The organism is Streptomyces sp. NPDC015139 (assembly GCF_043079785.1).
In the GTDB taxonomy this organism is placed as follows: Bacteria; Actinomycetota; Actinomycetes; order Streptomycetales; family Streptomycetaceae; genus Streptomyces; species Streptomyces albidocamelliae.
The window spans coordinates 154,671-368,607 of sequence record NZ_JBIBUW010000009.1 but is presented as its reverse complement, the minus strand read 5'-3'; the positions used below and the strand labels follow the sequence as shown (position 1 = coordinate 368,607).

The 213,937-nt window shown below is 73.1% G+C and carries 151 protein-coding genes and 1 riboswitch; of the genes, 93 read left to right on the top strand and 58 right to left on the bottom strand.

Annotation, left to right across the window (positions count from 1 at the left end):
- The first annotated feature begins 335 nt into the window (after positions 1–335).
- Positions 336–1,709: a S41 family peptidase gene (locus ACF08B_RS25410; protein ID WP_392319540.1), complete on the top strand. Its 1,374-nt coding sequence runs from the start codon at positions 336–338 to the stop codon at positions 1,707–1,709.
- A 6-nt stretch (positions 1,710–1,715) separates the two neighbouring features.
- Here ACF08B_RS25410 and ACF08B_RS25405 read toward each other — a convergent pair whose 3' ends face one another.
- The 5 genes from ACF08B_RS25405 to ACF08B_RS25385 form a co-directional block, all read right to left on the bottom strand.
- Entirely contained in the window at positions 1,716–3,194 is a 1,479-nt protein-coding gene (locus tag ACF08B_RS25405) for a glutamate--cysteine ligase (RefSeq protein ID WP_392163901.1), read from the bottom strand.
- A gap of 241 nt (positions 3,195–3,435) precedes the next feature.
- Positions 3,436–4,344 (bottom strand): hypothetical protein, encoded by a 909-nt coding sequence (locus ACF08B_RS25400; protein WP_392319539.1) that lies wholly within the window; start codon positions 4,342–4,344, stop codon positions 3,436–3,438.
- 1 nt (position 4,345) lies between these two features.
- Positions 4,346–6,004: a hypothetical protein gene (locus tag ACF08B_RS25395; RefSeq protein ID WP_392319538.1), complete on the bottom strand. Its 1,659-nt coding sequence runs from the start codon at positions 6,002–6,004 to the stop codon at positions 4,346–4,348.
- A 306-nt stretch (positions 6,005–6,310) separates the two neighbouring features.
- Positions 6,311–7,930, bottom strand: a complete 1,620-nt coding sequence (locus tag ACF08B_RS25390) for a hypothetical protein (protein ID WP_392319537.1) — start codon at positions 7,928–7,930, stop codon at positions 6,311–6,313.
- Positions 7,931–8,469: 539 nt separating this feature from the next.
- On the bottom strand, positions 8,470–9,681 hold the full coding sequence (locus ACF08B_RS25385) for a hypothetical protein (RefSeq protein ID WP_392319536.1): 1,212 nt from the start codon (positions 9,679–9,681) through the stop codon (positions 8,470–8,472).
- A gap of 233 nt (positions 9,682–9,914) precedes the next feature.
- Between ACF08B_RS25385 and ACF08B_RS25380 the strand changes: the two genes are divergently transcribed.
- A complete protein-coding gene (locus tag ACF08B_RS25380) occupies positions 9,915–10,100 on the top strand; it encodes a hypothetical protein (RefSeq protein WP_392319535.1) in 186 nt (61 codons plus the stop codon).
- Between the two features lie 247 nt (positions 10,101–10,347).
- Positions 10,348–11,469, top strand: coding sequence for a LacI family DNA-binding transcriptional regulator (locus ACF08B_RS25375; protein WP_392319534.1), 1,122 nt, complete (start codon positions 10,348–10,350; stop codon positions 11,467–11,469).
- Positions 11,470–11,484: 15 nt separating this feature from the next.
- On the opposite strand, the gene ACF08B_RS25370 is transcribed toward ACF08B_RS25375, so the two are convergent.
- The 3 genes from ACF08B_RS25370 to ACF08B_RS25360 all read right to left on the bottom strand — a co-directional run bounded on the left by ACF08B_RS25370 (position 11,485) and on the right by ACF08B_RS25360 (position 15,164).
- Positions 11,485–12,195, bottom strand: coding sequence for a sulfite exporter TauE/SafE family protein (locus ACF08B_RS25370; protein WP_392319547.1), 711 nt, complete (start codon positions 12,193–12,195; stop codon positions 11,485–11,487).
- A complete protein-coding gene (locus ACF08B_RS25365) occupies positions 12,192–13,697 on the bottom strand; it encodes an amidohydrolase family protein (RefSeq protein ID WP_392319533.1) in 1,506 nt (501 codons plus the stop codon). Before ACF08B_RS25365 ends, ACF08B_RS25370 begins: the two co-directional genes overlap by 4 nt.
- A 66-nt stretch (positions 13,698–13,763) precedes the next feature.
- A complete protein-coding gene (locus tag ACF08B_RS25360) occupies positions 13,764–15,164 on the bottom strand; it encodes a uracil-xanthine permease family protein (RefSeq protein ID WP_392319532.1) in 1,401 nt (466 codons plus the stop codon).
- Between the two features lie 347 nt (positions 15,165–15,511).
- On the opposite strand from ACF08B_RS25360, the gene ACF08B_RS25355 reads away from it, so the two are divergent.
- From ACF08B_RS25355 to ACF08B_RS25330, 6 genes are all read left to right on the top strand, one after another.
- The gene (locus ACF08B_RS25355; protein ID WP_392319531.1) at positions 15,512–16,216 is read left to right on the top strand and encodes an SDR family oxidoreductase; all 705 of its coding nucleotides are present in this window, start codon (positions 15,512–15,514) and stop codon (positions 16,214–16,216) included.
- A gap of 136 nt (positions 16,217–16,352) precedes the next feature.
- Positions 16,353–17,012, top strand: coding sequence for a transcriptional regulator (locus tag ACF08B_RS25350; RefSeq protein WP_392319546.1), 660 nt, complete (start codon positions 16,353–16,355; stop codon positions 17,010–17,012).
- Positions 17,013–17,044: 32 nt separating this feature from the next.
- Positions 17,045–18,010 (top strand): threo-3-hydroxy-L-aspartate ammonia-lyase, encoded by a 966-nt coding sequence (locus ACF08B_RS25345; RefSeq protein ID WP_392319545.1) that lies wholly within the window; start codon positions 17,045–17,047, stop codon positions 18,008–18,010.
- A 108-nt stretch (positions 18,011–18,118) separates the two neighbouring features.
- Positions 18,119–18,313, top strand: a complete 195-nt coding sequence (locus ACF08B_RS25340; RefSeq protein ID WP_392319530.1) for a hypothetical protein — start codon at positions 18,119–18,121, stop codon at positions 18,311–18,313.
- A 173-nt stretch (positions 18,314–18,486) separates the two neighbouring features.
- A complete protein-coding gene (locus ACF08B_RS25335) occupies positions 18,487–20,091 on the top strand; it encodes an ABC-F family ATP-binding cassette domain-containing protein (RefSeq protein ID WP_392319529.1) in 1,605 nt (534 codons plus the stop codon).
- Positions 20,092–20,256: 165 nt separating this feature from the next.
- Entirely contained in the window at positions 20,257–21,708 is a 1,452-nt protein-coding gene (locus ACF08B_RS25330) for a WGR domain-containing protein (RefSeq protein WP_392319528.1), read from the top strand.
- 18 nt (positions 21,709–21,726) lie between these two features.
- Here the strand turns inward: ACF08B_RS25330 and ACF08B_RS25325 are convergent, their stop codons facing one another.
- Together ACF08B_RS25325 and ACF08B_RS25320 are read right to left on the bottom strand one after the other, a co-directional pair.
- A complete protein-coding gene (locus ACF08B_RS25325; protein ID WP_392319527.1) occupies positions 21,727–23,310 on the bottom strand; it encodes a glycerol-3-phosphate dehydrogenase/oxidase in 1,584 nt (527 codons plus the stop codon).
- Complete coding sequence (locus tag ACF08B_RS25320) at positions 23,307–23,906, bottom strand: TetR/AcrR family transcriptional regulator (protein ID WP_073890666.1); 600 nt, start codon at positions 23,904–23,906, stop codon at positions 23,307–23,309. The genes ACF08B_RS25325 and ACF08B_RS25320 overlap by 4 nt, the downstream gene beginning before the upstream one ends.
- Positions 23,907–24,013: 107 nt before the next feature.
- Here ACF08B_RS25320 and ACF08B_RS25315 point away from each other — a divergent pair, with 107 nt between their 5' ends.
- From ACF08B_RS25315 to ACF08B_RS25305, 3 genes are all read left to right on the top strand, one after another.
- A complete protein-coding gene (locus ACF08B_RS25315) occupies positions 24,014–25,606 on the top strand; it encodes an FAD-binding oxidoreductase (protein ID WP_392319526.1) in 1,593 nt (530 codons plus the stop codon).
- 34 nt (positions 25,607–25,640) lie between these two features.
- A complete protein-coding gene (locus ACF08B_RS25310; protein WP_392319525.1) occupies positions 25,641–26,522 on the top strand; it encodes a YegS/Rv2252/BmrU family lipid kinase in 882 nt (293 codons plus the stop codon).
- A gap of 108 nt (positions 26,523–26,630) precedes the next feature.
- A complete protein-coding gene (locus ACF08B_RS25305) occupies positions 26,631–27,008 on the top strand; it encodes an NUDIX hydrolase (protein ID WP_392319524.1) in 378 nt (125 codons plus the stop codon).
- A 22-nt stretch (positions 27,009–27,030) separates the two neighbouring features.
- Here the strand turns inward: ACF08B_RS25305 and ACF08B_RS25300 are convergent, their stop codons facing one another.
- The gene (locus ACF08B_RS25300; protein ID WP_392319523.1) at positions 27,031–27,402 is read right to left on the bottom strand and encodes a thioesterase family protein; all 372 of its coding nucleotides are present in this window, start codon (positions 27,400–27,402) and stop codon (positions 27,031–27,033) included.
- A gap of 159 nt (positions 27,403–27,561) precedes the next feature.
- Between ACF08B_RS25300 and ACF08B_RS25295 the strand changes: the two genes are divergently transcribed.
- The 3 genes from ACF08B_RS25295 to ACF08B_RS25285 all read left to right on the top strand — a co-directional run bounded on the left by ACF08B_RS25295 (position 27,562) and on the right by ACF08B_RS25285 (position 31,756).
- Positions 27,562–28,023, top strand: a complete 462-nt coding sequence (locus ACF08B_RS25295; RefSeq protein WP_392319522.1) for a nuclear transport factor 2 family protein — start codon at positions 27,562–27,564, stop codon at positions 28,021–28,023.
- 156 nt (positions 28,024–28,179) lie between these two features.
- The gene (locus ACF08B_RS25290; protein ID WP_392319521.1) at positions 28,180–29,115 is read left to right on the top strand and encodes a Dyp-type peroxidase; all 936 of its coding nucleotides are present in this window, start codon (positions 28,180–28,182) and stop codon (positions 29,113–29,115) included.
- A gap of 136 nt (positions 29,116–29,251) precedes the next feature.
- Positions 29,252–31,756, top strand: a complete 2,505-nt coding sequence (locus tag ACF08B_RS25285) for an ATP-dependent Clp protease ATP-binding subunit (protein ID WP_392319520.1) — start codon at positions 29,252–29,254, stop codon at positions 31,754–31,756.
- Between the two features lie 86 nt (positions 31,757–31,842).
- On the opposite strand, the gene ACF08B_RS25280 is transcribed toward ACF08B_RS25285, so the two are convergent.
- The gene (locus tag ACF08B_RS25280; protein WP_392319519.1) at positions 31,843–32,319 is read right to left on the bottom strand and encodes a GreA/GreB family elongation factor; all 477 of its coding nucleotides are present in this window, start codon (positions 32,317–32,319) and stop codon (positions 31,843–31,845) included.
- Positions 32,320–32,784: 465 nt separating this feature from the next.
- Between ACF08B_RS25280 and ACF08B_RS25275 the strand changes: the two genes are divergently transcribed.
- Positions 32,785–34,209, top strand: coding sequence for a phytoene desaturase family protein (locus ACF08B_RS25275; RefSeq protein WP_392319518.1), 1,425 nt, complete (start codon positions 32,785–32,787; stop codon positions 34,207–34,209).
- A 73-nt stretch (positions 34,210–34,282) separates the two neighbouring features.
- Here ACF08B_RS25275 and ACF08B_RS25270 read toward each other — a convergent pair whose 3' ends face one another.
- Positions 34,283–35,287 (bottom strand): cation diffusion facilitator family transporter, encoded by a 1,005-nt coding sequence (locus ACF08B_RS25270; protein WP_392319517.1) that lies wholly within the window; start codon positions 35,285–35,287, stop codon positions 34,283–34,285.
- Between the two features lie 378 nt (positions 35,288–35,665).
- Between ACF08B_RS25270 and ACF08B_RS25265 the strand changes: the two genes are divergently transcribed.
- Positions 35,666–36,370, top strand: coding sequence for a DUF5707 domain-containing protein (locus ACF08B_RS25265; protein ID WP_392319516.1), 705 nt, complete (start codon positions 35,666–35,668; stop codon positions 36,368–36,370).
- 88 nt (positions 36,371–36,458) lie between these two features.
- Positions 36,459–37,019, top strand: a complete 561-nt coding sequence (locus ACF08B_RS25260) for a GNAT family N-acetyltransferase (protein WP_392319515.1) — start codon at positions 36,459–36,461, stop codon at positions 37,017–37,019.
- Positions 37,020–37,088: 69 nt separating this feature from the next.
- On the opposite strand, the gene ACF08B_RS25255 is transcribed toward ACF08B_RS25260, so the two are convergent.
- Positions 37,089–38,597: an FAD-binding oxidoreductase gene (locus ACF08B_RS25255; RefSeq protein ID WP_392319514.1), complete on the bottom strand. Its 1,509-nt coding sequence runs from the start codon at positions 38,595–38,597 to the stop codon at positions 37,089–37,091.
- Positions 38,598–38,936: 339 nt separating this feature from the next.
- On the opposite strand from ACF08B_RS25255, the gene ACF08B_RS25250 reads away from it, so the two are divergent.
- Positions 38,937–39,458 carry a hypothetical protein gene (locus ACF08B_RS25250; RefSeq protein WP_392319513.1) on the top strand — a complete coding sequence of 174 codons (522 nt, stop codon included), beginning with the start codon at positions 38,937–38,939 and terminating at the stop codon, positions 39,456–39,458.
- Positions 39,459–39,748: 290 nt separating this feature from the next.
- Positions 39,749–41,224 (top strand): vanadium-dependent haloperoxidase, encoded by a 1,476-nt coding sequence (locus ACF08B_RS25245; protein WP_392319512.1) that lies wholly within the window; start codon positions 39,749–39,751, stop codon positions 41,222–41,224.
- A 377-nt stretch (positions 41,225–41,601) separates the two neighbouring features.
- Here the strand turns inward: ACF08B_RS25245 and ACF08B_RS25240 are convergent, their stop codons facing one another.
- On the bottom strand, positions 41,602–42,249 hold the full coding sequence (locus tag ACF08B_RS25240; protein ID WP_392319511.1) for a TetR/AcrR family transcriptional regulator: 648 nt from the start codon (positions 42,247–42,249) through the stop codon (positions 41,602–41,604).
- A gap of 438 nt (positions 42,250–42,687) precedes the next feature.
- On the opposite strand from ACF08B_RS25240, the gene ACF08B_RS25235 reads away from it, so the two are divergent.
- Entirely contained in the window at positions 42,688–44,163 is a 1,476-nt protein-coding gene (locus tag ACF08B_RS25235; RefSeq protein ID WP_392319510.1) for an aldehyde dehydrogenase family protein, read from the top strand.
- Positions 44,164–44,185: 22 nt separating this feature from the next.
- Here ACF08B_RS25235 and ACF08B_RS25230 read toward each other — a convergent pair whose 3' ends face one another.
- From ACF08B_RS25230 to ACF08B_RS25220, 3 genes are all read right to left on the bottom strand, one after another.
- A complete protein-coding gene (locus ACF08B_RS25230) occupies positions 44,186–45,382 on the bottom strand; it encodes a helix-turn-helix domain-containing protein (protein WP_392319509.1) in 1,197 nt (398 codons plus the stop codon).
- Between the two features lie 120 nt (positions 45,383–45,502).
- Entirely contained in the window at positions 45,503–46,027 is a 525-nt protein-coding gene (locus ACF08B_RS25225) for an NAD(P)H-dependent oxidoreductase (protein WP_392319508.1), read from the bottom strand.
- Positions 46,028–46,063: 36 nt separating this feature from the next.
- On the bottom strand, positions 46,064–46,846 hold the full coding sequence (locus tag ACF08B_RS25220) for a thioesterase II family protein (RefSeq protein WP_392319507.1): 783 nt from the start codon (positions 46,844–46,846) through the stop codon (positions 46,064–46,066).
- 1,309 nt (positions 46,847–48,155) lie between these two features.
- On the opposite strand from ACF08B_RS25220, the gene ACF08B_RS25215 reads away from it, so the two are divergent.
- The 8 genes from ACF08B_RS25215 to ACF08B_RS25180 are packed head-to-tail and all read left to right on the top strand — an operon-like array spanning position 48,156 to position 60,032.
- Positions 48,156–51,257, top strand: a complete 3,102-nt coding sequence (locus tag ACF08B_RS25215) for an amino acid adenylation domain-containing protein (protein ID WP_392319506.1) — start codon at positions 48,156–48,158, stop codon at positions 51,255–51,257.
- Positions 51,250–54,027 carry a beta-ketoacyl synthase N-terminal-like domain-containing protein gene (locus ACF08B_RS25210; protein ID WP_392319505.1) on the top strand — a complete coding sequence of 926 codons (2,778 nt, stop codon included), beginning with the start codon at positions 51,250–51,252 and terminating at the stop codon, positions 54,025–54,027. The genes ACF08B_RS25215 and ACF08B_RS25210 overlap by 8 nt, the downstream gene beginning before the upstream one ends.
- Complete coding sequence (locus tag ACF08B_RS25205) at positions 54,021–55,625, top strand: aldehyde dehydrogenase family protein (RefSeq protein ID WP_392319504.1); 1,605 nt, start codon at positions 54,021–54,023, stop codon at positions 55,623–55,625. The genes ACF08B_RS25210 and ACF08B_RS25205 overlap by 7 nt, the downstream gene beginning before the upstream one ends.
- 8 nt (positions 55,626–55,633) lie before the next feature.
- Positions 55,634–56,761 (top strand): acyl-CoA dehydrogenase family protein, encoded by a 1,128-nt coding sequence (locus tag ACF08B_RS25200; RefSeq protein ID WP_392319503.1) that lies wholly within the window; start codon positions 55,634–55,636, stop codon positions 56,759–56,761.
- A 17-nt stretch (positions 56,762–56,778) separates the two neighbouring features.
- Entirely contained in the window at positions 56,779–58,074 is a 1,296-nt protein-coding gene (locus tag ACF08B_RS25195; RefSeq protein ID WP_392319502.1) for an aspartate aminotransferase family protein, read from the top strand.
- A 1-nt stretch (position 58,075) separates the two neighbouring features.
- The gene (locus ACF08B_RS25190) at positions 58,076–58,519 is read left to right on the top strand and encodes a type II toxin-antitoxin system RatA family toxin (RefSeq protein ID WP_392319501.1); all 444 of its coding nucleotides are present in this window, start codon (positions 58,076–58,078) and stop codon (positions 58,517–58,519) included.
- Positions 58,519–59,040 (top strand): hypothetical protein, encoded by a 522-nt coding sequence (locus ACF08B_RS25185; protein WP_392319500.1) that lies wholly within the window; start codon positions 58,519–58,521, stop codon positions 59,038–59,040. The genes ACF08B_RS25190 and ACF08B_RS25185 overlap by 1 nt, the downstream gene beginning before the upstream one ends.
- Positions 59,037–60,032 (top strand): phosphatidylglycerol lysyltransferase domain-containing protein, encoded by a 996-nt coding sequence (locus tag ACF08B_RS25180; protein WP_392319499.1) that lies wholly within the window; start codon positions 59,037–59,039, stop codon positions 60,030–60,032. The genes ACF08B_RS25185 and ACF08B_RS25180 overlap by 4 nt, the downstream gene beginning before the upstream one ends.
- A gap of 118 nt (positions 60,033–60,150) precedes the next feature.
- Here the strand turns inward: ACF08B_RS25180 and ACF08B_RS25175 are convergent, their stop codons facing one another.
- Together ACF08B_RS25175 and ACF08B_RS25170 are read right to left on the bottom strand one after the other, a co-directional pair.
- Positions 60,151–61,035 carry an alpha/beta fold hydrolase gene (locus tag ACF08B_RS25175; protein ID WP_392319498.1) on the bottom strand — a complete coding sequence of 295 codons (885 nt, stop codon included), beginning with the start codon at positions 61,033–61,035 and terminating at the stop codon, positions 60,151–60,153.
- Positions 61,032–61,985, bottom strand: coding sequence for a VlmB-like protein (locus ACF08B_RS25170; protein ID WP_392319497.1), 954 nt, complete (start codon positions 61,983–61,985; stop codon positions 61,032–61,034). Before ACF08B_RS25170 ends, ACF08B_RS25175 begins: the two co-directional genes overlap by 4 nt.
- Before the next feature lie 386 nt (positions 61,986–62,371).
- On the opposite strand from ACF08B_RS25170, the gene ACF08B_RS25165 reads away from it, so the two are divergent.
- Entirely contained in the window at positions 62,372–62,851 is a 480-nt protein-coding gene (locus ACF08B_RS25165) for an SRPBCC family protein (protein WP_392319496.1), read from the top strand.
- Positions 62,852–62,885: 34 nt separating this feature from the next.
- On the opposite strand, the gene ACF08B_RS25160 is transcribed toward ACF08B_RS25165, so the two are convergent.
- A complete protein-coding gene (locus ACF08B_RS25160) occupies positions 62,886–63,479 on the bottom strand; it encodes a TetR/AcrR family transcriptional regulator (protein ID WP_392319495.1) in 594 nt (197 codons plus the stop codon).
- A gap of 180 nt (positions 63,480–63,659) precedes the next feature.
- On the opposite strand from ACF08B_RS25160, the gene ACF08B_RS25155 reads away from it, so the two are divergent.
- Together ACF08B_RS25155 and ACF08B_RS25150 are read left to right on the top strand one after the other, a co-directional pair.
- Complete coding sequence (locus ACF08B_RS25155) at positions 63,660–64,415, top strand: thioesterase II family protein (RefSeq protein ID WP_392319494.1); 756 nt, start codon at positions 63,660–63,662, stop codon at positions 64,413–64,415.
- A gap of 23 nt (positions 64,416–64,438) precedes the next feature.
- Positions 64,439–65,911 carry a DUF3533 domain-containing protein gene (locus ACF08B_RS25150; RefSeq protein WP_392319493.1) on the top strand — a complete coding sequence of 491 codons (1,473 nt, stop codon included), beginning with the start codon at positions 64,439–64,441 and terminating at the stop codon, positions 65,909–65,911.
- A 127-nt stretch (positions 65,912–66,038) separates the two neighbouring features.
- Here the strand turns inward: ACF08B_RS25150 and ACF08B_RS25145 are convergent, their stop codons facing one another.
- Positions 66,039–66,848 carry an alpha/beta fold hydrolase gene (locus ACF08B_RS25145; RefSeq protein ID WP_392319492.1) on the bottom strand — a complete coding sequence of 270 codons (810 nt, stop codon included), beginning with the start codon at positions 66,846–66,848 and terminating at the stop codon, positions 66,039–66,041.
- Positions 66,849–67,055: 207 nt separating this feature from the next.
- Between ACF08B_RS25145 and ACF08B_RS25140 the strand changes: the two genes are divergently transcribed.
- The gene (locus ACF08B_RS25140) at positions 67,056–67,817 is read left to right on the top strand and encodes an SDR family NAD(P)-dependent oxidoreductase (RefSeq protein ID WP_392319491.1); all 762 of its coding nucleotides are present in this window, start codon (positions 67,056–67,058) and stop codon (positions 67,815–67,817) included.
- 44 nt (positions 67,818–67,861) lie between these two features.
- Here ACF08B_RS25140 and ACF08B_RS25135 read toward each other — a convergent pair whose 3' ends face one another.
- From ACF08B_RS25135 to ACF08B_RS25125, 3 genes are all read right to left on the bottom strand, one after another.
- The gene (locus tag ACF08B_RS25135; RefSeq protein WP_392319490.1) at positions 67,862–68,836 is read right to left on the bottom strand and encodes a zinc-binding dehydrogenase; all 975 of its coding nucleotides are present in this window, start codon (positions 68,834–68,836) and stop codon (positions 67,862–67,864) included.
- A gap of 2 nt (positions 68,837–68,838) precedes the next feature.
- Positions 68,839–69,885: a 3-oxoacyl-ACP synthase III family protein gene (locus tag ACF08B_RS25130; RefSeq protein ID WP_392319489.1), complete on the bottom strand. Its 1,047-nt coding sequence runs from the start codon at positions 69,883–69,885 to the stop codon at positions 68,839–68,841.
- Positions 69,886–70,008: 123 nt separating this feature from the next.
- Positions 70,009–71,145, bottom strand: coding sequence for a ParB N-terminal domain-containing protein (locus ACF08B_RS25125; protein ID WP_392319488.1), 1,137 nt, complete (start codon positions 71,143–71,145; stop codon positions 70,009–70,011).
- 525 nt (positions 71,146–71,670) lie between these two features.
- On the opposite strand from ACF08B_RS25125, the gene ACF08B_RS25120 reads away from it, so the two are divergent.
- Both ACF08B_RS25120 and ACF08B_RS25115 read left to right on the top strand, forming a co-directional pair.
- Positions 71,671–74,796, top strand: a complete 3,126-nt coding sequence (locus ACF08B_RS25120) for an amino acid adenylation domain-containing protein (RefSeq protein ID WP_392319487.1) — start codon at positions 71,671–71,673, stop codon at positions 74,794–74,796.
- Entirely contained in the window at positions 74,793–77,612 is a 2,820-nt protein-coding gene (locus tag ACF08B_RS25115) for a beta-ketoacyl synthase N-terminal-like domain-containing protein (protein ID WP_392319486.1), read from the top strand. The genes ACF08B_RS25120 and ACF08B_RS25115 overlap by 4 nt, the downstream gene beginning before the upstream one ends.
- A 181-nt stretch (positions 77,613–77,793) precedes the next feature.
- Here ACF08B_RS25115 and ACF08B_RS25110 read toward each other — a convergent pair whose 3' ends face one another.
- Together ACF08B_RS25110 and ACF08B_RS25105 are read right to left on the bottom strand one after the other, a co-directional pair.
- Positions 77,794–78,348 (bottom strand): hypothetical protein, encoded by a 555-nt coding sequence (locus ACF08B_RS25110; protein ID WP_392319485.1) that lies wholly within the window; start codon positions 78,346–78,348, stop codon positions 77,794–77,796.
- Positions 78,349–78,842: 494 nt separating this feature from the next.
- Positions 78,843–79,778, bottom strand: coding sequence for a LysR family transcriptional regulator (locus ACF08B_RS25105; protein ID WP_392319484.1), 936 nt, complete (start codon positions 79,776–79,778; stop codon positions 78,843–78,845).
- A gap of 136 nt (positions 79,779–79,914) precedes the next feature.
- Here ACF08B_RS25105 and ACF08B_RS25100 point away from each other — a divergent pair, with 136 nt between their 5' ends.
- The 4 genes from ACF08B_RS25100 (at position 79,915) to ACF08B_RS25085 (ending at position 83,026) form a co-directional block, all read left to right on the top strand.
- The gene (locus ACF08B_RS25100; RefSeq protein ID WP_392319483.1) at positions 79,915–80,742 is read left to right on the top strand and encodes a 3'(2'),5'-bisphosphate nucleotidase CysQ; all 828 of its coding nucleotides are present in this window, start codon (positions 79,915–79,917) and stop codon (positions 80,740–80,742) included.
- A 34-nt stretch (positions 80,743–80,776) separates the two neighbouring features.
- The gene (locus ACF08B_RS25095; protein ID WP_392319482.1) at positions 80,777–81,373 is read left to right on the top strand and encodes an NADPH-dependent F420 reductase; all 597 of its coding nucleotides are present in this window, start codon (positions 80,777–80,779) and stop codon (positions 81,371–81,373) included.
- Between the two features lie 309 nt (positions 81,374–81,682).
- Positions 81,683–82,402, top strand: a complete 720-nt coding sequence (locus tag ACF08B_RS25090) for a DinB family protein (RefSeq protein ID WP_392319481.1) — start codon at positions 81,683–81,685, stop codon at positions 82,400–82,402.
- A 174-nt stretch (positions 82,403–82,576) separates the two neighbouring features.
- Entirely contained in the window at positions 82,577–83,026 is a 450-nt protein-coding gene (locus ACF08B_RS25085) for a peptidoglycan-binding protein (RefSeq protein ID WP_392319480.1), read from the top strand.
- 103 nt (positions 83,027–83,129) lie between these two features.
- Here the strand turns inward: ACF08B_RS25085 and ACF08B_RS25080 are convergent, their stop codons facing one another.
- Positions 83,130–83,720, bottom strand: coding sequence for a YdeI family protein (locus ACF08B_RS25080; protein WP_392319479.1), 591 nt, complete (start codon positions 83,718–83,720; stop codon positions 83,130–83,132).
- A gap of 334 nt (positions 83,721–84,054) precedes the next feature.
- On the opposite strand from ACF08B_RS25080, the gene ACF08B_RS25075 reads away from it, so the two are divergent.
- A complete protein-coding gene (locus ACF08B_RS25075) occupies positions 84,055–85,119 on the top strand; it encodes a YihY/virulence factor BrkB family protein (RefSeq protein ID WP_392319478.1) in 1,065 nt (354 codons plus the stop codon).
- A gap of 56 nt (positions 85,120–85,175) precedes the next feature.
- Here ACF08B_RS25075 and ACF08B_RS25070 read toward each other — a convergent pair whose 3' ends face one another.
- The 3 genes from ACF08B_RS25070 to ACF08B_RS25060 form a co-directional block, all read right to left on the bottom strand.
- Positions 85,176–85,925, bottom strand: a complete 750-nt coding sequence (locus ACF08B_RS25070) for an SDR family oxidoreductase (protein WP_392319477.1) — start codon at positions 85,923–85,925, stop codon at positions 85,176–85,178.
- Between the two features lie 130 nt (positions 85,926–86,055).
- Positions 86,056–86,775, bottom strand: coding sequence for an alpha/beta fold hydrolase (locus ACF08B_RS25065; protein WP_392319476.1), 720 nt, complete (start codon positions 86,773–86,775; stop codon positions 86,056–86,058).
- 20 nt (positions 86,776–86,795) lie between these two features.
- Positions 86,796–87,767: an alpha/beta hydrolase gene (locus tag ACF08B_RS25060; RefSeq protein ID WP_392319475.1), complete on the bottom strand. Its 972-nt coding sequence runs from the start codon at positions 87,765–87,767 to the stop codon at positions 86,796–86,798.
- Between the two features lie 285 nt (positions 87,768–88,052).
- Here ACF08B_RS25060 and ACF08B_RS25055 point away from each other — a divergent pair, with 285 nt between their 5' ends.
- On the top strand, positions 88,053–88,784 hold the full coding sequence (locus ACF08B_RS25055; RefSeq protein WP_392319474.1) for an FAD binding domain-containing protein: 732 nt from the start codon (positions 88,053–88,055) through the stop codon (positions 88,782–88,784).
- A gap of 21 nt (positions 88,785–88,805) precedes the next feature.
- On the opposite strand, the gene ACF08B_RS25050 is transcribed toward ACF08B_RS25055, so the two are convergent.
- Together ACF08B_RS25050 and ACF08B_RS25045 are read right to left on the bottom strand one after the other, a co-directional pair.
- Positions 88,806–89,372 (bottom strand): PaaI family thioesterase, encoded by a 567-nt coding sequence (locus ACF08B_RS25050; protein WP_392319473.1) that lies wholly within the window; start codon positions 89,370–89,372, stop codon positions 88,806–88,808.
- A gap of 121 nt (positions 89,373–89,493) precedes the next feature.
- Positions 89,494–89,793 (bottom strand): putative quinol monooxygenase, encoded by a 300-nt coding sequence (locus tag ACF08B_RS25045; RefSeq protein WP_392319472.1) that lies wholly within the window; start codon positions 89,791–89,793, stop codon positions 89,494–89,496.
- Positions 89,794–89,937: 144 nt separating this feature from the next.
- Here ACF08B_RS25045 and ACF08B_RS25040 point away from each other — a divergent pair, with 144 nt between their 5' ends.
- The 5 genes from ACF08B_RS25040 (at position 89,938) to ACF08B_RS25020 (ending at position 95,374) form a co-directional block, all read left to right on the top strand.
- On the top strand, positions 89,938–90,897 hold the full coding sequence (locus ACF08B_RS25040) for a GlxA family transcriptional regulator (protein ID WP_392319471.1): 960 nt from the start codon (positions 89,938–89,940) through the stop codon (positions 90,895–90,897).
- Between the two features lie 59 nt (positions 90,898–90,956).
- On the top strand, positions 90,957–91,811 hold the full coding sequence (locus tag ACF08B_RS25035) for a LytR/AlgR family response regulator transcription factor (RefSeq protein WP_392319470.1): 855 nt from the start codon (positions 90,957–90,959) through the stop codon (positions 91,809–91,811).
- A 132-nt stretch (positions 91,812–91,943) separates the two neighbouring features.
- Positions 91,944–92,330 carry a hypothetical protein gene (locus ACF08B_RS25030; RefSeq protein ID WP_392319469.1) on the top strand — a complete coding sequence of 129 codons (387 nt, stop codon included), beginning with the start codon at positions 91,944–91,946 and terminating at the stop codon, positions 92,328–92,330.
- Positions 92,331–92,379: 49 nt separating this feature from the next.
- Positions 92,380–94,131 carry a cation acetate symporter gene (locus ACF08B_RS25025; protein WP_392319468.1) on the top strand — a complete coding sequence of 584 codons (1,752 nt, stop codon included), beginning with the start codon at positions 92,380–92,382 and terminating at the stop codon, positions 94,129–94,131.
- A gap of 34 nt (positions 94,132–94,165) precedes the next feature.
- Positions 94,166–95,374: a sensor histidine kinase gene (locus tag ACF08B_RS25020; RefSeq protein WP_392319467.1), complete on the top strand. Its 1,209-nt coding sequence runs from the start codon at positions 94,166–94,168 to the stop codon at positions 95,372–95,374.
- On the opposite strand, the gene ACF08B_RS25015 is transcribed toward ACF08B_RS25020, so the two are convergent.
- Together ACF08B_RS25015 and ACF08B_RS25010 are read right to left on the bottom strand one after the other, a co-directional pair.
- Positions 95,371–96,354: a trypsin-like serine peptidase gene (locus tag ACF08B_RS25015; RefSeq protein ID WP_392319466.1), complete on the bottom strand. Its 984-nt coding sequence runs from the start codon at positions 96,352–96,354 to the stop codon at positions 95,371–95,373. The two genes, ACF08B_RS25020 and ACF08B_RS25015, sit on opposite strands and share 4 nt — an antisense overlap.
- Before the next feature lie 201 nt (positions 96,355–96,555).
- On the bottom strand, positions 96,556–97,401 hold the full coding sequence (locus ACF08B_RS25010; RefSeq protein WP_392319465.1) for a tetratricopeptide repeat protein: 846 nt from the start codon (positions 97,399–97,401) through the stop codon (positions 96,556–96,558).
- Positions 97,402–97,537: 136 nt separating this feature from the next.
- Here ACF08B_RS25010 and ACF08B_RS25005 point away from each other — a divergent pair, with 136 nt between their 5' ends.
- From ACF08B_RS25005 to ACF08B_RS24990, 4 genes are all read left to right on the top strand, one after another.
- Positions 97,538–98,863: a lanthionine synthetase LanC family protein gene (locus ACF08B_RS25005; RefSeq protein WP_392319464.1), complete on the top strand. Its 1,326-nt coding sequence runs from the start codon at positions 97,538–97,540 to the stop codon at positions 98,861–98,863.
- Between the two features lie 146 nt (positions 98,864–99,009).
- Positions 99,010–99,447: a group II truncated hemoglobin gene (locus ACF08B_RS25000; protein WP_392319463.1), complete on the top strand. Its 438-nt coding sequence runs from the start codon at positions 99,010–99,012 to the stop codon at positions 99,445–99,447.
- An 81-nt stretch (positions 99,448–99,528) separates the two neighbouring features.
- Entirely contained in the window at positions 99,529–106,557 is a 7,029-nt protein-coding gene (locus ACF08B_RS24995; protein ID WP_392319462.1) for an amino acid adenylation domain-containing protein, read from the top strand.
- A 97-nt stretch (positions 106,558–106,654) separates the two neighbouring features.
- The gene (locus tag ACF08B_RS24990) at positions 106,655–107,413 is read left to right on the top strand and encodes a thioesterase II family protein (RefSeq protein ID WP_392319461.1); all 759 of its coding nucleotides are present in this window, start codon (positions 106,655–106,657) and stop codon (positions 107,411–107,413) included.
- Positions 107,414–107,435: 22 nt separating this feature from the next.
- Here ACF08B_RS24990 and ACF08B_RS24985 read toward each other — a convergent pair whose 3' ends face one another.
- Positions 107,436–108,116 carry a 4'-phosphopantetheinyl transferase family protein gene (locus ACF08B_RS24985; protein WP_392319460.1) on the bottom strand — a complete coding sequence of 227 codons (681 nt, stop codon included), beginning with the start codon at positions 108,114–108,116 and terminating at the stop codon, positions 107,436–107,438.
- Between the two features lie 263 nt (positions 108,117–108,379).
- Between ACF08B_RS24985 and ACF08B_RS24980 the strand changes: the two genes are divergently transcribed.
- The 8 genes from ACF08B_RS24980 (at position 108,380) to ACF08B_RS24945 (ending at position 125,543) form a co-directional block, all read left to right on the top strand.
- Complete coding sequence (locus ACF08B_RS24980; protein ID WP_392319459.1) at positions 108,380–109,612, top strand: hydroxymethylglutaryl-CoA synthase family protein; 1,233 nt, start codon at positions 108,380–108,382, stop codon at positions 109,610–109,612.
- 7 nt (positions 109,613–109,619) lie between these two features.
- Complete coding sequence (locus ACF08B_RS24975) at positions 109,620–110,453, top strand: enoyl-CoA hydratase-related protein (protein ID WP_392319458.1); 834 nt, start codon at positions 109,620–109,622, stop codon at positions 110,451–110,453.
- Between the two features lie 46 nt (positions 110,454–110,499).
- Positions 110,500–112,908, top strand: a complete 2,409-nt coding sequence (gene fabD / locus ACF08B_RS24970) for an ACP S-malonyltransferase (RefSeq protein ID WP_392319457.1) — start codon at positions 110,500–110,502, stop codon at positions 112,906–112,908.
- 137 nt (positions 112,909–113,045) lie between these two features.
- Positions 113,046–119,510 carry a beta-ketoacyl synthase N-terminal-like domain-containing protein gene (locus tag ACF08B_RS24965; RefSeq protein ID WP_392319456.1) on the top strand — a complete coding sequence of 2,155 codons (6,465 nt, stop codon included), beginning with the start codon at positions 113,046–113,048 and terminating at the stop codon, positions 119,508–119,510.
- A gap of 46 nt (positions 119,511–119,556) precedes the next feature.
- Complete coding sequence (locus tag ACF08B_RS24960) at positions 119,557–121,116, top strand: MDR family MFS transporter (RefSeq protein WP_392319455.1); 1,560 nt, start codon at positions 119,557–119,559, stop codon at positions 121,114–121,116.
- Positions 121,117–121,257: 141 nt separating this feature from the next.
- Positions 121,258–122,157, top strand: coding sequence for a DUF6039 family protein (locus tag ACF08B_RS24955; RefSeq protein ID WP_143050264.1), 900 nt, complete (start codon positions 121,258–121,260; stop codon positions 122,155–122,157).
- The gene (gene fabD, locus ACF08B_RS24950; RefSeq protein ID WP_392319454.1) at positions 122,154–124,568 is read left to right on the top strand and encodes an ACP S-malonyltransferase; all 2,415 of its coding nucleotides are present in this window, start codon (positions 122,154–122,156) and stop codon (positions 124,566–124,568) included. Before ACF08B_RS24955 ends, fabD (ACF08B_RS24950) begins: the two co-directional genes overlap by 4 nt.
- Before the next feature lie 42 nt (positions 124,569–124,610).
- Positions 124,611–125,543, top strand: a complete 933-nt coding sequence (locus tag ACF08B_RS24945) for a DUF6039 family protein (protein WP_392319453.1) — start codon at positions 124,611–124,613, stop codon at positions 125,541–125,543.
- 126 nt (positions 125,544–125,669) lie between these two features.
- On the opposite strand, the gene ACF08B_RS24940 is transcribed toward ACF08B_RS24945, so the two are convergent.
- Both ACF08B_RS24940 and ACF08B_RS24935 read right to left on the bottom strand, forming a co-directional pair.
- The gene (locus ACF08B_RS24940) at positions 125,670–126,035 is read right to left on the bottom strand and encodes a VOC family protein (protein ID WP_073890565.1); all 366 of its coding nucleotides are present in this window, start codon (positions 126,033–126,035) and stop codon (positions 125,670–125,672) included.
- A gap of 114 nt (positions 126,036–126,149) precedes the next feature.
- Positions 126,150–126,557, bottom strand: a complete 408-nt coding sequence (locus tag ACF08B_RS24935) for a DUF3224 domain-containing protein (protein ID WP_392319452.1) — start codon at positions 126,555–126,557, stop codon at positions 126,150–126,152.
- 221 nt (positions 126,558–126,778) lie between these two features.
- Here ACF08B_RS24935 and ACF08B_RS24930 point away from each other — a divergent pair, with 221 nt between their 5' ends.
- Entirely contained in the window at positions 126,779–127,495 is a 717-nt protein-coding gene (locus ACF08B_RS24930; protein ID WP_392319451.1) for a PIG-L deacetylase family protein, read from the top strand.
- A 59-nt stretch (positions 127,496–127,554) separates the two neighbouring features.
- On the opposite strand, the gene ACF08B_RS24925 is transcribed toward ACF08B_RS24930, so the two are convergent.
- Positions 127,555–128,301, bottom strand: a complete 747-nt coding sequence (locus ACF08B_RS24925; protein ID WP_392319450.1) for a class I SAM-dependent methyltransferase — start codon at positions 128,299–128,301, stop codon at positions 127,555–127,557.
- On the bottom strand, positions 128,298–130,439 hold the full coding sequence (locus ACF08B_RS24920; RefSeq protein ID WP_392319449.1) for an alpha/beta fold hydrolase: 2,142 nt from the start codon (positions 130,437–130,439) through the stop codon (positions 128,298–128,300). The genes ACF08B_RS24925 and ACF08B_RS24920 overlap by 4 nt, the downstream gene beginning before the upstream one ends.
- A gap of 342 nt (positions 130,440–130,781) precedes the next feature.
- On the opposite strand from ACF08B_RS24920, the gene ACF08B_RS24915 reads away from it, so the two are divergent.
- The 8 genes from ACF08B_RS24915 to ACF08B_RS24880 all read left to right on the top strand — a co-directional run bounded on the left by ACF08B_RS24915 (position 130,782) and on the right by ACF08B_RS24880 (position 160,221).
- Positions 130,782–131,036 carry an acyl carrier protein gene (locus ACF08B_RS24915; protein WP_392319448.1) on the top strand — a complete coding sequence of 85 codons (255 nt, stop codon included), beginning with the start codon at positions 130,782–130,784 and terminating at the stop codon, positions 131,034–131,036.
- Positions 131,033–132,661, top strand: coding sequence for an AMP-binding protein (locus tag ACF08B_RS24910; protein WP_392319447.1), 1,629 nt, complete (start codon positions 131,033–131,035; stop codon positions 132,659–132,661). Before ACF08B_RS24915 ends, ACF08B_RS24910 begins: the two co-directional genes overlap by 4 nt.
- Positions 132,658–154,659 carry an SDR family NAD(P)-dependent oxidoreductase gene (locus ACF08B_RS24905; RefSeq protein WP_392319446.1) on the top strand — a complete coding sequence of 7,334 codons (22,002 nt, stop codon included), beginning with the start codon at positions 132,658–132,660 and terminating at the stop codon, positions 154,657–154,659. Before ACF08B_RS24910 ends, ACF08B_RS24905 begins: the two co-directional genes overlap by 4 nt.
- Positions 154,656–155,903 (top strand): hydroxymethylglutaryl-CoA synthase family protein, encoded by a 1,248-nt coding sequence (locus tag ACF08B_RS24900; protein ID WP_392319445.1) that lies wholly within the window; start codon positions 154,656–154,658, stop codon positions 155,901–155,903. The genes ACF08B_RS24905 and ACF08B_RS24900 overlap by 4 nt, the downstream gene beginning before the upstream one ends.
- 19 nt (positions 155,904–155,922) lie before the next feature.
- Positions 155,923–156,198 carry a phosphopantetheine-binding protein gene (locus ACF08B_RS24895; RefSeq protein WP_392319444.1) on the top strand — a complete coding sequence of 92 codons (276 nt, stop codon included), beginning with the start codon at positions 155,923–155,925 and terminating at the stop codon, positions 156,196–156,198.
- Complete coding sequence (locus tag ACF08B_RS24890) at positions 156,195–157,493, top strand: beta-ketoacyl synthase N-terminal-like domain-containing protein (RefSeq protein WP_392319443.1); 1,299 nt, start codon at positions 156,195–156,197, stop codon at positions 157,491–157,493. Before ACF08B_RS24895 ends, ACF08B_RS24890 begins: the two co-directional genes overlap by 4 nt.
- 116 nt (positions 157,494–157,609) lie before the next feature.
- Positions 157,610–158,863, top strand: a complete 1,254-nt coding sequence (locus ACF08B_RS24885) for a cytochrome P450 (protein WP_392319442.1) — start codon at positions 157,610–157,612, stop codon at positions 158,861–158,863.
- A 56-nt stretch (positions 158,864–158,919) separates the two neighbouring features.
- Positions 158,920–160,221, top strand: coding sequence for a MalY/PatB family protein (locus ACF08B_RS24880; RefSeq protein WP_392319441.1), 1,302 nt, complete (start codon positions 158,920–158,922; stop codon positions 160,219–160,221).
- Here ACF08B_RS24880 and ACF08B_RS24875 read toward each other — a convergent pair.
- Positions 160,185–160,874 carry a Crp/Fnr family transcriptional regulator gene (locus tag ACF08B_RS24875; protein WP_392319440.1) on the bottom strand — a complete coding sequence of 230 codons (690 nt, stop codon included), beginning with the start codon at positions 160,872–160,874 and terminating at the stop codon, positions 160,185–160,187. The genes ACF08B_RS24880 and ACF08B_RS24875 overlap by 37 nt on opposite strands.
- A 573-nt stretch (positions 160,875–161,447) precedes the next feature.
- Between ACF08B_RS24875 and ACF08B_RS24870 the strand changes: the two genes are divergently transcribed.
- Together ACF08B_RS24870 and ACF08B_RS24865 are read left to right on the top strand one after the other, a co-directional pair.
- On the top strand, positions 161,448–163,730 hold the full coding sequence (locus ACF08B_RS24870) for an ATP-binding protein (RefSeq protein WP_392319439.1): 2,283 nt from the start codon (positions 161,448–161,450) through the stop codon (positions 163,728–163,730).
- A 191-nt stretch (positions 163,731–163,921) separates the two neighbouring features.
- Positions 163,922–164,956, top strand: coding sequence for a helix-turn-helix domain-containing protein (locus ACF08B_RS24865; protein WP_392319438.1), 1,035 nt, complete (start codon positions 163,922–163,924; stop codon positions 164,954–164,956).
- A gap of 33 nt (positions 164,957–164,989) precedes the next feature.
- Here ACF08B_RS24865 and ACF08B_RS24860 read toward each other — a convergent pair whose 3' ends face one another.
- Both ACF08B_RS24860 and ACF08B_RS24855 read right to left on the bottom strand, forming a co-directional pair.
- A complete protein-coding gene (locus ACF08B_RS24860) occupies positions 164,990–165,664 on the bottom strand; it encodes a hypothetical protein (RefSeq protein WP_392319437.1) in 675 nt (224 codons plus the stop codon).
- Between the two features lie 189 nt (positions 165,665–165,853).
- Positions 165,854–166,480, bottom strand: coding sequence for a hypothetical protein (locus ACF08B_RS24855; protein WP_392319436.1), 627 nt, complete (start codon positions 166,478–166,480; stop codon positions 165,854–165,856).
- A gap of 363 nt (positions 166,481–166,843) precedes the next feature.
- On the opposite strand from ACF08B_RS24855, the gene ACF08B_RS24850 reads away from it, so the two are divergent.
- Together ACF08B_RS24850 and ACF08B_RS24845 are read left to right on the top strand one after the other, a co-directional pair.
- The gene (locus ACF08B_RS24850; RefSeq protein ID WP_392319435.1) at positions 166,844–167,446 is read left to right on the top strand and encodes a hypothetical protein; all 603 of its coding nucleotides are present in this window, start codon (positions 166,844–166,846) and stop codon (positions 167,444–167,446) included.
- 101 nt (positions 167,447–167,547) lie between these two features.
- Complete coding sequence (locus ACF08B_RS24845; RefSeq protein WP_392319434.1) at positions 167,548–168,309, top strand: hypothetical protein; 762 nt, start codon at positions 167,548–167,550, stop codon at positions 168,307–168,309.
- A 21-nt stretch (positions 168,310–168,330) separates the two neighbouring features.
- Here the strand turns inward: ACF08B_RS24845 and ACF08B_RS24840 are convergent, their stop codons facing one another.
- Positions 168,331–169,305 carry an amidohydrolase family protein gene (locus tag ACF08B_RS24840; RefSeq protein ID WP_392319433.1) on the bottom strand — a complete coding sequence of 325 codons (975 nt, stop codon included), beginning with the start codon at positions 169,303–169,305 and terminating at the stop codon, positions 168,331–168,333.
- Between the two features lie 145 nt (positions 169,306–169,450).
- Entirely contained in the window at positions 169,451–171,199 is a 1,749-nt protein-coding gene (locus tag ACF08B_RS24835; RefSeq protein WP_392319432.1) for an MOSC domain-containing protein, read from the bottom strand.
- Positions 171,200–171,383: 184 nt separating this feature from the next.
- Here ACF08B_RS24835 and ACF08B_RS24830 point away from each other — a divergent pair, with 184 nt between their 5' ends.
- Together ACF08B_RS24830 and ACF08B_RS24825 are read left to right on the top strand one after the other, a co-directional pair.
- Entirely contained in the window at positions 171,384–171,845 is a 462-nt protein-coding gene (locus tag ACF08B_RS24830) for a GNAT family N-acetyltransferase (RefSeq protein ID WP_392319431.1), read from the top strand.
- A gap of 109 nt (positions 171,846–171,954) precedes the next feature.
- The gene (locus ACF08B_RS24825) at positions 171,955–172,584 is read left to right on the top strand and encodes a histidine phosphatase family protein (RefSeq protein WP_392319430.1); all 630 of its coding nucleotides are present in this window, start codon (positions 171,955–171,957) and stop codon (positions 172,582–172,584) included.
- 75 nt (positions 172,585–172,659) lie between these two features.
- Here the strand turns inward: ACF08B_RS24825 and ACF08B_RS24820 are convergent, their stop codons facing one another.
- Entirely contained in the window at positions 172,660–173,613 is a 954-nt protein-coding gene (locus ACF08B_RS24820) for a MerR family transcriptional regulator (protein WP_392319429.1), read from the bottom strand.
- Between the two features lie 132 nt (positions 173,614–173,745).
- Between ACF08B_RS24820 and ACF08B_RS24815 the strand changes: the two genes are divergently transcribed.
- Together ACF08B_RS24815 and ACF08B_RS24810 are read left to right on the top strand one after the other, a co-directional pair.
- On the top strand, positions 173,746–174,159 hold the full coding sequence (locus ACF08B_RS24815; RefSeq protein ID WP_392319428.1) for a 5-carboxymethyl-2-hydroxymuconate Delta-isomerase: 414 nt from the start codon (positions 173,746–173,748) through the stop codon (positions 174,157–174,159).
- 244 nt (positions 174,160–174,403) lie between these two features.
- On the top strand, positions 174,404–176,590 hold the full coding sequence (locus tag ACF08B_RS24810; protein WP_392319427.1) for an MMPL family transporter: 2,187 nt from the start codon (positions 174,404–174,406) through the stop codon (positions 176,588–176,590).
- 120 nt (positions 176,591–176,710) lie between these two features.
- On the opposite strand, the gene ACF08B_RS24805 is transcribed toward ACF08B_RS24810, so the two are convergent.
- On the bottom strand, positions 176,711–176,869 hold the full coding sequence (locus ACF08B_RS24805) for a helix-turn-helix domain-containing protein (RefSeq protein ID WP_392319544.1): 159 nt from the start codon (positions 176,867–176,869) through the stop codon (positions 176,711–176,713).
- A complete protein-coding gene (locus ACF08B_RS24800) occupies positions 176,866–178,032 on the bottom strand; it encodes a PucR family transcriptional regulator (protein WP_392319426.1) in 1,167 nt (388 codons plus the stop codon). The genes ACF08B_RS24805 and ACF08B_RS24800 overlap by 4 nt, the downstream gene beginning before the upstream one ends.
- Positions 178,033–178,190: 158 nt before the next feature.
- On the opposite strand from ACF08B_RS24800, the gene ACF08B_RS24795 reads away from it, so the two are divergent.
- The 5 genes from ACF08B_RS24795 to ACF08B_RS24775 all read left to right on the top strand — a co-directional run bounded on the left by ACF08B_RS24795 (position 178,191) and on the right by ACF08B_RS24775 (position 183,922).
- A complete protein-coding gene (locus tag ACF08B_RS24795) occupies positions 178,191–179,684 on the top strand; it encodes a long-chain fatty acid--CoA ligase (RefSeq protein WP_392319425.1) in 1,494 nt (497 codons plus the stop codon).
- A 134-nt stretch (positions 179,685–179,818) separates the two neighbouring features.
- On the top strand, positions 179,819–181,249 hold the full coding sequence (locus ACF08B_RS24790) for an MFS transporter (RefSeq protein WP_392319424.1): 1,431 nt from the start codon (positions 179,819–179,821) through the stop codon (positions 181,247–181,249).
- A gap of 204 nt (positions 181,250–181,453) precedes the next feature.
- Complete coding sequence (locus tag ACF08B_RS24785; protein ID WP_093472119.1) at positions 181,454–181,609, top strand: DUF6131 family protein; 156 nt, start codon at positions 181,454–181,456, stop codon at positions 181,607–181,609.
- A 209-nt stretch (positions 181,610–181,818) separates the two neighbouring features.
- Positions 181,819–182,772: a restriction endonuclease gene (locus tag ACF08B_RS24780; RefSeq protein ID WP_392319423.1), complete on the top strand. Its 954-nt coding sequence runs from the start codon at positions 181,819–181,821 to the stop codon at positions 182,770–182,772.
- A gap of 220 nt (positions 182,773–182,992) precedes the next feature.
- Entirely contained in the window at positions 182,993–183,922 is a 930-nt protein-coding gene (locus tag ACF08B_RS24775; RefSeq protein WP_392319422.1) for an urea transporter, read from the top strand.
- Here the strand turns inward: ACF08B_RS24775 and ACF08B_RS24770 are convergent.
- Positions 183,919–184,521: a hypothetical protein gene (locus ACF08B_RS24770; RefSeq protein WP_392319421.1), complete on the bottom strand. Its 603-nt coding sequence runs from the start codon at positions 184,519–184,521 to the stop codon at positions 183,919–183,921. The two genes, ACF08B_RS24775 and ACF08B_RS24770, sit on opposite strands and share 4 nt — an antisense overlap.
- A gap of 158 nt (positions 184,522–184,679) precedes the next feature.
- Between ACF08B_RS24770 and ACF08B_RS24765 the strand changes: the two genes are divergently transcribed.
- A complete protein-coding gene (locus ACF08B_RS24765; RefSeq protein ID WP_392319420.1) occupies positions 184,680–185,885 on the top strand; it encodes an alpha/beta hydrolase family protein in 1,206 nt (401 codons plus the stop codon).
- A gap of 29 nt (positions 185,886–185,914) precedes the next feature.
- Here ACF08B_RS24765 and ACF08B_RS24760 read toward each other — a convergent pair whose 3' ends face one another.
- Positions 185,915–186,568: a maleylpyruvate isomerase N-terminal domain-containing protein gene (locus tag ACF08B_RS24760; RefSeq protein WP_392319419.1), complete on the bottom strand. Its 654-nt coding sequence runs from the start codon at positions 186,566–186,568 to the stop codon at positions 185,915–185,917.
- 162 nt (positions 186,569–186,730) lie between these two features.
- On the opposite strand from ACF08B_RS24760, the gene ACF08B_RS24755 reads away from it, so the two are divergent.
- Positions 186,731–188,182 carry a purine-cytosine permease family protein gene (locus ACF08B_RS24755; RefSeq protein WP_392319418.1) on the top strand — a complete coding sequence of 484 codons (1,452 nt, stop codon included), beginning with the start codon at positions 186,731–186,733 and terminating at the stop codon, positions 188,180–188,182.
- 104 nt (positions 188,183–188,286) lie between these two features.
- The gene (locus ACF08B_RS24750) at positions 188,287–190,488 is read left to right on the top strand and encodes an FUSC family protein (RefSeq protein WP_392319417.1); all 2,202 of its coding nucleotides are present in this window, start codon (positions 188,287–188,289) and stop codon (positions 190,486–190,488) included.
- Positions 190,489–190,505: 17 nt separating this feature from the next.
- On the opposite strand, the gene ACF08B_RS24745 is transcribed toward ACF08B_RS24750, so the two are convergent.
- Complete coding sequence (locus tag ACF08B_RS24745) at positions 190,506–190,907, bottom strand: hypothetical protein (protein ID WP_392319416.1); 402 nt, start codon at positions 190,905–190,907, stop codon at positions 190,506–190,508.
- Between the two features lie 165 nt (positions 190,908–191,072).
- Between ACF08B_RS24745 and ACF08B_RS24740 the strand changes: the two genes are divergently transcribed.
- On the top strand, positions 191,073–193,850 hold the full coding sequence (locus ACF08B_RS24740) for a SpoIIE family protein phosphatase (RefSeq protein WP_392319415.1): 2,778 nt from the start codon (positions 191,073–191,075) through the stop codon (positions 193,848–193,850).
- Positions 193,851–193,896: 46 nt separating this feature from the next.
- On the opposite strand, the gene ACF08B_RS24735 is transcribed toward ACF08B_RS24740, so the two are convergent.
- Together ACF08B_RS24735 and ACF08B_RS24730 are read right to left on the bottom strand one after the other, a co-directional pair.
- Positions 193,897–195,309 carry an FAD-binding oxidoreductase gene (locus ACF08B_RS24735; RefSeq protein WP_392319414.1) on the bottom strand — a complete coding sequence of 471 codons (1,413 nt, stop codon included), beginning with the start codon at positions 195,307–195,309 and terminating at the stop codon, positions 193,897–193,899.
- Positions 195,310–195,373: 64 nt separating this feature from the next.
- Positions 195,374–198,598 carry a tetratricopeptide repeat protein gene (locus tag ACF08B_RS24730; protein ID WP_392319413.1) on the bottom strand — a complete coding sequence of 1,075 codons (3,225 nt, stop codon included), beginning with the start codon at positions 198,596–198,598 and terminating at the stop codon, positions 195,374–195,376.
- Between the two features lie 123 nt (positions 198,599–198,721).
- Here ACF08B_RS24730 and ACF08B_RS24725 point away from each other — a divergent pair, with 123 nt between their 5' ends.
- Complete coding sequence (locus tag ACF08B_RS24725) at positions 198,722–199,273, top strand: DoxX family protein (RefSeq protein WP_392319412.1); 552 nt, start codon at positions 198,722–198,724, stop codon at positions 199,271–199,273.
- 693 nt (positions 199,274–199,966) lie between these two features.
- Here the strand turns inward: ACF08B_RS24725 and ACF08B_RS24720 are convergent.
- Entirely contained in the window at positions 199,967–200,545 is a 579-nt protein-coding gene (locus ACF08B_RS24720) for a TetR/AcrR family transcriptional regulator (RefSeq protein ID WP_392319411.1), read from the bottom strand.
- Positions 200,546–200,850: 305 nt separating this feature from the next.
- Here ACF08B_RS24720 and ACF08B_RS24715 point away from each other — a divergent pair, with 305 nt between their 5' ends.
- The 4 genes from ACF08B_RS24715 to ACF08B_RS24700 are packed head-to-tail and all read left to right on the top strand — an operon-like array spanning position 200,851 to position 205,784.
- Complete coding sequence (locus tag ACF08B_RS24715) at positions 200,851–201,447, top strand: 2Fe-2S iron-sulfur cluster-binding protein (RefSeq protein ID WP_392319410.1); 597 nt, start codon at positions 200,851–200,853, stop codon at positions 201,445–201,447.
- Positions 201,444–202,436: an FAD binding domain-containing protein gene (locus ACF08B_RS24710; protein ID WP_392319409.1), complete on the top strand. Its 993-nt coding sequence runs from the start codon at positions 201,444–201,446 to the stop codon at positions 202,434–202,436. Before ACF08B_RS24715 ends, ACF08B_RS24710 begins: the two co-directional genes overlap by 4 nt.
- A complete protein-coding gene (locus ACF08B_RS24705; protein ID WP_392319408.1) occupies positions 202,433–204,649 on the top strand; it encodes a xanthine dehydrogenase family protein molybdopterin-binding subunit in 2,217 nt (738 codons plus the stop codon). The genes ACF08B_RS24710 and ACF08B_RS24705 overlap by 4 nt, the downstream gene beginning before the upstream one ends.
- Positions 204,642–205,784: an XdhC family protein gene (locus ACF08B_RS24700; protein WP_392319407.1), complete on the top strand. Its 1,143-nt coding sequence runs from the start codon at positions 204,642–204,644 to the stop codon at positions 205,782–205,784. The genes ACF08B_RS24705 and ACF08B_RS24700 overlap by 8 nt, the downstream gene beginning before the upstream one ends.
- Before the next feature lie 34 nt (positions 205,785–205,818).
- Here the strand turns inward: ACF08B_RS24700 and ACF08B_RS24695 are convergent, their stop codons facing one another.
- From ACF08B_RS24695 to ACF08B_RS24685, 3 genes are all read right to left on the bottom strand, one after another.
- Complete coding sequence (locus ACF08B_RS24695; RefSeq protein WP_392319406.1) at positions 205,819–206,697, bottom strand: MBL fold metallo-hydrolase; 879 nt, start codon at positions 206,695–206,697, stop codon at positions 205,819–205,821.
- A gap of 12 nt (positions 206,698–206,709) precedes the next feature.
- A riboswitch (guanidine-III (ykkC-III) riboswitch) is annotated at positions 206,710–206,777 on the bottom strand.
- Positions 206,778–206,819: 42 nt separating this feature from the next.
- Positions 206,820–208,022: a PP2C family protein-serine/threonine phosphatase gene (locus tag ACF08B_RS24690; RefSeq protein ID WP_392319405.1), complete on the bottom strand. Its 1,203-nt coding sequence runs from the start codon at positions 208,020–208,022 to the stop codon at positions 206,820–206,822.
- Positions 208,023–208,356: 334 nt separating this feature from the next.
- Positions 208,357–208,617, bottom strand: coding sequence for a hypothetical protein (locus ACF08B_RS24685; protein WP_392319404.1), 261 nt, complete (start codon positions 208,615–208,617; stop codon positions 208,357–208,359).
- A 322-nt stretch (positions 208,618–208,939) separates the two neighbouring features.
- Here ACF08B_RS24685 and ACF08B_RS24680 point away from each other — a divergent pair, with 322 nt between their 5' ends.
- From ACF08B_RS24680 to ACF08B_RS24670, 3 genes are all read left to right on the top strand, one after another.
- Entirely contained in the window at positions 208,940–209,896 is a 957-nt protein-coding gene (locus ACF08B_RS24680; protein ID WP_392319403.1) for a GlxA family transcriptional regulator, read from the top strand.
- Between the two features lie 130 nt (positions 209,897–210,026).
- On the top strand, positions 210,027–211,025 hold the full coding sequence (gene gap, locus ACF08B_RS24675; RefSeq protein ID WP_392319402.1) for a type I glyceraldehyde-3-phosphate dehydrogenase: 999 nt from the start codon (positions 210,027–210,029) through the stop codon (positions 211,023–211,025).
- 182 nt (positions 211,026–211,207) lie between these two features.
- Positions 211,208–211,801 (top strand): DUF4232 domain-containing protein, encoded by a 594-nt coding sequence (locus ACF08B_RS24670; RefSeq protein WP_392319401.1) that lies wholly within the window; start codon positions 211,208–211,210, stop codon positions 211,799–211,801.
- A gap of 35 nt (positions 211,802–211,836) precedes the next feature.
- Here the strand turns inward: ACF08B_RS24670 and ACF08B_RS24665 are convergent, their stop codons facing one another.
- A complete protein-coding gene (locus ACF08B_RS24665; RefSeq protein WP_392319400.1) occupies positions 211,837–212,577 on the bottom strand; it encodes a DUF3566 domain-containing protein in 741 nt (246 codons plus the stop codon).
- 416 nt (positions 212,578–212,993) lie between these two features.
- Between ACF08B_RS24665 and ACF08B_RS24660 the strand changes: the two genes are divergently transcribed.
- Positions 212,994–213,788, top strand: a complete 795-nt coding sequence (locus ACF08B_RS24660) for an SDR family NAD(P)-dependent oxidoreductase (RefSeq protein ID WP_392319399.1) — start codon at positions 212,994–212,996, stop codon at positions 213,786–213,788.
- Positions 213,789–213,937 lie beyond the last annotated feature (149 nt).

The window sequence follows — 213,937 nt, the reverse complement described above, 5'->3', positions numbered from 1 at the left end:
TCGTCGGTTGTCGACGCTCCGCGTCGCCGCCCTCCTCCGCCTTGCGGCTGCACGCACCACGCCCCGCTCGGGCCGGCCGACAAGGCACCGTGAGCTAGGCCGGCCTGATCCAAACGACAGGCCCTGGCCCGGCCCACCAGGGATCACAGGGTGCCGCCGAGCCGCGTGACGTCGAACCGGGCCTGGTGGGGACCGCCTCTTTCCGTCCAACTCGTCGGCGGTGCCGCTCCGTCGGCGGGCGGTTGGCCGGTGACCCGAGGATGCGGACCGGTGGCCGGGGGGTGCGGGCGTCGGTCACCCTGGTGGCCCGTGATCCCGTACCGGAAGGACAGACCGTGCGCATCGTCATGGCCGTCGCCGCCGCCCTGACCCTCGCCGCCGGAGCCGTACCGGCCAAGGCCGCCGAGCGACCCGGACCGCCCGGCACCGACGGGGTGTGGCGCACGGACGGATACGGCACCGTCCTCGTCCTCGGCGGGGGAGCGCTGCGCGAGTACCAGACGACGTCCCTGACCTGTGTCAGGGGCGACACCGCGCGGCGCACCGGGCCCGGTACCTACACGACGGCGGCCGGCACCGTCCTGACCGTACGGACCACGCACGACCCGGACCGAGCCCGGCTCACCGCCGACACCTCGACGGGCCACCGGGGGCTGCGCCGGATGCCGGCCCTTCCCGCCGCCTGCGCGCGGCCGGCGGCCACCGACCCGCGCACGTCCTTCGACATCCTCTGGCAGACCTTCGAGGAGAACTACCCGTTCTTCGCGCGAAAGGGCGTCGACTGGCACGCCGTACGGGACCGCTACCGGCCGCGGGTCCACCGGGACACCACCGGTGACCAGCTGTTCGAGATCTTCAGCCGGATGCTCCGTCCCCTGTACGACGCCCATGTCGCGCTGCGGTACGGTGACCGCGTCCTCAGCGAGATACGCCCCGGCACCGCGCGGCCCACCCCGGAACTGGACGCCAGGACCAAGGAGTTCGTCGTCGCCCGGGACCTCCGGCCGGTCTCCGGCCGCCAGGACTTCGGCGCGGGCCGGATCACCTACGCCGACCTGCGGGGCGATCTCGGCTACCTGCGGATCTCCGGCTTCGGTGGCTACACCGGCGCGGACGCGCCACATTCCGCCGAACGGGCCGTACTCGACCGGGCGTTGGACACCGTCCTCACCCGCGACCGCACCCGGCGCCTGCGCGGCCTGATCATCGACCTGCGCGTCAACGACGGCGGTTCCGACACGCTCGGCATCCGCATCGCCGAGCGGCTGACCGACACGCCCTACACCGCCTACGCGAAACGCGCCCGCAACCACCCCGCCGACCCCGCCCGGCACACCCGGCCCGAACCCGTACGGGTCCGCCCGGCCCGCGCACCCCGCTACGGCGGCCCCATCGCCGTACTCACCGGCGGATCGACGGTCAGCGCGGGCGAGACCTTCACCCAGGCGCTGATGGACCGGCCCGGCCGTACCGTGCGCATCGGACAGTCCACCCAGGGCGTCTTCTCGGACGTGCTGGTCCGCCACCTCCCCGACGGCATGCTCTTCGCGCTGCCGAACGAGGAGTACCTGACCCGCACGGGCCGCACCTTCGACGGCGCCGGCATCCCGCCGCAACTGGCCGAACCGGTCTTCACCGAGGAGGAGTTCGCGCAGAACCGGGACTCGGCGTTCGACCGGGCGGTGCGCCTCCTGGCGAGGCACCGCTGACCGGGGTCAGTCCACCGGCCAGGTGTGTGCCGGGGCGTTGAGGTGCATGTAGTCCATGTACAGCTGTGCCATCCGCCGCAGTGCCTCATGACGGCCGGTACGCCCGGTCGTCTCGAAACGGTGGAACATCTCCTTCTGCCACACGGCTCCGTTGCGCGCCGTCACACAGCGCTGCTCGATGATCCCGAGCAGCGGCTCCCGCCACGCCGCGTCCATGCCCGAGTGTTCCAGGCCGCGGTGCGCGAGCGGCAGCAGCCTGCGCAGCACCAGCTCCGGTACCGGCACCTCGCCCATCCCGGGCCAGTACAGGAGGGCGTCGATGCCGTTCCGGGCGGCATTGTGCAGGTTGTCCTCGGCGGCCGCGAAGGACATCCGCGACCACACCGGCCGGTCCTCCTCCACCAGGGCCCGGGTGAGCCCGTAGTAGAAGGCGCCGTTGGCGAGGGTGTCGGCGACGGTCGGCCCGGCCGGCAGCACCCGGTTCTCCACGCGGATGTGCGGCACGTCGTGGGCGACGGCGTAGACGGGCCGGTTCCAGCGGTAGATGGTGCCGTTGTGCAGGGTGAGCTCGCCCAGCTCGGGGATGTCACCGCGGTCCAGGGTCTCCGCCGGGTCCTGTTCGTCGCACAGCGGCAGGAGTGCCGGGAAGTAGCGCAGGTTCTCCTCGAACAGGTCGAAGACGCTGTTGATCCAGCGCTCGCCGAACCACACCCGGGGCCGCACCCCCTGGACCTTGATCTCCTCCGGGCGGGTGTCCGTGGCCTGCTCGAACAGCGGGATACGGGTCTCGTGCCACAGTTCCTTGCCGAACAGGAACGGCGCGTTCGCGGCCAGCGCCACCTGGACGCCGGAGATGGCCTGCGCCGCGTTCCAGTACGGGGCGAACTCCTCCGGTGACACCTGGAGATGGAACTGCGTGCTCGTGCAGGCGGCCTCCGGGGTGATGGTGTCCGCGTAGGTCCGCAGCCGGTCGACGCCGTCGACCTCGATGCGCAGATCCTCGCCCCGGGCCGCGAACACCTGGTCGTTGAGCAGCCGGTAGCGGGGGTTCTCCGACAGCGAGTCCTCCCCGATGTCCTGCTGCCGCAGGGTGGGGAGGATGCCGACCATGATCAGCCGGGTGCCGACCGACCGGGCGCGCTCGTCGGCGTGGTTGAGCGCGGCGCGGATCTCCGACTCCCAGGCGTCCGGGCCGCCCGCCGTGAGGCGCCGCGGCGGGACGTTGATCTCCAGGTTGAACCGGCCCAGCTCGGTGGACCAGGCGGGATCGGAGATGGCCTCCAGCACGTCGCTGTTGCGCATGGCCGGCTCTGCGTCGTCGTCCACCAGGTTCAGCTCGATCTCCAGGCCGACCTGGGGCCGCTCGGACTCGAACCGTTCGTCGCGCAGCATCTGGGCCAGTGCGTCCAGGCACTCCTGCATCTTGATCCGGTACCGGCGGCGGTCCTCGCGGGTGAAGACGAGCGCCGGGACGTCCCGTCCCATCGGCCCTCCAGGAATCCCCTCGTCGGGCACCTCTCCCCCCAAGCGTCGCACCATCGCGCGAACCGCACCAAGCGGATGCCGACCGGACCCGGGTGATCAAGGGGCACGCAGGCGGACCGGCCGGGAGCCCGGATTCCTGATTCGTGCCTGCTCATACGGCATCTCCGCCTTCCGTCACAAGATCACTTATGAGTAGCGTGGCGGTGGTGGCGGAAAATGGCTGCGGAAGTCGAGGGCGCGGTCACCCCATGCATGCCTGGCGCTCCTGGGGCACGGACAGGCAGTGGACATCCTCACCCGCCGACGGCTCCTCGCTCACCAGACGGAAGACGTCCTTCGGGACGGTGAAGAGGGCGACCCGGGAAGCCGGCATGACGACGTGGCCGACCTTCCGTTCCAGCACCGCTTCCTGCCCTTGCTCGCCCACTCGATAGAGACCGATGGGCACCGTCGCGCCGACCGGGTAGCCGAACACCGCGATCTTTCTGGTGCGCTCCCACTTCTCCAGGGCTGCCGCACCCGGTTCCCAGCTCAGCGGTACCTCATAGCTGGTCTCGACCGTGCCGGCCTTCGCTGTCAGAGGCAGTCGGCCGGCGAGGGCGACGGACTTGCGAGCCGGGTCGGCGGGCAGAAACCGCCAGAATGCGCTCTCCTGAAGATCGTCACCGGCGTCCTCGACGTCGATGGTGCGCCCGTCGAACAGGGCGTTATCGTCGGGAGACGCGGCGTGATCCTTCGCCACATGTCGCACCGGCACGGTGTATTGACGTCCTCCCGCCCGCACCGTGATCGTGACCGGCTTGTCCTTCGGGAAACCGGACAGGCAGAGCAGGGTCTCTCTGCCCAGGCGGACCGTGACCTTGTCGGCCATTGCGACATAGGACGACACCCAGGCCAGCGGGTGGCCGGCCGAAGGCCGGTGCTTGATCAGGGCCAGGTCGTCGACACAGCCGTGCGGACCGGCGCCGCTCATCCCCATGTCGAACTGCTGGGCAAGCAGCAGTTCCAGGGCTGACGCCGTCGGACTGGCGGTGGTCGTGGAGAGCGCGGCTGCCTTTGTGGTGGGCGGCGCCGGGGAATGGCGTTGTGCCTGGCAGCCCAGAAGGAGAACGCACGCCCCGGCGAGCCACCCAGCCAGTTGCCTGTTCATGTCACCTCGTTTCTCGTCCGACCGCGCCGCAGCGTCTTTCGGCGCCGGACAGCTGGGTCGTGAAAGCCTGTTCGAGCTGGTGGTGGAGCTGAGGGCTCGTCCTGCCCGCGCGTTCGGCCGCGGCCAACTGGGCCAGGGCGTCCTGCGTGGCGGTGCGGCCGGTTCGAAGGTCGCAGCGGGCCAGGCTCCAGGTCGCCAGCAGGCCGTGCCAGACAGCTCGCTGCTGCAGATCCTGCCCGTTCGCGATGGCCAAGCGGATGTATCGGATCGCTGATGTCACGTCGCCCCGGTCGTTCGCGTTGACGGCGGCGATGGCCGCCGCCAGCGCCCGGATGTCGGTGGAGCCGGTGATGTCCGGCGCCTTCAACGCTGTTGCCACGGCCCGTCGCACCGCACCGTTGTCCTTGGCCAGATGGGCGGTGATACGGCACTGTTCGACCTGCGCAAGGTTCACCGTGGCCCTGAGCCGTCCCAGTTCGCCCAACCGGCGGTCCTGGCTCAGGGCGCGCAGGGCTCGGGAGACGTCGGCGAGATCTCTGCCGTTGACGGTCCCCGGCTCGCAGCCCTGTGCGCCGTTCCGGGCCCGCAGATAGGCGTTGTACTGCAGGCTGAGCGCGGCACGCCGGCCGGCCGCGGAGCCGGCGTCGATGGTGAGGTAGTCGGTGCGCGCCTGCCGCAGCAGCTTCTGCCGACCGTCTGCCGGCTCGCCCACGGCCTGCGCTTCGGCGGCATGGCCATGGAACAGCCGCAGCAGGTCGAGGGGTACCAAGGAGTCGGTGTCGCTCCGCCGCGTCGGGTCGAGCAGACCGTTCAGAATGTGGACAGCCCGGGCGGGGCGGCCGTTGCGCCACGTGTCCAGTGCGTCCATGAACTGCGCCAGGGCTCCGATCTGCCGCGTCAGCTCCGTGCGAAGTTGAGCCCGTCCTTGCGCCGACTCCCAGCCGCGTGCCATGAGGATCGGTGCGCCCAGGAACCAGCTCGCGAGTTCGGGTGCGTCGGGGACCTGGTCGGCCCTGACGTAGACGGCCGGCCGCAGTGTGGTCTGGCCGGCCGGGTCCGTGGCCACCAGACCGCTCACCACGATCTCGGCGTCGCTCTCGTCCGCGAACCTGGAGGTCTCGTGCTCCAGTGTGTCGCGGTGTGCTTCCTCCAGTTGAGTGAGCGGCAGCGAAACCTCGCCGGTGTAGTCGCGTACGGCGCCGGCGGTGGGGATCCGTCCCGCCATGGCATGGGTGAAGTCTGCCGCGACATCGGTCAGTACTCGTCTGTCCGGCCGTCCGTCGTGGCCGGCGAAACCGACTACGGCCACGTCACGCGCCCCGCTCATCCGGGTGAGAGGGGGCGGCGGGGGACGGAACGCGAAGAGCACCGCCACGCTGCCGAGGAAAAGACCAGCGGCTACGGCCCACACCAGCAGTCGGGCCCGCCGCGGACTCGGCCCGAATCTGTCCCTGATGACGGCACGCACGGCCACCAGGTAGCCGGCCAGAGCTGCGAGAACGACCAGTACGAGCGGTACGGGGGACAGCGCGGAGCCCGACTTCTCCACCACGAGGAGTGCCCCGGGCACACAGGCCGCGAACAGCCCGAGCAAGGACCAGACCCACAGGGACAGACCGCTCTCACCGGCTGCGGGTTCTTCCCGCGGCTGATCCGGCAACACCCCTCCTCACCTGTGCGAGTGCGTACAAGCCAGCACGGTAGAGGTGCCGACGGACGCCGATGGTGAGCGGCGCGCCTGCCCTTCACCTTCGCCGCAGGTCTTCGCCGGTTCGCAGGACGGCGCCCCTGCCCCGCCACGAGGCGCCCTGACGGGCGGTGCGGGATCGAGTCCTCCTTCCCCTTCCGGCAATGGGGTTCAGCGAGAGTGGGCCACGTCCCGGCCGGACCGACCGAGGCGAGGCCGTGAACGGGTGGGGCCGACAGCAGCGGCACACGGCTCGTATCGTCCCGCAAGCCGGCACGATCATGGGCGGGACGGCCGGGCTCCGGCCTTCGAGCGGAAGCGCTCCTCGATCTCGGTGAACTCCGTCTCGTAGTCGTAGCCGCCTTCCGGCAGCGCCTCGCGCAGAGGGCCGAGGTCGGCGGGACGCAGGAGACGGAAGGCATTGTCGGGCAGGAGGACGAGAAGCTCCGCCGTGTGAGCGGCCAGCCAGTCCGTGCGGCCCAGTTCCAGGGCCAGGCGGAGGAGGCCTATGACAGCGGAGGGGCGGCGGGCGGCGGTGGCGGGAAGCCCGACGTCCAGGAGGTACTGGTGGAGAGAACCCAGGGGGTCGGCCTCGTCGAGCGACCGGAGCCACCCCCAGGTGTGCGCGGAGCGGCCCACCTCGGCCAGACCCACGATGACGGCGCGGTCGTCCGCCCCTTCGTCTTCGTCGACCTGGTCGGTACCCACTCGCAGAGCGTCGAGCGCGGCGCCCAGCTCACTGCCACCTCTTCCCAGGATCTGCTGCGCACAGTCCGCGAGCGCCCGCCTCAGCGGGGCACTGCCGGCGATGTGGGGCAGCTTCGCCAGCCGAGACACGATCGAATGGAGATCCGTGTCCGACAACACAGGTGCGTCATGGGTCAGTTGACGGATCAGAGACTCGGTGAAGAGCATTCCCTCGCGCGGCGAGAGTACGGCCGAGGCGTTCAGACAACTCTGGTACAACTCGGGCAGTGCCTCGGAGGAGTCCTGGTCGCGGGTGAGCAGGGCGACCAGCATCCGGGCCGCCGAGCCGACACCCCGCTTCTCGTCGACGACGTAGGCGCGTAGCGAGCCCGGCAAACTCCGCAACACGGGGTGGACGGCGTTCAACAGGAGTTCCGCGTCACGGTCGCCGACGAATGTCACCCGCCGTATCACATCCGACACCTCGTCACCGGCCCCCTCCACGTGCAACACCCCTTCCTGCCTCCCGAGAATCCAGCTGAGCTCGTGCGAGGCGGCGGGCACAGCCCGCGTACCGACGAGCAGATCCGGCTGATGGTTCGATCGCCGGATCCGCTCCAGGCGGAGCATGGACGTGTACAGGTTCCAGGACTCGGTGGACATGTGGGACTGCCACGCCATCGCGTGCCTGCGCCATCGGTCGGCCGGGTCGGCCGTGCCGAGGTAGTCCGACGCACGCACCTCACCCGCTACCAGCGTGCCGATCAGCAGCAGGTTCGCGCTGTAGACGGCGTCGCGGTACGCCCTGGTCTGGCGTGTCGGTGCATGCGGGTGGTCGGTGCGGTGGGTGGCCTCCCACGGCACTTCCCGGAACAACTGGACGAGCAGACCCGACAGCCCCGCCCGCTCCTCGTCCGGCCAGGTGTCAAGCATGTCGGCGAGATTCTGCACGACCTGCGCCCGGTCGGTCAGCGGAGTGAAGGACAGCAGTGCGTACAACTCGGCGTCATCCGGCAGTCGTTCTCCTTCCCGGAACCGCGTCGGCAGAAGGAGCAGCGCGTGGTCGAGCAGCCGAGCGGTCAAATACTCACCGAAGGTGGCGTGCACGAACTCGTAACTGCGCAACCGCTGGTCGGCGATGACGGCCTGGGCCTCATGAACGAAGAAGAACCGTCCGAACAGGAGGTCGTCGTCCGTTGCCTTGCCCGCCAAGCCCGCAGATCGCTCTCCGCCTGCGCGCCGGTGACGGCCTGGGTACCCCGTTGGAACATCCCGAGAGCGATCACCGACAGCCAGTGCAGTTCTCGCACGATCTCGGCGTGCACCGGATGGGGGCCGTCCTTGACCAACTGCCGGCGGACGAATGCCGTAAGCAACCGGTCGTACAGTTCGGTGCGGCTGATGTTCTCTTCGCGCAACCGGTGCAGGGCGTTGTCGTCCGCGTCGTACAGGGCGAGCATCAGCAGCAGCAGTGGCTGCGCCGCCAGATGCCGGTGGGGGAGGAGAACATCCTGGGAGAGGGGGCTCAGGCCGCGTCGTTTCAGGTACACCCGGTTCGTCGTGTTCCAGGCCGTGAGCCACTGCTCGATGCGCGTGGAGCTGCGCCACATGCCCGCGGACAGCGACCTGCAGTCTCGGGCTCGGCGAACGGCTCCAGACGCAGCACCGGGCAGCCCCTGGGGATCTCCGCCCGGTGAGCCACCACCGTACGGCTCGTCACCACCACGACCAGCGGTCGGCCCTGCTCGGCCTCACGGCGCATGAAACTGCTCGACATCCAGCAGATAGCCCGACTGCCGCGCGGAGTCCATCCGCTGGGCGCCCGCCTGCAGCAGCTCGTCGCCCGCCCCGGGCTGGCCGAGCACCAGGAGGGGGCTCAGCAGAGCGGGAAGACCGAGTAAGTGAGAGGCGAAAAAGCTCTCGATGTCCTCGTATAGCGGTTGGTCCTCCCACCACTTGTCGGAGGCAACGCCCTGCTGGACACCCTCCGCACCCGGTTCTGCCAGCCGGAAGCGGGGGTGTACATAGCCGTCAGCCAGCCTCGGCGCTTCCGGTCCACGACCGTCGAGCGAGGCGATCGACTCGTCAAGAAGGGCGCGCGCCGATGGCGGCAGCGCATCCTGGCCCGCGAACTCGGCGAGCAGCGATCCCAGGCCGGCCAGCCCCCTGCGGGGGACGGCTGTCTGGACAGGACGGCGAGTGGGCAACCCGGCCGACAACCCGAACTCGGGGCACATCTCGGCGAGTGGCCGGGCGCGAGCCACGTAGTCGGCGAGCAGGTCCCGCATCTCCAGGTCGTCCAGTCCCGCGCGTTCCATCGCTTCCCGCAGCACCGGGTCATCAGGCAGCTCGGCGCTGCCCTCGGTCCGCCCGTACGCCCGCGGCGCACCGTTGACCAGCAACCCCATGTCGTCCCACCTGCGCTGACGTGCGAGGGCCACCGCGACCAGGATGACCCGGGCAGCATGGACCAGCATGGCCCGCCGCACACCGTGCGCTGCCCGAACCCGCTCCGGATAGCCCTTCAACAGGGCGCCCAGCACACGGTCCTGGTCCTCCCTCTTGTACAGCAGCTCGTACATGGACTGCGGGCCGTCCTCGATCCTGCCCCTCAGGACGCGCACCGCTTCGGGCACCTCCATGGCGGAGGCCTCGAAGACATCGACCACCGCCGTGTCGGGCACGTGCGGTGTGGGCGCCCGGCGTTCTCGCTGCGGAGAAGCATCGAAGGCCCGCTCCAGCTCGGCGTGGCGTCCTTTCCACCAGTCCTCGTCCAGCCGCATACCCGGAGGCGGCGGTGGCGGACCCGCCCCCGCACAGTCCTTCTCGCGCTGTTCCCTGCACAGTTCAAGGATCACGCGCACGACCCCGAACTCCGGAGGACTCCGCCGCGCCCCTCCGAGCAACCCCGAGACCGTGTTCTTCTCCAGGTTGAGCGACTTCGCGATCCGCGTCTGCGGCACCTTGCACGCCTGGACAAGCCGTCGAAGCTCCGCGCAGAAGTCCGCGACGGGTCCCGTGACTGACGCAGCCAACTCCCCACCCCTATGCGCGGTTCGGTGAACTTCTCCGAAGAGTACGACCTGACCTGCGGCTTCCGCCGCGAGTTCGCCGGGATTCGGGGCCGACCCAGTACGCGGCCGGGCCGGGTCAAAGTCGTGGGCACTCAACCGACCACCGCACCCGGAGAGACACCATGACGTTCCTGACCCCCCAGCTGACCGCCGCGCCCGTCCTCCTTCCCCTCCTCGTCTTCCTGTCCTTCTACGTCGGGGTGGTCCTCCCCGCCGTGTGGTCCCGCAAGCCCGTCCGCCGGCAGGCGGCGCTCAGGGTACTCACCCAGCTGCTCGGCGCCCTGCGTCTCAGGCGCCGAGGACGCTGACGCGGACGGGCAGCACCGGTACGGCATGGAGGTCGCACGCGGCCCGCACGAACGGCGAGTACCGGTGCCTGCGGCAGAGCAAGAAGAGTGGAGCTGAGATCGGCGTCGCGTCATCGGCCGGGACTCTCCGTGACCGGGGCACGCTCATGGGCGCCCTTTACCAGTGGGGGCGCGCCCTCGACCGAGTGCGGTGGGGCGGCCCGAGGGCGCAGGTTCCGGCGACCGGCGGGTGAGGCAAGATGGGCGCATGACCATGCCCCGAGGCGACCGCCGGCCCACGATCGCCGACGTCGCCGAGGCGGCGTCGGTGTCGCGCACCACGGTGTCCCACGCTCTCAACGGCATCGGCAAGGTCGACCCCCGCACCCGCGAGCGGATCAAGCGGGTCGCGGCGGAGCTGGGATACCGCCCCAACCTGCGCGCCCAGCGGCTGCGCCGGGGCCAGGCCAGGGCCATCGCGCTCGCCTCCTCCATGCCCTTCGCGGTGGCCGGCGGCCCCTCGCGCCTCGGGTTCTACATGGAGGTGGCCGCGGCGGCCGCCGAGCGGGCCCTCGTCCACGAGTACGCCCTCGTGCTGATCCCGCCCGTGCGGTCCGCGTCCGCCCTGTACTCGGTGGACATCGACGGCGCGATCGTGGTCGAACCCGAGGCGGACGACCCGGCCGTGGCCCAACTGCGCGAGCGCGGCCTGCCGTACGTCGCCCTGGGCCGGCCCACCGGCCCCGACGACGACGCACCCTACGTGGACCTGCACGGCGGCAAGGTCGTCGACCTGCTGCTGGAGCACCTGCGCGCGCAGGGCGCCCGGCACCCCGCGCTCGTCGTCGGCGCGGGCACCCGCCACTCCTCGGTCGACGCCCGCGCGGCCTACGAACGGGCGGCGGCCGCACACGGCTGGCCGCCGGTCGTCGCCTGCGCGCCGGAGGACGGCGGCGAACAGGCCGGATACGAGCGCTGTGCCGCGCTGCTCGCCGAACACCCGGACGTCGACGCGCTGTGCGTCCTCGTCGACGCCTTCGCCGTCGGTGCCGTACGGGCGCTGCGCGAGGCGGGACGCCGCGTACCCGACGACGTCATGGTCGTCACCCGGTACGACGGACTGCGGGCCCGGACCTGCGAGCCGCCGCTCACCGCGGTCGACCTGCGCCTGGACCGGGCCGCCGGGGATGCGGTGGAGCTGCTGCTCGCCCGGCTGGGCGGCGGACGGCCCCTCGGCGAGGGGGAGTCGCCGGCCGCCGGGCGCGTGACGCCCGCGCCCGAGCCCCGGCTCATCCCGCGTGCCTCGTCGCTGCGCCGGCCGCACCCGGCCGGCCCCGACGACCGGGCGGTGCCGGGCCCGGCCGGGGGACCGGAACGGACCGCCGACTGAGGCGGACCCGCCCCGTCAGGTGCCCGCCATCAGCACCACCCCCGACACCAGCGCGAAGACGAGGACGAAGGCGCGCATCCTCCGCGTGTCCACGCGCTGGTGCACCAGCCGGCTCAGCCAGGCCCCCGCCGCGAGCGCGGGCAGCAGCAGCAGCGCCCAGCCCATGTCCGCCGCGCGGCCCCGCCCGGTGACGAACAGCAGGCAGAGGGAGGCGACTTCGCCGACCAGGAAGCAGACGGCGACCGTGGCCCGCAGCTCCCCGGGCGGCCGGTGCTGGTAGACGAGGGCGAGGGGCGGCCCGCCCACCCCGGTCGCCGTCTCCGTCAGGCCGGTGACGAGCCCGGCGCCCATGTAGGCGCCGGGCCCCGGCGCGAAGGCGGGCACGACCAGGCTGACCACGGCCGCCAGTACGGTGGCCGCCCCGACCACGGCCCCGAGGTCGCCCTCCGGGATCACCCACAGCAGCGCCAGTCCCGCCGGCGTCGCCGCCAGCCGGGCCGCCGTGATCCACCGGGCGCCGCGCAGGTCGAGGCTGCGCCGTTCGCGCCAGGCGACGTACAGGTTGAGCGGGATCATCGCCGTCAGCACGAACACCGGCAGCAGACCCGGGTCGAGCAGTCCCGCGACCGGGGCCACGATCAGCGCGAACCCCAGGCCGCTGGCGCCCTGCACGAACGCGGCCGCCGCGACGGTCAGCGCCAGTACCGCGAGCATGCCGCCGCTCATCGCGGACAGCCCTCGGGACACGCGGGATCCGTGACGGGGGCGGCGGCTGTCGCTACGGCGACCCCTGCCGCGTCGGGGGAGGAGCCGGGGCACGGGGAGGGCGCCGTCGCTCCGCGGTTCCTCGCGGCCACCGAGGTCGGGTGGGCCCGGACCACCTGGGCCCGCCTTACCACCCGCCGGCCCAGCTCGGCGGCCCGGCGCACCAGGGCCGGGCCGTCCCAGTCCGGCGGCCAGCCCCGCCACAGCCGCAGCCGGCCGGCGACGAACACCGCGGTGAGCTGGTCCCGGTTGCCCCGCCGGACCAGCTCCCAGGGAAGGTCCCAGGACGGCTGCATCTCCGGCCCGCCGACGTCCACGAGCAGGAAGTCCGCGGCGGCGCCCGGGGCGACGCGCCCGGTGAGCCCACCGAGTCCGGCCGCGTCGGCACCGCCCGCGGTGGCCCGTTCCAGCCAGGTCCAGCCGGCACCGCAGGACGAGTCGCCGCTGGCCAGGCCGTAGGTGAGCCGCTGTGCGAACTCGGCCGCGTCCGCGAGCCGGAAACCGTCCCCGCGCGTGCCGTCCGTGCCCAGCCCGAACCGGACACCACGCTCGGCGAACGCGGTCGCCGGGGCGACCGCGTTGCCCTTCCAGGCGCTTGCCACCGGGTTGTAGCTCACCGCGGCGCCGCTGTCGGCGAGCAGCGTCACCTCCGACGGCGTGAGCAGCGTGGCGTGCGCGGCCAGCAACTGCGGCCCGAGCGCGCCGACTCGGTGCAGGTGCTCCAGCGGCCGCAGCCCGTGCCGGACCAGGGACCGCTCGACGGCGACGAGGTGTTCGTTCACGTGGATCTGCACCACCGATCCCGCCTCGGCGGCGAGCCGTGCCGTGGCCGCCAGGGTGGACGCGGTGGCCGCCTCCGGCACCGACACGGCGAGCGACGGGTGGACGAGGTCGCCGCCGCCGTAGCGCGCCAGATGCCTCTCGGCGGCGGCGAGCACGGCCCGCGGGTCGGCGTCCTCGCCGGTGCCGTCCGAGGCGTCGTTGCAGACGAATCCGAGCACGCAGCGGATGCCCGCGTCCCGCGTGGCCGAGGCCACCACGTCGACGTCCACGGCGGCTCGGGTTCCGGACTCGGCGACGGTCGTGAAGCCGCCCCTCAGCGACTCCAGTGCGGCCAACTTGGCGGCGACATAGGCCGATTCCTCGTCCAGGGCGCGTTCCAGGGGTACCCACACCCGCCGGAAGATCTCCGAGGGCTCCCCGAAGGCGAGGGCGCCGCCGAAGCTCTGGGTCAGATGGTGGTGCGTGTCGACGAAGCCGGGCATCAGCACGTGCTCCGGCAGCCGCACGGGTGTCAGCGACGGGTGGGTACGCAGGAGCCGTTCGACGGGGCCGACGTCATCGAAGACACCGTCCCGCACCAGGACGGCGTGCCGGTCCAGCGGGCCGTCGGGGGTCAGCGTCACGCCGGGGACCAGCAGCAGCGTGTCGTGGCGGAGCAGGTCGTGGGTCGGGTCGGTCATGGGTCTCCGTAGGCTGCGGGCAGAGCTGTGGACGGCTGGTCGTGAGGGGGGTGCGGCAGGCGGCGCTCATACGCGGGCGGCCGGGCCCGGCGCCTCGGCCGGCCGGGCGGTGACGGCCTCGCCACGACGCCCCAGATGGTGGAAGACGACGTTGAGGACGGCCGCGACGAACGCGCCCACGGCGACCCCGCTCTCCAGCAGGATTCGTACACCGGACGGGAATTGGGCGTACACCCCGGGGACGAGGATCGGCAGCAGCCCCAGGGCGAGGGCGACGGCGCAGGTCACCAGGGACGTGTGGTCCTCCAGCCGGGCCCGTTGCAGCATCTGCACACCCAGCACGGTGATCACCGCGAAGACGACCATGGCGGCGCCTCCCACCACCGCGGAGGGCATCACACTGATCGCCCGCGCGACCGGGGTGAGGAAGCCGAGGACGACGAGGACCATGCCCGCGGCGGCCGTCACGTACCGGCTGCGCACGCCGGTGACCCGCACGATCCCGATGTTCTCCCCGCTGGTCACCATCAGCGGCAGCCCGAAGCAGCCGCCGAGCAGAGAGGTCAGCGCGTCCCCGCGTACGGTGCGCGGCACGTCCGAGCGGACGTCGATGTCCTTGCCGACCGCTTCCGCGTTGATGACGGTCTGCCCGGTCGCCTCCGCCATGGACACGAGGCTGTACAGCATGAGCGGCAGCGCCGCCAGCAGGTCGAAGACCGGCGCCCCGAACGGCAACGGCCGCGGTACGCCGATCAGCCCGCCCGAGAGCGCCGCGTCCAGGTGGACCTGACCGAGGGCGAAGGCGAGGCCCGTGCCCCCGGCCAGGCCCAGCAGCACGGCGAGTTGCCGCAGTACGCCGCGCAGCAGCCGGGTGAACAGGACGATCAGACCGATGGTGGCGAACGCCAGCCCCAGTCGCGCGGGATCGCCGAAGCCGGGCGCACCTGGTTGGCCGGTGACCAGCAGCGCGCCGACCTTCACGAGGTTGATCCCGACGATGACGATCATCGTGCCGATGACCAGCGGCGGGAAGAACTTCAGCAGCCGTGCGAACAGCGGCAGCACCAGGAAGGTGAAGGCCGCCGTGAGGATCACCGCCCCGGTGGCCGTACGCAGTCCGTGCTGCTGCGCGATCGCCATGAACAGGATCAGGGGCGCACCGCCCGGCAGCATCACGAACGGCAGTCGTGGCCCGAACTTCCAGGGGCCGAGGGACTGCACGAGCGATCCGATCCCGGACAGCAGCAGGGCCGCCGAGAGCAGATCGACGGTGATCCCGGGGCTGAGCCGCAGGGTGGCGCTCATCAGGAAGATCGCGGAGATGGGGGTCGCCGCCATGACGAGGACGTGCTGGACGCCGAAGACCAAGATCCGGCCGAGGGGCCGGGACTCGTCCACGGGACGGACCACACCGGAGGTGCCGGTGGGCGGGGGAGTGGGCTCGAGGGGATGTGCGGGACTGGACACGCGCGGGCTCCGTTCGGCTCGCTCGGCTCAGGCCTCGACGATCCGGCCGTGGACGGCGGCCAAATCGATTTGGCCACATCGATTTGGCCGCCAGTATGGAGGTGCGTACGGGGGATCGGTCAAGGGGCTGGGGGAGTTCCGCCGACGCGGGAAGGGAGGGAAACGATCACTCGGTGTGCCCGGCCGGCAGCTGGGCGGCCGGGACGCGGCCGGCCGGCCCCGCCGCTCGGAGGCGCCGCCGTGTGCTCGCGTCCGGTCCGCCTCGTGGGCCGTTCCGCTTGCCGTGGGAAACCGATCGGTTTACCGTGGTGGAAACCGATCGGTTTCCTCTCTTCGGAGATATCACCATGACTGCGATCAAGGACTCCGTCGCGCTGGTCACCGGCGGCAGCCGCGGACTGGGCAAGGCGCTGGTCGAGGAGCTGTACGCGCGCGGCGCCGCCAAGGTGTACGCCACCTCCCGCGATCCCCGCGGTGTCTCGCATCCCGACGCCGTACCCCTCGCCCTGGAGGTCACCGACCCGGCGTCCGTCCGGGCCGCGGTGGCCCAGGCCCCGGACGTCACCCTGCTCGTCAACAACGCCGGCGTCTCCCTCGGCGCGACCTCCTTCCTCGACTCGGCGGTCGACGACATCCGTGCGGAGTTCGAGACGAACTTCTTCGGACCGCTGCTGGTTACCCGCGCCTTCGCGCCGGTCATCGAGGGCAACGGGGGCGGGCACCTGCTGAACGTCCACTCCGTGCTCTCCTGGATCGGCCTCGCCGGCTCCTACAGCGCCACCAAGGCGGCCCTGTGGTCGCAGACCAACACCCTGCGCCTGGAACTGCGTCCGCGCGGTATCGAGGTCACCGGACTGCATGTCGGCTACATCGACACGGACATGGCCGCGCACGTCGACGCCCCGAAGTCCTCGCCCGGTGACGTCGCCGCTCTGGCGCTCGACGGCGTCGAGTCCGGCGCGTTCGAGGTCCTGGCGGACGACGTGTCCCGACAGGTGAAGGCGGGGCTCTCGGGAGACCTGGCCGCGATGTACCCGCAACTGGCCGCCTGACGAGCGGCTCCCGCCCCGGCGGGGACTGGACAGCGCCCGGCACGCTCCTTAGTCTTTCCATCCAGAGTTGGACAGGAATTCCAAGGAGGGCCGGGTGCGCGAGTCTTCGGTCGAGGCGTCGCGGGACGGCCTCGGCGTGGCACCCCCGGCACGGCCGGACCTCGCGGAGCCGGACGAGCACCTGATCCGGGAGGCCGAGAAGATCACCGTGGCGCTCGGCCGGATGTTCCCGGGACTGTGCGAGGTCGTGCTGCACGACCTGCGGGACCCGGACCACGCGGTCCGGGCGATCGAGAACAACCTGTCGGGACGTCAGGTCGGCGACTCCGCAACCGAGTTGGGTCTGGCCCGGATCGCCGACCCCGCATACCCCGACGTGGTCCAGAACTACCCCAACCGGTTCCCCGACGGCCGCCCGGCGAAGAGCACGTCCATCGGCATCCGGAACGCCGACGGGGAGTACGTCGCCGCGCTCTGCCTGAATCTCGACGTCTCCGTGCTGTCACCCCTGACGCTCACCCTGGCCAACCTCGTGGCCACCGACACCGCGCACCGGGACCAGCCGCCGGAGACGCTGCGGGACCGCAACGCGCGAGAGCTGCGCCGAACGGTGGAGGAGCTGTGCGCCCGGCGTGCCGCCACCCCCCGGTCGCTGAGCCGCGAGGACAAGAGAGCCCTCGTACGGCAGCTCCACCGGGACGGCCACTTCGACTCGCGGGACGCGGCGCAGACCATCGCCGATCTGCTCGGCGTCTCCCGCGCGACGGTCTACAACTACGCGAAGACGACGCCGTGACCAGCGGCACCACGTGGAAAGAGGACACCGCCATGGCCGCCGCCCTGCCCGTGACGTTCGACGACATCCGGGAAGCCGCCGTACGACTCGAAGGCGTCGCCCACCGCACCCCCGTCCTCACCTCCCGCACCCTCGACGCCCGTGTCGGCGCGGAGGTGTTCATCAAGTGCGAGAACTTCCAGCGCGTCGGAGCCTTCAAGATCCGCGGGGCCTACAACGCCGCCGCCCAGCTCTCCCCGGAACAGCTCGCGAAGGGCATCGCCGCCTACTCCTCCGGCAACCACGCCCAGGCCACCGCCCTGGCGGCCCGCGAGTTGGGCACCAGCGCCGTCATCCTGATGCCCGAGGACGCCCCCCGCTCCAAGCGGGAGGCCACCGCCGGGTACGGAGCCGAGATCGTCACCTACGACCGCTACACCGAGGACCGCACCGCCCTCGGCGAGGCGCTCGCCGAGGACCGTGGTCTCGCCCTGATCCCGCCCTACGACCATCCGCATGTCATCGCGGGCCAGGGCACCGCCGCCCTCGAACTCCTCGATGAGACAGGCCCCTTGGACGCCCTCCTGGTACCCGTGGGAGGCGGTGGTCTCATCGCCGGCAGCGCCATCGCCGCGAAGGCCCTGCATCCCGGGGTCCGGGTGGTCGGCGTGGAGCCCGAAGCGGGCGACGACACCAAACGCTCCCTGGAGAGCGGCGCGCGCGTCACCGTGCCCGTGCCCCGCACCATCGCCGACGGACAGGCCCTGCCCACTCCCGGCGAGATCACGTTCACCATCAACCAGCGCCTGGTGGACGCCGTCACGCTCGTCACCGACGAGGAGATCATCGGCGCCATGCGCTTCGCCTTCGAGCGCCTGAAGATCGTCCTGGAGCCCAGCGGCGCCACCGCTCTCGCCGCGCTCCTGGCGGGCCACCTCGACCTGCCGCCCCGCATCGGCGTCATCGCCTCCGGCGGCAACATCGACACCGAGAGGTTCAGCCGACTCATGAGCGCCTGACGGGGCGCTCCCCGACTCCTCCGGCGCCGGCCGCTCAACCAGGTCCGCCAGGAACCGTGCAACGACCGCGAGCACCGAGGTAGCGACCGTGACCTCTAGGGTCGGGGCATGATCAGTGAATTCAGCGACGCGTTCCTCCTGGAGGCCGAACGGCACGCCGCCTGGGGTGCGGCCCAGCTCGAGGTGCTGACCGGCTTCCTGCCCGATGGTCCGTGGGGCGCCGACCTGCCCGGCGGCAGCGCGGCCGAGGGCCACGACGCGATCGGACGCCTCGCGAAGGTCGAGGTCACGGCACTGCCCTGACGGGATGATCCTCCGTCCCGCGAGACGTGCGCCCGACCGGCGGGAGTGAAAACGAGTACCGCGCTCCGAGCCCCTGCGTTAGCGTGAAGGCATGTCCACGCCCCGAATCTCCTAGCTGAGGACCCGCTTCCACGCCAGAAGTGTGTCCTTTCGCTTATTCGGAGCGTTCCTTCATGATCACCGTTCGTGGTGTCGAGCTGCGCGCCGGCGCGCGCCTGCTGCTCTCCGACATCTCCCTCACCGTCTCCCCCGGGGACCGGATCGGTCTCGTCGGCCGCAACGGCGCCGGCAAGTCCACGCTGCTGACCGCGCTCGCCGGCCGGTCGGCGCCCGCCGCGGGCACGGTCGCCCGCACCGGGCGCGTCGGCTTCCTCGCCCAGGACTCCCGCGCCGCCGACCCCGCCATGACCGTCACCGACCGGCTGCTGTCCGCCCGCGGACTGCACACCGCGCTGCACGCACTGCGCAGGGCCGAGGCCGCCCTGGCCGCGGCCGACCGGCCGGCCGCGCTGGAAGGGGCGATGACCGCCTACGCCCGCGCCGAAGCGGCCTTCCAGGCGGGCGGCGGATACGCGGCCGAGGCGGACGCGGCCCGTGTGGCGGCCGGACTCGGCCTGCCCGAACGTGTGCTGGCGGAACCGGTCGGCGCCCTGTCCGGCGGCCAGCGACGCCGCGTGGAACTCGCCCGGATCCTGTTCGGGGGGACCGACGGCACCCTGCTGCTGGACGAGCCGACCAACCACCTCGACGCCGACTCCCTGACCTGGCTGCGCACCTTCCTCCAGGGCCACCGGGGCGGCCTGGTGGTGATCAGCCACGACACGGACCTGCTCGCCGACGTCGTCAACCGCGTCTTCCACCTGGACGCCACGCGCGCGACGATCGACATCCACAACACCGGCTGGCACACCTACCTGACCCGCCGGGAGGCGGACGCACGGCGTCACACCCGGGAACGGGCGAACGCCGAACGCAAGGCCGCCGCGCTGCGCACACAGGCGGAACGGATGAAGGCCCGTTCCGCCACCGCCACCATGGCCCGGAGCATGACCCGCCGCGCCGACCGCATGCTGGGCGAGCTGGAGCCGGCCCGGCGCGCCGAGAAGACCGCGCGGATCCGGCTGCCGGAGCCGGCCCCGTGCGGGCGCATGCCGCTCGGCGCGATCGGCCTGTCCAAGTCCTACGGCGGCCACCGCGTGCTGGACGGAGTGGACCTGGCGGTGGACCGGGGGAGCCGTCTGGTCGTGCTCGGCCTGAACGGCGCCGGCAAGACCACCCTGCTGCGGGTGCTCGCCGGGGCCGAACGACCGGACGCCGGGCGGGTGGTGCACGGTCACGGGCTGCGCCTCGGCTACTTCGCGCAGGAGCACGACACCCTCGACACCGGCCGTACCGTGCTGGAGAACCTGACCCTGGCCGCACCGCGGCTGGACGCCGGCGAGGCACGGCGCGTCCTGGGCGCGTTCCTGTTCACCGGGGACGACGCGGACAAGTCCGCGGCCGTGCTGTCGGGCGGGGAGAAGACGCGTCTGGCACTCGCCGGACTCGTCCACTCCGGGGCGAACGTGCTGCTGCTGGACGAGCCGACGAACAATCTCGACCCGGCCTCCCGGGACGAGGTCCTGACCGCCGTCGGCTCGTATCCGGGCGCGATCGTCATGGTGACCCACGACGAAGGCGCGCTCGACGCCCTGCGCCCGGACCGCGTCCTGCTCCTGCCGGACGCGGACGAAGACCTGTGGACCGAGGACTACCGCGATCTGGTCACCCTCGGCTGACCCGCGCCCCACGCCCGGCCCGGCGGCCGCCCCACCGCCGGTGCGGGCCCGCCGGCGCCCCACGGACGGGCCGTCGGCGGGGCGTTGTCAGTGGCTCCCCTTACGGTTCTCGGCAGTGGGGACCTGCCGGAACGGCCGCGGGTCCGTCCTGGGGAGGGGTCTGCCATGTCCGCGGCGTCCGTGGTGTCGACGACGTATCTGGAGCTGTCACAGGAGGGCGACGGCGCCCACAAGTTCTACGAAGTGACCGTCGACGGCCAGACGGTGACGGTGCGGTACGGACGGATAGGCGCGGCCGGGCAGACGCAGACGACGACGTTCCCGACCGTCGACAGGGCGCGGGCCGCCGCCGCGAAGAAGGTGGGGGAGAAGGTCCGCAAGGGGTACGCCCCCGCCGTCCAGGGGCAGCGCGCCCCGCGTTCGGTGACCCGCCGTCAGGTCAGCTCCGCTCCGTCCACCGCCCGTGCCGTGGCACCGGTCCTATGGCGGTTCCGCACGGGCTCCGCGGCCTTCGGCATCCACGTCGACGACCAGCACTGCTGGGTGGGCAACCAGGCCGGCGACGTCTACACCCTGGACCACGAGGGCTCGGTGCGCGCCCGGTTCACCCTGCCGGACGGCGTGAAGTGCCTCGTCGCGGACGACTTCTGGATCTACGCGGGCTGCGACGACGGCAAGGTCTACGACCTCTCCTCGAAGCTCCCGTTCGCCGCGTACGACATCGCCGCCGACGTCGACATCTTCTGGCTGGACATCCACGAGGGCATCCTGAACGTCTCGGACCGTGAGGGCCGGCTCACGGTGATCGACCACGAGGACGAACACCAGTGGGCCCGCCGCAGCCGGGGTGAGCACGCCTGGATGGTCCGTGCCGACGACCGGGCCGTCTACCACGGCCACCAGTCGGGCGTCACGGCCTACGCCCCGGACGGCGGCGGCGAGTTGTGGCACAGCGCCACCCGGGGCGGTGTGCTCTTCGGCTGGCAGGAGGACGACGCGGTGTACGCGGGCACCGCCCACCGCGTGGTCCAGCGGCTGTCCAAGACGAACGGCGCCATCGAGGCGACGTACGCCTGCGACAGCGCGGTGTACTCCTGTGCCACCTCGCCCGGTGGACGTTTCGTCTTCGCCGGTGACGCGGCCTCGTCCGTCTACTGCTTCGACCGCGACGGCACGCGGCTGTGGAAGCTCGGCACGGGCGGCGGTTCGGCGCTGTCGATGCAGTACCGCGACGAGCGGCTCTACCTGGTGACCACGGACGGCTCGCTGGTGTGCGTGGACGCGAGCGAGGCGGCCGTCACCGCGGCCCAGCAGGGCACCGTGCCGGTCGTCCGGGACGTCAAGCTCGCCGCCGCGCTGCCGACCTACGCGCCCGCGACCGCCGTGGCGGCGGTGGCCACCGTGGCCCAGGCACCCGCCGGGGCGGTCGTGGTCGAGTGCGTCCAGGAGTTCGGCCGACTCCGCGTCCACGTGCTGTCCGACGGCTACGACACCTCGTGGAACGTCCAGTTCCCCCGCGCGATACGCGAGCCCGGCGCGCGCTACGTCGTCGACGCCCTGCACCCCGCGGCAGGCGGCTTCTACCGCGTCCGAGGCGACATCCGCCGCCTGCTGTGACGAGCCGTCCCCGGTGGCTCAGGACCGCGCGGTCGTCGCCCGGTCCAGGGTCTCGCGGGCCGTGGTGAGCACCTCGGCGCGGTCCGCCGGGACCAGGCCGATGCGGGTGCGGCGGTCCAGGAGGTCGGACTCGTCGAGTGCGCCCTCGTGCAGGACCGCCCAGAGGAGTTCCGCCCGGGTGACGGGGTGGCCGGGCAGCACCGGCTCGGCGAGGGACGGATCCCCGGCCGCGAGTTCCTGGACGGCGGCGGCCTCGGTGCCGTAGCGGCGGACCAGACGGTGCGGCACGGGCAGGGCCCGCAGCCGCTCGGGCGCGGCGGCGCCGACCAGCGGCAGCCCGGCCGTGGGGGAGGGAGCGGCGCTCAGCCCCCGGGCGGCGGTGGCGGCGTCCACGGCGTCCTGGGCCATCCGCCGGTAGGTGGTGAGCTTGCCGCCGACCACCGTGGTGACGCCGTCGGGTGAGGTGAGCACCGCGTGCCGGCGGGAGATGTCGGAGGTCCGGGCGGGTGCTCCCGCGGACCCGTCGTGCCCGGAGGTGTCCAGCAGGGGGCGCAGACCGGCGAAGGCGCCCACGACGTCCTCCCGGGAGACGGGTGTGTCCAGGGCCGAACCGAGCACGTCCAGCAGGAAGCCGATGTCGGTCTCGGGGACCTCCGGCACGTCGGGTATCCCGCCCTCGACCGGCTCGTCGGTGAGTCCGACGTACACCCGGCCGTCGCCCTGGGGCAGGACCAGCACGAAGCGGTTGGTCTCGCCGGGGATGGGGATGTGCAGGCCGGCGGGCAGGTCGCCGAGCCGCTCGGAGCGCAGGACCAGATGGGTGCCGCGGGAGGGGCGGATGCGGATGCCGTCGACGAGGCCGTCCGCCCACACACCGGCGGCGTTGATCACGGCACGGGCCCTGATCTCGCCCTCCTCGCCGGTCAGTTCGTCGCGGACGCGGGCGCCCGTACCGGTCAGCTCCAGCACCCTGACCCGGGTGAGCACCCGGGCGCCGTGCGCGGCGGCCGTCCGGGCCAGGGCGGTCACCAGCCGGGCGTCGTCCGTCACCTTGCCGTCCCAGGACAGCAGACCGCCCCGCAGGCCCGCCGCACGCACCGACGGCGCCAGGTGCCGTGCCTCCGTCGCCGACAGGCGGCGCGGCGCGGGCAGCACCTGCCGCGGAGTCCGGGCCGCCAGCCGCAGCATGTCCCCGGCCCGGAACCCGGCCCAGGCGAGCGAGGCCTGGGCCCTGGAGACCAGCGGTGTCAGCGGCAGCACGAACGGCTGCGCGGCCACCAGATGCGGAGCCGTACGGGTCATCAGCACCCCGCGTTCGACGGCGCTCTCGTGCGCCACGTCGAGCTGCGCGGAAGCCAGGTAGCGCAGCCCGCCGTGGATGAGCTTGGAGCTCCATCGGGACGTGCCGAAGGCCAGGTCGTGCGCGTCCACCGCGACGACGTCCAGTCCGCGGGCGGCCGCGTCCAGGGCGGCGCCGGCTCCGGTGGCGCCGAGGCCGACGACCAGGACGTCGGCCACCCGGCCGTCCGCGGCCTCGGCCAGTTCCCGGATCCGGCGGGGTGCGCTGAGGGACGAGCCGGGTGCGGCCTCGGTGTGGCTCATGGCGTGAGGGTCCTCTCCAGGAGGGTGCGCAGTTCACCGAGGAAGGCGGCGGAGTCCAGCTCCGGATCGTCCTCGTCGGTCATCGTGCGCAGGGACAGGGTGAAGGACTGCACGGTCAACAGCAGGGCGCGGGCCTGCCGTTCGGTGTGGCCGGGGCGCACGGAGCCGTCCGCGTGCCCCTCGCGCAGCGCGTCGGCCAGCAGCGCCAGCAGCGCTTCCTGGCTCGCTCCGCGACGGTCGAGGACGTAGGGGAGCAGCAGTTCCGGATCGACGTCCACGATCTTGCGGAAGAGGGGGTGCGCCCGGAACGCCTCGATCCCGGCCACCAGCCCGTCCACGATCCGGCCGCGCGTGCCGGTGCCCGGTGTCGCCGGGGGGATCGCGCGGGAGGCCACGTCGATCCACTCGCGGGTCATCAGGTCGCCCACCAGGGTGCGCAGGTCCGGCCAGCGCCGGTACAGCGTCATCCGGGAGACGCCGGCGCGGCGGGCCACGTCGGCGAGCGTGGTGCGGCGCACGCCGACGGCCAGTACGCAGTCGCGCACCGCGTCGAGCACATGATCGCTGTCCGAACCGTTGTGACGAATAGGCGTCATGTGTCACAGTGTAACGCCCTGGGGGTCGGACGGAAGCGGCCGAGGTCCCGGGACGGCAGCCGAGCCGCGCGAAACCGAGCACACCGACCTGTGAGGACGACCGTTCAATGGACATGCTGTGGAACGGCTGGGGCGACCCGGCGAAGGCGGCACCGCTGCCCGACTCGGTGACGGGACTGCTGCGCGACATGCTCGGCGTCAAGCCGCGCACCACCCCCTCGCTCACCCTGGAGGACATCGGCCTGCCCGCCGACACGGCCGATCCCGCCGCCCTGAAGGCCCTTGCCGAAGCCGTGGGCGGCGAGGCGTACGTCCGCACGGACGGGGAGAGCCGCATCCGGCACACCCGCGGCAAGTCCACGCCCGACCTGCTGCGCATCCGCGCCGGCGACTTCTCTGACCTCCCGCGCGCCGTGGTCCTGCCCGGCTCCCACGACGAGGTCCTCGCCGTACTGCGCGCCTGCTCCGCCCACGCACTGGCCGTGGTGCCCTTCGGCGGCGGCACGTCCGTGGTCGGCGGCCTCGCCCCCGAGCGCAGCGCCTTCGTCGCCCTCGACCTGCGCCGTATGAGCGGCCTGCTGGAGCTGGACCCGGTCTCGCGGACCGCCGTCCTCCAGCCCGGCCTGCGCGCCCCCGAGGCCGAGGCGCTGCTCGCCGAGCACGGGTTCACCCTCGGACACTTCCCGCAGTCCTTCGAGTGGGCCACCATCGGCGGCTTCGCCGCGGCACGCTCCAGCGGGCAGGCCTCCGCCGGATACGGCCGTTTCGACGAGATGGTGCTCGGTCTGACACTCGCCACCCCCGAGGGCACCATCGAGACCGGCCGCGCCCCGCGCTCCGCCGCCGGACCCGACCTGCGCCAGCTGATCCTCGGCTCGGAGGGCGCGTTCGGCGTCATCACCTCCGTCACCGTGCGGATCCGCCCGGTGCCCGAGGTGCGCGTCTACGAGGGCTGGCGGTTCGCGTCGTTCGAGGAGGGAGCCGCGGCACTGCGCCGGCTCGCCCAGGACGGACCCCGCCCGACCGTGCTGCGCCTGTCCGACGAGGTCGAGACGCTCATCGGCCTGGCACAGCCCGACGCCATCGGGGCCGGACTGACCCAGGGCGACGCCGGCTGCATGGCGATCACCGGTTACGAGGGCACCGCCGAGGACACCGCCCTGCGCCGCGAGCAGGCGGCCGCCGTCCTGACCGCGTGCGGTGGCACCCTCGTCGGCACCGAGCCCGGCGAGCGCTGGGCCCACGGCCGCTACTCCGCGCCGTACCTGCGCGACTCCCTGCTCGAGGTCGGCGCCTTCGCCGAGACCCTGGAGACCGCGGCCTTCTGGTCCCGCATCCCCGAGCTGTACGCGGCCGTCCGCACCGCGCTCACGGACACCCTCACCCAGGCCGGCACCCCGCCCCTGGTGATGTGCCACATTTCCCACGTGTACGAGAACGGCGCCTCGCTGTACTTCACGGTCGTCAGCGCCCAGGGCGAGGACCCGGTGGCCCACTGGGAACCGGCCAAGCACGCGGCCAACGAAGCCCTGCTCGCCGCCGGCGGCACCATCTCCCACCACCACGGGGTCGGCACCGACCACCGGGACTGGTACGTCCGCGAGGCCGGCCCGCTCGGCATCTCGGCCCTGCGCGCCGTGAAACGACGACTCGACCCCGAGGGACTGCTCAACCCCGGCGTCCTGCTGCCCACCGACTGATCCCACCGACCCGCCCGCCCCGAAAGGCACACCGATGCGACAGTTCACCGCCGTCGTCAACCCCACAGCGGGCGGCTCCACCGGGGCGGCCACCCTGCTCCAGCTCGCCCGGCTGCTCCGCGAGGCAGGGGCCGAGCTGGACACGGAGTACAGCCACAGCCTCGCCCACGCCCAGGACATCGCCGTCCGGGCGGGGGAACGCGGCCGGATCGTCCTCGCCGTCGGCGGCGACGGGATCGCCGGCGGCATCGGCGGTGCGCTGAGCGGCACCGGCACGGTCCTGGGCCTCGTACCGGCCGGACGCGGCAACGACTTCGCCCGGGCACTGGACCTGCCGGCCGACCCCGCCGCACTCGCCCGCATCCTGCTGCACGCGGAACCCCGGGCGGTCGACACCATCGAGGTGGAGTCGGCCGTCCACCCGCGCACCGTCGTCCTCGGCAGCGTGTACGCCGGGGTCGACGCGGTGGCCAACCGGCACGCCAACGACGCCCGTCTGCTGCGTGGCTCCGCCTCGTACTACGCGGGCGGCCTGCGTGCGGTCACCACCTGGCGGGCGGCCGACTACCGCGTCACCGTCGACGGCGAGGAGCACACCCACCGCGGCTACACCGTCGTCGCGGCCAACTCCCCCTACTACGGCTCCGGCCGGCTCATCGCCCCCGACGCGAAGGTCGACGACGGGCTGCTCGACATCGTGATGATCCGGGAGGCGCCACGCCGGCTCTTCTTCACCCTCATGAACGAGCTCAGGACGGGCGAACACGTCCGCCGCCCCGAGGTGCGCGTCCTGCGCGGCAAGGAGATCCGCGTCGAGGCGTCCCGGCCCGTCCCGTACGGCGCCGACGGCGAGGTGGAGGCCACCCTGCCGGTCACCCTGCGGGTGCGCCCCGCCGATCTGCCGGTGCTGTACTGACGGCACGCCCGAAGCGCGGTGCGACGGACCCCGGTACAGGTGCGTCGCGGCGCGCCCCTGGGTAGGGGGAGAGCACCTGGCAGGTGGCCGGGGGAGGGAAGGCCGGTCATGACGCGGGAACACGGAGAGGGCGCGGTGCAGGCACTCGTCCTGTACGACGGACGAGTGCTGCTGGTACGCCCGGGCGACGGGTGGGAACTGCCGTCCGGCACCCCGCAACCGGCCGAGTCGGCGCAGGCCACCGCCGCGCGCGTCGTCTACGAGCTCACCGGCTACCTCGTCGACGGCACGGAGACGCTGGGACCGCACGACAGCGCACGGGCGGACGAGGCGCCGGCCGTGGTGTGCCAACTGCTGAGCGAGGCACCGTCGGACGGCGCACGCCTCGCCCCGGAGCGGCTGCGCTGGGCCGCCATCGCGGACACCGCCGGCACCCCTCTGCCGAGGGCCGTACGCACCTATCTCCAGGGGCACACACCGGTGTGACGGCACCGGTTCGCGGGCCGGATCACCGGTCGGCCGCCGGATGGGGCAGGCTCGCGAGGAACCGCTGGCGGCCGACGATCTCCCGGTCGATCTCGCCCGTGGCGACCAGCCGGCCGGAGTCGTCGACGGCCCGCACCGAGAAGGTGAGCCGCCGCCCCGCCACGGAGGACGGGGGCTCGGCGAACACCTCCACCCGGCCGCCCACGGGCGTGGCGCGTAGATGCTCGATACGGATCGCCGTACCGACGGTGGTCCGGCCCGGTTCGGTGAAGGGCGCGGCGGCCTCCACGGTCGCCGCCTCCAGCCATGCGATCAGCTTCGGGGTGGCGAGGACGGGTACGTCGCCGCTGCCGGCGGCCACGGCGGTGTCGGCGTCGGTCACTTGACGGAACATCCGATCACACTAGCGACAGGACATCCTCCGGCGGTGTCGGCGCTCCGGTCCGCACGAATACCCGGCGAATACGTACGGAACGAGCGCGGGCGTCGGCGCGCGGCAACCCCGGAAGCACCGCCTTGACCTCAAGCGGACTTGAGGTAGGACGCTCTCGGCATGACCACGCAGACGGACCACACGGAGATCAGCATGCTCGTCGACCGGCTCTTCCGGTTGCTCGACGACCGGGAGCTCGCACCGGAGCGGGCCCGCGACTTCTTCACCGACGACGCGCTCATGGAGACCCCCGTGGGAGTGTCCCGGGGAGCCGAGTCCCTCCCTGCCGCCGAGGAGGCGCTCGCACGCTTCGACCGCACTCAGCACATGGCCTCCGGGATCGTCACCGACGCGGACGCCACGGCGGAACGGGCCACCGCCTCCTGGAACGCCCTGATGACCCACGTCCACCACGAGGAGACGCTCCGCCGGCGTGGCAGCGGCGCCGACCCCCTGTTCACGGTGGGCGGCCGGTTCGAGGCCGAACTCCGCCGCACCCCCGACGGCTGGCGCTTCAGCCGCCTCGTGGTCCGGCCGATCTGGACGCAGGGGCAGCCGCCCCCGGGCGTCGCCCCCCGGTGACCCGGTGACCCGGAGCCCGGCCGGGCCGCCCGACCTGCTGAGTCGGCCCCGCCGGGCCATGCTGGTGCGGTAGGGGCGAACCGGGGCGGCATGCGTCCGGGAGGCCCCGACACCGACAGCCCGGTGCCGGAGAGCCCGATGAGGAGGCACACGCCCGTGCTCGAGCCGCAGCCCGTCGTCGTCCCGCCCGCCCGGGCCGCCGTGTTCCTCGTCGCCACGATCGCACCGGACGGTGAGGACACCGTCCGGGACCTGCTGGAGGACGTCTCGGGCCTGCGCCGCTCCGTGGCCTTCCGCGCCCCCGACATGGAACTGAGCTGTGTCGTCGGCATCGGATCGGCGGCCTGGGACCGGCTCTTCAGCGGCCCACGCCCGCGGGAGCTACACCCCTTCACCGACCTGCTGGGACCGCGCCACCAGGCCCGGGGTACCCCCGCCGACCTTCTCTTCCACGTCCGCGCCCAGCGCATGGACCTCTGCTTCGAACTCGCGCGGCTGCTGGGGGAGCGGCTCGGCGGGGCGGCCACCGTCGTCGACGAGGTGCACGGCTTCAAGTTCTTCGACGAGCGCGATCTGCTCGGATTCGTGGACGGCAGCGAGAACCCCGAGGGCGGTCTCGCCGACGACGCGGTGTTCATCGGCGACGAGGACGCGGACTTCCGCGGGGGCAGCTATGTGATCGTCCAGAAGTACCTGCACGACATGGCCGCCTGGAACGCCCTGACCGCCGACGAGCAGGAGAAGGTCATCGGGCGCACGAAGCAGGCCAACGTCGAACTCCCCGACGAGGTGAAGCCCGACGACTCCCACGTCGCGCTCAACACCATCACCGACGAGGACGGGAACGAACGCAAGATCGTCCGGGAGAACATGCCGTTCGGGAACATCGCACAGGGCGAGTTCGGCACCTACTTCATCGGGTACGCCCGCACTCCGGACGTCACCGAGGAAATGCTGCGGAACATGTTCCTCGGCAGGCGGCCGGGCCGGCACGACCGGATCCTCGACTTCTCCGTCCCGGTCACCGGCGGTCTCTTCCACGTACCGACCCTCACCTTCCTCGACGACCTGCCCGCACCCCCGCGGTCCTGAGCCCCGCGGAAGGCCCGACCGGGGCGGCTGCCCTCCGCTTGCGAGGCACTCTGCGCGGGGGTTCAGTGAGGTACGGACCCCCTCGCGAACCCCCGTCGCGGACCCCTTCGCGCCCCCTCGCGCATCTGGAGCTGTCATGTCGATGTCGTTCGGCGCACCGTTCGGTTCCTCGGATCCGTTCAGTGAGATGTTCAACCGCTTCTTCGGCATGTCGCCCGCGTCCTCGCCGCCGGCGGTGCAGCGTGTGCCCATCGGACGACTGCTGACCGAGTCGTCGCAGGAACTGCTCGGCCTCGCCGCCCAGCGGGCCGTGGAGGACGGCACGACCGATCTCGACACCGAGCACCTGCTCTGGGCGGCCACACAGGTCGACCCGTCGCGCAGGCTCCTCATCCAGGTCGGCGTGGACCCCGACTCGCTGGCCTCCGAGATCGCGAAGATCCTGCCGCGCGAGTCCGGCGAGCCCTCCGCGCAGCCCGGCCTCACCCCGGCGGCCAAGCGCACCCTGAGCGCCGCCTTCGCCCACAGCCAGGCGTCCGGCGTGTCCTACATCGGCCCCGAGCACATCCTGGGCGCCCTGCTCGGCGACAGGGACACCGGCGCGTCCCGGCTGCTGCAGGCCGAGGGCGTGGACACCAAGCGCGTCGCGGGCCTGGCCGAGCAGACGGCACGCGGCGACGCACCGGCCGCGGAGCGCAAGCAGCCGGCCACGACCCTGGACGAGTACGGCCGCGACCTGACCGACGAGGCGAAGGCGGGCAGGCTCGACCCCGTCGTGGGCCGCTCCGACGAGATCGAGCAGACCGTCGAGATCCTCTCCCGCCGCTCCAAGAACAACCCCGTGCTGATCGGTGAACCCGGAGTCGGGAAGACCGCCATCGTCGAGGGCCTGGCACAGCGCATCGTGGCGGGAGAGGTCCCCGAGAGCCTGAAGAACAAGCGGGTGGTCGCCCTGGACCTGTCGGGCATGGTGGCCGGCGCGCAGTACCGCGGGCAGTTCGAGGAACGTCTGAAGAAGGTCATCGAGGACGTCCAGGCGGCCAGCGGCGAGATCATCCTGTTCATCGACGAACTGCACACCGTCGTCGGGGCCGGAGCCACCGGCGAGGGCGCCATGGACGCGGGCAACATGCTCAAGCCGGCGCTCGCGCGCGGTGAACTCCATGTCGTCGGTGCCACGACCATCGACGAGTACCGCCGGTACATCGAGAAGGACGCCGCCCTGGAGCGCCGGTTCCAGCCCGTGATGGTCCCCGAGCCGACCGTCGAGGAGACGGTGCAGATCCTCGAAGGCCTGCGCGACTCCTACGAGGCGCACCACCAGGTCCGCTTCGACGACGGGGCGTTGGCGGCCGCGGCCGAACTGTCCGACCGCTACGTCACCGACCGGTTCCTGCCCGACAAGGCGATCGACGTGATGGACCAGGCCGGCGCCCGGGTGCGGCTGCGCAGCGCGGGCCGCTCCACGGAGATCGTCAGCCGCGAGGACCGCATCGCCAAACTCCGCCGGGAACTCGAACAGGCCGTGACCGCCGAGGACTTCGAGAAGGCGTCGGAGCTGAAGCGGGAGATCGCCGAGGTGGAGGGCGAACTGGCCGGCATCGAGGAGCGCCGGGAGGGTGTCGTCTCGGTCACGGCCGCCGACATCGCGGACGTCGTCTCCCGCCGCACGGGCATCCCCGTCTCCCAGCTCACCGCCAGTGAGAAGGAGAAGCTCCTCAAGCTCGAGGACGAGATGCACGACCGGATCGTCGGCCAGGACGAGGCGGTCACCGCCGTCTCGCAGGCCGTACGACGCAACCGCGCCGGCATGGGCGACCCGAACCGCCCCGTGGGATCGTTCCTGTTCCTCGGCCCGACCGGGGTCGGCAAGACCGAACTCGCCAAGACCCTCGCCTCCCTGCTGTTCGGCGACGAGGACCGCATGATCCGCTTCGACATGAGCGAGTTCCAGGAGAAGCACACCGTGGCCCGGCTCGTCGGCGCCCCTCCCGGATACGTCGGCTACGAGGAGGCGGGCCAGCTCACCGAGAAGGTGCGCCGCCAGCCCTACAGCGTGGTGCTGTTCGACGAGGTGGAGAAGGCCCACCCCGACATCTTCAACACGCTGCTGCAGATCCTCGACGACGGCCGCCTGACCGACGCCCAGGGCCGTACCGTCGACTTCCGGCACTGCGTCATCATCATGACGTCGAACATCGGCGCGCACCGCATCCTCGACCACAAGGGTGACGTGTCCGAACTCAAGGACGCGCTGATGGAGGACCTGCGGGGCCGGTTCCTGCCGGAATTCCTCAACCGCATCGACGACATCATCATCTTCCACAGCCTGACCGAGGACGACCTGGGCGAGATCGTCGACCACCTGCTGGACATGAGCAAGCGCAAGGTGCGCGCCCAGGGCCTGCACCTGGAGGTCACGGAGGCCGCCAAGAAGCTCCTCATCGCGCACGGCCATCAGCCCGAGTTCGGTGCCCGCCCGCTGCGCCGTACCATCCAGGCGGAACTCGACAACCGCATCGCCACCCTGCTCCTCGGCGGCGAGGCGGACCCGGGGGACACGATCGTCGCCGATGTGCGGGACGACTCGCTGCACTGCATCGTCCGGAAGCCCGAGGCCGGCGACCGCGAAGAGGGCTGAGGCGGACGGCGCGCCGGTTCACTCCCGGGTGGTCCCTGCCCGGGGTGTCGGTCCCCGCCGGGGGCGCCGAGGTGTCGGTTGAGGTGTCAGTCCCCGCCGGGGGTGTCCCCGATCGACACGACGACCACACCGGTGTGGCCGTCCGGGGTGTCGTACTGCACGCTGTCGCCCGGGCGGCAGCCGAGGAGCGCACGGCCGAGCGGGCTGTCCGCGGTGACCAGTGTCTGGTCCAGAGCCTCGGCGACCTCGCCGACCTGGAGCGTCTCCTGCGAGCCGTCCGCGAAGCGGACGGTGACCGTGCTGCCCACCCCGACCACGTCGGTGGGGGCGGGGCCGGCCTGCGACGACTCGCGCAGTCGTTCCTCGATGTCGTCGATACGGCGGTCCAGGCGGTCCAACTGGTCCGCGCGCTGCAACTCGTCGGCCTGGTCGGCCTGATCACCCACCTCGGTGTCGCTCTTGAGGGTTCCGGCGACCAGCCGGCGCTCGTCGCGCAGGTCGGCCAGCTCCTGCTCCAGGGCGCGCCGGGCCTCGGCGCTGATCGGCTCGGGACCACCGGTCATGTCTGCTCCTCCGACGGAGACGGAACAGCCGGACGAAGATCGACAAGTCCGACATTCCGCATCATATCAATCGGGTGCCGAGGTGTGAGCCCGTGCCCTCCCCTCGCCGCGGCCACCCCCGCCACCGCCTCGCGGGTCTCCGGTAGAGGTGTGAAACATCCGGAGATACGGTGTTTGTCGGTACGTACTCGCCTGTACGTTCTCCGGAGCCGCACGGTCTCCGTCCGTCCCCGTCAGGAGAGGTCCATGTCCTCGAAGCGACGCCGCAAGAAGAAGTCCCGCCGCAAGCACTCCGCGAACCACGGCCGCCGTCCCCAGTGCTGAGGCGCCGTAGAGAGACGGCCGCGGTACCGGGCGCCCGTCCCTGACGGCCCCGTCCCCGGTCCGGCCGGTTTGTGGGGCGGGCGGCTCCACCGGCAGACTCCTCCCCGTGAGATCCATGACTCCGCGCGGCCGGGCCGCCTCATGACGTCCGCCGTCGTGGTCGGCGGCGGGCCCAACGGACTCGCCGCCGCCGCCCTCCTCGCCAAGGCCGGGCTGGCCGTCACCCTGTTGGAGGCGGCGGACGAGGTCGGCGGCGGCACCCGCAGCTACGAGGCACTGCTGCCGGGACTGCTGCACGACCACTGCTCGGCCATCCACCCCATGGCCGTCACCTCGCCCGCCCTGCGCGCACTCGATCTCGAACGGCACGGGCTGCGCTGGCTGTTGGCCGACCTCGACTGCGCCCACCCGCTCGACGACGGGAGCGCCGGGGTCCTCGCGAAGTCCGTCGAGGACACCGTCCGGCTGCTCGGTGCCGACGGCGACCGCTACCGCGCACTCGTCGAGCCCTCCGTACGCCGCTGGGACGCCCTGGCCCAGGACGTGATGGGCCCCCTCCTGCGGATCCCCTCGCACCCCCTGCTCCTCGCGCGCTTCGGTCTGCCGACCGCCCTGCCGGCCACCGCCCTCGCCCGCCTCTTCACCACAGCGCAGGCCAAGGCCCTGTGGGGCGGCGTCGCCGCGCACGCGTTCCGCCCCCTGCACCGGCCGCTCACCTCGGCGATCGGACTGGGCATCCTCACCGCCGGACACGCCGCCGGATGGGCCGTGGCCGAAGGCGGCTCCCAGGCCATAGCGCGCGCCATGGAGAGTGTGCTGCGCGAGCACGGCGGCACGGTCCACACCGGCGTCCGCATCACCGACCACCGGCAGATCCCGCCGGCCGACGTCACCCTCCTCGATCTCGACCCCGGCCAGATCGCGGCGATCTACGGCGACCGGCTGCCGCGCCGGGTGCGCGCCGCCCACCGGCGCTTCCGCCGGGGCCCGGCCGCCTTCAAGGTCGATCTGGCCGTCGAGGGCGGCATTCCCTGGCGGAACGCGCACGCGCGCCGCGCCGGCACCGTCCATCTGGGCGGCACCCTCGCCGAGGTCGCGCGGGCGGAACGGGAGGTCGCGGCCGGCCGTATGCCCGAGCGTCCGTTCGTCCTGGTCGGCCAGCAGTATCTGGCGGATCCCTCCCGTTCGGTCGGCGACGTGCACCCGGTCTGGGCGTACGCCCATGTCCCGTACGGCTACGACCGGGACGCGACGCAGGCCGTCCTCGGCCAGATCGAACGCTTCGCCCCCGGTGCCCGCGAACGCGTCCTGGGCGTCCAGGTCACCAGCCCCGGTGACTTCGCCGAGTTCAACCCCAACTTCGCGGGCGGGGACATCATGACCGGCGCCGAAACCGTCTCCCAACTGGTCCTGGGGACAAGGCCCACCCTGGATCCCTACTCCACCGGGCTGCCCGGGGTCTTCCAGTGCTCGGCGGCCACCCCGCCCGGCCCCGGGGCACACGGCATGTGCGGCGCCAAGGCGGCGGCAGCGGCCCTGCGCCACGTGGGATTCGGCGGCATCTGAAGGGCTTTCACGCGAGCCGAGGTGTGTCGTCCGACGGGTGGTGGCGCACCCGAGCCGAGGTGTGCCTGCCGCCTCAGCCGCCGCGGCGCCTCGGCGTCGGGTCCAGATAGACGCGCCGGATCGCCGGAAGCAGCGCACGCAGACGCGCCTCGGCGTCCTCGCAGGCCCACTCGATCTGGTCCGACGTGGAGATGTTCCGGAAGTCGACCTTCGCGGCGATGAGGATCTCCTCCGGGCCCTGCACGAGAGTGATCAACTCCCAGACCTCGTCGATGTGCTGAACAGCCATCAGCTCACCGCGCACCGCGTCCCGCATCGGCCGGGGCAGCGCGCGGCCGATGAGCAGTTCGGCGTTGGAGCGGCCCAGGACCCAGGCGACGACGAGCAGCACCCCGATGAGGATGGACGCCGCGCCGTCCCACGTACCGGACCCGGTGAGCTGGCTGCCGAGCAGCCCCAGCCCCGCCAGCACCAGCCCGACGAGGGCCGCCGAGTCTTCGAGGACGACCGCCTTCACCGCCGTGTCCGGGGTGCGCCGGAGGTAGTGCAGGACGGGCATGCGGAAGCGCCTCGCCCTCCCGGTGGCCTGCTTGAGTCCCGTGCGCAGGGAGAGTCCCTCCAGCACGAACGCGATCGCCAGCACGATGTACGAGTACAGAGGGTCGCCGGGGCTGCGCTCGTGGGTCAGCGCGTGGACGCCGTCGTACAGGGCGAACACCCCGCCACCGACGAAGGTGGCGACGGAGGCGAGCAGCGCCCAGATGTAGCGCGCGGGGCCGTACCCGAGGGGATGGTCCTCGTCGGCGGGCTTCGCGCCGCGCTTCAGGGCGGTCAGCAGCATCAGCTCGGTCACCGTGTCGGCCGCCGAGTGCACCGCCTCCGCGAGCATGGCACTGGACCCGCCGATGACGCCGACGACGGCCTTGGCGAGGGCGACTCCCAGGTTGGCCGCGGCCGCCACCACGACGGTCGGCACCGACCCGCCGGCCGCGGAGCCGGGCCCCGCCTCGACCACCGATCCGAATCCCGTACCGGTACCACGCCTCGGCTCCGGCCCGGGCCCACCGCGTCCACCCATGCCGCGAAACTATCCTCTTCCGCCCGCTCACTCCCGCTACGGCCGCCGATCGACCCCAGGAACCGCGCGGTCGGACCCCCCTCAGCCGGACGCGGGCTCAGGCGCACGTCGGCCCGCTGCCCGAGAACGGGGGAGGGGAACGCGGGCACGAGGCTCGAGGGAGGGATTGAGGGTTCCTCACCTCTCGTCGTGGCTCGAAAGAATCTGTACGATGCGTGCGCCCGTGGGCTCTTGTCGGGGGGACGCCCAGCCGGGGCCCTTCTTCTCACCGTGGGGATGCATATGCGCACACGCGCTTCGGTCGCCGCTCTGTCCGGTGCCCTGGTTCTCGCTTCGGCTCTGGTGTTTCCCGCTGCCGCGCAGGCGCACGCGGGGCCCATGACCGATGACGACACGACGATCACGAAGGTCGTCGTCAACGGAGGCAAGGACATCGTCCTCGGCACCTCCGCCAAGAAGTCGTTCACCGCCACGGTGACGGCGTCCGACCCGGACGGCGTCACCGGCGGCTGGGTAGCCCTGTGGCACGGCACCTCCTTCGACGACCAGGGCAGGGACGGCGTTCTGGTGCCCGCCGAGGAGGGGTCGGGCGCCTGCGTGGCGGCCGGTGCCCAGACGTCGACGTGCACGGTCCACTTCACCGTGGCGCCCAAGGTGGACATGACCAAGAACTCCTATGCGGGCACCTGGCACGCGTACGCCATCGCGTACGGCCGCCCGAGCGGTTCCGTCAGCGACGGATACGCCGGCTCCGTGCACATCAAGCGCAACACCACGCTGACCGCGAACGCCTCGCCCGAACCCGTGGCCCATGGCCGGACCATCACGGTCAAGGGCACGCTCACCCGCGCCAATTGGGAGACCCATGCGTACGCGGGTCTGAGCAACGTGTCGGTGAAGCTCCAGTACCGCAAGTCGGGCACCAGCACGTACACGACCCTCAAAACCGTCACCAGCGGCTCCGGCGGAGCGGTGAAGGCCACCACGACAGCGAAGGGCGACGGGTACTACCGCTTCTTCTACGCGGGTACCACGTCCACCGACGCCGCGACGTCCGCCAGCGACTTCGTCGACGTCCAGTAGCAACCCGGCGCCGGCATCGCGAGGTCGGCCGACAGTACCCGAACAAAGCTGTTGAACTGCCAGGCCCGCCCTAGGCATGATCAACACTGTGGACACGTACTTGGAGACCGAGCGCCTGACCCTGCGCCGTTTCACTACCGACGACGCGGACCTGCTGATCGAGTTGGACAGCGACGCCGCGGTGATGCGCTTCCTGACCGGGGGGATGCCGACCGCCCCTGAGGTTGTCCGTGAGCAGCACCTGCCCAACATCATCGCCGGCTACGAGAGGTGGCGCGGCGATCTTGGGCTGTTCGCCGCGCACGAGAAGAGCGGCGGCGCGTTCATCGGCTGGTTCTGCCTGCGTCCCGAGCCCCAAGGCCCGCTGGACGAGGTCGAACTGGGCTACCGGCTACGGCAGGCGGCTTGGGGCAAGGGTTATGCCACCGAGGGCTCGCGGGCTTTGCTGGGCAAGGCGTTCACCGGGCTTGGTGTGCGCATGGTCTGGGCCGAGACGATGACCGTGAACCACAGTTCGCGCAACATCATGGAGAAGCTCGAGATGACGCTCGCGGCCACCATCCCCACTCCCGCGGACATGGAGATGATCGAGGGCTCTGAGCACGGCGGCGTACGGTACGAGATCACCAAGGAACAGTGGGAGCAGTAGGACGACTTCAGCGGCGACTGCATGGCTGAGCCCCCTCACCGGTCGGGAGGGGGCTCGAGCCGGGCTCAGTCAGCAGACCGCGGGCGGGACGCTCTGCTCGTACTGGAAGACGTTCTCGGGGTCGTACTTCGCCTTGATCCTGCGGAGCCGGTCGAAGTTGTTCCTCCAGTAGGCGGTTGGCCAGTCCTGCTGCGCGATGTTCGGCACGTTGACGTAGGCGCCGTCCACGTAGGTCCGCAGGGCCTGGCTGAACTCGGCGATCCAGGCCTGGCACCGCGGGGTGAGCGGGTCGCAGACACCCGGCTGGTCACTGCGCTTCCCCCAGCCGACACCGGGTTCGGCGTAGAAGAGCGCGTCGCGGTGTGGGAAGGCGGTGCCGCCGCGGGGGCTCTTCCTGACGTTCCCGCCGAAAGCCTGGACGAAGAAGTTGCTGTCATCCGTCGGGGCGCTCCTGATGAACGAGTCGACGATGTCGATCGCGTCGCCCGGGAACGGCTTCCTGCTGAACTGCGAATGGAACTTCCAGTTCGCCGGTTCCTGCTCGATCGGGATCTGGAATCCCGCGTACACGTCGCCCCAGTTGCCGACCTGCGTCGTGATGTCCGGGCTGTCGATCGACAGGATCGGGGCCAGCAGCCTCTTCGTCTCGTCCGGCGTTCCTTCGGGGAGAACCCCGAACAGGAAGATCTGGTTCCTGTGGATCTCGAGCTGGGTTCCGAGGCGGGCGTCGGTGGTCGGTGCCGTCCGCTGGTATGCCTCGAAGATGGCTCGGAGGTTGTCGATGCCCTGCCACGTCGCCTGGAGATAGGTGACGCTCCTCAGCGGAGCCACTCTGTAGGTCAGTGACGTGACGATGCCGTAGTTGCCGTTCCCCGCGCCGCGCAGAGCCCAGAGCAGGTCCGAGTGGTGGTCCAGGTCCACCTTGATGGCCTTGGCGCACTTCTCGCCCGACGGGACGACGATCTCGGCCCCCACCAGGCTGTCGCAGGCCATGCCGAGCCAGCGGGTGAGGAAGCCGAATCCGCCGCCGAGCGTCGCGCCGGACAGGCCCACGCTGCCTTCGGTGCCCGTCGTCACCGCGAAGTTCTGCTTCGCGAGCGTGGTGACCGCTTCCTCCTGGTTGAGGCCGGCGCCGACCGTCGCGATACGCGACCTGGCGTCGATGTGGACCGACTTCAGCTCGCTGATGTCGATCACGAGGCCGTTGTCCACGTTCGACCAGCCCTCGAGGTTGTGGCGGCCGCTCCGGATCCGCAGCGCGACGTCGTGCTGCCGCGCCCACGTCAGGGCGTTGACCACGTCCTGGGTGTTCTGGGCGAAGACGATGACCAGCGGATAGTGGGAGAAGAGCTGGTCCCAGCCGAGGCGCGCGTCCGTGTATCCCGAGTCCTCGGGGCGGACGATCCGGCCGGTCAGCTTCGCCGGCCCGCACTCCCCTCCGTACGCATCGCCCCCGGATACCCCGGTCACGGCGTCCGCAGCGGGGGCTGCGGCGGCCGGGGTGCCCGACACGACGACTGCACCGGCACCGGCGACCGCAGTCGCCTTGAGCAGTCCGCGACGGGAAAAGTCGTTCATGGTCCGTGTCCTCTCGACCACCAGAACGCGTGAATCGGTTCTTTATGGATGATTTCGGCGAGGTGGACCGTAGCAATGGCGACCAAGATGGACCGGTTCGACACGCTCGTCACCACGGTCAAGGATCCGAACGTCCTAGCTCCCCCGTCTCGCGCGTCGGCCTCGCGGCGAGACCCTGTGCCGGTCGGGGCGGTCGTGCGGCTGCGCGGGTGACCGCTTATTTCATCGTGTTTCCGCGATGTCCCATCTCGGGAATCGGTGCATTCGTACAGCCCTCATTCCCCACTTTCGACGCCTTGAAAGACAAACACAATTATCGCGCCGCAAGGAGGAGGTAATATGCTGGTGAACAATTCAACCCCGGTGAAGGGTGTCCGTCTCACTGCGCCCTGTGGTGCGTGGACCCGTTCGAGGGTTCTCGCTGCCGTCACCGCCGTCGGCGTCCTCGCCGGCCCGCTATTCACGCAGTCATCGGCGTACGCCGCCGAGAGGTCCGACCGTTCCACACGCGTCACGTCCAAGCGTGCCCACTCCGCGGACGAGTGCGCGGACTCCTCGGGGTTCGCGCTGGTGGTCGATCTCTATCTCAGGGACGCCGCGGCGGCGCGTGCGTACGACAAGCTCGTGGCGCGGACGGTCCCCAAAATTCACGCCAACGAACCCAACACGTTGGTATACACGGAGAATCAGCCCGTCGGCGGCGGAATCAATCGAGTCCAGTACGAACTCTACCGCGACAAGGCGGCGTTCACCTTCCACAGCAACGCGTCCTACGTGCGGAAATACGTCGCGGAGCGGGAGAAGTACATTGTCGGATACAAGGTGACAAAATACTGCCTGGTCGGCGGATTCATCAGGTGATGCAGCGATATCCGTCCCGACCGGTATTCCAGCTGTAGATCGTTGGGGATCGGCCTTCACCGCGAGCCTGGGTGGTTGCTCGCGGTGGACCGAGTGCCTCGCTCACACGAGTGAGAACTCCACTTCTGGGCGATCGCAACCAGGTTGGCTGTCAATCATGACTGGATGAGCATTTCCGCATGAATCCCGAGGTCATACAAGACGCATGACGTATCGGCGTGGTTGATCTTCATTTCGGCATATCCGACCTTACGCTGCCGCTGTCGATCAGCGACGTCGAAAGGAATGCCGTGCCCCTCGATCCCCGTCATGGCCGTCGGTCGGCCGCGAAGTCCGTGCTCCCACGCTCGAAGTCCCGTGCCGGCAGAAGCCCGGGACGGCTACGAACCGCCGCCGTCGCCGGTGCCCTGCTCGCCGGTCTGAGTCCCGTGGCGGCCGGTGCGCCACAGGCCGCCGCCGCGGCAGGTCACAAGGACGATCCGACGCAGTACTGGAACAACGTCCTGGCCCAGACGTTCCGCAATGCGAGGGGCTGGGACGCCTCGCCCGGCAAACTCTCCAGATCCGGGGCCATGGTCTTCGCGGCGATCTACAACGCCGAGAGCGCCTATCAGTACACGTACAAAACCCTGAAGTACGAGCCGTACCTCGACAAGCCGCTGAAGTACGCCGACAAACACTCGCGGCCGAGTCCGGACGAGGAGGAGCGGCTGATCGACCGCACGGCGTACCGGATCATCTCGCAGCTGTACCCGAGCGATCAGGCGTACATCGACGCCCGGTACAGGGCCCGGACCGGCCGTTCCCCCCACTCCTACGACCCCCTCGACCGCCTGGTGGTCGACCCCGTGGTGAGGCAGATCAACAAAGCCAGGGCGGGCGACGGTTCGAACAACCCCGCTGTCTACAGCGGCGACACCACCACACCCGGAGCCTGGCGGCCGACGGGTGAACAGGACTGCAAGAAGCCGAGCGACGCGGTGACCCCGAACTGGGGCAAGGTGAGGCCGTTCGTGCTCCGCTCCGGCTCGCAGTTCCGGCCCCCCACCCTGCGCGGCTTCACTTCCTATGCCGATCTGGTGGCCAGCCCGCAGTACGCGGCCCAGCGCGACGAGGTACGACGGGTCGGTGCCGTCGACTCCACCGAGCGCACCTACGACCAGACCGTCATCGGCTGGTTCTGGGACCACGACCTGGACGACACGTACCACCCCCCGGGCCAACTGCTCGAGCTGACCGGGATCGTCGCCAAGAAGTTCAAACTCGACACGTACGAGACCACCCACCTGTACGCCCTGTCGGCGCTGGCGTTGGCTGACGCCGGGATCGCGGCCTGGGACTCCAAGTTCGACTCGCCGATCGACCTGTGGCGGCCGGTGTCCGCGATCCAGGCGACGGGCGGCGCGAACGCGACCTGGGAGCCCCTCAGCGCGGACCGCTCAGGAGCACCGTTCACCCCGTGCTTCCCCGCCTGGACCTCCGGGCACGCCAACTTCACGGCCGCGTGGGCGAGCGCGATGAAGCACTTCTTCGGCCGCGACAAGGCCTCGTTCATCGCACACTCCGAGGACCCGCACACCATCGAGGCGTACCGCCGGATGGACAGCTTCAGCCAGGTCGCCGAGGAGGGCGAGTTCAGCCGCCTCTGGCTGGGCATGCACTTCCGCTGGGACGCCGAGGACGGAAGGGCGATCGGTACCAACGTCGGCGACTATGTGTTCGGCCATGCGCTACGGCCGACGCGAAAGAACGGTCCGCAGCACTGATGAAGTAACTGCGTCGGTGGTGCGGAGAGGGTGCCCACGGCGGGTGGAGACAGCTGCCGCTGACGGGACCCCGCGCCGAACTGCGGGCCCATCGCGACTGCATCGCTTTGGGCCCGTCGGTGCGTTCGGCGACAGGGCGGCTCGGCCGGAGGCATGGTGACGTCCGGGCCCTTTCGGATCTCCCTGGATGTCGTCGAACACCTCGGTCCGCGTCACCAGTTGGGGCTGCCTTGCGGACCGCCCGGCGCCGGCACGGCCCGCTCCTACCGGGCACCGGTGCGCCCTGGGGAATCCACGGGATCGGCCGGGCGCATCCCTGGGAATCCACAGTGGTGACGGGGGAGACGTCCTGTCAGGATGAGAACAGCCCCGGAGGGTCAGGCGTCATCGGCGAGGCCTGTGTCATCCTCCGCATCGAAACGCGGCGGGGAGGCGAGCGTCGCGTCCACCATGCGGGCGAGCGTGGCGTCGTCGTACCCGTCGCCGTAAAAGACGCTGCGGAACATCATCGCGCCGGCCCACATCTCCAGAGCCAGTGAGACGTCGGTGTCCTCCGGCAGGTCACCCCGATCCATGGCACGCTGCAGGACGGTGCGGGACCGGGCCCGGCGCGGCTCGATCACCTCCTCGCGCAACTGCTCGCGCAGGTCGGGATTCTGGGACATGTCCGCCACCAGCGCGGGCAGGATGGCCTGCACCTGCACGGACCCGAAGAAGCTGGCGAGGGCCTGCTTCGCCACGCTCAGCAGCTCGTCGCGCGTATCGCCGGTCTCCGCGGTGGGGACCTCCTTGAGTCGGCTGCGGACCGCGTCCAGGACCAGAGCCGCCTTGTTGGGCCAGGAGCGGTAGAGCGTAGCCTTCCCGACCTTGGCGCTGACGGCGACCTGCTCGATGGTCATACGCGAGTATCCGCGCTCTTCGAGTTGTTCGAGCGTGGCCGCGAGGATGCGTTTTCTCGCCTCGAGGTCCCGGCGATGTGGACCACTCGCATCCACGACGTTCTGCAAGGTTCGCTTCGTCCCCATTCGCCTCTCCTGCGCTGCCTGTTCCGGGTGACCGGACGTCCGACGGACTCGTGTCAGAACGATTCGGTTCGTATTCATTATGGGTTGCGGCAGCCCGCCCCGTGCCGTGGGGCGACCGGCCGGCGAGGGGAGATGGCGGTCGCCTTCGTCATTGCGCGGGCCGGCTACGCGTGGGGGCGTCGGCATGAGCAGGGCGGAGGGTTGGGGCCCGAGGGGTGCTGCTTCCCTGCCGTGTGTCTCGAGCGAGGGATTCTCGGCTCGCGGGTGAACTCGGCGGGGAGGATGGGCCCTTGTGGGGTTCCCGTGCGCGATGCTTTACTCTGTCAGAACGAATCGTTTCGTTTCAGACTAGGAACTTGGCACGCTGCTGTCAAGACTCTCCGGGCCCGCCGCGATGCCGCGGCGGCCCGTCCGGCCGCCACGAAAGGGCACGCAGGCATGGTCTCCACCGCAGATTCCCGGACGGCGGACCCGGACTCGCTCGGACCGGCGGCCCCCCGGCCGACGGCCGGCTTCCCCGTGGACGACGAGGAGACCGTCCGGGGCAAGGTCGCCCGGGCCAGGAAGGCCACCTCGTGGTGGCGGGAGATCGGTCACGAGGGACGGCGCTCCCGTCTGCTGGAGTGGCGGCGGCTGATGGCCCGCCGACTGCCCGAGATCCTCGACCTGCTCGAACGGGAGAACGGCAAGGTGCGGGCCGACGCGGTCATCGAGATGACGGCGGCCCTCGCGCACGTGGACTGGGCCGCGCGCAACGCGCGCAGGGTCCTCGCACGGCGCCGTGTCCCTTCGGGACTGCTCATGGTCAACCAACTCGCCACCGTGGAGTACCGGCCCTACGGGGTGATCGGTGTGATCGGCCCGTGGAACTACCCCGTGCACACCCCACTCGGCTCGATCGCCTACGCCCTGGCGGCCGGGAACACGGTGGTGTTCAAGCCCAGCGAGTACACCCCGGCCATCGGGCGATGGCTCGTGGACACGTTCGCGGAGGCGGTGCCGGGACGGTCCGTGCTGCAGCTGACCACCGGGGACGGCGGCACCGGTGCGGCGTTGTGCACGTCCGGCGTGGACAAGGTCGCGTTCACCGGCTCCCCGGGCACCGGCGCTCGGGTCCTCGCGGCCTGCGCGCCCACGCTCACCCCGGTCCTGCTGGAACTCGGCGGCAAGGACGCCCTCGTGGTGGCCGAGGACGCCCATGTTCCGGCCGCTGTGGAGGCCGCGCTGTGGGGCGGGTGCAGCAATGCCGGCCAGTCCTGCGCGGGTATCGAGCGGGTCTACGTGGCCGACCCCGTGTACGACGAATTCCTCACCCTGCTGGCCCGCCGGGCCCGGGAGGTGCGGGCCCGCACGGACTTCGGGCCCATCACCATGCCGGGGCAGCTCGAGGTGATCCGCCGGCACATCGAGGACGCCCTGTCCCGGGGCGGTCGTGCGGTCGTGGGAGGCCCGGAGTCGGTGGCGCCGCCCTACGTGACCGGCCCCGTGATTCTCGCCGACGTCCCCGAGGACTCGGCGGCGGTGCGGGAGGAGACCTTCGGGCCGGTACTGGTGGTCAACCGGGTCATGGACGCGGCCGAGGGCGTCGAGCGGGCCAACGATTCCGCCTACGGGCTCGGCGCGGCGGTGTTCGCGCGCCGCCGGGCCGGCGAGCTCGCCGACCGGCTGAACGCGGGCATGGTCAGCGTGAACGACGTCCTCACCTTCCCGGCCGTACCGGCCCTGCCGTTCGGCGGTCGCGGAAAGTCCGGCTACGGACGTGTGCACGGAGCCGACGGGCTGCGGGAGTTCGCGATGCCCACCGCCCGCACCCGCAAGCTGTTCGACGTGCCGCTGGCCGTGACCACCTACGCGCGTGGCGCACGGGACATGGCCCGGCTCGAGGGGCTGATCACCTGGCTGTACTCCCGGTGAGGTCCCGGCACACGGACGCGGCTCAGGCGAGCTCGACGGCCGTACGGGAGGTGACCAGCCCCATGTAGTCGCGGCAGTCGAGGCCGGTCAGTTCACGCCAGCGGTCCAGTCGGTAGGTGAGCGTGTTGGCGTGCAGGTGCAGGGCGCGGGCCGCGGCGGCGATCGAGAAGCCGTGGTCGGCGAAGGTACGCACCGCGTCGGCCAGATGAGGCTGCGCACGCGCCGTGGCGCGAGCGGCCTCGAACAGGGGCTCGGCACCGGCCGCCGGGTCCTGCGCCAGCGCGAACAGCCACACGTCGGCGTACCGGTGGACGCCCTGACGGTGTCGTGCGGCGCGCAGGGCACCGCGGGCGTCGGCGAGGCTGCGCCGGGCTCCCGCCGCCCCCTGCCTGGACAGACCCACGCCGATGGTCGTCGCGCCGGCCTCCGACAGGGCGTTCTCGACCGCGACCGCCTCCGTGTCCTGACTGAGCAGGACCAGGTGGCCGTCGGTGTGGACGACGGCGCAGCGGCCGGGCTGCTGTCGCAGGCGGGTGTGCAGGAGCCGGCCGGTCGTGCCGTCGTCGGGCAGCGGCGCGACCCAGGCCTGGAAGCGTCCCGCGGTGTCCATGTCCAGACGGTCCAGTACGGTCCGCACGTCGGCATCGGGTGCCGATCCGTCCTCCAGGAAGTTCAGCAGCTGCTGTCCCAGCACGCTGACGTCGAGCCAGGTTCCGACGAGTGCCTGCTGATGGCCCGCGCCCACGGCGGCCACGACATTCTGCAGCCACAGCATGGAACGCTCCATCGCGCCCACCAAAGTGGTGAGGAAGTCGCCGCGGGCAGAGCTCCAGGGGAACCCGATCCACACCGCGCGCAGGGCGACGTAGAAGCTGAGGGTCAGCTCCTCGGACGGGATGCCCTGCACGGCCCGGCGGGCGCCGTAGATCCGGGCGAACTCCGTCTCCGCCGGGGTGGTGGCCGTACGGGACTCCGCCACCGCGTCGATCCCCGCGCGCAGGAACTGCCGTACGGTGGCGGTGAGCTCGGCGCGGTCCTGGCCGCAGTCGCTGAAGCTGGGCAGCTGCTCCAGGACCGCGGCCGTGGCGCCGTCGGCCAGCCGGTCGAGGCGTTCTCGGAGGACCTCGGCAAGCTCCGCCGTCGAGGTCTCCTGCCGACTCGGTTCCCCCTGCGAGGGTTCCCTTTCCCGGGAGGGCCCCTCGTCCGTGCCTATGTGCATACCCGTCCCATTGATGGAGCGTCACCAGTGCTTTTCCAGGGACGACCATAGCCGCGGGATCGCGACGGGCGGACAGACAGGTGCCGTGCGGAGGTTCGGGCGGCCGCGCCGGCCGCCGAATCAGACGCCGACCTGCGCGGCGCGGACCGCCGCGTGCAGACGGTCCGCCGCACGCTCCAGGGTGCTCGGCGCGGCGGCGTCGGCTCTCAGCTCCCGGGTGGTGAGGAAGCATCCGGGGACGACGTGACGGCCCCCCATGCTGTTCAGGACCGGCAGCAGCGCGAAGTCCAGCGCCAGCCCGTGCAGGGGGGAGTCGCCGGTCGCCAGCGGCAGGACCGCCTTCCCGCCCAGCGCGTCCCGGGGCAGGACGTCCAGGAAGACCTTCAGCAGGCCGGAGAAGGACGCTTTGTAGACCGGAGTGCCAAGGACGACCCCGTCGGCGGCGGCGAGCGCGGCTGCCGCCCGCTGGAGCGCCGGCGCGGTGGGGTCGGTCGCCATCAGGGGTGCCGCGGGCAGGTCCCGCACGGACAGCCAAGCCGTGTCGTGTCCCAGGTGTGCCAGCCGGGGCACGACGGCCCGCCGCAGTGCCGCCCGGGTGGTGGAGCGGGCGGACGGGCTCGCGCAGACAACGAGGATGGTTCCCATCCGGGCGTCCCTTCTCATTCTGGTAGTGGCTTGTGCTCAGTTGGCGACGAGGGCGCCGTCCCATTCGGTGTCGGTGCTGCTCCCCGACGCGAGCAGTGTCATGTCGGCCAGGAGCCGGGGTACCTCGTCGCTCTGCCAGGGGAAGAAGTGGTCGCCGTGCAGGATGCGCAGCCCCAGCCAGCGCCGGGTGAGGTGCTGCCACGGGACCATCAGCGGCGGTGGGTAGAGGGGGTCGTGGCGTCCCGCGAGCGCGATCAGTGGTACGTCGAGCGGAGCTCCCGGGGCCGGTGCGCCGGCCAGGATTCGCAGTCCCGCCCTGGCGGCTCCCAGTTCCGCCGTGCGCAGGCCGGGTGAGGCCGCGACGCCCGGCGGGGCCTGGCCGAGTCGGCCGAGGTGTGCCCGGAGCCGGTCCGGTCGCTCCGCGAGCACGCCGTTGGCCTTGCGGTCCAGTCGGTCGGCGGGACACAGGGCGGCCGGTACCAGGAGGGAGGGGGGTGCCCCCTGGGCGCACAGGCGGCGGGCCGTCTCGTAGGCCAGGAGCGCGCCGGTGCTGTGCCCGAACAGCACGAGAGGCGACGCGAGGGCCAGCGGGGCCAGCTCGCGGCTGACGTGGTGGACGATCCGCTCCACGCGCTCCTCGGGCTCCGTCCCGACCCGCGTCCCGTGGCCGGGCAGTTCGACGGCGGTGAGTTCCACCCCCCGGGGCAGCATCGGCGCCCAGGAGCGGTAGACGGAGGCTGAACCCGCGGTGCAGGGAAGACACACGATCCGGGCGCGGACGCGGGCGACGGGCTTCACGGTGCGGAGCCAGGAGTTCACAGGTCCTCCACGGGCCGGGGCGGGAACGCGAGGTGTGGTGCGGACGGGCGGGTGCCGTGCCGAAGCGGCAGCGGAGCACGGACGGCGTGGCGGGAGGTCCCGCGGCTCGCGCAGCCCCGGGCCGGGTCAGGGGCCGAGGCGGTCGTCCTCCGCCCGGCGTGCCGGGCGGAGGAAGGGGAAGTGATGCGGATCGAGCCGGCCGGGTGCACGGCGGTCGCGAACCGCCGTCCGCCGTAGGTGAGATGGCGGATGCCGGGCCGCTCACGGAGGCGCCAGCAGGGGCGGGCGTTCCCGCCGGAACGACCGGCATCCGGCCGGGTCGCCGATGCCGTGGCGTGGGTGTGGAACGGAGATGTGGCGCGGGGCGGGTCCGGCATGTGAGGCCCGGCGGGGCCGGCCGGGCTCCTGCGGACGGTCATATCGGATCACGGCCGGAGCAGCGCATGGTTTTCCCCCTGAGTGTGGTGCGGCGCAACCCGCCGCACGGAATTCCCGGCATGTCTGCGCGGGGCGGAATCAGGTCGCCCGCCGTACTGCGGCAGGCGTACCGACGGAATCAGCGGACGAGATCGGGTGATTGCGCCGACGAAGTTCGTCCACTGGCGTTGGAAGTGGTCGTCCTAGCGGCGGTGAATGGCCGTTCGACGACTTACGGGGCGGCACAGTACTTGCCGGTAACCGGAAAAGCAACCGGCTTGCCAGGTGGCTGACGCAGGGACTCCGGATGCGTGCGGCGTGCATGATCAACGCTTGACGGGAGCGAGGGTGATGCCTAGATTGGAACGAGTCGGATCGTTCTCAGTTGCGGGGGGACAGCCGCCGAGGCGCACCCCCGAAGCACGCGGAACAATCGCGACCGACTGCGAAAAACCCCACCCTGGCCAGGCACTTGACCATGTCGCCGGTGGGTAGGGCGGTGTCCGGGCGAGCCCGCTGCCGCTCATCATGCTCAATGAACGGGGGAGTTCATGAAGTTGGCATCACTCGCGCCACCCACTCACGCCCTGGCCGCGCTCGCCGGGATCGGCGCCTCGCAGGCCCACCGGGCCCTCTGATCCACTTCCAGGCCGTCACGCCGACCGGCGTGGCGAAGATTTCGCCTGCGTGAATTCGGCGCACCCGCACCGAGGAATCCAACCCTCGTCGGGCCCGTGCATCACTCACGGGTGCCTTCCGCCGAATTCCCTCGTCACCCGACGTCGACGTGTGCTTTCCGCGTCGAATTCATACGACTCACGAGAAGTCCGGCTCATGCGGCTCGACTCCTGCCGCCACCGGGCCCCTGATGACGTGAAGTGGGAATCCATCCATGGAAACACGGTCTTCTGCCGCGCAAGCCACACCCGCGGAACTCAAGCTGTACACACACGCCCAGATACATCCCGAGGACCCCGCCTACAACCTCGCGGTGGCGTTCCGGATCACCGGCGACCTGGACCTGCCGCGCCTGCGACGAGTCCTCGGCCGGCTCGGCGCCGGCATCCGCGCCCTCAACACCTCGTTCGAACGCCACGAGGGACAGGTCCGGGCCGTCCACCACCCCTGGCGGCGCAGCCCCGAGGACCTCGTACCCGTCACACGACTCGACGGCGACGGCCGCCGCACGGTCACCGACCTGCTCGCCCGGCAGGCCGACACACCTCTCGCGCCGGACGCCCCACGCCAGTTTGCCTTCCACCTATACCGCGACGACGAAGCGGTCTACCTGACGATGTTCTTCTCCCACCTCGTCGCCGACGGCTACAGCCACTTCAACCTCGTACGCGAGATTGCCCGGCTCTACGACGATCCCGACGCCGAGCTCCCCGACTCCGTGCTGGACGCGCCGTCCACGCTGGTCCGGCCGAGCCCACCGACCGAGCAGGCACTCGCCTTCTTCCGCGAGCAGCTGGCCGGCATGACCGCCCTGGGCGACGACCGCCTCCAAGGCCGCCGCGGTCCCGACGGCATCCTCCACGGCGAGGAACGTCACCTGCTGCTCGGCACCGAGACCAGCGCGCTGGTCCGGCAGCGGGCCGCGGAACTCGGCTGCACGCCGTTCACCTTCTTCCTCGCCGCGTACCTCGTCACCTACGCCCGGTGCACCGGCGGCCGGACCCCCGTGGTCGGTGTCCCCCTCTCCAACCGCCGCGGCCCCCGCCAGCGCGCCGCCTTCGGCTACTTCGTCAACACGCTGCCTCTCGTGACCGACCTGACGGAGTACGACACCTTCGCCGACCTGTGCGTGTCGCTGGAGGAGAAGAAGACCGAGATGCTGCGGTACCAGGACTTCGACCTGGCGGCCGCCGCCCGCGACGTCTGTCCCGGCGCCCTGGACGGCCCGTTGAGCGCCGACCAGGCCTTCACGTACTACAAGCAGCCGCTGAAGGTCCGACTGGGCGACTGCACGGTGCAGCAGCTGCCGCTGCACCGCACGGCCGTCAAGTACCCGATGTCCATGAACGTCGAGGACCACGACTCGGACTTCGAGATCCATGCCGAGTGCTCCCACCGGCAGTGGGACGGCGACCCCCTGGCGGTGATGCACCACGTCGTGCGTCTGGTGGCCGAAGCCCCCGAACGCCGCATCACCGAGCTGCCCGCCCTGGACGGTCCCGCCCGGCAGCGGCTGGAGGCGCTGGTCAACGCGCACCACGCCGAGGACCGGGACCCGGCCCTTCCGGCGTCCCTGGCGGACTGGTTCGAGTCCGTCGCCCTCGCCCACCCCGATCGCACCGCCGTGGTCCACGACGGCGCCACCCTCACCTACCGCGAACTGAACGACCGTGCCGACCGCGTCGCCAGGCAGGTGGAGGCACACGCCCCGGGCGAGTACGTCGGCATCGCGATGCGCCGGAGCCCGCAACTCATCGCCGCCGTCCTCGGGGTGCTCAAGGCCGGCCGGGCCTACGTGCCGCTGGACCCCAACTCGCCCGCCTCACGCATCCACCAGATTCTCGCCAGCTTCCCCGGCGGACTGCCGGTGATCGAGGACGAGAGCCGCTGGCCCGACGCGGAAGGACTGTCCGCCCTCCCCGCCGGTGACCCGGCCGGCTCCGTACAGCCCGGCCCCGCCACGAGGCACCCCGACGACTGCGCCTACGTCATCTTCACCTCCGGATCGACCGGCCGCCCCAAGGGGGTGCGCGTCACCCACCGGAACGTGATGCGCCTGCTGGACGCCGCGCAGTGCGACTTCCGATTCGGCGCCGAGGACACCTGGAGCCTGTTCCACTCCTACGCCTTCGACTTCTCCGTATGGGAGATCTTCGGCGCCCTCCTCCACGGCGGCCGCCTGGTCGTCGTCCCGGAAGACACCGCCAGGTCCCCCGAGGACTTCCGGCGCCTGCTCGTCCGGGAGCGGGTCACCGTGCTCAACCAGACCCCGTCCGCCTTCAACCAGCTGCTGAAGGTGCTGCGCCCCACGGACGCCGACGACCTGGCGGTCCGGCACGTCGTCTTCGGCGGCGAAGCCCTGCGCTACGCCGCGCTCCGCCCCTGGTTCGACCTGATGGGCGAACGCGCACAGCTCGTCAACATGTACGGCATCACCGAGACCACGGTGCACGTCACCCGCCACGAGGTGACGCCCGACCAGGCCGAGACGGAGACCGCCTCGGTGATCGGCCGCCCGCTGCCCCACCTCACCGTCCGCGTGGTGGACCAGGACGGCCACGCCTGCCCGCCGGGGGTCCCCGGCGAGATCCTGGTCGGCGGGGCCGGAGTCACCCTCGGCTACCTGGGACGACCCGAGCTGAACGACGAGCGGTTCCCGGTGGTCGACGGCCACCGCGTCTACCGCAGCGGAGACCTCGGCCTCATCCGGCCCGACGGCACGCTGGTCCACCTCGGACGGATGGACACACAGGTACAGCTGCGTGGCTTCCGTATCGAGCTGGGCGAGGTCGAGTCCGCCTACCTCGCCGTCACCGGCGTCGTGGAGTGCACCGTCCGACTGGACGAGCGCGAACCCGAACACCCGTCCCTCGTGGCCTTCGTGGCCGGCCCGGACCTGCCGCCCGACGCCAAGATCCGCCAGGAGGTGCGCGACCGGCTGCCCGCCTACATGGTGCCCGCCCGCGTCGTGCGGGCACCCGCCCTGCCCCTGACCGTCAACGGCAAGGTCGACGACGCGGCCCTGCCCTGGCCCCTCCTCACCGACCAGCCCACGAGCCCGGCCCCGGCAGCCGCGGACACCACGGCCGCCACGGTGCACCAGGTGTGGAGCCGGGTGCTGCACACCACCGCCTTCGGTCCCGACGACAACTTCTTCGACGTCGGCGGCACCTCCCTGCACATCGTCGAGGTCCACCGCCTGCTCCAGGAGGAACTCGACGTTCCCGGGCTGGAGATGCTCCAGCTCTTCACCCACACCACCGTGCGCCGGCTCGCGGCGCACATCGAATCGACACGGGGGACAGCACATGCCTGACAGCCGGACGAGTGGCGGCGCCATAGCGATCGTGGGCATGGCCGGTCGCTTCCCCGGCGCCCGGGACACCACGGAGCTCTGGGAAGGCCTGATGGCGGGAAAGGAGTCGGTCCGGCGGTTCGAGGACGACGAACTGGCCGCCGCGGGCGTGCCCGCCGAACAGGCCGACGCCGACGGATACGTACGCCGTGGCGCCGACATCGCGGACGCCGACCTGTTCGACGCCCGCTTCTTCGACGTCACCCAGCGGGACGCCAAGCTCATGGACCCGCAGCACCGGATCTTCCTGACCTGCGCCTGGCGGGCGATGGAGGACGCCGGCACCGCGCCGGGCCCCGACTACGGCCCCGTGGGTGTCTTCGCCGGCACCAGCCTCAGCACCTACCTGCTCTCCAACGTACTGGCGTCGAAGGAGTTCGCCGGCACGGCCCTCAGCTACCCGGTGCTGCTCGGCAACGACAAGGACTTCCTGGCGACCCGCGTGTCGTACAAGCTCAACCTGAACGGCCCCGGCCTGAGCGTCCAGACCGCCTGCTCCAGTTCCCTCACCGCGGTGCACCTGGCCTGCGCCGCCCTCGAGCGCGGCGAGATCAAGGCAGCTCTGGCGGGAGGCGTCAGCATCACCGTGCCGCAGACCGGCGGCTACCGCTACCAGCAGGGCGGCATCCTGTCCCCGGACGGCCACTGCCGCCCGTTCGACGCCGACGCGGCCGGCACGGTCAAGGGCAACGGCTGCGGAGTCGTCGTCCTCAAACGGCTGGCCGACGCCCTCGCCGAGGGAGACCGCGTCTACGCCGTGATCCGTGGCACCGCCGTCAACAACGACGGCTCCGACAAGGTCGGCTTCACGGCCCCCGGCCCGAACGGCCAGCAGTCGGTCATCCGTGCCGCCCTGGAGGCCTCCGCCCTCGACGCGGCGGACATCGGCTACGTCGAGGCGCACGGCACCGGCACAGCCGTCGGCGACCCCCTGGAGCTGATGTCGCTCGCCGCCGCCTACCGCGCGGCCGGCGGACCCGCCCCCGACTGCCGCATCGGCAGTGTGAAGGCCAGCGTCGGCCACCTCGACGCGGCGGCCGGGATCACCGGTCTCATCAAGACGGCCCTCGCACTGCACCGCCAGGCCGTGCCGGCGCAGATCAACTTCGACCGGCCGAGCCCGCACACCGACCGCACGCTGCCGTTCACGGTGCCGACCGAACCCGTCCACTACGCGGACACACCGCTCGCCGCGGCCGCGGTCAGCTCCTTCGGCCTCGGCGGCACGAACGTGCACTGCGTCCTCGAGGCCGCTCCCGCACCCACCGTGCCCGCCGACGAGGAGGCCGGGGTCCACCCGCTCGTCCTCAGCGCCCGCGACGAAAAGGCGCTGCGCACCGCAGCGACCGAGCTCCTGCACCACCTCGCCGACGACGCCACCGCCCCCACGGTCCGGGACCTGGCCTACACCCTGTTCACCGGCCGTGCCCGGATGGCCGCCACGCGCGTCCTCGATGTCACCACCCTCCAGGAGGTGCGGGCCGGACTGCACGCGATCGCCGCGGGGGCGGCCGCCGGCGAGGAACAGCCGCCCGCACGCTGGCCGGGAGCCCCGGGACGCAAGGTCTCCCTCCCCGGCCACCCGCTGCACGAGGAAAGCCATTGGATCCGGCCCGACCTCGAGCCGGCCGGCACCGCCAAGGACTCCGCGCCGCCGATACCGGCCGGCAGCCCCCGCACTCCCGCGTCCGGCCGGGGCGCCACGGGCCGCACCCTGTCACGGGTCCTGTCCGTCCTGGAACAGCACCTGGCCATGGCGGACATCGCCCCCGACGACGACTTCCACGACCTCGGAGGGGACTCGATGCTCGCGGTCGAGGTCACCACCTGCCTGTGCGAGGAGTTCGGCGTCGATCTCGGCCACGACGAGTTCACCGAACTGCGCACGGCGGAGCGGATCGCGGAACGGCTGGACGCCCTCGTCACCGGCACGGGCACCCCGTCCGACGGTCTCGTCAGCCTGCGGGAGGGCACCGGCCGGCCGCTGTACCTGATACACCCCGCAGGCGGAACCAACTTCGTCTACACCGGACTGGTCGCCCACTCCCGGTCGGCCGTGCCCCTGACCGCCCTGTCCTTCCCCGCCGACGTGAGCACCGCACCCACCTCCCTGCGCGGGCTGGCCGCGCTGTACCTGGAGCGCATCCGCGCCCGGCAGCCCCACGGCCCCTACCGGCTCGGCGGCTACTCCTTCGGCGGCAACGTGGCCTACGAGATGGCGCTTCAGCTCCAGGCCGCCGGCGAGGAGGTCGAGGCACTGGTGATGCTGGACAGCTACCCGCCCGAGACCTACGTCGGCCGGCACCTGAGCGACGAGGAGTTCTCCGACGCCTTCCTGCTGCTCCTGGACGCCGTCGCGGAGGACGGGCCGGACGCCCAGGAGCTGCGCGCGAAGGGCTTCTACCAGATCTGGAAGCACAACTACGACCTGCTCAAGGCGCACTACCCCGACCAGCGGTTCCGCGGGGACGCGGTCCTCCTGCGCGCGGAGGAGGCCGGCAACACCCTCCGCCTGGACACCGCGCTGCGCATGAACCTCGTCGACAAGACGCTGTGGCAGGCGCACCTGTCGGGACACCTGACCGAGCGCAAGGTGCTCGGCGACCACTTCTCCATGTTCGCCGAAGGGGAGCCCGTGCGGGCCCTGGCCGCGGCCTTCGACGAGACCCTCTCCGCATTCGACCGTGCCGACGCCGGCGGCGCCGGCCAGGAGGTGAACCGACCGTGCTGACCTACGGCTCCTACATCGGCGGCAACCAGACCTACACCGGCGAGTGGACCCACACCGTACGGGCGTCCGCCATGCTCGACGACGTCATCGGCTCCATCCGCACCAAGCGCGACCTCGACCGGGGCCGGCTGCCCGCGGACCGGGCCCCCGAGTCGGTGATCGGCCGCTGCGCGGTGGGCGGCCACCACGACGTCGAAGCCGCGCTGGCCGCCGCCTCCGCCGCGGTCCGCACCTGGGCCGCCACACCCCTTCGGGACCGCCTGCGGTTCGTGGCCGAACTGCACCGGCTCACCCGGGAGAAGCACGACGACATCGTCGAGATGCTGGTGGCCGAGGGCCATCCGCGGGCCCTCGCCCGCTGGGAGGTGTCCGGCATCCTCGTCAACACCCGTGAGGACACCCGGGAGTTCCTGGCCACGCAGCTGGAGCAGCACATCGACGCGGGCGAGCGGCGGTTCACCCTGCGCCGGGTGGCCGACGGCGTCGTCTGCCTCAACCCCCCGCAGAACGCCACCCTGGCCAACGCGATGCTCGGAGCGTGGGCACTGGCCGCGGGCAACGCCCTGGTCGTCCGCGCGCCCCGGAGCGCCCCGCTGGGCGTCCTGCACGCCATGCACGAACTGGTGGTCCCCGCCCTGGAGCACGCCGGAGCCCCACCCGAAGTACTGTCCGTCGTCTGCTCCGACGCCCCGCAGACGCTTCAGCAGTGGCTGACCAGCCCGCTGGTCGACGACATCATGTACTTCGGCGGCAGCGAACAGGGCGTGGCGTTCGGCGCCGAGTGCGTCCGGCACGGCAAGAAGCCCGTACTGGAACTGGCCGGCAACGACACCTGCGTGGTCTGGCACGACGCCGACCTCGACCTGGCCGCCGCCGCCCTCGCCGAGGCGTTCTACGGCTCCGGACAGATCTGCATGGTGCCGAACTGCGCGGTGGTCCACCCGGATGTCGCCGACGAACTGCTGCACAAGCTGGGCGAACTGGCCCGCCGTATCAGGCCGGGAATGCCCGAGGAGCCCGACGTCCTGCTGTCCCCGGTCCGGCGCACCGACGCCTTCCAGGAGGTGCTGGGCGAGGCCCTCGACCGCGGGGCCCGGCTGGTGTGCGGCGGCCGGCGGCTCGACGTGGACGGCACGCCGAACGAGGTCAGCGGCCTGTTCCTGGAGCCCACGGTGATCCGCGTGGACGGGCTCAAGTCGGCGCGCGACCTGCGCGCCGTACGTGAGGAGACGTTCTTCCCGCTGCTTCCGGTGGTGGTGCCCGACGCGTCGGACGCGGACCTGCTCGAACAGGTCGTGGAGTTCACCGACGCCAACCAGTACGGACTGCGCAACTCGCTGTGGGCGCGGGACCCCGAGGTGGTGCGGGCGTTCGTGGCCGGCGTGCGCAGCGGCGGACTGCTCAAGGTCAACGACTCCCACATCGGATTCCTGCCCGTGCTGCCCACCCACGGCGGCACCGGCCTCACCGGCGGTCCCGGCGGCGAGGCGAACTACCCGGCGCTGCGTACCAGCCACCTCCAGGGCGTGAGCGTGGCCGCCGGGATCGATCCGGCCGACGCCGTGTTCGCCGGCACCGACGAACGGGGGACCCTGTGATCCGCGCGATGGACCTCGCACGGCAGACGTGCGACAAGACACTGCCCGGCCTGGCCGAGCGCCTTCAGCACCGGACGCTCACCGAGCTGGAGTCCCCGGGCAACGACGGCCTGGAGGCGTTCCGGGCCGCGGGCGGCCCCGGCCTGCTGGTTCCCGGCACCTACGGCGGCCGGGGCGCGACGGCACTGGAAGCGGTCCGAGTGACCCGGGCGCTGGGCGCGCTGTCGCCCTCGCTGGCCGTCGCCACCGCCATGCACAACTTCTCGGTGGCCTCCCTGGTGGCCCTGGTCGCCTCGGCCGACGCAGGCGGCCTCGAGTGGCTGCTGATCGAGGGCATCGCCAGGGACGGACTGCTGGTGGCGTCCGGCTTCGCCGAGGGCCGGGCAGGCGCAGGAATCCTGGACGCGGCGGTCACCGCGACTCCGGTGGAGGGCGGCTTCCTGGTCAATGGCTCCAAGAAGCCGTGCAGTCTGTCCCGTTCGATGCACCTGCTCACCGCGGGCGTGGCCCTGCCGGGCGCAGACGGCACGAGCGAGCTGGGCGTGGCGCTGGTCCCGGCCGACTCCGCCGGGATCACCCGCCGGCCGTTCTGGGGGGCGCCGTTCCTCGCCGGCGCCGAGAGCGACGAGATCGTACTGGAGAACGTGCACGTGCCGCCCGAGCTGATGCTCCGCCCCCAGGTGGAGCTCGGCACGGGGATGGACACGCTCCAGACCGTGGGTTTCGTGTGGTTCGAGCTGCTCGTGACGTCCGCGTACACGGGCGCGGTGGGCCGGCTGGCCGAGGCTGCGCTCAGGTCGGGCCGGGGCAGCACGACGGACCGGGCCTCCCTGGTCACCGGCCTGGAGGCGGCGGCGGGCCTCGCGGAGAACGTCGCCCACACCGTGGACGCCGAGGTCGTCGGCAACCCTGAGCTCGGAGCGGCGCTCACCGCCCGCTACGCCGTCCAGGAGCTGCTGGTCGACACGGCCGATCTGGCCGCCGAGCTGCTGGGCGGGCTGGCCTTCGCCACATCGCCCGACACCGGCCATCTCCTGGCCGTCAGCAGGGCGCTGGCCTTCCACCCGCCGTCCCGCACCGCCACCGCCCAGGCGCTGCTCGACCACCACGCCGGCGACCCGCTGAGGGTGCTGTGAACACGACAGGAGGAACAGTGCGACAGCCGGCGCCGACGAGCAGGGGCAACACGACGGCCGACCTGTACAAGGCACACCTGAGCAGCGGCCGCGGACGGCTCGGGGAGATGTTCGGCGGGCACGTCGAGTCGTCGTCGTACGGCTCCCGGGTGCGCACCGAGGACGGCCGGTCCTTCCTCAACTGCGGTGGCTACGGCGTGTTTCTCGCCGGTGCCTGCCACCCCAGGGTGGTGGCCGCCGTCGAGCGGCAGATCCGCACGCATCCGCTGTCCACCCGGCTGCTGCTGGACCCCAGCGCGGGGCGGGCCGCCGCCGCGCTGGCGCGGGTGGCGCCCGAGGGACTGAACCGCGTGCACTTCTGCGGGTCGGGCGCCGAGGCCGTGGAGGCCGCGCTGAAGTTGGCACGCTGCCACGGGCACCGCAGGATCGTCGCCACCGAGGGCGGCTTCCACGGCAAGACCTTCGGCGCCCTGTCCGCCACCGGCAAGGACCTGTACCGTGCGCCGTTCGTGCCGCTGCTGCCGGACACCGCCCACGTCCCGTTCGGTGATGCCGAGGCACTCGCCCGTGAGCTCGGCCCCGACGGTTCGGACGCCGTGGTGATCGTCGAACCCGTCCAGGGGGAGGAGGGCGTGGTGATACCGCCACCCGGCTATCTCCGGGCCGTGGCGGCCCTGTGCGCCGAGAGGGGTGCCTTCTTCGTCCTGGACGAGGTGATGACCGGACTGGGCCGGCTCGGCCACTGGTGGGGCGCCGACCGGGAGGGCGTGGTGCCCGACGTGCTGCTCGTCGGCAAGGCCCTCAGCGGCGGTGTGATCCCCGTGGCCGCGGCCGTGGCCACGGAACGCGCCTTCGCACCCTTCGACCGGGACCCGTTCATCCATACCTCCACCTTCGCCGCAGCCCCCGTGGCGATGGCCGCCGCGGCGAGCGCGGTCGAAGTCATCGAGGACGAGCAACTGGTGCAGCGTGCCCGCACTCTGGGGACGGCGCTCCTGTCGCAGATCGCCCACGCGGTCGCCGAGCACTGCCCCCACCTGGTCCGGGAGGTCCGCGGGGAGGGGCTGCTCATCGGCGTCGAGTTCCACGACGCGGGCCTGGCGGGCGAGTTCCTGCTGGAACTCCTGCTCCGCGACGTGATCGTCAACCATTCCCTCAACGCCCACGCCGTGGTCCGGCTGACCCCGCCCGCCGTCCTCACGGACACGGAGGCACAGGAACTGAACGAAGCCGTAGAGCAGTCGGCCCGAACCCTCGGTGAACGCTTCCCCCACCGCCCCGACACCACCAACCCGCCGACAGGAGGGCGCTGAGATGCGCTCGGTACGACTCGACTACCAGGCGCACGGCGTCGCCGCCGCCGACGCCTACGCCCGGATCCGGGACTTCGCCCGCTACCCGGACCTCGTGGACACCGTTCGGAAGGTGACGGTCCACCCGACACTCGACGACGGATCCCTGCACAGCGACTGGGAGGTCGACTTCCGCAACGGCGTGCTCGCCTGGTCCGAGGAGGACGTCTTCGACGACGGTGCGCTGAGCATCTCCTTCCGTCAACTGCACGGCGACTTCGAGACGTTCGACGGCGCGTGGAGCGTCGAGGGCAGTGGCGACGGCGCCCGCGTGGCCTTCACCGCCGGTTTCGACTTCGGTCTGCCCACCTTGGCCAACATCGTGGACCCGGTGGCGGAGCGCGTCCTGCGAGAGACCATCGAGCACATACTCCGTGCGCTGCTCGGAGCGGGGGAGGTGCTCTGATGGACCCGCTGAACCGCTTCGAGACGCCGGTGACCTTCCGCCTGCTGCGGGCCGAGTACGCGGCCGGACTGCTCCTCAGCGCGGGCCTGATGGTGGCCCACTGGGACGCGATCAACTGGCCGGTCGCCGTCGGCCTGTTCGCGTACATCGACATCTTCGGCTACCTGCCCGGCGCGTGGGCCCACCATCGGGCCAAGGGCAGGCCGATCCACCGCGGTTACTACGTGCTGTACAACACGATGCACAGCTGGCTGACCGCCGGCGCGGTCGTGGCGCTGTGGGGCTGGCTGGTGCACTGGGAGTGGGCCCTGCTGGCCGTGCCGGTCCACCTCTGCGGCGACAGGGGGCTGCTGGGCAACTTCCTCAAGCCGTTCGGCGTGGCCTTCGAACCCAAGGCGCATCCGGCGTTCACCACCTTCGAACGGGCTCTGGCCGCCGCCCCCGAGGGACCGGGGGCGGCACGGCCCGCCGAGGTGCCGGCCACCGTCGGTCGCGCGGCGGCCGCCGGAGACACCCGATGACGCGGCAGGGCGCCGGGGAGATCACTCTCCTCGGCGCCCACGCCGACCATCCCAGTGGTGCACTCGCCCTCAACGAGGCCACCGCACGATGGTCCGGCAGCCGGGTCCCCGGGATCGTCGCCTACCGGCGATCGGGACGCCATGTCGTCCAGTTCGGCGGGCCTTTCGCCGCCACGGCCGACAGAGCAGCGCTGCTCGACGAGTTCCTCGACCGGGTGGTGGCGGGCGGCGCACGCCCCGCCCGGCTGACGGCCGCTCAGCTCCGCTCCTGCGATGTGGGGCTGTACGAGGCCCGCGGATCTACGGTCAACCAGATCGGCACCTCCTACAGCATCGCCCTGTCCGCGTTCACCCTGCGTGGCCGGCGACTGGCGAAGGTCCGGCAGAACGTCGCCCGCGCCCGCCGGGAGGGCGTCACGGTCCACGAGGTCGACTCCCGGTCGCCCGAGCAGTCGGAACTGGATGCGGTGGACGCCGTATGGCTGAAGGCCAAGGGGCGCCATGTGAAGGAGCTGTCCTTCCTGATCGGTGAGCGGGGCGGCCCCGGCGCCGCGCTGCGCCGCACCTTCGTCGCCCGGCAGGAGGGCAGGGTCGTCGGCTACGTCACCTACTCCCCGGCCTGGGGTGCCCGGCCGGGATGGCTCTACGACCTGACGAGGCGCACTCCGCAGGCCCCGGTGGGCACGATCGAGCTCGTCAACCTGACGGCGCTGGAGATGTTCCGTGCGGAGGGGACGGCCTGGCTGCACCTCGGTCTGACACCGTTCGCCGGCCTGAGCGACCGGCACGAGCCGGCGTCGGCCTCCCGGCGGCTGAACCGCGCGCTGCGCCTGGTCGCCGAGCACGGCAGGGCGGTCTACCCGGCCAGGACGCAGGAGGCGTTCAAGCTCAAGTGGGACCCGCAGGTCCTGGAGCCGGAGTACGCCGCCTTCCAGGGCGGCGTCCGCCCCGGCGCGGTGTGGAATCTGCTGAGACTGACCAACTCTGTGTGAGTCCGGTCGCCGTCTGAGCCCGGTCGCCGCCGGCCGTCCGGCAAGCACACGAAGGGCGTTCCTCCCCCCGCGGATCCGGGGGGAGGAACGCCCTTCGTGCGCGTATGTGCGGGCCCTGTCAGTGCGCGTGGCGCCGGCCGAGCCATTCGGAGATCCGCTCCGCGATGCCCTCGCCGTCGCGTGCCCACCGGACGTGGTCGAGGCGGGCTCCGTCCTCGGGGGAGAAGTGCCAGCGGTCGATCGTCGCCGAAGGCAGTTTGGCGCACAGGCGGTCCACCGCGCGGCGCGGCGCCAGCCGGTCGCCCTCGACGGACACGGCCAGCACGGGGAGCGTGGCCCCGGGCATGGCCGCCTCGTAGTCGAAGTCCGCCCCGGCGGGGGCGAAACGGCCCGTGCGGCAGATCCTGGCCCAGTCCCGCATGAGCCGCGCGGACTGGCGGCCGCCGAAGCCGAGGCGGTGACCCGGCCAGTAGCCCCAGAGCGAGGCGACCGCGGCGATGAAATGGGTGGCGGCCAGTACCCGCAGCCGGGCCGACCCGGAGAAACCGCGGTGGTCCACCGAGCCGGCCGCGACGAGGATGACGCCGTCCGTGCTCTTCGGGTCGTGCGCCGCGTGCAGTACGCTGACCTGCCCGCCGATGCTGTGCCCGAGCAGGAACAGCGGGACGTCGGGGTGGAAGCGGTCGCGTGTGGCGCGGATGACGGCCGGCCAGTCGCGGGTGGCCAGTTCGTGGTAGCCGTGCCGGGTGTGCCGCCCGGCACGAGGCCGGCTGTCGCCCTGGCCCCGCAGGTCGACGGCGACGGTGGCGATGCTCCTGCGCGCGAGGTGGTCGCGGAACGGCCCGTAGTAGGACGCGTTCACACCGAGCGCCGGACAGATCACGACCACGGCCCGCGGTGCGGACCGGGCGTCCACGACGCTCGCGCCGAGGTGCTGGACGCCGTCCCGCGCGTCGGGTACCGCGATCCGCCAGGTGCTGCCTTGCGCGGATCCGGTCGTCATGACGCCTCGTCCAGGAGCATGTACTTCAGCCGGGCGTCCTGGGTCTCGCGCGACCAGCGCTCCGCGGCCGCCATGCGTTCCTCGATGCCGGTGTCCACCAGGCGCCGACCCGGCCAGATCTCGTGGTCACCCAGCAGGTGTCCGTGCTCGGCGAGCCCTTCCTGGAAGAGGGACTCCCGCCGGTACAGGACGTCCTGCATGGGCAGTTCGTCCCACAGCCGACGGCCCTCTCGGACCAGGTCGAGCAGCCCCGACCGGGCTTCCGGGCGGTCCATCAGGTACTGGCGGACGATCGCGCTGCCCACGGCCAGATGACGGATCTCGTCCATGTTCGCTCCCCGCTCCACCAGGGCGGCGGAGGGGTCGAGCACCTTCCACTTGCGCTCGCTGAGCTCGGCCGCGGGCGCGAGGATCCCCTCGACCAGAACGGTGAGGACGAGGACACCGCCGTAGAAGTCCTGCCGGTCGCGCAGGACCGCCAGGCCGAACTCCTCCAGGGGGTCGAGGACGGCGGCCCCGGAGGTCGCGGCGGTCCGGGCGACGGCCGCGTCGACTTCCTGGGCGGACATGCCCGCGACCAGCAGGTGGTCACGGAACGCACGCGCATGCCGTGCCTCGTCGACGAGCTGCGTCGTGTAGAACTCCAGACACTCCCGGTCCGGGGCGTGGAAGACGAGGAAGGACAGGGCACGGGTCGCCTTGTCCTCGGCCAGCGTACGGAAGGCGAACTCGTCGACGAGCGCTTCCCGCAGGGGGCCCGGGCGCAGAACGGCCGACGTCGGGGGCGCGGCCGTCACGGTGCCGTCCGACAGCCGGCGCAGCATGGAGCCGGCCACGTGCTCCAGCCAGTACGGCAGGTCGCACTGGCCCGGGGTCAGTTCGAGCTCGCGGGCGCCTTCGAGTACGCCCGGGGCGCTGTCCCAGTCGGCTTCCACGGGAATTCGGGTCACAATTCGGTCCCTCTGGTCGTGAGGCAACGCGGCACAGTGGAATGTCGCTTTCCGGTGGCCGGATGAACGAGACGTCGGTGGATCGTCCGCGCGAAAGCCGTGCGCGGCACGCGGGCGGAATGCGGAATGCCGAGGTGCGAGGAGCCGGCCGGAGGCGGCTGATGTGCTTCCTCGTCCGTCATTCCTGCTTGTCAGGGCGTGACCTGCCGAAGCTCGCGCGAGGGCGCGCGTTGAGAACGATGCGTCTCGTTCCACCGTAGATCGGTGCACGGCGACCGTCAAGGCCCTTTGCCCGCACGCCTGTTGCTGGTTGCCGTCGGCGTCCGCGGCTGGTTAAAGTCCCGCGGATCCGGTCTCGTCGCATTCCTTTATTCGGCTCGGGAGCAATGATGAATCGTCTGTGGAAAGTCGAGGAAAGCGTCCTCGTCGACGCGCCTGTGGCGGAGGTGTACTCCGCGGTGGCCGACGTGCGGAACCTGGGGAAGTGGAGCCCGGAGTGCTTTGCCGTGTGGTCCCGGGGCCGGCGCGGCGGGGCGGGTTCCGCGTTCGTCGGCTTCAACCGCAAGGGGCTTTTTGTCTGGTTCACCACCTGCCGGGTGACCCGGGCCGAGCGGCCGGACGAGTTCGCCTTCCGCGTCACGGCGTTCGGGCTCCCGGTGGCCCTGTGGGGGTACCGCTTCCGGCCGGAAGGGGATGCCACCAGGGTCACCGAGTACTGGGAGGACCTGCGCACCGGCCCCGGCGCCCGGGCGGCGGAGTTCCTCGGGCGGGTGTTCACCGGCACGCGTCCCGTCGACCGGGCGGAGGTCAACCGATCCGGCATGCGCACCACGCTCGGCCGGATCAGGGCGGCTCTGGAGGGCTGAGCGCGCGCGGGCCGGCCGGACGGAGGACCGGCCCTCAGATGCCGTTGAGCAGGATCGAGATCAGCTTCTCGGCGAACCCCGGCTCGGCCGGCCGGCGGCGCACCAGCAGACGGATCCACAGCGCGCCCGCCATGGCGTCCACCAGGAGGGCCGGATCGAAGTCGGCGGGCAGCTCTCCTCGTTCCACGGCCCGGATGAAGACCGGCTGGTGGCGCCCGAGCCGGTCCTCCAGGAAGTGCGTGACGAGTTCGCGCATCGCCTGATGACGGACCGCTCCCACGAGGGCCGCCTCCACCACGGCACCCGTGCGCGGATCGTCCAGGAGTTCCTGGACCTGCGAGGCCAGGTCGGTCAGGTCGCCCGCCAGACTCCCGGAGTCCGGGAGCTCCAGGGCCATCGAGCCCGAGTGCAGCAGGGCGTCGCGCAGCAGCTCCGACTTCGACGGCCACCAGCGGTAGATGGTCGTCTTGTTGACACCTGAACGCTGGGCGACGCCCTCGATGGTCAGTTCGTCGTAGCCCTGGTCGGCGAGCAGTTCGAGGCAGGCGCCAAAGATGTCGTCCCTGCGCCGGGGGCCGCGTGACCCTCCGTCCGCCTGCCCGCCGGAGACGGTTCCACCTGCTGCCATGACGACCTCCGACCGGCCCGACAAGCCGAACGCAACGTTGTGTTGCGTCAAGTCTAGTCGCGCCCATAGACTCAAAGTGCAACGCACCGTTGCGTTGCGTTCTGGGGTGTCCGAGGCATTCCACGCCCCCCCACGGCGGAACACCTCGGGTCGGGGGCCGAGCCCGCTCGAAGGGGAAACATGAACGTCCGTGTCGTCTGCCTGCCCTACGCGGGCGGCTCCGCCCACGCCTACCGGCCCTGGTCCGCGCACATGCCTCGGGCCTGCGAGCTGATCGCACCGGAACTCCCCGGCCACGGCCGCAGAATCGCCGAGGCGCCCCACGCCGGCGTGGCACGCGTCGTCGAGGACGTCCTGCCGCGTCTCGGTGACCCCACCGCCCCGATGATCCTCTTCGGGCACAGCATGGGCGGACTCCTCGCCCACGAGGTGTGCCACAGACTCTGCGAGCTCGGCACACCTCCCAAGGCGCTGGTGATCTCCGCGATGGGGCTCGGCGAGCTGCTCGACGCACCCGCCAACTACGCACTCGCCGACGACCCCGACGCACTCCTCGACCATGTGGCCCGGCTGGGCGCGACACCCGACGAAGTGCTGGCCCACCCGCAGATGCGCGCCCTCGTCCTGCGCCCGCTCCGGGCCGACATGCGGCTGCTGGCCGAGGCCGGCACCGCACCGACCAGGCCGGTGACGGTCCCGCTGTACGCCCTGGCCGGCGAACAGGACGTCGTCCATCCGCCGAGCCACGTGGCCGCATGGCAGCACCACGCCCGCCACTGGAAGGGGCTGCGCCTGTTCACCGGCGGCCACTTCTTCCCCTGGCAGGACGACGCCGTGCCGCGGTTCCTCGCGGGCCTCGCGCGAACAGCGCTCGCCGAGCACGCCGCCGCGGGGGAGCAGGCCCAAGGCCTCTCGCCCCAGCCCCGCCCCTCCTGAACGACTCGACGAAGGTGATTTCCTTGCGTGCCAAGACACTGTGGCAACAGCCCAGGACATGGATCGTGGTGCTGATCGGATCCCTGCTCGCGGCCCTCTGCACCGTCAGCTACCTGGGGCCGGCCTCCGATCCCGAGACCCGACTGCACAACCTGCCCCTGGTCCTGGTCAGCGGGGACCGCGGCGCCCCCGGACCCCACGGCACCGTGAACATGGGCGCCGACCTCTCCGACGCCGTCACCCGCGCCGCCCGCAAGGACGGACGTGTGCACTGGACCGTGGTCCGCACGCGCGCGGACGCCGGGCGCATGCTCGACTCCCAGGAGGCCTACGGTGCCCTGGTGGTGCCCTCGGACTTCACCCGCCGAACGCTGGCCCTGCTCGGCACCGGCCCGAGCACCCGGCGCCCGGTGCTCGAACTCGTCGAGCCCCGCGGAGTCAGCGGTGTGGCGGCCTCGACGACGGACAGGCTGATGCGCCTCACCGTGGCGCGGGCCTCCCACCGTCTCGGCGCGCAACTCGAGAAGCAGGCGGCGGCCGACGCCCGGCGCGGTCACACCACCACACCGGCGACGGACGCTCCCGGCGCGGCGGCCGGCACATCTTCCCCGCCCACCGGGACCACCGACACCGCGCCTCCCACCGGAGCCACGGGCACGCCCGGCCCCGGAGCCGGGCACGCCGGCGCCTCCGGGACCGCTCCGGTCACCCGGGCCGAGCCGGTGCCGGCAGGGCTGCTGGCCCTGCTCGACGATCCCGTCGGCGTCCGCACCGCCGTACGCCAGCCGCCCTCCGGACCCGTCGGCTCGGCCGCCGGATCCCTCCCGCTGTACATCGCCATCGCGCTGCTCATCTCGGGCCTGGTCCCGGCCACACTGCTCACCATGTTCGTCGACGCCGGGCTCGGATACGTGCCGTTGGAGATCGGCCCCCGTCGCATCGTCCAGCCCCTGATCCGGATCACCCGCTCGTCCACTTTCCTGGCCAAGGCGGTCCTGGGGATCGCGGTGGGAGGTGTGGCGGGCGCCGTAGTCGCCGGTGTGGCGCTGCGGATGACAGACCTTCAGCCCGGTGACACCGGTGCGTTCGTGCTGTTCTGCAGCGCCGCGTGCGCTGCCGTCGCCCTGCTCACCCTGGCCCTCTTCGCCGTGTTCGGGGCACCCGGCCAGATCCTCGCCCTGTTCACGGTGACCATGGTCGGCGTACCGCTGTCCGCGGGGGCCATCCCCGAGGAGGAGCTCTCCGGCGCCCACGACACCCTCGGCAAGGCCCTGCCCGCACGCCACGTCGTCGAAGGGGTGCGCTCGCTCCTCTTCTTCGGCGGCCACGGCGACCGGGTCCGGCTGGCCTGGCTGGTGCTGGGCGCCTACGCGGCCGGAGCCGTGCTCATCGGCTGGGCCGTCTGCCGCTGGTACGACCGCCGCGGCTACCACCGGGCCCAGGAGCACGAGTTCGCGCCCCGTCCGGCGGCCGAGCCCGCCGTGGCGGTGCCGTAGCGGGTCGTACCGGCCGCTGCGCGAACGGCCCTGCGGGCCCGTCCCTCACCTCCGGAGGGGCCCGCAGGGCCGTTGCCGTTGCCGTGCGCGGTCCGGTCCCCGGCCGTGCGTCCGGACCCGCCGCCTCTCAGCCGGCCGCTTCCGGCTGCTCGCCCGCCATCGCCGACAGGACCTCGCCGCCGCGGCGGACCACCGCGGCGAAGACGTCCGGGTCGGTGAGTGACAGCAGGTGCGGGCCGGGGACATGGACAAGCCGGACGGGCGTGCCGGCGTCCCGCACCCGGCGCAGGAACCGGCGCTCCTGGACGCGGAACAGCGGGTCGGCGAGCCCGTTGGCCAGGACCACCGGTGTCGTGACCCGCGAGGCGAGAGCGAGGGAGTCCCACCGGGAGAGCTCCGCGAGGACCTCGCCGAAGGCGTGCCGGGAGATCCCGCCCGCCATGATCCCGGCGAAGCTCTCCCGCGGCAGCGCCGCCCGCAGCGCCCTCTCGTTCAGCCGGTACGACCGCTCCTCGCCCAGCAGGCGCTGGAGTAGGGCTGCGGCCCGGTGCGGCAGGAGCAGCGGTCCGTTCGTCCTGAGGGTGCACGCGTGGCACAGCAGTCCCGCGGCCCCGCCCGGACCCAGTGCGCCGTAGGCCAGAGCGGTGATGCCGCCGAGCGACGTCCCGGCGACGACCGGCCTGCGCCCGGTCGCGGCGGTGGCCTCGGCGACGGCCGCGCCGATCGCCTCGACCGCCGCCTCGAGCGTGAACCGCTCCTGTCGCAGGGAGCCGTGACCCGGCAGGTCGCAGGCCGTGATCCGGAACTCCGGGGTCAGCCGGGCCACGACGGGAGTCCACATGTGGGCGGACAGGCGGATCCCGTGGACGAGTACGAGGGGGCGGCCGTCGTCGGGGCCGGAGGTCCACAGACCCGGTCGGTGATGCTGCCTCAGCACGAGGGAACACTCCACTTCTTGTCGGGCTCCCCCCGGGCGGGGGAGTTCGGGGGAATCGGATCCGCGGCGGGTGCCGCGCGCGCCTCGCGCCGCCCCACCGGTGCTGTGTGCAGGCCGGTGTGCAAACTCCGCACAGAGCCGGCCCGGCATACCATCGGCCGCCTCCGGCGGCGGAATGCGGCCGCCGGAAACCACGGGAGGAGCAGCATGGAGATCGCAGGAAGCGTCGCCCTGGTGACCGGAGGCACCTCCGGGCTCGGTCTCGCCACGGCCCGGCGCCTGGTGAAGAGCGGGGCGCGTGTCGTCCTCCTCGGCCGATCCGCCGCGCGCGGGGCCGAGGCCGTCCAGGAGTTGGGCGGTGGCGCCGTCTTCGTGGCCGGCGACGTGACGAGCGAGGCGGACGTCGCCGCTGCCCTCGACACCGCCGCCGAGTGGGGCACGCTGCGGGTGGCGGTGAGCTGCGCCGGCACCGACAGCGCCGCCAGGACCCTCGGCCGGCGGGGCGTGATGCCGCTCGCCGACTTCGAGCGCGTCGTCGCCGCCAACCTGACCGGCACCTTCAACGTCGTCCGGCTCGCCGCCGAACGCATCGGCGAGGCCGAGGAGATCGACGGCGAGCGGGGGGTGATCATTAACACGGCCTCCATCGCCGCGTACGACGGACAAGTGGGGCAGGCCGCCTACAGCGCCTCCAAGAGCGGCATCGTGGGCCTCACCCTGCCCGTCGCCAGGGACCTGGCGCCGTGGCGCATCCGCGTGGTCACCCTCGCGCCCGGCCTCTTCAGCACGCCCATGCTGGACGGCCTGCCCGAGCGGGCCCGGGCCTCGCTCGGCGACCAGGTGCCGCACCCGGCCCGGTTCGGCGACCCGGACGAGTTCGCCGCCCTGGCCGTGCACGTGGTGGAGAACCCCATGATCAACGGTGAGACCATCCGCATCGACGGCGCCCTGCGGCTCGGTTCGCGCTGACACGGCCGACGGGGGCGGCCACGTGCCGCCCCCGACCGCCGCCGTCACGCGGGAGGGGTGAAGACGATCTTCCCGAACGCCTTGCCGTCCAGGAGATCCTGAAAGCCCTCGCGGGCCCGTTCCAGCGGCAGCACCCGGTCGACGAGCGGGACGATCCGTGTCTCGGTGCACAGGCGGGACAGCCCGAGCAACTGGTCGCGGGTCCCGAGCGTGGTGCCCACGATGGTCAGCTGCCGGAAGAAGACGTGGTTCAGCTCTGCCGGCGGCATCGTCCCCGTCGTCGCGCCGCTGACGACGATCCGCCCGCCGGAGCGGGTGCTGCGCAACGAATGCGCCCACGTCGCCTCTCCGACGGTCTCCAGCACCGCATCGACCCGCTCCGGCAGCCGTGCCCCCACGGGGAAGGCAGCGTCGGCACCGAGCAGCTCCGCGAGCCGGCGTCGCTCCGGCGACCTGCTGGTGACCCACACACGGCAGCCGGCCGCCGCGCCGAGCGCGATGAGCGCCGTGGCGACACCACCGCCCGCGCCCTGCACCAGCACGGTGTCGCCCGGCCGCAGCGCGGCGGAGACGAACAGCATCCGGTAGGCGGTGAGCCAGGCACCGGGCAGGCAGGCCGCCTCCTCGAAGGACAGCCCTGGCGGTTTGGGCACCAGGTTCCGTCGCGGGACGGCGACCCGCTGGGCGAAAGTGCCGTCGAAGTCCTCGCCGATCAGGGCCCGTTCGGGGTCCAGCGTCTCGTCTCCGCGCCCCGCCGCGGGATCGCCGACGACGGAGTGGACGAGGACCTCGTTGCCGTCCTCGTCGAGGCCGGCCGCGTCGGAGCCGAGGACCACGGGCGTGTGCCCCCGGGGGCCACCGACACCGCACAGCGTCCAGAGGTCGTGCCGGTTCAGCGCGGCGGCCCGGACCGTCACGGTCGTCCAGCCGTCGGCGGGTTCCGGCTCGGGCCAGTGCCCGGCGTACAGACAGCCGAGCGGATCCGCGGGGTCCGCTCCCTTGGCGGCGATCGCGAACACCGTCACACCTCGCCGCGGGGATCGAAGTGACGGAAGCAGGCGGACCCCCACAGGAACCCGGCGCCGATGGCCGCCAGGACGAGGAGGTCACCGTGCCGGGCGCGGTGGCGCAAGGTCTCGTGGAGCACCGTGAACACACTGGCCGCCGCCGTGTTCCCGAAGCGCTGCACGGTGGTCGGGACCCGCTCGGCGGGCACCCCCAGGGTCTTGGCGGCCTCGTTGATGATGTTGAGGTTGGCCTGGTGGAGGAGGATGTGCTGGACGTCCGCCACGTCGACCCCGGCCCGCTGAACGGTCTTCAGCACGGACTTCGGCAGCTTGTCGGTGGCCATGTTCCACACGGCCTTGCCGTTCATCTGCAGGTACTGCTGGCGTGCCGCGACAGTCTCCTCGGTGGTCGGCATCCGCGATCCGCCGGCGGTGATCTGCACCTCGTACGACAGTTCGTCGCCGGTGTCCCAGGACAGCAGCCCGTAGCCGGACGGCGTCCTGCCGAGCAGCGCGGCACCGGCCGCGTCGCCGAGGAAGACCCGTGTGGTGCGCTCCTGGGGATCGGTACCCCGTGAGCCCGCGTCCGCACCGATGACCAGGACGTGCTCGAAGGAGGGGTTCTGCAGCAGGTGCGCCCCGGTCAGCAGGGCGTACACACCGCCGGCGCAGGCCGCCTGGGTCAGGTCCAGCGGCATGGCCCGGTGGGCGCCGAGCTGCTCCTTGACGATCATGGCGGTGGAGGGCAGCGGCTGGTCGGGCGTGAACGTCGTGATGATGATCGCGTCCAGGTTCTCCGGAGCGACACCGCCGTCCGCCAGGGCCTGCCGGGCGGCCTCCACGGCCATGTCCGAGGTGACGCGGCCCTCTTCGAGGAAGCGGCGTTCGCGTATGCCCGTGCGGGAGGTGATCCACTCGTCGGAGGTGTCCAGCGTCCGGGTGAGGTCCTCGTTGGTCACCACCCGGTCGGGGACGTAGAGGCCGGTACCCAGGACGCCGACGGGGTGGCGCAGACCGGTGCCGATCTCGGTGTGGCTCGGCGCGTCGATGATTTCTGTCATGGCTGTGTCCCTTGTCTGTCGCATGGGGTTTCTCGAGGGATCCGTGCGGATCGGCCGGGCGGTGTCCCGAGCGGACGGCCGGGGGAGAGGCGGCCCCTTGCGGGGCGGCTCGTGAAGCGTGCCTCAGGCGGCGAAGGTGGTGTGCAACCGGCGCTCGTCGTCAGTTGCACACCCGGCGCTCTCCAGCCGCTCGGCGAACTGCCGCCAGGCGTCGGCGCAGGCGCGCGCGGCCTCGGCGGTCAGGACGATCCGGTGTCCGGGGACGGCGTCGTACAGGGCGTCCCAGCGCTGCGCGGGGATCAGGCTACTGCTGAGCAGACGCAGCAACAGGCGTCCGTTCTCGGTGTACTTGAGCGAGGGATCCGCCAGCAGACCGGGTGGCGCCGCCGCGACGACGGCATCGGTGCGGTGGGTGGCGGGCTGTGCGTGCCGGGCGGTGAACCGCGGCGGAGCGGGACCGCCCGCCGGTTCCGACGCCGCCCCGGACCGCAGGCAATCCGGCACCTCCGCGGGTGATCTGCCCGCCGTACCGGGCTCGGGCCCCTCGCCTGCCGTGCGCCGGCGCCGCCGCACGGCAGGGGGCAGGGGGTCGTCCCCACGGGCGATACGGGCGCGTACGTCGCGGACCGTGCCGGGGGAGACGCCCGCCAGCCGCGCGATCTGGCGCAGCGAAGCGCTCGGCATCTCGGTGATGAGCCGACCGGCGAGCAGGCGGCCCTGTGCGCTGTTGAGCGGCCGGTGCCTGCCGTCACGTCCTACGCGTCCGGCGTGCTGCGGCGCCGCCGCCTGCGCGGACCGGCGGATGTCGCCCACGGTCCTGGGGGACAGCCCGGCCGCCTCGCCGATCGCCCGGTCCGAGAGGTGCCCGTGCGAGCCGATCAGCCTGACGGCCGCCGCGGCCCGGTCGTGCAGGGGCAGCGGCAGTCCGTGCCGGGTGTTCTCCCGCACCGCGATGAGGAAGGCGTCCTGTTCCGAGCCGTCGAAGAAGCGGACGCGGATCCATTCCTCGCCGCGTTCCGTCAGCGCGCGCAGTCGGTGCGTGCCGTCCATGACCCGCATCGAGGGTCTGTGCACGATGATCGGCGGCAGGACGGCCCCGGACTGCGCGAGGGTGCGGGCGTGGTGCACGTCCTCCACGGTGGAGCGTGGGGAGTCGGCCGGCCGGAGCCGGCGCACGGGCACGAGCTCGACCGCGGACAGGAGGGCCCGAAGGTCCTCTCGCGATTCCGGTACAGCGGGTCTTTTTTGATCGCTCACCATTCCCCCTGAATTGCGGAGCGGGACGACTGTAGCCGTTGAACGCTCCCGCACAAGTGCCTTTCCGGCGCGGGGTGCCCGGCACCGATGGGCCCTTGACGATGTTGCGGTCCGATCCTACTCTAGAACGAGACGCATCGTTCTACAGTTGCCGAGTGGATGTACCAACTGCCCCTTGAGCTGGGGCTATCGTGGTCGCCTCGCAACAGCGACCGTAACCGATCCAGAGCGGCCGAAGGGCTCGCCGGGTCGGCGGACGCGACGCTTCAGCGCCAAGAAACGCGTTCAGCAGGGGAAAGTCAGAACCGGGGGAAAGCATGTCGGGCGTTGCCGAGTGTCATTTCGTGGACCCTTTTTCACGGCTCGTCCCCGGGCATTCCTGAAAGCGCCGAGGACGGTTCACGAGCCGCGTCACGCCGCGGTGACGCGTGCGTGCCGCCCATGCTCACCATCCCGCGAACCCGACTGACGGACGGGTTCGCGCACTTGACCAGACCTGATGAGACGTCACCTACAGGGGGTTCGGAAATGCCGCTCAGGGTCGCCCAGCTGACGGCCGCTCAACGCAGGCTCTACTTGCACCAGAAGGTCTTCCAGAACGACATCTCGCACAACCTGGCCTACGTCTTCCGCATCACCGGCGGCATCGACAGCGGCCGCCTGCGCGACGCCGTCGAACGCTTCGTACGCTCGAACGTGGCCCTCAACACCGTCTTCGTCGACCGGGACGGCGACGTGCGGGCCGTCCACGACCCCGGGCTGCGCTACGAAGTGCCCCTGGTCACGCACCGGGGCGACGTGTCCGAGCTGCTGAGGGACCGCCTCGGACGCCGGCTGCGCCAGGAGATCCCCGCCGACCGGTGGCCGCTGTACGAGTACACGGTCGAGACCGACGACCACGCCACCTATCTCACCCTGTTCATGTCGCACCTCGTCTGCGACGTCTTCTCCTTCTACAACATCGGGCGGGAGATCGACCGCCTCTACCGAGACCCCGACGCCACGGTGGAAGGAGCCGCCTACAGCCCGGCCGACTTCCCCGACGACGTCTCCGACACCGACCGGGCCGTGGAGTTCTTCCGGCAGATGCTCGGCGGTCTGCCCTCCCTGGCCCTCGAACAGCTGGAGGCGGGGCGCACCCCGGAAGGCACCTTCGAAGGGCGCCACGTGTGGGTGCCGTTCGAGACCGGCCTCACCCGTGCCGTCGACGCCACCATCACCGCCCTCGGTGTGCGCAAGTTCAGCTTCTTCCTGGGCGTGCACATGCTGCTGCTGGGCACGCTCACCGGCAGCCGCACCGTCACGGTGGGGGTCCCCCTCGGCAACCGCCGCCAGGACCCGCTGCGACCGCTGGCCTTCGGCTACTTCGTCAACACCCTGCCGCTCGCCGTGGACCTCGACGCCCACCCGACCTTCGGGGACCTGTGCCGGGCGATCGAGACCCGCATGGCCTCCCTCATCCGGTACGAGGACTTCGACCTGGCCGCCCACGCCGAAGCGATCTTCCCCGGGGGCACGGTCAGCCGCATCCTGCCCAGCAGCTCCTGCACCTACTACCGGGAGCAGCTCGCCTTCCACATCGGGGGTCACCAGGCCGAAAGCCTGCACGTCCCGCGCTCGGACCTGGTCCACCCGCTGGTCACCCGGATCGAGGACTTCGGCGACACCTACGGCTGCCACCTGGCCTACACCCACGCCCTGGAGCCGAGCGACCCGCGCGACACCCTCCTGACGATCCTGCGCTCCGTCGCCCGGGGCCACGACGTTCCGCTCACCGAGGTGACACGGGTCTCCGCCGGGCACGTCGACCACATCGACCGGATGCTCAACGAACACGCCGACCTCCCCACCGAGGCGTCCCTCCACGCCCTCTTCGAGCGACGGGCCGCCGAGCACCCCGCACGCATCGCCGTGGAGTACGAAGGCGACCGTCGTACCTACCGCGAGCTGGACGAACACGCCAACCGCATCGCCCGCCGGCTGCGTGCCGTCGTCCCCTCGGATCACGTCGCCGTCGCCATGGACCGCGGCTGCGACCTGATCGCGGTCCTGCTCGGCGTCCTCAAGGCCGGCAAGACCTATGTGCCCCTCGACCCGGCGGCCCCCGAGGCCCGCGTACGGCACATCATCGACCAGTTCGACGCTCTTCCCCTGATCACCGGCCCCGCTGTCTTCCCCGACCTCGCCCACGAGGACCGCATCGCCCTCGACACGCTCCTGGCCGACTGCGCCGACGAGCCCAGCACCCCCGTGCCCGCCGGTGACCTGCGTGATCGCACCGCCTACGTCATCTTCACCTCGGGATCAACCGGCAAACCCAAGGGCGTCCAGGTCACCCACGCCAACGTCCTGCGCCTCTTCCTCGCCGCCGACCGGCACTTCACCTTCACGGCCGACGACACCTGGTGCCTGTTCCACTCCTACGCCTTCGACTTCGCGGTGTGGGAGATGTACGGCGCCCTGCTGTACGGGGGCCGCCTCGTGATCCCCGGCGAGGCCGTACGCAAGTCGCCCCGGCAGTTCGCCGACTTCCTCGCCGAGACCGGCGTCACGGTGCTCAACCAGACGCCCTCCGCGTTCCACCGGCTCAGCCAGAGCCTGGAGGAGCGCCACGCCGACTCCGTCCGGGTGCGCTGCGTGGTGTTCGGGGGAGAGGCGCTGCGCTTCGAGATCCTGAGCCGCTGGTTCGAACTGTTCGGCGCCCAGGCCGAGATCGTCAACATGTACGGCATCACCGAGACCACCGTCCACGTGACCCACTACCGGGTGACCCCCAAGGACCTCGCGGAAGCCGGCCCGAGCGTCATCGGCAAGCCCCTGGCCGACCTGGAGATCCGCATCGTCGACCGCGACCTCCGACCGGTGCCGGTCGGCGTCCCCGGAGAGATGCTCATCGCCGGCGGTGGGGTGTCCCAGGGCTATCTCGGACAACCCGACCTCACCGCACAGCGCTTCGTCCGCCTGCCCGGCGCGGAGGGCACCTTCTACCGATCCGGTGACCTCGCACGGCTCCTGCCCGACGGCAACCTCGTCTACCTGGGCCGCATGGACCAGCAGGTCCAACTGCGCGGGTACCGCATCGAACTCGGGGAAGTGGAGACCGCCGTGCGCGCGGTGCCCGCGGTCACGGACTGCGCGGTGCTCCTCGACGAACAGGCCGACGAACCCCGGCTGGTCGCCTTCGTGGTGCGCAACGACAGCCCCGGCAGCCACGACCGGGCGGACGATCGTACGATCCGCGCCCTCGTGAAGGACAGGTTGCCCCACTACATGCTGCCGTCCCTCTATGTCACCGTGGACGCCCTGCCCCTGACGATCAACGGCAAGATCGACACGGCGGCACTGCCGTGGCCGCAGGAGGAAGGCGGTAAGGGCCTGTCCCTGGCCGAGGGCGGCGACGACACGTCACCGGCCGTCGCCACCGTCGCCCGCATCTGGCGGGAGGTCCTCGGCCATTCCGAATTCGGCGCCGACGACCGCTTCTTCGACATCGGCGGGACCTCCGTCCACGTCCTCCAGGTCCATGAACGACTGTGCACCGAGTTCGACGCACCGGACTTCGACGTCATCGACCTCTTCGAACACACCACCGTGCGCGAACTCGCCACACACCTGGACAAGCCCAACGGAGCCGTCGCCGGGAGCACGGCATGACCGAGGAGTCTGTGAACACCATGAACGAACCCGTGGCCATCGTCGGCATGGCCGTACGGCTGCCGCAGGCCCGCACCCTGGACGCCTTCTGGCACGCTCTGCTCGCCGGCGCCGAGGCGGTGCGCGAGTTCACCCCGGCGGACCTCGACGAGGCCGGCGTCCCGGAGCGGATACGCGACCACCCGAACCACGTCCCGAGGGGGGTGGTCCTGGAGGACGTCGACCACTTCGACGCGTCCTTCTTCGGCCTCACCCCGCAAGAGGCCCGCGTGACCGACCCGCAGCACCGCGTCTTCCTCGAAACCGCATGGCACGCGCTGGAGGACGCCGGCGTAGCCCCGCACCAAGCCCCGGGTACCGTCGGGGTGTTCGCCTCCTGCAGCCTGAGCACCTACCTGCTCAACAACATCCTCAAGAGCGAACACGCCGGAGACGGACCAGAACTGAGCTACCCCGTCCTCATCGGCAACGACAAGGACTTCCTCGCCACCCGGATCTCCTACCGCCTCGGCCTGACCGGCCCCAGCCAGACCGTCCAGTCCGCCTGCTCAAGCTCACTGGTGGCCCTGCACCAGGCCCTCGCCGCGCTGCGCGACGGCGACTGCGACATGGCCCTGGCGGGAGGCGTCAGCATCACCGTCCCGCAGACCGGCGGACACCTCCACAAGACCGGCGGCATCGCGTCCGCCGACGGCCACTGCCGCCCCTTCGATGAGGCCGCGGGCGGCACCCTGCGCGGCAACGGCGCCGGGGTCGTCGTACTGAAGCGACTGAGCGACGCCCTCGCCGACCGCGACCACGTCTACGCGGTCGTCCGCGGCAGCGCCGTCAACAACGACGGCCCCGACAAGATCGGCTTCACCGCGCCCAGCGTCCGCGGCCAGTCCCGGGCCATCTCCGCGGCCCTCGCCTCCTCCGGCGTCGATCCCGAGACGATCGGCTACGTCGAAGCCCACGGCACCGGGACCGCGCTCGGCGACCCCATCGAGGTCAAGGCGCTGTCCCAGGCGCACAACGCCCGCTCGGCATGCGCGCTCGGCAGCGTGAAGGCCAACCTCGGACATCTCGACGCCGCCGCGGGCGTCGTCGGCGTCATCAAGACCGCGCTGATCCTGCACCACCAGGTGATCCCCCCGCAGATCAACTACTCGGCGCCCAACCACCGCATCCCACTGGAGCGCTCCCGGTTCGTCGTCCACACCCAGGCCCAGGTGCCCGACGAGCCCCTCTCCCACGCGGCCGTCAGCTCCTTCGGCCTCGGCGGCACCAACGGCCACTGCGTGCTCGCCCGCCACACACCGGCCGCCGCCCGACCGGCCCCCTCGAGCACAGCGCCGTACGTCCTGCTGCTCTCCGCGAAGACCCCCCAGGCCCTGGAACGCCAGGCACGGCAACTGCGGTCCTACCTCGACCGTGCCACCCCGCGCCTCGACGACCTCGCCTTCACCCTGGGAGAAGGCCGCACGCACTTCGACGAGCGACTGGCCTTCGCCGTACGTACCCCGGACGAGGCCCGCGCGGCCCTCGACGACTACCTCGAGCGCGGCATACCCGCCGGCGACCATCCCGTGGCCGCCGCGTTCGTCGACGGACAGCACATTCCCCTGGAGCGGCTCGGTGACCTCGATGCCGCTGTGAAGCTCGCGGTCCCGGCCTACCCCTTCGAGCCCGAGAGCCACTGGATCGCCCCGGTTCCCCCCGCACCGGCAGCTTCGCAGGACACGGCCGCGGCCCCCACCGGAGACCCCGGTGCGCTGTCCGCCGACGTCCAAGCGGAGATCATCGCGATCCTGAAGAAGCTCCTCGGCGCCGACACCATCGGCGCCGAGGACGACTTCTTCGACTTGGGAGGCGACTCCCTCACCGCCGTCGACGCCGTGAACCTGCTGCGCGACGCGTACCAGGTCGACATCGACCTCGATGAGTTCGCCGACCTCCGCACACCCCGCGCCATGAGCGAGCACGTGGCCTCGCTCCTGTCCGGCACCGCCTCCGCGTGGTCCGGCACCGTCCGCGTCCGCGAGGGCCAGGGCCCCCATCTGTTCCTGCTCTACCCGGCCGGCGGCACCAACTTCTGCTACTTCCGGCTGGCCGAACACCTCAGCCACGACGGACCGCTGACCGCCTTCTCCTACCCCAAGGAACTCGGCGACGGCGAGGTCACCATCCGGGAACTGGCCGCGCTCTACGTCCGGCAGATGCGCGCCGTCCAGCCGCACGGACCGTACCGGCTGGCCGGCTACTCCTTCGGCGGCAACCTCGCCTTCGAAGTCGCGCTGCAACTGCAGCGGGCGGGGGAGAAGACGGACGGCCTCTACCTCTTCGACGCCCATCCGCCCGAGGCGTACGTCGGAGAGAGCCTGACCGAACAGGAGTTCCTCGCCGCCTTCCCGCACCTGATGGCCTCCGTCATGCCCGGCACGGAGCCGCAGCCCGACCTGCCCGCACCCCGCACCGTGCAGGAAGCGGTGCAGCTGCTCAAGAACCGCCCGGACTGGATGGCGGCGAACGAAGAGGACTTCCTCCGGTTCATCACCATCTGGCGCCGCAACCACGAAGCGCTGAAGGGCTACTACCCCGACGGCAAGGTACGCGGACGCGTCGTGGTCTTCGACGCGATGGAGGCCCACCCCGAGAAGGAGGTAGGCATGCTCCGTATCAAGCTCCTCGGAAAGGAGCACTGGCGCAAGCACGTGGACGGCGACCTGCACACGGTGCCGGTGCCCGGCAACCACTACACGATGTTCACCCAGGAAGATCTCGTCCCCCGGTTGGCCGCCGCGTTCCAGGCGGAACTGGACACGGCCGGCACCTGACCCGACCCTGGCCCCCAGGGCCCTGAAGGCGGGGTGCCGCGGCGGAAAGGCCTGCGGCACCCCGGCCGGCCAACGGCTGCGAGCCGCCGGCACCGTGCACGGCCCGGTGTGGGACTGAGCGCGGCGCGGCGCCCGCCCCCGGGGGAGGGGGCGGGGGCGGGCGCTGTTCCTCGCGGTGGCTCTACAGCATGGCGATGGAGCTCGCCCGGTCGTTCATGGCGTCCCCGACGTAGGAGGTGGCCTGCTGGTACTCCTGGTGGAAGCCGGCGGTGTTCGGGGCGTCCCACAACTCCAGCCAGCAGGACAGCGTGGTGAGAGAGCTGATGGAGTTGTTCCAGATGCCGTCCAGGTCGTACTGGAAGTCCCGGCCGTTCCCGCTCTGGCACCCGTTGCCGGCCGTTAACGTCATGGACGAGCCACCGTAGTTCGAGTCCGTGTAGACGACCCCGAGCTGTACGGACTCCGCCGCACTGGTGCCCGAGGACGCCTTGAGCCGGTCGGCCAGCTTCTGATCGATGTGCTTGGCCGACAAGGGAGCGTCGGTGATCCGTCCGTTCGTCGATGCGGCGATGGCCGCGCGGAAGGTGTCGTAGCACTGCTTGCTGCCCGAGTCGATGTCGACCACACAGTTCGTGGCCGTGCGCGCGGGGTTCGCGTTCGCGTTGGCGGTGGCTGCGCCCAGGGCGAGCAGAACGGCCCCTGCGGTGACGGCGACTCGGGACGTACGTGACAACATGGTTCACTCCTGTCTTATTGATGCTTTGTCGACACCCGAGATACTTCCGTCTGGCCCTGGCATAGGTCAGGGCCATATCCAGCCGCCCCAGGCACACAGGCCGTGCGTTGTCGTAGAAGGCCCCTTCCAGGGTGTGAGAGCGGTGGTTGGTTCCGCTCGGACCTGGAGTGGTCTCCTCTCGACGCACATGCCGACTTGCTGGGACGCCCGCACCTTTGACCGATTCGGATCGACGGGAGACATCTCCTGAGCTGGGCAAACGGAGGGGGGAGGTCCGCGTGGAGATCCTTGGGCGCCTTGGCATCGCCGAGGGCATCGCCGTGCTGCCCCGCCGGAACATGAAGGAAGGCGCCCTGTCCTGGATCAGCCGCTGAGTTCGCTTCGCCTACGACCTTGAGCCGGATCGCACGCAAGGTGCAGGGTCTCCCATCCGGGGCGCCAGCGATGGGTGTGCCTCCTTCTGCCGGCCGTGCGGAACGAAGTAGTCGCGTGGATCAGCGGGTTGAGCGGCCCGACGTGGCCGGCTGCGACGCGTCGCACGAGGTCAGCGCGTCCCGTGCCAGCCCGCGCAGCCAGGCGTGGGCGTGGTCGGTGTCGTAGCGCTGATGCCACGACAGGTACACGGGTGCCGACGGAAGTTCGAGCGGCAAGGGGAGCACGGTCAGGCCGAGGTCGGCGACCGCGGAGCGCGTGGTGGCTTCGGGGACACTGACCAGGAGATCGGAGCCACGCGCGAACTCCAGCGCAGCCGATTCCGTGGGCGCGCTCGCGACCACGCGGCGGGTGAGACCGAGCCGCGCGAGAGCGTCGTCGAGGGCGTTGCTGAGGTTTCCACGCCGCGAGACGGTGACGTGCTCAGCGGCGGCGTACCGCTGTGCGGTGACCGTTCTGACGCGGGTGAGGGGGTGCCCCTGCCTCACGACGATGACGAGACGGCTCTCGCCCACGCTCTCGGCGCGGATGTCCGGTGCGCTCGGGCGGTTGGCGTTCGCCTCCAGATCGACCTCGCCACGCCGAAGTCCGGGGGAGTCGGTGCTCGACTCCGCGACGAAGCGCAGTCGCACACCCGGCGCCTGTCCCCGCACGGCCGCGAGCAGCGCGGGGCCGCCCAGGGCGACCAGGGAGTCGTGCCAGCGGAGTGTGAAGGTGCGCTCCAACGTTGCCAGATCGAGCTCACGGCTCGGTGCCAGCACGCCCTGGACCTGGTGCAGCAGCTCGTGGACCTGCTCCCGGACGGCGATCGCATACGGCGTCGGAGTCATCGTGCGGCCGGTGCGCACCAGGATCTGGTCCCCCGTCGTGCGCCGGATCCGGCCCAGACTCCGGCTCATCGCGGGGGCGGTGACGTGCAGACGTGCGGCCGCCCCGGCCACACTGCCCTCCTCCAGCAGCGCGTCGAGCGCAGCGAGCAGATTCAAATCCAGTTGCATGGGAGTCATCCTAGCCGTGCTTTACATGCACTTGAGGTTAACGATGCGCTCTCCTAGCCTTCGAAGTGCGGGCGGCGAAACAGCGCGCGGCCCGCCCAGTCGACCTCATCCCCCCTGCTCAGACGGGAGTACCACCATGCCCGCATCACTCCAGGCCACTACCGCGGCCGCAGCCTCCGCCACCGACGCCGACCTGCTCGCGCAGACCGTGATCGCCGTGCGCACCGCCGGTTCGGCGCTGCGCGAGCGCTTCGGCGAGGTGGTCCGCTACCAGACCCGCGACGAGCTGATGCGCGCACTCGCAGCCAACGACGACACCGCCCTGAGCATCCTGCGCCCCCGCCTCACGGAGCTGCGCCCCGACGCCGGTTGGGTGGAGGACGAACTCGACGGCGGCGCGCTGCCGTCCGGCGAGTGGTGGGTCGTGGATCCGGCCGAAGGCAACGTCAACCACCTGCACGCCCTGCCGGAGTGGGCGGTGACCGCGACCCTCGTGCGCGACAACCAGCCGGCTCTCACCGCGGTCCACCTGCCGTTGACCGGCGAGACCTACACCGCGCTCGCCGGCGGGGGCGCCCACCGGGACGGACTGCCGCTGCATGTCTCGCAGACCACGGACCTCGGTCTGGGCATCGTGGCCACCAGCCAGGCCCGGCCGGACGAGGACGAGACGGTCGTGCGACGTGTGGGCTCCTCGATCACCGCGATGCTCTCCGACGCACTCGTCGTCCGCACCGCCGTGCCCGCGACCCTGCACCTGGTGAACGTGGCCGCCGGCCGGATCGACGCCTTCTGGCAGTTCGTCGGCGCCCGAGCGGACCTGCTCCCCGGCGCGCTCCTCGTCACCGAGGCCGGTGGACGGATCTCCGACGCCGAAGGGCGTCCGTGGACCCCGCAGAGCAGCAGCTTCCTGGCCGCGGCACCCGGCGTCCACGCCCAAGCCGCGTCGACGCTCTCGCGCTGAGCGTACGAGACCCCACCGAGAGGAACGAATCCGCATGAAGAACATCGCTGTACTCGGCAACGGACGCGTCGGCGGCACCCTGGCCGCCGCCCTCACCCGCGCGGGCCATCAGGTGACCGTGGCGGACCGCACGCCGGGCGCCGCCGCCGATGCCGCCCGGGCGGCCCGGATCGTCATCAACGCCACCCCGGGCGCCGGCTCACTGGAACGTCTCGCGGCCCTGCGCGCCGAACTCCGGGGCAAGATCCTCGTCGACGTCTCCAACGCCACCCTCGACGGACCGGACGGACTGCCCGCCGACCTGCTCCACCCCGGCTCGAGCCTTGCCGAAAAGCTCCAGGAAGCACTCCCTGAAACCCGCGTCGTCAAAACACTCAACACCATGCTCTTCCCGGTGATGACCGCGCCGGCCACGCTCACCCAGCCGCCGACCGCGTTCCTCTCCGGCGAGGACCCCGAGGCCAAGCACACCGTCCGCGAACTGCTCACCGGCCTCGGCTGGCGCGAGGAGTGGATCACCGACCTCGGCGGAATCCAGACCGCCCGCGCGACGGAAGCCGCGATCCTGTTCGTGCCCCACGTGATCCGGTCCAACGGGCTCACGCCCTTCGCGATCTCGGTCGCCCGCTGATCCGCCCACATCATCCGCCTCGGGGGACCTGGCTCAGGGAGGATGTCCGCGCGGGCCGTGGTCGGGTTCGATTCCGGGGTCGGGATCTCTGCCCGCTGATACGGCGGCGGTTTGTGGTGAGCGGTTGCGTGAAAGCCATCTCCGCCAGAGAGCCGGCTGCCGTGGGAGGTGGGCGTACGGCGTGCTGGAGTCCGTGGCCTGCGACGGCCGCTCAGCCGGGTGAGCGGGAAATCCGTCGCGCCGCGCGCGGGCGGGCCGTTAGCCTCCGCCTCACCGCAGCGAGGCGGCTGACCGTGGAGGGGAACGCACATGGGGACCGAGCGCGTACGGACCGACCGACTGGGCTTGCTGCTCGACCAGTTCGACTGCGCCAGGGAGCAGGCCCGGGTACGGCTGACGGGACTCGGCGACGAGGAGTACCTGTGGGAGCCGGCCCCCGGATGCTGGTCGATCCGGCGCCGGGGCGAGGCGACGACACCCAGGGCGTTCGGCCCGGGCGAGTGGGTGCTCGACCAGGGCGCCCCTGACATCCCCGCGAGCGAGTACGCGGAGGTCGCCCGGCAGGCGGCCGACGGCATGACGGTCGCGAAGATCGCCGAGGACTGGAGCGTGAGCGTCGGACGCGTCGAGGAGGTCCTGCGCCACACCGGCCCGGCGCGACCCGACGACTCCCCGGTCACCACGATCGCGTGGCGCCTCGCACACCTGCACTTCTGCTTCGCGGGGCAGTGGGAGTGGACCTTCGGCGAACGGCGCACCGACCCGAAGCTGCTGGTCGACTTCACCCCGGACGCCGGCCCGGCGCTGGAGCGGTTCTGGTCGCTGCTGGACCGCTGGCGGGACAGCGTCGCCGCCCTGACCGACGAACAGCTCGACACCGTCGGACTCTCGCAGTACCCCTACGGCTCCGACCCCGACGACCCGTACGCGGCCGTGCTGTGGGGCGCGAACCTCGAATTCATCCACCACATGGCGGAGATGGGCGTCCTCCGCGACCTCTGGGCGGCCCGCGGCACCACCCACCGGTAGCCGGTCCCGTCAGCCCGCCGACGTGCCGCCCATACCGCGGAGGTTGTACACCGGCTCCGCTACCGCGACCGGTGGAGGCGGACGTCAACTCGCGGTTTGGCGACGCGGGCAGGCCTGGAACCGTACGTTGTGTGCTGTGCCGTGAGGCACCCGACGAACAGGGGGAACGAAACGATGCGGACGAACATCGTCACGAGGACACTCCTCGCCACCACCACCGTCGCGGCTCTCGCCGCCGGCAGCCTCGCCGCCGCGGGGACCAGCTTCGCCGCACCCGCGGCCGCGCACCCGGCGGCGGTTTCCGAGGCCGTCACCCCGCAGGCGGTGAACAACCTCGGCCTGAGCACCGCCCAGGCGAAGAAGGTCCAGCGCTGGCTGAAGAGCTACTGGCACTACAACGGCTCCATCGACGGCAAGCTCGGCCCCAACAGCTGGAAGGCGTTCCAGCGCTGCCTTAAGAAGTACTGGGGCTACAACGGCCCGATCGACGGCGTCGTGGGCAAGGGCACGATCAAGGGCCTGCAGCGCCTGCTGAAGGACTCCTACGGCTACCGTGGCGCCATCGACGGGATCGCCGGCTCGGGCACCAAGGCCGCCTTCAAGCGCTTCGCCGACGCCCACTGACGACCATCGGGGCGCGGTGACCGCGAGCGCCCTTCACCCCTGATCCGGACAGGGGTGAAGGGCGTGGCGCGTCTCGCGGAGGGCATCCGGGGTGCACCCCGGCTCAGGGATACAGCTTCTTCTCCTCGGCGAGCATGGCGACGAACTTCTCGATCCGGGCCGTCCGGGTCTCCGGCTTCTTGGCGTCCTCGACCCGGTGGAGGATCGCGAACCGGTTGCGGCTGTCCAGCGTGGCGAAGAAGTCACGGGCCGCCGGCGCCGCGTCCAGCGCCTTCCGCAGGTCGTCGGGGACCGTCGCCTTGCTCTGCGGCGAGTACGCCGCCTCCCAGCGGCCGTCCGCCTTGGCCTTCTCCACCTCGCGCAGACCGGCGGGCCGCATCCGGCCCCGCTCGATCAGATCGATGACCTTGTCCCGGTTGACCTTCGACCACTTGCTGCTCTTGCGCCGTGCGGTGAAGCGCTGCAACCAGTACTGGTCGTCGAACTTCTTCTTCTGCCCGTCGATCCAGCCGTAGCAGAGCGCCGACTCCAGCGCCTGCGCGTAGTCGACACCGTCGATCCCGGAGTCGGCCTTGGGAATCTTCACCCAGACACCCGGGACGACCTCGTGGTTCTCCTCCAGCCACTTCTCCCACGCGTCCTGCGTGGCGAAGGGGAGGACCGGATCCGCCGCGTTCCGTGATCCCTCAGACATGGTCCTCATGAAATCCCACCCCCGTGGCCCGGTCAACAACCGGCCCCGCGGGGCGCGCCCCGCGACGGCGGGCCGCCGGCCTTCCCAACTCGCCCCGCATACAGGGGGAAAGACGGTACCGGGAGGCAACCGGACCACTCCGAGGAGCGGTTCCCAGCAGGCGGCCGACCTCACGAGAAGGCCCGCTGCCGGCCGTCCGGGACGCAAGCGCGGAGCCGACGCGAGCCCCCGGTCGACCACCGCCATCACGCTCAGCAACCGCCCCGGAACCCGTGACGAACCCGTCCGGGACCACTCGCCGGCTTGAGGCGGCACGACGGGGTACCCGCCTGATATGGCGAAGCTGCATCTTCCAGGGCGTAAAGAGCATCCAGCCGGCGACGAGGGTCCCGGGCCGCGCGTGCCCACTCCGGACGAGGCCGGGCCGGATCCGGAGGTCGAGGAGGCGGCGCCGGACACCCCCACCAAGCTGCCCAGGGGGGCATGGCTCGCGGTGCTCAAGGGGTCACTGCGCGAGTTCAAGGACGACGAGCTGACCGACCGGGCCGCGGCCCTCACCTACTACTCCGTCCTCTCCCTGTTCCCGGCCCTGCTGGTCCTGGTGTCCCTGCTGGCGGTCGCCGGCCGATCGGCCACCGACAAGGTGCTGGCCAACCTCAAACACCTCGCGCCCGGCTCCGCGCGCGACATCATCACGCGGGCCGTGGAGCAGCTGCAGAACGGCTCGGGCACCGGCTCGGTCGTCGCCGTGATCGGCATCCTCCTGGCGGTGTGGTCGGCATCCGGGTACGTGGCCGCGTTCATCCGCGCCGCGAACGCCGTGTACGACATGCCCGAGGGCCGGCCGGTGTGGAAGATCCTCCCGGTGCGCGTCGGCGTCACGGTGGTGCTGATGGTGCTGGCCGTCGCCAGCGCGCTGATCGTGGTCTTCACCGGAGGTCTGGCCCGGCGGGCCGGCGGGGCGCTCGGCATGGGGGACACGGCGCTGACCGTGTGGTCGATCGCGAAGTGGCCGGTGCTGGTCCTGCTGGTCACCGTGATGATCGCGATCCTGTACTGGGCCACTCCGAACGCCAAGGTCAGGGGCCTCAGGTGGGTCACCCCGGGCAGTTTCCTCGCCCTGCTGATCTGGCTGATCGCCTCGGCGGGTTTCGCGTTCTACGTCGCGAACTTCTCCTCCTACAACAAGACCTACGGCACCATGGCGGGCGTCATCGTCTTCCTGGTCTGGCTGTGGATCAGCAACCTGGCGATCCTGCTGGGGCTGGAGTTCGACGCGGAGACCGTGCGCCAGCGGGCCATCGCCGGCGGACATCCGGTCGAAGCCGAGCCCTACACGCAGCCCCGTGACACCAGCAAGTGGGACGAGGAGGACGTACGCTGGCTCGACGGCAGGTGAACCGGGCCGTGGACCGGGCGTGGCGGGCCGGCCGGCCCGCCACGCCCGGCCGCCGGTCAGGCGGCGTGGCCGCCGTCCACCGAGAACTCCGCGCCGGTCACGTAGGCCGCCTCCGGCCCCGCGAGATAGGCGACCGCGGACGCCACCTCCGCGGCCGTACCGAAGCGGCCCACGGCGGTCATGGCCGCCTGGGCCGGCGCGTACGGGCCGTCGGCGGGGTTCATGTCGGTGTCGATCGGGCCCGGGTGCACCACGTTCGCCGTGATTCCGCGCCCGCCCAGCTCGCGGGCCAGGGCCTTGGTCAGGCCGATGACGGCCGACTTGCTCATCGCGTACAGCGTGGCGCCCGGGCCGGGCACGCGCTGGGTGACACAGCTGCCGACGGTGATGATCCGCCCGCCGGACGTCATGACCGCGGCGGCGGCCCGGGACGCCAGGTACACCCCGCGGACGTTGACGGCGAGGAGCTGGTCCACGTCGGCGCGGGACATGTCCTCCAGCGGCCCCATCAGTCCGGTGGCCGCGTTGTTGACCAGCACGTCCAGCCGCCCGAGGGCCTCGGCCGCACGGTCGACCGCGCCGGCCGCCTCCTCCGCGTCGGCGGAATCCGCGCGCAGTGCCACCGCCCGCCGGCCCAGCGCCTCCACCGCCCGCACCACCTCCTCGGCCGCGTCCTTGCCGCGCACATAGGTCACCGCCACGTCCGCGCCCTCCCGGGCGAGGCGCAGCGCCGTCGCCGCGCCGATACCCCGGCTCCCGCCGGTGACCAGGGCCGTCCTGCCGTTCAGCGTTCCTCGTGAAGTCATGCCCTCATTCCATCCGCCGGCCCCGGGGGGTGCTGGCGGCGAACGGACACCTACCTGCCGGGCCCGTGACGGCGACCGGCGAAGCCGCCCACCACGGGTGCCTGCCGGTCGCCGTCCCCGGCGTCGGGTGTCAGCGGGTCGCGTGGACGGCGTCGCGGATCAGGCCGGCGACCGCCTCGGGGCGGGACACGGCGACCGCGTGGGACGCGCCCTCCAGTTCCACGACGGTCGCGCCGGCCCGCTTCGCGCCGAAGCGCTCCACCTCCGGGTTGATCGCCCGGTCCGCGCCGGCGATCAGCGCCCAGGACGGCTTGGTCCGCCATGCGGCGGCGGACGCGGTCTCCTCGAACGCCGCCGCCGCGAGCGGCCGCTGTGCCACCGCGAGCACCTTGGTGACCTCGGGGTCCACGTCCGCGGCGAAGACCGACGGGAAGGCGTCCGCGGCGATGGTCACCTCGACGGCGTCCGGCCCGCCGGGCACCGGGTACGTCCACCGCTCCAGGTTCTCGACGAGCGGTGAGAGCGGGAAGCGGCCCTGGAGTTCACCGAGGCTCTCGCCCTCCTCCAGGACGTACGCGGCCACGTAGACGAGCCCGACGACGTTGTCGGCGGTACCGGCGACGGTGATGAGCGCGCCGCCGTACGAGTGGCCGACGAGGACGACCGGCCCGTCGATCCGGGCCGCCACGGAGGCGATGTGGGCGGCGTCGGCGGCCAGGCCCCGCAGCGGGTTGGGCGGAGCGACGACGGGGATGCCCTCGCGCTGGAGCTCGGCGACGACGCCGGACCAGCTCGCGGCGTCGGCGAACGCGCCGTGGACGAGCACGACGGTGGGCGTGGTGGTGGTCATGTCGGTGCTGTCTCCCGGACTCAGGCGCCGTGCAGGGCGGTGTGCAGGGTGCGCAGTGCCAGGTCGATGGCGGCTCCGGCCGCATGGGTCTCCCGCAGGGCGTCGAGCATCACGAAGTCGTGGATGACGCCCTGGAAGCGCACCGAGGTGACGGCCACGCCGGCCTCGCGCAGCTTGTTGGCGTACGCCTCGCCCTCGTCGCGCAGCACGTCGGCCTCACCGGTGACGACCAGCGCCGGGGGCAGACCCCGGAGCTGTTCCACGGTGGCGCGCAGCGGGGACGCGGTGATCTGCGCGCGCTCGGACTCGTCGGTCGTGTACTGGTCCCAGAACCACTGCATGCCGTCGCGGCGCAGGAAGTAGCCGGTGGCGAACTGGTGGTAGGACGGCGTGTCGAAGTTCGCGTCCGTGACCGGGTAGAACAGCACCTGCTGCACCAGGGCGGGTCCACCGCGCTCCTTGGCCATCAGGGTGAGGGCGGCGGTCATGTTGCCACCGACGGAGTCGCCGGCCACGGCCAGCCGCGAACCGTCCAGGTCCTTGGCCGCGCCCTCCCGCACGATCCACCGGGCGACGGCGTAGTTCTGCTCGACGGCCACCGGGTAGCGGGCCTCGGGGGAGAGGTCGTACTCGGGGAAGACGACCGCCGCCCGCGCGCCGACGGCCAGTTCGCGCACCAGCCGGTCGTGGGTGCGGGCGTTGCCGAAGACCCATCCGGCGCCGTGGATGTAGAGGACGACCGGCAGGGTGCCGGTGGCTCCGGCGGGCCGGACGATCCGTGCGCGGACGGTGCCGGTGGGACCGCCCTGGACGGTGATCCACTCCTCGTCGACCGCCGGCTTCCCGATGTCGCCGGACTGCACCTCGTCGACCGCCTTGCGGCCCTCCGCCGGCGGCAGGTCGAACAGGTACGGCGGGTTGGCGGTCGCCTTCGCGAACGCGGCTGCGGCGGGTTCCAGTACCGGCTTCACCGGCACCACGGCATCGGGCATGGCTTCTCCTCGTCTTGCACGGGCTGCCGGGGATCCGGCACACGGACCGGACGTGATTGCGATGTGTCCGGTACCGCTGGAAGCCACCGTAAATCGGCCGGAGGCAGGGCAATTGACCCTGCGCGTACGGCTGGTGTACCCACAGTGCACTCGGCGGGGGCGCACAGGAGGCCGCTGTGTGCCCTGGACGCGCCCCCGCCGGGGAGGCCAGACTTCCCTGCCGCGGGGCGGTGACCGGCAAGCCGTCCGCTCGTCGCCCGACTCCCCAGAAAGGCAGGTCGGCCCGTGCTGTTGCGTCTGCCCACGTCCGTGTCCGAAGCGCAGGAATGTCTGGCCGCGGGCGCCGCGCCGATCGGCGGGGCCACCCTCGTGTGGGCCACCTGGCAACGGGACGGGTTCCCCGAACTCGCCATGTCACTTCGTGAGTTGACGGAGGCCAACGTTCTCGGCGCGGAGACGGTCGGGGCGGGCGTGGTCCTGCACCGGATCGACGACCGGGTGCCGGACGTCCTGCGGCTGGCCGCCGCCACGGTGGGCACCGGGGCCGTGCGCCGGACGGCCACGGTCGGCGGGAACCTCGTCGGCAGCACGCTGCGCTGCCTGCTGCCCGCGGCGCTGGTCCTGGACGCCCGGGCGACGGTGCTGGAGCCCGACGGCGTGCACGAGACCGACCTGGCCGAAGTGGTGGCCAAGCGGCCCGTCCTGCTGAGCCTCCACTGGCGCACGCCGATCGCCTCGGCCTACCGCAAGATGCCCGCTGAAGCGGGCGGGGCGCCCCCGCTCGTCGTCGCCTCGGCGCTGCACGCCCGCGACGGCAGGAGCGACCGCCTGCTGGTCGCCGTGCGGGACGGGTACGAGGTGGTCAGCGGGGTCGCCACCGCGACCGGCGACGCCGGCCGGGCCCTGGAGGAACTGCGACGGACGGCGCTCGGCGACCTGCCGGCCGCCGCATGGGAGGTCGTCCGCCCGCAGATCACCGGACTCCTGGCGGACCACCCCGCGGAGGGACGCGCGTAGGACGCCCTGTCCGGAAGGGGCTCACACCCCGCCGGGCACCGCGAAGAGGGCGCACGTAGTCGTCCCGTGCGCGTACAGCTTGCCGTCCTCGGCCCCGACGACGCGGGCCTCCGCGGTCGCCGTCGTCCGGCCCACGTGGACCGTGCGGCCCTCGCAGCGCAGTGTCGGGGTGGTCGCGAACACCGGCCTGACCAGGTGCACCCCGAGCTGCGCGGTGGTGTAGGCGCGACCGGCCGGCAACGCGGTCAGTACGGCCGTGCCGAGGGCCGAGTCGAGCAGGGTGGCCAGGAAACCGCCGTGGACCGTGCCCATGGGGTTGAAGAGGTGCTCGCCGGGGTCGCCCTCGAAGACGGCCCCGCCCTCCTCGACCCCCACCAGCCGGAAGCCGAGGGTCCCGCAGATCGGGGCCTCCGGCAGACGCCCGTCGAGACTCATGCGGGCCAGTTCGAGGCCGGTGCGGTCACCGGCCGCCGCATAGCCGACCGGCGGCTCCCAGGAATGTGTGCGCGACCGGGTTCCGGGCCCGGATGCGGTGCCGGAGTGTGTGCCGCCAAAGGCGCCGCGGTCGTGGGTGGCGGACTGCGCCATGCTGCTTTCCGTCCTTCGAGGGGCGCGCGGCCGCTGCTTCACGGCCCGCGGCCCGGGGGTGGTGGTGTGCGGGCCGCCGGGCGGCGGCGCGGTGCGCGCGCCGCCGCCCGGCGCCTTCCGGTCAGGGAAGCTTGACCGCCAGGAGGTCGACGGGACGGATGTCCGGCGCCTCGCTGAGCATCGTTTTGGCGGCGTCCATCAGCGCGGCGGCGATCTTGCCCTGGAGGTGTCCCTGGCGCCCCTGCTCGTCGTCGAAGGTGTCGAAGACGCCGAACGTGGTGGCGCCCTGCCGGAACGCGAACCAGGTGACGGTGTGGTCCTCCGCCCGGGCCAGTTCGAGCGCGTCGCGCAGCAGGCCTTCGACCGCGTCGGCGTACTCGGGCTTGGCCTCGATGCGTGCCAGCAGTCCGAGTTTCGTCATGGTGCACTCCCGTGGTGTGGATCTTCGTGGAAGGTGTGCGGTGCCGGTACCGGGCACCGGATCTCGTCCGGACACCGAGAACGCTATGCCGCCCGGACCGCCCCACCCAGTGTCGGAAACGACGCGGTCGATATCGTTTCCGTCATGGACATAGCTGTGCTGGCCTACGACGGTGTCTTCGACTCCGGGCTCGCGGCCCTGCTCGACGTGCTGGACGGGGCGAACGCCCTGCGGGAGGAGCTGCCCGAGCCGCCGCCCGCCCTGACGGTCACCACGATCGGCTTCCGCAGGCGGATCCGCACGGGCGCCGGGCACCTCGTGGAGACCACCCCCGTCGGGACCGCGGAGCGTACGGACCTGCTGGTGGTGCCCGCCCTGGCGGAGCGGCGCCCCGACGCCCTGATCGCGCACGTCTCGGGCCGGGACGCGGCGCCCGTACGACGCCTCGTCGCCGACTCCCGTGAACGCCGTACCCCCGTCGCCTCCGCCTGCACGGGCACGTTCCTGCTGGCCGAGTCCGGGATCCTGGACGGGCGCCGGGCCACGACGAGCTGGTGGCTGGCGCCGTACTTCCGCAAGCGCTACCCCGCCGTGACGGTCGACGAGAGCCGGATGGTCGCCACGTCCGAGGGGGTGACCACGGCCGGTGCGGCCTTCGGGCACGTCGACCTGGCCCTGGCGATCGTCCGGATGAGCAGCCCCGTCCTGGCCGAACTGGTCGCCCGCTACCTGGTCGTCGACGAGCGGCCCTCGCAGGCGGCGTACACGATCTCCGCCGCGCTGGCACAGAGCGATCCGACCCTGGCGGCCTTCGAGCGCTGGGCCCGGGACCACCTCGACGAGCCGCTCTCCATCGCCGACGGGGCACGGGCCGTCGGCGTCAGCGAGCGCACGCTCCAGCGGGCCGTTCGCCGCACCCTGGGCACCTCACCCGTCGGCTTCGTGCGGGACCTGCGCGTCGAGCGCGCCTCGCACCTGCTGCGCACCACGGACCTGCCGCTGGAGGTCGTCGCCCGCAAGGTCGGCTACGAGCACGCCAACACGCTCCGCATCCTGCTGCGCGAACGCACCGGGGAAACGGCGAGAACCCTGCGCGGACGGTGACCCGGGTCCTCTGCCGACACCCGCGCCCGGTCCCGGCCGAGGGTCTACACTCCCGCCCCATGCTGCGCGTGCTGGCGGTCGACGACGAGGAACCGGCCCTGGAGGAACTGCTGTTCCTGCTGCGGGCCGATCCCCGGGTGCGCTCCGCCGAGGGAGCCCTGGCCGCGACCGACGCACTGCGCCGGCTGGGCCGTGCCCAGAACGGCGGACCGGGCGGCGCGGACCACGTCGACGTGGTGTTCCTGGACATCCACATGGCAGGGCTCAGCGGGCTGGACGTGGCCGGGCTCCTGACCGGGTTCGCCGCGCCGCCCCGCGTCGTGTTCGTCACCGCGCACGAGGACTTCGCCCTGCGGGCCTTCGACCTCAAAGCCGTCGACTACCTGCTCAAGCCGTTGCGCCGGGAGCGCCTGGCGGAAGCGGTACGCCGGGTCGCGGAACTCGTCGAGGCCGACCGCGCCACCCGCGCCGTACCGTCCCCGCCCCCGTCGTCGGAGGCCGCGGCGAACGCGGGCACGGGCGCGGTCCCGGGGCTGCCGCGTCCTCCTGCCTCCCCCCTCGCGGACCACATCTCGGTGGAGCGCGGGGGAGTGACCCGCTTCCTGCCCATAGCCGACATCACCTACGCCGAGGCACACGGCGACTACGCCCGGCTGTACACCCGCGAGGACAGCCACCTGGTGCGCATTCCGCTGTCGACGCTGGAGGAGCGCTGGCGGGCCAGGGGGTTCGTCCGGATCCACCGGCGCCATCTGGTGTCGGTCGCCGGCATCGAGGAGCTGCGGGTCGACGCGGGCAGCCTGACGGTCCGGGTCGGCGGCGCGGTACTCGCCGTGAGCCGCCGGAACGCCCGGGAGCTGCGGGATCTGCTCCTCAGCGACGCCAAGGCGGGCCGGCCGGGCAACGGCCGCTGATTCCGGGGGAGTCCGGCGCGGGAGCGGAGGTCACATTCGGGGACCGAGCCGGTGCCGCGGCCTATCCCCGGGGATTTCGCGATGCGTACACTCCACTGCGAACGGTGATCATCGTGGGTCGGAGGCTGCGGCATGAGTGCTCCCGGGACTCCCAGGCGTGAAGTCGTCACCTGGACCCCGCTGACCCCGCGCGCGGCGCAGGGTCCCTCCCGTCCCGCCCGTGAGATCCGTGCGCGCGAGGAGCTGTCCGCCGTCGACTCCGCGGTCCTGCGGGCCTTGATGCGGCGCCAACTCCGCCTGGCCATGGCCACGTTCGGGCTGCTCGTCGCGGTGATCGGACTGCTGCCCCTCGTCTTCACGGCGCTGCCCGCACAGTCGCCCTGGCCGGGCCGGGCGCTGATCGTGTGGGCCGTGCTCGGCGTGGCGGCCTACCCCGCACTCGTGCTGATCGGCCGGTGGTACGTGGTACGCGCCGAACGCAACGAACGGGACGCCGGGGACCTCGTCGGGAGGGCCTGAAGGTGACCGCCGCCGAGCCGTGCGCCGGCCACCCGTCCGGAGTCGCCGGGTGAACCAGACGTACGGCATCGTGGCCGTGTCCGCGGCGGTCGTCGCGACCCTGGTGATCGGGTCGACGGGACTGCGCGTCTCCCGCACCACCTCCGACTTCTACGTCGCCTCCCGCACCGTGCCGCCGTACCTCAACGCCATGGCCGTCAGCGGCGAGTACCTCTCGGCGGCCTCCTTCCTCGGCATCGCCGGACTCGTCGCCGCCCAGGGCGTCGACATGCTGTGGTTCCCCGTCGGGTACACCGCCGGCTACCTGGTCCTCCTCGCGTTCGTCGCCGCCCCGCTGCGCCGCTCCGGGGCCTACACGCTGCCCGACTTCGCCGAGTCGCGCCTGGAGTCGAGGGCCGCGCGGCGGGTGGCCAGCGTGCTCGTCGTCGGCGTCGGCTGGCTCTACCTCCTGCCCCAGCTCCAGGGCGCCGGCCTCACCCTGGGCCTGGTCACCGGCGCACCGAGAGAACTGGGCGGCGTGCTCGTCGCGGTCGTCGTCACCCTGGCCGTGGCGGCGGGCGGGATGCGCGGGATCACCTTCGTCCAGGCGTTCCAGTACTGCCTGAAGCTGGCCGCGCTCCTGGTGCCCGCGCTGTTCCTGGCCGCCGCCTGGCACGGCGACCCGCGCCCCGGAGCCGCTCTGGACGAGCCGCCGACCTTCCGGCGGCACACCGTGGTCACCGTGGACAGCACCGTCCGCCTCAGGATCGCGGAGCCGCTGCGCGCCGACGTGACCGGCACCGTGGACGGCGAGCGACACGACGGCGGCCGTGTGTCGCTGGGTCCGGGCGTGCACGAGGTCCGGGCCGGTACGACACTGCGGTTCCCGCCGGACACCCCGGTGCCCGAGCGCGACGCCGACGGCGGCTGGCACACCGGCGCCTCCAGCTGGGCGACCCCCCTGTCCGGCGGCAGGGACGACCACCCGCTGTACACGACGTACGGGCTGATCTGCGCGACCTTCCTCGGCACCATGGGACTGCCCCATGTACTGGTCCGCTTCTACACCAACCCCGACGGCCGCGCGGCCCGGCGCACCACCGTGATCGTCCTCGCCCTGGTCGGCGGCTTCTACCTGCTGCCACCCCTGTACGGTCTCCTCGGCCGTGTCTACGCCCCCGACCTGCTCCTGACCGGCAACACCGACGCCGCCGTCCTCGTCCTGTCCGAACGCCTCGTCGGAGGCGTCGTCGGCGACCTCCTCGGCGCCCTGATCGCCGCCGGTGCCTGCGCCGCCTTCCTGTCCACCGCCTCCGGACTCACCCTGTCCGTCGCGGGCGTGCTCAGCCAGGACGTCCTGCCCTCCCTGGGCGTCCGCCACTTCCGGCTGGCGACGCTGCTGGCGATCGCCGTGCCCACCACGGCCAGCGCGGCCGTCAGCGGGCTGCCCGTCGCCAACGCCGTGGGGCTGGCCTTCGCCGTGGCCGCCTCGTCCTTCTGCCCGCTGCTGGTGCTCGGCATCTGGTGGCGCGGACTCACCGCGCCCGGCGCGATCGCGGGCCTGCTCACCGGCGGGGGCAGCGCCCTCACCGCCGTCGCCCTGACCATCGCCGGACCACTGGCGGACGGCTGGGCACACACCCTGCTCGCCTGGCCGGCCGTGTGGTCGGTGCCGCTGGGCTTCCTCACCATGATCCTGGTCTCCCTCGCCACCCGGCACCGGATCCCGGCCGGCACCGAGGCGGCCATGGCCCGCCTCCACCTGCCCGAGCGCCCCGCAGGGCGGAGCGGCGCCCACCGCCCGCCGGGAGCGGCCTCATGACGACCTGCCGGTCCACCGCCCCGGAGGCCCCCGCATGATCGCGCTCGCCCTGCTCGCGGGCGGCGCCCTGCTGTTCGCCGCGGGACTCGCCACCGGCCGGCTGGTGGTGCGCCGGGCCGCCGAGGAGCGGGCGGACCTCGGTACGCCCGTGGAGCGCGCGACCTTCCACACCCTGCACACCGCTTCCGTGGCCGCACCCCCGCTGCGCGCCGGACTCACCGAGGACGCGGCGCGCAAGGCGGTGCGCCGCCTCCGTCCGCTGTTCGGCTCGGCCGCCCTCGCGCTCACCGCCGAGGACCGGACGCTGGCCTGGGACGGCCCCGGCCGGCATCACGAGGAGGCGGCCCTGGACCGGGCCCGCCAGGTGCTGGGCACCGGCCGTACGCGGACCTTCACCGTCGACTGCCGGGATCCGGACTGCCCGGTGCGCTGGGGCGCCGCCGCGCCGCTCACCGTCGACCGGCGGGTGCTCGGCGCCCTCGTCGTGCTGGGCGCCAGGGAGTCCGCCCCGGTGGTCCGCGCCACCGAGGAGGTGGCGCGCTGGGTCTCCGTACAGCTCGAACTCGCCGACCTCGACCGGGCCCGCACCGGTCTGATCGAGGCGGAGATCCGGGCGCTGCGCGCGCAGATCTCCCCGCACTTCATCTACAACTCGCTGGCGGCGATCGCCTCGTTCGTCCGCACCGACCCCGAGCGCGCCCGTGAACTCCTGCTGGAGTTCGCCGACTTCACCCGCTACTCGTTCCGTCGGCACGGCGAGTTCACCACCCTCGCGGAGGAACTGCGCTCCGTCGAGCAGTTCCTGGAGCTCGTGCGCGCCCGGTTCGGGCAGCGCCTGGAGGTGACCCTGCAGATCGCCCCCGAGGTGCTGCCCGTGGCGGTTCCCTTCCTGTGCCTCCAGCCCCTGGTGGAGAACGCGGTCAAACACGGACTGGAGGAGAGCGTCGAGCGCAGCCGGATCACCATCGCCGCGCAGGACGAGGGGGCGTTGGCCCGGATCGTCATCGAGGACAACGGGGTCGGCATGGAGCCGGACCGGCTCCGCCGGATCCTGCGCGGCGAGGGCAGCCCCTCGTCGGGCATCGGGCTGCGCAACGTCGACGAGCGGCTGCGGCAGGTCTACGGGGACGAGCACGGCCTCGTGATCGAGACCGGCGTCGGGGCAGGCATGAAGATCACCGCGCGGATTCCCAAGTACCGGCCCGGAGTGCACAGTTCGCCCCCGCGTGACCGCCTCGGCTAGGCGGCCTGGGCCTTGTCGTACAGGGCCTTGACGACGTCTCCGAAGTACGGGCCGAACATCCGGTTGGGCAGGAAGACGTAGCCGAAGCTGTTCACGGAGACCTGCAGCCCGGTACCGGCGGACTCGCTGAACCCGGTGAACCAGGGGCCGCCGCTGGACCCGCCGGTCATGTTGCAGCCGAGGCTGTGGTCCTGAGAGAAGAGGAAGTCCTTGGAGCTGTTGCCGCTGCAGTAGATCAGCTTCGTGCCGTCGTACGGCGACGCGGCCGGGAAGCCGAAGGAGTACATCTGCTTGTTGTAGCCGCCGTTGAACTGGATGCCCTGGGCACCGACGACCGAGCTGAGGTTCCGGCCGTTCAGCGGGGTGACGACCGCCGCGCCGACGTCGTAGTTGATGTCCTCGCTCGCCTCCCACTGCGGGGTGGTGAGGGTCTTGGCCGCGCTCCACTGCCCGTAGGGTGCGTTGCCGTTGTCGTAGCCCGGTACGAAGACCCAGTTGGTGTGCCAGCTGCCCTGGTACTTCACACAGTGCCCGGCGGTGATGACGGTGCTGGCGTTCTGGCTGGTCACCGCGTTGCCCGTGCAGGACGCGGTGCGGCCCTGGAAGGTGAAGAACACCCGCCCCGAGGTCGGGACGACGGCGCCGCCACCGGTCCACGGTCCGCCGGCCTGCGGGAAGGAGGCGGGGGCGGCGGTGGGTGCGACGGTCGTGGAACTCGTCCCGGCGCGCGGGGTTTCCACGCTCCTCGCGGCCTGCCGGGTGAGCAGCAGATCGAGGGGAGTGGCGCCGCGCATGCGCTCGGGGGTCCAGAAGGTGCGGGCCCGGTGCTGTTCGGCGGCCGGGGCGGTGCGGACCGCCGCCGACGGTCGGTGGGCCGTGTGCCGGGGCGCCGCGTCCGCGGCACCGGCGCCGGCGAGTCCGCCGGCGAACAGGGCTCCGACGGCCAAGAGTATGCCCGCGGCAGTGCGATGGCGTCTCACGCAGGTCTCCTTCTGCCGTGCCCGGACTGGTCGGGTCCGGGCAGGGTGGGGGAACGAAGAACGGTGCGGATGGACGGACGTGCGTGACGCAGAGTGCCATGGAACCGTAAAATTGTCAGGATCCTGTCAATGCGTTGTCCGGAAGACGCGCCTGTGCGCGGCACGCACACCGAAGTACGTGCCCGCGGACGGAAGTTGCGGTCAGGTGTGTGACCCGTCAGGGGTGTCGGCACGGTCGAGAAGGTCCCGGGCCTCGACGGTGCGGCGGTGGTCCGGGCCGAAGGCGGACAGGCAGGAGGCGTGGGCGGTCGCGGCCAGAGCACGGGCCTCGGCGTCCCGTCCCAGCCCGAACAGGGCCGTGGAGAGAGCCAGTTCGACACCACCGATCTCCGAGCGGCCCTCGCCCTCGGGCAAGCCGCGGCGCAGCTCGTCGGCATGCCCGGCCTCGGCGAGCGCCTCGGTGTGCCGGCCCTGGCCGTTCAGGCTGCGGGCCAGACCGAGGAGCAGGACGAGGCGGAACCTGTCCCGGTCGCCGTGGGCGGCCAGGGCTTCCCGGGCGACGGTCTCGGCCTCGGTGTGCCGGCCCAGGCCGTTCAGGGCGAAGATCTGTCCGTTGCGGGCGGCCGACGCCAGGAGCGCCATGTGCGGGCCGGCGCCGCGGCGGGCGATCCTGGCCAACGCCGAGCACTCGGCCTCGCTCTCCGCGTACCGGGCGAGCGCGCTCAGCGCCTGCGCCCGGTCCGAGCGCAGCTTCAGGGTCTGCGGGTGGGCGGCACCGAGAATCCTGCCGAACTCCGGCAGCAGCCCGTCGTACGCGGCGACGGCCTCGGCATGGCGGCCCTGGGCGTTCGCCGCCAGCGCGGCCATGCCCAGAGCCAGCGGCGCGTACGGGTCGTCGCGCAGCCCGGACCGGGCGGCCGCCACGGCGCGGCTCTCGGCCTCCGCCTCCGCGTAACTCCCGCCCTGATACAGGGTCATGGCCCGGATCAACGGCGATTCCTTGGTCTGCCCGGCGCCGTCGCGGCCGCGGGACCGGAAGAACTTCATGCCCGGAGCATAGGGGGAGGCACCCGCGCGGCCACGGCAGGGGGCCTTGCCCATGACCTGCTCGTTCCGTCGAGTGGGCCGGAGACGCAGGACCCGGGTCTCAGGGAGCACCACGCACGCGTTGTAGCGTGACCGCGTGGCGGCGAACGAGGTGTACCGGGAACTGGGCGAGAGTGCCTGGGCATGGGTGTTGCGGCAGATCCGCGAGGACGACGGCCCCTGGCTGCCCGAGATCGTCCCGGAGGACGGCGCGCCTGGGGAACCGGCGCCGGACCGCGACACGCTGTACGCGGGAATCGCGGGCCTCGCCCCGGTGCTGGCGGAGATCGCGCGGTACCGGGAACCGACCGCGGGCGAGCGGAGCCTGGCGGACGCAATCGTCTCCCGGCTGTCGGCGCAGGCCGCGCACCGAGCCGAACCGTCCCTGTACGACGGCCTGGCGGGCGACGCCATGGCACTCAGGCTGCTGGCCCCGGGCGCGGAGTCGGTCGCCCTGCGGCGGCTGGCCGACCTGGCGACCCCCGACGGGTGGCGGACCACGCTCGAATTCGAACCCGGTTCCGACGCCCCCCTCAACGACATCGTCATGGGCAACGCCGGAGTGGTGCTGACGGCGGTGTGGGCGGGCGGTGAGTCCGCGGAGGCCATCGCGACGACGGGCTGCGAGGCGCTGCTGCGCGTGGCCGACCGCACCGAGGCGGGCCTGGACTGGGGCATCGCCCCGGGCGCCACCTCGAAGTGCCCGAACTACTCGCACGGCACCGCCGGAGTGGCATCGGCGCTCGCCGTGGCCGGCGTGACGCTCGACCGCGCGGACTTCGTCGAGGCGGCGGTGGAAGGCGCCCGGCACGTGGTGTCCATGCGCTCGTTGGAGGGCGGGGGCCTGGTCGTCCCGCACACCATCCCGCCCTCCAAGCGGGAGGTGGAACCGGTGACCTACACCTGGTGCCACGGCCCGGCGGGCACCTCGCACCTGTTCGCCGCGCTGGCGCACGCGGGCGTCGCCGAGGTGTCCGGCCTGCCGGTCGGCGAGCTGCGGGACCGCTGCCTGACCTCGCTGCTGACCTCCGGAGTCCCGGAGCGACTGCGCCCCGGTTTCTGGGACAACGACGGCCGCTGCTGCGGAACCGCGGGCGTCGGGGACGTACTGCTGGACGCGGCACAGGACTGCGGGACGCCCGCTCGGGCGGACACCCTGATGCGGGCCGCGCGCACGATGGGCGACGCGCTGGTGACACGGGCGATCAGGGACGACACGGGCACGCGCTGGCGCTTCCTGGAACACCGCCAGGACCCGCCGCTGCTGCCCCCGGGCACCGCGTGGATGCAGGGCGCGGCGGGCATCGCGGCGTACCTGCTCCGCCTCGCCCGCTTCGTCGAGACCGGACCGGACGCACCGGTGGTGGACCGCCCGGACCAGTGGTGGGCCGTGCCCGCGCGCCTGCGCGCCACCACCGCGTGACAGGAGCGGCGGCCCCCGGCCGGCTCGACCCGCCGCCCGCCCCGGCCGCCGCCCCCGCCTGCGGAGGTGCACAAAGTTGAGCAGCCGGGGCCAGGCGCCCCGGCGTACCGTCCCCGCTGGTCGAGCGGCACACGGAGGGCGGATCCATGACGACGATGTACGAACACGTCGGCGGTGAGAAGGCGTTGCGCCGGTTCGCGGAGCACTTCCACCACACGGTGCTCGACGACCCGCTGCTGGCACCCCTGTTCCGCGCCGGCTCACCGGACCACGCCGACCACCTGGCGGCGTTCTTCACCGAGATGCTCGGCGGTCCGGCCCGGTACACCGGGGAACTTGGTGGATTCATCGCCCTGTTGCGGGCCCATCTCGGCATGCGGATCACCCCGGAGATGAGCGAGCGGTTCGTCACGCTGATGCTCGCGTCCGCCGACGCGGTGGGGCTGCCCGACGACGACCGCTTCCGCAAGGCGTTCACCGCCAACATCGAGAAGGCGGCCGGTTTCACGACCAAGGCGTCGCAGGACGAGAACCATCCCATGCTCCAGCCGCCGTACCCCGAACTGGGCCGCTGGCAGTGGTGAACCGGCCCTGCCGATACCGACCACCGAACCCAGGGGGGATCGTTGAAGCCCGCGGAGCCCGTCACCGCGTCATCCGCCGAGGTGACCGCCAGCGCGACCTGTGAGCGGCTGCTCGGCATCCTGGAGCCGCTGGTCGCCCAGGGCCGCCCACTGGACCCGGACGGCGAACTCGCCGACGCCGGACTCTCCTCGCTCGCCGCCGTACGACTGATGCTGGACATCGAGACGGAGTTCGGGATCGAGGTGCCCCTCTCCCGGCTCCTGGACTGCCGCACCCCGCGCGACCTCGCCGCCTGGATCGACCAGGACACGGGCGAGGAGTCCGCCGGCGGCTCCGGCCCGCTGGACGTGGTCGCGGCCCCGGACTCGCGGTACGAACCGGCACCGGCGACCCCGATGCAGGAGGCCTACGTCGTCGGCAAGTACCCGGAGCTGGACCCGGACGCCCTCGGCTGCCACCACTACCACGAGTTCGCCTTCGGGGAACTGGACGCCCCCCGCCTCGCCCGGGCCTGGAAGCGGCTCGTCGAGCACTTCGACGCCCTCCGTCTGACCGGCGTCGGCCGCAACCAGCGGGTCCAGGAGCACGTGAACGTGCCCGAGCCCGCCGTCCACGAGACCCCGGACCCGGACGCCCTTCAGACCGAGGCGGCCGCCGTCCGCCGCCGGCTGTCGCACCACCGGTACCCGCCCGGGCAGTGGCCGCCGTTCCAGGTCGAGATCTGCCGGGAACCCGCCGGACGCGCCGTGGTCCACCTCAGCCTCGACGGCACGGTCACCGACGCCCACGGCACCGATCTGCTGCTGCGCCACTGGTGGCAGGCGTACACGGACGACGGCCACCGGCTGCCCGAGGTGCCGTTCACCCTCCGCGACACCCTGGACGCCCTCGCCCGCCACCGCGACTCCGAGACACACCGGGCCGCCGTCGCCCGCGCCGCCGAACGGCTCAAGGGCCTGCCGGGCGGTCCCGCCGTCCTGCTGGCCGCGCCCCCCGAGCCGCCGCCCGGCCTCGACGGCCATCTGCGCACCCCGCGCCGCGGCCGGCTCACCCCGGCCCAGTGGGAGGGGCTGCGCGCCCGCGCCGCCGCGCTGCGCGTCTCACCCACCTCGCTCGTCCTGACCGCCTTCACCGACGCGGTCGCACCGCCCGGCTCCGACGAGCCCTTCACGCTCGTCCTCACGACCACCGACCGGCCGCGCCTGCCGGCCGCCGCCGAGGAACTCGTCGGCCCGTACACCTCCGGCTGTCTGCTCGTCGTGGACCCCCGCACCCAGGGGTCGGCCCTCGACGACGCGGCCCGCACCACCCACCAGCGGGTGTGGGAGGCGTTGTCGCACGCGTCGGCCGGCAGCGTCGAGGTCCTGCGCGAACTGCGCGCGCACGGCGCCGGGTCGCCCGCGCTGCCCGTGGTCTTCACCAGCCTGCTCGACGTGGGCCGCGACGGCTCCGGGCGGGGCGGCATGGCGCGCCACGAGCGCCACGCCGTCGGCCAGACCTCCGGGATCGCGCTCGACCACCAGATGCGCGAGCACGACGGCGGCCTCGACTTCCGCTGGGACACCGCCGACGCGCTCTTCCCGCCGGGCACCCCCGACGCCCTGTTCGGCCGCTTCTGCCGGCTGCTCCAGGCCCTGTGCGAACCGGTGCCCGACGCCGCCGTACCCCCGCGGGAACTCCAGCAGGCCTATCTCGTGGCCCGCCTCGACGGGGCCACCGGCCGCGGCTGCCAGTACCACCAGAGCTTCCACGTCGACGACCTCGACGTGAACCGGCTGCGCACCGCCTGGCGGGAACTGGTGAGCGCCCACGAGGCGCTGCGCCTGCGGGCCGGGGCCGACGGCACGCTCCGGGTGCTGGACGGCGCGCCGGCGGACGCCTGGATCCCGGTCGCCGACGTACCCGAGGACGTGGACCCCGACGCCGTCGACCGTGCCGTCCGCGCCGACCTGACCCACCGCTCCTTCGGCCTGGACCGGGGACCGCTCACCGACCTGAGGGTCGTCCGTTCCCCCGGCCGGCCGGCCACCGTGCACCTGTCCGTCGACCTGCTGGTCGGGGACGCCCGCAGCATCGTGCTGCTCGCCCGGCAACTCCTCACCCGGTACGCCGACCCCGCGGGCGCCCCGCCCCCCGCGACCCGGCTGCCGCGAGAGCCCGGGGACGCGACCGGGGAAGCCGCCGCGTACTGGCGCGACCGGCTGGCCGGCCTGCCGGCGGGTCCGCCGCTGCGGGACGAGGATCGAGCGCCGTGCCCGCGACGCCGGGAGCGGGTGTTCGGCGACCGGGCGGCCCTCGCCGCCTGGGCCGGCCGACGGGGAGTGACCCTCGACGCGACCCTGCTGGCGGCCTACTGCGCGGCCCTCGGCGCGGTGTACGACGAGCCGTTCGCCCTCCCGGTGGTGTGCTTCACCGGCGCGGACACGGCCCGGCCCGCCGAGTTCACCGAGCTGACCTGGGTGCGCTCACCCGCCCGCGGCACCGGCCCCGCGGCCGCGGCCCGCGCCTGCCACCGGCAGCTCACCGCCGACCTGGCCGAGGGCGGGGGCGCCGGACTGTCCGAGATGCGCTCGTACGTCATGCGGCGCCGCAGGGACGAGCGCTTCGAGCACCCCGTGGTGTTCACCACCGTCCTCGACGTCACCGGCCGTCCGCTGCCCGCCGGCGTCCGGCCAGGCCCCGCCGGCACCGCGACCACCGACGTGGCCCTGGACTGCGTGACCGTCGACGACGGCGGCACCCTCCACCTCGCGTGGGACGCTCTGGACGACCGCTTTCCCGAAGGGCTGCTGGACACGGCGTTCGCGCACTACGTCGACACGCTCACCCGGCTCGCCGAGGAAGTGGACGCGCCGGACGAGGGCGTCACCGGTGCGCCCGTGCCCGCAGCGGCCGACGAGCGCGATCCCGAAGCACCCGCGGCGGCCGGCCCACCGGATGCGGGAACGGCCGACGGCCACGACAGCGAGCGGCACCGCGTCCTGTACGCGTGGAACGACACCGCCCGCCCCTACCCCGCCGAGGGCCCCGTCCACCTGCTCTTCGAACGGCAGGCCCGCCTCCGGCCCGACGCGGTGGCCCTGCGCTGGCGCGGCGGCACCATGACCTACGGCGAGCTGAACCGCCGGGCCAACCTCGTCGCGCACCGGCTGCGACGGGCGGGCGTCGGCGAGGACACCTCGGTGGGGCTCTCCGTGCGCCGCGGCCCGGCGATGGCCGTGTCCGTGCTGGCGGCCTTGAAGGCGGGCGGCGCCTACGTTCCGGTGGACCCGTCACTGCCCCGCGACCGCGCCCACGGCATGCTCGGGGACACCGGCACCGGCCACCTCCTCGTCACGGACGGCGGCCCCGGCTGGCAGGTGCCGGACGGCGTACACCTCGTCGACCTGGACGCCACCGACGTCACCGGCGCGCACCTGCCCGACCCGGGCGACCCGGAACCCGTCACCGGAGCGGACTCCGTCGCCTACCGCCTGTTCACGTCCGGCAGCACGGGCCGGCCCAAGTGCGTGGTCGTCGCCCACCGTTCCCTGCACAACCTCTTCGACTGGTGCACGCGCACCTTCGCGTTCGGTCCGCAGGACACCGGGCTGTGCGTCACCTCCCTCGGCTTCGACCTGTCCGTCTTCGACATCCTCGGCCTGCTCGGCCACGGGGCCGCCCTGTACATCGCCGACGAGGCCGAGCAGCGGGACCCGGAACTGCTCGTGGACGCCCTGCTGCGGGAACCGGTCACGTTCTGGAACTCCGCGCCCACCACGCTCGCCCGGCTCGCCCCGCTGCTCCAGGAACGCCGCGGGCACCCGGGCACCGGCGACCTGCGCCTGGTCTTCCTCAGCGGCGACTGGATCCCGCTGTCCCTGCCCGACGACGTCCGCCGCGTGTTCGGCCGGGCGCGGGTGATCAGCCTCGGCGGCGCCACCGAGGCCACCGTGTGGTCCAACTGGTTCCCCGTGGGCGACATCGAACCGGAGTGGCGCAGCATCCCGTACGGCAGGCCCATCGACAACGCCCGCTACTACGTCCTCGACGAGCGGCTGGAGCCGTGCCGCGTCGGCGAGGAGGGTGACCTCTACATCGCCGGAGACGTGCTCGGCATCGGCTACCACGGGCAGCCGGAACTGACCCGGGAGCGCTTCGTCCCGGAGCCCTTCGCGGGCGGCCCCGAGGCCCGCATGTACGCCACGGGCGACCGGGCGTGCTTCCGCAGCGACGGCGTCATGGTCTTCCTGGGACGGCGCGACCACCAGGTCAAGATCAGGGGCTTCCGGGTCGAACTCGGCGAGATCGAGCACCGGTTGCGCAGCCACCCCGCCGTGCACGACGCCGTGGTCGTCGCCCGGCCCGACGGCAGCGGGGACCGGCGGCTGGTCGCGTACCTGCTCGCCGAGCCGGGCGGCGTACGGCCCTCGGTGTCCGAGCTGCGCGCCCACGCGGCCCGGACCCTGCCCGACTACATGGTCCCGAACTTCGTGGGATTCCTGCCGTCGTTCCCCGCCACGGGCAACGGCAAGCTGGACCGGGACGCGCTGCCGTGGCCGCTGCCCGCGCCCGACCGGGCACCCGATCCCGTGCTCGATCCCGTGCCCGATCCCGCACCCGATCACGCGCTCGGCTCGCCCGGCGAGGAGGCCGGATCCGCGCAGGACGGACCCGGTACGACCGCCCCGGCGACCGGGCCCGAGGAGCCGGCCCCCGCCGAGACGGCCGGCGGCACGGACGGGCAACTCCCGGCGTTCCCGCCCGCCGGCCGGCTGGCGGACGAGATCGGTGCCCTGCTCGCCGGTCTCATCGGTGTTCCGGAGCTGGACCCGACGCTCGACCTCTGGGACCAGGGCGCCACGTCCTTCACCCTGGCCCAGCTGTCCTCGGCGCTCAGGGCCCGCTACGGGCGCCGTATCCCGGTGTCGGCCCTGCTGGCTGAGCCCACGGTGACCGGGATGGCCCGCCATCTCGCGGGCCCCGACACCCCCGACACCCCCGCACCAGCCGGCGCGGACCTCGCCGCGGCCGCCTCTCCCACGGAGGCGACGCGACCGCCCGAGCCCCGCACCGACCCGGAGGCCGTGGAGTTCTTCTCGCCCGAGGACCGCGACCGGTACAAGTCGGCCGCCTGGCACCTGCGCCGGCGCCACGACGACGAACCGCTCCTCGTGCTCGACGGGCCGCTCCCGCCCGCGGAGAGGTACCGGGAACGGGCCACGCACCGGGACTTCGCCGACGGGCCGCTCCCGCACGAGGACTTCCTCGCCTTCCTGAACGCCCTGCGCGCACGGCCGTCGGGCGACGGCCCCCGGCGGCTGTACGCCTCGGCGGGCGACACCTACGCCGTACAGACCTATCTGCACATCAAGCCCGGGGCGGTCGAGGGCATCCCCGGCGGCCTGTACTACCACCGGCCGGACGACCACGCGCTGCAGCGTGTCACCGCCGACCCCGGCATCGACCGCACCGTCCACTTCTCCTACAACCGCGCGGTCTACGACCGGGCCGCCTTCGAGGTGTACCTCGTCTCGGAACCGCGCGGCATCGAACCGCTGTACGGCGAGGAGTCGGAGCTGTACCTGGCCGTCGAGGCCGGCTACGTGGGCCAGTTGCTGATGAGCGGCCAGCGGGAGACCGGCGTCGGCCTGTGCGCCGTGGGCGGTCTCGCCTTCGGCCGCGTCCGTGACGCGCTCCGGCTCCACCCGGGCCAGCGGCTGCTGCACGCCTTCCTCGCCGGGCCCCTCGCGCCCGCCGCCGGCGCCCGCCCGCAGCGGCCCGCCGTGACCACCGGGCTCCGGACCGGACCCGGACCGGCGCCCCGGGCGGCCTCGGCGGAGATCGCCGTCATCGGGGCCGCGGGCCGGTACCCCGGTGCGCGCAACGTCGACGAGTTCTGGGACAACCTGCGGTCGGGGCGCCGTTCGGTCGGCCCGCTGTCCGCCGAGCGGCTGGCCGCGCTGGCGGCCGCCGCCGGACCCGGCACACCCGCAGCGCACACGGAGGCGCTGCCCCACGGCGGGTATCTGCCGGGCGGCGACGGGTTCGACGGGCGCCTGTTCCGCATCTCGCCCCGGGAGGCCGAGGGCCTCGATCCGCAACTGCGGCTGCTGCTGCCCGTGGTGTGGCAGTGCCTGGAGGACGCCGGTCACACCCCCGGCAGCCTGACCCGCGACGGCGAGCGCGTCGGGGTGTTCACCGCCGCGATGTGGCACGACCACCGCCAGGCCGGCGAGGCCGTATGGCGTGCGGGCGGCCCGGCCCGGCAGGCGGGCGCCGCCTCCGACCTCCCGGCCCGGATCGCGCACTGCTTCGGATTCGAGGGGCCCGCCGTCGCGGTGGACACCGCCTGCTCCTCCTCGCTGACCGCCCTGCACCTCGCCGCGACCAGCCTGCGGCAGGGGGAGTGCGACGCGGCGGTGGTGAGCGGAGTCAACGTCGTCACCCACCCCTACCACCTGGCCCTGCTGCGGGACCTGGGCCTGTCGGCGCACCGGCCGGGAGCGGGGGCCTTCGCCGCGGAGGACGGCGGCTGGTCGCCCGGGGAAGGCGCGGGAGCCCTGCTGCTGCGCCCGCTGCGGGACGCCGTGGACCGCCGCGACGTGCTGCACGGGGTGGTCGAGGCCACCGGTGCCGGCGCGGCCGGCCGTCCCGGACCGTTCGGCATGCCGTCCGCCGACCCGCTCGCCCGCTCGCTCGCCCGCATGCTCGACCGGCACGGCCTCACCGGCGCGGACATCGGCTACGCCGAGTGCGCCGCCTCCGGCGCGCTGCTCGCCGACGCCGCCGAACTGGACGCCCTGCTCTCCGCGCTGCGGCCGCCGGGCACCACCGGCCCCCTGCTCGTGGGCACCGTCAAACCGCACATCGGCCACCTGGAGGCGGCCTCCGGGCTGTCCCAGCTCACCAAGGTGCTGCTGCAGCTGCGCGAGCGGACGCTGGCGCCCACCGCCGTCGCACCCCGGCGCACCGAGCTGGCGGACTGGACCCGGCTCACGGTCGCCGACACCGCCCGGCCCTGGACCCCCACCGCCCCGGAGGCCCCCCTGCGCGCCCTGGTCAACGCGGTCTCGGCGACGGGCGCGTACGGCCACGCCGTGCTCCGCTCCGCGGACGGCGACCGGTGAACGCGCCGGCGGCGGCCGACTATCCCAGGAGCCCCTGCGGCCCGCCTCCCGCGCGCCGCACCGGAGGATTCGAGAGGAACCGAGTGAGGGGACACCGGTGACCGGTACCTGGCTGAAGAGCGGAGACGCCACCTGTGACGCGCCGCTGCGCCTGTTCTGCTTCGCCCACGCCGGTGGCGGAGGCGGCTTCTTCCGGCCGTGGCGGGAGTTCGTCCTGCCCGAGGTCGAGGTGTGCCCGGTGATCCTGCCCGGCCGGGAGACCCGGGTCGCCGAACCCGCCCACCGGAGCATGGAGGAGCTGATCGGCCCGCTGTGCGAGGGCCTGGCCCCCTACCTGGACCGGCCGTACGCGCTGTTCGGCCACAGCACGGGGGCGGCCGTCGCCTACGAGGTCGCGCGCCGCTTCCAGGACGACCCGCGGCGCGCCCCGCGCCGCCTGCTGGTCTCCGGGCGGCGAGCCCCGCATCTGGCGGCCCGGCGCCCGCCGTTCGCCGGTCTGGCCGACGACGACTTCCTGCGGGTCGTCGCCGAACTGGGCGGCACCCCCCAGGAGGTGATGCGGCAGCGCGATCTGATGCGCATGTTCCTGCCCGCGTTGCGCGCCGACTTCCACCTGAACGAGTCGTACCGGCCGCTGCCCGGCCCCCGGCTGCGCTGCCCGGTGTCCGGGTTCACCGGAGACCGGGACCCGGAGGTCACCCCGCTCGAACTGAGGCTCTGGGACACCGTCTCCGACGGCCCGTTCCGGATGCGGGTGTACGACGGCGACCACTTCTATCTGACCGGGCTGCCCGAGCCGTTGCGCACGGACCTCCTGGAGGACCTGCGCACCGACATCCGGCAGACGGTGTCCTGACCCGCCGCGGTCACCGCCGGTCTCACGGCGGGCCGGAGTGCCGTACGACCGTCACGTCCGGCCCGTCACCCCGGCACACCGCCACCGCCGTGACATGGCGGGGGCCCTGGGACCACTGGGCGAACTGCCACCGCCTGCCGTCGTCGTCGGCCGCGACGGCGAGCCGCGGCGCGCCCGTCGCGTGGAGTGTGAAGGCGTAGGAATCCGAGGGCAGCAGGAAGCCGAGGCCCCGCGCCTTGCCGTAGGCCTCCTTGAGCGTCCACAGGCGCGGGAACACGGCGGCGCGCTCCGCCGGCGGCGCCGCGAGCACCCGCGTCGCCTCCCGCGGGTGGAACATCGCGCGGGCCACCCGTACCGGGTCGACCGGGCGGTCCAGCACCTCCACGTCGACTCCGCAGTCCAGTTCGGGGCAGACCAGGCACACCACCAGGTCCGGGGCGTGGGCGACGCTGAAGCGCAGCCGGGGCACGGTGCGCGGTCCCGCCGGCTCGGGCCGGCCGTGCGGGCCGGTGGTGAAACGCCAGTCCGCGGGCGCGACGTCGGGCACACAGCGGCTGAGCGCGGCCCGCAGCAGACCGCGCGCGGTGACGTACAGCAGGCGGTCCTCGTCCCGGCGGAAGGCCGCGAGACGCCGCCGCTCCCGGGCCGACGGCAGCGGACGGTCGCCGTACGTGCCCGGGGCGACGGCCCACACATGGGCCACAGGAGCGCCGGTGACCGCGTGACGCAGCGGAAGCGGAGCGGGCGGCCGGGACCGGGACGGCGGATCCCCATCCGTTCCGCTGTGCACAGCCGCCTCCCGATGCCGTTGGCCCCAACGGCCCACGCCCCGGGGGTCCTCGGAGCGAGCCTGCGGCCGACGGATCCACCCGTGCCGTTCAAAAGTGAGCAGATCCAGGAGGCCCACGACGGTTACAACCGGGAGAGCCGGGGCCCGGTGGGCGGCCCCCGACCGCGGGAGCGACCATGGCCGTCGGCATCGAGGCGATCAACGCCTATGTGGCACGCGCCTGTTTCGGCGTGGCGGACCTGTTCCGCGGCCGAGGCCTGGACATGACCCGTTTCGACAACCTGATGATGCGTCAGAAGTCGGTCAACCTGCCCTGCGAGGACGCGGTCACCAACGCCGTCAACGCGGCCAAGCCGCTCGTCGACCGGCTCGCCCCCGAGGAACGCGAGGCGATCGAACTCCTCGTCGTCGGCACCGAGTCCGGGCTCGACCTCGGCAAACCCATCTCCACCTACATCCACCACCACCTCGGGCTCAGCTCCCGCTGCCGCTCCTTCGAGGTGAAACACGCCTGCTACGGAGGCACGGCGGCGTTGCAGACCGCGGCCGGCATCATCGGCGCGTCCCCCGTCGGCACCGCCAAGGCGCTGGTCATCGCCGCCGACGCGCCCAGCGCCGCCGCCCGCGGCACCTACTGGGAGCCCTCCGAGGGCGCGGGCGCCGTCGCCCTCCTCGTCGGCCGCGACCCGCGGGTGCTGGAACTCGATCCCGGCGCCAGCGGGCTGCACACCTTCGAGGTGATGGACACCCTGCGGCCCCGCCCGGACCTCGACGTCGTCGACTCCGACGTGTCCCTGCTGTCGTACATGACCTGCCTGGAGCGCAGCTTCGCCGCCTACCGCGAGCGCGTGGCCGGGGCCGACGTCGTCGACAGCTTCGAACACCTGGTGCTGCACACCCCGTTCGCCGGCATGGTCAAGGGCGCCCACCGCATGCTGCTGCGCAGTCACAGGGGCATGGGGCCCCGCGACGCGGCCGAGGACTTCACCCGCCGGGTCGCCCGCACCCTCGAATACGGCTCCCGCGTCGGCAACCTCTTCTCCGCCTCGCTCTACCTCGCGCTCTGCTCCCTCCTCGACCACGGCCGCCCCGAAGTGCCGTGCCGCATCGGCCTGTTCTCCTACGGCTCCGGGTGCCAGTCGGAGTTCTTCAGCGGTGTCCTGCGCGAGCGGGCCGTCGCCGAGGCCGGGGCCATGCGCATCGGTGCCGCCCTCGACGCCCGGCGCGAGCTGACCATGGCCGAGTACGACGCCGTGACCGAACTCGGTGGCGACCGCGCGTTCGGGGTGCGGGACCTGGACGTCGACACCAAACCCTACGCGGACCTCTACGACGACCTGTTCGACGGAGCGGGACTGCTGATCCTCGACCGCATCGAGAACTTCCACCGCCTCTACTCCTGGAGCTGACCGACCGATGAGCCACGGCACCGTGCGCGTCCAGCACCAGGACCCCGCCGTCCTGCGGATCACCCTGGCCCGCCCCGAGCGCGGCAACACCGTCGACTCCGACCTGATCGCGGACCTGCACGGGGCGCTGGACACCGCCGAGAAGTCCGACACCTGCCGGCTGGTCCTGATCGACTCGCCGGGCCAGGTGTTCTGCAACGGGATGGACATGGCGGAGGCCGCGGCGGAGGAGGCCTTCGGGCCGTCCTCCGGGAGCACGGCGTTCGGGCCGTCCTCCGGGAGCGCCGGCGACGAAGGGCTCGGCCCGGCCGCGTCCGACGGGGCCGGCTTCTTCCGGCTGCTGCGCCGGATCACCGAACTGCCGAGACTGACCCTCGCCTGTGTGGACGGGCGGGTCGCGGGCGGCGGGGTCGGGCTCGCCGCGGCCTGCGACCTCGTCCACACCACCGAACGCGGGGTGTTCAGCCTCCCCGAGGCGCTCTGGGGTCTCCTGCCCTGCACCGTCCTGCCGTTCCTGATCCGCCGCACCGGCTTCCGCACGGCCGGCACCATGACCCTCACCACCCTGCCGCTCACCGCCCAGGAGGCGGTGCGGCGCGGACTCGCCGACGAACTCTCGCCCGATCCGGGAGTGCTGGTGCGGCGGCTGCTGTCCCGCCTGACCAAGCTCGACGGCCGGCTCATCGGGGAGGCCAAGGGCTACCTCTCGGCGCTGCACCCCCTGACCGCCGAGACCGAGCAGCGGGCGGTCACCGCGTTCGCACGGCTCGCCGCCGCGCCGGGAGTCCGCGAGGGCATGGCGCGGTTCGCCGCCGAAGGACGCTATCCGTGGGAGCGGTGAGGCCGCCGACCCGAAGCCGCCGACCGCACCGCAGGGAGGAGCGCGGATGAGCGTCGTATGGGCGTTTCCCGGCCAGGGCTCACAGCGCAAGGACATGGGTGCCGGTCTCTTCGACCGGCACCCGGGAGTCGTCGCCCGGGCCGACGCCGTACTCGGCCGCTCGGTGCGCGAACTCTGCGCGGACCAGGAGGCGTTGCGCGACACCCGCGCCCTCCAGCCCGTGCTCTACACGATCAGCGCCCTGACCTATCTGGACCTCGCCGCCCGGGGGCCGCAGCCCGACTTCATGATCGGACACAGCCTCGGCGAGTACAGCGCGCTCTACGCGTCCGGGGCGGTCGACTTCGAGACCGGACTGCGTCTCGTCGTCGCCCGCGCCGACATCATGGGCGGCACGAGCGGGGGCGGGATGCTCGCCGTCGTCGGCCTGGACGTCGACCGGCTGCGAGAGGTGCTGCGCCGGGAGGGCGCGGACGACATCGATCTGGCCAACCACAACTCGCCGGTGCAGAGCGTCCTTTCGGGGCCCGAGGAGTCGATCCGCGGGCTGGCGCCCGTGCTGCGGCGTGCGGGCGCGGGCAAGTGCGTGCTGCTGCACATCAGCGTGGCGGCCCACTCCCGGTACATGGCCGAAGCGGCGCGGCGGCTCGGCGCGGTCCTCGACACCGTCACCTTCCGCGAACCCCGGGTCCCCGTCGTCTCCAACGTCACCGCCCGGCCGCACCGTGCCGACGAGATCGCCACGCGGCTGCGCGAGCACATGTGCCAGGGGGTGCGCTGGTGGGAGAGCCTCGCCCACCTGGTCGGCCACGGGGTCACCGACCTCGTCGAGATCGGCCCCGGAAACGTCCTGACGAAACTGTGGGCGGTGGCACGGGCGGAACTCCCGGGGCCGGCAACGGGGGAGGAGACGGTGGCGGGGGCGCGCACGGAGGCGGAGGCCGAGGCCGGGGCTGAGACCGAGGTGTCCGGGGCGGCCCGCCGGGTACCGGCCGACGCATCGAGGGCGGTGCCCCCGTCGCTCGGGGCGGTGACGCCCGCCGAGGGGCCGCCGGGCGCACCTTCCCGCGCGCGTGCCGGGCGGCTGGCGGCCGAACGGCTGGGAGCGGCGCGGTTCCGGGAGCGCTACGGACTGCGTCTGGCCTGGGTGGCGTCCGGAACCGGCGACGGGGCCGTCGGGGAGGAGGTGTGCCGGGCGGCACGGGAGGCGGGTCTGGCGGCCTTCGCCGACCCGACGGATCCCTCGGTTTTCGCCGACCCGACGGGTCCGGCGGTCCTCGCCGGCCCGGCCGGTGCGACGGTCGCCGACCCGGTGCGGGACGAAGCCCGGACCGAGGAGGCCGCCGTCGGGGCACTGGTACCGGCCGTGACCGCCGCGGCCCGCCACGGCTGGGGGATCGGTCTGCGCGCCGGGCCCGGCGCGGACCGGCTGGTCACCCTGCTGCTCGCCCGCGGAGTGCGCCACGTCGAGGCCGACCACCCCTACGGCCCGGACGCGGCCCTCGTCCGCTTCCGCTTCACCGGTGCCCGGCGCACCCCGGCAGGCACCCCCGTCGCCCGGCGGCACGTCCTCGCCCGGGTGTCCGGGCTCGACCAGGCAGCCGCCTTCCTGCGGCCCCCCTCGTCGGCCCTGCTCGCCGAACTCGTCCGCACCGGCGGGCTGTCGGCGCCGGAGGCCGACGCCGCCCGGGAGCTGCCCGTCGCCTCGGACCTGGCGGTCCAGGCCCCGGCCGGCTGGCACGCCGACGGCGCCGACGCCTATCAGCTGCTGCCCTCCGTGGCCGCGCTCGCCGCCCGTGGCCCGGGTCCGGAACCCGTCCACGTCGGCCTGCGCGGCGTCGTCGGCACCCCCGAACAGGCCGCCACCGCCTTCGCGTTGGGCGCCGCCTTCCTCGTCTCCACCTCGCTCACGGCCTGCGCGCCGAACGCCCGGCTGTCCGCGGAACTCGGCCGGACCCTCACGGAGGTGGGGGACGACGACATCACCTGGGCGCCCACCGAGCGGTACGCCACGCTGGGTGTCCCCGCGCGGGTGGTCCGGCGCGGCACCCTCTTCCCGGCCCGGGCGAACCTGCTGCACCGCCTCCTGCGCGCACACCGGTTCCTCGCCGAGGTCCCGGAAGCCCGGCGGCGGCACATCGAGGAGGAGGTGCTGGGCGGGCCGGCCGCCGAACCGCCGCCCGGAGCCGTCGACGGTGGGGTCCGCACGGCCGACGTCTTCCGCTGGTACGTGCGCGAGACGGCCCGCCGCACCAGTGCGGGGGGCCCCGTCCGGCCCCTGGACCACCAGCTCCCGTGCGACCCGGAACTGACGCACTTCAACCGCGCGGCCGTCGGAACCGAACTCGCCGCACGGCAGGCCCGCACCCCCGGCGCGGTCGCCGGACACCTGCTGACAAAAGCCGCGGAACTCCTGGACGCGGGCGTGGTGATCCGGGCTGAAATGCGCCCATGAATGAGCGGACACACCAAGCAATCGCCGATACGGTCTGCGACGGACAGTGGCGTCCCGTACACGGGACCTCACGGGCATGCCGCGTGCCCGGACCGACACGGACCGAGCAGAGGTCGACACCCGTGGAGTGAGACGGCATGAATCCTATGGAGCGCACCGACATCGACAGCCACCCCGGCGGCGGTACCTCCGCTCCGCCGCCGGCCCCCGACCCGCGGCCCACCGGCGCCGACTCGGGTCCGGCCGATCCCGCCGTCGTCCTGGTGTCGGCGGGCGACCCGGCGCGGCTGGCCCGTGCCGCCCGCGCCCTGCACGACCGCCTCGCCCACCTGCTGCGGCAGGAACGGGCGCCGGCGGCGGCCGACGTGGCCTGGACGACGCAGACCGGCAGGGTGCCGATGCGGCACCGGCTGGCCGTCGTGCACCCCGATCTCCACGGTGTCCTCGCCGGGCTCGGCGCCTTCCTGGCGGGCCGTCCCGACCCGGCCGTGCACACGGGGCAGGCCGGCCCCGGAGCACGGGCCGCCACCGGACCCCCCACCACCGCGGCGGAGGCGGCCCGGCAGTGGGCCGACGGCGCCGACCTGCCCTGGCAGAACTACTGGCGTACGCGGCGGTCCCGTGTACCGCTGCCGGTGTACCCGTTCGCGGAGACGGAGACGGAGACGGAGGCCGGGGCAGGAGCCGAGCCCCAGCCCCAGCCCGAGTCCGAGTCCGTGTCCCTGTCCGTGTCGTTGTCCGCCGACGGCACGCGACCGCACGTACCGGACACCCCTCGCGTGCCCGGCACCCCGGAGGCGGCACAGGCGCCGGATCCGGCCGAACCGCGCGTGGCCGCACTGGAGGCCGCCCTCCTCGACCGGTACGCCGAGGTGTCGGGGATACCCCGGGACGAGCTCGACGCGAGGACGCCCTTCGTCGAGTACGGACTGACCTCGCTGCAGATCGGCGAACTGAACGCGCTGCTGGCCGAGGACTGGGGCGTCGGCAGCCGGACCCTGTTCTTCGAGCACGGCGACATCGCCGGGGTGGCCGCGGACGCCGTGCACCGATGCGGAGCCCGGCGCCGCACACCGGAGCCGGCACCGAAATCCCCGCCGCGCGACCTGGCCTCCCGCACCCTCCCGGCCGGGGCGGCACATCCGGCCGCGGGCCCGGAGACGCGGCCCGCGGCGGACGGCACCGGCGCGATCGCCGTCATCGGCGTCGCCGGCCGCTTCCCGAACTCCCCGGACCTGGAGACCTTCTGGTCCAACCTGTCCACCGGACACGACTGCGTCACCGCCCTGCCGCCCGAACGGCACCGGCCCGGCTGGCCCGTGGACGACATGATCGGCGGATTCCTCGACGACGTCGACCGCTTCGACCCGCTGCTCTTCGGCATCACCCCCCGCGACGCCTCCCTCATGGACCCGCAGGAACGGCTCTTCCTGGAGACGGCCTGGGCCGCCCTGGAGAACGCCGCCCACCCCCGGCAGCGGCTGCGCGAGCGGCACGGCTCCCGGGTCGGGGTGTACGCCGGCGCCATGTACGCCGACTACGCCTTCTTCGGCGTCGAGGAAACCCTGCGGGGACGCCCCGCCTACGCGGGCGGCGCGCTCGGCAACATCGCCAACCGCGTCTCGTACATCCTCGACCTGCACGGCCCCAGCCTCGCCGTCGACACCATGTGCTCCTCCTCGCTGGCCGCCCTGCACCTGGCCGTACGGGCCCTGCGGGCCGGCGACTGCGAGATCGCCCTCGCGGGTGCCGTCAACCTGTCCCTGCACCCCAACAAGTTCGTCCAGCAGCGGCTGATGTCACTGACCTCCAGCTCCCGCCGGTGCCGCAGCTTCGGCGCGGGCGGCGACGGGTTCGTACCGGCGGAGGCCGTGGGCGTCCTCGTCCTGAAGCCGCTGGAACGCGCCCTCGCGGACGGCGACCGGGTGCGCGCCGTGATCCGGGGCAGCGCCGTGGTGCACGCCGGACGAACCAACGGCTACCTCGTACCGTCCCCCGCCGCGCAGGGCGACGTGGTCCGCGGCGCCCTCGCCGACGCGGGACTGCTCCCCGGCGACATCGACTACCTGGAGGCCCACGGAGCGGGCACCGCCCTCGGTGACCCGGTCGAGATCGACGGTCTGGGCCGGGTTTTCGGCACCGCCGACCGCGCGCCGGGATCCCTGCCGATCGGCTCGGTGAAGTCCACCGTCGGGCACGCCGAGGCCGCGGCCGGCATCGCGGCGTTCACCAAGGTCCTGCTCCAGCTGGAGCACCGCACCCTGGCCCCGACGCTGCACGCCGACGACCTCAACCCGAACATCGACTGGGACACCGTCCCCTTCCGGGCCCAGCGGACCGCCGCCCCGTGGCCGCGACCGGCCGGCCCGGACGGCACACCGCGCCCCCGGCGCGCCGGCATCAGCTCCTTCGGCGCCGGCGGCACCATCGCCCACCTGATCGTGGAGGAGTACCCCGCCCGCCCCGAACCGGACAGCACCGCACCGCGGGCGACCGGACCGGGCCGCCCCCAGTTGCTCGTCCTGTCGGCCTACGACGAGCAGCGTCTGAAGGACTCGGCCTCGCGCCTCGCCGCACGGCTGCGCGCTCCCGACGCACCCGCCCTGGCCGATGTCGCCTGGACCCTCCAGGTGGGCCGGGAACCGCTGCGGGAGCGGCTGGCACTCGTCGTCGGCGACCCGGCCGAAGCGTCCGCCCGTCTGGCGGAGTTCGCGACCGGCTCCGCCACCGGAGGGGTCGTACGCGGCCGGGCCCCGCACGGGGGACGGCCGCAGGGACGGCTGCTGCCCGACGGACCCGAGGCCGACCTGGGCGCGCTCGCCCGGCACTGGGCGGCGGGCGGGCCGGTGGACTGGCCCCTGCTGCACCCACGAGAGCCGGAGGTGCGGCCACGCGTCACCACACTGCCGGCGTACCCCTTCGCCCGTCTGCGGTGCTGGATACCGGAGACCGTAGCCGGTGCGGCCGTTGTCGACGCCCCGGCACCCGCGGTCGCGGGCCCGTCCCGGCCCGTGGAGTCGGTGCAGGCGCACGCCGCTACGACCGGTCCGGTCCGGGCCGGACAACAGCCGGACGGAGACGCCGTGTTGCTGCGCCGGGAGTGGCTGCCCACCGGCGAGGTGAGCGCCGGCTCCGGCCCCGCCGAGGGCGTGGTGCTCTGTCTGTACGGCACGGCCACGCGCGGTCTCGCGGACGCGCTCGCGGCGACGGCACCACGAGGCACCCTCGTCCCCGTCCTCGTCCGGGACGACCACGGCACGCCGGAACTCCTCGATGGGACGGTCGGGTTCGCCGACGACGAGCAGGCCGACACCGTCACCGGCGACCTGCTCGCCCGCCACCCGCTGATCGCCGGCTGGATGGACCTCACCGACCTGGACCGCGCGGACCCCGGGGATCCCGGGCCGTGGACCGCCCGTCTGCTGCTGATCCGTCGCCTGCTCGGAGCCCGGCCCGGCGCACGACTGCGCGGCATCCAGGCCGTACGCGGACTCCAGGACCTCGACGGCCCCGCCCCCGACCCTTCCGGCGCCCGCATGGCCGGGTTCCTGCGCTGCCTCGGCGCCGAGTACGGCCGGCTGGACACCACCGTGGTCGACACCGACCTGGCCACCACCGACACGGACCGGCTGGCCGCCTCACTGTGGGGCGAGTGGCACCGGCCGGGCGCCAGGGCGGAGATCTGCCACCGGCACGGGCTGCGCTACGAACCCCTGCTGCGCCCCACCCTCGGCCGGGCCGTCCCCTTCACCCCGGACCCGGACCGCGCCTACGTCGTCACCGGCGGAACGCGAGGCATCGGCGCCCGCGTCGCCGCCCACCTCGTCGAACGCGGTGCCGGTGCGATCGCCGTCCTCGGCGGCCGGCCGCTGCCGGCCCGTCACCTGTGGGACGCGCCCGAGGCCCTCGGCGAGGCCGAGGCCGAGGCGGTGGAGAACGTACGACGGCTGGAACGGCTCGGCGCCCGTGTCCTGGTGCACACCGGCCCGCTCACCGACGCGTCCGCCCTCGGAGCCTTCCTGGACCGCGTGCGGACCGAACTCGCGCCCCTGGGCGGCGTCGTGCACTGCGCCGGCGGGATCGGGACCGGCCGCCCCGCCTTCGTCGGCAAGGACACCGCCTCGATACGCGCGTCCTTCGCACCCAAGGCCGACGGTCTCGACACCCTCGCCGCCCTCTGCGCCGGCGACCGTCTCGACTTCTTCGTGGCCTTCTCCTCGGCCTGCGCGCTCGTTCCCCGCCTGGCCGTGGGCGTCACGGACTACGCGGCGGCGAACGCGGCGATGGACTTCCTCCTCGCCCACCGGGTGCGGCAGGGCGGTGCCCACTTCCGCTCGGTGTGCTGGCCGATGTGGACCGACAGCGGAGCGGCCCGGGGCAAGGAGAACGTCTGCGCGCCCGTCGGCCTGGACACCCTGAACGACACGCAGGGCCTGCGCGTCCTCGACCAGGTACTGGCGATGCCCTGGGGCGGCACGGTCCTGCCGGCCGTCCCGCTGGACCCGTCGTTCGACGCCGGAACACTGCTCGACAGCCGGGCCGGGGGGACGGCGGCCGGCGTACGTCCGCGGTCCGCGCCCGACGCGGCCCGCGCCGAGGTGTCCTCGGCGGGATCCTCGACGGACGGCGGGCCCGCCTGGCTGGTGCGGCTGGTGTGCGCGGTGCTGGGCACCCCGGAGGCCGACCTCGACGTCACGGCGGACTTCGCCGACCTCGGCGTGGAGTCCGTGATGCTGGGCGAACTCCTCGACCGCGTCGAGGAGGCCGTCGGCGAACGCCTCCCGCCGTCGCTGCTGCTGGAACACCCCAGCGTCGAGCAGCTGCACGGCCACCTGACCGGTCTCGGCCTGGCCCCGCGCCACGAGGCGGAACCGCGTACGGCCCCGCCCGCCGACGCTCCCGCCTCCGACGCTCCCGCGCCCGCCGCGGTCACCCCCGCCGCCCCGGCCGTCTCCGCGCCACCCACCCACCAGCCCTCGCACCCGGCGGAAGTCCCCGCGGCCGCCCCCCGCCCCGCGCACGGCGGTACGGAGACCAAGGTCGCCGTCATCGGCATGGCGGGCCGCTTCCCGGGTGCGCCCGACGTCGCCACCTACTGGCGCAACCTCCTCCAGGGACACTGTGCCGTCACCGAGGTACCGCCCGGGCGGTGGGACACCGAGGCGCTCTACAGCCCCGGCCACGCACCGGGCCGCAGCACCGGGAAGTGGGGAGGGTTCCTCGACGGCCTCGAACGCTTCGATCCCGAGCCGTTCCAGCTCACGGACGACGAGGCCACCGTCCTGGATCCGGGCATCCGGCTGTTCCTCGAAGCCACCCGGGACTGCCTGGCCGACGCGGGGTACCGGGGCGAGGAGCTGCGCGGCCGGGACGTGGGCGTGTTCGTCGGCGGCCGGATCTCCACCTACCCCCGCCGCGCGCCGCTGCGGCCCGACGTGCTCCAGTCCGACCAGAACTTCCTCGCCGCCCAGGTGGCGCACCGGTTCGACTTCCGCGGCCCCAACCTGGTGGTGGACAGCGCCTGTTCGTCGTCCCTGGTGAGCGTGCAGCTGGCCTGCCGCAGCGTGTTGTCCGGGGAGTCGGAACTCGCCCTGGCCGGCGGGGTGGAGATCCTGCTGGACGAACGCCCCTACCTGGAGTTCAGCGCCGCGCGGGTGCTGTCGCCCACGGGACGCTGCCGCCCGTTCGACGAGCAGGCGGACGGCATCGTGCCCGGAGAGGCCTGCGGCGCCGTACTGCTGAAGCCGCTGGGCGCCGCCCTGCGCGACGGCGACCCGGTCCACGCCGTGATCGAGGCGGTCGCCGTCAACAACGACGGCCACACGATGGGCACGACCACACCGAACCCGGCCGCGCAGACCGCCGTCGTCCGCAAGGCCCTGGCCGCCGCGGGCCGCCGGGCCGCCGAGATCGGGCTCGTGGAGGCGCACGGCACCGCCACCCGGATCGGCGACCCGATGGAACTCAAAGCGCTCACCGACGCGTTCGCCGGTGCCGAGGAACCGTACGGCCGCTGTGCCATCGGCAGCGTGAAGGCCAACGTCGGGCACCTGCTGAGCGCGGCGGGCGTGGCAGGTCTGATCAAGGTCGCGCTGAGCCTGGAGCACGGCCTGGTCCCGCCCACCCTGTTCTGCGACACACCCAACCCGCGGTTCGACTTCGCGCACTCCCCGTTCCGGCCGGTGACGGCGGTCGAGGAATGGGCGGCGCCGCCCGAGCGGCGGGTCGCGGGCATCAGCTCCTTCGGGCTCGGCGGGACCAACGCCCACCTCGTCGCCTCCGCGCTCGACCCGCGCGACCGTCCCGCGGGCGTACCGGTGCGACGGCCGCTGCCCGCACCCGAGTACCGCCGCAGGCGGCTGTGGCTGGAGCGGGACACCGCCGCCCCCGCGCACACCGGTCCCGCCGCCCGCACGCCCGCGCCGGACCCGATCTCCGCCAGGGGCACGACCACCGACTCCGTCACGGCGGCAGGCACGCCGGACCGCACGCCCGATCCCGGGCCGGTTCCCGTGCGCGCCGCCATCCTCGATCTGCGCTTCGTCACCCGCCAGGTGACGGGCGAGGTTTCCGCACCCACCCCGGCGGCGCCCGTGCCGTAGCGCCCGGCCCGCCGGCCAGACCCCCCACGGAAGGAACGGACCAGCCATGGAAAACTCCGCAGAGGCGGCCCCCGCGGCCGCGGACGCGGCACCGGCCCTGCCCACCCCTCGTCAGGCCACACTGGCCATCGCCGGTGTGATGGCGGGGATGCTGCTGTCGGCCCTCGACCAGACCGTCGTCAGCGTCGCCCTGCCGAGCATCGTCGGCGAACTGGGCGGACTGGAGCGCCTGCCCTGGGTGGTGACGGTCTACCTGGTCACCTCGATGGCGGTCACACCGCTGTGGGGCAAGGTCTCCGACCTCTACGGCCGCCGGACCGTGGTGCAGTGCGCCATCGGTGTGTTCGTCGTGGGATCCGTGCTGTGCGGCGTCGCCCAGAGCATCTGGCAGCTCATCGTCTTCCGAGGGCTGCAAGGTCTCGGCGCGGGCGGACTGTTCGTGCTGGCGCTCGCGGTGATCGCCGACGTCGTGCCACCGGAGCGCCGGGGCCGCTACCAGGGCATGTTCGGCGCGGTGTTCGGCCTGTCCAGCGTGGTCGGGCCGCTGGTCGGCGGCTGGTTCACGGACGGCCCCGGCTGGCGCTGGATCTTCCTGATCAACGTGCCGGTCGGTGTGCTGGCCCTGGTGGCGACCGCGGTGGGCCTGCGCATCCGCAGCCCGCAGCGGCCGCACACCGTCGACTTCGCCGGAGCCGCACTGGTCGCCGGTGCGGTCGTCTGCGCCCTGCTGTACCTGAACTGGGCGGGTGACACCTACGGTTGGGCCGCGCCGGGGTCGCTGCTGCTGGCCGTCGGAGCCGTCGCCCTGGGCGTCCTGTTCGTGTGGGTGGAGACCCGGGCGGCCGAACCGGTCATCCCCATGGGCCTGTTCCGCAACCCGGTGTTCGGCATCGGCGCGCTGTTCGGGCTGCTGGCCGGTGCCGCCATGTTCGCGGGCATCGTGTTCCTGCCGCTGTACTTCCAGGCGGTCATGGGCATGTCCTCCACGCGCTCGGGCCTCGCCATGCTGCCCGCCATGTTCGGCCTGACCGTGACCTCCATCGCCTCCGGACAACTGATCAGCAAGAACGGCAAGTACAAGGTCTTCCCGGTCTCCGGGTCCGCGTTGCTCGTCGTCACCATGCTGCTGCTGTCCCGCCTCGACGCCGACACGCCCTACTGGCAGATCGGCCTGTACGCCTTCCTGTTCGGCGCCGGCGTCGGCCTGGTGATGCAGCCCGTTATCACGGCCGTGCAGAACTCCGTACCGCCCCAGGACATCGGCGCCGCCACCAGCGCCGCCAACTTCTTCCAGCGGATGGGCTCCGCGGTCGGCGTGGCGGTGCTCGGCACCGTCCTCACCACCCGGGTGACCGACCGCCTCACCGACGTCGGCCCCGACGCCGCGCGGGCCGCCGACAAGGGCGTCACCGCGCTGCACGGGCTGCCCGAGCCGCTGCGCGGACGGGCGCTGGACGGCTACGCACACGCGATGGGGGACATGTTTCTCGTCTGCGTGCTGCTGGTCGCCGTGGCCCTCGTGGTGTCCCTGTTCCTCAAGGAGATGCCCCGCCGGGCCGACCCCGCGACGGAGCGGCCCGCCGAGGAGGCGCCCGCGACGAGCTGATGCGCGGCGGGGCGGCGAACCGCCCCCCGCCTGCTCAAAGTTGCGCAGCCCCCCGGCGGCGGTCCGCCTAGCGTGGCTCGCGCCGGCCCCCCGCGGGCCGGCCCGAGCCACGCATCTCCGCACCGGAAGGACGGCCATTCCATGGATCAGCGGACAGCCCGGAGGACGGCCGGTCTCAGCCCCGCGTCGGCACAGAGCCCCGTGCCGGCCGACAAGCTGCTGCACTCCGGCAACTCGGGCTTCACCATCGCCCGCAGCGCCCAGCTGAAGTACGAGCACCGGGACGAGGGCCGCAAGCTCTTCGCCTCCGTGATCGCCTACATGAACCAGTCCGACCTCAACGGCGCCTCCTTCTACTTCTACGAGGAGGCGTTCGGCAAACAGGACCGGGTCCACTGGCTGATCCACTGGAAGACGCCCAACGACTACGCCATCAGCCTGCACATGGTCGACCACGACGAGAAGATGATCGACCTGCTGGAGAGCGACCGCGTCGTCGACGACGCCAGCGCGGGCGTCTGGGGCCGCGCCGTCGTCGAGGGCTCGGTCCAGGAACGCATCCTCGTCCCCCAGCACGGCCTCGTGCACGAGGAGGACGACCACGACCCCGGTGACCTCTGGGTGGACCCGGCCAAGCTCCAGACCGGCCGGCCCGACGGCGAACTGCTGCACTCCGCCAACGCCATGCTCACCCTGCACCGCACGGGCCAGGCCACCCACGAGTTCCGCAAGGAGGCCCGGCTCTACGCCTTCGCCTGGCAGAACGAGGTCAACCGCAAACTGCCCGGACGCGCCACCTCCTACCTCTACGAGGAGACCTTCGGCGTCATGGACCGGCTGCACTGGCTCGTGCACCTGAAGGACTTCGACGCCTACCAGGAACTGCTCGAACTGGAGCGCACCGACAAGGACTTCAGGGCCCTCGGGGAGCGGCGGTTCATCGCCGAACAGAAGGGCGGCGGCACCTGGGGCCGCACCTATGTCCCCGGCACCATCGAGGACACCCTGCTGCTGCCGCACCAGCTGACCGCGGCCGAGTGAGGGCCTGGCTCTTCGCCGGCCAGGGGGCGCAGCGCGCGGGCATGGGGGAGCGGCTCTTCGACCGCTTCCCCGAGTACGTGGCGGTCGCCGACCGTGTGCTCGGCGAGCCGGTGCGCGCACTGTGCCTGGACGATCCCGACGGCCGGCTGAACCGCACCCGCTGGACCCAGCCCGCGCTGTACGTCGTCAACGCGCTCGCCTGCGCCGAAGCGCTGGCGGAGGGGCCCGCACCCGACTTCCTGGCCGGTCACAGTCTCGGCGAGTACAACGCGCTGCTCGCCGCCGGGTGTTTCGACTTCGAGACGGGCCTGCGGATCGTGAAACGGCGCGGCGAGCTGATGGGGGAGGCCGACGGCGGCGCCATGCTGGCCGTCCTCGGGCTCCCGCCCGACGGGGTGCGCGCCCTGCTGGACCGCTGCGGCGCCACGGACGTCGACCTGGCCAACCTCAACACCGCCACCCAGGTGGTCGTGTCGGGTCCGGCCGCGGCCGTGAAGGCGGTGCAGACCGAGGTGCGGGCGACCGCGGGGGCCCGGTGCGTGCCGCTGGCCACCAGCGGCGCCTTCCACTCACGGCACATGCGGCCGGCCCAGGAACGGTTCGCCGCCTTCCTGGACACCGTCGAGTTCCGCCCGCCCCGCATCCCGGTGATCGCCAACGTCACCGCGCGTCCCCATCCGCCGGACGGTGTCGCCGGCCTGCTGGCCCGGCAGATCGCCGCTCCGGTGCGCTGGCACGAGTCCCTGCGGGAACTGATCCGCCGGGGCGTCACGGAGGCACGCGAGTTCGGTCCCCGGCCCATGCTGCGGCCCATGTGGGACTCCGTGGTCGCCGAGCCCGCCCCACCGGCCCGGCGGCGCCCCGGCGGTACGGCGGCCACCGCCGCCCCCGGGGCCGGACCCGGCCCAAAGGCCCGTACGGCACCGCCCGCACGCCCCGCCCCCGTGGGCGGCGCGCCGCACCCGCCGCCCACAGGTACCGCCTCCCCGCCGGCCGCCACCACCGCGGCCATCGGACGCACGTCCCGGGCGACCCCGCCCGAGCCGGAGCCCGTTCGGGACCCGGCCGCCGCGCGGCTGGGCTCCGCGGAGTTCCGGCACGACCACGGACTGCGCTACGCCTACCTGGCGGGCAGCATGTTCCGGGGCGTCTCCTCCGTGGACCTGGTCGCCCGGCTCGGCCGGGCGGGCCTGAAGGGCTACTTCGGCGCCGGCGGCCTGGACCTGGAGACGGTCGGGAAGGCGGTCACCGAACTGGCCCGCACCCCGGGCCTCGACGGCCGCTACGGGGTGAACCTGCTGCACGACCTCACCCGTCCGGGAGCCGAGCGCGCCCTGGTCGACCTGCTGCTGCGGCACGACGTACGGCACGTGGAGGCGGCCGCCTTCACCGCCGTCACCCCGGACCTCGTCCGGTTCCGGTTCCACGGCGCCCACCGTGCCGCGGACGGCACCCCCGCCGCCGTACGCACCGTCGTCGCCAAGTGCTCGCGTCCCGAGGTCGCGGCCCAGTTCATGGCACCGCCCGCTCCGGAACTGCTGGACCGCCTGGTCGCCGAGGGCGGGCTGACCTCCACCGAGGCCGACGCGGCGCGCGCGTTGCCGGTCGCGCAGGACGTCTGCGTCGAGGGGGACTCGGCGGGCCACACCGACGGCGGCGTCAGCCTGGCACTGGTGCCGACCACGGTCGCGCTGGCCGCCCGGCTCACCGAGCGGTACGGCTACGCGCGCCGCCTCAGGGTCGGCGCGTGCGGCGGCCTCGGCACCCCGGAGGCGGTGGCGGCGGCCTTCGTCCTCGGCGCGGACTTCGTGGTGACCGGCTCGGTCAACCAGTGCTCCCCGCAGGCCGGCACCTCGGACGCGGTGAAGCAGCTGGTGGCCGCCCTGGACGTGCAGGACACCGCGTACGCGCCCGCCGGTGACCTGTTCGAACTCGGCTCCCGCGTCCAGGTGGTCCGCAAGGGCACCCTCTTCGCGGCCCGCGCCAACAAGCTCTACCAGCTCTACCGCACCCACACGGGCCTCGACGACCTCGACGGGCCCACCCGCGCCTGGCTGGAACGCGACTGCCTGCGCGCCCCCCTGGACCAGGTGTGGAAGCAGACGTGCGCCTACTACCGGGACACGGGCCGCGCGCACGAGACCGAACGCGCCGAGCGGGATCCGAAGCACCGGATGGCACTCGTCTTCAAGTCCTACTTCGCCCGCACCAACCGGGCCGCCCAGGAGGGCGATCCCGCCGAACGGGCCAACTACCAGGTGCACTGCGGGCCCGCCGCGGGCGCCTTCAACCGCTGCGTCGGCGGTACCGCTCTGGAGCCCTGGCCGGAGCGGCACGTCGAACGCATCGCCGACCTGCTGATGACCGGGGCGGCCCGTGTCCTCAGCGACCGCCTCGCCGCCTACGCCTGACCCGGCGTGCGTCACCCGTCACCACACACCGAGGAGAGCCACATGACCGTGGACAGCGGCATGCCCAGTGTCCCGCCCGCCCGGCACCAGACGGCGCAGCCCGCGGACAAGATCCTGCACTCGGCGAACGCCGGGGTCGTCGTCGAGCGGGTCGCCCAGATCGCGGGCGGGCAGGGCGACACCGCCCGCCGGATGGCGCGGGAGGCCGCCGAGTTCGTCAACGCCAAGCACCCGGGACTGGCGACCGTCCTCGTCTACGAGGAGACCTTCGGCGTCAAGGACCGCCTGCACTGGCTGATCCACTTCCGGTCCCTGGAGGACTACGAACGGCTGCTGCACATGGGCGGCGCGCGCGACTTCCGGGACGGCGTCCTCGGCGGCTACGTGGCACACCACCAGGCGGACGACTGGCAGGCCGCCTTCGTGCCCGGCAGTGTGCGGGAGACCATGATGCTCCCGCACCGCTGGGGCATCTTCGGCACCGCCACCCGGACGATGGCACAGGACCCCTCCATGAGCCCGCTGGCCGCCGACCGGGACGAGCCCTGGTTCGAGGTGCTCCCCGCACAGCACCAGACGTCCGTCCCCGCCGACGGCCTCCTCAACACCGCCACCGCGGGTGTGGTGATGCACCGGGTGGTGGACTTCAGCTACAAGTACCGTGCCGAGGCCCGGCTGTTCGCCCGCACCGTCGCCGAGAACACCAACCTCAACTCCGGCGGGGACGCCACCGCACTGGTCTTCGAGGAACTCTTCGGCACGATGGAGCGGATGCACTTCCTCATCCACATGAAGACGCTCGGCACCATGTACAAGCTGATGGGCATCGACGCCCGCACGGACCCCGAGGCCCCGCGCGCCACCTACATGCAGGACTGGGTCCCGCGCGAGGAGGGCGGCGGCGGCTGGGACAGCCTGATGCTGGAGGGCAGCGGACACGACGGCTGCCTGACACCGCAGTACTGGGGCGACTGACGGCTCCGGCCGGCACCCGCGACACGACGGGGCCGCGGCACTCGGTGAGTGCCGCGGCCCCGTCGTGACACATGTGCCGGGCCCCGCGCGGGACGTCCGCCCCGAGGCGTTCCGTACCGGCAGGCGTCAGGCCATGGTGGTCACACAGAACGGGTGACCGGCGGGGTCGATCAGCACGACCCACTTCTCGCCACCCGGCTGGTGCTCCGGCTTGGTCGCCCCGAGGGCGGTCAGCCGCTCCACCGCCTCCTCCAGGTCGCTCACACTGAAGTCGAGGTGCATCTGCTTGTCGTCGCCGGGCCAGGAGGGCTTCTTCAGGCTCTCGGTCCGCTGGAAGCCGATGCGGCTGGACCCGTCCGGGGTACCGATGTAGGCGAAGTCCTCGCTCGCGAACAGGGACTCCCAGCCGGTCACGGCGCTGTAGAACTCCGCGAGAGCCTTCGGGTCCGGCGCGTCCAGGGTGACCGCTGCCAGCTGCCCAATGGGGGACATGAAAAACTTCCTTCCTCAAGGGTCGGCCGTCTCCGGCACGCAACTACCGTGTGCTGCTCCGGTGTTGGCGAGCCTATGCCCTCGGCCGACACACACGCACGCGGATCGCCGGGACTACTCGAAGGAGTGGTCCAGCGTCACGCTCGCGTGTCCGTCCGGACCGGGGTTGTCACAGAAGTAGGTGCCGGAGCCGCGCAGCCCGGCGAGCCCACCGGTCCCGGAGCCCTCCAGGACCTCGAGCGTGGCCTTCGCCGCGCCGCCGCCGGTGGTGCCGCTGATCTGCAGGACGAAGCTGCCGCTGCGGTCGCCGATCCGGCCGGTCACCCGCTCCAGCGCGGTGAACACGCTGGCGCCCCCGGGGGAGAGCGCGATCAGGACCTGCTGGACGCCCTCGGCCTCGATGGTCCCGCGGTAGTGGTTGGCCACCTCGCCGTGCAGCAGCACCGGGGCGCCGTCGGTCTGCTCGAACGGGGCCGGCTGCCAGGAGTCCCAGGTCATCGTGCTGGTCGACTGCGTCTGCATGCGTTGTCCTCTCGCTCGCGGGACCGCGGCGCCGGTGACCGGGCCGCCGACGGGGATCAGCCGGATCCTCGCGCGTCCCCACCCGCGGCTCTGCTCACAATTGAGCGTTCCATCAGGGCGTCACGAGGTATTTTCCCATCCGGACGCAATGGCCGGGCGGAGTTCAGCGAAATGCATTCCCAGGGTACCGGCGGAGTAATGCCCGCTGTTATCTTCGGCCCATGAGTGATGAATTCCAGGAAATGCCCGAGGACTGGACCCGCGCGCTGGCCGTGGTGGCGCACCCCGACGACATGGAATTCGGAGCCGCGGGCGCCGTCGCGCGCTGGACCGCGGCCGGAAAGACCGTCACCTACGTGGTGGCGAGCCGGGGCGAGGCCGGCATCGACACCATGGCGCCGGAGAAGGCCGCCGAGGTCCGTGAGGCCGAACAGCGGGCCAGCGCCGCCGTGGTCGGCGCCGCGGGCGTGGAGTTCCTCGACCATCCCGACGGACGCATCGAGTACTCCGCCGAGCTGCGCCGCCAGTTCGCCACCGCGATCCGCCGGCACCGCCCCGAACTCGTGCTGGGCTTCTGCCACCACGACCACACCTCGACCGGACGCTGGAACTCGCCGGACCACCGCAACACCGGCCGGGCCCTGCTCGACGCCGTCGGCGACGCGGCCAACCGGTGGATCTTTCCCGAGGACGGACCGGGCCCCTGGCAGGGCGTCCGGTACGTGGCGATCTCCAACTCGCCCCGGCCCACCCACGCCGTGGACGTCGGCGACCACATCGACCGGGCCGTGGCCTCCCTGGAGGCGCACGCCAGCTATCTGGCGGCGATGCAGCCGCCCGTCACGGACGTACGCGGGCCCCTGCTGGGACTCGCCCGGGCGATGGGGGCCCGGTTCGGCGGCCGCCCGGCGATCGCCTTCGAGCTGATACCCCGCTGAACGGCCGGGGACCGGGGAGCGCGGCCGGCCCGCGTCGGCCCTCCCCGGCCCCCGGCGCCTCACCGCTTGACGTAGACGCTGCGATGCACCCGCCACTGCTGCACCCGCGGCCGGTCCGGGTCCGCGAGGCCCCGCAGTTCGGCGAGGGCCGGCTCCACCACCCGGCCCCAGGTCTCGTCGTCGACCTCCCACAGGTAGGGCGGCAGCCGGCGCTCCAGACTCTCCAGCAGCTGACGCGGCGTGGTGGCCCGCTCGTAGTCCGGCGCGAACTCGTGCCGCAGCCGGGTCAGCCCCGCCGCGGCCGCGGCCGCGTCCAGCCGTTCGGGGGTGTCGGGCCGCGGCGGCTGGAGCACGGCCAGCCGGTCCAGTACGGCGACCAGGTCGTCCGGGTCGGCCGCGGGGTCACCGTGCACCGCGAGCAGCCGCCCGCCGGGGCGCAGGACCCGCGCCGCCTCCACGAGGGCGCGCGGCATGTCCCCGACCAGATGCAGGACGTGCGTGAAGACCAGGTTGTCGAACGTGCCGTCCCCGAACGGCAGGGCCCGGGCGTCCCCGGCCGTCACCCGCCCCGCCAGCCGCTCCGCGGCCCGCGACAGCATCGGCAGCGACAGGTCGACGCCGTGGACCCGGTGGCCGAGTTCGGCCAGCCCCGCCGCCACGACGCCGGTGCCGACGCCCACCTCCAGCACCGTGCCGGGCGTGAGGTCCCCGGCGAGTTGCGCCGCGGCCTGCCGGCCGCGTTCCATTCCGCCCCGCATCCGGTCGTAGTCGTCCGCGACCCGGTCGAAGGCCTTGGCCTCGGTCACCGTGCAGTTCCCTCCATGTCGATGTGCCAGGTGATCTCCGCGTACCGCACGAGGTCCGCGACCTCGTCCGGCGCGCGGACGAACTCCGTGATCAGTTCCGCCACCAGGGCCGGGCGGTCGTGCGGCGCGTAGTGACCGGCGACCGCCAGCTCCGCGTACCGCGCCCGCGGGAAGCAGCGGGCCGCCTCGCGCGCCCGGGCCGGCGACGAGATCCCGTCGAACTCCGAGCAGACGAACAGCACCGGCGCCGTCACCTGCGCCGCCTGGGTCGCCGAGTCCAGCCGCCACAGGTCCACGAGCTGCCGCGCGTACCGCACCAGCACCTCCGCGTCGCGGAACGGCCGCCGGACCTCGTCGGCGAGGGCCCGGCTGAGCACCCCGAGCACCCCCGCGTCCCGGGCGCCGGGGCTGCCCTTGCCGCCCGCGGCGCCGGGGGCCAGCAGGCCCAGCATCCGGGCGGCCTTCGCCGGACTGCGGTCCAGGGCGCGGCACACCGCCGCCAGGTCGGCCTCGTACTTGGTGTCCATGCCGTCCCAGCGGCCGTTCTGCCGGAACGTGGCGTTCAGGAACACCAGGGAGGCCACGGCGTCCGGCCTGCGCCGCTGGAAGGCCGTCGCGATCTTGGCGCCGGTGCACCAGCCGAGCAGATGGGCGCGGTCGGCCCCGGCCGCGTCGAGGACGGCCTCCAGATCGTCGAGCTGGTCCCCGGCCCGCCACGGCGGATCGTCCCGCTCCGTGCCGCGGACCTGCCAGGTGACGACGCGGTGGTGCGGCGCGAGCCGGGCGCACAGCCGGGTGAGGAATCCGGGCCCCTGACCGAGCGCGTTCAGCACCACCAGCGGCGGCCCGTCACCGTCGCCCGCCTCGTACACGGCGAGCGGCCGCCCGGCGATTTCGACGGTACGCCGGCGCAGCGTCACGTCCTCCCGCCCCGCCGTCCCCGCCGCCCGCCCGGCGACCGCCTGGTACGCCCGCACGCTCCCGAACACCTCCCACTGCCCGGCGGCGGACAGCGGCGTGGCGAGGGTGGGGGAGGCCCCTGACCCGGGTGGGGGAGCCGCGGTTTCCGGTACGGCCGGCGACGGCGCCGGGGGCTGCCCGGACGCCGTCGGCGCGGGCTGCCGGGCGGCCGCCGGGGGATCCGGCGCGCCGACGCCGGCCCGGGGGGCCGTGCCGTCGGACAGGGGTCCGGGTACGGGGACCGCCGCCGCGTTCCCGAGCCGTGCGGCCTGCGCACGAACGTCCGCCAGGCGCAGATCGAGCAGCCGGTCGGCCGCGGAGAGGCCCTCGCGGTCCGCCACCGGGCGGACGTCGATGCCGTGGACCGCGCCGGCCCGCGCCAGGACCTCGGTCAGCGGGACCGGCGCCGGCGCGGGCACCGTCGCGAACCCGTCCGGGAGTCCGCCCGGCGCACCGGCCCGCCACAGCTCCTCGGCGGCCCGCTCGGCGGGCAGCAGGGTGAGCCCCAGCCCCGCCGCGCCGGCCACCCGCAGCGGATGCCGCTCGAACCAGTCGGGCACCCGGTCCTCGACCTCGGTCCGCACCGCGTGCAGGGCCCACAGCAGCCGGTGCGCGCCCGGCGGGCACTCGCCGAACACCGGTGCCTGGTCGTCCAGCACCGGCGGCGTACGCAGCACCCGCCAGGCCACACCGGCGTCCAGGCACACCTCCACGGCGCGCCGTTCCAGCTCGCGGTAGCCGCGGCGCACCGGTCCGGCGGCACCGTCGTCCACCACCCCGTCCGGCCCGACGTGCACGTATCCGACGGCCCCGAGCGCGGGCAGCGCGGCGAGCACCGAGCCGGCCAGTGCCGCGTCCCCGCGCGCCCCGCGCACCGGCGCCCGGTCCCAGCCCGGGACCACGCACCACACCTGATCCGCCGTCAGCGCCCCGAGTTCGTCCGCGACCGCCCCGGGTGCCGCGCACACGACGGTCAGCCTGCCCCCGGGATCGGGCAGCCGGGCCGACTGCGCCACGAACGAGGCGATCTCCTTCCGGTCCGGGGCGATCGCGCCCGGCCGCGAGACGGCGGCGGACAGCAGCACCACCTCGGTCTCGTCGGAAGCGGTCAGGCACCGGGCCGCCAGACGGCCGGCGAGCAGCGCCGAGGTACCTGCGATCAGCACACGCTGCGGCATGCGTTCCGTCCTCCTGTGCCGGCTCGCGAACCCGTCGCACCAAGGGCCGGCGAGAACGCCGAGCGCGTGATTCCAGCGGCCGGGGGAAAAGTGAAGACCCCAGATGATCCTGCATTTACACACCGGAATTCTGCTCAATACTGAGCACGCCGAAAAAGTCCCTTGACGCCCTTGCGGCGGCCGAAATTCCGTCGTTAGCATCCCCGCGCCGGAATTATCTCTCCGGGCCCGCACGCCCATTCCGCGACGCCCACCCGGAACCGTCCGACGCGTGCACATCGACACGGCTCACCCGGCACCCCGGCACCAACCCCGGCGACGACGAGAAGGACGAGGCGCACCGTGGCGACGAACTGGGACGACACCTACGAGAAGCTGGTCAGGGCCGCGCTCACCGACTACCCCCCGACCGCCGCGCTGCGCGCCGACGTCCCGTTGCCCGCGCACGGCCTGGACTCCCTCGGCATGGTCGGCCTCTCCGCCCGGCTGGAGGACGCCTACGGCATCGAGTTCCCCGAAGGCGCCCTCGTGCCCGCCAGCTTCGCCACGGCCGGCGACCTCTGGCGGGTCGTCAGCGGCTGCCTGGCGGACCGGTGACGGCCGACGCGGCGGTCGTACGGCCGCACGGCGCGAGGATGCTCCACGACTGGTTCGCCGACGGCCTGTCCCGCAACCCGCACGGCCCGGCGCTGCGCATCCTCGACCGGAGCTGGACCTACACCGAGGTCGACGGCACGGCACGGGCGTGGGCCGCCGCCATCGCCACCCTGGGCGAACCCGGCGCCCCGGTCGCGGTCCTCGCCTCGAAGACACCCGAGGCGTACATCGGCCTGCTCGCCGCCCTGTACGCCGGAGCCCCGGCCGTACCGCTGAACCCGGAGAATCCGCCGGCCCGCAACGCCGCCGTCCTGCGCGCCGCGGGCTGCGGCGCCGTCGTCGCCGAGCCGGACGCCGCAGGCGCAGTGGCCCGACTGGTGGAGTCCGCGCCGGTGCACGCCGTACTGGCCCCGCGCACCGGCCGCCCGGCCCTGCCCGCCAAACTGCCCACCGCCGTCGGCGGCGCCCGGGTCCTCACGGCGGACGAACTGACGGAACCCGCCCCGGCGACCGGCCGGCACATCCCCGCGGGCACCCCGGACGACATCGCCTACATCCTGTTCACCTCCGGCTCGACGGGCACCCCGAAGGGCGTACCCGTCAGCCACGCGAACGTCTCCGCGTTCCTCGCCACGTCGCTGCCCCGCTACGGCGTCCGCCCGGACGACCGGTTCAGCCAGGTCCACGAGACCACCTTCGACCTGGCGATGTGCGACATCTTCCCCGCCTGGGCCGGCGGCGCCTGTGTGTGCGTGCTGTCCCGGCTCCAGGCGCTCGACCCGGCGCGCTGGGTCCCGCGCTACGGACTGACCGTCTGGCACAGCACCCCCAGCCTCGCGCGCGGCCTGCAACGCGCCGACCGCCTCGCCCCGGGCAGCCTCACCGGCCTGCGCCAGTCGGTGTTCGCCGGCGAGCCGCTCCTCGTGGACACCGCCCGGTACTGGCAGCGGGCCGCGCCCGGCGGTGTCCTCGACAACATCTACGGACCGACCGAACTGACCATCGCCTGCACCGCGTTCCGCTGGGACCCCGGCCAGGACCTGTCCGGCCCGCGGTACGGCGCCACCGTACCCATCGGCCACCCGAACGACGGCATGCAGGCCATGCTGCTGGCCCCCGACGGCCGGCCCGCCGAGGACACCGGCGAACTGGTCATGACCGGCCCGCAGATGTTCCGCGGCTATCTCGACCCGCGGCAGGACGAGGGCCGCTTCCTGCACCGCGACGGCCGCCGCTGGTACCGCACCGGCGACCAGGTGCGCGCCACCGGGCACGGCTGGGTCCACCTCGGCCGCAGGGACGCCCAGGTGAAGATCAACGGCTATCGCGTGGAGGTCGGCGAGGTGGAGGCCGCCCTGCGCGACACCTCGGGAGGCGACGCCGTCGCGTTCGCCCTGGACGCCCCCGGCGGCACCCGGCTCGTCGCCTACCTGCTCGGCGACACCGAGCCCGACACGGCCGCGCTCGCCGAGCGGCTGGCCGAACGCCTGCCGCCCTACATGCTGCCCCGCCACCTGTGGTGGCTGCCCGACGCACCAGTGAACGCCCACGGAAAGACGGACCGGTCGCGGCTGCGCGAGGACGCCGCCGGCCGGCTCGGACACGAGGGGGAGACCACGCCGTGAACGACCCGATCGAGTGTCACCTCTCGCTGCCACACGACGACTTCATCATGCGCAACCACCGCATCCACGGGGTGTCGGTGATGCCCGGCGCCACCTTCCTCGACATCGTGTACCGGATCCTGCGCGCCCAGCGGGTGGACACCGCACGCGCCGTGCTCCGGGACGTGCTCTTCGCCGAGCCGATCGCCACCGCTCCGGGTCGCGACCTCGCCGTGCGCGTCACGATCGGTGCCCCGGACACCACCGGCGCGCGCCGCGTCGAGGCGGCCGGTGCGGTCGTCGCACCGGGCGAGGACACGGCCACCGCGCCCCGGGGTGTCGACTGGCGCCCGCACTTCTCCGCCCGTCTGGAGTTCACCGACGAGCCGCCGCCCCCTCCGATCGACCCGCGCGCCCTGCTCACCCGCTCCGAGCGGACCCGGGACATGGCCGAGCTGTACCGGCAGGCACGCGCCGAGGACATCGAGCACGGCCCGCCCATGATGGGCTTCGGCGCCCTCCACCTCCTCGACACGGGCGGGCTGCTGGCCCGCCTCGAACTCGACCCCGGCTCCCGTGAGCAGGAGAGCGCCTTCCACCTCCATCCGGCGAAACTGGACGCCGCCACCCTGGTCGCCTTCGGCCACCGGCCGCCGCCCGGACCCGACCCGTTCATCCCCGTCTACATCGAGGAGTTCCGCGCCCCGCGCGCCGTGGCGGGGCCCTGCTGGGTGCACGTGCCCGCACCGGAGACGCTCGCCCCGTCCGGTGACGTCATGCACAACGACTGCCTGATCCACGACGAACAGGGCCGGTTCGTCGCCAAGTTCACCAAGCTCAGCTGCAAGCGGGTCCGGCACGCCGGACTCATCACCCGGCTCCTCGACACCCCCGCGGCGACCGCACCGGCGGCACCGTCGCAGGCGGCCACCGCGGCCACCGCGGCCACCGCGGCCGTCGCCCGGGCGGTCGCCGCGGCGGGCGACGGCACCGAGCGGCGGCTCGCCGGCCACCTCCGTACGCTCATCGGCCGGCTGCTGGGCCGCGCTCCCGAGGCCGTCGACCCGCACCGCGGCTTCTACGAACTCGGACTCGACTCGGTGGCCCTGCTCTCACTGAGCACGGAACTGGAGCAGGTCGTCGACGGCCGGCTCTACCCGACCCTGCTCTTCGAGCACACGGACGTCACCTCAGTCGCCCGGCACCTGGCCCAGCGGCACACGCTCACGCTGCCCGCCGACGCACCGGGAGCCGCGCCACCGGCCGCCCCCGCCGAAGCCCCGCGACCCGCGCCGCCGGCCACCCCGCCGACGGACCCCGCGGACGGCACGGACGACCCCACGCTGTTCGTCCACCGCCCCGTCTGGGTCCACCGACCCGTCCAGGCGGACCCGGCCCCGGACACGCCCGGCGACCTGCTCGTCGTCACCCCAGATCGGGCCCTGCCGGCCGCGCTGCGCCACCGCACCGGCCCCGCCCGCCGCACGGTCCACGCGCAGCCGGCCGACACCTACGAGCGGACCGGACCCGACTCCTGGCGGCTGCCCACCGGCAGCCGCGCCGACCTCGTCCGCCTGCTGGACGAGCTCGCCGCCGAGGGCACCTTTCCGACGGTGCTGGCCGTCTGCCCCGCCCCGGCCTCCGGCCCCGCCGCCGACACCACCGACGGCTACGACGTCGTCTGGGCCCTGGCCGCGGCGCTGGCGAGCAGGACGGCTGCCGGCACCCGCCGGCTCCGCTTCCTCCACAGCACCCACCACGAGGAAGCCGCACCCCAGCACACTGCGGTCGCCGCCCTGGCCCGGGGCATCACCGCGGAGAACCCCGCCCTGCACTGCCGGAGCACACTCGTCGTCGGCACCCCGGACGCCGACGACCTGGCGAGCATCCTCCTGGCGGAGGCGGCCGACCCCACCGAGGACAGCGAGACCCGGTACCGGCACGGCCCCGACGGCGAGCGCGACGTCCGCCGCCTCACCCCGCACACCCTCGACGGCGCCACGGCCCCCGCCCTGCCCCGGGGGGCCGTCTGCCTGATCACCGGCGGCACCGGAGGCATCGGCTCGCTGCTCGCCGAGCACCTGGCCTGCCGTCACGGCGCACGGCTCGTGCTGTGCGGGCGCCGGCCCCTCGACCCCGCGGTGTCGGACCTGCTCGACCGCTGCGCGGCGCTCGGCGGCGAGGCGCACCACGTCCGGGCCGACATCGCCCGCGAGGAGGGCGCCGAGGCCGCGGCGGCCCGCTGCCGTGAGCTGTTCGGCCGTATCGACGCGGTCTTCCACTGCGCCGGCCGCACGGACGACGCGCTGCACTTCCGCAAGGACCCCGCCGACACCCGTGCCGTCCTCGCCCCGAAGCTGGCCGGCACCCTGCACCTCGACCGCGCCACCGCCGCCGACGACCCATCGTTGTTCGTGCTGTTCTCCTCGCTGTCCGCCGTCCTGCCCAACACCGGCCAGTGCGCCTACGGTTACGCCAACGCCTACCTCGACGCGTTCGCCGAACGGCGCGCCGCGGACCCGGCCCGCACCGGCCGTACCCTCTCCCTGGCCTGGCCCTACTGGTCCGACGGAGGCATGCGCGCCGACACCGCCGCACTCGCCCGCGCGGCGACCGCCGGCCTGCGGCCCCTGCCCACCGCAGCCGCACTGCGCCTGCTGGACCGGTGCCTGGCCCAACCCGCCGGCCCCGCCCGGCTGGTGGCCGTACACGCCGACCCGCGAGCCCTGTCGGGCCACGACGGCGGCACCCCCGGCCCGCTCACCTCCGGGCTGTTCGCCCCACGGGACGAGCCCGTCCCCGCCGAACCCGCCGCCCCGCGCCGGGCCGCCACCACGACGGGGACCCGCGAGCGCCGGGCGGCCGAGCCCGTGGCCGTCGTCGGCGTCGCCGGACGCTACCCGCAGGCACCCGACCTGGAGACCTTCTGGGCCAACCTCGCCGCGGGCCGCGACTGCGTCACCGAAGTGCCGCCCGACCGCTGGGACCACGGCGCGATCTTCGACCCCGAGGTCGGCCGGCCCGGCCGTACCTACGGCCGCTGGGGCGGCTTCCTCGCCGGCATGGACCGTTTCGACCCGCTGTTCTTCGGCATCTCCCGGCGCGAGGCCGAACGCATGGACCCCCAGGAGCGGCTGTTCCTGACGATCGCCTGGCAGACCCTGGAGGACGCCGGACACCCGCCGCAGGCCCTCGCGGGCGAACAGGTCGGCGTCTTCGCCGGGGTGATGTGGAACCACTTCCAGTTCGTCGAGGACCCCGACGACGGGGCGGCCCCGGTCGCCCTCCACTCCTCGGTCGCCAACCGCGTCTCCTACGCCTTCGACCTGCGCGGACCCAGCCTCGCCGTCGACACCGCGTGCTCCTCCTCGCTGACCGCCGTGCAGCTCGCCGTGGAGAGCCTGCGCCGCGGCGAGAGCACGCTCGCCCTGGCCGGCGGCGTCAACCTCATGCCGCACCCCCAGAAGTACCTCCAACTGGCCCGCGGGCGCTGGCTGTCCCAGGACGGCAGGTGCCGCGCCTTCGGGGAGGGCGGCACCGGCTACGTGCCCGGCGAAGGCGTCGGGGCCGTCCTGCTCAAACCCCTGGACCGCGCGCTCGCCGACGGCGACCACATCCACGCCGTCATCCGGTCCGCCCACCTCAACCACAGCGGACGCACCAGCGGCTTCACCGTACCCAGCCCCGCCGCGCAGGCCGCGCTCGTCGCCGCCGCCGTCCGCGACGCCGGCGCCGACGTACGCGCCCTCGGCTACGTCGAGGCGCACGGCACCGGCACCGCCCTCGGCGACCCCATCGAACTGGAGGGCCTGCGCACGGCCCTGGCCGCCTTCGAGCCGGGCCCCGAGCATGTGGCGATCGGCTCGGTGAAGACCAACATCGGCCATCTGGAGAGCGCCGCCGGCATCGCCGGACTCACCAAGGTCCTGCTCCAGTTCCGCCACGGCGCGCTGGCTCCCTCCCTGCACGCCGGCACGCTCAACCCGCACCTCGACTTCGGCGACGGCCGGCTGGCCGTGCAGCGCACCGCCGCGCCCTGGCCCCGTCCGGCCGGCGCCCGCCGGCTCGCCGGCCTGAGCGCCTTCGGCGCGGGCGGCTCCAACGCCCACCTGGTGCTGGAGGAGCCGCCCGAACTCCCTGCCCGGCCCGCGCCTCGCGGACCGCGGCTGTTCGTGCTGTCCGCCAAGGACGACGAAGCCCTGCGCGAGCGCGCGTCCGCCCTGCTCGACTTCCTCGCTCCCGACGGCGAACGGGCCGCCGCCCGGCCCGCACCCCGCACCTCCGACGCCCTGGTACGGGCGCTGGCCGCCCGGCGCCTCGCCGTGCCGGAGACCTCGCTCGGCGGCGGTGAGACCTTCGAGGACCTCGGCCTCGACCCCGCCGCCCTCCTGACCCTGGCCCACGACCTCGCGGACCACATCGGGCCCGGCGCGCCGACGGCGGCGGACCTCGTGGCCGCCGTCCACCCGGGCGTCACGCTCGACGAGGCCGCCCGCGTCTGGACCGCCCTGGAGGCGCGGGCCGGCACCGAGGACGGGCTGCCGAGGACCGACGACCTCGCCCACACCCTGCGGGTGGGCCGTACCGCCATGCCCGTCCGGTTCGCGGCGGTCGCCGACGGCCTGGCGCCGCTCCGCGCGGCCCTGGAGCGCCTGGTGAAGGGGGCCGAACCCGGCCCCGGCGAGTACCGGGGAACCGTTCCGGCGGACACCGCGCGCACGGACGACCGGGCGCCCGTGCCGTCCCGGGCGCAGGACGCGTCCGCAGGACGGGGGGACGCACTGGAGGAACGGGCACGCCGGTGGGTCGCGGGGGAGACCGGGACCGACTGGACCGAGCCGGGCACGGACGACGCCGCTCCTCCCCGCCGGATCCCCCTTCCGGGGTACCCCTTCCGGGAGGAGCGGTGCTGGCCCGGCGGCTGGACGGGATCCACCGGCGAGCGCGACCGGGAGGCCGTACCCGGCACCGCCGATGCCACGGCGGCCATCGCCGATGCCACAGCCGCCACCGCCGATGCCACGGCCGCCGCACCCACCGGCACGGCGGCCGGCCCCTCCCACCCGCCCGCGGAAGCCGCCACCCCGCCCGCACGGACCCCGTCCGGCCGGGACGGCGGAGCCGAACTCGTCGTCCTGGACGGCGGGATCGGCCTGATCCGCATGGCTTCGCCCATGTTCACCGAGCGGCTGCTGCGGGAACTGCGGTCCGCCTTCGACACGGTGGCCGCGCGGACGGACGTCAAGACCGTGGTCGTCACCGGCTCGGACGGCGTGTTCAGCATGGGCGGCACCTCCGAGGCCCTGGCCACGCTCGCCGGCGGCGACGGCCGCTTCACCGACCAGCCGTTCGTGTACGAGGGACTCCTGCGATGCGACCGGCCCGTGGTCGCCGCGATCGAGGGCCACGCCTCCGGCGGCGGCCTGGCCTTCGGGCTGTACGCCGACGTCGTCCTCATGGCCGAGGAGAGCGTCTACAGCGCGAACTTCGTCACCTACGGCTTCACCCCGGGCATGGGCGCCACCTACGTCCTCGAACGCCGGTTCGGCTCCGCGCTGGCCGACGAGATGATGCTCACCGGCAGGTCCCTGACCGGGGCCGAACTGCGGCGTCACGGCGCCATGGTGATGGTCCTGCCGCGCCGCGAGGTCCTGCCGGCCGCGCTGGACCGCGCCCGCACGCTGGCGGCGCAGCCGCAGGGCGCCGTGCGCCGCCTCAAGCAGGAACTGGCCGGCCGGGTCCTCGCCCGGCTGGACGACGTGGTCGGGCGGGAGGTCCGGATGCACGAAGAGGTGCTCGGCACCGAGGCGCGCGACCGGGTCCGGGGCCACTTCGCCCGCGTGGCGGCGTTCCGGAACACCGCCGGCGGCGACGAGGAGCGGCCGCCGGCCGGTCCCGAGCCGATGGGCTCGCCCGAGACCGAGGCCCGGCCGAGCCCCCCGGCCGAAGCCGCGCCGACGGCTGAGGCGCCCCCGCCATCCGTCGCACACCGGGCGGACGACCGTACCGCCGCCGGGCCCGGGCCCGACCCGGAACCCCCTGGGCCCTCGGCGGCGGAGCTGCGGGCGGACGTCGTCGCCTCCCTGGCCCAGGTGCTCTACCTGCGCCCCGAGGAGATCGACGACGAGCGGACCTTCGCCGAGATGGGACTCGACTCGATCGGCGCCGTCGAGGTGGTCCGTGACCTCAACGAGCGCCACGGCGCGGGTCTGGAGGCGGTCGCGGTGTACGACCACCCGACGGTGCCCGCGATGACGGCCGCCCTGTCGGCCGCCCGGAGCAGCGCCACGGCCCTGCACCGCGCGGCCCTCGCCCCCGAGCCGTCCGCCGGACCCCGTCACCCCGAGCCCGAACGGGCCGAGGCCGAACGGGCCGAGGCCGACTCCGGCCGGGCGGCCGGGACGGATGCGGGGGACAGGGCACGGGAACCCGGCGGGTCCGGCACGGGAGGCACCCCGGCGAGGACCGGTGCTCAGCCCCACCCGCCGGCCCCTTCGCACCCGACCGTGCCGGGCGGCGCGGGCACGGCCCCGGCGGTGTCCGCCACGGCCCCCGGCATGGTGACCCTCCGTCCGGTGCCCCGCCGCGCACCGGCCGAGGCGACGGCCGCACAGGGCGACGACGAACCGGAGGGCGAGCCCGAACCCGCGCCGCCCCCCTCACCGCTCACGGCCCCGGCCGACCGGGACGGTCCCGTCGGCGCTGCGGACATCGCCGTCATCGGCATGTCCGGCCGCTTTCCCGGCGCCGACGATCTGGACGCCTTCTGGGAGAACCTGTCGGCCGGTCGCAGCGAGATCGCCGAGGTGCCGGCGGAACGCTGGGACACGGGCCGCTGGTATGACCCCGACCGGTCGACGACCGACCGCACCGACAGCAAATGGGCCGCCCTGCTGCGCGGCGCCGACGAGTTCGACCCGGCGTTCTTCCGGCTCTCGCCCCTGGAGGCGGAAGCCATGGAGCCGCAGCAGCGGCTCTTCCTCGAAGAGGCGTGGAAGGCGCTGGAGGACGCCGGGTACGGATCGGGCGCGACCGGCCGGGCCGACGAGCGCGGCAGCCGCGACTGCGGGGTGTTCGTGGGATGCGGGACCGGTGACTACGACGAAGTCCTCACGGCGGCCGGGCAGTCCGACACCAGCCACGCGTTCCTGGGCTCCGCCCCCTCCGTCCTGGCCGCGCGCATCGCGTACTTCCTCGACCTGACGGGTCCCACCCTGGCGGTCGACACGGCCTGCTCCTCCTCGCTGACGGCCGTCCACCTGGCCTGTGAGAGCCTGCGCCGAGGTGAGTGCGGCACGGCCCTCGCGGGCGGCGTGGCCCTGATGCTCACCCCCCGGGTGCACATCAGGTGCAGCAACGCCGGAATGCTGTCCCCGACCGGGACGAGCGCACCCTTCGACGCACGCGCCGACGGCATCGTGCTCGGCGAGGGCGTCGGCGTGGTCGTCCTCAAGCCGCTCGCGCGGGCCCTCGCGGACGGCGACCACATCCACGGCGTCATCAGGGCCACCGGCGTCAACGGCGACGGCAGGACCAACGGCATGACCGCGCCCAGCGCCGCCGCACAGACCGAACTGATCCGCCGGGTGCACCGCGCGGCCGGCGTCGCTCCCGAGGACATCGGGTACGTCGAGGCCCACGGCACGGGGACGCCGCTCGGCGACCCGATCGAGGTGAAGGCGCTCCAGGACGCCTTCCGCACCGCCGACGGCGGTCCCGCGGGCCGGACGGCGCTGGGCTCGGTGAAGGCCAACATCGGCCACACCACCATGGCCGCCGGTGTCGCCGGGCTGCTGAAGGTGCTGCTGGCGCTGCGGCACCGGCAACTGCCGCCCTCCGCGCACTACCGCGAGTCCAATCCCGAGATCGACTTCGGCCGGGGCCCCTTCCGGGTGCTCACCCGCACCGACGAGTGGCGGCCCGGCCGCGCGGGGGTGCGGGTGGCCGCGCTCAGCAGCTTCGGCTTCAGCGGCACCAACGCGCACGCCGTCGTCGCCGAGGCGCCGGCCCCGCGGCCGCGCCAGCACACCACCGGTGCCGCCCGGGCCCACCTCGTGCCGGTGTCCGCGCGGACCCCCGAGGCGCTGCGACAGGCCCTGCACCGGCTCGCCGACGCCCTCGACGCCACGCACGGCCCCGTCCCCGAACTCGCCGACGTCGCCTTCACACTGACCACCGGCCGCACCCATTTCCCGCTACGCGCCGCGTTCGTCGTACACGGCCGCGGCGAACTGGTCCGCGCGCTGCGCACGGCGGCCGAACGAGGCGAGGTCCCCCATGTCCACGTCGCCGCGGAGAGCGGTCCAGGCGAACGCCTGGGCCGACTCGCCGAGAGCTACGTACGCGGCGGGACCCTCGACCGGGTGGCCGGCTACCCGGCCGACAGCGCCCGCCGGGTGCCGCTGCCCACCTACCCGTTCGCCCGCGACCGGCACTGGGCGACCGAGATCGGGCACGTCGACGGCGTACGGCCCGCGCCGCCGGAGGGCGGGGCGGCGGCCGAGGAGGCCGGCACGTCACGGCAGACGCTGGATCCGCGGGACCGCGTGGTCGCCGACCACCGGTTGGCCGGCAAGGCGGTGCTTCCCGGTGTCGCGAGCCTGTCCCTCGCCGTTCGGGCCGCCGCACGGCACGGCGTCACCCGGCCCGTCCGGCTGTCGCAGATCCAGTGGCTGCGGCCGCTGGAGGTGACCGCCCGCCGCGAGGTCCGCGTGACGACCACGGACCGGCCGGGGGGCGCGGCGGGCTTCGAGGTCCTGACGGCCGACGGAGACCGACTGCCGTACGCCCGTGGCCGCTTCGAGACGCTGACCCGTGACGCGACGGTGACCGACCGCCTCGACCCCGACGTGGTGCGCCGGCGCTGCCCGTCCTGGCGCCCCGGGAAGGAGCTGTACGCGGACTTCGCGGCCGGGGGCCTCACCTACGGGCCGGCCTACCAGGCGCTGGAGGGAGTGTGGGCCGGTGACGGCGAGGCACTCGGCCTGCTGCGTGCCCCGGAGGCGGCGGTGGGCGACGACTCGTCCTGGCCGCTCGATCCGGCCGTCCTGGACGCGGCCCTGCAGACACTCACCGTCCTGACCGCCGGTGACGACGGCAACCCGCTGGTGCCCTTCGCGATGCGGGCGCTGGAGGTGTGGGCCCCGGTCCCCAGGACGGGGTACGCGCACGCCACACCGGACGGCTCCGGGTTCACCGTACGGGTGACGGACGCCGAGGGGCGGGTCTGTGTGTCCCTCGCAGGGGTGGCCCTGCGGCAGCTGCCGGGGCCCGGCGCCGGTGCCGCACCGGCTACGCGCGCGCAGGAGACACAGTCGTCCGCGCCGGAGTCCGCGTCGACGACCGCGTCCGCGTCCGCGTCGGCGGGCCAAGAGGTCATGGTTCCGCGGACGGTGGTGCACGTTCCGCACCTGGGGGACGCCCCTGCGGTCGTCCCGGAGCCGGCGGGAAGCCCGGCGGGCGGGGCGACCTGGGTGTTCCACACCGCCGGGGCCCGTTCCCTGGCCGACGCCCTGGCCGCGGCCCTCGACCGTGCCGGTCCCCCCACGCGGAACCCCGCGTCCGCCGTGACCACCGTCCCCCTGGAGACCGTCGGCGAACGGGAGTTCCCCGATTGCCTGGGCGCGCTGCCCGACACCGTGTACTGGCTCGCGTCGCACGACCCCGCGGAGCCCGTGCCCGCCGACGGTCCCGATCCGGCCACGCTCGGCCTGTTCCGGCTGCTGAAGGCGCTGCTCGCCCGTGGCGCGGGAAGCCGCGGCCTCACCCTCAAGGTGGTGCTGTCCGGAGCGGTGGCCACGGACGGGTCAGGCCCCGTCCAGCCGCACAGCGCGGGCCTGCTGGGCCTGACGCGGTCGGCCTCCGCCGAGTACCCCAAGTGGCGTGCCGGCTGCGTCGACCTGCCCCCGCAGGCGTCCTCGCCGGCCGAACTCGCCCGCCTGCTGATCGCCGAGCCCTGCACGCACCCCCTCGTCGTCGTGCGCGGCGGACGCCGTCTGGTCCGCGTGCTCGTACCGGCGCCGGCCGGCCGGCCCGACGGCGCGGAGGGTCCGTTCCGCGAGGGCGGCGCCTATCTCGTGGCCGGCGGCGCGGGCGGTATCGGCACGGTGCTCGCCCGCCACCTGGCCCGCACCCACCACGCGCGTCTCGTCGTGGTCGGCCGCCGCCCCCTCGACGACACCGGCCGCGCCCTGCTGGCGGAGCTGTCCGCACTCGGCGGGGAGGCCGTCTACCTGCGCGGCGACATCGCGGACCCCGCGGAGGCACGCCGCGTCGTCGCGGAGGCGCGTACCTGGGCGGGCGGGATCGACGGCGTCTTCCACAGCGCGCTCGTCCTGCGCGACCGGACGCTCGCCGCCATGGACGAGGACACGTTCCTCGAGGTGCTGGCACCCAAGACGGCCGGTCTCCGGGCGCTCGCCGACGCGCTCCGCGACGACCCGCCCGGCTTCCTGGTCTGCTTCTCCTCGGCGATCTCCTTCGCCGACGCACCGGGCCAGGCCAACTACGCGGCGGCCAGCACCTTCGAGGACGCCTACGCCGCCTATCTGCGCGACCACGCGTCCTTCCCCGTCACCGTGATCAACTGGGGCTTCTGGGGGAGTGTCGGCGCGGTCGCGAAACGGCACCACGTCGAACGGTTCGCCGCTCTCGGCATCGGCTCCCTCGAACCCGCCGAAGGCATCGCCGCACTGACGGACGTGCTCGGCGCCGGCCTCGGACAGGCCGTCGTCGTCAAGGGCACACCGAGGGGCCTGGCCCTGCTGGGGGCCGTCCCGGCAGGCTCCCTACCGGCGCCGGTCCCCGAGGACCGTGCCCGCCGGGCCGATGCCGTCCCGGACTCCCTCGAGGAAGCCCGCGACGCCTTCGCCGGCCTGGAGCGCGTCGCCGCCGGCCTGCTGCGGCGCAACGCGGCGTTCTCGACCGGAGTTTCGGGCACCTCGCAGCCCGGACGGTGGGCCGGCGGGCACGCCGAGGGCAGCGCGGGCCGTCGTCTGCTGGAGGCGGTGACGGACATCCTGCTCAGGACCGGGCCCGCCGCCGGCGGCCCGGACCCGGCCGAGGCCCTCGTCGCCCGTCATCCGGCGATGCGGCCGCACGTGACGCTGCTGGAGCGCTGTGTCGCGGCGCTGCCCGACGTCCTCGACGGCACCCGCCCGCCCACGGACGTCCTCTTCCCCGGCGGCTCCGTGGAACCGGTCGAAGCGGTCTACCGGGGCCAGCCGCTGTCCGACCACTACCACCGGCTCATGGCGGCGGAGACCGTGGCGGCGCTGCGCCGTCACCGGGCAGCGGCCACCGCCGGACATCCGCTGCGGATCCTCGAGATCGGCGCGGGCACGGGAGCGGGTACCGCCTTCGTCCTCGACGCGCTCGACGAGGCACTCGGCGAACCCGGCGCGGCCCGCGAGGAACCGCCGGTCTCCTACGACTACACGGACGTCTCGCCCGTCTTCCTCGCCCACGGCGAGCGGGAGTTCGGACCCGGACGCCCGTACCTGAACTGCCGCACGCTGGACATCGAACGGCCCCCCGCCGCCCAGGGTTTCCTCCCCCACGGCTACGACCTGGTCCTCGCGACCAACGTGCTGCACGCGACGGCGGACATCGGGCGGACCCTGCGGCACGTGCGCGAACTCGTGGCCCCCGGTGGCAGTCTGCTGATCAACGAGGTGACCCGGGCCTCCGACTTCCTCACGCTCACCTTCGGGCTGACGCCGGGCTGGTGGGCCTTCGAGGACGCGGAGCACCGGCTGCCGTACGCGCCGCTGCTGGGGCCCGCCCAGTGGCACCGGGAGCTGACGGCGTGCGGGTTCGGGCCCCTCAGGACGCTGGGCGTGCCCGGCACCCCGGCCGACGACCTCGAACAGTGTGTGTTCGTCGCCGACGTCTCCGGACAGGTCCCGGAGCGCGGCACGACGTCCGCGCCCGACGACGCGCGGGTCCGCGGCTATGTGCGCGGTGTCTTCGCCGAGGTGCTGAAGTTCGACCCGGATTCCCTGGCGGACGAGGTCACCTTCGAGAACTACGGCGTCGACTCGCTGGTCAGCCTGCGCATCATCGGCCGTTTCGAGGAGGACTTCGGGGAACTGCCCGCCACGCTGCTGTTCGAGAAGCTGACGATCGCCCAGCTGGCCGACCACTTCGCCACCGAACACGGCGCGGCCCTCGACGCGTTGCTGGCCGGCACCGCCCCGGCCGCGGAGGTGCGGCCGCGGCAGACAGGGACGGACAGGGACGCGGCCACGGACGTCGGCCCCCGGACCGTCCCCGCCGTCCCGGCCGCCCCGCCCACCGGGTCCGCCGCGTCCGACATCGCCGTCATCGGCGTGAGCGGCCGCTACCCGGGCGCGGACGACGTGGACGGGTTCTGGCGCAACCTGGCCGCCGGCACCGCCTCGTTCGGGGAGGTACCGGCCGAACGCTGGGACTGGCGGCCCACCTTCGACGCCCGGCGGGGCACCCCGCAGCGCTCGTACAGCCGCTGGGGCGCGTTCCTGGACGGCATCGACCTGTTCGACCCGGCGTTCTTCGGCATCCTCGGCCGGGACGCCGCCCACATCGATCCCCAGGAGCGGCTGTTCCTGGAGACGGCCTGGAACCTGCTGGAGGAGAACGGCCGGCTCGGTCCGGAGACCCATGAGGCGGACACCGGGGTCTTCGTGGGCGTCATGTACGGCACCTACGGTCAGCTCGCCGCCACCGGCTGGCCCCGGGGCAGGCTGTCCGGCGCGCACTCGGCCCACTGGTCGGTGGCCAACCGGGTGTCGTACTTCTTCGACTTCCACGGCCCGAGCATCGCCGTGGACAGCGCGTGCTCCTCCTCGCTGACCGCCGTCCACCTCGCCTGCGAGAGCCTGCGGCGCGGAGAGTGCCGCACCGCCGTCGCCGGAGGGGTGAACCTGATCCTGCACCCGGCGCACCACGTCTCCCTGAGCGCCCTCAACATGCTGTCGGCCGACGACAGGTGCAAGGTGTTCGACGCCGGGGCCGACGGTTTCGTGCCCGGTGAGGGCGTGGGCGCCGTCCTGCTCAAACCGCTGGACCGGGCCGTCGCGGACGGCGACCGGATCTGGGCGGTGATCAAGGGCGGCGCGATGAACGCGGGCGGCAAGACCGGTGGTTACACCGTGCCCAACCCCAACGCCCAGGCCGAACTGGTCCGTCGGGTCCTGGACAACTGCTCGGTGGCGCCCGGGACGGTGTCGTACGTCGAGTGCCACGGCACCGGCACCTCGCTGGGCGACCCGATCGAGATCGCCGCGCTCGGCAGGGCGCTCGGCGGATCGGACCGGCCGCGTCCCTGCGCGGTCGGGTCCGTGAAGTCCAACATCGGGCACCTGGAGGGCGCCGCGGGCATCGCCGGCCTGACCAAGCTGCTGCTCCAGCTGCGGCACCGGAAACTCGCCCCCTGCGTCAACCTCGACGACCTCAACCCGAAGATCGACTTCGCGGGATCGGCGCTGGAGCCGGTCCGTACGCTCACCGACTGGCCGGCCCCGCCGGACGGCGGCCCCCGCCGGGCCGGCGTCAGCTCCTTCGGCGCGGGCGGCGCCAACACCCACCTCGTCGTGGAGGAGTACCGCGAGCCCGACGACATCTCCCCGGCCGATCCCGGACCGCACCTGTTCCTGCTGTCGGCGCGCTCCGCCGAACGGCTCCGGGCCTACGCGGGCCGGGTGGCGGATCATCTCGGCTCACCGTCCGGCGCCGCGACGGCCCTCGCGTCACTCGCCCGGACCAGCCAGACCGGCCGCCGTCACTTCCCGGAGCGACTCGCGGTGGTCTGCGCCGACACGGCCCGGCTCGCCACCCTGCTGCGGTCCTACGCCGACACGGGCCGGGCGGAGGTTCCCGGCATCACCATCGGCCGGGCGGTTCCCGGCCCGGGCAGCGGGCGGCATGGCCCCGACTCCGCCCTGCTGCGCGACGCCCGCGCCACGGACGGCACCGCCGGTAGGGAGCCGGGGGCGGCCCTCGCCCGGCTCGGCGCGCGCTGGACGAGCGGGGACGACGTCGACTGGACCGCGCTCTGGGCGGGGCGCGCGGCACGCCGGGTGGCCTACCCGACGTACCCCTTCGACCGGACCCGGCACTGGCTGGACACGGGCATCACCGACCCCACCCTGGGCGCCCCCGGCCCGGCTGCGGAACTCCCGCACGACGGGATCGCGGAAGAGCCCCGCCCCGGGGCGCACGCCTCGTCCGGGAGCGCGAAGGGCGGGGACCCGCAGCCCGGCGGAACCACCGTGCACCGTCTGGCGCCCGTGCTCGAACCGCGGGCCGCGGACGTGCCCGGGACGGCGGACACACCCCGCCGCGTCCTGCTGCTCGGGCCCGAGTCCCCGGTGCGCCGCGCCGTGGCCGCGGAGTTCGCCCGCAGGGGCGCCGACTGCCTGACGACGCGCCCCGGCGACCACTGTGCGCTGGAGGAGGACTCCGTCGTCCTCCCGTCGCGCCCCGCCCCGGCCGACCTGCGCCGGCTCGCCGAAATCCTCGCCGAGCGGGACCGGTTGCCCGACGCCGTCGTCCTGGCCTGCCCGCCGGACGTCGGGCCGCCACGGCCGGGCACCCTCGGCGACGACCTGGACGCCGGACCGTACCCGCTGCTGTGGGCGGCCGCCGCCCTGCTCGCCCGGGACCGTCGGGTGCGGCTGCGCACCGCCGTCGCGCACGGGCCCGCCCGGCGGCAGCCGCAGTTCTCGGCGACCGGCGGCCTGCTGAAGTCCCTCGCGCTGGAGCACAGCGGCTGCGCCGGGGTACGGATCGCCTTCGACACGTACGACGAGGCGGCCCGGCCGGACGGCGGCCCGGCGGCGGCCCGGTTCGCGACCGTCCTCGCCGACGAACTCGCCCGGGTGACCACCGGCGTCACCGAACTCGTCGTCGACCGCGACGGCCTGTGTCACGTACGGCGTTTGACCGACCGGCCGGCCCCCCGGGCGACGCCGGACGCGCCCCTGCCGATCCGGCCGGGCGGCACCTACCTCGTCACCGGCGGCGCGGGTGCCCTGGGCCGGATCCTGGGCGGCTTCCTCGCCGACGAGACCCCCGTCAACCTCGTGCTCGCCGGGCGCACCCCGCTCGACGAGGACATCGAGCGGCGCACGGCGGAGCTGTGGCGCGGCGGGAGCACGGTCTGGTACCGGCAGACCGACCTCGCCTCCGCCGAGGACGTCACCGGGCTGCTGGCCGACATCCGCACCCGCTACGGCACGCTGAACGGCATCGTGCACGCGGCGGGCGTGCACCGGGACGCGCGCGCGGTGCTCAAGACCGCCGACGAGGCGGCCGAGGTGCTCGGTCCCAAGGTGACCGGCACGGTGCTGCTCGACCAGGCGACCCGGGACGAGGACCTGGACTTCTACGTCCTGTGCGCCTCGCTCGTGGGGGAGACCGGCAACCTGGGGCAGAGCGACTACGCCTACGCCAACGCCTTCCAGCTGGACTTCGCCGAGGCGCGGGAGCGGCTGCGGGACCTGGGCGAACGTTCGGGCCGCACCGTCGCCATCGGCTGGCCCCTGTGGGAGGACGGCGGCATGGACGTCGACGACGCCACCCGCCGGCTGTTCGCCCAGCTGTGGTCGATGGTCCCCCTGCGCACCGACACGGGTCTCGCTGTCTTCCGGACCGCACTGGCCGGATCGGAGCCGAGGCTCCTTCCGGTGGAGCGGCCGGCGACGGACGCGGCGGCGGAGGCCGAGAAGGGAACACACACGGAGACCGAACCCCTGGAAGCGGCGCGGCCGGCCCCGGACCCACGGGAGCCGGACGCCGACGACCGGACCGTGCCGGTACGACGGCAACTGCAACTGTTCGGCGCGGAGTTCCTGATGGTCGACCCGGACGAGGTCGACACCGGGGCCGAGTTGATGGACCTCGGTTTCGACTCGCTCTCGCTGAGCGAACTCATCGTACGGATCAACGACCGGTACGGTCTCGAACTGCTGCCGACCGTCCTGTTCGAGCACCCCACGCTGGGCGACGTGGCCTCGTACCTGAGCCGCGCGCACCCGGCCGCGGTACGCGCCGCACACGGACCGGCGACCGTGCGGGCGACGCCCGCGACCACCCCGGAACCCCGGCCCGCCGAGACTCCCGGCGGCTCCGCAACCCTCCAGGACGGCGCCGCCGCGCCGCAGCCCGCCGGGGACACCGCAGCCGCATCGCGGCACGTCGGGGACACCGCCGCCGTGGCGCCCGCCCCGCCGCCCCGGCCCGCGTTCGCCACCGCGGGCGCCGCCCGCCGCCGGGACGTCGCCGTCATCGGCATGGCGGGACGCCTGCCGGGGTCGCCGGACCTCGACGCGTTCTGGCGGCACCTGGCCGCCGGCGACGACCTCGTCGGACCCGTGCCGCCGGACCGCACCGAGCTGCTGGCCGACCCCGCGACCGCGGGGCTCCGCGGCGGATTCCTCGCGGACGTGGCCGACTTCGACGCGGCCTTCTTCCGTATCTCCCCGACCGAGGCACGCCTCATGGACCCGCAGCACCGGCTCTTCCTGGAGACGGTCTGGCGCGCCTTCGAGGACGCCGGATACCGCCCGGAGGACCGGGCGGGCACCTCGACGGGAGTGTTCGTGGGCGTCGCCACCTCGGACTACGGCGAGCTGATCGCCCGTTCCGGCGCCCCGACCGAGGCCCACATGGCCACCGGGGTGGCGCGGTCGCTGGTCGCCAACCGGATCTCCCACCTGCTCGACCTGCGGGGCCCGAGCGAGACCGTCGACACGGCCTGCTCCAGTTCGCTGGTCGCCCTGCACCGGGCGGTCGGCGCCGTGGCCTCCGGCGAGTGCGACGAGGCCGTCGCGGGCGGTGTCAGCCTCGCCCTGAGCCCCGGCCTCTTCCGGGTCTTCGACCAGTCCGGGATGCTCAGCCCCGCCGGACGCTGCCGCACCTTCGACAAGGACGCCGACGGATACGTGCGGGGCGAGGGCGTCGGCGCGGTCCTGCTCAAGCCGCTCGACCGGGCCGAGACCGACGGCGACCGCGTGCTGGCCGTCGTCCGCGGCAGCGCCGTCAACCACTGTGGCCGATCGCCCTCCCTGACCGCGCCCAATCCGCGCGCCCAGGCCGACGTCGTCGTCCGCGCCCACCGGGCCGCGGGCATCGCCCCCGCCACCGTCACCTACGTCGAGACGCACGGCACCGGGACCCGGCTCGGCGACCCGATCGAGGCCGAGGGCCTGAAGGACGCCTTCGGCCGCCTGTACGCCGAAGCGGGCGAACCCGTGCCGAGCGAACCGCACATCACGCTCGGATCGGTGAAGACGAACATCGGGCACCTGGAGGCCGCGGCGGGGATCGCCGGCCTGCTCAAGGTGCTGCTGTGCATGACCCACCGCACCCTGCCCGCCCACCTGCACCTGCGGGAGCCGAACCCCTTCCTGAAACTGGACGGCACGCCGTTCCGCATCGGCACCGCGACCGCTCCCTGGGAGGGGGCGAAGGACGAGCACGGACGCATCTCGTGGCGGGCCGGGGTGAGTTCGTTCGGGTTCGGCGGCACCAACGCCCATGTGGTGCTGGAGGCCTGGACACCGCCCGACGACGCCCACCGGCCGGACGAGCACACCCGGTCACGGCCGCGGGCCGTGTTCCGGCCGCGCCGCCACTGGTTCGGCGACCCGCCCGGCACCGGCACCCGGCAAGCGAGGACGGAGAACCCCTTGTCGCACGTCCCCCCGGCATCCACCACCGAATCCACCACCGCACCCGCCACCGCGCCGGCACCGGAAGCCGGCACGGCACCGCCACCCGCCCCCGCGCCTCGTCCCAGGATCAGGCTCCAGCCCCTGACCACGGCTCCCGTGCCGGCCCCGTCCCCGCAACAGGCCGTACCCGCCCGGGCGGACACCCCGGCACCCGAACCGGCCGACCGCGGTTCCGCCGACGGGCGAGGCTCCACCGCCGCCGTTCCCGCCGCACCGGCCGCCGACGGACCGACGACCGCCCCGCGCGACGGGGACGCGCCCCCGGTGCCGGAACGAGCGGCCCGGCACCTCCCGGACACCGAGGTGCGCGGCACCGTACGCGGTCTCGTCGCCGACGTCCTCGGCCTCTGCGCCGACGACCTCGCGGACGACACGCCGTTCGGCGACCTCGGTCTGGACTCCATCTTCCGCATGGACGTGGCACGCGCCCTGAACGACCTGCACGGCCTGGACCTCCAGGGAGCCGACCTCTACGAGCACGACACCATCGCCGCGCTGGCCGCGCACGTCCGGGCGTCCGCGGCGGCCGCCGCCCCCCGCCCGGCGCCGCGCGAGATCCCGCCCTCGCCGGCACCGGCGGCCGTACCGAGTGCGGCCGGCGCGGGCGGCGACGACACACCCGCGTCCCCGCCGCACGGCACGCAGGCACCCGCCGGCCGCGAGGACGCCGTAAAAGCCCTGCGGGGACTGCTCGAAGGCGTCCTCGGGCGCCCCTTCGACCCGGCGGTCACCTTCGAGGCGAACGGCTTCACCTCCTTCGACATGCTCCGCAGCGTCAGCGCCCTGGAGTCCGGGCTCGGCGCCCTGCCCAAGGCCCTGCTGTTCGACCGGCCCACACTGGAGTCACTGGCCGGCTCCCTGTGCGAGACACACGGAGAGGCGGCCGTGGCCCGTGTCCGGCCGCCCGCCCCGCAGCCCGGTCCCGCCGCCGGCCCCGTCCCGGCCGTCGGCACCGCCGCCGAACCCGGCACCGCGGCGCGGGCCCGGATACTGACGCGCACCGAAGCCGCGGCGGACCCCGAACTCGCCCCGGTGCTCCGGGAACTGGAGGAGCGGCACGGGAAGGAGAGCGGGCTCGGCGGCCGTGACATCGCACCCCACCTCTTCGTCGGTGCCGAACGCCGGGGCTTCTTCGCGCTCTCGCGGCAGGGCGGCGCCATGCTGGTGTGGAACTACACCGGCCCCGAGGAGCACTTCGCGGAACTGGCCGGGGAGTACTTCCGCCACGCCCGGCAGCACGGCCTCCGCCCCAACCTGCTGTCACTGGTACGGCTGGAGGAGGTGGACGGCGCGCCCGTGACCGCCACCCCCTTCGGCGCGTTGCAGCGCATCGAGGACCTCGGCTCGTTCAAGCTCTCCGGCGGCCGCATGAGCCGGCTGCGCTACATGGTCAAGCGGTTCGAGAAGGCCGGTGCCTGCCGTACGGACGAGTACCGCAGCGGCGACGATCCGGCCGTGGACGCCGAGCTGGCCCGCCTCGTGGACGGCTGGGCGGCCACCAAGCAGATGGTCAACCCGTACGTACGGCGCGTGCGCGACGAACTGGCGGGCGGCCGGCTCGACCAGCGGCACCGGGTCTTCCTGACGTACCTGGACGACGCCCTGGTGAACGCGGTCGTGATCACCCGGATCCCGTCCGAGAACGGTCATCTGCTCGACGTCGAGTTCTACCCCGACGCCATGCCGCTGGGCGGGCTGGAGTTCGCCCTCGTGCGGATCCTGGAGCGACTGCGCGGCGAGGGCCGCGAGGTGTTCAGCTTCGGTGCCAGCTTCGGCGGTGAGATGGGCACGTCGCCCAACGCCTCCGAGCGGGCCGTGCGCGCACTGGCCGAGCTCCGTGACGCCGGGATCTTCGGCGGCGGGAACTACCAGTTCAAGAACAAGTTCCGCCCGGAGAACCGGACGTTGTACCTGGTGCAGCCCGAGGGCGAGGACGCCACCGAGGTCAGTGACGTCATCCTGCTGATCGCCGACCCCGCGACACCCGCCGCGGACACGACGCCGGCCACCGTCACCGCCGATGCCGGCGGCCGGCCCCGTGGCGACGCGTGCCGGCAGGATCCCGGCGCCGACAGCGAGCCCGTGTCCCGCGCCCACGAGCCGGACTCCGCCCCCGACCGCGGCCCCCGGCTGGCCCGGCTCGCCGCCCACGGTCACAACCCCGTCCGGATCCCGCACGTCGAGGTGGAACTCGACCTCGTCACGGACTCGTGGGCGGACCGCGCCGACCCCTGGCAGCGGGAACGGACGCGGGCACTCGCCGCACTCGCCGACGAGGCCCGGCTCACGGGGGAGCAGCCGCCGGAGCTGCCCTGGCTGCCGTTCGCCCACCGCTTCTTCGCCGCGTCGGGCCGTGCCGCCGAGGAACGGCTGTGCCGTGCCTGGCCCGGGCCCCGCGGCCGGGTCCTGCACAACTCGGCGTTCCCCACCTGGCTGGCCACGCTGGTGGAGCAGGGCTTCGACCCGTCCGTGGCACTGCCCGTCGCCGGTGAGGGGCCCTACGCGGCCGACCTCGACCTGGACGCGCTGGACAAGGCGCTCGACCGGTACGCGGGCGACGTGTCCTTCGTCCTGGTGGAGACCGCGACGAACGCCCACGGCGGCGCCCCGCTGTCCCTGGACAACCTGCGCGCGGTCGCACACCGGACGCGTGCCCGGGGCGTGCCGCTGGTCCTCGACGCCACCCGGCTGCTCGACAACGCGCTGCTGGTGGCGGCGGACTCCGGACGGCCGGCCCAGGACCTGTGGCAGGTCGCCGAGGACATGCTGGGCCTCGCCCAGGCCGTGACGTTCAGTCTGTCGAAGGACTTCGGCGTCGACGGCGGCGGACTCGTCGCCACCACCGACGAGCGCCTCGCCGAGCGGCTCACGGAACGGATGCTGGAGCGCGGCCGGGAACCCGGACTGTCCGCGCGCCGGTTGCTGTCCGCCGCCCTGCTGGACCAGGAGTCCACGGAACGTCTCGTGACCCGCAGGGTGGCCGACGTGGCCGCGTTCCGCCAGCGCCTGGAACTGGGCGGGGTGCCGCTGGTGCCCGGGCCCACCGCCCACTGCGTGCTGCTCGACGTGGACAAGGCCGCGCCCGGCACCGCACTGCGACACCCCGTGGCCTCCTACCTGTCCTGGATCTACGCGGCCACCGGGGTGCGCGGAGGCCCGCACCTCGCCCCGGGTCTCCGGCTCACCGACGGATCGGAACCGCCGCAGCGGCACCTGATCCGGCTCGCCGTGCCCCTGGGCATCGAGCGCAAGGAGCTGGAGGGCGCCGCCGACCGGCTCGCGGAACTCGTCGCCGACCCGGCACCCGTGTGGGACCTCACCGAGGTCCCCGGCGCGGCCGGCCCCTCGGCACTCCGCGCCTACCATCCGACGGACGCCCTGCCCGCGGACATCCGCCGGGCGCTGGAGGAGGAGCCCGGCTCCCCGCCCCCGGCGTCCGAGAACCACACCGTCCTGCGCGAACGCGCCCCCGGGACACGGCGACACCTGCTGCCGATGGGCGGCGGCGCGGTCGAGGTCTTCGCCTGCGGCACCGGTCCGACCGTGCTGCTGCTGCCTCCGTTCAACATGGGGGCCGGCGTCTTCGCCGACCAGGTGGCGGGCCTGTGCGACCGGTACCGCGTGCTCGTCGTGCACCATCCCGGCGTCGGCGCCACCACCGGCGCGGACGACATCTCCCTGCCCGGCATCGCCGACCTGTACGGCGGCGTACTGGACCGCCTCGGGCTGAGCCGTCCCGTGCACGTGGTCGGTACCTCCTTCGGCGGACTCCTCGCCCAGAGCTTCGTCCTCGCCCACCCGGAGCGGGCCGCGTCCCTGGCGCTCGTGTGCAGCTCGTACAAGTACGCCAACCGCGCCGGCGAGGTGAACCGCCTGGAAGACCTCGTCGCCGAGGACCTCGACCGGGTCGTCGCGGCCGGTGCGGTGGACGTCGGCCGGCGGCGCGCGGAGTTCACGGCCCGGCTGCTGCGGTGCGAGAGCATGGCCCCGCACATCGGCCTGCGCTACCTGGACGTGTTCGCACAGCAGCCCGATCTGCTGGGCCGGCTCGGTGACATCGCCGTACCCACCCTCGTGGTGGCCGGCGCGGTCGACGCGGTCGTCCCGCGCAAGACCTCGCACCTCATGCACGGCGCGATCCCCGACGCGCGGTACCACGAACTGCCGCGGGCCGGGCACTTCCCGACCGTGACCGATCCCGACGGGGTGACCACCGCCCTGCTCGCGTTCCTCACGTCCCTCGACGCCTCCGGCACCTGCGCGCAGGACTCCGCCGCGCCGGCCACCGCGGGGGAGGAACGATGAGCGGCACGGGCGCAAGGTACGGCATCGAGGCCCTCGACGTGTACGCCGGCAGCGCGGCCATCAGCGCCCGGGCGGTCTTCGACGGACGCGGCCTCGACGCGCGCCGCTTCGACAACGTCGCCTCCGACCGCCGGTCCGTGGCACTGCCCTTCGAGGACCCCGTCACCCACGCCGTCAACGCGGCCCGGCCGCTGCTCGAACGGCTCGACCCGGCCGACCGCGACCGGATCGAACTGCTCGTCACCACCACCGAGTCCGGACTCGACCACAGCAAGTCCGTCGCCTCGTACGTGCACGAGCACCTGGGCCTGCCGCCCACGTGCCGGCTGCTGGAGATGAAGCAGGCCTGCTACGCCGCGACGGCGGCGCTCCAGCTGGCCGTCGGCTACCTGGCCGCGGGGCTCTCGCCCGGGGCCAAGGTGCTCATCGTCTCCACCGACATGTCCCTCGCCGACGCCCGCGCCCAGTACGCCGAACCGGTCACCGGAACCGGCGCGGTGGCCCTGCTCGTCGGTGACCGCCCCCGCGTCCTCGCCGCCGACCTGGGCGCGTTCGGTGTGCACAGCTTCGAGACCCTGGACTCCGCCCGGCCCCGGCCCGACCTCGACATCGCCGACGCCGACCGGTCGCTGATGGCCTATCTGGAGTGCTTCTCACGCAGTTTCGCCGACTACCGGTCCCGGGTGGAGGGCGCCGACTTCGCCACGACGTTCGACCTCCTCGCCCTGCACACCCCGTTCTCCGGCATGGTCAGGGCGGCGCACCGGCGCCTCATGCGCGAGCTGTACCGCAGCCCGGCCGGCGCCGTCACCGAGGACTTCGAACGCCGGGTCGCCCCGTCGCTGATCCACCCCGGCCAGACCGGCAACCTGTTCTCCGGCTCCCTCTACCTCGCCCTGGCCAGCCTGCTCGACCATGCCCCGATCGACGGGCCCGCCCGCGTCGGGCTCTTCTCCTACGGCTCCGGCTGCTCCTCGGAGTTCTTCAGCGGTGTCGCCGGACCGGAGTCGGCCGCGGCCGTCGCCGAGGCACGCATCGGACCGCGGCTGCGGGCCCGCGCCGACCTCGACTTCGAGGAGTACTCGGCGCTGCTCCCGGAGAACACCGCCTGCCTGCGGCCGGAACCCCACCGCGACATCGACCCCGGCCGGTACGACGCCCTGCTGCGACGGGCCGTCGACCGCCCCGAGCTGCTCGCCCTCACCGGCGTACGCGACTACCACCGCCGCTACGCATGGATCTGACGAACCGGAGGTACCACCAGTGAACGGATCAGCCGCGAGCGTCCCCGGTCCGGACGGCGACGAGGAGCGTGTGCTGGCGGTGCTGCGCCGCACCACCCTGGAGATCGTGCCGGAGGTGGACCCCACCCAGTTCACCCCCGACCGCACCCTGTCCGACCTGGGGTGCAACAGCATCGACCGCGCGGACATCGTCACCCTGGCCATGGAGGAACTCGGCATCGTGGTGCCCGTGCACGAGTTCCACCAGGGCCTCGACATCGGCACGCTGGCCGCCGTCATGCGGAAGCGACTGTGAGCGGACCGGCGGGGGCCGGCGCCGTGGTGGTGACCGGACTCGGCGTCCTCGGCGCCATCGCGTCCGATCCCGGGGACCTCGCCGTCGCGTTGCGGACCGGCCGCGGAGCGCTCGCCGCGCCGCGGCCCCCCGAGGACGCCGGTGAACCCGGCGTGGCCTGGCCCGCGTTTACGGCCGAACTGGCGGCCGAGGACATCCCCGACAAGGCGCTGGAGGCGGTGCCCGACCTGCCGCCGGACCTGCGGACGCTCGCCCGCCGCACCGCGCTGCGCTCCCCGGTCGCCGTACGCGCGGCGGTCGTCGCCGCCCTCCAGGCGTGGCGGCACGCCGGGCTGCACCGCACGGCACCCCCGCCCGAGCGCGTGGGAATCGTCGTGGCGGGCAACAACCTCACGGAGCGGGTCACCGAGGACGGCCGGCTCCGCGCACGGCGCAGCGCGGCCTATCTGCCCGCCCGGTACGCCCTGCACCAGCAGGACACCGACCACGTCGGCACGCTCAGCCGCGTCCTCGGCATCCGCGGCGAGGGATGCACCGTCGGCGGGGCCTCGGCGAGCGGCAATCTCGCCCTGGCCCACGGCTCCCGCATGCTGGCGGCGGGGGCAGCGGACGTCTGTGTGGTCGTGGGCGCGATGACCCGGCTGTCCACGCTCCAGACGCGCGGGTACCTCGCCCTGGGAGCCATGGCTCCGGCGGAGGGTTCGCCCACCCGAGCTCCCGCGCCGTTCGACACCGGCCGGCGCGGCTTCCACCCCGGACAGGCGGCGGCCTGCATGGTCCTGGAGTCCGCGCGGTCCGCCCACGGACGGGGGGCGACGGTGCTGGCCCGGCTCGCGGGGTGCGCCGTCGTCCTCGACGGCAACCACCTGGCCGACCCCTCGGTGGACGGCGAGGTCCGGGCCATGCGGGGCGCGCTGGCCCAGGCGGGGGTCGGCGCCGGCGACATCGGCTGGGTCAGCGCCCACGGCACGGGCTCGCCCCTGGGGGACCGGACGGAGGCCGAGGCCCTGCGCGAGGTGTTCGGGGCGGGCGACGAGGGACCGTGGATCAACGCGACGAAGGCCCTGTCCGGTCACTGCCTCGGCGCGGCCGGCGTCGTGGAGGCCGTCGCCGCGGTGGTGCAGCTGGGGGCCGGGTTCGTCCACCCCGATCCCGGCCTGCTGGATCCCGTCGACCCCGGGCTGCGGTTCGTGCGCGAGGAGGCCCGGCCGGTGGGCGACGGGTTCGTGCTGTCGAACGGGTTCGGCTTCGGCGGCATCAACTCCGCCGTCGTTCTCGCCCACCCGGAGGCGTGAAACGAGCGATCCGGGCCCGGTGATGCTCAGAAGTGAACAGAACCGTCGGACGCCGGGACGTAGCGTCGAGGCCCGTGCCGGTGCCGACCGCGGGTACGGCGAGGGAAGGGTGACACATGACGGATTCGACCGACACGACCGGGACGCAGGGGGAGCCGGCCCCGGTCCCCGGCGCGGAGCCACCGGCCTTCCCCCAGGAGAAGGCGCCCGGCTGCCCGTTCGACCCGCCCCCCGGGTACCGCCGGCTGCAGGCGGAGGACCCGTTCGCCCCGGCCACCCTGCCCAGCGGGCAGCGGGCGCGCGTGGTCACCCGGCACCGTGACGTACGGGCCGTGCTGGACGATCCGCGTTTCAGCGCCGACAGCTCCCACCCGGACTTCCCCCGGATGTTCCCGCGTCCCGTGCCGCAGGTCCTCAAGGGCACCTTCCCCCGGCTCGACGGCGCCGAGCACCTGCGCTACCGCCGCATGCTCGCGCGGGACTTCACCGGCCGCCGGGCCGAGGAACTGCGCTCGCGGATCGCGCAGATCGTCGACGGCCGCCTGGACCTGATGGAGGCCGGGGGCGGTCCCGTGGACCTGATGGAGGCGCTCGCCTACCCCGTTCCGTCCACCGTCGTCTGCGAACTGCTCGGAGTGCCCGCCGAGGACAGTCCGCTGTTCGAGTCGCGCACCCGCGTCCTCATCAACGGCCGCAGCGGCCCCGAGGAGATGATGCGGGCCAAGGACGACATCCTCGACCACCTGGAAGGGGTGGTGGCGGCCAAGGAGAAGCAGCCGGGCGACGACCTGATCAGCCGGCTGCTGGTCGAGCAGGTGGCGCCGGGTCTGCTGGACCGCGCGGAGGTCGCGATCATCGCCTGGCTGCTGCTCGCGGCCGGCCACCACACCACGGCGACCATGATCGGAACGGGCACCCTGCTGCTGCTGGAGAACCCCGGGCAGCTCGCCGCCCTGCGGGCCGATCCGGCCCTGATCCCCGGCGCCGTCGACGAGTTGCTGCGGCACCAGACGGCCATGCAGATCGGCATGAACCGCATCGCCACGGCTGATGTCACCCTCGGCGGAGAAACGATTCACGCGGGGGAGGGCGTGGTGTGCCAGCTCGCCACCGCCAACCGGGACGCCGACGTCTTCGCCGATCCCGACCGCTTCGACGTGACCCGTACGGCCCGCGGCCACCTCGCCTTCGGCCACGGACCCCACCAGTGCCCCGGACAGTCCCTGGCCCGCGTGGAGCTCCAGGTCACGCTGGGCCGGCTGGTCACCCGGCTGCCGGGACTGCGGCTCGCCGTCCCCGTCGCCGACGTGCCCTTCTGGCACCACCTGTTCGGCATCCACGGCGTCAAGGAGCTGCCGGTCACCTGGTGAGCCGCCACCGGCCCACCAGCGGCCGCCAGCCGCGCCCACCGCCCGGAGGAGGAGCGTTGTCGGAGGTACAGCGGGAGCTCATCCACCTGTTCGACGGTCTGCGTGCCGCGGCGCTGTCCGGGCGGCGCAGCGAGAAGTGGCGGCGCTACCCGCCCGACATCCTCCCCGCCTTCATCGCCGAGATGGACTTCCCGGTGGCCGAGCCGGTGATCGACGCCGTCCGGGCGCACCTGACGGAGGGCGGGGACCTCGGCTACGCCTACGCCTACACCACCGAAGCACCGGTGCAGCGGTCGTTCGCCGCGTGGTCGCACGAGAGCTGGGGCTGGCGGGTGGAGCCGGAGAAGGTGGTGCTGTTCCCCGACACCATGCGTGTGATGGAGGTGGCCCTGGAGCGGTTCACCGAGCCGGGTGACGCCGTCGTGGTCGACGTACCGGCGTATCCGCCGTACTTCGAGGCCATCGCGGCGGCGGGGCGGCAGGTCGTCTCCCAGCCGATGCGCCTGCGCGGGGGGCATTGGCGGCTGGACCTGGAAGGGCTGGCCCGGGCCTTCCGGTCGGGAGCGGCGGCCTACTTCCTGTGCAACCCGCACAACCCCACCGGCCGCGTCCTCACCCGTGAGGAACTGCGCGAAGTGCTGGAGCTGGCCGCCGAGTTCCAGGTGGCGGTGTTCTCGGACGAGGTGCACGCCCCGCTCACCCACCCCGGACACCGGCACGTACCGCTCGGCTCGCTGCCGGAGGCCGCCCGGGTGCCGACGGTGACGGCCGCCTCGGCGAGCAAGGGCTGGAACCTGTCCGGTCTGAAGTGTGCGATGGCCGTCGCCGGCCGGCCCGAGGACCACGACCGGCTCATGGAGATGCGCCCCAGGGAACGGGACGGCGTGGGCATCCTCGGCGTCAGCGCGAGCGAGGCCGCCTTCACGCGGGGCGGTCCCTGGCTGCGGACCCTGCGGCACTATCTGCACGGCAGCCGGCAGGTGCTGGCCGAACTGCTGGAGTCCTTCGGCCCCGATCTGGTGCTGGTACCGCCCGAGGCCAGCTACCTCGCCTGGCTCGACGGCCGCCGGCTGGCGGAGCGGCTGGGCACCGACGACCTGGCGGAGTTCTTCCTGAGCCGCGGGAAGGTCGCCGTCAGCGACGGCCGCGAATACGGGAGCGAAGGCTTCATCCGCCTGAACTTCGGCACCTCGCAGCGCTTGCTGGAGGAAATGGTCCGACGTATGGAGAAGGCCGTGCGGGAAGAGGTCCCGGAATCCGACGGCGCCGATCCGGCGCCGCCGAGAAGTATTCCTGGATATCCGGCCCCGGTCTGCGGGTCCTACAGGCCGGCGGACAGCGAGGAATTCTCCAGATAATCCGTCAGCTCCGCTATATGAATGCAGAGGTGTGCGTCCTCGGTGCGATGCACCACACCGGCGACCGAAAACCTTTTCAAAAAGTAACCGATACGCGAACGGGTCGTCCCGACCATTTCCGCCAGCTCTTCCTGGGTTATTCGGTCGCGAATCAGTGCCGTCTGGTCCCTGCGCTTTCCGACCTTCTTGCCGAGATTCACCAGTAACGCCGCGAGCCGGTGTTCGCTGTCCATCGTCACCAGGTTGGCGATCACCTGCTGCTGCTCCAGCAGCCGGCTCGCCATGTGGCCGATGAGCGCTTCGCGCAACGGTGGGTCGCAGTCGTTCATGATCTGCGCCACGCGCACCTGGACCAGCGTCGTGACCTGCATGGCCTGCGCGGTCTCGGTGCGGTTCGCGGCCAGCACGCTGGACTCCCCGAACACGTCCCCGGGGCCGTGTATCGACAGGAGGCACTGTTTGCCGTCGCGTGTGTGGGTGAGTGTTTTGACCTGGCCGCTCTCGACGAGATAAATGTTCGCGTCGGGCTGGCCGAGATTGTAGACGTGTTCCCGCCGGCCGATGTGAATCCGCGTCCCCCTGATGGTGCCTCTCCCGGCCGCGTCCTGCAGTACGCCGGCCAGGCTTCGCTCGGTGTTACAGAAGGGTTCCATTCCGCTCCCGGTGATCATTGTGGACCGGCAAAGCTGGTAGGTTGACCGTCATGTCGGGAATCTATTCCTGGGGCAGAATCTAAGACATCTGCCCCAGGGTGGGGTAGTGGTACGGGTCAGGTTGGCGACAATTGACCGTAACCATGTCGAACGATTTGTCAGCCGTTACCGACCGTTCCGCAGAAGCGGAAATTCCGGTTGTGACGCAAGAGGGCAGGCGTACTCGACAGACAGAAAGAAGCCCTGGTGAAGATGGGATGCGAGACGCTCCTGCGGCGACCGGACAGGGCTGCTTGATCCCGCTTTGTACCAGACGTTCCGCACGTCGCGTACATGAGATCGCGCCACATGAACCACCGGCTCCGGTCATCCCGGCCGCCGTCGGGCGGCGCCGGCGCCGAGGTGGAATCCGTTCCGGCGGAGGTCGGCGGCCACCCGGCCGCGCGTCTCGCGAAACGATGCGCCGCCCCGGCCCGTGCGCGGTGGCCGGACTTCGCCGCACCCCCGTTCCTTGATCGACAACGCCTCCCAGCTCATAGAATGTTCAACCTCAGGTGCGAAAAGGGGTGGGCCGTGTCCGCACACGACGCGTCGTTCGGGGCGCTGCTGCGAGAACTCCGGCTTGCCAACTCGCTCACCATCGAAGGGCTGGCCGAGGCGTCCGGGGTCAGCGTGCGGGGCATCGGCGACCTGGAGCGCGGACGCCGCGCGGCCCCGCAGCGCCGCACCGTGGCCGCCCTCGCCGACGGCCTCGGTCTCGACGACACCGACCGGGAACGCCTGCTCGCCGCCGCCCGTACCGGCCGCACCGCCGGATACCACCCCTTCGGGGTGCGCTCCTTCCCGCGCGGCACGGACGACTTCGTCGGCCGTGAGGGCGAACTGCTGCGGCTGACGGAACTCGCCGGATCACCCGGCGACCTCACCGGCGACGACGCCACCGCGCGCCAGCCCGTCGTGGTCGCCGTCTCCGGCGCACCGGGCACGGGCAAGACCAGCCTCGCCCTGCGCGCGGCTCGCGGGCTCGCCGACCGCTTCCCGGACGGGCAGCTCGTGGTGGACCTGCGCGGCACGGACGACACCCCGCCCGCCCCGGCCGAACTGATGGTCGGTGTGCTCAAGGCGCTCGGCGTGCCCGACCGGGACCTCGCCAAGGCCGGCGCACCGGCCCACCCCGCCCTGTACCGGCAGGTGCTCGCCGACCGCAGGTGCCTGCTGGTCCTGGACAACGCCCGCGACGAGGCCCAGGTACGGCCGTTGCTGCCGGGCACCGGACGCGCGCTGGTGCTGGTGACCAGCCGGCGCATGCTGACCGGCCTCGACAGCGTGCACCGCCTGCCCCTCGGCGGCCTCGGCACCGCGGAGTCGGCCGCCTTCCTCTCCTCCCTCGTCGGCGAGGACCGCGCGGCGGCCGATCCGGCGGCCCTCGCGGAGGTCGCCCGGCTCTGCGGGCACCTGCCGCTCGCCCTCAGGGTGGCCGGCAACTGGCTGGCCACCCGCACCGGCTGGAGCCTGCGCCGGCTCGCGGACCGGCTGGCCCTTGAGGAACGGCGACTCGACGCGCTGACCGCCGGCGACCTGCGGGTGGCCGGCGCCTTCGACCTGTCGTACCGCCAGCTCACCCCCACGGCCGCCCGGCTGTTCCGGCGCCTCAGCCTGGTCCCCGGCCCGGACACCGGCGCCGCCTGCGCCGCCCGGCTCACTGGGCAGGACCTGTACGACACCGAGGACACCCTGGAGGAACTCGTCGAGGCCGGACTGCTCGGCACCGCCGGCGACCGCTACCGGCTGCACGACCTGCTCGCCCTCTACGCACGTGACCGGCTCATCGCCGAGGACGGCCCCGAGGACGCCGAGCGGGCGCGCCGGTCGATGTTCCGCTGGCTGCTGGAGACGGCGGTCGTCGCGGGCCGCTGGTACGAACCCGGGCACGGCGCGCCACCGGCGTCCTGGCGCGGCACGGTGGACCTGTCCAGTGCCGGGAAGGCCCGCGAGTGGCTCCAGGCGGAGGGCATGAACTGGCTCGCGGCCCTGCGCGCGGCCGCCGCGGACGGGGAGCACGCCATCGTCGTCGAGGTGGCGGAGTCCCTGCACTGGTTCTCCGACCAGTGGATCTTCTGGGGCCACTGGCCCGAGGTCTTCGGCACCTCCGCCCGCTCCGCCGAGGCGCTCGGCGACCCGCTGCTCGAAGCGACCCACCTCAACTACCACGCCTGGGCAACGCTGTTGTGCGAGGGCCGGCCCCGCGACAGCCTGCCCTACTCCGCACGGGCCCTGGCCGCCGCACGGCTCGCCGGTGATCCGGTCCAGGAGGCGTGGGCGCACCAGTACGCCTCCTGGGCCCATCGCCTCCTGGGCGACTCCGTCTCCTCCGCCGACCGCAACGAGCGGGCCGTCCCGCTGTTCCGCGCCGCGGGTGATGTGCACGGCCTGCTCCAGGCGCTGCTCCAGCGTGCCTACGACCTCCAGAGCGCCGAGCGCGACGAGGAGGCCCTCGTCGCCTACCGGGAGACCCTGGACCGGCTGGAGGAGGCCGGCGACCGCGTCGAGCCGCACATCGCTGCGTTCACCCGGGGGAGCGGGCTCGTCGGCCTCGGCCGCATCCACGCCCGCCTGGGCCGCTGGGAGGAAGCGGTCCGCCATCTGCGGAGCTCCGTGGAACTGTGCCGGGCCCAGGGCAACACCGCCCTGGAGAGCCGCTACCTCACCGTGCTCGGCGAGACGCTGCTCGCCGCCGGACGCCCGGAGGAGGCACGCGAGGCCTTCGATCGCTGTGTCTCCCTCGGCCCCGGCGCGGACCCCTCCCGCGTCGCCCGGGTTCGCGCCCACCTCGACCGCATGGACGCCGACCGATGACCACCGTGGGCGGTGCCCGGTGACACCACGACAGGTTCCGCGCCCGCGAGGGCACTTACCGCCGGACGCACCACGCTGTTCCCTCCGCGCACTCTCCCCGGCCGGCCGGTGCCCGCGGTTTCTGCCTCGAAGGTGCCTGGTGATCCGTGCGGCCCGCCTGGTTGGCTCGTGGTGACGGAGAGGAGACCCGTGTGGACCTGGTGCTGTCGACGGACACCGTCCCCGACCACGAGAAACTCGCCTACTGGCGGGACGCGGTCGGCACAGCCCTGGTCCCGGTGTCCGTCGTACCCCGCGGCGCGGGCCCGCTCCACGGCCGGATCACCGGCGGCCGGCTGGGCCGGCTGCGGGTGGCCGCCGTGGAGTCCGACGCCCAGCGCATCAGCCGCACCACCGCACACATGGGCGGCTCGGACTCCTGCGTCGCCGTCCATGTCCAGACAGTGGGCAGGGCGACCCTTCTGCAGGACGGCCGCCATGTCACGGCCGGCCCGGGCGACATGGTGGTGTACGACACCGCGCGCCCGTACACCCTGGACTTCCCCGAGCGGTTCGCCGGCCGGGTCGTCCAACTGCCCCGCCGCGCGCTGGACGTGCCCGACGAGCACCTGCGCGACATCACGGCGACACCGATCACCGCCACGGCCGGGCTCGGGGCGATCCTCACGCCGTTCCTCGCGACGCTCGTCGGCGAGGCGCACTCCTGCCCGCCGGCCGTCGCCGGGCGACTCGCGTCGAGCGCGGTGGACCTGTTCGCCACGCTGGTGGCGGAACGCAGCCGGGCCGGGATCGCCGACACCGCGCGCGAACAGCTGGTGCTGCGCATCCGCGACCACATAGACCGGCACCTGGGGAACCCGGACCTGGCCCCCGAGGCCGTCGCCGGGGCACACCACATCTCGGTCCGCTACCTGCACCGCCTGTTCGAGGACGAGGGGATCACCGTCGCCCGTCTCATCCAGCGCCGCAGGCTCCAGGAGTGCGCGCGGGAACTCGCGCGGGGCGGCAGCGCCGCGCCCGCCGTGTCGGCGATCGCCCAGCGCTGGGGATTCGTCAATCCCGCCCACTTCAGCAGGGTGTTCCGTGGGGCGTACGGCCACTCGCCCCGGGAGTGGCGCAGGCTGCGCGCGGCCGGGGCCCAGCCCGACACGGGACACGACGGGACGGCACCGACCGCCGCCCGTCCGCCTCGCCCGACCGAGGCGGGCCGCCCCCGCGCGGCCTGACCCGACTGCCTGCCCGCTCGGCGGACCACCGCCCTACCCGGCGACGGCCGGCTCCGCCGGCTTCTCGTCTCCCGTCGCCGGCTCCTGGGGACCGGAAATGGTGTAGAAGACGGAGGACCCTTGCTTGGTGCGCTGCGCACCGGTCCTCGCCACCAGGTTCTCCAGGGTGGTGCGGACGACCTTGGTCTGGATCTCGCGGTCCGGGTGTGCCCGGCCGAGAGCCTCGGTGACCTCCGCCGCCGAGCGGGGCTCGCTCTGGTCGGCGAGATGTGCGCGGACGAGCTCGACGAGGGTGGGCTGAGCCGTCTTGGCGGCCGTCTTCTTCGCGGGCTTGGCCGCCGACCTGGCCGCGGGCTTGGGCGCCGCCTTCTTGGCGGAGGCCTTCCTCGTCGTCCCGGCCTGCTCGGCGGTCGACGACGTCTTCCCCGCCCGGCGCTTGACGGACTCGGCGGAGGACTTCTTCCGAGGTGCGGGCACCACGGGGCCGGCGGGCTCGGTGGCCGTGGTGACCGAGGCCACCGCACCGAGTGCCTGCTGCATGCTCACCAGAATGGTGTGGTCCTGCTGCAGCGTCGCCAACTGCTGCTGCAGGGAGCCGATCTCCGCCGCGAGGCGTTCTTGTTCCTTGACGTTCTGTTCGAGGTCGCCGGCCACCTGATTGACGTAGTGCGAAGTCAACTCGGTGACGGGGGTGGTGTTCTCAGACATCTGTCCTCCATCCGTAACCCTGACGGGCTCCCCGGTGGGTGGTCGTGGCAAGCGGGGACCAGAAGTGGGGTACTGCGGGTCCGGCCCGACACATGGATGATACGGGTCGGTCCACCTGTTTCCACTTGGTCGACATCTTCCCCCCGGAATTGATGAGTTCCATGCCGCGTCGGGGGCACACCTGACCGGTCAGATCCAGCCCAGAGAACCGAAGACGAACAGGGCGAGCGCATCGACACCGAGGATGGCGCCCACCGTGACGGCTTTCGTCCGCACCCGCGCCATGTCGTGCACGGCGAAACTCACCACGAAGAAGGGGGCGTAGCCGAGGAGGAGGATGAGGTAGGGCGCGCCTGCCCGCCACCAACTCCAGTCCCAGGTCAGTACCCCCACCCGGTGCAGCCAGAGTTCGACCGCCACACAGGCGGTCGAATTCACCACGATCAGCAGAGGCCGGTTGGGAATCCCCAGAACGCGTGTGTCGCGCGGGGGGAGGAGTTTCGCCGCGGCGATGCCCATCACGGCGAACATGAAGCAGATCTCGATGTTGAGGCCGATCAGGATCTGGTAGGCCGTCCTGCCCGACGCGCCCCACACCGGAGCCCGCCCGGTGAAGTGGAACACGAGGGCATTGGCTGTCTCGTTGAACCAGTCCATGCCCCACAGGGCGAGGCCGGCGAACAGCACGTTCCAGTTTCGCCGTTCCGCTTCCACGGCGTAGACATAGATCACGAACAGCAGGAACGGGATGACATACCACGTGAAGTGGCTGCCGTCGCGCAGGAGTTCCTGTGCCGCACGGGCATGGTCGGTCATGGTCGGCGAGTCCCCGGGTCCGGGCCGCCGGCTTCCCGCGGGACGTCCTCGGGCGACGGTGGACGGTGGGCCCGTCGCGGCGGCGAGAGCGATACTTACTGGCGAGTAAATATCGTGGTGCGAGACCCCCGGCGTCAACGGTCCGACGCGGACCGGATCACGCGGACGTGCCGCGCCGACCGGCCCTTTCGTCGAGCGGGCCGGCCGAGCCCTTGTTCGGATGTCGCTGTCCGTGTCCGGAACCGGCCATGATCGTTACTTCCGGTGACGCCGCCTCGGAGCGGCGGCCCCCGCGTCCTGGTGGACAACCGGACGTGTCGGAAGACGTGTCGTCAGGCACGTCGTCGAGGCAAGGAGCTGCCGGTGGGTGGTTGGATCAGCGTCGGGCTCGGAGCGGCCGCCGCTCTGTGCCCGCTGTCCCAGCACGGTGACACCACCGTCACCATCGACCACACGCCGTCGGGAGCGCACCTGGTCGTCTGCGCCCCTGATGTGTGGATCGACATGGGCCACGGAGCCCGGGCGTCCGAACCCCCGCGGCCGGCACCGGCGTCGACCCGGCAGTCCCCCTCACCGTGCGCGCCCGCGCCCGCCGGCCGGGCTCCGGTGTCCGAACCACCTCGGCAGGCACCCCGGGAGGTGCCGGCGCCGCTCTCCGGGACCCCGCGGCCGGCCCCGCCCGCCCAGGCTCCGGCCATGGCCCCGCCCGTCCCTCGGGAAGCGGACCCGCCGGCTCGGGTCGAGTCCGCACCGGCTCCCGCGGCGACTCCGATCCGCGCCGCCGCCTCCGCCCCGCCGAAGGCACCCCCCGCCTTCCGATGGGTGCCGCGCGCCCACTACACGGGCGGCCCGCGCCGGCCGGCGTTCACCGGCACGCCGACGACCATGACCACCGTCGTGGTCACCACACCGGCCATCCTGGCCGCGGCGGCGCTACGGCCCTCCCGCCGCCGCACCCGCGACTGACCCCGCGCCACGACCGGCCGTCGCCACCGCGTGCCCGCCGGACCGGCCACACCTGCCCCGTCCACCCCGTCCCCTGTTCGTCCGCCCACTGGAGTTGTGCTGTGCCCGAGTGGCTCGTCTACACCCTGGTCTCGATCCTGGTCTGTGTCCTCGTCGTCGCGGCGATCGTGCTGCGCCACCGCCGCGTCGCCGTGGACGAGGACACCTCCGAGACCCCGGACGTGCTGGAGTACATGGTCATGATGGTCGGCGTCGTCTACGCCATCGTGCTCGGCCTGGCCATCGCCGGCGTGTGGGAGGCCCGCGGCGCGGCCGAGGACACCGTCCAGCGCGAGGCCCAGGCGCTGTACGAGATCGACCAGCGCCTGGACGTGTATCCGGCCGCCTTCCACACCCAGGTGCAACAGCACATCAACGACTACGCCAGGCACGCCGTCGGCACCGAATGGCCCGCGATGGAGAAGGACGCGCCCGTCGACGGCACCGGCGCCGCCCTGCTGCGCCGCATCCGCAGCGACATCGCCCACCACACCCCGTCCGACGAACTCCAGGCCCAGGCCTACCAGCCCCTGCTGGACCAGGTCGCCGCCGCGGACGACGCCCGCCACCAGCGCCTGGACAGCGCCGGCACCACCCTGCCCGGAGCGGTGTGGTTCGGTCTCGTCGCCGGCGCCGTCATCACCCTCGGCCTTCTCTACACTCTGCAGATCCGCCGCTCGACCCGCGAACTGATGCTGGCCACCGCCTTCAGCTCCCTGGTGGTCTTCCTGCTCTTCCTCGTCTGGAGCTTCGACGCGCCCTTCGGCCACTCGGGCACCGACTCCGCGCAGCCGCTCAGCGAACTGCTGACGACGGCCGTCTGACCCGGGGCGGCCCGCCCGGCGTCACCCGGTGGCGCCGTTCCGCCCGTCTCCCGGCAGCCCGAACAGCCTCGCCGCGTTGTCGTGGCACACCGCCCGCAGCCACTCCCGCCCCAGGCCCAGCCGCTCCAGCGCCCGCAGCTGGTGCAGATACGGATAGGGAATGTTGGGGAAGTCGGAGCCGAGCAGGATGCGGTCACCGAGGGCGGCGAGCCGGGGCAGGGCACGGGGCGGGAACGGCGCCAGCCGCTCGGCGAAGTCGGTGAAGGCCATGGTGGTGTCCAGCCGTACCTGGTCGTACCGTTCGGCGAGGCCGAGGAAGTCCTCGTACTCGGGCATGCCCATGTGCGCGACGATCAGCCGGAGCCGCGGGTGACGTGCCAGCACCCGCGCGATCGGTTCGGGCCCGGTGTGCTTGCCGGGCGCGGGCCCCGAGCCGCAGTGGATCACCACGGGGATCCGCGCCTCGGCCAGCAACCCCCAGGCCCCCTCCAAGAGTTCGTCCGCCGGGTCGTAGGCACCGACCTGCACATGTGCCTTGAACACACGGGCGCCCGCCTCGACGGCTTCCCGCACGTACGTCTCTACGCCCGGCTCGGGGTGGAGGGTGGCGGTGTGCAGGCAGTCGGGGGTGCGGCGGGCGAACCCGGCCGCCCAGCCGTTCAGCCACGGGGCCATGCCGGGTTTGTGCGGGTAGAGCATCGAGGTGAAGGCCCGGACCCCGAACTCCCGCAGGAGCAGGGTGCGTTCGGCCTCCTCCTTCCGGTAGCCGATCGGCCATGCGAGTCCACCGGTCAGCGGCCCCTGCGTGTCGAAGTAGTCCCACACCTTGCGCAGGACCCGCTCGGGCATGAAGTGCGTGTGGACGTCGACCAGCCCGGGAAGACCGAGCCGGCCCCAGAATCGGCGCACTTCACCGGCCTCTTCGCGCGCGCCGGTGAGGTCGTTCGACGCGGCGGCGCCGGACGGGCGGGCGGGGACCTCACGGTGATCGTTCATGCCGTCCACGATCGGCCGTGGCGGGAGGGCGGGTCCACCCTTTTCACGCAGGGACGCATGAGGGATCGGTCACCTGTGCCCGGGCGAGCGGCGGCGGCACGGCGCGGTGGGCGACGAGGCCGGCGGTCGGTCGCATCGACGGTCCTCAGAGGTCGAGGACGACTTCGGTCGTGGGCTCGCTGCAGCAGACGAGGACGGTGCCCGGCTCGGGCGGTTCGAGGGGCTCGGTGGTGTAGGTGATGTCACCGGCGACGAGAGGGGTGACACAGGTGTGGCAGACCCCGGTGCGGCAGGACCAGCGCGTGGGGATGTCACAGGCCTCGGCGAGGTCGAGCAGGGAGGCGTGAGCCGGTGACCAGGCCGTGGTGACGCCACTGCGGGCGAAGGTGATCAGGGGGCCGGAACCCGGCGGGCCGGGTGGCTGGTGCGGCCGGATCACCTCCGCGGGCGTGATGCCCGGGTTGATGGCGGACAGGGCGCTGAACTGCTCGGTGCGGATCCGTTCGGGGCGCAGGCCGAGGTCGCGAAGGAGTGCGCCGAAGTCGTCCATGAAGGCGGTCGGCCCGCAGAGGTAGGCGTCGGCGTCGGCGGGGATGCCCATGGCCGCCAGTGACGCGGCACTCGGGCGGCCCGGGGCGACGGGAGGCCGGCCGGCCTCGGGGACGGTGTCCCCGGCCGCGGTGTAGTAGATGTGCTCCTCGGCGTGCGGCAGCCGCGCGAGAAGGGCGTGGGCCTCGTCGGCGAAGACATGGCCGGCACGGTCGTGGGCGACGTGGATCCACCACAGGGGGCGTGGGTCCCGGGTGGCGGCGAGCTGGTGGAGCATGGCCAGTACGGGCGTGGCGCCGATCCCCGCCGAGGCGAGCACGACCGGGTCCGTGCCGTCCTCGAGTACGAAGGTCCCGCGGGGGCTCGCCACGTCCACCCTGTCTCCGGGGTGGAGCCGGGTGTGCAGGTAGTGGCTGACCTGTCCGTGGGGCTCGTGCTTGACGCTGATGCGGTAGACGCCGTCGGCGGGCGCGCAGGACAGGGAGTAGCTGCGCACGGAGGGTGCGGCGCCGACGGGCAGACGCAGGGAGAGGTACTGGCCCGGGCGGGCCGCGGGCAGGGGCGTCCCGTCGGTGGAGTCGAGGTAGAGCGACGAGACGGTGGAGGTCTCGGCGACGATGCGGGCGACGCGCATCGCCCGGAAACCCGGCCATCCCCGCGCGGCCGGCCGAGCGCCGGCGCCCTCCACCGGCCGATCCGGTTCCCGGGGGGCGGAGAGTTCACGGAAGGACTGCTGCCAACCGGGGCTGAGGGCGGGGATGTTCAGTGCCCTGCGCAGCAACTCGGGGTCGCGGCCCGGAAGGTAGAGCAGGGCGTCGACGTCGGCGACGCTGAGGTGTTCGGGCCCCCTGCGGGTGAGGGTGATCTCGTCGCCGGCCCGGACCTGGCCCTCGGTGACGACGCGCAGGTAGAAGCCGGGGCGGTGGTGGGCGACCAGGAGCGAGGGCATGGCGGGTTCGCCCAGACGCATGCCCACGCGGTAGCAGGTGACCCGGGGCTGGCTGACCTCGAACTCGGCATCGCCGATGCGGTACCGGTCGCCGATGCACACTTCGTCGTCCGGCAGCCCGTCGACGGTGAAGTTCTCCCCGAAGACGCCGAAGTCCAGGTCGTCCCGGCCCAGGTGGCGCCTCCAGTGGTCGTAGGACTGCGCCTGGTAGACGAGGACGGCACGCATCTCGCCGCCGTGCCCCGCCAGGTCACCCTGGCCGTCACCGTCGATGTTCAGACGCCGGACCGTGCGGGGCCCCTCGACAGGGGTCTTCCAGATGCCGGTGTGTACCGTCCTCCCCTGCCAGGGGACGTCCTTGGGCATTCCCACATTGAGGGACAGCAGCGTCGCCATGGCGATTCTCCTGAATGAGCCGGGGAGCCCCCTCACGGAGCGGTGCGTCGTGCGCCGTCCCGATCCTAGTTCCGGGTGCGCGGGGCCCGCGATTTTTGTGTCCCGCCGACACCTCTAACCTTTGAACAAGGCTTCAGCGGTGGATCCCCGTCCCGGTGCTGCCACCCCCGCTAACCTGCCGATCATGGCGGAGTGGGAGATACGGGCGGCGGTGGCGGCGGACGTCGAGGCGGTGGCCGAGTTGCGGGCCGTGGTGCTGCGGGCCGACCTGGAGCGGCTCGGGCGGTACGACGAGCGGCGGGTACGGCAGCGGCTGCGTGACGCGTTCGTGCCCGCGCACACCTGGGTCATCGAGGCGGGCGGCGGGTTCGCCGGCTGCGTGTCCCTGCGGCCCGGCGCGGACGGCCTCTGGCTGGAGCACTTCTACCTGGAGCCGATCTTGCAGGGCGCTGGGATCGGTGCGGCCGTGCTGCGCCGGCTGCTGTCCCGGTGCGACCGTGACAGGGTCCCGGTCCGGCTGAACGTGCTCCGGGGCAGCCCCGCCCGGCGGCTGTACGAGCGGCACGGGTTCACCGTGGAGTCCGAGGATCCGGTCGACGTGTTCATGGTGCGCCCGCCGCTGGCGGTGGCCGCCCACGACAGCTGACCGGCCGGCGGGCCACCGGCCCCGCGGGGAACCGGGCCGGCACGGGCGGCGTCCCTCCGATCATCCACAAGATCGTCCACGTCGACGCCGAAGGCCCCGGGGGACCCGCATGACCGGAACCACGACCGGAACAGCTCCTCGCCACCTCTACCTCGCGCGACACGGCGAGGCGTCGGAGGACGAGAGCGAACTGACGGACGCCGGCCGCCGTCAGGCCGAACTCCTGGGCGCGCGGCTGCGCGACACCCCGCTCTCGGCCGTTCACCACGGCCCCCTGCCCCGCGCCGAGCAGACCGCGCGCCTGGTCGCCGGTCAACTCGACGGGATCCCGTTGCAGTCCACGGAACTCGCCGGTGACTACCTCCCCCACCTCCCCGAACGGGCCGAGCTGCCCGCCGAGTTCGCCGACTCCATGCTCGACCGGCTGGCGCCGTTCCCCGCCGAGGAGCGCCGGCCCGACCTCGCCCGGCGGGCCCTGGCCCGCTTCACGGGTCCGGTCGACGGCGACGAACCCCGGCACGAGCTGGTCGTCACGCACAACTTCCTCATCGCCTGGCTCGTCCGGGACGCCCTGGACGCACCGCCCTGGCGCTGGATGGGCCTCAACCACGGCAACGCCTCCCTGACCGTCATCCGCTACAGCCCGGACCGCCCCGCCTCGCTCCTCTTCTCCAACGACATGTCCCACCTGACCCCCGAGCTCCGCTGGACCGGTTTCCCCCCGGAACTTCGTGCCTGACGCCCCGGCCGCACGGCGTGGGGCCACGGCCGACCGGACACCCCCGCGGACCCGGTCGGCCGTACCCGGCCGGCCCTACAGCGGATTCGCGCGCAGCCAGTCCAGGACCTGCCCGGCGTGTTCGTCCGGGGGGAAGACCGGATAGAAGACGTGCTCGACCCTGTCGTCCCGCAGGACCAGGGTCAGGCGTGTGTACAGCCTTGTGCCGGACGCCTCGAAGGTGGGCAGGCCGAGTGCGCCGGCCAGGGCGAAGTCCGGGTCGGACAGCATGCCGAAGGGCAGTCGCAGCCGGTCCACGACCTCGTTCTGGTAGCCGGTGTCCTGGCTCGACAGTCCGTACACCCGGCCGGCACCGGCTTCGAGCAGGTCCCGGAAGTGGTCGCGGAAGTCGCAGGCCTCCGTGGTGCAGCCGCGAGCCCCGGGGATGGAGTTCCAGCCCTCCGGCAGATCGACCCCGGGCCGGCCGGTGAGCGGGTAGACATAGATCACCGTGCGCCGGGGGCCCAGCTCGTCCAGCCGAACGCTGCGGCCCGCCGTGTCGGCCAGGACGACGGCGGGCGCCTTCGTGCCGGGCAGGTGGTCGGCGGCTCCGTCGTCCTCGGGAGCGGGCAGGTCCGCGGGCAGGGCCAGGTACGTGTCGTGCGCGGCCCCGGTGCCGGTGGGTACGACGGTGCTGCCCCGGCGCGCGGCGGTGTCGAGGTGGGCGATCAGCGCCGACCGGCGGGCGGTCAGGGCTTCGATGCGCCCGGTGAGCTCGTCGATGGCCTCGCGATAGGTCGCCAGCGAGGCGGGGCAGTCGTCGATGTGCGCACTCCCTGCCGCCAGGCACTCCAGGAACGGCCGGGTGCGCTCGACCGGGATGCCGAGCCGGAGCAGCGTCCTGATCTCCCGTACGAGCCGTACGTCGTCCCCGGTGTAGTCGCGGTATCCGTTGGGCAGGCGCGCCGGTCTGACCAGGCCCAGCGATTCGTAGTACCGAACCGCCTTGGTCGTCACGCCGGCCTCGTGTGCGAGCTGGCTGATTCTCATTCCGATCACCTCACTCGCACGGTAGACCCTGCCCTCAAGGGCAAGGTCAAGCGGCGGGGGGCGGGGTTCGGGCCGGTCACGGGGTGGGGGAAAATGGTTGCCCTGAGAAACTAGATCCGGGAAAGGTCCCCCATGCCGCACCTCGCCATCGACTACTCGTCCCGGTTGGCAGGAGTCCTCGACCCGGGAACCCTGGCGCGGGAACTGCACCCGCTCGTGGTCGGGGAGTCCGGCTCGACCGGCGTGTGCAAGACGCTGTTCCGCCCGGTGGAGACGTACGCCGGCGACCGTACGGGCCGGGAGACGGTCTTCGTGCACGTCGAGGTGGGCCTCATGCCCGGCCGGTCCGAGGCGCGGAAGGCGCGTCTGTCCGAGCGCATCCTGACGCTGCTGGCCGAGCACCTGCCGGGGGACGGCGCGGTCGGCGCGGTGTTCTCGGTGGAGGTGCGGGACCTGTCCGGCTCCTACCGGCTCGGCGCCGTACCCGCGAGGAGCGGCGGCGACACCGCCGCGCTGTGCCGGCCGGGCGCGCCCGCACCCGCCTGAACCGAACCCCGGACGAACGCGGGAGGGCCTCTGCCGGGGTCGCGCGGCCGGAGCCTCGAGGTGCGCCGACGGCCGGGGGCACGCCAAGACGCGGCCGCCTCGGCGGGGTTGGGGCGTGGTCACTACGATGTGAGACCAAGACAACCATTCGACCGGCCTGTTCCAGGCAGGCCGGTCGGGGTCGCCGATACCAGGGACCGCTCCCCGGGTTGCGGTGATCTTCCTGCCCAGGAGGACCTTCCGCATGTTCCGACGAATAGGCAACGTCGTCGTCCGACATCCCGTCTGGACGATCGTTGCGTGGCTGATTGCCGCGGTGGCGATCGTCGCCACCGCTCCGAGTCTGCCCTCGAACAGTGACGAGAGCAGTTTCCTGCCCAAGAGTTACGAGTCCATCAAAGCGGCGGAGCTCCAGGAGAGGGCGTTCCCCAGCGCCTTCACTCCGTCCGCGATCGCGCTGTACCAGCGCACCGACGGCGGCCGACTGACCGCCGCCGACCGGAAGGACGTCGCCCGGATCACCTCCGAACTGGGCGGCAAGCACATCGACCAGGTGCAGAAGGTCGTCCCCGGCCAGCCGTCCAAGGACGGCAAGTACGCCATGACCCTGGTCCAGATGGACAGCAAGAACGCCGGCCAGCCCAAACAGGTGGACGCCGCGAAGGAGTTGCGCAAGGACGTCAAGGACCTGGCCAAGGGCACGCATCTCGACGTCAAGCTGGGCGGCTCCGCCGCGCAGGCCCTCGACCAGGAGGACTCGTCCAAGCGGGGCCAGGCCCTGATCGGCATCGGCACCTTCGTGATCATCCTGGTGACGCTGCTGATCATCTTCCGGGCGCCGATCCTCGCCGTGCTGCCCCTGCTCCTGATCGGTCTGGTGTCCGCGATCGCCAACGGGCTGATCGCGTACGCCACCAAGCTGTTCGATCTCCAGGCCAACAGCTCGATCTCGTCGATCCTGATCGTCGTGCTGTTCGGCGTGGGCACGGACTACTTCCTCTTCCTGATGTTCCGGTACCGCGAACGTCTGCGCGCCGGTGACGAACCCAAGCAGGCCATGGTGAACGCGGTCGACCGGGTCGGCGAGGCCATCGCCTCGGCCGCCGGGGCGGTCATCATCGCCTTCCTCGCGCTGGTGCTGTCGACGCTGGGCTTCCTCAAGCAGATGGGCCCCGCGCTCGCCATCGCCGTGGGTGCCACGCTGATCGCGGGCCTCACCCTCATCCCGGCCGTGGTCTCCCTCATCGGCCCGAAGGTGTTCTGGCCCTCCAAGTCCTGGCAGAAGGAGCCGGAGAACGCCCGGTTCGCCGCCCTCGGACGGGGTGTGCAGCGCCGTCCCGCGCTGACGGCCGTGCTGTCCGGGCTCGTCCTGGTCGTCCTGTCGCTCGGCACGCTGGGCTTCAACGCCACGTTCGACCTGGCGTCGGGCTCGATGCCGAAGACCAAGGAGTCCATGGTAGTCCAGGACGAGATGCAGCAGGCGTACTCGGCGGGCGCCGCGGCACCCACCGACGTCTATCTGTCCAGCACCGACGGCAAGCCGCTGGACAAGGCCGCCTTCGGCGCCTACGCGCAGAAGCTCGGCGCGGTGGAGGGGGTCGCGAACGCCCGTATGGCGCAGGTCAACAAGGCGGGTACGACAGCGGACTTCACCGTGACCCTCAAGTACGAGGCGTCGACGGACAAGGCGATCGACGCCGTGGGCCAGGTCCGCGACGTCGCCCACTCGGCCGCACCCGACGGCACCGAGGCCCTCGTCGGCGGCATGTCCTCGATCTTCAAGGACATCGACAGCGCGGTGAACCACGACTACCGGACGGTCTTCCCCGTCGCCGCCCTGCTGATCATGGTCATCCTCGGCCTGCTGCTGCGCAGTGTCGTCGCCCCCTGGTATCTGATCGCCTCGGTGGGCCTCGGCTTCGGCGCCACCCTCGGCGCCACCGTGTGGATCTTCCAGGAGGGGCAGGGTCACTCGGGCCTGATGTTCATGCTGCCGGTGATCATGTACCTCTTCGTGGTCGCCATCGGCACCGACTACAACATCCTCATGATCGCCCGGCTCCGGGAGGAGGCCCGCGAGGGCCGCGAGCCGCGCGAGGCGGCGGGCATGGCACTGCGGCACGCGGGGCCGACCGTGGCCGCGGCCGGCTTCATCCTGGCGGCGACCTTCGCCACGATGATGCTCGCCGGCAACGCCCTGCTCACGGAGATGGGTTTCGCCGTCTCCTTCGGCATCGCCGTCGCCGCGTTCGTCATGGCGATGTTCTTCACCCCGAGCCTCACCGCGCTGATCGGGCACGCGGCGTGGTGGCCGGGCCACGGGGACCAGGCGAAGCCGACGGCGTCCGGTGCGGGCACCGGACCGTCAGGCGCCTCCGGCGGTGACGGCCGGGACTCGGTCACCCACGATCCGGCCGGCCGCCGCGGCTGACGGGAAGGGCGACAGGGCGGTGCTGCCACAGCCATCCGGCACGGCAGCACCGCCTCTTCCATGCGGCACGTCGGCTGACACCCGGGCCGACGCTCCGTACCGCCCGCGTCGGCCCGGTCGTCACGTCGGCTCGCGTAGGGCGTACAGTGCCGCGCCCAGGTCGGCGACGGTCATCGGGTCGGTGAGGGAGCGGCCCGTCAACTCCTCGACGCGGCGCAGCCGGTGGCGGACGGTGTTCGGGTGGACGAAGAGGCCCTCCGCTGCGTCCGCTCGCGTCAGGTGGGCAGGAGGCGTAGGGCGTACAGTGCCGCGCCCAGGTCGGCGACGGTCATCGGGTCGGTGAGGGAGCGGCCCGTCAACTCCTCGACGCGGCGCAGCCGGTAGCGGACGGTGTTCGGGTGGACGAAGAGGCCCTCCGCTGCGTCGGCGGTCACGCCGCCCGCGGTGAACCAGTGCCCGAGCGTGCGCAGCAACCGGGCACGCTCGGCCGCGGGCAGCGCGAGCACCGGCCCGAGGGAGACCTCCACCAGGCGGCTCGCCTCCGCCGGGGCCGCCGCGACCAGCATGGCCAGCGGACTGTCGTCGAAGCGAGTCACGCCCGGCCCGTCGCCGGGCAGCCCGGTCAGCGCCAGCCGGGCGAAACGGAGCGCCTGCGGGGTGTCCCGCAGCGAGTCGAACCGCGGGCTGACACCGACCCTCGCGCGCCGGCTGCGCAGCGCCCGCAGACCCACCGACTCCGCGTCGCGGTGGGCGAGCGCGATCAGCCCGATCTGCTGGTCGGGCAGCAGCCGCCAGACCGACGGCACACCGGAGCGGCGCAGTGCCGTCTCGATCCCGGGCAGCGGTTCCTGCCCGGGGTCCGGCACGGACGCGGCCACCACCGCGTACGGGCCGCGCTCCGGCAGACCGAGCTGCCTGGCCGCCTCCCACGGCGTCGTACGGTCCGCGAGGGCGCCCGTGAACAGCGCCTCGGCCAGGGCCGACCGGCGCGCCTCGCGTTGCAGGGTCAGCTCCGCGCTCGCTTCCCGGTAGGCCGCGGCCACGGCCTCCGCGTACCGGCCGAACAGGGCCCAGATCTCGGAGGACCCGGCGACCAGTTCGGCATCGGTGACATCCGGGTGCCTGCGGGCCTCGTCGACCAGTTCCGACCACAGGAACTCGAAGCCGACCCGGTAGGCGTGCAGGGTGTCCGCCAGGGGCACGCCCTGTTCGGCGCGCAGCCGCCCCGTCTGCTGCGCGGCCCCGACGTCCGGCCCCGCGCCGAACGCGAAACGCGCGAGCAGCAGGTCGGCGTTGTCCTCGCAGGACTCCCGGAGCGAGGAGAACGGGATGAGCGCGTCGTCGGCGTACGACTCGACCTCCGCGCGTATCCGCTCGGTCATCAGCTCACCCAGCTCCGGAAGGCGCGTCCGCAGGGCGGCACCCACACTCGTCAGACCCATGACCGCAGCGTACGGCAGCCGAATTGTGGCCCGGAACAACACCGGGACCTCCGAACTGTCGGCGCCGCCATGGACGTCCATGATCCCGCGGGACACGATCTCGTGAGCGTTGACGACGGGACCCGCCAACGCCGAGAGCACGGATGCGAGGAGGCATCATGGCCAACCTGGCGGAATTCCTGGTGGACACGGCGCGCCGGCTGCCGGAGCACCCGGCCCTGCGGCTGGGACCGGTGACCACCACCTACGCCGAGCTGGACCGGCTCAGCGCCCAGGCCGCCGCCCTCCTGCACACCGAGGGCGTGCGCGCGGGCGACCGGGTCGCGCTGATGCTGCCGAACGTACCCGAGTTCGTCGTCCTCTACTACGCCGTCCTCCGCGCCGGTGCGATCGTCGTGCCGATGAACCCGCTGCTCAAGGAACGCGAGACCGAGTACCACCTGAGGGACTCCGGCGCCGTGCTGCTCTTCGAGTGGCACCAGGCGCCCGGCGAGGGCGCGGCCGGCGCCGCGGCGGCCGGGGTACGGCACCTGGCGGTCGAACCGGCCGCCCTCGCCGCCGAGCTCGCCCGTCTGGAACCGCGCCACGAGGTGGCCGCCACCGCCGGCGACGACATCGCCGTACTGCTCTACACCTCGGGCACCACCGGCCGTCCCAAGGGCGCCTCGCTCACCCACGCCGGCATCCGCCACAACACCGAGGTCAATGTCACCGAGGTGCAGCGGATGACGTCCGAGGACGTGATCGTCGGCTGTCTGCCGCTGTTCCACATCTTCGGGCAGACCTGCACGATGAACGTCGCCGTGTTCAGCGGCGCGTCCCTCACCCTCGTTCCGCGCTTCGAGCCGCAGATCGTCCTGGACGCCATCGCCCGCGACCGGGCCACCGTCTTCGAGGGCGTCCCCACCATGTACGCCGCGCTGCTCCAGCATCCGGAGGCCGGCGCGGCCGACGTGTCCAGCCTGCGCATGTGCGTGTCGGGCGGCGCGTCCCTGCCGGTCGAGGTCCTGCACGGCTTCGAGCGGCGCTTCGGCTGCATGGTGCTCGAAGGGTTCGGCATGTCCGAGACCAGCCCGGTGGTCTCCTTCAACCACCCCGACCGCCCCCGCAAGGCCGGCTCCATCGGCACCCCCATACGCGACGTGGAGGTGCGGCTGCTCGACGACGGGGGCCGCGACGTCGCGCCGGGGGAGGTCGGCGAACTGGCCGTACGCGGGCCGAACGTGATGAAGGGCTACTGGAACCGGCCCGAGGAGACCGCCGCCACCATCCCCGACGGCTGGCTGCGCACGGGCGACCTGGCCCGCCGGGACGAGGACGGCTACCTGTACATCGTCGACCGCAAGAAGGACCTCATCATCCGGGGCGGCTACAACGTGTACCCGCGTGAGATCGAGGAGGTGCTGCACGAGCACCCGGCCGTCGCCCTCGCCGCGGTCCTCGGTGTGCCGGACGAGCGGCTCGGCGAGGAGGTCGCCGCCGCGGTCGTCCTGCGCCCCGGCGTCCAGGCGGACACCGAGGAGATCCAGCGGTTCGTCCGGGACCGGGTGGCGGCCTACAAGTACCCGCGCCGTGTCTGGCTGGCGGACGCCCTGCCGATGGGTCCGAGCGGCAAGATCCTCAAGCGGGAGATCACGGCGCCGGTCGCCTGACGGGCGGGGTCCGACGGGGAACGACCACGGGGCCCGGCCCGCCGTTCTTTTGCGGTCCCCGCAAAAACGCTGGTCGGTTGTTGCCGTTCTGGCCGAGCCTGGCCTCTCAGTGCTCCCGTACCTGAGAGGCGACCGTGACCACGACAACCGTTCTTCCGGCAGGACCCGAACCGAGTTCGCGCAGACGCTGGACGGTGCTGGCCGTCTGCTGTCTGAGCATGTTCCTGGTGGGCCTGGACACCACCGTCGTCAACGTGGGCCTGCCCGCGATCGGACGCGGACTCGGCGTCGGGACGCGCAGCCTCGAATGGACCGTGGACGCGTACACCATCGTCCTGGCCGCCCTGCTGATCTCGTCCGGCGCACTGGCGGACCGGTTCGGGCGGCGACGCGTGTTCCAGTGCGGGCTGGCCGTGTTCGGTGCGGCCTCGCTGGTCTGCGCGCTGGCGCCGTCGGTCGGCGCCCTTGTCGCGGCCCGCGCGCTCCAGGGGGTCGGCGCCTCGATGCTCAGTCCCGTGGCGCTCGCGATCGTGGTGAACGCGATGCCCGATCCGAGGGAGCGGGCGCAGGCGATCGGTGTCTGGGCGTCCGTCTTCGGGCTCAGCATGGCGGTCGGCCCGGTCACCGGCGGCGCGCTGGTCGAGGGGTTCGGCTGGCGGTCGCTGTTCTGGATCAACGCCCCCGTCGTGGTGGCCGCCCTGGTGCTCAGCGCGGTGTTCGTACCGGAGTCCAGGGCACCGCGGGCCCGCCGGCTCGATGTGCCGGGGCAGGTCCTGCTGACCGTGGTCATCGCGGTCTGGATCGGCGTGCTCATCGAAGGCCCCCGCATCGGCTGGACGGCACCGGCGGCGTTCGGTGCCTACGCCACAGGTGCCGTCGCGACCGTGGGATTCGTGTGGGTGGAGTCCCGCCGGGCCGAGCCGCTGATGGATCCGCGGCTCTTCCGCAGTCCCTCGTTCGGCGGCGCGGCCGTGGGCGCGACGGCGGTCTTCGTCGCGCTGAACGTGACGCTTCTGCTCAACACCCTCTATTTGCAGCACGGTCGGGGATACACCGCCCTCGCGGCGGGCGCGGTGACCCTTCCCATGGCCGTCGGAGCGACCGTGTGCGCACCCTGGTCCGGCCGGCTCGTCGGGCGCGTCGGCCCCCGGCTCCCGCTGATCCTCGGCGCGGTCTTCATCACGTCCGGAGGCCTGTGCCTCACCCGCCTCGGGCCGCACACGAGTCTTCTCCTGCTGCTGCTCGCCTCCCTCCTGATCGGCGTCGGCTTCGGCTTCGCCAACGCGCCGCTCACCAACACCGCGGTCAGCGGGCTGCCTCCCGCCCGGGCCGGCGTGGCCGGGGCGATCACCTCCACGGCACGTCAGTTCGGCGCCGCCCTCGGCATCGCCCTCGCGGGCGCGCTCGTGTCCGGCGCCGAACCCACCGGGCTCGCCCGGGCCTCCCGCCCCGGCTGGCTCCTGGTCGCGGCCTGCGGACTCCTCCTGCTGGCCGTCGCCCTCACGACCGGCAGACGGACCGGCGCGACCGGTTCGACGGCACCTGCGGCCGGTCATGGCCGGTGATACGAAGATTAATTCGCTGGTCAACCTCAAATGGGAAGGAAAGTGGCGTCGGGCACCTTGCTTTCCCTCCTCAATGCGGCTCGATCCCGAGCTTTTCCACCAAGCGCGGATCTCCCCGGAAAGCTTTTGCTCTTTTTGGCGCACATAAAAGCGAGTTGGGGGCACACGGAGAGCAGAAGGAATGCTATCGGCAGGAGGCACGACATGATCGCCCTCGGCATCATCCTGCTCATCATCGGTTTCCTCACAGGCGTATCGATCCTGTGGACCATCGGCATCATCCTGGTGGTGATCGGGGCTGTTCTGTGGATCCTGGGTTCCATGGGGCACGCGGTCGCCGGCCGACGGCACTATTGGTGACCGACCCGACCTCATAGAGGTCCGGCACCGAAAGGCGGGTGCCGGGAGCGGGTTCCCGCGTCCGTGCGGGAACCCGCTCCGCCGCGTCCGGAGGTCCCGCCCTCCTCGTCCGGTCGTCCCCAACTCGGGTTGCCCTCCCCACCGGTGAAGTCGGTGATCTTGGGAACGAGGACATGAACGATCTTCGTTCTCGGGAGGGGAAGACCGGCATGACCGTGCCCGCACCACGTGACCGACGCCTGTACCGCGACCGGCGGTTCGACCTCCGTACCACCACACTGTTCTTCGTCCTGCTGGCGCTCGTCCTGTGTCTCGTGGCATCGGTGGCGCGCCTCGCGGTGGGGATGGTGGAGCGCCGCCCGGTGTGGGCCGGACTGCTCGCCGTACTGATCGTCGCGTCCGTGCTCGCCTCCCGGTCCCGGTGGCGCAGGCTGTCCGCCGCGAGGTGCGCGCGCCGCGCGGCCGAGGCGCTGGAGGCCGCGGCCGAGACCGCGTCCGACCACCTCCGCGACATGCGCGGCGCGACGGCGGCGGAGGACACGTACGGCATGGCGGTGGCAGAGGACACCCACGGCACGGCGGTGGCCGAAGGCGTGCGGGACATGGCGGCGGCCGCGGCGGTGCCGGCCGTCGAGTGCCCGACCGGCGCGGCGGCCCCGGCCCCCGGGTACGGCGCCGATCCCCTCCGTCCGGGGGTGCCGCAGGCGCCCGACCTGACGACGGCGGTGGGGGAGGAGCCCACCGCCGTCCTCGACCAGCCGGTGGACTGCGCCGAACTCGACCCCGACGCCTTCGAGCGGACGATAGCCGACCTGTGCCTGCGTGACGGCTGCGGGGACGTCGAAGTGGTCGGAGGAGCCGGGGACTTGGGAGCCGATGTCACCGCCGTCACCCCGGACGGGCGGCGCCTGATCGTGCAGTGCAAGCGCTACGGCGAGACCAACAAGGTCGGCTCGCAGGATCTCCAGCGGTTCGGGGGCACCTGCTTCACCGTCCACGAGGCCGACATAGCCGTGGTCGTCACGACGAGCGACTTCACCGCCCCCGCCCTCGAATACGCCGAACAGTGCGGAATCCTGTGCGTGAACGGCGACGAACTGAGCGCCTGGCACGACGGCACCGGGCCCCGCCCCTGGGACTTCGAGGTCACGACGGCTCCCTGAGCGGCCCCGGCGGCAGGGACGGTCCACTACGTGGTCGACCACACCTCCATGTCGTATCGCGGAAATACAGTGCCGCGAAGCGGAAAACCAAGAGGTGGGGGTTGAGCGTATGCGGTGCGGCACGAGGATGCCGGTGCCCGGCCGTGGGCTCGCGTCGAAGCGAAGACGGGGGCGGCGGTCGGACGAGCCCGGGCGCAGGGGCCCGGCATTCGGTGGGTACGTGCTGCGGGGCCTGGCCCAGATCCTGTTCCTGGACCGTGCCTGGGCCGGAGCCGTCCTCGGCCTGGCCCTGCTGGCGGCGGACTGGCGCTACGGCGCCTACGCGGTGGGCGGCGCCGCCCTGGGCACCGCGACCGCGTGCCTGCTGGGCGTGGACCGCGACCGGGTGCGAGCGGGGCTGGAGGGCTTCAACTCCTGTCTGACCGCCCTGTGCTGTGCGGTCTTCCTCGACGCGGGCCGGCCGGCGACGGCGCTGCTCGCGGCGGCGAGCTCCGTTCTGGCCACGATCGTCACGGCCGCGGTGACCCGGCTGCTGCGCGGGTGGAGCCTGCCGCCGCTGACCGTGCCGTTCTGTCTGCTGGCGGGCGCCGTGACCCTCGCCGCGCCCGCCTTCCGGCGGATCCGGCCCCCCGGAGACGGCAGGGCCGTACTCCCGCGGCCGGCCACCGGTCCGACCGCCCTCCTCCCGTACGACCTGTGGCGGGCGTTCTTCCGCAACGTGTCCCAAGTCCTCTTCCTGGACCAGTGGTACGCGGGGGCACTGCTGCTCGCGGGGCTCTTCCTGGCGAGCCGGGCGGCGGGTCTGGCCGCCTGCTCCGGAAGCGCGGCGGGCCTCCTCACCGCCTGGGCGCTGGGGGCGCCGGCCGCGCGGATCGCCGACGGCACGATGGGGTACAACGCCGTGCTCGTGACACTCGCGCTCCACGGGGGGTGCCTGGCGGCGACCCGGGCCACGCTCGGGTACGCGCTGCTCGGCGCCGCGACCGCCACCACGTTCACACCCGCCGTCGCCGCTCTGCTGGCCCCGTCCGGAGGACACGTGCTCACCTGGCCGTTCGTGCTGACCGCGGCGGTCTTCCTGGTGGCGGCCCGCGCCTTCCCCCGTCTCACCGGGGAGCGGGTCCCGCCGGGCGCCGCGGCACACCCCTAGGGCACGCGCGCCTTGTACGACTCCGGGTAGCTGTTGGTGAATCTGATGGCCCACACCAGCAGCACGACGGGGATGACCCAGTTGAACCAGTCGTCCTGGGACGGGAAGCGGATGGCCAGCCAGGTCGACAGCGTCATCAGGACGAACACCAGGCCCCAGGCACCGGTGAGCACCCGGTTGATGTGCAGGAAGACCGGCGAGTGCCAGTACTCCCGGGGCGTCGACTCGCGGGCGTACTGGGCGGTGAAGGGATCGACGAGGAGCGAGCCGAGCGCCACGACCGCCACCAGCCCGTTGGAGATGACCTGCGCGTAGGTCTCCAGCCAGATGAGCTGACCGCGGTCCAGGGCCAGAGCGAGGACCGAGAGCACGGCGAAGAACACGATGCCGGCCATGTCCAGGACGCGGAGCCTCCCGCGGAGCATGTCCTTGCCCGACAGCACGATCGCGGCGACCAGCGCGGCGAGCGCCGCGTACTCCCAGGTGCTGGGACTCGCGACCACCCCGAAGATGATCCACGGCGCGAACGAGAGGAACACACTGCCCGCACCGACGGCTTGTTCGGCCGGGGCCTTCGTCGCCGACTGCTGCTGCGCCATGCGGTTCTCCCCTCACTGTCGTGACCGCCCCCGCCACCGCTCCTCCATCATGCGGTCGCCCACCACCGGTCGCACGCCGCACCGCGTGCGGGCCGTCCGGCGGGCTCCTACCGTGGGATTCGGACGCGGGGGCAGTGCCGGTCCGTCCGGGAGCAGCCATGACCCACCGATTCAGCGACAACGACCAGTTCGACTACGAGATCCTGCTCGCGCTGGGTTCGGCCTGGCAGCACGGCGCGGACGTGGGCGAGGTGCTGTCCGCCGCGTCCGCCGTAGCGGACGGCGACGGGCGGCGGTGGTTCACCGTGTGGACCGACCTGGCCCGGCGGGTCCGCGCACAGGCCGAGCGGAGCGGGGCCGCCGGACATCCGACCAGCGCCCGCGACGCGTACCTCCGCGCGGCCGGCTACTTCGGCACGGCCCTCGTCGCCGTCGACGCCTTCCCGGATCCGGAGACCCATCTGCGGAAGGTTTTCGCCGAACACCGCGACTGCTTCGACCGCTTCCTGCGTGCCTGGGAGCCCCCCGCCGAACGGGTCGCGATCCCGTACGAGGGCGGTTCCCTGCCGGGATACCTCGTGAGCCCGGCCGACCGCGCCGGCCCGCTGCCCGTACTGATCGCCAACAACGGCAGCGACGGCCCCATCAGCTCCGCGTGGACCCTGCTCGCCGCGCCGGCCGTGGCCCGCGGATACCGTGCGCTGCTCTTCGACGGCCCGGGCCAGCAGTTCATGCTCTTCGAACGCGGCGTCACCTTCCGGCACGACTGGGAGAACGTCGTCACACCGGTCGTCGACTTCCTCGTCGACCGCCCGGACGTCGACCCCCGCCGCATCGTCCTCGCCGGCATCAGTCAGGCGGGCTACTGGGTGCCCCGCGCGCTGGCGTTCGAGCACCGCGTCGCCGCCGCCGTCGCGGACCCCGGGGTGGTCGGTGTGGTGCAGAGCTGGTGGCGCAACCTGGGGCCCGACCTGCGCGCCCTGTGGGAGTCGGGCGACCGCGCGACCTTCGACAAGGTCGTCCTGGAGGCGCTGGACGAGGACCCCGCCCTGGCCGCCACCTGGCGCTGGCGTGCCAAGCCCTATGCCGTCGACTCCCCGTTCGACCTGCTCGCCGAGGTCTCCCGGTACGACCTCACCCCCGTCCTCGACCGGATCACCACGCCCCTGCTGATCACCGACCCCGAGGGCGAGCACTTCTGGCCCGGAGCCTCGCAGCGCCTCTACGACGCGCTGCCCGGCCCGAAACACCTGGTGCGCTTCACACAGGCGGAGGGAGCGCACATGCACTGCGAGCCGATGGGCCGCGCCCTGTTCGAACAGCGTGTCTTCGACTGGCTGGACACGCGTCTGCACGCCGGCTGAGTGCGCGGCCGCGGACCGGCCGCGTCCCCTCAGCCGAGGACGAGCGGGAGTCTCGCCGCGAGGGCGCCCAGGGCGGCGGTCTCCGCGTCGGTCGGTGCGCGCCGGCCGGTCCCGACGAGCAGCGCGTCCCGGTCGGTGAGGGAGGCGGGCAACGGGGCCCCGGCGATGTCCTCCAGCGCGGCGCGGGCCGCGGCGAGCGTGTCGGCGGGCGGCCCGGCGGCCGACGGCAGATGCGCGATCAGGTCGAGGTGGTGCAGCGTCCATTCGAGCACGTACGCCGTCAGGTAGTCGCCGACGGTCAGCACCTGGTCGCGGGTGCCGACCCGGACGGACGGATCGGCGAGTCCGGCGGCGCGGCCAGCGGCGGATCCCACGTCGTCGAGGTGGAATCTCAGCAGCCACGGCTCGCCGTAGGCCGCCGCCAGCCGCGGGATCAGCGCGTCCAGCGGGTCCTCGCCGGTCGGCGGTTCCACGAGGCTCCAGTAGGTGACCGCGTCCACGGTGGGCTCGGCGTCCACGGGCGTGACCAGGGTGATCAGGACGTCCTGGGCGTCGATGACCAGATGGCACACCAGGTCCCGTACGAGCCAGCCGGCACAGCCGGACGGCCGCGCGAAATCCGCGTCCCCCAGTTCGGCCACCGCGGTGCGCAACGCCGTCCACGAGCGTGAGAAGTGATCCACGGCGGCACCGTAGAGCCGGAACGGAACCGTGGACAACCGCAATTCGAGCGGCCGGGAACCCGTTCGCGGTCCGCGCCCGATCCACGCCCGATCCGCGCTCGTCACCGCGTCCCCGGAAGACGACAATGTCCTTTGAGGGGCACACTGGCCTCGGGAGGCGTCATGAGCACTTCAGCGGAGCCGCGGGTGTCCGGTCTCGAGGTCCGGTCCATCGACTACGTCCCGCTGGACGAGCGGCACGGCAAGCTCTGGCACCTGGGCCCCCTGTGGTTCATGTCGAACGCACAGATCGCCACCCTGGCCGTGGGGCTGATCAGCATCACCGAGGGCGGCAACCTCATCTGGTCGCTGCTGGCCATCGTCTCCGGCACGGTCATCGGCACCTTCTTCATGGCCTTCCACTCGGCCCAGGGCCCCCAGCTGGGCCTGCCGCAGATGATCCAGTCGCGCCCCCAGTTCGGCTACGTCGGCGCCCTGCTGGTGTGGCTCTTCGCCTATGTGCAGTACGCCGGCTTCAACGTCTTCAACAGCATCCTCGCCGCCGACTCCCTGCACACCACCCTGCACGGCAGCGTCAAGCTGTGGGTGGTCGTGGTGACGATCGTGGCGCTCGTCATCGCGCTGGTCGGCTACGACATCATCCACAAGGCCGAGCGGGTCCTGACGTACACCTTCCTGGTCGTCTTCGGGATCTTCACCGTCGGCGTGCTCGTCACCCTGCACTACCCGGCGGGCGCCTTCGACCTCGGCGACTTCAAGCTGACCCCGTTCCTCGCGCAGTTCGGCGTGGTCGCCGGCTACCAGATCAGCTGGGCCATCTACGTCTCCGACTACTCGCGCTACCTCCCGCCGGACGTGACGGTGCGCAAGACGTTCTACTGGACGTACTTCGGCTCCGCGCTCGGCGGCATCTGGCTGATGGTCCTCGGGGCACTGCTCGCCGCGTGGGCCGGCCAGGACTTCGAGACGATCAAGTCGATCAACGCCGCCGGGGACAAGGTCTTCAGCGGCTTCGGCGCGATCGTGCTGCTCTTCGCCGCCCTCGGCCTGGTCTCCGTCACCGCGCTCAACATGTACGGCGGTTCGCTGACCCTCATCAGCGCCATCGACTCGTTCAAACGCGTACGGCCGACGCTGGGCGTACGCCTGCTGACCATCGGCCTGACCGCGGCGCTGTCCCTGATCGGCGCGCTGTCCGCGACGGCGAACTTCCTCGCCAACTTCAACAACTTCCTGCTGCTGGTCCTCTACCTGTTCATCCCCTGGACCGCGGTCAATCTCATGGACTACTACGTGGTGCGCCGCGGCCACTACGCCATCGCCGAGATCTTCAAGCCGAACGGCATCTACGGCCGGTGGGGCTGGCACGGCATCATCGCCTACCTGGTCGGCTTCGCCGTCATGGTCCCGTTCTTCTCCGTCGGCACCCTGTTCGTCGGCCCCGCCGCGGACGCGCTCGGCGGAGCCGACATCTCCCTGTTCATCGGGCTGCCGGTGTCCGCGCTGCTCTACTGGTGGCTGACCCGCTCGATCGACGTGGAGGCCGAGACCCGGCTGGCGGAGGCGGAGGCACAGGAGCTGGAGCGCGCCGCGCACGAGCACCGAGAACCCTGAAAGGTGCCGGGCGTGGGCGGGTGGGAGATTCTGTAGGGGTGTGGGGTGTCCCAGCCGGTCGGATACCGGCCGCCTACGTGGCCCCGGGCCGCCGGGCGATACGTGTGACGCTGGTCGCCGCAGCCGGCTTCTTCCTCTTCCGCTACGGCCTCGGCGACCCCGTCGCGGCCACGTACGCGCTGTTCGCCACCGTGGCCCTCGGCGGCCTCTCCCGGATCCCGGGCACCGGACGGCAGCGCGCGGCGGTGGTGGCCCGCCTGGTGCCGGTGTGCTGGGTGCTGGTCGTCGTCGGCACCTACCTGTCGGTGCGGACGTGGACCGCGGTCGTCGGCATGCTGGTGGTCGGCTTCGCGCTGGCCTTCTCCGCCGTGGGCGGGCCGCGTCAGGCGGGGGCGGCACCGGGCCTGCAGCTGCTGTACATCCTGCCGTCGTTCCCCCCGTACGACCCCGCCTCCCTCGACGACCGGCTGATCGGGACGACCACCGGGCTGGCCCTGTTCATCGCCGCCGAGGCGCTGATCCTGCCCGAGCGGCGCCCGGAGACGTACCGCGCGCGAGCCACCCGGGCCGCGGGGACCGCCGCCCGCTGCGCGATCCTCCTCGTCGCGCCGCCGCACGCCCTGACCGCCGACGACATCCGCGAGGCCCGGGAGGCGGGCCAGTCGCTGCGGTCCCTGACCGTGCCGGAGGCGGAGCGCCCCGCCGGGCCCGGGGTGCGCGACCGGGCACTGTCCCACACGGGCCTCGCCACCCGTGCCCTGCTCGGGCGGCTGGCACGGCTGCGCGCGGTGCGCGGGGAACGACCGGGCCCCCAGGTGCTCGCGGTCCTGCGGGCCGTGGCACGGCTGGCCACGGCGACCGAGACGTGCCTGGACGGGGGACCGTCCCCCGTGGAGCCGCACAAGGAGCTGGTCGAGGCCCGCGCCCGGCTGTCGGCCGCGTCGGCGGGACCCGGCCCGGCCACCGAACCCGGCACCGCGTCGACGGCCGGGGCGGCGGGCCCGGCCTTCCTCGCCACCGGCTCCGCCCGATCCGTACCGGAGAACGGGACCACACCGGCCGGTCTCCCGCCCGCCGTACTGCGCCTGCACGCCGCCCTGCTGGAGATCGCCGACGCGGCGCTCGCCATGGGCACCGCGGCCGATCTGGCCGTGCGGGGCCGGCACGCCCGGGTGGAGGTGGCACGGGGCCGGTTCTGGTACGCCACCGCCGCGGCCCCCGTCCTGTGGTGGCACCGGTTGCGCGGCCACGCCGGACGAGGGTCGGTGTTCTTCCAGAACGCGGTCCGTATCGCCCTGGCCCTGACGGCGGCCAGACTCGTGGCCGGGCTGGACACCCTGCCGCACGGATTCTGGGCCACCCTGGCCACGCTCACCCTGACCCGGACCACCATGGACGAGACCTGGAGCACCATCCGCCGGGCGCTGACGGGCACGCTCGCGGGGGCTGTGCTGACCGCCGGCATCCTGACCGCGGCGGGCGCCGAGAACGCCGTGTACGCCGCCCTGCTGCCCCTGTGGATGCTGTTCGCCTTCACCGTGGGGCCGGTCAAGGGCGTCGGCTGGGCACAGGGTCTGTTCACCGTGCTCGTCGCCCTGGTCTTCGCCCAGCTGGCGCCGCCGACCTGGCGACTGGCGGAGACCAGGATGCTGGACGTGCTGGTCGGCAGCGCGATCGGCGCGGTCTTCGGCCTGCTGGCCTGGCCCCGGGGAGCCCATGACGAGCTGCGGCACGCGGGGGCGGAACTCCTGCGCCGGGCGGCCGAGATCGTGGTCGCGACCGGCGCCTCCGTCGCGGGCGGCTGCGGGACGGCCGCCCCCTCGCGGGTCCCCGGCCATCGGTCCCTGCAACGCGCGGTCATCCTCGCCGAGTCGGCGTACGCGCAGTACCAGAGCGAACCGACGCCCTTCGGCGGGCGCGGGCACGAGACGGTGCAGCCCGCGGACTGGCAGTCGGTGCTGATCGCCGGGCACCACACCCTGTGGGGCTCCGACCGGCTGCTGGACCCACCGCTCGCCAGGCTGAACATGGCCGCGGCCGACTCGGTCGGCGGACTGGGGGAGCGGGTGGCCGGGCGGATGCTGCTGGTGTCGGCGGCCCTCGACCCCGGTGACGACACCCCGACCACGCCCCTGCCGCTGATCGATTCCGTCCTCGCGGGCTTCACCCTGGAGCCGCCCGGCGCCCCGCGCCTGTACTACGCCACCGTGTCCTGGCTCGACTCGCTGCTGACCGACATGTCACGCATCGCGTACGGCGACCAGGCGGCCGGGGCCACCGCGGAGATGACACCCGTCCACGACTGAGCCGGGCCGCGCCCCTCCTACCAGTCCCGTTCCGCGTCCATCTTCGCCGGTGCCAGTACCCGGACGTGGCCGTGGTCGCCGTACACGGAACGCCGCCACCGCGCGAACACCTCGGCGGTGCGGTCCAGCCGTTCGTCGTCCCACACCCCGTAGTCCACCTCGACCGTGGCCCGGGTCCGCGCGCCGGACCCGGCCTCGTGGACACGGACGCCCCGCACATGGGAGGCGATGGCGGCGTCCGCCTTCGGCCCCTGAGTCCGCAGGTACGTCCGGAACGCCCGGAGCGCCGGGACTCCCGGCGCGGGCGTGGCCGTGGCCGTCCCGCGCGCCTCCGGGTGGTCCGTGCCGCACGAGACGAGTGCCAGGCAGCAGCCGGCGAGCGCCGCGGCGACGGACGCGGACCGAAGCGTGATCTTCATGTGTCCCCCTTTCGGAGGGTGAGAGGGCAACGCACGGGCCGAGGTTGCGTCATGACAGCGAAGGACCGGCCGGAACCCGCCCCGACCGGGCGTTTTCCCGTCCCGGACCCGTCGGCGGCGGACCCCCGGTCGCCGATCGACGAGCTCGAGTGTTAGAAAAGGGACATGAGCGGACGTTCCCGCCGGCCATGGGCGAGAGCGGCGCTGCCGCTCGGCTGGCGGCGGTCGTCCGGACCGCCCCGCGGTCCAGGGCCGTCACGCGGACGCCGCTTCTCATCACCCCTGAGCATCCGCACGCTCGCCGCGCAGGTCTTTCTGCTCCAGGCCCTCATCGTGCTGGTGCTCGTCGCCGTGGCGTCCGCCGCCCTGGTGGTGCAGGGCCGCTACGACGGCGAGCAGAGCGCCCGGGAGAAGTCGCTGGCCGCCGCCGAGGCGTTCGCGCACGCACCCGGTACGGCGCTCGCCCTGCGGTCGCCGGCCGCCGGCGTACGGCTCCAGCAGGCGGCGGAGGAGGCGGAGAAGGCCGCCGGAGTCGACTTCATCACCGTCCTCGACCCCAAGGGGGTCCGGCTCGCCGACACCGACCCGGCCCTCATCGGCAAGAAGGCCGAGGGTGTCGGGCCGGCCGCCGCGGGCGAGGCGTTCACCGAGACGTACCACGGGCAGCCCACCGACGCCGTGCGCGCGGTCGTCCCCGTGACGGACGCGAGCAGGCGCGTGGTCGGCATGGTCAGCGCCGGTATCCAGTACGCCAACCTCGCCCACGTGCTGAACGACCAGCTGCCCATCCTGCTCGGGGCGGCGGCCGGGGCACTGCTGCTCGCGACCGGCGGCACCGCGCTCGTCAGCCGCCGGCTGCTGCGGCAGACCCACGGGCTCGGCCCGGCCGAGATGACCAGGATGTACGAGCACCACGACGCCGTGCTGCACGCGGTGCGCGAAGGCGTCCTGATCATCGGCGGCGACGGACGCGTGCTGCTCGCCAACGACGAGGCACACCGGCTGCTGGACCTGCCCGCGGACGCCGACCGGCGCAAGCTGAACGAGCTGAAGCTGGGGCCCGGACTGCGACGGCTGCTGCTGTCGGGGGAGTCCGCGTCCGACGAGGTGACTCCGGCGGGCGACCGGCTGCTGGCGGTGAACACCCGGCTCATCGGACCGGACGGCGACGCCCAGGGCCTCGTCGCCACCTTCCGGGACACCACCGAGCTGAGGGCCCTCTCCGGGCAGGCCGAGCTGGCCCGGGGCCGGCTGTCGTTCCTGTACGAGGCCGGGATGCGGGTCGGTACCACGCTCGACGTGCGGCGCACCGCCGAGGAGCTCTCCGAGGTGGCCGTTCCGCGGCTGGCCGACGTCGTCACGGTGGAACTCCTCGACTCCGTGCTGCGCGGCGAGGAGCCCACGGGAGCGGTGCGCCAGATGCGGCGTACCGCGCTGCGCGCCGCCCGGTCGGGGACGCCGCTGCAACCGGTGGGCGAGGTGATCCGCTTCGTGATGGCGGACACGCCGAGCGTGGCGGCCCTGCGCCGCGGCAAGGCCGTCCTGGTGCCGACGCTGCACGACGCCCAGGACTGGCGGGCCCAGGACCCGGACGGGGCCCGGCGAGTGCTGGAGTACGGCATCCACTCACTGATCACGGTGCCGCTCCGCGCCCGCGGGGTGGTCCTCGGCATGGTCAACTTCTGGCGGGCCGCCGACTCCCCCCGGTTCGAGGAGGGCGACGTCGCCGTCGCCGAGGAACTGGTCGCCCGGGCCGCCGTCGCGATCGACAACGCCCGCCGGTACGGCCGTGAGCACGCCATGGCGGTGACCCTCCAGCGCAACCTGCTGCCCCTCGGCCTGCCGGAACAGGACGCGCTGGAGATCGCCTCACGCTATCTGCCCGCGCGCTCCGGTGTGGGCGGAGACTGGTTCGACGTCATCCCCCTGCCCGGCTTCCGGGTGGCCCTGGTCGTCGGCGACATCGTGGGACACGGGCTGCAGGCCGCGGTCACCATGGGCCGGCTGCGCACCGCCGTGCTGAACTTCTCCTCCCTCGACCTGACCCCCGACGAACTGCTCGGGCACCTCGACGAGATGGTCACCCGCCTCGACACGCCGACGGCACACGAGGACGACCGCGCACCGCTCACGGGCGCCACCTGCCTCTACGCCATCTACGACCCCGTCGGCGGGCACTGCACCCTCTCCCGCGCAGGCCACCTCGCGCCCGCCGTGGTGGACCCCGAAGGCCGAGTGACCTTCCCCGACCTGCCGCTGTCCCCGCCCCTGGGCGTCGGCGGACACCCCTTCGAGACGGGCGAGCTGTACCTCCCCGAGGGCAGCCGGCTCGTCCTGTTCACCGACGGCCTCATCGAGAGCCGCGACCGGGACATCGACGAGGGACTGGACATGCTCCGCTCCACCGTCGCGCACGCCGACCAGACCCCGGAGGAGACCTGCCGCGCCCTCATGACGACGATGCTGCCCGAGCACCCCAGTGACGACGTGGCGCTGCTGGTGGCCCGGACCCGGCTGCTCGACCCGTCCCGCGTCGCGACCTGGGACGTACCGTTCGACACCACGGCCGTGTCCCGGACCCGCACCGAGGTGAGCATGCGACTCACCGACTGGGGGCTGGAGGAGCAGGCGTTCAGCACGGAACTGATCCTCAGCGAGCTCCTCACCAACGCCATCCGCTACGGCGCCCCGCCGGTCCGGGTCAGGATCCTGCTGGGCAGCACCCTCGTCTGCGAGGTCTCCGACGGCAGCAACACCTCGCCCCGGCTGCGCCGCGCGGGCTTCAACGACGAAGGAGGGCGCGGGCTGTTCCTGGTGTCCCAGTTCGCGGACAGCTGGGGGACACGATACGTGGCGAAGGGCAAGGTCATCTGGGCCGAGCAGGTACTGGGCCGCACCCCGGAACCGGACCTGTCCGTGCTGTTCGACGAGATCGCCTTCTGACACGGGTCCGGCCGCCCTGCGCAGGGCGGCCGGACCGGGGATGCCCTCAACTCGCCTTCGAGGGCCGGATGTTCTGGTTGAGCCGGAACACATTGGCCGGGTCGTAGGTGTCCTTGACGGCGACGAGCCGCCGGTGGACGGCGTCCGGGTAGGAGGCGCGCACCTTGTCCTCGGCGGCGTCGCCCGTGAAGTTGACGTACATGGCCCCTCGGCCATGGCGGGCGATCTCCTCGCGGGTGCTCCGGGCCCAGGCGATGTGCGAGTCGAAATCCGTCGCGTCGGGGGAGCGCGCGATGACATTGCACAGCACGCCCGCGTCCCGCTGGCTGAAGGCGGTGGCGTCGGCGGGCATCCGGGCGAAGGCACCGCCCAGCTGGTGCAGATGCAGCTCGCTGTTCGGCGTGGGTGTCGTCAGGTGCCGGCGCAGGACGGCGTCGAGCGCGGCGTCGGACGGCTCGATGAACGCGGACGTGAAGTAGTTCTGCGCACCGGCCGACCACAGCGGATCGATCATCGACTGCATGCCCGTGTACGGCATCGGGCCCATGAGGTCGGCGACGGGGGTGCCCAGCGCCCGCAGCGGAGCCACCGCCGCCTCGCCGGCCGCCGGGTCGCCCGCGTACATCCCGAGCACCACCGCGACCCTGGTGCCGTGCACCTCCTCGGGCAGGAACGGCAGGGGAGGCGCCGTCGTCAGGTTGACCAGCGTCGTCAGCTCGTCGGGCATGCCGCCGATCAGGTCCCGCCAGCCCGTGACGACCTGCCGGGCCTGCTCCAGGGGGTAGACGATCAGGCCGCCGAGGATCTGCGGCCCGACCGGGTGCAGCTGGTACTCCAGGGAGGTCACGACACCGAAGTTCCCGCCGCCGCCCCGAAGGGCCCAGAACAGCTCCGGGTTCTCCCGCGCGTCCGCGCGCACCACGCGGCCGTCCGCCGTGACGACCTCGGCCGCCGTCAGGTTGTCGGAGGCCAGGCCGTGGCGCCGCAGCAGCCAGCCCACCCCGCCGCCGAGGGTGAAACCGGAGATGCCGGTCGTGGACACCAGGCCACCGGTCACGGCGAGCCCGAACGCCTGGGTCTCGTGGTCGAGGTCCCCCCAGGTCATGCCCGTCTGGGCGACCACCCGGCGCCGTACGGGGTCGACGACCGCGCCCTTCATGGCGGACAGGTCGATGACGATACCGTCGTCGCAGGTGGAGAACCCGGCGATGCTGTGCGAGCCGCCGCGCACGGCGACGAGCAGGTCCTGGCTTCGGGCGAACTCGACGGCGCGGATGACGTCCGCCGTCCCGGCGCAGCGCACGATCAGGGCCGGGTGCTTGTCGTGGGACCCGTTCCAGACCGCGCGGGCCCGGTCGTAGTCGGCGTCGCCGGGACGCACGACGGTGCCGCGCAGGCCCGCCTCCAGCTCGGCGATCGTGGCGTCCCCCAGGATCCCCTTTGCCGTGTCGATCGACATGGTCGGCTCCTCGGTGTGAGTGCTTCGGCTGACACCCACGACCGTAGGCAGCGGCTCTTAGCAGTCACTCAGCAGCGGCTTTGCCGCCGTCCGCCCGTGGCGTCGTGCGGCGCAGGGCGGCCGTTCCCCGGGCGTCGCCGAGGCCGGCGAACAACGCGCCGGCCCGGGCGGCCGTCGCCTCGGCCGCCCGGTGCCGCCCCGCCTGCTCCTCCAACCGCGCCAGCATCAGGCAGACCCAGCCGGCGGCGGACGTCGATCCGGCGACGTGCTCCAGTTCCCGGGCACGGCCGAGGAGGGTACGGGCGCGTACCGGGTCGCCGGCGGCCCGGGCGGCGAGCCCCAGGTGCAGCAGGCCGTTGACGGTGCCCGGGAGATCGTCGGTCTCCTCGAAGCCCGCGAGGGCCCGGGTGAAGGCGGTCCGGGCGGCGCCGGTGTCACCACCGGTCAGCCGGAGCAGCCCCAGGCAGCCGAGGGTGATGCCCTCCTCGCGCCGGTCCCCGAGGCGGCGTCTGATCGCCAGCGCCGCGTCCAGGCACGGGCCGGCGGCCTCCGGATCGCCCGCACCGCGCAGGACGTTGCCGAGCGTGTTCAGGGCCAGGGACTCGCCGTACGGGTCGCCCAGCCCGCGGAAACAGTCGACACCGCGTTCCGCCGCCGTCGTGGCGGCGCCGGTGTCCCCGTCGAGGCGGCACGCCCACGCGAGGTTCGCCAGGGCGTAGCCGCGGGCGCGGGACGGGCCCACCGCACGGCCCGCCAGCACCGTCTCCTCGAAGTACAGCGAGACCTGTCCGGACGCGGCCTCCTCGACCGCGTAACCCGGTGTGATGACCGGGAAGAAGGGCCGGCAGCCGGTTTTGACCTCCTCCAGCAGCCGCAGGCTCTCCCCGGCCGCCTCCCGGGCCGCCGCGCCCTCGCCGCGGCAGACGGCCCAGACGCCCGCGAGATGAGCGGCGGCGGCGAGGACCGTCGGCTCACCCGCTTCCAGGGCGAGGGCGCGCGCGAGGTCGAGGGCGGTGCGGGCCCGCTCCCACGAGCCGCGCATCCAGAGCAGGATGGCCCGCTGGCAGTGGGCGGACGCCAGCGCCGCCGGGTCCGGGCATCCCCGGTGCACCGCCACGATCTGCTCGGCGATCTCCCCCAGCGGGGCACTGTCACCCAGGCGGATCGCCAGCACGGCCCGCCCCATCAGCGCCCGTGCCCGCTGCGGGGACGGTTCCGGCGCGGCGGCCAGGGCGTCCTCCAGCCATCGCCGCCCCTCGGCGAGCAGTCCCCGTTCGGCCCAGAACGACCGCAGGGCGACGGCCAGCCGCAGCGCGCCGTCCGGTTCGTCGCGCAGGAGGGAGCGCAGGGCGGCCCGCAGATTGCCGTGGTCGGCCTCCAGCTCCAGCGACGTGGCGGCCGGCACCCCCGCGGGCGGCTCGCGGTCCCAGGACTCGGCGAGCGCCAGGTAGAAGCGCCGGTGCCGGGCCTCCGTGGCCGCCGCCTCTTCGGCGGCCCGCAGCCGGTCCGCGGCGTACTGGCGGATCGTCTCCAGCAGCCGGTAGCGCACCTCGTCCTGCCGGGGTTCCACCGACACCAGGGACTTGTCGGCCAGCCGGTCGAGGACGTCCAGGACGGCGCCTTCGTCCGCGCCGTCCGCGCACACCTCCTCGGCGGCGGCCAGCGAGAACCCGCCCACGAACACCGCGAGCCGGCGGAACAGGCGCCGTTCCTCCTCGTCGAGCAGGCGATGACTCCACTCCAGGGTGGCCAGCAGCGTCTCCTGCCGGGTCACGCCCCGCCGGTCGCCCCGGCCGAGGAGGACCAGGGCGTCGTTGAGCCGTTCGGCGATCTGCCGCGGCGCCAGCACGTGCACCCGGGCCGCCGCGAGTTCGAGGGCCAGCGGCATGCCGTCGAGCCGGAAGCAGATCTGCGCGACGGCGGCGGCGTTGCCGTCGGTCAGCCGGAACCCCGGGTCCGCCTGCGCCGCGCGCTCCGTGAACAGCCGTACGGAGGCGAAGCGGCCCAATTCCGCCACGGACGGCAGCCGGTGCGGATCCGGCAGCCCCAGCGAGGGCACCCGGAAGGTCCGCTCCCCGTAGCTGCGCAACGGCTCCCGGCTGGTCGCGAGGACGACGACGTCCGGACAGCGCGCGATGACCTGCGAGGCCAGGGCGGCGCACGCGTCGACGAGGTGCTCGCAGTTGTCCAGCACCAGCAGCAGCTCCCGTCCGGTCAGCTGGGCCACCAGCGCCTGGCGGCTCCCGCCCGACGGCGGCAGGGGGAGCCCCAGAGCGGCCGCGACCGCCTCGGGAACGAGGTCCGGCTCCGCCAGCCCGGCCAGGTCCACGAAGCAGGCACCGTCCCGGAAGTCGCCGCCCCGGCGGGCAGCCACGGCGAGCGCCAGCCGGGTCTTGCCGCAACCACCGGCCCCGGTGAGGGTGAGCAGCCTGCCGCACCCCAGGGACCGTACGATCTCCGCCATCTCCCGTTCCCGACCGATGAGCGCGGTGGCCGGCGCCGGCAGCCGGTGCCGAAGGGGCGCCGGCTCCTCCGGGGGCTCGACCGAGTCTGCCAGCAGCGCACGGTAGAGCCCGCGCGTCTGCGGGTCGGGGTCGGCGCCGGTGTCGCGCCGGAGCGCGTCCCGCAGACCCTCGTACACGGCCAGCGCCTCCCGGCGCCGCCCCGCCTCGGCCAGGACGCGCATCAGGGCCCGGTGACCCGGTTCGTGCAGGGAATCCGCGGCGACCAGGGTCCGCAGTACGTCGAGGGCCCCGGCCGTGTCGTGATCCTGCTCCAGCGCCTCGGCGAGGCCGAGCAGCAGGGCCGCGCGCCGTCTCTCCAGCGCCTCGGCCGCCTCGCCCGCCCAGGGCTCGTACCGGTCCTCCGGCAGCAGACCGGGCCCGGCCAGGTCGAGCGCGGCGCGGTAGGCCGAGGTGCCGCCACCGTCGGCGGCCCGCCGGGACGCCTCGTCGAAGGCGTCGAGGTCGACCCGTACGCCGCCCTCCGGGCCGAGGACCACCATGTCGTCGCGGAGCGCCACGACCTCACCGGGCGCTCCCGTGGCGGCCAGCGCGCGGCGCACCGCGTACAGCACCTGGTGCAGGTTGTTCGACGCCGCCGACCGGTCGAGGCCGGGCCACAGCAGGTCGTAGACCTGTTCGCGGTGTATCCGGTGGCCGGGTGACAGGCAGAGCAGTTTCAGCAGGCTGCGGGCCTTGCGCAGGCGCCACGCCCCGGCGGCGACCGGGCGGTCCTCGACCGCCACCGCGAACCCGCCGAGGAGCCGGATGCGTACCTCGTCGGCCATGGCTGTCCTCACGAGCAGGCTACCGCCCGGGGTCCGGGCCCGCCCCGGATGCGTGATCATGGGCGCGGCGGAAGGATCGGCAGGGGGGCAACGCCCGTTGCGGCGCGCTATCGGAGCACTGCCATGAACGAGAATCGCATTCCCCGCCGTCCGCCGGGTCCGGCGGACGCGCACGCCACGAGCGCACCGACGTCGTCCGCCGCGGACTGGGGCCTGCTGCTTCTGCGGCTGACCTTCGGGCTGCTGATGGCCGCGCACGGTGCCCAGAAACTGTTCGGAGTCTTCGGCGGCCGCGGCCTGACGGCGACCGGTCAGGCCTTCGCCGGGCTCGGATACCGCCCGGGGAAGGTCTTCGCCGTCGTCGGCGGCGGGTCCGAGTTCCTCGGCGGCCTCGGCCTGGCCCTCGGGCTGCTGACGCCGCTCGCGGCCGCCGCGCTGATCGGCACGATGATCAACGCGACGGTGACCGTCACCGGAGCCCACGGACTCTGGGACGAGGACGGCGGTGTGGAGTACAACGTCTGCATCGCCGTGGCCGCCCTGGCCGTCGCGGCCATCGGTCCCGGCCGCTTCTCCGTCGACCACTACCTCCCCTGGGGCCGCGGCGGCTGGCCCGAGGCCGCGGTCGCCCTCGGCCTGGGCGGGGCCGGAGCGGCGGTCACCTTGGGCCTGTGAGCGCGCCGGCACCGGGCCTCCGGTACGCGCACCGACCCGTCGGCGCTCGCCTTGGGCCTGTGAGCGGTGCCGGCGCCCGGCCTCCGGTACCGCGTGCCGCCCCGTCGCGGTCGTCCCCGGCCTCGCCTCGGCAGGCGGGCCGCCGCCCTGTCGTGCGCGACGGTGCCGGGCACGGACCCGTCGGCGCTCGCCTTGGGCCTGTGAGCGGTGCCGGCACCCGGCCTCCGGTACCGCGTGCCGCCCCGTCGCGGTCGTCCCCGGCCTCGCCTCGGCAGGCGGGCCGCTGGCCTGCCGTGCCCGAGGGAGGGGCCGGGCACGGACTTGTCGGCGGACATCGGCGGCGCCGCGTCCCTGCCGAGCCCCTGCCGAGGCCGGTATCGCCGAGGGCCGGTACGCGTGCCGCCCCGTCGCGATCGTTCCCGGCCGCGTCCCGGCAGGCGGGCCGCTGGCCTGCCGTGCGCGACGGTGCCGGGCACGGACCCGTCGGCGGTCGCCTTGGGCCTGTGAGCGGTGCCGGCGCCCGGCCTCCGATATCGCGCGCGGCCCTGCCGCGGTCGTCCCCGGCCTCGCTTGGGCAGGCGGGCCGCTGGCCTGCCGTGCCCGAGGGCGGGGCCGGGCTTGAACTCGTCGGGCGGACACCGGCGGCGCCGCGTCCCTGACGAGCCTCTGCCGGGCGACGTGGGACGGACGTGCTCAGCCCTCGGGCGCCCCCGTGCGCAGGCCGTCCATGACGAGGTCGAAGAGGCGGGCGGCGCGTGGCTGCCAGTCCTCGTGCGGAGCGAGCTGCCAGAGGCCCGCTATGGCGAGGAGGAGGTCGTCGGCGGTGACGCCCGGGCGGATGGTGCCGGCCTCCTCGTTGGCGCGCAGGAGGAGGTTCGCCGCGGCGGCGACCGGTGTGGGCTCCGGCTTCGCCGGTCCGCCCGGGGCACCGGTGACCTGCCGGATCGCGTCGGCCAGTCCGGCCTTGGCCATGGCGAACTCCGCCAGCCGGTCCATCCAGGCCCGCAGCGCCCGCTCGGGCGGCCTGGTCCCCAGCAAGTGGCAGGCGCTGTCGGCGACCTGCTGCATCTCGTGCCGGTAGATCTCGAGGACCAGTGCCTCGCGGTTGGGGAAGTTGCGGTAGAACGTGCCCTGCCCGACGCCGGCCTTCTTCGCGATCGCGCTCAGCGGGGCGTCCGCGCAGCGCGTCAGCTCGGCGAGTGCCACTTCCAGGATGCGTTCACGGTTGCGCTGGGCGTCCGAGCGCAGGGGTGCGTCCTTCTTCTGCGGCACTCGTCCTCCTCGCGGGTTCCTGGCCGAAGCCCGCACTTGCTAAGCGGACAACTGTCCGTTACGTTTCAGGGGTAGCGGACAGTCGTCCGGTTACGCCCACGATAGCCGCGGGCGAGGCCTCACGGCAGTCGGCGCCTGCCACCTCGGTACCCGCCGACCGGCAGTCGGGACATGCCGCCCGCGGCCAGGTCCCGCGCATCCGGTTCCTCACGTTGCCCCGGCATCCACCTCGCACGCTTCGCACCAGCCGGCACTCCTGCCGCCGGACCCCCCAATTCCCTTTGGAAACGCGAAAGAAGCTGCTCATGGCCCTATCGACGTCCAGTGTCATCACCTTGAAGATCAACGGCGAGAAGTACACACTGCCCGTCGACCACCGCACCACCCTGCTCGACGCCCTGCGTGAGCGCCTCGATCTGACCGGTTCCAAAAAGGGCTGTGACCAGGGGCAATGTGGTGCCTGCACCGTTCTGCTCGACGGGCGCCGAACGGTCTCCTGCCTGCAACTGGCCGTGGCGGCCGAAGGCCACGAGATCACCACGGTCGAAGGACTGGCCGAGGGCGAGCGGCTGCACCCCGTGCAGCAGGCCTTCCTCGACCTGGACGGCTACCAGTGCGGCTACTGCACCCCCGGACAGATCTGCTCGGCGATCGGGGTGATCGAGGAGCACGCCGCCGGCTGGCCGAGCGCCGTCACCGACGACGTCAGGCCCGAGGCGGGACCGCCGCCCCTGACCGCCGACGAGATCCGGGAACGGATGAGCGGCAACCTGTGCCGCTGCGGCGCCTATGTCTCGATCGTCGAGGCGGTGGCCCGCGCGGCCGCGGCCGGCACGAGCGCGGACACCCGCGGACGGGCGCCCGCCGGCTCCGCGACCGACACCGAGGGGGCTGTGGCATGAGGGAGTTCGGCTACCAGCGCGCGTCCGACGTGGCCGGCGCCGTCGCCCTGTTCGGCGCCGACCCGGACACCCGCTTCCTCGGCGGCGGCACCAACCTCGTCGACCTCATGAAGACCGGTGTCGAACGGCCGAACCGGCTCATCGACATCCGCGAACTGCCCCTCGACGAGATCGAATCCACACCGGACGGCGGCCTGCGCATCGGCGCCACCGTCACCAACGGCGACCTGGCCGCCCACCCCGAGGTCCGGCGGCGCTACCCGGCGCTGGCCCAGGCGGTGCTGGCCGGAGCCTCCGGCCAGCTGCGCAACATGGCCACGGTCGGCGGCAACCTGCTCCAGCGCACCCGCTGCGGCTACTTCACCGACATCACCGCGCCCTGCAACAAGCGGGTACCCGGCAGCGGCTGCCCCGCCCTGGAGGGCGACCACCACAACCACGCCATCCTGGGCGCGTCCGACCACTGCGTGGCCGTACACCCCTCGGACATGGCCGTCGCCCTCACCGCCTTCGACGCCGTCGTGCACTACGAAGCCCCCGACGGGCCGGGGGAGTTGCCGCTCGACGAGTTCTACCTGCCCGTCGGCGACACCCCGCACCTGGAGACCGCCCTGCCCGTCGGCGCCCTGATCACCGGCGTCACGCTGCCGCCCGTCCCGGTCGCCGCCCGCTCCCGCTACCGCAAGGTCCGCGAGCGTGCCTCGTACGCGTTCGCCATCGGCTCCCTCGCCGCCGCGCTCGACGTCCGCGACGGCGTCGTCCGGGACGCGCGCCTGGCGCTCGGCGCGGTCGCCTCCCGCCCCTGGCGCGCCCTGGCCGCCGAACGCGTCCTCATCGGCGCCCCGGCCGACGCCACGACCTTCGCGGCAGCGGCGGACGCCGAACTGGCGGCGGCCAGGCCGCTGCCGCACAACGGATACAAGGTGGCCCTCATGCGCAACCTCGTGGTGGCCGAGCTGACCCGACTCACCGAGGAGTCCGCCCGATGACCACCGCCACCACCGGAACCCGGACACCCGCACCCGCCCCTGCAGTCGGTACGGCGCACACCCGCGTGGAGGGCCGGGACAAGGTCACCGGAGCGGCCCGCTACGCGGGCGAGGTGCCCTTCGCCGACCTCGCGTACGGCTGGCTGGCCCTGTCCACCGTCGCCCGCGGCCGCATCAGCGCCATCGACACCGACGCCGTCCTCGCCATGCCGGGCGTCCTCGCCGTCCTGGACCACCGCAACGCGCCCCGCGTCTCGACCGACTACATCGGCCTGCTGGGCATCCCGCCGGACCCGACCTGCGCCGTCTTCCAGCACGACCGCGTACCGCACCTGGGCTGGCCGGTCGCCCTCGTCGTCGCCGAGACCTCCGAACAGGCAAGGGAGGCCGCGGAGGCACTGGTGGTCCACTACGAACAGCAGCCCCACGACGTGGAGTTCACGGGCGAGCACCCCGACGCCCACCCGGTGGACGGACACATGCCCGCCGTGACGGAGAAGGGGGACCTCGACGCCGAACTGGCCGCGTCCGCGGCCGTCGTGGACGAGGAGTACACCACCCCCGAAGAGCACCACAACCCGATGGAGCCGCACGCGGCGACCGCCCGCTGGGAGGGCGGACGGCTGGAGGTCGTCGACTCCAACCAGGGCGCCACCTGGGTCATCGGCGAGCTCGCGAACCTCTTCTCGCTCGACCCCGCCGCCGTGCGCGTCCGCTCCGAACACGTCGGCGGCGGCTTCGGCAGCAAGGGCGTGCGCGCCCACCAGGTGGCCGCGGTGATGGCCGCGACCGTCCTGCAGCGCCCCGTACGCGTGGTCCTGACCCGGCGCCAGATGTTCTCGCTGGCCGGCTACCGCAGCCCCACCACCCAGCACGTCCGGCTCGGCGCCGACACCGACGGCCGCCTGCGCGCCCTGGAGCACCGCTCGGTCAGCCTCACCTCCACCGTCCACGAGTTCGTCGAACCGAGCGCCGGCGTCGCCCGCGTGATGTACGACGCCGACGCCCACCACACCGCCAACCGCGTCGTACCCCTCGACGTGCCCACACCGACGTTCATGCGCGCCCCCGGCGAGGCACCCGGATCGTTCGCCCTGGAAGCGGCGCTGGACGAACTCGCCGAGAAGTGCGGCATCGACCCTATCGAGCTGCGCCTGCGCAACGAACCCGACAAGGGGCCCGTCTCCGGCCTGCCGTTCGCCGGCCGCAACCTGGCCGCCTGCTTCCGGGAGGGCGCCCGCAGGTTCGGCTGGGCGGACCGCGACCCGCGACCCCGCCTGCGCCGGGAGGGACGCTGGCTGCTGGGCACCGGCACGGCCGCCGCCTCCTTCCCGGCGGGCGCCGCGCCGTCCACCGCGACCGTGACCGCCCACCCGGACGACACCTTCAGCGTGCGGATCGCCGCCGCCGACATCGGCACCGGAGCCCGTACGGCCCTCACCCTCGTCGCCGCCGACGCGCTCGGTGTGCCCCCGAAGCGGGTCCGGGTGCGCATCGGCGACAGCGACTTCGGCCCGGCGATGATCGCCGGCGGTTCCATGGGCACCCGCTCCTGGGCCTGGGCCGTCACGGCCGCCGCCGGCGAACTGCGGGACAGGCTGGCCCTGGGCACGGACATCCCCGCCGAGGGCATCACCGTACGGTCGGACACCACCGCGGCCATCGGTGCCCTCACGCCGGCCGAACGGCACTCCTTCGGCGCACAGTTCGCCGAGGTGGCCGTGGACCCGGCCACGGGCGAGGTCCGCGTGCGGCGCATGCTCGGCGTCTTCGCGGCGGGCCGGATCGTCAACCCGCTCACCGCGCGCAACCAGTTCGTCGGCGGCATGATCTGGGGCATCTCCATGGCCCTCCACGAGGAAGCCGTACGGGACCGGGCCTCGGGCGGTGTCGTCGGTGCCGACCTGGCGGGCTACCACGTGGCCACGAACGCCGACGTGCTCCGCGTCGAGGCCGACTGGATCGAGGACCCGGACCCGAACGACCCCGTCGGCATCAAGGGCATCGGCGAGATCGGCATCGTGGGAGCGGCGGCCGCCATCGCCAACGCGGTCTGGCACGCGACCGGCACCCGTCACCGCAACCTCCCCATCCGGCCGGACCGTGTCCTCGCGGCGTCCGGGGACTCCCAGGTGTCCGGGGACGTACGGGCCTCCGGAAGGGGGCCGCTGCCGGGAGACGGACCGGAGACCGGGGGAGCGCCGGATGCTTGACCTGGCCGGGGAACTGGAGCAATGGATCGAGGAGGGGCGGGAGTTCGCCGTGGCCACCGTGGTGGCCGTCGGCGGCAGCGCCCCCCGCGGTCCCGGCGCCGCCCTCGCGGTCGACACCGCGGGCAGTGTCATCGGCTCGGTCTCGGGCGGCTGCGTGGAGGGCGCGGTCTACGACCTGTGCCGACAGGCGCTCGACACCGGGCAGAGCATCGTCGAACGCTTCGGCTACAGCGACGAGGACGCCTTCGCGGTGGGACTGACCTGCGGCGGGACGATCGAGGTGCTGATCACGCCGGTGAGTGGGCGGGCGCCCGCCCGGGCGGTCCTCGGGCCGGCCGTGTCCTCGGCCGCCCGGGGCGAACCGTCGGCCCTCGTCCGCGTCGCCCGCGGCCCCGCCGAACTCCTCGGCCGCGCGCTGCTGGTGCGTGCCGACGGCACGTACGAGGGTGGTCTCGGCGGCCACGCCGGCCTGGACCGGAACGCCGCCGCCGAGGGGCGGGCCCTGCTGGACGCCGGCCGTACCGGCACGGTGGACGTCTCGGCGGACGGCTCGGGCTGCCCCGGCGGCCTCACCCTGCTGGTCGAGTCGAGCGTGCCGCCGCCGCGGATGATCGTCTTCGGCGCGATCGACTTCGCGGCGGCGCTGGCACGGGCGGGCAAGTTCCTCGGCTACCACGTCACCGTCTGCGACGCCCGCCCCGTCTTCGCCACCCGGGCCCGCTTCCCCGACGCCGACGAGATCGTCGTCGACTGGCCGCACCGCTACCTGCGGCGCACCACGACCGACGCCCGCACGGTCCTGTGCGTACTCACCCACGATCCCAAGTTCGACGTACCGCTGCTCAGGACGGCCCTCGCCATGCCGGTGTCGTTCGTCGGGGCGATGGGCTCGCGCCGCACCCACGAGGACCGCGACCGACGGCTGCGGGACGAAGGCGTCAGCGAGCGCGAACTGGCCCGGCTGCGCTCGCCGATCGGTCTCGACCTGGGCGCCCGCACCCCCGAGGAGACCGCCCTGTCGATCGCGGCGGAGATCGTCGCCGCCCGGCGGGGCGGCACGGGTGCTCCGCTGACCGGTTCGGGAACGCCGATCCACCGCGACCGGGAACCGGACGGCGCCACGGCCGCGGCCTGATCCACGCCCCGACCGGTCCGGGCCCCGGACCCGGTCAGTCCTGCGGACAGAGGATGAAGTCGGAGTGGGCGCGCCGGGACCGCTCGTCGCCCAGGTCGGCGAGCGCGTCCCGGATCCGGCGCAGGTGGCCGGGGGTCAGCTGGAGCGGAGGCTCGTCGGGCTGGTAGGTGGTGCGGACCGGGTAGTCCACGCCCGGCTCGGTGGTCATCTCGATGTGGCAGCCGAGCACATGCGTGACAGGCCGGCGGTCGGCGAACTCGATCAGGCGGTCCATGCTGCGGGTGAAGGCGGGCACGTCCTGGATGTAGAGCCGGCCGGGATAGACCGTGTCACCGGTGAGCAGCAGCCCGGTGGGCGGGTCGTAATAGGTGACGGCGGCCTCGTGGTGGCCCGGGGTGGCCAGGCACTCCAGCACCCGGCCGCCGAGGTCGACCCGGGCGACCGCGTCGGGGTCCGCGTCGAACCCGAAGTACCGCCAGGCGACCGCGGGTTCGGCGCCCACCACCGTGGTGCGGGGGCGGTCCGCGAACTGGCCGTCGCCCGCGACGTGGTCACCGTGTCCGTGCGTGTGCAGCACGAGCAGTTCGTAACCGTCCCGGGGATGGCGTTCGAGCCAGTCCGCGAGAGTCGCGTCGACCACCCGGCGCAGCGGGAAGAACTCCGCGGACTCGGTGGCCCCGGTGTCGATGAGCACGGCCCGTTCCCCGCCGCACAGCAGGAACAGGAACGGCGCCTCGTAGTGCACCGCCTTGTTCTGCCGCAGCACGAAGGTGTGCTCGTCGTAGGCGTGGACCTGGATGTCGGGGTCGGTGTTGTGCTTGGCCGACGGCGAACCGTGGATCCACCGCACGTCCAGCGGGCGGGCCCGGGGCGGGGTGCCGCCGAAGTCGATCGGGTGCGTGCCGGTGTCCACGATGCCTCCGCGCGTGCGTCGTCTTGGCGGACCGGGTACGGCGCACATCTCGTCCGGGGCAGGCACGTCGGCGCCTCCGCCGGGACGCTACCACGCACCTGTTCGACGGGCCGGGCCCCTGGTCAGCCCGGTTCGCCGCGCCGGCCGGTGTCGGCCGACGGTGGGGCCGCCCGGGACGGCTCGTCGGCGAGCAGGTACACGGAGAGCGCCGCCGTGTCGTCCGTGAGCCGGTTGTGGCTGTAGTCCCGCAGATCGCTGTGGAGGTTCGACAGCAGTTCCCGGGGCGGCAACGGTCCCCAGGACCGCAGCCGCTGGAGCAGCGGATAGAACGTGCCGGCCGGGTCGCGGGTCTCCGTGATGCCGTCCGTGTACAGCAGGAGCTGGTCTCCGGGGCCGAAGCCGTACTCGTCGACGGTGTAGGTGTCCCCGACGAGCATGCCGAGGTTCAGCGGCGGAGCCGACCGCCCGCGGTCCAGCTCGCGCACCTCGCCGGGACGGATGAGGAGCGGGGGAGGGTGGCCGCAGTTGACGACCCGCACGACGTTCCCGCGCGGGGGGATCTCGGCGAAGACCGCGGTGACGAACCGCTCCGCCAGTTCACTGCCGCCGAGCTGCGTGGCCCGGCGGCTCATGCTCGTCTCCACGCGGTCCGCCAGCGCGGGGAGATCGGGTTCGTCGTGCGCCGCCTCGCGGAAGGCGCCGAGCAGCGCGGCGGCGGTCTCCACCGCGAGCAGGCCCTTGCCGCGTACGTCCCCGATGAGCAGCCGGACGCCGTGCGCCGTGGGGACGGCCTCGTACAGGTCGCCGCCGATGCGCGCCTCCGCGTCGGCGGACACGTAGAGGCTGTCCAGCCGCAGGGCGCCGATCCGGTGCGGCACCGGTTTGAGCAGGACGCGCTGGGCGATGTCGGCCACGAAGCGTACGTCCGCGAGCGTGCGCTCACGGTGGGTGCGGTGGGCGGCCAGTACCGTGCCGAGCGCTCCCACCAGGGCGGTGCACACGTAGGAGGCCACGTAGTGGCGGTCCCACAGATAGCCGACGGCCCGGCCCGCGCAGCACGGGGTGCCCGCCAGGACACCTTCGAAGACGATGGCGAACACCGTCGTGGCGGCCACCACCGCCGGCCCGTGGGCGAAGGCCGCCACCAGCGGCAGCGCGACCAGCACGAAACTCACCGGCCAGTCCACCGGCGTCAAGGGTTCCAGCACCAGCAGGCCCGCCACGTACAGCACCGGGAGCCAGCGCATCCACGCCGGTGGCGCGGGCAGCCCGGTCCGGGCGGCCGGGACGGCCTGCGGGCCCTGGCGGCCCTGTCCGAGCCTCACCCGTCGCTCCCGTGCGCGGACGCCGCGGCCTGCGCGCGAACGGGCGGAGCGGTGCGGGCGGCACGGCGCGCGGGCGCACGGCCCGCCCGTCGGTTCGGCTTACGCGGCCTTCGCACCCCGGTCTCCCGTCACCCGGCCCCGACAAGAACCACCAGCCTGCTGCGCCGGACCGCGGCACACCGTGATTGCTCCACCAGGCGGCATGTTCCGACGACCGCACGGTTCACGCCGGGCCCTGGCCCGGCGTGAACCGTGCGAACTCGTGTCATCGGGCCGCGGCATGATGCCCCGACCGTCCTGTGCGGTCGCTGTGCCTGCTGTTCCTCTCCACCGCCTAGCCCAGCACGATCACCACGACACCGCCGCCGCCGACGAACCCGTTGCCGCCGATGAAGCCGTTGCGGTAGAAGTCGCCCCGGTTTCCGTAGCCGTTGCAGTAGCCGTTCCACCAGCCGCCGGAGCAGCCACCGTAGGTCGATGCGTGGTCCGGAGTGGCCGCGGAGGCCGAGCCCGCTGCTCCGACGGCAGCGCCACCGGCCATGAGAACGCCGATCGCGGTCAACGCGCAGAGGCGCCTCGCTCGCTGTCCTTTCATGGGCCTGCCTTCCTTCTTTCCACCTCTTGTGGGGGTTTCCGGGACGAGGGGGAAGGTGCCGTGGCCGCGATGGGGAAGGTACGACGCGGCCACGGGCGGAACCGCGCGGGGACGAGAAGCACGACATGTGCCACGTGGGCTGTCGGCCCCGAAGACGGGGCTCTCGCCCGCGGGGGCGGGCGTACCCCCCGGGAACGCGGCCCTTCCCCTTCACGCTAACCGCCCTTCGCCCGGCCTGCATGTCACAGCGGGGCGGGAGCCGGTGGCCCGAAGGCGCGGGCAGCGGACCGGGGTGGAGACGCCCCGCATCTACGCTGGTCCCGTGCCGTCCTTGCGTCTTCACCGCGTAGCCGTCGTCGTCCTCGAGGGCGCCAAGCCGCTCGACGTGGGCATCCCGGCACAGGTGTTCACGACCCGCGCGAGCATGCCCTACGAGGTCCGGGTGTGCGGTGCGGCGCCGGGGCCGGTGGCCGGCGGCGACGGACTGTCGTACCACGTCGCCCACGGCCTCGAAGCCCTCGCCTGGGCCGACATCGTCTTCCTCCCCGGCTACCGGTTCCCCGACCGTGACGACCCGCCGGGCGCCGTCGTGGAGGCGCTGATCGACGCCCACGCCCGGGGGACGCGGCTCGCCGCCATCTCGACGGGCGCCTTCGCGCTCGCCGCGACCGGTCTGCTGGACGGCAAGCGCGCCACGACGCACTGGCACTACACGCGCGCCTTCGCCGCGAAGCACCCCCTGGTCAAGGTCGACGAGAACGTGCTCTTCGTCGACGAGGGCAGCGTCCTGACATCGGCAGGCGCGGCCTCGGGCATCGACCTGTGCCTGCACATCCTGCGCGGCGATCTCGGCGTGGCCGCGTCGAACCACGCGGCCCGCCGGCTGGTCGCGGCGCCCTACCGCAGCGGCGGCCAGGCCCAGTACGTGCCGCGCAGCGTGCCCGAACCGCTCGGCGAGCGCTTCGCCGCCACCCGCGAGTGGGCGCTGCACCGGCTCGACGAGCCCCTCAACCTTGACGTTCTCGCGCAGCACGCGGCGGTCTCGCCCCGCACCTTCTCGCGGCGCTTCGCCGAGGACACCGGCTACACACCGATGCAGTGGGTCATGCGCGCCCGTATCGACATGGCCCGTGAGCTGCTGGAACGCTCCGAACGCAGCGTCGAGCAGATCGCCAACGACGTCGGCCTCGGCACCGGGGCGAACCTGCGCGCCCACTTCCAGCGCATCCTCGGCACCACCCCGAGCGAGTATCGGCGCACCTTCACCCGGGGCGAATAGCCGGCGTCCGTCGCCGGCCTCACCGCTCGCGACGCGCCCTGGCGCGATCCTTGCGAACCGTGGCGCTCACGCCACGGCCACGGACCTCGTCCGGACGCGAGGCTGGTCCCCGGACGAAGGGACACCACACATGACTCGCATCGCCGTCAACGGATTCGGCCGCATCGGACGCAACGTGCTGCGCGCGCTGCTGGAACGCTCCAGCGACCTGGAGATCGTCGCCGTGAACGACCTCACGGAGCCCGCCACCCTCGCCCGGCTGCTCGCCTACGACACCACGGCCGGCCGGCTCGGCCGCCCGGTGACCGTCGACGGCGACACCCTGGTCGTGGACGGCCGCCGCATCCGCGTGCTCGCCGAACGCGACCCGGCGCAGCTGCCGTGGGCCGAGCTCGGCGTCGACATCGTGCTGGAGGCGACCGGCCGCTTCACCTCCGCCAAGGCCGCCCGGGCCCACCTCGACGCGGGTGCGCGCAAGGTACTCGTCAGCGCGCCCTCGGACGGCGCCGACGTGACGCTCGCCTTCGGTGTGAACACCGACGCCTACGACCCGGCCCTGCACACGATCGTCTCGAACGCCTCCTGCACCACCAACGCGCTGGCCCCGCTGGCCTCCGTGCTCGACGACCTCGCCGGGATCGAGCACGGTTTCATGACCACGGTGCACGCCTACACCCAGGAGCAGAACCTCCAGGACGGCCCCCACCGCGACGCCCGCCGTGCCCGTGCCGCCGCCGTCAACATCGTGCCGACCACCACGGGCGCCGCCAAGGCGATCGGCCTGGTCCTGCCGAACCTCGACGGCAAGCTGTCCGGCGACTCCATCCGTGTGCCGGTCCCGGTCGGCTCGATCGTCGAGCTGAACACGACCGTCAGCCGCGAGGTGTCCCGCGACGAGGTGCTGGCGGCCTACCGCAGCGCCGCGGAGGGCAGGCTCGCGGGCGTCCTGGAGTACTCGGAGGACCCGCTCGTGTCCGCCGACATCACGGGCAACCCCGCCTCCTCCATCTTCGACTCGGCCCTCACCCGCGTGGACGGCCGGCACATCAAGGTGGTCGCCTGGTACGACAACGAGTGGGGCTTCTCCCACCGCGTGATCGACACGCTGGGTCTCCTCGCCGGCGCCTGAGTCACCCGCGGCCCCACCGGGCCGCACCACGGGGACGGGAGCACCACCGCGCACACCGCGCCGGTGGTGCTCCGGCCTTTTCGCGCCATTCCCGCCCCTCCGCCCGAACTTTTCCCCCGCTTCCGGCATCACACCAGGGTGAAGGAGAACCCGAGAACGCAAGCGAAGGGAGAACGCTCGCCATGACCCAGCACCAGAGCCTCACACCCCGGCCCGCCGCGGCCGACCGTTCCGAGCGCCGCCGGAGCCTCGTGCGCGCGGCGCTCGCGGTGACCGCCGCCGCCGGACTGGGCATCACCGCCGCCGGTGTCGCGGGGGCGACCGGGACGGGCGCGGCGGCCTCGGCGCCCACCTGTTCCGTAGCCGGTCTGAGCGCCTCGTTCGGACAGCAGCTGGCCGGCGGCATGAACCATCAGGGCGTGGTCCTGAAGCTCAAGAACGTCGGCGCCCGCACCTGCCTGCTGCGCGGCTACCCGGGGCTCGGCCTGGAGAACGGCACGCACCGGACGCTTCCCTCGACCACCCACTGGGGCGACACCTGGTACGCCAAGAGCCCCGCCAAGACGACGCTGACCCTCCACCGGGGCCAGAGCGCCGAGGCCGTGGTCGCCTGGACGCACGCCAACACCGGGACGTCCGACGCGGTGCACGCCTCCTACCTCCAGGTCACCCCGCCGGCCGCGACCAGCCACAGGACGCTGAAGTTCCCGCAGTGGGTGGACAACGGCGATCTGCACGTCACGGCTCTGGCGTACCGGATACCCGTCGACGGCTGAGGGGTCCGGAGCCCCTCGTCGTGGGGCGGCGGCGGTCAGGCGGTGTCGGATCCGTTCCGCGCCCCGTCCAGACCGTCGGCCGTCCGCGCCGGCCGGTCGGGCGGGGGCCCACCGGTGCGCGGGCCGTCGGCGGGCAGACGCCGTACGGCCTGGCGGGCCCAGGACGGACTGTGCCGGCGCAGATACGTGCGGGCGCGTGCCCGGCTCCGGGCCATGAGCAGCAGCGCCTGGGCGGCGGCCGGAGTGGGGTCGGACAGGTCGTCGGTGACGGCCACTTCGAGTCCCCCGTGGTACTGCGCCGACAGGTTGTAGACGAAGGTGCTCAGCGTCGCCAGGCACGCGCCCAGGACGACTTCGAGGGTCACCACCCCGACGGCGATGGCCAGCACGGTCGTCAGGTCCGGCAGTGCGTTCGGGGCCAGCACCTCCAGCATGACCCACAGCACGACCGTGGTGACGATCGCGACGACGCCGAGACCGGCCAGGAGCAGGAAGCTGGTCACCATCACCGACCAGGGATCCCCCTCGGAGATGCGCACCCGCATCGTCCGGGGGCCGGATCGGCGTGCCGGGCCGGGCGGCGGAGCGGATCCCGTGTGCTCGCCGGCCGGGCTCCGGTGCGTGGTCAGCGGCCCGACGTCGTCGGGCGGCACTATTCGCCGGAACCCCGCGGCATCCCTCTCCCGGTGCGGGCGGAAGCCCTCACCCTGCTCGTCCGGCGTCGACGTCTCCCCGTGGCGGGCCGCACCGAGGGGCCTGCGCTTGGCTCGGCTCATGCCTGTCCGTCTCCCTGACTAGCCTGAAACCACCGCGTCGCCCACCCACATCGGGGGCCGTCGGGCGCTGCTGATCCCGACTCCGACGGTATGGACACGTATGCGATTACGCACCCCGGACCGTGCCCCGCGACGCCCGAACACGGTCCGAAAAGACCAGGTCAGACCCACTGGCGTCCGGGCCCCACAGGCTCTCGGGGGTCTGCGGGCCACCCCCGGAAGCTGACGCCGAACGGGTGAACGCCGTACTCGGTCCGCTGCCCAGGGCCAGCAGTCACCTCTCGCACCCGGCCGCTGTTCCGGCGCCTGGGCCGAAAGGCCCATCGCGCTCGCGCCCCGCGTCCCTTCCGCGTTCCGCCCCGCCACACTTGACGGGCCGTCGCATTCACGAGCGTACGAAGGGAACCCGTCCCCCCATGCAGATCGACCTGACAGGACGCACAGCCCTGGTCACCGGCTCCACGCAGGGCATCGGAGCGGCCATCGCCACGGCCCTCGCCCGGGCCGGGGCCCGGGTGGGGATCAACGGGCGCGACGAGCGGCGGGTGGCCGACAGCGTCGAGTCGCTGACCGGTGAGGTGCCCGGCGCCGCCCTCGTGCCGGTGGCGGCCGACGTCTCCACCGACGAAGGCGCGAGCAGAGTGGCGGAGTTGCTGCCCGAGGTCGACATCCTCGTCAACAACCTGGGTGTCTTCGGTACCGCCGACCCGCTGGAGATCACCGACGAGGAGTGGCGGCGCTACTTCGAGGTGAACGTCCTCGCCGCCGTACGGCTGACCCGGCTGTACCTGCCGGGCATGACCGAGCGCGGCTGGGGCCGGATCCAGTACGTCGCCAGCGACTCGGCCGTCGTCATCCCCGCGGAGATGATCCACTACGGCATGTCGAAGACGGCCCTGCTGGCGGTGAGCCGTGGATTCGCCAAGAAGGCGGCGGGCACGGGCGTGACAGTGAACTCCGTCATCGCGGGCCCCACCCACACCGGCGGTGTGGAGGACTTCGTCTACGAACTCGTCGACCGGGACTTGCCCTGGGACGAGGCCCAGCGGGCGTTCATGCGTGAGTACCGCCCGCAGTCCCTGCTCCAGCGGCTGATCGAGCCCGAGGAGATCGCGCACATGGTCGTCTACCTCGGCTCCGAGCAGGCCTCGGCCACGACCGGCGGCGCGCTGCGCGTCGACGGCGGGTACATCGACTCGATCCTGCCCTGACCGTCCTTCCGTGCCCCGGTGAGGGGGGCGCGGGGGCCCCGGGGGGGGGGGGCCCCCCCCCCCCCCCCCCGGGGCCCCCCCCCGGCCCGGGCCCCCCCCCCCCCCCCCCCGCCCCCCGCCCCCCCCGGGGCGCCCCGCGGCGCACACCC

Bases quoted from the DNA above. Each gene is read 5' to 3' on its own strand.
- ACF08B_RS25255 (WP_392319514.1), bottom strand. From the start codon at position 38,597: ATGAACGACTTTTCCCGTCGCGGACTGCTCAAGGCGACTGCGGTCGCC.
- ACF08B_RS25380 (WP_392319535.1), top strand. From the start codon at position 9,915: ATGACGTTCCTGACCCCCCAGCTGACCGCCGCGCCCGTCCTCCTTCCC.
- ACF08B_RS25305 (WP_392319524.1), top strand. From the start codon at position 26,631: ATGACGCGGGAACACGGAGAGGGCGCGGTGCAGGCACTCGTCCTGTAC.
- ACF08B_RS25365 (WP_392319533.1), bottom strand. From the start codon at position 13,697: ATGACCGACCCGACCCACGACCTGCTCCGCCACGACACGCTGCTGCTG.
- ACF08B_RS24830 (WP_392319431.1), top strand. From the start codon at position 171,384: ATGGCGGAGTGGGAGATACGGGCGGCGGTGGCGGCGGACGTCGAGGCG.
- ACF08B_RS24960 (WP_392319455.1), top strand. From the start codon at position 119,557: ATGGAAAACTCCGCAGAGGCGGCCCCCGCGGCCGCGGACGCGGCACCG.
- ACF08B_RS25295 (WP_392319522.1), top strand. From the start codon at position 27,562: ATGACCACGCAGACGGACCACACGGAGATCAGCATGCTCGTCGACCGG.
- ACF08B_RS25160 (WP_392319495.1), bottom strand. From the start codon at position 63,479: ATGGCAGCAGGTGGAACCGTCTCCGGCGGGCAGGCGGACGGAGGGTCA.
- ACF08B_RS24780 (WP_392319423.1), top strand. From the start codon at position 181,819: ATGACCGTGCCCGCACCACGTGACCGACGCCTGTACCGCGACCGGCGG.
- ACF08B_RS24955 (WP_143050264.1), top strand. From the start codon at position 121,258: ATGGATCAGCGGACAGCCCGGAGGACGGCCGGTCTCAGCCCCGCGTCG.
- ACF08B_RS24980 (WP_392319459.1), top strand. From the start codon at position 108,380: ATGGCCGTCGGCATCGAGGCGATCAACGCCTATGTGGCACGCGCCTGT.
- ACF08B_RS25355 (WP_392319531.1), top strand. From the start codon at position 15,512: ATGACTGCGATCAAGGACTCCGTCGCGCTGGTCACCGGCGGCAGCCGC.
- ACF08B_RS25280 (WP_392319519.1), bottom strand. From the start codon at position 32,319: ATGACCGGTGGTCCCGAGCCGATCAGCGCCGAGGCCCGGCGCGCCCTG.
- ACF08B_RS25115 (WP_392319486.1), top strand. From the start codon at position 74,793: ATGACCGAGGAGTCTGTGAACACCATGAACGAACCCGTGGCCATCGTC.
- ACF08B_RS24755 (WP_392319418.1), top strand. From the start codon at position 186,731: ATGAGCACTTCAGCGGAGCCGCGGGTGTCCGGTCTCGAGGTCCGGTCC.
- ACF08B_RS24820 (WP_392319429.1), bottom strand. From the start codon at position 173,613: ATGAGAATCAGCCAGCTCGCACACGAGGCCGGCGTGACGACCAAGGCG.
- ACF08B_RS24935 (WP_392319452.1), bottom strand. From the start codon at position 126,557: ATGCAGACGCAGTCGACCAGCACGATGACCTGGGACTCCTGGCAGCCG.
- ACF08B_RS24810 (WP_392319427.1), top strand. From the start codon at position 174,404: ATGTTCCGACGAATAGGCAACGTCGTCGTCCGACATCCCGTCTGGACG.
- ACF08B_RS25240 (WP_392319511.1), bottom strand. From the start codon at position 42,249: ATGGGGACGAAGCGAACCTTGCAGAACGTCGTGGATGCGAGTGGTCCA.
- ACF08B_RS25105 (WP_392319484.1), bottom strand. From the start codon at position 79,778: ATGCAACTGGATTTGAATCTGCTCGCTGCGCTCGACGCGCTGCTGGAG.
- ACF08B_RS24730 (WP_392319413.1), bottom strand. From the start codon at position 198,598: ATGGCCGACGAGGTACGCATCCGGCTCCTCGGCGGGTTCGCGGTGGCG.
- ACF08B_RS25375 (WP_392319534.1), top strand. From the start codon at position 10,348: ATGACCATGCCCCGAGGCGACCGCCGGCCCACGATCGCCGACGTCGCC.
- ACF08B_RS24735 (WP_392319414.1), bottom strand. From the start codon at position 195,309: ATGTCGATCGACACGGCAAAGGGGATCCTGGGGGACGCCACGATCGCC.
- ACF08B_RS24795 (WP_392319425.1), top strand. From the start codon at position 178,191: ATGGCCAACCTGGCGGAATTCCTGGTGGACACGGCGCGCCGGCTGCCG.
- ACF08B_RS25230 (WP_392319509.1), bottom strand. From the start codon at position 45,382: ATGCACATAGGCACGGACGAGGGGCCCTCCCGGGAAAGGGAACCCTCG.
- ACF08B_RS24685 (WP_392319404.1), bottom strand. From the start codon at position 208,617: ATGAAAGGACAGCGAGCGAGGCGCCTCTGCGCGTTGACCGCGATCGGC.
- ACF08B_RS25310 (WP_392319525.1), top strand. From the start codon at position 25,641: ATGCGACAGTTCACCGCCGTCGTCAACCCCACAGCGGGCGGCTCCACC.
- ACF08B_RS24875 (WP_392319440.1), bottom strand. From the start codon at position 160,874: ATGGAACCCTTCTGTAACACCGAGCGAAGCCTGGCCGGCGTACTGCAG.
- ACF08B_RS25275 (WP_392319518.1), top strand. From the start codon at position 32,785: ATGACGTCCGCCGTCGTGGTCGGCGGCGGGCCCAACGGACTCGCCGCC.
- ACF08B_RS25010 (WP_392319465.1), bottom strand. From the start codon at position 97,401: ATGAAGTTCTTCCGGTCCCGCGGCCGCGACGGCGCCGGGCAGACCAAG.
- ACF08B_RS25020 (WP_392319467.1), top strand. From the start codon at position 94,166: ATGATCGCGCTCGCCCTGCTCGCGGGCGGCGCCCTGCTGTTCGCCGCG.
- ACF08B_RS24975 (WP_392319458.1), top strand. From the start codon at position 109,620: ATGAGCCACGGCACCGTGCGCGTCCAGCACCAGGACCCCGCCGTCCTG.
- ACF08B_RS25225 (WP_392319508.1), bottom strand. From the start codon at position 46,027: ATGGGAACCATCCTCGTTGTCTGCGCGAGCCCGTCCGCCCGCTCCACC.
- ACF08B_RS25330 (WP_392319528.1), top strand. From the start codon at position 20,257: ATGTCCGCGGCGTCCGTGGTGTCGACGACGTATCTGGAGCTGTCACAG.
- ACF08B_RS25370 (WP_392319547.1), bottom strand. From the start codon at position 12,195: ATGAGCGGCGGCATGCTCGCGGTACTGGCGCTGACCGTCGCGGCGGCC.
- gap (WP_392319402.1), top strand. From the start codon at position 210,027: ATGACTCGCATCGCCGTCAACGGATTCGGCCGCATCGGACGCAACGTG.
- ACF08B_RS25030 (WP_392319469.1), top strand. From the start codon at position 91,944: ATGAGTGCTCCCGGGACTCCCAGGCGTGAAGTCGTCACCTGGACCCCG.
- ACF08B_RS25175 (WP_392319498.1), bottom strand. From the start codon at position 61,035: ATGACGACCGGATCCGCGCAAGGCAGCACCTGGCGGATCGCGGTACCC.
- ACF08B_RS25185 (WP_392319500.1), top strand. From the start codon at position 58,519: ATGGACCCGCTGAACCGCTTCGAGACGCCGGTGACCTTCCGCCTGCTG.
- ACF08B_RS25045 (WP_392319472.1), bottom strand. From the start codon at position 89,793: ATGACGAAACTCGGACTGCTGGCACGCATCGAGGCCAAGCCCGAGTAC.
- ACF08B_RS25100 (WP_392319483.1), top strand. From the start codon at position 79,915: ATGCCCGCATCACTCCAGGCCACTACCGCGGCCGCAGCCTCCGCCACC.
- ACF08B_RS24945 (WP_392319453.1), top strand. From the start codon at position 124,611: ATGACCGTGGACAGCGGCATGCCCAGTGTCCCGCCCGCCCGGCACCAG.
- ACF08B_RS24930 (WP_392319451.1), top strand. From the start codon at position 126,779: ATGAGTGATGAATTCCAGGAAATGCCCGAGGACTGGACCCGCGCGCTG.
- ACF08B_RS25035 (WP_392319470.1), top strand. From the start codon at position 90,957: ATGCTGCGCGTGCTGGCGGTCGACGACGAGGAACCGGCCCTGGAGGAA.
- ACF08B_RS24665 (WP_392319400.1), bottom strand. From the start codon at position 212,577: ATGAGCCGAGCCAAGCGCAGGCCCCTCGGTGCGGCCCGCCACGGGGAG.
- ACF08B_RS25400 (WP_392319539.1), bottom strand. From the start codon at position 4,344: ATGAACAGGCAACTGGCTGGGTGGCTCGCCGGGGCGTGCGTTCTCCTT.
- ACF08B_RS25320 (WP_073890666.1), bottom strand. From the start codon at position 23,906: ATGACGCCTATTCGTCACAACGGTTCGGACAGCGATCATGTGCTCGAC.
- ACF08B_RS24920 (WP_392319449.1), bottom strand. From the start codon at position 130,439: ATGCCGCAGCGTGTGCTGATCGCAGGTACCTCGGCGCTGCTCGCCGGC.
- ACF08B_RS25140 (WP_392319491.1), top strand. From the start codon at position 67,056: ATGGAGATCGCAGGAAGCGTCGCCCTGGTGACCGGAGGCACCTCCGGG.
- ACF08B_RS25165 (WP_392319496.1), top strand. From the start codon at position 62,372: ATGATGAATCGTCTGTGGAAAGTCGAGGAAAGCGTCCTCGTCGACGCG.
- ACF08B_RS24725 (WP_392319412.1), top strand. From the start codon at position 198,722: ATGAACGAGAATCGCATTCCCCGCCGTCCGCCGGGTCCGGCGGACGCG.
- ACF08B_RS24800 (WP_392319426.1), bottom strand. From the start codon at position 178,032: ATGGGTCTGACGAGTGTGGGTGCCGCCCTGCGGACGCGCCTTCCGGAG.
- ACF08B_RS24840 (WP_392319433.1), bottom strand. From the start codon at position 169,305: ATGAACGATCACCGTGAGGTCCCCGCCCGCCCGTCCGGCGCCGCCGCG.
- fabD (WP_392319457.1), top strand. From the start codon at position 110,500: ATGAGCGTCGTATGGGCGTTTCCCGGCCAGGGCTCACAGCGCAAGGAC.
- ACF08B_RS24965 (WP_392319456.1), top strand. From the start codon at position 113,046: ATGAATCCTATGGAGCGCACCGACATCGACAGCCACCCCGGCGGCGGT.
- ACF08B_RS25040 (WP_392319471.1), top strand. From the start codon at position 89,938: ATGGACATAGCTGTGCTGGCCTACGACGGTGTCTTCGACTCCGGGCTC.
- ACF08B_RS25285 (WP_392319520.1), top strand. From the start codon at position 29,252: ATGTCGATGTCGTTCGGCGCACCGTTCGGTTCCTCGGATCCGTTCAGT.
- ACF08B_RS24715 (WP_392319410.1), top strand. From the start codon at position 200,851: ATGGCCCTATCGACGTCCAGTGTCATCACCTTGAAGATCAACGGCGAG.
- ACF08B_RS25155 (WP_392319494.1), top strand. From the start codon at position 63,660: ATGAACGTCCGTGTCGTCTGCCTGCCCTACGCGGGCGGCTCCGCCCAC.
- ACF08B_RS25000 (WP_392319463.1), top strand. From the start codon at position 99,010: ATGACGACGATGTACGAACACGTCGGCGGTGAGAAGGCGTTGCGCCGG.
- ACF08B_RS24705 (WP_392319408.1), top strand. From the start codon at position 202,433: ATGACCACCGCCACCACCGGAACCCGGACACCCGCACCCGCCCCTGCA.
- ACF08B_RS25270 (WP_392319517.1), bottom strand. From the start codon at position 35,287: ATGGGTGGACGCGGTGGGCCCGGGCCGGAGCCGAGGCGTGGTACCGGT.
- ACF08B_RS25065 (WP_392319476.1), bottom strand. From the start codon at position 86,775: ATGACCACCACCACGCCCACCGTCGTGCTCGTCCACGGCGCGTTCGCC.
- ACF08B_RS25075 (WP_392319478.1), top strand. From the start codon at position 84,055: ATGGCGAAGCTGCATCTTCCAGGGCGTAAAGAGCATCCAGCCGGCGAC.
- ACF08B_RS25070 (WP_392319477.1), bottom strand. From the start codon at position 85,925: ATGACTTCACGAGGAACGCTGAACGGCAGGACGGCCCTGGTCACCGGC.
- ACF08B_RS24710 (WP_392319409.1), top strand. From the start codon at position 201,444: ATGAGGGAGTTCGGCTACCAGCGCGCGTCCGACGTGGCCGGCGCCGTC.
- ACF08B_RS25405 (WP_392163901.1), bottom strand. From the start codon at position 3,194: ATGGGACGGGACGTCCCGGCGCTCGTCTTCACCCGCGAGGACCGCCGC.
- ACF08B_RS24825 (WP_392319430.1), top strand. From the start codon at position 171,955: ATGACCGGAACCACGACCGGAACAGCTCCTCGCCACCTCTACCTCGCG.
- ACF08B_RS25090 (WP_392319481.1), top strand. From the start codon at position 81,683: ATGGGGACCGAGCGCGTACGGACCGACCGACTGGGCTTGCTGCTCGAC.
- ACF08B_RS25060 (WP_392319475.1), bottom strand. From the start codon at position 87,767: ATGCCCGATGCCGTGGTGCCGGTGAAGCCGGTACTGGAACCCGCCGCA.
- ACF08B_RS24835 (WP_392319432.1), bottom strand. From the start codon at position 171,199: ATGGCGACGCTGCTGTCCCTCAATGTGGGAATGCCCAAGGACGTCCCC.
- ACF08B_RS24740 (WP_392319415.1), top strand. From the start codon at position 191,073: ATGAGCGGACGTTCCCGCCGGCCATGGGCGAGAGCGGCGCTGCCGCTC.
- ACF08B_RS24860 (WP_392319437.1), bottom strand. From the start codon at position 165,664: ATGTCTGAGAACACCACCCCCGTCACCGAGTTGACTTCGCACTACGTC.
- ACF08B_RS24700 (WP_392319407.1), top strand. From the start codon at position 204,642: ATGCTTGACCTGGCCGGGGAACTGGAGCAATGGATCGAGGAGGGGCGG.
- ACF08B_RS25190 (WP_392319501.1), top strand. From the start codon at position 58,076: ATGCGCTCGGTACGACTCGACTACCAGGCGCACGGCGTCGCCGCCGCC.
- ACF08B_RS25215 (WP_392319506.1), top strand. From the start codon at position 48,156: ATGGAAACACGGTCTTCTGCCGCGCAAGCCACACCCGCGGAACTCAAG.
- ACF08B_RS24940 (WP_073890565.1), bottom strand. From the start codon at position 126,035: ATGTCCCCCATTGGGCAGCTGGCAGCGGTCACCCTGGACGCGCCGGAC.
- ACF08B_RS25210 (WP_392319505.1), top strand. From the start codon at position 51,250: ATGCCTGACAGCCGGACGAGTGGCGGCGCCATAGCGATCGTGGGCATG.
- ACF08B_RS25095 (WP_392319482.1), top strand. From the start codon at position 80,777: ATGAAGAACATCGCTGTACTCGGCAACGGACGCGTCGGCGGCACCCTG.
- ACF08B_RS25130 (WP_392319489.1), bottom strand. From the start codon at position 69,885: ATGACAGAAATCATCGACGCGCCGAGCCACACCGAGATCGGCACCGGT.
- ACF08B_RS25335 (WP_392319529.1), top strand. From the start codon at position 18,487: ATGATCACCGTTCGTGGTGTCGAGCTGCGCGCCGGCGCGCGCCTGCTG.
- ACF08B_RS24900 (WP_392319445.1), top strand. From the start codon at position 154,656: ATGAGCGGCACGGGCGCAAGGTACGGCATCGAGGCCCTCGACGTGTAC.
- ACF08B_RS25180 (WP_392319499.1), top strand. From the start codon at position 59,037: ATGACGCGGCAGGGCGCCGGGGAGATCACTCTCCTCGGCGCCCACGCC.
- ACF08B_RS25200 (WP_392319503.1), top strand. From the start codon at position 55,634: ATGGACCTCGCACGGCAGACGTGCGACAAGACACTGCCCGGCCTGGCC.
- ACF08B_RS25345 (WP_392319545.1), top strand. From the start codon at position 17,045: ATGGCCGCCGCCCTGCCCGTGACGTTCGACGACATCCGGGAAGCCGCC.
- ACF08B_RS24670 (WP_392319401.1), top strand. From the start codon at position 211,208: ATGACCCAGCACCAGAGCCTCACACCCCGGCCCGCCGCGGCCGACCGT.
- ACF08B_RS24765 (WP_392319420.1), top strand. From the start codon at position 184,680: ATGACCCACCGATTCAGCGACAACGACCAGTTCGACTACGAGATCCTG.
- ACF08B_RS24770 (WP_392319421.1), bottom strand. From the start codon at position 184,521: ATGGCGCAGCAGCAGTCGGCGACGAAGGCCCCGGCCGAACAAGCCGTC.
- ACF08B_RS25235 (WP_392319510.1), top strand. From the start codon at position 42,688: ATGGTCTCCACCGCAGATTCCCGGACGGCGGACCCGGACTCGCTCGGA.
- ACF08B_RS25300 (WP_392319523.1), bottom strand. From the start codon at position 27,402: ATGTTCCGTCAAGTGACCGACGCCGACACCGCCGTGGCCGCCGGCAGC.
- ACF08B_RS25050 (WP_392319473.1), bottom strand. From the start codon at position 89,372: ATGGCGCAGTCCGCCACCCACGACCGCGGCGCCTTTGGCGGCACACAC.
- ACF08B_RS25325 (WP_392319527.1), bottom strand. From the start codon at position 23,310: ATGAGCCACACCGAGGCCGCACCCGGCTCGTCCCTCAGCGCACCCCGC.
- ACF08B_RS25085 (WP_392319480.1), top strand. From the start codon at position 82,577: ATGCGGACGAACATCGTCACGAGGACACTCCTCGCCACCACCACCGTC.
- ACF08B_RS25250 (WP_392319513.1), top strand. From the start codon at position 38,937: ATGCTGGTGAACAATTCAACCCCGGTGAAGGGTGTCCGTCTCACTGCG.
- ACF08B_RS25340 (WP_392319530.1), top strand. From the start codon at position 18,119: ATGATCAGTGAATTCAGCGACGCGTTCCTCCTGGAGGCCGAACGGCAC.
- ACF08B_RS24815 (WP_392319428.1), top strand. From the start codon at position 173,746: ATGCCGCACCTCGCCATCGACTACTCGTCCCGGTTGGCAGGAGTCCTC.
- ACF08B_RS25080 (WP_392319479.1), bottom strand. From the start codon at position 83,720: ATGTCTGAGGGATCACGGAACGCGGCGGATCCGGTCCTCCCCTTCGCC.
- ACF08B_RS24855 (WP_392319436.1), bottom strand. From the start codon at position 166,480: ATGACCGACCATGCCCGTGCGGCACAGGAACTCCTGCGCGACGGCAGC.
- ACF08B_RS25265 (WP_392319516.1), top strand. From the start codon at position 35,666: ATGACCGATGACGACACGACGATCACGAAGGTCGTCGTCAACGGAGGC.
- ACF08B_RS25120 (WP_392319487.1), top strand. From the start codon at position 71,671: ATGCCGCTCAGGGTCGCCCAGCTGACGGCCGCTCAACGCAGGCTCTAC.
- ACF08B_RS24660 (WP_392319399.1), top strand. From the start codon at position 212,994: ATGCAGATCGACCTGACAGGACGCACAGCCCTGGTCACCGGCTCCACG.
- ACF08B_RS24745 (WP_392319416.1), bottom strand. From the start codon at position 190,907: ATGAAGATCACGCTTCGGTCCGCGTCCGTCGCCGCGGCGCTCGCCGGC.
- ACF08B_RS24885 (WP_392319442.1), top strand. From the start codon at position 157,610: ATGACGGATTCGACCGACACGACCGGGACGCAGGGGGAGCCGGCCCCG.
- ACF08B_RS25315 (WP_392319526.1), top strand. From the start codon at position 24,014: ATGGACATGCTGTGGAACGGCTGGGGCGACCCGGCGAAGGCGGCACCG.
- ACF08B_RS25125 (WP_392319488.1), bottom strand. From the start codon at position 71,145: ATGGTGAGCGATCAAAAAAGACCCGCTGTACCGGAATCGCGAGAGGAC.
- ACF08B_RS25110 (WP_392319485.1), bottom strand. From the start codon at position 78,348: ATGTTGTCACGTACGTCCCGAGTCGCCGTCACCGCAGGGGCCGTTCTG.
- ACF08B_RS24785 (WP_093472119.1), top strand. From the start codon at position 181,454: ATGATCGCCCTCGGCATCATCCTGCTCATCATCGGTTTCCTCACAGGC.